The organism is Pseudomonas sp. WS 5078 (genome assembly GCF_012985745.1).
In the GTDB taxonomy this organism is placed as follows: domain Bacteria; phylum Pseudomonadota; class Gammaproteobacteria; order Pseudomonadales; family Pseudomonadaceae; genus Aquipseudomonas; species Aquipseudomonas lundensis_A.
Window position 1 is genome coordinate 228715 of the sequence record NZ_JAAQWX010000001.1, and the last position, 228929, is coordinate 457643.

A 228929-nucleotide genomic window follows, 5' to 3' on the forward strand; every position below is an offset into this window, starting at 1 on the left:
GGAAAACAACACAATTCCCAGCGCGAAACAGAAGCCTGCCCACGTCACCAGGCGGCTTTGCAACTGGGTTGCCAGCAACGCCACGCCCAACAGTGCAAGGGTGTGCACCAGTTGATAGGTCACGCCTGTATGAAAAATAGCCAGGTATTGTTCGGTCAAGCGGCCTTTCAAACCGTGCGCTGCAAAGGCGCCCAGCGCCACACCGGTGAATCCAAAGAACGCAGCCAACATTAGAAAAACGCGCAGCATGGGGCACTCCCGTCAGGGTCATCGAATAGCACAGGGTCTGTATAATGGCCCGCTCAACGGGTTCGGCCAAGCCATCTATGCTGCGTTTACTGGTTCATCGTTTGCTCAAAGCCCTGCTGTGGTTCGCTGCCGGCAGTGCATTGCTGGTGCTGATTTTCCGCTGGGTGCCACCGCCGGGCACTGCGCTGATGGTAGAGCGCAAGGTTGAATCGTGGTTCGACGGCCAGCCCATCGACCTGCAGCGCAGCTGGCGGCCATGGGACGAGATCTCCAATGACCTGAAAATCGCCGTAATTGCCGGCGAGGACCAGAAATTTGCCGAGCATTGGGGCTTTGACGTGAGTGCCATTCGCGCCGCGTTCGAGCACAACGAGCGCGGAGGCAAGTTGCGCGGAGCCAGCACCCTTAGCCAGCAAGTGTCCAAAAACCTGTTTCTATGGTCAGGCCGCAGTTGGCTGCGCAAGGGGCTGGAAGCCTGGTTCACTGGGCTGATCGAAGTCCTGTGGCCCAAGCAACGGATTCTTGAGGTTTACCTCAACAGCGCCGAGTGGGATGACGGCGTGTTTGGCGCCGAAGCCGCCGCACAAAACCATTTTGGCGTGAGCGCTGCCCGGTTGAGCCGTCAGCAGGCCAGCCAATTGGCCGCGGTATTGCCGAACCCGCGCAACTGGAGCGCCGGTCGCCCATCTGCGTATGTGAGCACGCGTGCGGCCTGGATACGCCAGCAAATGCGTCAATTGGGCGGGGACAGTTATCTGGACACCCTGAACAACTCACGCCAGGCGCCGTGGGCCATGTAGCCCCTGACTGGTGGCCTGAGCGGTTAATTCATTTTCCGACAGGCAACGATATACGATTCGCTCAATGTCATGTATCGGTTATACGCATCCCCCGGCCAGCTTCTCCCTTCACTTTATCGCCCTCTGATCTCATTACCCTGCAAGGTTGGATGAGGGGCGTGGCCGATTTTAAAACGGCTATCCCTGAATTTATCGAAGCTTATAACGAGCACTCAGCCAAATCCTTTAAATGTAACAAAACGGCTAAGAGCATCATCAGCCCGGTGCATAAAGCAATGCTGAGGGCGATCAGTAATACGTTAATTGCTTAACCGCTCAGGCCACTAGCGGTGAAAAATTACAGGTACAACAGAGACCTCTTCCTTCATCCCGGCATGCGTCAGATTTTTCTGTAAAAGTATGAGGCTATTAGATTCACTGGGTTCTTGACTTGTTATTCATGATTCTTTTATTAGTCTTTGATTGTAGTGACTGACATGACGAATTATTCGCGTGAGTGACTACAACCCTTTAAGGTAATTAAATATTTAATCAAGCGGCGGAGCCGTTTGAATGGAGAAACACATGAACGGAATCAATAACAATCCAGCACTATTTGGCAATGACTCTATCGGCGATGATGACAATGACTGGGAGGTTCTCGACGAGAATGGTGAGTGGGTGGATGTCTTAATCGAAAATTTAGATATGAATGAAAGAGAGGAGCTACGAAAGGGCTTTTCCATTAAGTCCAAGCCTACACGTAAAAAAACAACGGGTGGCGGAGGCCATACTGGCGGTGGGGTGATAGGCCGGGGGCTGAGTGCTGTGGCTAAAGAAGTGTTGAGAGGCTTGATAGAACCTGTAGCTACGGGCTTGATAATCGATGCGATTACAGGTGATGAGAAGTTGGATCATCCTGCGGGCAGCAAACCGAACGATGATGGTACTACTACGTATCCTGACGGATCGATAGCCCAAAAAGATAACACTATTGTGCATCCAGACAAGGCTGTATCTGCCCCTAATGGTTTAAAAACATACCCTGATGGCCGAGTCTTTAATAAGATTACAGGCGTGATGAAATATCCAGATGGCATCGAAGTGCAAGGCGTGAAGAGTGGCGACAACTGGACTTTTCCTAACGTTTAACTTCTACGAGGTAGCCCTATAATATCCGCCGCCCGCCCCGATTACTGTAATGCCCGGCCAGTTTCTGCTCAGGTCATGCGGTTAATCTGGCGGCATACGTCGCATCCGGCGCCATCATCTTCAGTGCCTGATGCCTCTTGGGCTCTGCCAGATTGAAGTACACCTAGGCACTGTACGGAATGTATCTGCGCTCGAATATGCGGCGTTGAAAACATCTCGTACAGACCTTAAGGAAGCGCCAATCAATTTGCCGCATCTGCGCGGCAAATTGAAAAACGTAAGCGATCCATCATGCCCACATTCAAACGCCGCAAGCTAAAGTCTGATGCTGTGCTCCCGATTTCTTTCTGGAGCCCATTCGCCATGATGCATCCCGACGCAAAAGTCGAAAAAGTGTATCTGTACCCCAAGCCATTCGACTTCCGAAAGTCCATCGACGGCCTGGCTGCCCCGGTCGAGTTGGACATCAGGGTCGCCGTCTTCAACCCCGTGCTTTTCGTCTTCCTTAACAAACCACACAACCGCGTGAAGATCTTGTACTGGGAGCGCAATGGAATCTGCCTTTGGCTCAAGCGCCTGGAGTCCGAGCGTTTTAAAATATCGCCTGACGTGACGGACGAAGCGATTGTCCTGACCGTCCAGGAACTCAACTGGATGCTCGACGGTTTTGACCTTTGGCGTAACCGTCCTCATCAGGTATTGACGCCGCGATTCGTGGCCTGATTCGGTATAAACCCAGGGCATGATTTTGATGCCCAAAGATCTTCCTGACGACCCTGCGCTGCTTAAGCAATTGCTCGAACAGATGCTTGAGCGCGAAACGAACAGGGGGCGCATTGTTAATCTGGAAGAAGGAAAGGCGCTGCTACGCCAGTGTTGGTTCGGGCGAAAATCCGAACAAACAGATCCTGCGACACCTCGGTTGGCCCTGTTCAACGAGGTAGAAAGGATCGTCGAAGCTATCAATGAAGACTCTGAAAAAGAGGTCGTAGCCCCCATCAACCGCCGTGGCAAGCGCAAGCTACTGCCTCTCGCTCTGCCGCGCATCGAAGTCATCCACGAACTGCCCGAGTATTAACTGACATGCGCCTGCGATTGCCGTAAACACGCCATTGGCGCGGAAATCAGCGAACAACTTGAGCAGCACCTCAGCGTTATGCGCAAACAAAAACGCCCCGACTCAGCGGGGCGTTTTTTTGTCGGCCGATTTACGCGGCAATCGACAGTTTGAGCTTGTTCATCGCACTTTTTTCAAGCTGACGAATACGCTCGGCAGACACGTTGTACTTTTGTGCCAGGTCATGCAGCGTGGCTTTCTCTTCAGCCAGCCAGCGCTGATAGAGAATGTCGCGGCTGCGTTCGTCCAGCACTTCCAGCGCTTCGTGCAGGTTGCTGGTGGAGTTATCGGTCCAGTCAGCATCTTCCAGTTGACGCGCCGGGTCGTAGCGGTGGTCTTCCAGGTAGTTGGCTGGCGACTGGAACGCACTGTCATCGTCAGCTTCTGCAGCCGGGTCGAACGCCATGTCATGGCCGGTCAACCGGCTTTCCATCTCACGCACTTCGCGAGGTTCAACGCCAAGGCTCTCGGCCACGCGATGCACTTCGTCGTTGTTCAACCACGCCAGACGTTTTTTCTGACTGCGCAGGTTGAAGAACAATTTACGCTGGGCCTTGGTGGTCGCGACTTTCACGATCCGCCAGTTACGCAGGATGAACTCGTGAATTTCGGCCTTGATCCAGTGCACAGCAAACGACACCAGACGCACACCCATTTCAGGGTTGAAGCGTTTTACCGCTTTCATCAGGCCAACATTGCCTTCCTGGATCAGGTCGGCCTGTGCCAGACCATAGCCCGAATAACTACGAGCAATGTGTACTACAAAACGCAGGTGGGCGAGCACCATCTGCCGAGCCGCCTCAAGATCCTGCTCATAATAGAGACTCTCGGCCAGTTCACGCTCCTGCTCCGGCGTCAGCAGTGGAATGCTGTTCACGGTGTTTACGTAGGCCTCAAGGTTCGCACCAGGGACTAACGCATACGCAGGTTGCAAAGAAGTGGTCATACGAAAAACCTCCGACTCACATAACTCGTGCAGTTCAGCACTGCGAAAATTGACCGGGAACCACAAAAAAAAGTTCCCACATAAGCTGAAAAGGTCAACAGGTAAAAATGAAACTACTTGGGTGAAAGCTCACGTAAATGCCGTGCTACCGCAATCCATGCACCGATATACCCTAACAGTACCGCGCCAAGCAAGAGCGACAGACCGTCGGCAACAGGCACGCCCGCGAGGGCAAAATCGCTGCCATAAAGCCCGGCCAGCCCGACAACCGCGTCATTGAGCCAGTTCAGGCCGAAAGCCAAAACGCCCCACGAAAGTACACCGGCACCAAAGCCATAAAGCGCGCCCATGTATAGAAACGGCCTACGTACATAGCTATCAGTACCGCCGACCAGCTTGGTGACTTCAATCTCGACCCTGCGGTTCTCAATATGCAGCCGAATCGTATTACCGATAACCAGCAGCAGGGCTGAGACCAGCAGCACCGTCAAACCAAATACAAACCGGTCACCCAATTTGAGGATGGCCGCCAGACGCTCAACCCAGAGTAGATCAAGTTGTGCCTGTTGCACCTTCGGCAATTCCGAAAGTCGCTCCCGAAGGGCTTCAAGTGTGGCTTTATCGACCTCATTCGGGGTCACCAGCACCACACCCGGCAACGGGTTGTCCGGCAGCTCTTTAAGGGCTTCGCCCAGCCCTGACTGCTGCTGAAACTCTTCGAGGGCTTGTTCGCGACTGATAAATTCAGCATCCGCGACACCCGCCATACCTTTTATCTGATTGCTCAGTTGCGCGCCCTGATCGCCTGTGGCGTCCATCTGCAAGTACAACGAAATCTGTGCTGCGCGCTGCCACGAACCTCCCAGGCGCTCGACGTTGTTAAGTAACAACGACAATCCCATGGGCAAGCTCAGCGCCACGGCCATCACCAAACAGGTAAAGAAGCTACCGATCGGCTGCTTCCCCAAACGTCGCAAGCTGTCGAGCAAACTGGCGCGGTGCGCATCGATCCAGGCGTGAAACAACATGCCAAACGTCGGCCCGTCGTCTTCATCGTGCTTCTTCTTCGGCGGCTGCGGTTCGGCGGCCTTGGGCGCTACGCGCTCCGATACCTTTGGGCTGCGTGTTGCACTCATTGCCCGGCCTCCCCGTCGCCGATCAATCGCCCGCGCTGCAGGGTCAACATGCGATGACGCATACGTGCGATCAGTGCCAGGTCGTGGCTGGCAATCAATACGCTGGTGCCCAAACGGTTGATGTCTTCAAATACGCCCATGATTTCCGCCGCCAGACGCGGGTCGAGGTTGCCGGTGGGTTCATCGGCTAGGAGCAATGCTGGGCGATGCACGATGGCGCGGGCAATACCCACGCGTTGTTGCTGGCCCGTGGACAAGTCACCGGGGTACAGATCGGTTTTATCCGAAAGCGATACCCGCTCAAGCGCCGAATCAACGCGCTTGAAGATTTCAGCCTTGGACAACCCCTGAATCTGCAACGGCAAGGCGACGTTGTTGAAAACGGTGCGATCAAACAGCAACTGGTGGTTCTGGAACACCACTCCGATCTGACGCCGCAAGAACGGAATCTGCGCGTTGCTGATCTGGCTCAGGTCCTGCCCGGCCAGCAGCAACCTGCCGCTGGTGGGGCGCTCCATGGCCAGCAAAAGCCGCAGTAACGTACTTTTGCCCGCGCCGGAGTGACCCGTGACAAAAAGGAATTCGCCACGGCGGACCCGAAAGCTCAGCTCGTGCAGGCCCACATGTCCATTTGGATAGCGTTTACCGACCTGCTCGAAACGAATCATGGACGCTCCCGCTCCGCAAACAGAGCCTGGACAAAGGGTTCGGATTCAAAAGTGCGCAAATCATCGATGCCTTCACCAACACCAATAAAGCGGATCGGGATACCGAATTGCTTGGCCAGGGCGAAGATCACGCCGCCTTTAGCCGTACCGTCCAGCTTAGTCAGGGCCAGACCGGTCAGCGCGACCGTCTGATTGAATTGTTTGGCCTGACTGATGGCGTTCTGGCCTGTGCCCGCGTCGAGCACCAACAACACCTCGTGCGGCGCGTCTTCGTCGAGCTTGCCGATCACGCGGCGCACTTTTTTCAGTTCTTCCATCAGGTTGTCTTTAGTGTGCAGACGCCCGGCAGTGTCCGCGATCAGCACGTCAATCCCGCGCGCCTTAGCCGCTTGTACGGCGTCGAAGATCACCGAGGCGGAGTCGGCACCGGTGTGCTGTGCAATCACCGGGATGTGGTTGCGCTCGCCCCACACTTGCAACTGTTCAACCGCCGCGGCACGGAACGTATCGCCCGCTGCAAGCATGACCTTCTTGCCTTCAAGTTGCAGTTTCTTCGCCAGTTTGCCGATGGTGGTGGTTTTACCCGCGCCATTAACGCCGACGACCAGAATCACAAACGGCTTGTTTTGCGATTCGATTTTCAGCGGCTGTTCAACCGGCTTGAGCATGGCCGCCAACTCGTCCTGCAAGGACTTGTACAGCGCGTCGGCGTCAGTCAATTGCTTGCGCGCAACTTTTTGAGTCAGGTTCTTGATGATCACCGACGTGGCTTCGACACCCACATCAGCCGTCAGCAAGCGTGTTTCAATTTCTTCCAGCAAGTCATCATCGATGGCCTTTTTGCCCAGGAACAGGCTGGCCATGCCTTCACCGATGCTGGCGCTGGTTTTCGACAGACCTTGCTTGAGACGGGCAAAGAAACCGGTTTTGACTTCAGGAGCAGGTTCGGCTTTCGGGGCTGGAACCTCAATGACTGCGGGCGGCGTTTCAACTACCGGGGCAGACACCGGTGGGGACGCAACCACAGCGGGTTCGACCACAGGTTCGATGACGGGCTCGGGTTCCAGCTCTGGCTCAAGGGCAGGCACGGTCTGCTCAAGCACTTCGACCACGGGTGGCGCTGCGATCACAGGCTCTGCGACCACCTCGATTTCCGGCGCCGGAATGGGCGGCACGGTGTGCGGCGCTTGCACGTCGTCAACCAATGCCACCGGCTCTTCGGGGACGGGCAAAGGCGGCCAGGGTTCAGGAGCGGCCTTCGGCTCGACAACAGGCTCGACCACCCGCACGTCTTCAGGGGTGGGCGCCACGCTCACCGGCGCGGCTTCGATCAAGGTCTCGGGCGCGGTCTCGGGGGCCGCATCTGGCTGTTCAACGACGGCTTCCTGCGGCTTTCTGCGCAACCATCCGAACAGGCCTTTTTTCTCGCCAGCCTTGGCTGGGTTCTTCTTGTCGTCGTTGGAACCAAACATGGAGGACGGCTATCTCATCGTAGCGAAGCGCCACTGTGGCGCCCCGGCAAATAATATTCGGTGTGAAAAAGACTGTATTTTTGTCAGCTCGTTCGCACACAACTTAGACGCGGGGTAAAAAACACCTGCGAAACTTCGTCTTTACTCGGATCTGGATCGGGAAAATCGGCAAAATTGCGAAATTTACCGGGATACATCCACACTTCCAAGCGGGCTCCTATACTGCCCGATCAAACGTCGTCTGATCGTCAAAGGCTTGATAGGCGTGGCCGCCAGTAAAACGGATCAGTATCCTAGCACCTCCTCACCCGCAGACGCTAAGGCCAAGCGGGCAGCCCTACAGGTTTAAAAACGAATGAATGCTCTAGCCCGCCGCGCTGCTGGCCTGTTGCTCAGCACAGTTTGCCTTCCACTTTCGGCCTTGGCAGCCGAGCCGCAACCCACCCATGAGTTCCGTCTGGACAATGGCCTTAAAGTCATCGTTCGCGAAGACCATCGCGCGCCGGTAGTGGTGTCGCAGGTTTGGTACAAGGTGGGTTCCAGTTACGAGACACCCGGCAAGACCGGCCTGTCCCATGCCCTTGAACACATGATGTTCAAAGGCAGCAACAAGGTCGGCCCCGGTGAAGCTTCGTTGATCCTGCGCGATCTTGGCGCCCAGGAAAACGCTTTCACCAGTGACGACTACACCGCGTATTACCAGGTTCTGGCCCGCGACCGCCTGGGCGTGGCCTTCGAACTTGAAGCCGACCGCATGGCCAGCCTGCGTCTGCCGCCCGAAGAGTTCAAACGCGAGATCGAAGTCATCAAGGAAGAGCGCCGTCTTCGCACCGATGACCAACCCATGAGCAAAGCGTACGAACTGTTCAGCGCCATGGCCTACCCGTCCAGCGGCTACCACACCCCGACCATCGGCTGGATGGTGGACCTGGAGCGCATGAGCGTCGCCGAACTGCGCGCGTGGTACGAAGAGTGGTATGCACCGAACAACGCCACGCTGGTGGTGGTCGGGGATGTGACCCCGGACGAAGTCAAAGCGCTGGCACAGCGTTATTTCGGCCCGGTGGTCAAGCGTGAAATACCGATCGCCAAGGCCCCGCTTGAACTGCCGACCCCCGGCGAGCGACTGCTCAAGGTGCATGTTCAAACCCAACTCCCGAGCCTGATGATGGGGTTCAACGTGCCGAGCGTGTCCACCGCCAAAGACCCGGTCACGGCCAACGCCCTGCGCCTGATCTCCGCCCTGCTGGACGGCGGCTACAGCGCGCGCATGCCGACTCAACTGGAACGCGGTGAAGAACTGGTCTCCGGCGCTTCGTCGAGCTACGATGCGTTCACCCGCGGCGACAGCCTGTTCCTGCTCAGCGCCATGCCCAACAGCCAGAAGAAGGTCACCATGGCTCAGGCCGAAGCTGGCCTGTGGCGTTTGCTCGACGACCTGAAAAAGACGCCGCCAACCCCTGAAGAACTGGAACGCGTTCGCGCTCAAGTGATCGCGGGGCTGGTTTACGAGCGTGACTCGATCACCTCGCAAGCCACGTCCATCGGCCAGCTCGAAACCGTTGGTTTGTCCTGGAAGCTGATGGACACCGAGCTGCAAGACCTGCAAAAAGTGACCCCGGCCGACATCCAGCAAGCCGCCCGCACCTATTTCACTCGCGACCGTCTGAGCGTTGCGCACGTACTGCCCGAGGAGAAAACCCATGAGTGAGCGTAAAGGTCCCCGCTACGCCCTGCTCGGCTTGAGCGCCGCTGTTCTGGTCGGCGCACTCGGCTACTATTTCGCCAGCCCGCCTGAGTCTGTGGCCAGCCCGGCGCTGGATAACGCCAAGACCGAGCACAAGCTGGAGTCGCTGGCCGAACTGGACGGCAAGGCGCCCAGCCACCGCGCCATGAATGTACAAACCTGGAAAACCGCCGAAGGCGCCAAGGTCCTGTTTGTGGAAGCGCGCCAGTTGCCGATGTTCGACCTGCGCGTGACCTTCGCCGCGGGCAGCAGCCAGGACGACAACACCCCGGGGCTGGCGCTGCTGACCAACGCCATGCTCAATGAAGGCGTTGCTGGTAAAGATGTCGGCGCAATCGCCCAAGGGTTTGAGGGTCTGGGAGCCGACTTCGGCAATGGCGCCTATCGCGACATGGCTGTAGCTTCCCTGCGCAGCCTGAGCGACCCGGCCAAACGCGCCCCTGCATTAAACCTGTTCGCTGAAGTGATTGGCAAACCGACCTTCCCCGCCGACTCGCTTGCCCGCATCAAAAACCAACTGCTGGCCAGCTTTGAGTTCCAGAAGCAGAACCCCGGCAAACTGGCCAGCGATGAGCTGTTCAAGCGCCTGTACGGCAACCACCCGTATGCGCACGCCAGCGACGGCAATGCAGAAACCGTGACGTCAATTACTGTCGACCAGCTCAAAGCCTTCCACAACAAGGCTTATACGGCGGGCAACGCCGTGATCGCGATCGTCGGGGACCTGTCGCGCGAAGAAGCCCAAGCCATGGCCGCCCAGGTATCGGCCGCACTGCCAAAAGGCCCGGCACTGCCAAAAACCGTGCAGCCGACCGAACCCAAGCCGGGTGCAACCCACATCGAGTTCCCGTCCAAGCAAACCCACTTGCTGCTGTCGCAGTTGGGAATTGACCGCGACGACCCGGACTACGCAGCTCTCTCGCTGGGTAATCAGGTGCTCGGCGGTGGCGGTTTCGGAACGCGACTGATGACTGAAGTGCGCGAGAAACGCGGCCTGACCTACGGCGTGTACTCCAACTTCAGCCCGATGCAGGCCCGTGGCCCTTTCATGATCAACCTGCAAACCCGCGCAGAGCTGAGCGAAGGCACTCTCAAACTGGTGCAGGACATCCTCGCTGACTACCTCAAAGAAGGTCCGACGCAAAAAGAACTCGACGATGCCAAACGTGAACTGGCAGGCAGCTTCCCGCTGTCCACTGCCAGCAACGCTGCCATCGTCGGCCAACTGGGCGCAATGGGCTTCTACGATTTGCCTTTGGACTATCTCGAAACCTTCATGCAGCAGTCCCAGAACCTGACCACCGAGCAGGTCAAGGCCGCCATGAACAAGCACCTGAGCGCCGACAAAATGGTCGTGGTGACCGCCGGCCCAACCGTGCCGCAGAAACCACTGCCGCCTCCAACCGATAAACCTTCAGAGCAACCTCTTGGGGTTCCGGAGCATTAATGGCAAAGCCTAAAAACACATCGCACTCGGGTGCGGGTCAGTTACGCATCATTGGCGGGGAGTGGCGCAGCCGCAAGCTCGACTTCCCGCACGTAGAAGGCCTGCGCCCTACACCCGACCGCGTACGTGAAACCCTGTTCAACTGGCTCGCGCCCTACATCGGCGGCGCCAAGGTACTGGACGTATTTGCCGGCAGCGGCGCCCTGTTCCTCGAAGCCATGTCCCGCGGCGCTGCCAAGGGCGTGGCGCTGGACAGCAGTCGCGATGCGATTTCCAACATCCGCGAGAACATGGGCATCCTGCGTTGCACCGTAGGCCAGGTGCAGCAGACTGACGCCCTGCGTTATCTGGATGCCACCCCCAGCGACATGTTTGATGTGGTATTCCTCGATCCGCCGTTCCACAAGGACCTGCTCAAGCCTGCCTGCGACTTGCTGGAACAGCGCGGCTGGCTGGCAGACGAGGCATGGGTCTACACCGAAAGCGAAGTGCGGCCTTCGGAACTGGGATTACCTGCCAACTGGCGCCTGCACCGCGAGCAAAAAGCCGGGGGCGTGAACTACGCCCTGTGGCAGCGTGAAGCGGCTCAGGTGCCTGCGCAACCCTAAGCGCCACTGACCTCTGTGCAGTCGCTGCCGTCCATGGCGGCAACGACTGCATGTCACCTTCGTGTTGCCACTGCCCCTATCTATATACCGCCCTGCCTTCCCGGCAACCTCGCATTCTGTTGGTTCTACCCGATCACTCTCTTTACGTGCGCATCTGCACCGATCGGCGTTATCCAAGCAACGGAATGTGAACCATGACCTCTACCCCTTCAAAACCGACTTACACCTACACCCTGGACAACGGTCTGCACGTCGTTGTGCGCCAGGATCAGCGCACCCCGTCGATCTGCGCCTCACTGTTCCACAAGGTGGGTACCGACCATGAACGCCCGGACCAGCGCGGTCTGGCTTACTTGGCCGGTGGCGCAACCTTCAAGGACAAAGCGCTGGAGAAGCAGATCGGCGCCGTAGCCAACGGTTGGCTTGATTACCACCTCAGCACATACAGCCTTGAGGCACCGCGGGCCGAACTGCAATCGGTTCTGGAATTACTGGCGGGCAGAATGTCGACGCCGGTACTGACCCAGGAGCGCCTCAATAAAGGCATTCTGCGCACTCGAGAACTGGAATTGAGTGAACCGTACTTCACTTCGGATCACTGGATCAGCCCGGAATTCGAACAGCTGATTTTTCCCTCGGCTGGCAAGGTCTACAAATTCGGAAACATCGATCACCTTGAGCGCATGACTGTCGCGGATGTACTGCGCTGGCATGAAGAGGGCTACGCGCCCAACAATTCGATTCTGGTCGTGGTTGGCGATATCACCCTTGAGGAAATTCAGCCTTTGGTCCAGCGCATGTTTGGCAGCGTTCCCCGCTTCAATGGCTTCACCCCGATAGAACAGCCTGCCAGCCACCCCCTTGGCGATGAACGCAGGCTCACTCAATACCTCGATACACCGAGGCCGCGCTTGCTACTGGCCTTCAATACCCCCGGCCTGGCCACCGTCGAAGACACGCGCGACATGCGCGCCTTGCAAGTGATCAGCGCATTGCTGACCAAGGGCCCGCAGGCCTGGCTCCCGAACAGGTTGTCCGGGGGCGCGGACACCCTGAGCAGCGTGATCGGCCGCTTTCCGGGCTATCGCTTGAAAGATGATCTATTGCTGATCAGTGTCACCCTCAGCGAACACTCGTCAGCCTCGATCGAACAGGTTGAGCTGGAGATAAAACAGCTGCTGGAAATACTCAAAAATCACGCCGTGGATACAGACACGTTGTGCTACGGCCGACAACAGGCCCTGGCCTACCTTAACGATCTGGACACCCTGGAGATGCAAGCCTCGGTGATCGGCAACCTGCTGGCCATCGGTCAACCCTGGACGCTGATCGATGACGAAGCCCAACAGATAGATAGCATCACGGCCGATGACATTCAGCGTGTGGCAAACACGTACTTCACACCGCAACGCTTGAGTGTGGCGCACATCCTGCCGCGCACCTCCTGAGCCCTATCGAGCAAGGCGCGCTACCTATATACCGCCTTGCCGCATTCGGGTTGATCCACCCTGTTCTGACCTACAGACAGAACACTCAAGGATCCTCCCGGATGAAACTTCCGCTCTTGGGTCGCTGGCTTATCGCCTTGTGGTTTCCAGCGACCGTTCATGCCCATTCACACCCTGTTACCCACGTTTTCACACTCGACAATGGCCTGAAGGTCGTCGTCCGCGAAGACCACCGCGCACCCGTGGTGGCATCCCAGCTTTGGTACAAAGTCGGCGCCAGCTATGAGCAAGAAGGGCAAACAGGTTTGTCCCACGCGCTGGAACATATGGTCTTCAAAGGCAGCAGCAAGTTACCTGAAGGCCAGGCCTTGAAGGTCTTTGATTCGCTGGGCGTCAGTCACCAGGCAACCACCCGTCCCGATGCCACGTTCTACACGCAGTTACAGGCGAAAAACCGGCTGGCGTTGTCGCTTGAAGTGCTTGCGGACCAGATGCGCAGCGCACGCTGGAGCGAACGCCAGTTACAGACCGAATTACAAGTCATCCAAAAGGAACGGCTGGCGACCGTCGACCACAACCTGTGGAATGTGATCAACGAACGGCTCAAAACCACGGCCCATGTAGCAAGCACGTATAAAAACCCGGTTCTGGGCTGGATGCATGACATCAAGCGTCTGCCCAACCCGGCACTCACCCAGTGGTATCAACAGTGGTACGCGCCCAACAATGCCGTTCTGGTCATCGTCGGCGATGTCACCTTGGCGCAGGTCAGGGAGGTGGTCACTGAACATTTCGGCGCGCTGGCCGCACGCACACTGCCCACGGCAAAGGCTCCCATCGAGCTGCAACGCCTTGGTCGACGCGGGCTTTACCTGGGCCTTCCCAGCCCCAATGGCAAACTGGCGATCGCGTTCAACGTGCCCAGTTTGAAAAGCGCGAAAGACCCTCAAACCGCCTTTGGCCTGCTGTTGCTCAACGAGTTGCTGGCCAGCAGCAACAGCTCGCCCCTTAAGGTACGCCTGCTCCATCAACAAGGGCTGCTGGCAGGTGCTTACTCCCATTACGACTTGTTGAATCGCGGCGATGGCCTGCTCAGGTTGTGGGCTGAAGTCAGCCCGTCCGGCACGCACACCCCACACGACATCGAGCGCCTGATCTGGGCGCAGTTGGAGGCGCTCAAGACCACGCCGGTCAGCACTGACGTCCTGGAGCGCGCCAAACGAAGGATCGTCACCAAGCGCCTCTACGCCCACGATCAGATCGAAAAACAGGCCAGTGAAATGGGCGAGCTGGAAAGCATCGGTCTGCCGTGGTCCACCCTAGACGCGCAAGCCCAGAACCTGAACGCACTGACTGCGGCCGATATTCAGCGTCTGGCCCGCACCTTCCTCACTGAAAACCGCTACAGCGCCGTTTACCTGCCAGGGCCGGAGAAAAAAAATGACTGACCTGAGTCCGACGCCAACGCGTTCCTCCCGCCTGCGCACAGCACTGTCGGCGCTGATCGTGAGCCTCACCCTGAACGCCGCCGCACAGGCGCTTGAGCCTGTGTCTTCGAGTTTGAAGACCTTGCAACGCCTTGATGACAGCCAAATCGCCAACCGCCCGCTGAAGATTCGCGCCTGGAGAACCCACGAAGGCACCGGCGTGCTTTTTATCGAAACCCGGGAGGTTCCTGTCGTGGACATAAGCGTGCGCTTCTCTGCGGGCAGCAGCAGGGACGACGACATGCCGGGGCGAGCCGCCATGACCTTGAAACTGTTGCATCAAGGGATTGACGGTAAAGACGCCCAAACCCTTGCCGACACCTTCGATCAACTGGGCGCTCAACTGACATCTTCTGTGGATAAAGACGAAGTGCGCGTGAGCCTGCGCACCCTGAGCGACCCGCACACCCGCAGGGCTGCCGTGGAGCTGTTCACACAACTGGTCAGTAAGCCGGCTTTTACCTCAGCGGCCACCGAGCACATCAAGGCAACCGCACTTAACGAACTCAAGCTGGCCCGGCAAACTCACGCGTCTGCCACCCAACAGGCCCTGCATGCACAGCTGTACGCCGGTCACCCTTACGCGAGTGCGCAGGCAGGCAACGAGCAGAGCATCGCGCAGATTGAGGTTGAACACCTGCAAGCCTTCCATCAAAAGGCCTACAGCGCCTCGAATGCCTTGCTGGTGATAGTGGGCGACATCTCGCCGGACGACGCCACAAACCTGAGCATCGCCGTGGGCCAGGCATTGCCCCAAGGGCCAAAACTGGCAGCAGTCCCGCTGGCTACGGGCATTGCAACACGACCTGGTCATGCGCACGTCGAAGCGCTTTCCGGCCAGACCCACATCATGCTGGCGCAGCCCGGCGTACCGGCCAACCATCCCGATTACGTTGCACTGCAAGTGGCCAGCCTGCTATTCGGTGGTTCCGGCAATAATCGCCTGATCAATGAGTTACGCCATAAACGCGGGTTGACCTACAGTGCAGCGTCAGCCATGCCGCTGTGGGAGGCGGGTGGCCCCTGGACCATCAGCTTGCAAACCGATCCCGCTCTGCAAGACGCCACGATCAAGCTTGTCAAAGAGGTCTTTGAGCAGTGGTCGCGCGAAGGTCCGACCGAACAGGAGCTGGCCGACGTCAAGCGACGGCTGGCGGGCAACCTGCCGCTGACCAGCGCCAGCAACGCGCAAATGCTGGAACAGTTGCTGATCATCGGCGCACACGGGCTACCCCGGAACTTCGACGCGCTGGTCATGCAAGCGCAACAGCTGACGCCTCAGCGCATCAAAGCGGTCATAAACCGCTACTTAAAGGCCGATCAATGGGTGGTGACTAGCCTAGGCCCCACGACGGCCCAACGCCCTTTACCCGCCCCGGCGCCCTGACGTCTCGGCGCCGATCATTGCGTAGTTATGTAACGCACGGGCAGCAAGCGTTTGACTCAACCTGTCCTGACGAACAATCGTCAGGACACCCACCATGAGACCACTCCTCGCCGCACTGGTACTCGGCGTCATGTTGCAACCACTGCTGGCATTCGCCAGCCGCCCTCCTTCGATCCATGAGTTCTTGCTCGACAACGGCCTGAAACTCATTGTTTACGAAGACCACCACGCCCGTCTGGTTCACTCCCACCTGTGGTACCGCATTGGCTCGAATCAGGAAGGTCCCGGCCAGACAGGCCTCTCACATGCTCTGGAACACATGCTGTTCAATGGCAGCAGCAAGCTGTGTTCGGGCGAGTCCGACCAGATTCTGCAAAACCTGGGCGGCAGTGAAAACGCCACGACCCTGAATGACGCGACCCTGTACTTTCACACCCTGCCGCCGTACGCCCTGGGGGTAAGTTTTGAAATATTTGCCGACCAAATGAGCACTGCGCACCTGTCAGCGGCCCAATGGAGCGGCGAGCGTGAAGTCATCAAAAACGAACGCAGCGAATCGTTTGAGAATCACCCTGTCAGACGCGCACTGGAAGTGCCACGGCGACTGGCGCTGCCTGCAAGCGCAGCGGGCAACCCGATAGTTGGATGGCGCCATGACCTGGATCGCCTGCACCCCCATGACCTTGAGCATTGGTATCGCAGCTGGTACGCCCCTAATAACGCCGTGCTCATTGTCTCGGGCGATGTGGACCCAAAGCAGGTCAAACAGCTGGCCGAACGTTACTTCGGGGCCATTGCGCGACGGCCTTTGCCCTATCGGCCTGCCCCTATCGAGTTGTCTACACCGGGGGAACGCAGCATCACGCAATACCTGCCTCACCAACTGCCTGTGCTCTACATGGCTTTCAATGTTCCCGGTCTGAAGACTCAAGCCGACCCTAGGACCGCCCCGGCGCTGGAGTTGCTCAGCGAGTTGCTGGCAGGCGCAAACAGCGCACTGTTAAACGTTCGATTAGCGCGCAACGAAGGACTGGTGAGTGGCATTACCGTGCATTACAACGCAGTCAGCCCCGGCGATGAATTGTTCAGCATCACTGCATTGCCTGACCTTGAGAGCGCCACCTCCATTGAAGCGCTCAAAACCCGGATCATGGTCCTTCTCGACGAATTGAGAACAACCCCGCCCAGTCAGCAAGACCTTGATCGCGCACGTATTCAGATTATGGCGCGACGGGTATTCGATCAGGACGAGCTGCTCAATCGGGCGCTGCTCCTGGGCGAACAGGAAATGGCCGACGTGCCCTGGCGCGCTGAACAGGCGAGGCTCGACACCCTGAAGTCCATAACGCCCCAAGACCTCCAGCGCGTGGTGCAACGCTTCCTCGTGACAGATCGATTAACCACCGGCTACGCGCTGCCAGAGGAGATGCCCCATGAATAATCCCAACGCCTTTACTCGTTGCGCACTGGCCTGCCTGATTACACTGCTGAGCATTGCCTTGTGTATTGGCAACTATCTGCAAGCTGCACAGAATCCTGCGCCCTCGCTGCCTTTGCAATCGCTGCGCGAACTGTCAGAACCCGAAACCGCCCCCAACGCCCCGCTGATCCAGGCCTGGACACTCAGGCAAGGCACCCGCGTACTGTTTGTGGAAAATCACAACCTGCCGATGATCGACCTGAAACTTACCTTTGCCGCTGGCAGTTACCACGATGGCGATACGCCGGGGCTGGCCGCCATGGCCCAAGCGCTTTTCGGAACGGACTCGGCCGTGAAACAAGCAACTGATATTGCCCGGGAATTCGACCGCTTTGGGGTCAAAATCACCCGCGGTATCGACACTGAACACAGCTACTACACGCTCAGAAGCTTGAGCGAAGAAGCGATCTTTGCACCGGTGATGGCCCTGTTTACCGAGACCCTCTCACGCCCCAAATTCAGTCAGGAAAACCTGCACAGGATCAGGCATGCACTCGAAACAGACCTCAAGCTCCTGCAATCACTCCCTGAGTCGCGAGCGCTAACGCTACTCAAAGAAACACTGTACGTCGATCACCCGCTGGCGCGCCCGGTGAATGGCACCCGCGAGAGCCTGCAACGCATTACGGCCAGACAGCTGCGCGACTTCTATCGTCGTGCCTATACCGCAGCGAATGCGCAATTGGTGATAGTGGGCGACCTCACGCCCGAGCAGGCGAAATTGCTCAGCCAACAGTTGGCAGACACCCTGCCCCAAGGCCCGGCACTGTCAGTACCGCCGGGGTTTACTGCGCCGGCCCACCACGGCAAACAGCTGCACATTGAGGAGGATGCAAGTCAGACAATGCTGATGATGATGCAAAACGCCCTGCCCAATCAGCACCCCGACGCCATCGCCATGTATATCGCCAACGTGGTGTTCAACCACGTGCTCAATGCTCAGTTGCGCGAGAAATACAGCCTTACCTATGGCGTGCTTTCCGATATCGAGCATGCGCGGGGCGCGACTGGCTGGCTGATCCAGTTCAGCGTTGCGCCTCAATACAGCCGCGAGGCCATGGCCCTGACCAAAACGCTGTTTGCGCAATTTCTCAAGGAAGGCCCCAGTGAAGAACAACTGAACACCCTTAAAAAATACCTGCGCCGTGCGTTGCCCCAATTGATGGCCACCAACAAAAATTTGCTGAACGAACTCGGGGTGATCAACCGTTTCGATCAACCGTTGGACTTCACTTACAAAACCGCTGAAATTCAAAACATGACCACTGAACAGATCAAGGCGGCCATCAATCGACACCTCGATGCTGACAGCTGGGTGAGCCTGACACTCGGCCCCAGTGCTGAACAACAGCCCTTGCCCGATACCAGCAGCCACGCGGCCAACGCTTCTATGACCTGCAATTCGACCAATTGGGCAAGCGCGGGTCAGCACACACTGCTTGGGCACCGGTCCATGTTGTGGCAACTTAAGCACACCCCCACCCCTGTCACCGATTGAGAACTTAAGTGCGCGCCCCAGTTTCCCCTGCGTCAGCTGTTGAATCGTTTAACCCAGCTTCAGGCCTCGGCAATCCTCACCTGCAAACCTTGTGGGGGCCGTTATGGCGCACCAAACCTGTCGTTGAACACCAGCGGGAGCGACTGTGGCTCGACGATGGTGACTTTCTGGACCTGGACTGGCATGGCGCGCCATCGGCCTATCAACCGTTGGTGCTGGTACTGCATGGTCTGACCGGTTCTTCGGGGTCGCACTACATCGTGGGCCAACAATGCGCGCTGGCGGCTCAAGGCTGGGCCAGTGTGGCGTTGAACTGGCGCGGGTGTTCCGGGGAGCCCAACCTGCTGGCGCGCAGCTACCATTCCGGGGCCAGTGAAGACCTGGCCGCGGCCGTCGCGCACTTGCGGGCCCGCTTTCCACTGGCCCCGCTGTATGCCGTTGGCTACTCGCTGGGCGGCAACGTCTTGCTCAAGTATTTGGGCGAATCGGGCAACGCCAGCGGCCTGCAAGGTGCCGTCGCGGTGTCGGTACCCTTTCGCCTGGACCAGTGCGCAGACCGTATCGGGTTGGGGTTCTCGAAGGTGTATCAGGCGCACTTCATGCGCGAGATGGTGGCGTACGTCAAAAACAAGCAGCGTCGGTTTCAACACGATGCCCGGCAAGAGGGGCTGGCCACGCTTGAGAAACTGGGCCCGCTTAAGGCACTGAGCAAAATGCGTACGTTTTGGGAGTTTGATGACCGGGTCACAGCCCCGCTCAATGGCTACCTGAATGTGGACGATTATTACCGCCGCGCGTCGAGCCGTTACTTCCTCGGTGCCATTGAGACACCCACACTGATTATCCAGTCCGAAGATGACCCGTTCGTGTTCAAGCACAGCATTCCCGACGCCAGTGAGTTGTCGTCCTGCACTGAACTGGAGCTGCATACCCGAGGCGGCCATGTCGGGTTCGTGGAAGGCTCGCTCAGAACCCCGCGGTATTACCTTGAGCGCCGCATTCCCCAGTGGCTGGCCAGCCTGAAACCCGGGTCGGCGTGATGAACGCCGAGCAAGGTGAGTCAATCCGTTTCTGGCAAACAGCCCCGCTGACGGGGGTCGAATTACTCACTGCGCGCTACATCGAACACCGTTTCGTGCCCCATGTGCATGATGGCTTTGTGATTGGCATGATCATGGCCGGTGCCCAGCGTTATCGGTATCGCGGTGCTGAACACTTGGCGCCCACCGGTACGCTGGTGTTGATCAACCCCGACGAAGTGCATAACGGGCACAAAGGCCACGACGCAGGGTGGCGCTACCGCGCCTTCTACCCTGACAACGCGCAAATGCACAGCCTGTTGGATGAATTGAACCTGCCGGGCACGCACTTGCCCACGTTCAACGACACACTGCTGCAAGACCCCGAACTGTTCAGCGGGCTGTGCCATTTGCACCAATTGCTCGAAGGCCCGGAATCAGCGCTTCAACAACAAACCGTATGGCGGCATATGATGCTTGCGCTGCTCAGCCGCCATGCCCGCTTGCCGCAACCTGCGAAAGCCGGGATAGAGCACCGGGCCGTCAGACAGGCCAAAGAGCTGTTGCAGGCCCGGCTGGCACACCCGCCGTCGCTGGAGGAGCTGGCTGGAGCCGTCAACCTGTCACCCTTTCACTTTGCGCGGGTCTTTAAGCGTGCCACGGGCATGCCGCCGCACGCCTGGCTGATGCAGCAACGCGTCGCCCACGCCCGGGCTTTATTGCAACAAGGCTGCATGCCGGTACAGGTTGCGAGCCAATTGGGTTTCGCGGACCAAAGTCACCTCAGCCGGCAATTCAAAAAGGTTTATGGGGTCGGGCCTGCGGCCTACCGGGCGGCGTGTACCTGACACCGCTCTCTGCGCAGTTACCCGCTCACCCGGCGACTACGGCGTGTGCTACTCGCCCGTCGCGACGCCTCGCTGCGGATCATTGATCCATTCGCTCCACGACCCGGCGTACAGTTTGCCCAGCGGATAACCAGCCAAGGCCAGCGCAAACAAGTTGTGACACGCCGTCACACCAGACCCGCAGTACGCCACCAACTCATCCGGCGAGCGATCACCCAGCTTTTCGGCAAAACGCCGCTTGAGTTGCTCAGCCGAGAGAAAACGTCCGGTGCTGTCGAGGTTTTCGTTAAAGGCCGCACACTGCGCCCCCGGAATATGCCCGGCCACCGGATCTATCGGCTCAGACTCGCCACGAAAACGCGGCAAGGCACGCGCATCAATCAAGGTCAGGGCCGGGTCGTCCTGCCGCTTCTGTAGCGCATCAGCAGTGATCAGTAACTGGTTGTCCGCAACACCGTCAAAATGCCCGCGGGGCAGCTTGACCGAATCAAGGTTCAACGGAAAACCCGCGCCGTGCCAGGCTTTAAGGCCGCCATCGAGCAGCAATACCCCGTCCCGCTTGCCCAGCCACGCCAACAGCCACCACGCCCTTGCGGCAAATGCCCCCGGACCGTCGTCATACAGCACCACATCGCTGTCGTTGTTGATGCCCCACCCGCGCAAACGCTCAATCAGATCATCGGGGTCAGGCAAGGGATGGCGCCCTGTGACACCTTTAATCACCGGGCCACTCAAATCACGCTCCAGGTCCGCGAACTGCGCCCCCTCGATATGACCTTGAGCATAACTGCGCAGCCCATAGTCCGGGTCTTCAAGCGCAAAGCGGCAATCCAGAATGACCAGACCGGGTTGCGTTTGACGTTCGTTCAGGGCGTGCGGGCTAATCAATTGCGCAACGGGCATTGTGAACTCCTGTGACGGGTGAAAAGCAGTTAGTGAGCATCCAGCGCGGTTTCCAGCGCAACGTAATATTCCCTGATGACTTCATCCACGGCCTCTCGGGCCTGATCGGTGACGAACCCGGCTTCCAGCATCAGCAGTTGATAAACACCGCGTTTGATCGCCTGCTCGCTGAGCTGGTCGCTGTTCTCACGCGTGGTACACAGGAATCCGACCCATGAGGTGAGGATGATCCACGCATTGAGCGTTAACGACTCGATTTGCAGCGGGGTCATTTTGAGGATGCCGGCCTCGACGAAGCTCGCATAAATCAACTGGGCCTGCTTCAGGCAGTTTTGCGAAAAAAGCCGGTAACGCGCGGCCAGCTCATTGTCGCTGCGCAACAAGTGCTCAATGTCGCGGTACAAGAATCGATAGCGCCACATGGCATCGAGCAATTGCTGCAAATAAAAATGCTTATCCGCAACAGTCGCTAGCCGCCCCTCAGGCGCACGCAAAAAGCTCAGGACAAGCGTTTCATATTCGCCGAACAATACAGCGATGATCGCCTGCTTATTGGGGAAGTGGTAATACAGATTGCCCGGAGAAATCTCCATGTGAGCAGCAATGTGGTTGGTGCTCACACTGCGCTCGCCCAGCTGGTTAAACAGCGCCAAGCTGGTGTTGATAATGCGCTGGCTGGTTTTTATTCGCGTGGCCATGGGCTTGAGCTTTACTTGAAAACGAATGGCATCTTACGGCCTAACCCCGAATCGACAAACAACGCGACAGGCAGGCCCCTTGATTGACAATTTAGAGCATACGCTCTAGAAACGATCTGGCTCTTGTAAATATTACTTATAAAAATCTACCCGGAGCAGATCATGTCTGTCGACAGTGCCTACCATCAAGACACAACAGTCCTAGCAGGTGATCTCCTCTCTCTGCTCGAAAAACAGCGTCAGGCCTACGCTGCGCATCCTTATCCGCCGCTTGCACAACGCCAGCAGTGGCTTAAAAGCTTAAGGCGGTTGCTCAGTGATGAGCGCGATGTGTTAATCGACGCCATCAGCCAGGATTTTAGCCACCGTAGCCCTGACGAAACCCTGTTTGCCGAGCTGATGCCCAGCCTGCATAACATCGATTACACCCTTAAACACCTTAGACGCTGGCTCAAGCCCTCTTCGCGCAGCGTAGGCGTAATGTTCCAGCCCGCCAGCGCCCGCGTGCTGTATCAGCCTTTGGGTGTAGTCGGGATTATTGTTCCGTGGAATTACCCGCTGTATCTGGCCATGGGCCCCTTGATCGGTGCGTTGGCGGCGGGCAACAGGGTAATGCTCAAACTCAGTGAGTTCACCCCGGCCACCGGGCATTTGCTCAAGGACTTGCTGGGGCGCATTTTCCCCGACGACATGGTCACCGTGGTGCTGGGCGATGCCGAGGTGGCGGTGGCCTTTTCTTCTCTGCCATTCGACCATGTGCTGTTCACCGGCTCCACCCATGTTGGCAAGTCAGTGATGCGCGCGGCGGCGGAACACCTCACGCCAGTCACACTGGAGCTGGGCGGCAAATCCCCTGCCATTGTCTCGGCCGACGTACCGCTCAAGGACGCCGCCCAGCGCATCGCCTGGGGCAAAAGCCTGAATGCGGGACAAACCTGTATCGCCCCTGATTACGTGTTAGTGCCAGAAGACCGGGTAGGCGCTTTTATTGATGCGTATCGTCAAGTGATGCACAGCTTCTATCCCACTTTAAGCGATAACCCGGACTACACAGCCATCATCAACGAGCGGCAACTGGCGCGTCTTGAGCATTTGAAAGCAGATGCCTGCGCCAAAGGTGCACGCCTGATTCAGCTGTATGAGCAGGGACAGGGCCGACGCATACCCCATTGCCTGCTGCTGGAGGTCAACGACGACATGCAGGTGATGCAGGACGAAATCTTCGGCCCGCTCCTGCCGATCGTGCCGTATCGAACCCTGGAACAGGCATTGGCCTACGTCAACGACAGACCCCGCCCGCTCGCGCTCTACTATTTCGGTTACAACAAGGCCGAACAGCAGCAGGTGCTTGAAAACACCCACTCAGGCGGCGTGTGTGTGAATGAAACCTTGCTGCACGTGGCCATCGATGACCTGCCGTTTGGCGGCGTCGGACCTTCTGGGATGGGCCGTTATCATGGCCACGAAGGTTTTTTGACCTTCAGCCATGCCAAAGCCGTGCTGACCAAGCAACGGGTTAACAGCTCGTCGGCCATCTACCCGCCCTACGGACGCACACTTGGGCGCTGGGTGCAGAAACTCTTTATTCGCTGATCGAGGAGTGGGCATGCCTGACGCCCGTATTGAACACGCGCTGTTGTCACGCCGGGGCGTAATGAAGGTCGGCCTGCTGGCCAGTACCTTATTGGCCACCGCAGGGCTAACTGCCAGCCTGAGTGGTTGCTCGTCCAGCGACCGAGCCTGCGGCTTTGCTGTCCTGCGCAACAGTGACCTGCCCTTTTTGCAGGCAGTGATCCCCGTCATGCTGGCTGGCAGCGTAAGGCCATCACTGATGCCCGGTGCGAACGATGCCACGCTGCATAAGCTGGACAACAACCTCGATCGCCTGTCCCCTGCGTTGTTAACGCTCACTCAGCAACTGTTTGATGTGCTGGCCATGCCCGTGACACGCGGCCCGCTCACAGGCGTCTGGAGCGGTTGGGAAAACGCCACGCCGGAGCGTATCCGGGATTTTCTCGAACGCTGGCAGAACAGCAGCCTAAGCCTGCTGCGCATGGGGCACGCTTCATTGCTGCAACTGGTGATGATGAGCTGGTATGAACAACCGGAATCGTGGGCACATTGCGGATACCCCGGTCCGCCGACCGTCTGACACGCGCCCTCCAAAACAATAAAAACTCAATGGATACCTCTTTATGCCTGTCCCTGACCTTTTTCGCGAAGGCATGGCCCGTGGCTGGAAAACCCTCAACGGTTCTCAGCTCGAACATGACCTGATACTGGACGCCGACGTTGCCATCGTCGGCAGCGGCGCAGGGGGCGGCACCACGGCCGAGATCCTCAGTGCGGCAGGCTTTAAGGTGCTGCTGATCGAAGAAGGCCCACTCAAAACCAGCAGCGACTTCAAGATGCTTGAAGACGAGGCATACGCCAGCCTGTATCAGGAAGGTATCGGCCGCATGAGCAAGGACGGCGCCGTCAGCATTCTGCAAGGCCGGGCCGTCGGCGGGACCACGCTGGTGAATTGGACGTCGAGTTTTCGCACACCCCCGGCCACCCTCGAGCACTGGGCCCGTGAGCATGCGGTGGTCGGTCATGACAGCGAGCAGATGGCGCCCTGGTTTGAGCGCATGGAACAGCGCTTAGGCGTGGCGCCCTGGTTGATTCCACCCAATGCCAATAATCAGGTGCTGCAAACCGGTTGCGAGCAGTTGGGCTATAGCTGGCACGTGATCCCGCGCAACGTACGCGGGTGCTGGAACCTCGGTTATTGCGGCATGGGCTGCCCGACCAACGCCAAGCAGTCGATGCTGGTGACCACCATCCCTGCCACCCTCGAAAAGGGTGGTCAATTGCTGTATTTGGCCCGCGCCCACCGCCTGCTGATCACCGGCGATCAGGTCACAGGTTTGCAATGCCAAGGCATGGACGCGCGCTGCGTTGCTCCCACTGGCCGACTTATCACCGTCAGGGCACGGCATTACGTGCTGTCGGGCGGCGGCATCAATACGCCAGGTCTGTTACTGAGATCTGACGCACCCGACCCACACAAAACACTGGGTAAGCGGACCTTTCTACACGTGGTCAATTTCTCGGCAGCGCAGTTTCCTACCGCCATTAACGGGTTTTACGGTGCCCCGCAGTCGATTTATTCCGACCATTTTCAGTGGAAAGACGGCGTGACCGGGCCAATGGGTTACAAACTCGAAGTACCGCCCTTGCACCCGGCGCTGGCCGCCACCTTGTTTGCCCGCTATGGCGAAACCGGCGCGCACCCCATGGCGCAGCTGCCCAACACCCAAATGATGCTGGCCCTGATGCGCGATGGTTTTCATCCCGACAGTCCTGGTGGCAGCGTTGAATTACGCAGCGATGGCTCACCGGTGCTGGATTACCGCCTCACGGCGTACGGCTGGGAGGGATTGAGGCGCGCCTTTCACAGCATGGCCGACATTCAATTCGCAGCAGGCGCCAGCGCTGTCATGCCACTGCACAGCGATGCACGGATGTGCACCAACCTGCGAGAAACCCGTGAACTGATCGACAGTTTGAGCCTTGAGTTGTATCGGACACGTCTGGCCAGCGCCCACGTGATGGGCGGTTGCGCGATGGGAGAAAATCCGCACCTGGCCGTAACCGATAGCCTTGGGCGCCATCATCAACTGAGCAATGTGTCGGTACATGACGGCTCATTATTCCCCACCAGCATTGGCGCCAACCCACAACTGTCGGTGTATGGGCTCACGGCAAAACTGGCGACGCAGTTGGCTGAGCGTCTCGCAAACACACGATGAAAACAGTAAAAAAGCAGCAAATCAGCGGCGTCTATAGTGCTTTCTACTGCGAATGGCGACTTGGCCGACCGGGATTGCTGCGATACCATCCGACTCCCCAACGGATTCCCGCCAGGACGACGCGATGAACCGAGTGTTGTACCCAGGTACATTCGACCCTATTACCAAGGGCCATGGCGACCTGGTTGAACGCGCTTCGCGCCTGTTCGACCACGTCATCATTGCTGTCGCTGCCAGCCCCAAGAAAAACCCGCTGTTCCCTCTGGAACAACGCGTTGAGCTGGCGCGCGAAGTCACCAAACACCTGCCCAATGTCGAAGTGGTCGGTTTCTCGACCCTGCTTGCGCATTTCGCCAAAGAGCAGAACGCCAATGTATTTTTGCGCGGCCTGCGAGCGGTGTCGGACTTCGAATATGAGTTTCAGCTGGCGAACATGAATCGCCAACTGGCACCGGACGTTGAGAGTCTGTTCCTCACACCGTCGGAGCGTTATTCGTTCATATCGTCGACGTTAGTGCGAGAAATTGCAGCGTTGGGCGGTGATATCAGCAAGTTCGTGCATCCGGCCGTTGCCGATGCCCTGACTGAGCGCTTTCGCAAGAAGTGACCGCTGAAGCGGCGCCCGCGTGCACTGCGGGCGCCAATGCGGCACAATTGCCCGCATTCGATTTCAGTTGCCCGGGCCGACCGCCCCGGCAGGAGTACCCATGTCCCTGATCATCACCGACGATTGCATCAATTGCGACGTCTGCGAACCCGAGTGTCCGAACGCCGCGATCTCCCAAGGCGAAGAGATCTACGTCATCGACCCGAACCTCTGCACGCAGTGCGTCGGTCATTATGACGAGCCGCAGTGCCAGCAGGTCTGCCCGGTCGACTGCATCCCGCTGGATGAAGCCCACCCGGAAACCGAAGAACAGCTGATGGAAAAATACCGTCAGATCACCGGCAAGGCGTAAAGCAACGCTGTGCAGTCAGTTGCGCGACCCGATTTATTTCTGGCAGCGAGGGCAAAACACGCTTGAGCGCTGGCCCAGCTTGACCTCGCGCAATTCACTGCCGCACACCTTGCACTGCTCGTACGCGCGCCCGTAGACAAACAGTTCTTGCTGGAAGTAGCCGGGCTGGCCATCGCCGCCGATGAAGTCACGCAGGGTGGTGCCGCCGCGCTCAATCGCTGCCGCCAAAATGCGTTTGATCTCAACCGCCAGCTTCAGGTAGCGCGCCCGCGAGATGCTTTTGGCTTCGCGGCGCGGATCAATGCCAGCCGCGAACAGCGCTTCGGTCGCATAGATATTGCCCACCCCCACCACGACCGCGTTGTCCATGATGAACGGCTTGACCGCCATGGCGCGTTTGCGCGACAGCTGGAACAGGCGTTCACCGTCAAACAGGTCGGTCAGCGGCTCAGGGCCCAAGCGCAATAACAGTTCGTGGTTGAGCGGGTCGTGGGTCCAGAGCATCGCGCCAAAACGCCGCGGGTCGGTGTAGCGCAAGGCAAGCCCGGACTCCAGCTCGATGTCCACGTGCTCATGCTTGGCCGCTAACGAACCCGCTTCAACCAGACGCAAGTTGCCGGACATGCCCAAATGACTGATGAGCGTCCCGACTTCAGCGTTAATCAGCAGGTATTTGGCACGGCGCTCCACCCCGATGATTTTCTGCCCGGACAAACGTACATCCAGGTCTTCCGGGATCGGCCAACGCAAGCGCCGCTCGCGCACGATCACCCGGCTGACCCGTTGCCCTTCAAGGTGCGGGGCAATGCCGCGGCGAGTGGTTTCGACTTCAGGTAATTCAGGCATTCGACACTCCGGCGGGGGACAACCTAGTGGGCACCCAACTCGCGGATGCTCTCTTTGAGGTTCTCAAAGTCGTACTCGGACAGACCGATGTAATCCAGCACCAGATGGCTGATGCTGCTCCATTCGTGGTCCTCACGCTGATTGCCCAGGACTTTGTGCGAGGCACAAATATGCTCGGCCATCTTGAGGATCGCCAACAGGTTTTTCAGTTGGCTGTGGCGCGACGAGTCGTCGCTAAAGATCGCCAGCGCGTTGTGGTGATTGGCAATGGCGTGGGTCAGGTGTTCCGGCAAGCGCCAGGACTTGGCTGTGTAGTAGCCGACCACGGCATGGTTGGTGTTGAAATGCGTATTTTCGGTGTCGACCACGCGACTGTTCGCACCGGCATGGGCGTAAGCCTGTTCGAGCACCCCCATGTAATTGGGAAAGCGTTTGAGCATCAACGGAATGCCGCAGTCGTGGAACAGCCCCAACGCGTAAGCCTCATCGACCGCCTGCGAACCGGTGCGCTTGGCCAGCGTCATGCTGGTCATGGCCACATCTTGCGCGGTGTCCCAGAAGCGGTTGAGGGTCACGATGGTTTCGTCACACATCTCGCCCTTGATCGACTGCGCGTTAATCAAGTTGATCACGGTCCGGCTGCCCAGCAACGTCACGGCGCGCTGTATGGACGCAATCTTGTTGGTCAGGCCGTAATGCGGGGAGTTGACGATTTTCAGCAACGCACCCGACAAACCGGGGTCTTGGGCAATCAGCCGGGAGATCGCTTCCAGATCCGGATCGGGCATGTACTGCTCCATCTGCAAATCCACCATGATTTGCGGTTGAGGCGGCACGCTAATGCCTTGCAGCGCTTGGCTGATCTGTTCGGATGAAAGCTCTGGGGGCATGACGACACACTCTGGAATAGCACGCGATTCTAACGGAATTCCTCGCAGCTTTGCGCAGGCAATCCGACGCAATGCGGTGAATCAACCAAGCCCCGCGTACGCGTCTAGGGCTATAATCGCGCCCTTTTCAATACCCGGAGCGACGTCATGTCCCTGCCAAGCCTGCGCCTTAAAGCCAACGCCGATCGACGCCTGCGCGCCGGCCACTTGTGGGTCTACAGCAACGAAATCGATGTAGCCACAACGCCGTTGCACGGTTTCAAGGCTGGCGACCAAGCGGTGCTGGAGACTGCTGGCGGCAAACCGCTGGGCATCGTTGCCATGAGCCCGAACAACCTGATCTGCGCGCGCTTGCTGTCGCGCGACGTCAAAGTACCACTGGACAAGTCGTTCCTGGTTCACCGCCTGAATGTGGCCCTGTCGCTGCGTGATCGCCTGTTCGACAAACCGTTTTACCGCCTGGTGTACGGCGATTCCGATTTGCTGCCGGGTCTGGTGGTGGATCGTTTCGGCGACATTCTGGTGGTGCAACTGGCTTCCGCGACCATGGAACAGCACAAGGCTGACGTCATCGCCGCGCTGGTTCAAGTCGTCAAGCCGAGCGGCATCCTGTTCAAGAACGACTCGGCCGCCCGTGATGCCGAAGGCCTTGAGCGTTACGTCGAAACCGTGTTTGGCCTGGTGCCGGAGTGGGTTGCGCTGGAAGAAAACGGCGTGAAGTTTGAAGCCCCGGTGATCGCCGGACAAAAAACCGGCTGGTTCTACGACCACCGCATGAACCGTGCGCGTCTGGCGCCGTATGCCAAGGGCAAGCGCGTTCTGGACCTGTACAGCTACATCGGCGGCTGGGGCATTCAGGCCGCCGCTTTCGGCGCCAGCGAAGTCATGTGCGTGGATGCGTCTTCGTTCGCACTGGACGGCGTAGAGCGCAACGCGGCACTCAACGGTTTCGCTGACCGCGTGACCTGCCTGGAAGGCGACGTGTTTGAAGCGCTCAAAGAGCTGAAAGCCAACGAAGAGCGTTTCGACGTGATCGTGGCCGACCCGCCAGCGTTCATCAAACGTAAAAAAGACCTGAAGAACGGCGAAGGCGCCTACCGTCGCCTGAACGAGCAAGCCATGCGCCTGCTCACCAAAGACGGCATTCTGGTCAGCGCATCGTGCTCGATGCACTTGCCGGAAGACGACCTGCAAAACATCCTGCTGACCAGCGCCCGTCACCTTGACCGCAATATCCAGTTGCTGGAACGCGGCAGCCAGGGCCCGGATCACCCGGTACACCCGGCGATCCAGGAAACCCGCTACATCAAGAGCATCACCTGCCGTTTGCTGCCAAACAGCTAAGTAACGACGCTTCCCTGACCGCTGCCAACGGTGGCGGTCAGGGGCTCATTTTTACGGCTGCGGTTCGCGATCCAGCTTCGGATTCAGCTCGGTTGAGCCGATCTGCAACGCTTGATAGCGGGGTTTCACCACCTTCACCTGCCCCTCGCGAATCTGCTCGATCATCTCCAGAGGGCTGTCGCCACCTTCATAGGTGCCTGCCCGTTTCCATCGCCCTTGGGCGTCACGCGTGAAGAAATACAACGGATCAGACCACTTCTGTTTCGGCAGTTGCAGCACCTCCATCTGACCGTCCTGATTCAGGTCTACCGCCCACAACACGCACCCCGGCGCCCAGCAGGGCTGTCCGCCAATGCCCGGCTCGCCAAATTGCTCACTGCCTTCGACTTCAGGGCCGATCCATTCCAGCACCCGGTCATTCGGCGCGCGCACACCGTTGCCCATGTCCGCATCCTTGAGACGCTTCAACAGCACATAACGTGCTGACGCAGACAGCACCTGACCTTGCTCCACCTGCGCCCGCAGTGCCTCAAAAGCCTGTTTGCCGGGAGGCCCCAGTCGATAACGCAAGGTATCTGCATCAAAGGTTTCGACGGACGACTTACCGCTCAATACTCGGTTCACCTGATTCTGCGCACTGAACTGCAACGGGCTGAACCACGGCGTATGAATCGCCAGTAACAGCAGCACGCTCAAGAGTGCAATCATTGGGTTGCTAACACGTAAACGCCACAACCACTGACGCTGCGGCAGCACCACTGCCCAAGCCGCTGCAAGGCTGTGCACCAGCATCACGGCCACCAGCAGCATCGCCAACAGGCGGCTCGGCGTCAGGCCATATTGTTCAATTCTTAACCAGGTCGAATACCCGGCCAGCACCACCAGAACCGGCAAACACAACAGGCACAGGTCGATCATGCGCAACAGCCACGTCGGGTAGCCGATCTCGTGTTCGCCGTCCTGTACCACGCCGTTGAGCAAGAACAGATTAACGGCCACCAGGCACACCATGATCGGCGTTGAATACCCTGTGTCCCAGATCGGCTCCAGCCCGGTGAAGGGCAATGCGAAAGTGAACACCAGGGCAATCAAAGCGCCGAGTGGCAGCAAGAAGCGGCACAACGTGAGCAGAATGCCGCGCAGCAAGCCGATCACCCGATCATTGTCGCGGCCCATCTTCAAGCCCAGGGCAAACACCATGGCCGTGCTGATGTAGATAAAACCGTCGGTGGAGAACACTTTGTTCAATGCCACAATGCCGAGCATTTTGAACAGGCTGCCCCACAGCAGAATCAAGGCCCAGAACACCCCGTTAAGCAGCAACCCCAGCAACACAATGAAGACGGTGTCCCACGCGTGGCGGAATAAATCTTCGTAGCGCGGGTAACGTCCTTCGCGGGTTGGCCAACTGAGGATGAAGGCCGTGCAGATGTAGGTGATCACGACGGCGAAACAGGTCCAGCTACCCGTCAGCCAACTGCTGGAACGCCACTGCTCCCCACCCTCCCAGAACACCCAGGCACTGATGGCGCTCATCACGGCGGTCAATCCGAGTACAAGCCAGCCGGTGCCGCGCTGACGCACGTTATCGCCCAGTAGCAGCAGGTTGATCCCGCCCACCAGCACCGCGGTCATGAGTGCGAACTTGATGCCGTTTTCGGTGATGGAGCGAGCGAGCCAGAGCAACACTCCCTGCACCAGACCAATGGCCAGGCAGGCCTTGATGGAGCGCGTAATGACCATCTTTCAAAATCCTTGTAAGGAAAGCACCCCGCCACTTTAAGGCGTAACCCACCAATCGCCTACACAAGCTGCGTTTATTAAAACGCCCCGGATATAAACAGCGGTTTAACCCTTACATAAGATGAAACTTACGCAAAAGCGGGCAATGCCCCACTTTATATAACATTGTTGTTTTTCATTAAGCAGCTAGTTTTAACCAAGTCACTGAGCGAACACCGCAGTACTCAGCGACTGCACTTACGCACTGAAGTCACCCACTTTTAAGTAAGGAGCAATACGATGAAAGCCATTACGCTGGAAACCAACAAAATCGCCAACCTCGCTTGTTTGGCGGTTACTCAGCGCTAACGCAACGTCGCTGACTATGAAGCCGGGGACATCCGACACCCCGGTTTCATTACCTTCTCAATTCAGAGCTGTTGATCCATGCATATAAATCCTTATTTATTTATATTGGCCCGATCACCGCACCATATTGTCTGGAATTATGCCAATCACACCCAATTTGAACTCGACTTCCATTACAGCAAACGATTAACCCAACTGATTACTTGCCCGGAACTGTTCGACCCTGACAATCGGATTGATCAAGACTTTTTAGCCGCGTCCATTATCACGCCGGATGAAATGCCGGTGCCTGAATGGGGCTGGGACGAACTGTCCATGATCTTTCATATCGGCACTAAAAACCTGCCGCAGGAACACATCCCTCAAGATGTCCATGAATGGGCCTCGCAGTACCTGGCACATTGCAATGAGGTCCTGAATAGCCCGGCCCCTGCGCCCAACCGGGTCGACCCACATAACGCGCCCCTGATTGCGTTACCCGTATGCAGGCCTGCCGACACGTTGAAAGGCACATTGTCGGCGGCGCTGCTCAACCGCAAAACCTCACGCGCCTTCACTGAGCAAAGCCTCACGCTTACCCAACTCAGCTCGCTGCTTTATCTGTCGCTGGGGTATCTCAACGAGCGCCGGGGCGAGGTCAACCCCACGCTCCCCCTGGGCATGGAGTCGCGCCGCAGCAGCCCTTCAGGTGGTGGGCTGAACGCGTGCGAAGGTTACGTCTATGTCCGGCATGTGAACGGCCTGAAACCCGGCATTTATGCCTATTCAAGCGATCTGCATGCTTTGAGCCTGATCAACCCGCTGCCGGAAGAACCGCTGGGGCAACTGCTGTGCGGCCAACACTTCATCAACTCGCTGCCCGTGGGGTTGTTCATTACTGCGCGCTTCGACAAGTTGTGGTGGAAGTACGAGCATTCTCGCGCTTATCGAATGGCCTACGTCGAAGCCGGGCATATCTCTCAGACATTTCAGCTCGTCGCCACACAACTTGGGCTCAATACCTGGCTAACCGGCGCCCTGACCGATGACCGGGTTGAAGCACTGCTGGATATGGACAACAGTCCCGAACAGCCGCTGTTCTTTGTGGGTTGCGGCAAAGGTGACGGCCAAGTGCAGTGCCCGGAACTGGTCGCATTAATCAAGCAGGAGGAATCGACGTTGTGAGCGAATCCACGTCCCCGAAAAGGCTTGCCGCGAGCCCCCCATACACCTTGCCTGACTGGGACAACAAGGCCAGCGTGCGCCTGGATCGAACACCTTACTCGCTGCCTGCCGACCTGGAATGTCAGCTGGGCGAGCGTCATTGGTTTGTACCCGCGTTCATGCCTTACCTCGACCACCCGGACATCGTGCAGGCAGGCCAGTCAGTTGCGCGGCGCCTTGAAGCCAATCAACTGGTGTATTTCCTCGACCACACCACGGTGCTGGAACACAAACTGGTGAACCGGGCGGTCGAAACCCTGATTCATAACGAACTTGGCGTTCACGTGCCCGCGGCGATGAAGAACGCGGCCTTGCAGCTTTATATCGACGAGGGCTATCACGCGCTGTTTTCCTGCCAGATCGCAGAGCAGGTAGCCGACCTGTACGGGATAAACAACCGCTCGCGCCCCGCTCATCGTATCCAGCGCCTGCTGCATCAAATAGAGGTATGCCGCCCGGCTGACAGGCCGTTGAACTGGTTTTTGATCGGCTTTGTGTCCGAGACGATTATTGCCAAAGAGCTGTTGGGCGCCATCCATGTACCGCTGGTTACCACTGTTTTGGACATGTTCAAAAGCCACCTGGGAGACGAAGCACGGCACAGTCGTTACTTTAGTGAAGTGTTCACCCATGTCTGGTCACGGCTGGATGACGCTCAACGCGCCCAAGCCTCGACACAATTACTGACCCTGCTTGGCATCTTTTTCGAGAGCGACACCCGCTGGCTCAAAGAAAGCCTCAGCAGTGTCGACCTCAACCCTGCCACCATCGAGCAGATCACCACCCACTTGCAGCAACCCGCCGTTCATCAGCAGCGCGTGCGTGCGGGGTCCAAAGCCACAGTGCTGGCGTTGGCCAATGCCGGTTTTTTTAACTGTGATCACAATCGACGCCTGTTTATGAGTGCAGGGTTTATGGATGCCTGAAACCCCCGCAACCCGACCGGGACTGGCGATTGTGCTGTTGCTGAGCATGGTGGTGCTCGGGGTGTTCCCGCTGGATGTGGTGTTGCCCTCATTTCCCGCCCTGGCTGACTTCTTTGAACGAACACCGGGCGATATCGCACTTTCCATCAGTCTGTTCGCTATCGGTATTTCACTTTCACAACTGCTCATAGGCCCGCTTTCAGACCGCATCGGGCGCAAATCCTTGTTGCTTGCCGGGATGGCCTTGTCGATTCTGGGCGCGGCGGGTTGCGTACTGTCCACCCATTACACGGGATTCCTGTTTTTTCGGTGCATGCAGGCCGTCGGGTGCGGGTGCTTTGTGTTGTCTCAAGCCTTGATTCAGGACCTGTTTATAGGCAAGCAACGTGACCAGTTGCGCATCCTGATGGTCACCGCCAGCGGGCTGGCGATTTCGCTTTCGCCCCTGGCTGGCACCGTGCTGCAAGAGGCATTCGACTGGCCCGGGAGCTTCGGGGTGTTCATTGCGCTGGGTTCAATCGTATGGGCCATGGCGTGGAAGCACTTAAGAGAAAACCCTGCTCGCAAGCCTTCGACCCTCGGCCTGCTGAAGGCGTACGCCATGGTGTGCCGCAATCCCACGTTCATCAGCTACTGGTTGATAGCGGCCATCGCGTTCGCCTGCCACTTTTCATTCATCGTCATTTCACCCTTGTTGTTTCTGGAACAACTGCACCTGTCCAGCTACACCTACTCACTGATTTTGCTGGTGTATGGCGCGGCCTATGTCGGCGGCGGCGTGTTGGCTCATGTCCTCGGCAAACGCATCAGGGCGAACTGGCAGATCATTACCGGGCTGTTGTTGATCGTCCTGGCAGGGGGGTTGATGTGGCTGCTGCACCGCCATACGGGCTTGACGGTTTTTAACGTGTTGCTGCCCATGATTGTCTGCACCACGGGCATCACCCTCGCCCGGCCAATTGCCACCTCGCGGGCCATGGACGTTTTTCCTGATCTGGCAGGCACTGCGTCGTCAGCCGGCAGCGCGCTGATCTTCATCTGCGGCGGGGTTGTCAGTGCTTGGGTCAACCTCAGCCCGGCCAGCCTGCAAGTGACACTGGCGATCACCTTTATGGCGCTGGGCCTGATTGCGTTGGGCCTGATCTTGTCCACTCGCCGACGCCAGCGCGCACAACACCCTGCATAGCCCCCTCCTCTGTGGCCCGTGTGTCTGGCCCATTCCCTCCGCACGCCAGCCGTGTAGAATCGACGCATTCATCGCCAATCATCCCCGGCGGGTTTATGAGCTCAGGCCCAAACGCGCGGCGATCCCGCAGCGTTAACGGCAGCTTGCTGACACGTAGTCATTTTCTGTGTTGTCAGTCAGCAATTAGAAGCTCACTTCCCTGTTTGTTACCTGATTAGCCGCCCGGAGTTGCTCCATGCCTGACTATCGTTCGAAAACCTCCACCCATGGCCGTAACATGGCCGGTGCCCGCGCTTTGTGGCGCGCCACGGGGATGAAAGATGCCGACTTCAAGAAGCCGATCATCGCCATTGCCAACTCCTTTACCCAATTCGTGCCGGGCCATGTGCACCTCAAAGACATGGGTCAACTGGTCGCCCGCGAGATCGAGCGTGCAGGCGGCGTCGCCAAAGAATTCAATACCATCGCGGTGGACGACGGCATCGCCATGGGCCATGACGGCATGCTCTATTCGCTGCCGAGCCGCGAGATCATTGCCGACTCCGTGGAATACATGGTCAATGCCCACTGCGCCGACGCCATCGTGTGCATTTCCAACTGCGACAAAATCACTCCCGGCATGCTGATGGCCTCGTTGCGCCTCAACATCCCGGTGATTTTCGTCTCCGGCGGGCCAATGGAGGCGGGCAAAACCAAGCTCGCCAGCCATGGTCTCGACCTGGTTGATGCCATGGTGATAGCAGCCGACTCCAGCGCTTCTGACGAGAAGGTTGCCGAGTACGAGCGCAGCGCTTGCCCGACGTGCGGTTCATGCTCCGGCATGTTCACCGCCAACTCGATGAACTGCCTGACTGAAGCCCTCGGTTTGGCACTGCCGGGTAACGGCTCGACACTGGCCACCCACAGCGACCGCGAACAACTGTTCCTGCAAGCGGGCCGTACCATCGTCGACCTGTGCCGCCAGTACTACGTCGAGAACGACGAATCCGTACTGCCGCGCAACATCGCCAACTTCAAGGCCTTCGAAAACGCCATGACGCTGGACATTGCCATGGGCGGTTCGACCAACACCATCCTGCATTTGCTGGCCGCTGCCCAGGAGGCCGAGATTGATTTCGACCTCAAAGACATCGACCGCCTGTCACGCCACGTGCCGCAGCTGTGCAAAGTGGCGCCGAACATTCAGAAGTACCACATGGAGGACGTACACCGCGCTGGCGGGATTTTCTCCATCCTCGGCTCGCTGGCCCGTGGCGGTTTGCTGCACACCGACTTGCCGACTGTGCACAGCAAGACCATGGCCGACGCCATCGCCAAGTGGGACATCACCCAGACTGACGATGAAGCCGTGCACACGTTCTTCCGCGCAGGCCCGGCCGGCATCCCGACGCAAACCGCGTTTAGCCAGTCAACCCGCTGGGACACGCTGGACGACGACCGCGAAAACGGTTGCATACGCAGCGTCGAACACGCTTACTCCCAAGAAGGCGGGCTGGCCGTGCTGTACGGCAACATCGCGCTGGATGGTTGTGTAGTGAAAACCGCCGGGGTCGATGAGTCGATTCACGTGTTCGAAGGCAACGCCAAAATTTTCGAAAGCCAGGACAGCGCCGTGCGCGGCATCCTCGCGGACGAAGTGCAGGCGGGCGACATCGTGATCATTCGCTACGAAGGCCCGAAGGGCGGGCCGGGCATGCAAGAGATGCTCTACCCCACCTCGTACCTCAAATCCAAAGGGCTGGGCAAAGCCTGCGCCTTGCTGACGGACGGACGCTTCTCGGGCGGTACGTCGGGCCTGTCCATCGGCCACGCCTCACCGGAAGCTGCGGCGGGCGGCGCGATTGGCCTGGTACAGGACGGCGACAAAGTCCTGATCGACATCCCGAACCGCTCGATCAACTTGTTGGTCAGCGACGAAGAGCTGGCGGCGCGCCGCGTCGAGCAGGACAAAAAAGGCTGGAAACCGGTCGAAGTGCGCCCTCGCAAAGTCACCACGGCATTGAAGGCATACGCCTTGCTCGCCACCAGCGCCGACAAGGGCGCGGTACGTGACAAAGCCTTGCTGGACAAACTGGTGCCGTAACTCGCCTCGCTCTACCCAACAATCCCGGCCATGTGCCGGGATTTTTAATGAACGGCCAAAAGATGTTCACCCTTGCAACGAAGAGCATCCGGAAAAGATGTGCCCTGCCTGGCATGCTCTGGATTCAAAGCTCATCGTCAGTTCTTTGTTTGAATTTCAAGAATCCCTCGACCGTGCGCTTACGTTCCCTCTGACGACACGTCAACGCAGCGCCGATTTCTGAATCGTCTGACGCATAGCCGCTATGCTTCTCTATAAGCGACACGAGAGGCACAAACAACCTTCGCACTGTCGACAGTCTTATGCCTAAATCAAAGGTAGTCATTCCAGAACGGTATATTTCCAGCTATATCAACCTGTTAGCATTTCCGGTTCGAAATTGTTACATCCCAAGACTGGTACAAGTCGCCCCTCGGAGCTTTCATGAATTACCCGCTGATCCTCAATCTGCTGGTGTTCCTCGCGTTGCTGTTCGGCTTGTCGCTGACCCGCCACACCGCGTGGAGCCTTGCTAAAAAAGTCCTGCTGGCGCTGGTTGTCGGTGTGATTTTCGGTCTTGGTTTGCACCTTATCTATGGTGCTGAAAACCCTACCCTGAAAACGTCCATCGGCTGGTTCGATCTGGTTGGCAGCGGCTATGTGCAGCTGCTGCAAATGATCGTGATTCCGTTGGTATTTGCTTCGATCCTCAGCGCCGTGGCGCGCCTGCATAACGCGTCGTCGTTGGGCAAGATCAGCTTTTTGACCATCGGCACCCTGCTGTTTACCACCATGATCGCAGCGCTGGTGGGCATCGGCCTGACCAACCTGTTCGGCCTCACGGCTGAAGGTCTGGTGGCGGGCGCTGCGGAGATGAGCCGCCTGCAGATCATTCAAAGCGATTACGCAGGGAAAGTGGCCGACCTGAATGTGCCGCAGTTGCTGCTGTCGTTTATCCCGCAGAACCCGTTTGCCGACCTGGCCCGCGCCAAGCCGACGTCGATTATCAGCGTGGTGATCTTCGCTGCATTCCTGGGCGTTGCAGCACTGCAACTGTTCAAGGATGAGCCGGAGAAAGGCAGCAAAGTGCTCAATGCCATCGACACCCTGCAAGCCTGGGTGATGCGTCTGGTACGTCTGGTCATGAAACTGACCCCGTACGGCGTGCTGGCGTTGATGACCAAAGTGGTGGCTACGTCGAATTTGCAAGACATCATCAAACTCGGCAGTTTCGTGGTGGTGTCCTACATCGGTCTGGCCCTGATGTTCGTGATTCACGGGCTGATCGTGTCATTGTCCGGGGTCAACCCGCTGCGTTTCTTCCGCAAGGTCTGGCCTGTACTGACGTTTGCCTTCACCAGCCGGTCGAGCGCTGCCAGCATTCCATTGAGCATTGAGGCGCAAACCCGTCGTTTGGGGATTCCGTCGTCCATCGCCAGCTTTGCGGCTTCGTTTGGCGCGACCATCGGTCAAAACGGCTGTGCCGGTCTGTACCCGGCCATGCTGGCCGTGATGGTTGCCCCGACGGTGGGCATCAACCCGCTTGACCCGCTGTGGATTGCGACGCTGGTGGCGATCGTGACGTTGAGTTCAGCCGGTGTGGCGGGCGTAGGCGGTGGCGCTACGTTTGCCGCGCTGATCGTACTGCCCGCGATGGGCTTGCCCGTGTCGCTGGTGGCGCTGTTGATCTCGGTTGAACCGCTGATCGACATGGGCCGCACGGCCTTGAACGTGAGCGGTGCCATGGTGGCCGGTACGGTGACCAGCCAGATCATGAATGAGACGGATAAAGCCATCCTGGCTGAAGACGATCATGGTGAGCTGGCACACGCGTAAGGTTTGAACCTTGCCCCTCTCCCATAAGGAGAGGGGCTTCAACGTCTGCTTAAGCCCTTTCCCACACTTCAAAACTGAACGCCGGCTTTCCGTCTTCAGCTGCATGCGGCTCGTTGGACACCAATGTCCACTGCGACTGATCAAATTCTGGAAACCAGGCATCGCCTTCCGGGCTCAGGCCCACACGCGTCAGGTACAACCGGTCGGCATCCGCCAGCCCCTGGGTGTACAGCTGCGCACCGCCAATCAACATGACTTCACTGACACCTTGTTCAAGTGCCCAGGCATGTGCGCGCGCCACTGCGTCCTCAAGGGAGGGGAATACTTCGGCACCTTCAAGTTGCAACCCGGTCTGACGACTGACGACAAGGTTCAACCGGCCCGGCAACGGGCGGCCCAGCGAATCCCAGGTTTTACGCCCCATGATGATGGGCTTGCCGAGGGTGGTGGCCTTGAAATATTTGAAATCCGCCGGCAAATGCCACGGCATGCTGTTATCGACGCCGATCACGCGGTTTTCACCGAGGGCTGCGATCAGGCTGAGGGGGAGTGTTTTTTTCATGGCGGCGAGGATACCAGAGCGACCCGCGCCCGCAGTACCCCGTCCGGCGCCGCAGCGGTTATGCTCTTGGCTCACTTGAATGGATCGGCCTGTGACTCAACTCTCTCCTTTGCAACGCCTTTGGCTGACTGAAACCGTGCGTTTGCGCGAAGCACATGCTGGCCCGCTGGATGATCTAGAAGCCAACCGCCGCGCCCGCACTACCGGCGGCGACTTGCCCGCACGCATTGAAAACCGGGCCCTGTGGCTGGCCGAGCGCGACGGTTTGCTCAGCGCCATGCAGCATTGGCTGCAAGGTGCACGCCTGGCCTTGTGGGTGCTTGCGGTACTGGCCATCGTCAGCGGGGCCGGGCTGGCATTTGCCGCGCTGGGTAACGGCCAGGCGCCGGTCAATGTGTTTTGGGCGCTGGGCAGTTTGCTCGGGCTCAATGTGATCCTCTTACTGAGCTGGGTGATCGGCCTGCTGTTTGCCGGTGAGCACGGCGCCAGCCTCGGCCGACTGTGGTTATGGCTGAGCGAAAAGCTCGCCCGCGACGCCAAGGCCGCCCAACTCGCGCCTGCCTTATTGCTGTTGCTGCAACGGCGCAGACTCAATCGCTGGGCCCTCGGTGCACTGGTCAACGGGCTGTGGCTGCTGGCGATGCTCAGCGCACTGGTGATGATGTTGCTGCTCATGTCTACGCGCCGTTACGGGTTTATCTGGGAAACCACAATCCTTGGCGCCGATGTGTTTGTCGCAGCCACACGGGCGTTGGGTGCATTGCCCAACTGGCTGGGTTTCAGTGTACCCACCGTGGAGATGATCCTCGTCAGCAACGACAGCAGCCTCTACAACAACGAACTGGTCCGTCAGTCCTGGGCGATCTGGCTGGTCGGCGTTGTCCTGATTTATGGCGTGATTCCGCGTCTGCTGCTCTACGTGTTTTGCCGGTGGCGCTGGAAGACCGGGCGCAACACGCTGCGACTGGACCTCAACCTGCCCGGCTACAGCCAGTTGCGTGAAGCCTTAATGCCGAGCAGCGAGCGCCTGGGTGTCAACGACAGCGCGCCCGAACAGTTGCATCACGTGCAGGCTGGGCAGTCGGCACTGCAAACCGATGGCGCACTGATCGTGGGCCTCGAACTCGACGACCAACAACCCTGGCCACCCACCTTGCCCGCCTCGGTCAAAGACGCAGGCATTCTCGACAGCCGCGAGTCACGGCAAACCTTGCTTGAGCAAATGACCCGTTTCCCGCCTGCGCGCCTGGCGATTGCCTGTGACCCCCGGCGCTCCCCGGATCGCGGCAGCCTGGCCCTGATCGGTGAACTTGCGCGCAGTGCCGCCGCCACCCGGGTGTGGTTGCTGCAAGCCCCGCCCGGTCAGGCGCTGGACGCCGAGCGCCTGAGTGACTGGCACGCCGCGCTGGAGCAACTGGGCCTGCCCTTTGCCTCCAGCGCGCCCTTGAACTGGCTGGAGACAGGTCATGACTAAGCCGCTCACACTGGCCGTGGTCGGCCACACCAATGTCGGCAAGACCTCGCTGCTGCGTACCCTGACCCGGGATGTCGGTTTCGGCGAAGTCTCCCATCGCCCCAGCACCACCCGGCACGTCGAAGGGGCACGCCTGTCGGTGGACGGCGAACCGCTGCTGGAGTTGTACGACACCCCGGGGCTGGAAGATGCCATCGCGCTGTTCGACTACCTTGAGCGCCTTGACCGCCCCGGTGAACGCCTGGACGGCCCTGCCCGGGTGGCGCGCTTCCTTGAAGGCAGTGAGGCCAGACAGCGTTTCGAGCAAGAGGCCAAAGTCCTGCGCCAACTGCTGGCCTCGGACGCCGGGCTCTACGTGATCGATGCCCGCGAACCCGTGTTGGCCAAATACCGTGATGAACTGAGTGTGTTGGCCAGTTGTGGCAAGCCGTTACTGCCGATACTCAATTTCGTCAGCAGCCCGCAGCAGCGCGAACCCGAATGGCGCGACGCGCTGGCGCGCCTCGGTTTACATGCATTGGTGCGCTTCGACAGCGTGGCGCCGCCCGAAGATGGCGAGCGGCGTTTGTATGAAAGCCTTGCGCTGTTGCTGGAGCATTCACGCGACGCATTGCAACGCCTGATTACCGATCTTGAAGCCCAGCGACAAGCGCGCAAGCACAGCGCGCTGCGGCTAATTGCCGAACTGCTGATCGACTGCGCGGCGTGTCGACGCAGTGTGGTCAGCGACAAAACGGCCGAGCAGGATGCTATCCATCAATTGCGTCAGGCCGTTCGCCAGCGTGAACAACGTTGCGTGGAAGCCCTGCTCAAACTCTACGGTTTTCGTACCAGCGACGCGGCCGCTGGTGATTTGCCGCTGCTGGACGGCCGCTGGGGCGATGACCTGTTCAACCCCGAAACCCTCAAACAACTGGGGGTGCGCGTGGGCGGCGGCATTGCCGCAGGCGCAGCAGCGGGTGCAGGCGTGGACTTGATGGTGGGCGGTCTGACGCTGGGCGCGGCAGCATTGGCCGGGGCCATTGCAGGCGGTGCGCTGCAAACCGCGCGCAGTTATGGCAGCCGGTTGCTGGGCAAAATCAAAGGCCAGCGCGAACTGACCGTGGACGACAGCGTGCTGCGCCTGCTGGCCTTGCGCCAACGCCAATTGCTGCATGCGCTGAACGCCCGAGGGCATGCAGCGGTTGACAGCATCAAGGTGGCGACACCGCAGGAGACCACCTGGCGCGAAGGCAAACTGCCAGAAGCACTGAGCAAGGCCCGGGCGCACCCGCAATGGTCCTCACTCAATCCGCACCCCAAACTGAGTCAGGCTGAGCGTCAGGAGCAGATTGAAGCGTTGGCCCAACACATCTGAGCCAAGGCACCTCACGCCTCCAGCAGCATCCGGGCGATATTGCGCTCGGCCATGGCGGGCCCGATGCTCATGCCCACCCCGGTGTGCATGAGCGCGGCATGCAGGCCCGGCGCCACGTCCAGCCATGAGAACGGTCTGACCCCTTTGGCCCCATACACCCCTTGCCAGCGTTCAACGACCTGCACGCGACAGCCGAGGGTTTCCTCACACAGTTGTAGCATCCAGTTATCGACCTGTTCGCCGTTGAAGGGCGATGGATCGTCGCTGTACTCATGAGAGTCCCCCACAATCAAATCGCCATAAGGGGTCGGGCTCATCAGCAGGTGAATCCCGTGATCATCCAGATGAGGGCTGTTGCACAAAATTTCCTCCTGCACCGCAGCGGCCTCGGGCAAATCGGCAAACGCCCCGTAATGCACACAACTCAACCCCGTGAGCAAAGCATGTTGCAGGTTCAACGCCACCTGCGGGCGCACCCGTAACATTTGCAGGCGACAGACTTGAGGCGTCAGCTGCGCCATGGGCTCTGCAAGCAGGGTCTGGTAATCGTGGCCCGAGCAGACAATCACCTGCGCGCCTTCAAAGCTGCCCGCAGTGGTGTGGACCGCGCCCGGCTCGACGTCGCGTACCAGGGTTGAGAAATGGAACTCGACGCCGAGCGCGTTACCCAGGTACTCGATCAACGCCGGGATGGCTTCACGGGAATAGACTTGTTGATCGTCCAGGCCATGCAAAGCGGCGCGATGATGCTTGAACTGGCCGCCATACAAATGGCTGAGATCACGGGCGCCGAGCAATTCGACACGGTAGCCCTGTTCTTGGGCGCGGCCCTGACAGAACGCATCGAGCAGGTGTTCTTCGGCTTGCGTGCGGGCGAACAGGTAAGAACCGTTGCGCTTGAGGTCGAAGCCCGCCTGCCGGGACCAGTCGGCCCAAATGCCGCGACTGGCGCGGGCCAGCTCCAGCATCACGCCGGGCGGCTGCCCCGTGACCAGCGCCTGGCCGAAGTTGCGCACCGACGCACCCAGTGGCGTGGCGGTGCGTTCGAAAACCCGCACGTTTAAGCCGCGCCGGGCAGCCGCGTAGGCGTGGGACAGGCCAAGAATCCCGGCGCCGACGATCAGAATCGTGTTGGAAACGGACATAGCGAACTCCTTGGATGGCTCTTTACTGCGCCGCTTTCTCAGTCTTGCCGTCGTACCGCTTACGCCACTCGGCCAAAATCCGGTCACGGTTTTTCGAGGCCCAGGCAAAGTCGTTTTTGATCAAACGCTGCTCATAATCGGCTGGCAATTCGGTCTGCGGCTTGGCAATGCCGGGCTGGGCCAACACAGCAAAGTTCTCTTTGTAGAGTTCCATCGCTTCAGGGCTGGCCGAAAAGTCTGCCAGTTTCTTCGCGGCGTCTTCATGCGGTGTTCCTTTGATCACCGCCGTGGCTTCGATCTCCCAGCCCAGTCCTTCCTTGGGCAACACGATGTCGAGCGGCGCGCCCTGACGCTTGAGCTGCACGGCCGGGTATTCAAACGAAATACCGATCGGAAACTCCCCTGCGGCTGCCAATTTGCAAGGTTTGGAGCCGGAATGAACGTATTGCCCGATGTTCTGGTGCAGATCGTCCATGTACTGCCAGCCCTGCTGCTCACCGAAGGTTTGCAGCCACGCGCTCACGTCCAGAAACCCCGTCCCGGAGGACGCCGGGTTAGGCATCACGATCTTGCCCTTGTATTCAGGCTTGGTCAGGTCTTGCCAGCTCACAGGCTTGGTCAGCCCCTGTTTTTCGGCTTCGATGGTGTTGAAGCAACTCGTCGCGGCCCACACGTCCATCCCCACCCAGCCCGGCGGGTTGGCCGCGTCGCGGTAGTTCGGGCCGATTTTGCCCAAGTCTTTGGGCGCGTAGTGTTGCAGCATCCCTTGCTGGTCGAGGATCGCCAGACTCGACGCCGCCAGCCCCCACACCGCATCGGCCTGTGGACGCGCTTTCTCGGCCAGCAGTTTGGCGGTGATGATGCCCGTCGAGTCGCGCACCCACTTGATGTCCACGTCCGGGTTGGCCTTTTCGAAGGCGCGTTTGTAGGTCTTGAGCTGTTCGGCTTCGAGGGCGGTGTACACCGTCAACTCGGTTTTCGCGGCGAATGCATGGCCGCTCAAAGCCGTGAGGACAGCAGCGACAAGGGCAACAGGCTTGAACATGGTGCGGTTCCTTTGAGGGGGAAGGGGACGGATCATTGCGCCGGGGCGCCCTGACGCCAGGCTTGAGAACGGCGCAGCACGCCGCGCGACGCCCAGGCCAGCAGCAGGGAAACACCCGCCGAGGTAAACAAAATGAGGGTCGACATGGCGGCTGCACCGCCCACGTTGCCCGCGTCGTCCATGTTCAGCACGGCCACGGCCGCGAGGAGGGTGTCGGGGCTGTAGAGGAAAATCGCGGCCGACACGGTGGTCATGGCCGACACAAACAGATAACGCACGATGTCCAGCAGCGCCGGAAGGCAGATCGGCACCGTGACCCGCAGGTAATGGCGATACAGCGGGGCCTTGAGCGACAACGCCGCCGCTTCGAACTCGCCATCCAGTTGGCGCAGGGCCGTGGTGGCAGTCATTTGTGCAGTGGTCAAATAATGCGCAATGGTGCACACCACCAGCAGCGTCATGGTTCCGTAAAACACGTGCAGCGGGTTGCCGGTGAGGTTGAAAAAAAACACGTAGCCCAACCCCAACACCAGGCCTGGAACAGCCATGGGCACAAAGCTGAGCATGCGCAAGGCCAGGGTCAGCCCTTTCTGGCCTTTGGTTTTCTCCATCAGGTACGCGCCGGTGAAGATCACGGTGCTGCCGATCAACGCTGTGCACAGCGCCATGGTCAGGCTGTTGCGGTAGGCCAGCCAGCCGCCTCCGGCCGTGTCGTTGAATTGATAGTGGCCGAGCGACAACGACAGGTTGTAAGGCCAAAATTTGACCAGCGACGAATACACCGCCATCCCGAACACCATCAGTAAAACCGCGCAAATCAGCAGCACGATGGCCAGATAGCAGCCGTCACGCACCTTGCCAGGCAACGGTGTGAAGACTTGAGCGCGGCCGCTCATCGCGTCGCCGTGTTGCCTGCGCAACCACGCATCGACGCCGAAGCTGAACAGCGCAGGCAGCAGCAAAACCATGCCGATCAAGGCGCCCCGGCCAAATTGTTGCTGCCCGACCACGGCTTTGTAAGCTTCCAGCGCCAGCACTTGATAATCGCCACCCACCACCACGGGCACGCCAAAATCGGTGATGGTCAGGGTGAACACCAGACAAAACGCCGCAAACACGGCCTGACGCGTTCCGGGCCACGTGATACTGCGAAAGGCTTTGAACGGCCCGGCGCCCATGCTGGACGCGGCATCGAACAGGCGTGCATCGGCCAACGACAGGGCCGAGAGCAAAATCATCAGCGCATGGGGGAAGGTGTAAATCACCTCGCCCAGCACAATCCCCCAAAAGCCATAAATGTTGTCCGAGAGCAGACTGCGCAACATGCCCTGATTCCCAAACAGGTAGACCAGCGCAATCCCTGGCAGCATGGACGGGGCCATCAACGGCAACAGCGACAACCCGCGCCAGACACGTTTGCCGGGGATCAGGGTGCGTTGCAGCGCGTAGGCAAAGAGATAGGCCAGCGGTACGACAATCACCGCCACGCTCAGCGAAACCTTCAGGCTGTTGCCGAGCAACCAATGGAAGTTGTCACTGACGAGCAGCTCCCGTGCAGCGACCCACCCGCCGCCCTGCCCGTCTTCTGCGCTGAAACCGCGCCAGAAGATCGCCAGCAACGGCATCAGCACCGCGACGCCCAACAGCAGCAGTAACAACAGTTTGCCGCCGACCACGAAAAGCCGGTCGCCCAATTCGGCACGCGACATGCTGCGGGTGTGTTTGCCGGGCAATGGCAACGCCATGTCTGCGGCCATCTCAGGCAAACACCTGCAAACTGGCGGGCGGCAAAGCGACCACAATGTCCTGATGACCAAGGCGCGGCAGGTCGTGGCTGCCCACTTCGGCCATCAGCGCATGGCCTGGCAAATGATTGAGTTCAAAGCTCATGCGGCAGCAGTTGCCCAGGAACGTGATCTCCCGTACGCGGGCCGGGAACAGGTTTTCCTGATGCAGCACCGGGTTGACCGTGATTGCCTCCGGACGGCAAAACAGTCGGCCTGATGCGGCCTGGCTGGCGTCATCCGCCAGTCGCATGTTCAAACCGCCGACCTGCGCCTGGCTGTCGCCGCTGCGCTGGAACGGCAGCCAATTACCTTGCCCGACGAACTCGGCTACAAACGGCGTGGCCGGCGTGTTGTAGATCGCCTGCGGCGTATCGTATTGCTCGACCTTGCCCTGGTTCATCACCGCAATACGGTCGGCCATGAGCATGGCTTCGTCCTGATTGTGGGTGACCATCAGCGTGGTGATGCCAAGCTGGCGCTGCAGTTGACGCAGCTCGGTACACAAATGCTCGCGCACTCTGGCATCGAGGGCCGACATGGGCTCGTCGAGCAACAACAGCGAAGGCGACGGCGCCAGTGCCCGGGCCAGTGCCACACGTTGTTGCTGACCGCCCGAGAGTTGGCCGGGGAATTTCTTCTCGCTGCCACTCAGGCCCACCAGCTCTAACATCTCGCTGACCCGTTTGCGCACCACGTCGCGATTACTGCCCGCCAGCCCGTAGGCGATGTTGGCTTCAACGCTGAGATTGGGAAACAAGGCATAGGACTGAAACAGAATCCCGTAATCCCGCGCTTGAGGTGCGAGGTCGGACACATCGCGACTGCCCAGGTACAACACGCCGCTGTCCTGACGTTCGAGCCCGGCAATGCAACGCAGCAGTGTGGTCTTGCCGCAGCCGGACGGCCCGAGCAGACACACCAGTTCGCCAGCGGCGACCTCCAGCGACACATCCTCCAGCGCGGTGAACGCGCCAAAGCGTTTACTCACATTGCGCACCTGCATCGGTACGCCGGGTTGGGACACAACGGTTGCGTTGGAGCGGTTCATGGATGCACCTCATCAAGCTGATGAGCGTCATCCTAAAGAGGCAATGCGTACAAGATGTGGCAGCAAAGCAAAAGCTACCGATAGTGGTATTGGCGGATTTGCGCTGAAGGACTTTTCAGCAGCCGGCCATTTCTTGCGCCAACCCCAGAAAGGCCGCTGGCAAACGCGCCGCTTTTCGCTCCTTAAGGCAGTACAGGTATTCGTGAATCACGGGCGCGTTTTCCAGCGTCAGGACTCGCAACTGGGGATCGTGCGGCACTTCCTGACGGGCAATGATGCTGATGCCGATGTTGCGCAAAACGGCTTCACGAATGGACTCACGACTGCCGATTTCCAGCAACGGACCAACGCCCACCCCTGCACTGGCCAGCAGGTCTTCAGTCAGACGGCGCGTGGTCGACCCTTGCTCGCGCATTAACAGGCAATGCCCGGCCAATGCCGCGAGCGGCACGTGATCCAGCGCGGCCAACGGGTGATTGCGATGCACCGCGAGGACCAGCGGGTCCGAGCCGAGCACGCGGCGTATCAGGCGCGGGTCTTCCAGCAGTTGCGAGGACACCGCAATGTCGACGCGGTATTCCTCCAGCGCCTCCAGGACCTGCTGTGAGTTGCCGATGTCGACCGACACGTCGATCTGCGGCAAACGTTCGCGAAAGGCTTTGACCAGATCGAGGATGTAATACGGCGCCGTCGCGGCGATACGCAGCGCGCCCATACCCTGACCGCTGTTACGCAGGAAGAATTCGATGTCGGCTTCTTGCTGGAGCAACGCCTTGACCATTGGCATCAAGCGCACGCCATCTTCGGTCAAGGTCAGGCGCCGCCCGCCACGGTAGAACAACTCGACGGCGTACTGGCTTTCGAGCTGGCGAATCTGCGTGGTAACCGTCGGCTGGCTGAGCCCGAGCTTTTTCGCGGCCTGAGTCATGCTGCCCAATTGGGCCACCCGGTAAAACGCTTTCAGCTCGGCACTCAGCACTACAGCCTCTCTTGATCTATTTGCGCAACAGGCGCAACCCGTTGAACACCACCAACAGGCTTACGCCCATGTCGGCAAACACGGCCATCCACATGGTGGCCAGACCGAGGAAGGTTACCGCAAGAAAGATGCCTTTGATGACCAGCGCCAACGCGATGTTCTGCTTAAGAATGCTGGACGTTTGACGTGACAGTCGGATGAATGCCGGGATCTTGCGAAGATCGTCGTCCATCAGGGCGACATCGGCTGTTTCTATCGCCGTATCGGTGCCCGCCGCCGCCATGGCGAAGCCGATTTCAGCGCGCGCCAGCGCAGGCGCGTCGTTAATCCCGTCACCGACCATGCCGACGTGGTGGCCTTTGGTATACAGCGCTTCAATAGCTTTCAGTTTGTCATCCGGCAGCAGGTTGCCCTGCGCTTCGTCGATTCCCACTTGAGCGGCAATGGCCTTGGCCGTATGCGGGTTGTCACCGGTCAGCATCAGGGTTTTGATGCCAAGGGCATGCAACTGCGCGATCGCTTCGCGGCTTGAGGCCTTGACCGTGTCAGCCACGGCAAACAAAGCCATAGGCCCCGCGCTGTCGCACAACAAAATCACCGTCTTGCCCTGCTCTTCCAGGGCGAACAGTTTTTCTTCAAGCTCGGGCGAGCACAGGCCTAGTTCTTCCACCATACGGTGGTTGCCCAAGTGATACAGGGTGCCGTCGATTTCGCCGCGCACCCCGCGCCCGGCCAGCGCAGTGAAGTTATCCACAGAGCGCCACGCCCGTTTTTTATCCACAGCCGCATTCGCCACGGCCAGCGACACCGGGTGATCGGAGCGCGAGGCCAGGCTGGCGGCCAGCAACACGGCGCTGTCGGCTAATAGCGGGTCCAGCGGCAGGTAATCGGTTTGCACCGGCTTGCCGTGGGTGATGGTTCCGGTTTTATCCAGGGCCAGATAGTTGAGTTTGTGACCGCTTTCGAGGTACACCCCGCCTTTGACCAGAATGCCCTTGCGCGCTGCCGCCGCCAGCCCGCTGACGATGGTGACTGGGGTCGAAATCACCAGCGCGCACGGGCACGCCACCACCAGCAACACCAGCGCACGGTAGATCCAGTCAAACCACAGGCCACCCATGAACAGCGGCGGGATCACGGCCACGGCCAGTGCCAGCAGGAACACCACGGGGGTGTAGATTTTGGCAAAGCTGTCGACGAAGCGTTGAGTCGGCGCGCGAGCGCCCTGGGCTTGTTCCACGGCATGGATGATGCGCGCCAGGGTAGAGTTATTGGCAGCCGCTGTGACACGGTACTCCAACGATCCGGCCTGGTTGATGGTGCCGGCGAAGACTTTATCCCCGACCGTTTTCTCAATCGGCAAGCTCTCACCAGTGATCGGTGCCTGATCGATGGTTGAACGCCCTGAGACCACGTCGCCATCCAGGCCGATGCGCTCGCCGGGGCGTACGCGCACGATGGCATCCAGGGCGATATCTTTGACCTCCAGCACACGCCAGCTGCCGTCTGCCTGCTGCACTGTGGCTTTATCAGGCGCCATTTGCATCAGGCCGCCAATGGCGTTGCGGGCGCGGTCGAGGGATTTGGCTTCGATCAGCTCGGCCACGGTAAACAGGAACATCACCATCGCCGCCTCAGGCCACTGCCCGATCAATACGGCACCGGTAACGGCAATGCTCATCAGCGCGTTGATGTTGAGGTTGAGGTTTTTCAGGGCGATCCAGCCCTTCTTGTAGGTGGTCAGACCGCCGCTGAAGATCGACACCAGCGCCACCAGCGCAATCACCCAGGTCGGCGCTGCGTCGGTGAAGTGCAGCACTTCAGCTGCCAACGCACCCACGCCGGACACCGCGAGCGGCCACCCCTGTTTTTTCTCGACAGGCGCAGGCGGGCTATCGCTCCCCGATTCCAAAGGATCGGCTTGCATGCCAAGGGACTTGATTGCGTCGACAATGGGATCGGTAGACGGCAGGTCGTGGGTCACGCCGAGCACGCGGTTAATCAAGTTGAATTCCAGTTGCTGCACACCCGCCAACTTGCCCAGTTTGTTCTGGATAAGCGTTTGCTCGGTCGGGCAGTCCATCGCTTCGATGCGAAAACTGCTCACGCGGGCGCCTGCCGTAGGCGCAGCGCCAAGTTTGATGACGCTAGGACCTTCTGCCGCCGAGCAGCAACTGTGGGCATGGGCCGCAGGCGCGTGCTGAGTGCTGTGATCGTGATCGTGATCGTGATCGTGATCGTGATCGTGATCGTGATCAGCGTGGGATTTGTGCGGGGTGTGAATGGAATCGCTCATCAGGGTGCGTCCAGAAAAGGTGCTTGTTGCCAAGTAAAGACCCTGTAGCCACTATAGGGTCAAGCGACCTTCGGAGAAACGCGTGATGAAAATCGGTGAACTGGCAAAACTGACCGACTGTCAGGTTGAAACCATCCGTTATTACGAGCGCGAAGGGCTGCTGCCGGCGCCGGCGCGCAGTGAAGGTAATTACCGTTTGTACAACCAGGCGCATGTCGAGCGGCTGACGTTTATTCGCAATTGCCGCAGCCTCGACATGACCCTTGAAGAAATCCGCAGCCTGCTCAGCTTGCGCGATAGCCCGCAGGACCAGTGTGAGAGCGTGAACGCGTTGATTGATGAACACATTCATCACGTCAAGGCGCGAATTGACGGGTTGCTGGCGTTGCAGACACAACTGCTCGACCTGCGCCAACGCTGCAGCGAAGGCGCCGACAAGGACCATTGCGGGATTTTGCAGCAGTTGGAGGTCAGCGGCTCGGTCATTGCGCACGATGGCGAGCCCAGCCATGTGGGCAGAAGCCACGGGCATTGATGGGTAAAGTACAGTCAATTAACAAGAAAGCGTCGTTAATTGACTGTTTGTGGAGGTCAAATCAAGTTGAATTCTGCCTGCGTCAGAGTGCTAGCTGACCACCTCAGATTCGGGCTCATGTTGGCCCCAAGAAAAATAAAGTACTGCACTAAAACGCGCTTGCCCACATGGGGCTGGTAGACAACCGGAGGAATAGTGAACGCCATTGATTGGTCTGGGTAGACGGTCATTCTGTGTTGAGAGTCGACCCAAATACCGGAGTCCTGTGTCCAGCGGATCTCCAGCGCGTTATATCGGTGCATGTTGGCAATGGGATCAATAATGACTTTAATGCCATCCGGGTGAGCTGTCGTATCCAGAACACCGTCAACCACACCCATCACCTTCAGGATGGGTTTAGGCCCCAACGATGGCGCGACATACACCAACCTTCCAGGCGAAGGTGTGACTCCCCCCGCTTGTGGCATATGGAAATAGACAATTTCGGATTTCTTCCCTACAAATTTGACAGCCTCGGTGTCAGGCAAGGTGATCAGCACATCCTTATTTTTGCTATCAACACGCACGGGGTCTGATCGATACTCATAAAAATCCTCTGCCGAGAGTACAGTCCAGACCGCCTGAACTTCGTCGCCAACTTCAATCTCTGGTACATCTGTTTCTATTAATACTTTTATTGCATTTCTAAAAAAGGAATGTCCGATCATTTCCTGCGCAATGACCGCTCCCTCGGGTGCAGTGATACCAAAAGAGAATAATCTATCGTCGTAGAGATACAGGACCGCTGGCGGGAATAAACCCGCCTGAACACTTTTACTGCTCGTCCGGGTTTCACGTTTTATAGCGGTGCCAACGTGTTCGCTTGGCCAGAAACCTTCAGTCTTTAATTCATCTTTATGCGTCATGACAGGCTCTCCAGTTGCATAGCAATTGAAGAGCCAAATAAACATGCATCTGCTTTATCAGGAACTGTCACAACTCACAGTTGAATAGACGCTTTCGGTATAGACCCAAGCACCTGTTGTAGCGCCACGTACAACGCTAGAGTTGGACGCGGCGCGGGATTGGGAGGGTGAGTTACACCGCCATCGGCGCGGTCATGGGCGCATGGTGCTCATAACCTTCAAGGCTAAAGTCGCTCGGCTCGATCAGCTCCAGCCACTCGGGCTGGTAAACGCCGGTCTTGGCAAACTCGGGCACGCGCTCCGAAATCACCAGTTTGGGCATCGGGAACGGCTCGCGGGTCAGCTGTTCGTTGAGCATGTCCAGGTGGTTTTCATACACGTGGGCATCGCCGATGAAGTAGGTGAACCAGCGCGGTGTATAACCCGTCAGGCGGCCGATCAGGCTCAGCAACGCAGCACCTTCGGTCAGGTTGAACGGCGTGCCCAGGCCCAGATCGTTGGAGCGAATGTAGAGGCTCAGGGAAATTTCCTTAGTCTCGACGTTCGGGTGGAACTGGTACAGCAGGTGGCACGGCGGCAGCGCCATTTCGTCGAGCTGGGCGCAGTTCCAGCCGTGGAACAGGATACGGCGGCTGCCCGGGTCGTTAATGATAGTGTCGACGCACTGGCGCACCTGATCGATGGCTTTGTACAGCACCACATACGGTTGGCCGTCTTCTTCACCTTCAGCGATCTGCCGGTAGCCCTGGCTCATGCACAGTTCGATGGCTGCCTGATTGCTGCGCGCGACTTGTTTGTACGCAGGCCATTTGCGCCATTGCACGCCGTAGATTTCGCCAAGGTCGTCTTCACCCTGACGGAACGGGTTGGCCAGCCATTGCGCGTTTTCGTTAGCGTTCTGGTCCCAAACTTTGCAGCCCAGGGCGCGGAAATCCGCTGCACTGTTAACCGGACGCAAAAAGCCGCACATCTCGCCGATGGCCGATTTGAAGGCCATGCGCCGGGTGGTGATGGCCGGGAAGCCTTCCTTGAGGTCGTAGCGCAACATGGCGCCGGGCAGACTGATGGTCTTAACGCCAGTGCGGTTGGCTTGCAGGGTGCCGTTTTTGATGACGTCGGCAACGAGGTCGAGATATTGCTTCATGGTTTTCCTACCGTTTGAATGCAGGGCCGCGCAGCCCTGCGATTCGAATTTATTGCGCTGCTTGGCGGGCTGCAGGATCGCGGTGGTAAGCCCACCAGATCAAGAACAGGCCACCGAGAATCATCGGGATGCACAGGATTTGCCCCATCGTCACCCAACCGAACGCCAGATAGCCTAGCTGAGCATCCGGTACGCGGACGAACTCGACGATGAATCGGAAAATACCGTAGAACAGGGCGAACATGCCGGAAACGGCCATGGTCGGGCGCGGTTTGCGCGAGTACAGCCAAAGAATCAGGAAGAGTGCCACACCTTCGAGGGCAAACTGATAAAGCTGCGACGGATGACGCGCCAGTTGTTGCGGATCGGTCGGAAAAATCATCGCCCAAGGCACGTCAGTGGCTTTGCCCCACAGCTCGGCGTTAATAAAGTTACCGATACGCCCGGCCCCCAGACCAATCGGCACCACAGGCGCAATGAAGTCCATGATTTGGAAAAATGACTTGTTGTTGCGCTTACCGAACCACCAAGTGGCCAGCATCACGCCGATCAGCCCGCCGTGGAACGCCATACCGCCTTTCCACACTTCGAAGATCAGCAGCGGGTTGGCGATGTAGGCGCTCAAGTCGTAGAACAGGACGTAGCCTAAACGGCCGCCGACGATCACGCCCATAGCCACCCAGAACACCAGATCAGAGAGTTTCTCTTTGGTCCAGGTCGGGTCGAAACGGTTCAGGCGGCGCGACAGGATCAGCCACGCGGCGCCAATGCCGATCAGGTACATCAAGCCGTACCAATGGATTTTCAGCGGACCGATGGCCAAGGCCACCGGGTCAATCTGCGGGTAAGGCAGCATTGCGACTCCTTGTTAGATCTGGAAACTCAAACCGACACAGAACAACAGTGCGGCAAACAGCCGTTTCAGCAAGCGCGGCGAAAGTGTGTGGGCCAAACGCGCACCAAAACGGGCGAAAAACATGCTGGTCAGGGCAATCCCGAGCAGCGCCGGCAAATACACAAACCCGAGACTATGCGCGGGCAGGTCGGGGTTGTGCCAGCCAATAATCATGAAACTTAATGCACCTACCAGCGCAATCGGCAGCCCGCAGGCGGCCGACGTGGCCACGGCTTGCTGCATCGGTACACTGCGCCAGCTCAGGAACGGCACGGTCAAGGAGCCACCGCCCACACCAAAAATCGCCGACGCCCAACCAATGACAGTGCCAGCCAGGGTCAGACCGACTTTACCCGGCACCGTTCGGCTGGCTTTGGGTTTGAGTTCAAGCGCCATCTGCACAGCGATGACCAAGGCAAAAACGCCAATGATTTTCTGCAAATGAGGACCGGCGATCGCTTCGGCCGTCAGAGCACCGATACCCGCGCCGATTAAAATGCCCAGCGCCATCCACACAAACAACGGCCAGCGCACCGCGCCTTTGCGGTTGTGTTCACGAATCGAGTTGATTGAGGTAAAGATGATCGTGGCCAATGAAGTGCCCACGGCCAGGTGGGTCAGCACCTCGGGGTTGAAGCCCTGCAACGTAAAACTGAACACCAGCACCGGGACGATGATGATGCCGCCCCCGACCCCGAACAAACCGGCCAATACCCCGGCAAAGCCTCCCAGCACCAGATAGAACAGAAATTCCATGACGCCCCCCAAATTTGACCCGCATGGTAACGGAGCAAGGGCTTGGGCTCCACACATGGCGCAAGGCGCCTGAGCAATCTATAAGTACAGGGGTTAAAAAAACATTAAGGACTGATCATGTGCTTGATTGTCTTCGCGTGGCGCCCCGGCCATGCACAGCCGCTGGTGGTGGCGGCTAACCGGGATGAGTTCTACGCCCGCCCCGCCAAGCCCCTTGCGCAATGGGCCGATGCGCCGCACGTGTACGCAGGGCGTGACCTGGAGGCTGGCGGCACGTGGCTGGGCATTGGCGCTGACGGCCGCTTTGCGGCGTTGACCAATATTCGCGAGCCGCACAAACCGCCGACACGACGTTCGCGGGGGGATTTAGTGGCGCGTTTTTTATGCGGAAATCAATCGATTTCCGAATTTTTCAACGACATTGGCCGACGATCAGTCGATTACGCAGGCTTCAATTTGCTCGTGGGCACTCGGGACGCGCTGTGGCATTTCAATTCAAAGGTTGTCGCCCCTGAACCCTTGAAGGCCGGTGTTCATGGCCTGTCTAACGCTGGCTTGGACACGCCGTGGCCAAAATTAGTGAAAGCCAAGGCTGCGCTCAGTGAAGTGTTAGACCAGGCTGACCCGCAAGCGCTGCTGGCTATTTTGAAGGATCAACAGACGGCGACGTATAGCGACCTGCCCGATACCGGTGTGGGGCTGGCCACGGAGTTTTTGCTGTCGAGTGTCTTTATTGCCAGCACCACCTATGGCACCCGTGCAAGCACGGCATTGATTGTTAATGCTGACGGTTCCAGGGTGATGGTGGAACACAGCTTCGGGCCAAAGGGCGGGCGCCTGGGGGAAGTCAGGCTGGAGCTGCCCCCACCCTCTCCCTTTGCGAGCGGGCCGGGTGAGGCGCTTTTCAGTACGGTTTGATTGCCGCCGGATTCATCATGCGGGTCAGCCCCATGTTTTTCAGGGCCAGTTGCACGGTGCTGCGAATCACCTGCGGGTTGTCGATGGTCATGACTTCGGCCAACAGCTCCTTGGCGCGACTGAGCTCGACCTGACGGAGCATCCATTTCACTTTCGGCAAGTTGGTGGCGTTCATCGACAGGCTGTCAAAGCCCATCGCCATCAACAGGATCGCCGCCGCCGGATCGCCCGCCATTTCGCCGCAGATGCTCGCAGGCTTGCCTTCGGCGTGGGCGTCGCGCACCACCGATTGCAAGGCTTGCAGCACCGCCGGGTGCAGGTAGTCGTACAAATCGGCAACGCGCGGGTTGTTGCGGTCCACCGCCAGCAAGTATTGAGTCAGGTCGTTGGAACCGACAGACAGGAAATCCACCTGCCTCGCCAGCTCCCTGGTCTGATAGACCGCGGCCGGGATTTCGATCATCACGCCGATGGGTGGCATCGGCACATCGGTGCCTTCATCACGCACTTCGCCCCAGGCACGGTGCAGCAGGTGCAAAGCTTCTTCGAGTTCATGAGTGCCAGAAATCATCGGCAACAAAATACGCAGGTTGTTCAGGCCTTCGCTGGCCTTGAGCATGGCCCGGGCCTGAACCAGAAAGATTTCAGGGTGGTCGAGGGTGACGCGAATCCCGCGCCAGCCGAGGAACGGGTTGTCTTCTTTGATCGGGAAGTACGACAGTGACTTGTCGCCGCCAATGTCCAGGCTGCGCATGGTCACCGGTTGCGGATGGAAGGCGGCAAGTTGCTCGCGATAAATCGCCAGTTGCTCCTTTTCGCTCGGAAAGCGCTGGTTGATCATGAACGGCACTTCGGTGCGGTACAGGCCAACGCCTTCTGCGCCGCGCTGCTGCGCCCGTGCCACATCGGCCAGCAAGCCGGTGTTGACCCACAGCGGCATGCGATGCCCGTCCGGGGTGATGCACGGCAGCTCGCGCAGGGCATCGAGGCCCTGAGACAGCTGACGCTCTTCTTCCACCACGTCGGCATATTGCTTGCGCAGCAGTTCGCTGGGGTTGGTGTAAACCTCGCCGTGGTAACCGTCGACGATCATCTGAATGCCGTCGACCTTGGAATACGGCAGGTCGACCAGGCCCATGACAGTCGGGATACCCATGGCACGGGCGAGGATCGCCACGTGAGAGTTGCCCGAACCGAGTACCGACACCAGACCGGCCAGCTTGCCCTCGGGCACCTCGCCAAGCATGGTCGCCGTCAGCTCTTCACTGACCAGAATCGTGTGATCGGGGTAAACCATGGTTTGTTTATGGTCGTGCTGCAAATAGGCCAGCAGCCGCCGACCCAGGTCGCGCACATCCGACGCCCGCTCGCGCAGGTAATCGTCGTCCATCAATTCGAATCGGTTGACGTGGTCAGTCACCACTTGGCGCAACGCGCCCTGAGCCCACTGACCGGTCTTGATTACATTTTTGACTTCGCTGCCCAGCGACGCGTCGTCGAGCATCATCAAGTAAACGTCGAACAGCGCCTGTTCTTCAGGGCGCAGTTGGGTGGCGAGTTTCTTCGACACGGCACGCATGTCATTGCGCACGCCTTCGAGGGCAGTCTTGAACAGGGCGATTTCCGCCGGGATGTCGGTAATCGCCTTGTCGGGCACCACGTCAAGGTCGGCCGGGGGCAGCATGACCACCGCCGTGCCGACCGCCGCGCCGGGCGAGCCAGGCACGCCGACAAACTTGGCTTCCTGGATGCCCTTGCCCTGACGCCCCAGACCACGAATCGAGCCGGTGGCTTCAGCGTGGGCGATAACCCCGGCCAATTGCGCACTCATCGTCACCAGAAAGGCTTCTTCGCCTTCGTCGAACTGGCGACGCTCCTTTTGCTGGATCACCAGAACGCCGACCACACGCCGGTGGTGGATGATCGGCGCACCCAGGAAGGCGGCATAACGCTCTTCACCGGTCTCGGCGAAGTAACGGTAGCGAGGGTGATCGGCGGCGTTTTCGAGGTTCAGAGGTTCTTCACGGGTGCCCACAAGGCCGACCAGGCCTTCGTTGGGCGCCATGCTGACCTTGCCGATCGAGCGCTTGTTCAAGCCCTCGGTGGCCATCAACACAAAACGGTTGGTCTCTGGATCAAGCAAATAGACCGAGCAGACCTGACTGCCCATGGCCTCTTTGACGCGCAACACAATAATCCCCAACGCCGCCTTGAGATCCTTGGCGGAGTTAACTTCCTGGACGATCTTGCGCAGCGTATTGAGCATGGCTCGGGGTCGAACTCCGTGTCAGGCGCGCGTTAAAAGGCGCGGGGCAAGCTCTTTGAGAGCGCGACGGTAGACCTCGCGCTTGAATGTCACCACCTGGCCCAACGGATACCAATAGCTGACCCAGCGCCAGCCATCGAATTCCGGTTTACCGGTCAAATCCATCCGCACCCGCTGCTCGTTAGAGATCAGGCGCAGCAAAAACCATTTCTGCTTCTGGCCGATGCACAGCGGCTGGCTGTGGGTACGGACCAAACGTTGCGGCAGACGATAGCGCAACCAGCCTCGCGTACAGGCGAGTATTTCTACATCTTCGCGTTCAAGGCCAACTTCTTCGTTCAGCTCACGGTACAAGGCGTCTTCTGGCGTCTCATCAGGGTTGATACCACCCTGCGGAAACTGCCACGCGTCTTGATTGATTCGGCGAGCCCAAAGTACCTGACCAGCATCATTTGTCAGAATAATCCCGACATTAGGACGGAAACCATCGGGGTCGATCACGGCAACAACCTCGCAAACGCATGTCGCCGCATTGTTCCACAAAGGTTGTGAAAGCAGCAACGCGCCACCCTGTCTTATGTGCACTCTTATTAAAAGACCGTATTCTTGTGGGCTTTCAACCGACAGCTCAGCGGGTAATTGCAATGCGTCTGGCTTTATTCGACTTGGACAACACCCTTTTAGGCGGCGACAGCGACCACGCATGGGGCGACTACCTGTGCGAACGCGGCATTCTCGACGGTGCTGCTTATAAAGCACGCAACGATGCGTTTTATCAGGATTACCTGGCAGGCACACTCGATAATGCGGCCTATCTGAATTTCAGCATGGAAATTTTCGGCCGTCATGACATGGCGCAACTGGATCAGTGGCACCGCGAATTTATGCGCGACTGCATCGAGCCGTTGATGCTGCCCAAAGCGCAAGCACTGCTGGCCCAACACCGCGACGCAGGCGACACGCTGGTCATCATCACCGCCACTAACCGCGTGGTCACCGCCCCCATTGCCAAACGCTTGGGCGTGGAACATTTAATCGCCACCGAGTGCGAAATCGTCGATGGCCGCTACACCGGCCGCAGCGCCGACGTCCCGTGCTTTCGTGAAGGCAAGGTCACCCGCCTGACACGCTGGACAGAAGAAAACGGCTACACGCTCGAAGACAGTTACTTTTACAGTGACTCGATGAACGACTTGCCGTTGCTGGAACGTGTCACCCATCCAGTAGCCGTGGACCCGGACCCCAACCTGCTGGCCGAAGCCAAGAAACGCGGCTGGAAGGTAATGTCGTTGCGCGACTGAATGCAAAAGCCCCTCCTGGCAGAGGGGCTTGACGGGGTCAGGGCTCGTTTTAAACCGGCTTCGCGCCCATCAAACCTGCGATGGCGACAAAACAAATTGCGCAAAAAATAGCCAGCCCCAACGTGAAACGGGGGTGTTTGGCGACGCGCCCCAAACGCAGGCGATTGAGGCGTACCACCAGCCACACCCAACTCAGCGCACCCAGCAGGTATAAACAACTGCCCGCCAGCAGCCACAGTTGACTCAACGGCCAGCCCGCCAGATGCACCAGCCACCATCCGCTAACGGGTAATGCCAGCAAACACAGCCCCATCAATGCCCAGACAAAGCCCCAGGGGCGTCGTAACACGCCGCCCGACAGGTTTTTATCCCCGGCCCGGTAACGGCGAGTGACCACCACCAGCAACGCGATTGCGCAGACGAACAGCAGCAGCGTCGACACCCCATGCAACAGCTTCAACGCGGTGAAGGTTTCCATGTCATTGATTCCTTGAACGGTCCATTCAGCTTAGCGGCAATCAGCCAAGAAACAGCTGATAAGCCGGGTTATCACTTTCATCCCAATACGGGTAGCCGATGTCCGCCAATGCGGCAGGCACCAGATGGCGCTCGTCCGCAGGTACTTGCAGGCCCGCCATCACACGGCCATCAGCCGCGCCGTGGTTGCGGTAGTGGAACATTGAAATATTCCAACGCCCGCCCAACTTGTTGAGGAAGTTGAACAAGGCACCCGGGCGTTCCGGGAATTCGAAGCGGAACAGTTGCTCATCACTGACTTTATCGGCATGCCCGCCCACCATGTGGCGGATGTGCAATTTGGCCAGTTCGTTGTCAGTCAAGTCCACCACCGGGAAGCCCTGTTCCCGCAGGCTCGCCAGCAGGGCGCTGCGCGGATCATTGATCGGGTGTGTCTGCACGCCGACAAAAATATGCGCTTCGCGCCCGGTGTGGTAGCGGTAGTTGAATTCAGTGATCTGGCGCTTGCCGATGGCCTGACAGAACGCCTTGAAACTGCCGACTTCTTCAGGAATGGTCACCGCGATAATGGCTTCACGGCCTTCGCCCAGTTCGGCGCGTTCAGCGACATGGCGCAACCGGTCGAAATTGACGTTGGCACCCGAGTCGATGGCGACCAGCGTTTGCCCCTTCACGCCACGCTGTTCGACATATTTCTTGATCCCGGCCACGCCCAGCGCGCCGGCAGGTTCGGTGATCGAGCGGGTATCATCGAAGATATCCTTGATGGCTGCACAGATCTCGTCCGTGCTGACCGTGATGACTTCATCCACGTAGTCTTTGCAGATATCAAACGTATGCTGGCCAATCTGGCCGACGGCCACGCCGTCCGCAAAAATGCCCACGGTCGGCAATACCACACGCTCGCCAGCGGCCATGGCGACTTGCAGGCAGTTGGAATCGTCAGGTTCAACGCCAATGACCTTGATGTCCGGCCGCAAGTACTTCACGTACGCGGCAATCCCTGCAATCAGCCCGCCGCCGCCCACCGGCACAAAAATCGCGTCCAGTGGCGCCGGGTGCTGGCGCAGAATTTCCATCGCCACGGTGCCCTGCCCGGCGATGGTGTGCGGGTCATCGTAGGGGTGTACGTAGACGTAGCCTTTTTGTTCGACCAGTTGCAGCGAATACGCCAGCGCCTCGGGGAAGGAGTCGCCGTGCAGCACCACAATGCCGCCACGCGAGCGTACGCCTTCAATCTTGATCTCCGGCGTGGTTTTAGGCATGACGATGGTGGCCTTGACCCCCAATTTTTTGGCGGCCAGGGCCAAGCCCTGAGCGTGATTGCCTGCAGAGGCCGTGACCACGCCACACGCGCGCTCGGCGTCAGTGAGGTGCATCAACTTGTTATAAGCGCCACGAATCTTGAACGAGTACACCGGCTGCAGATCTTCGCGTTTAAGCCAAATCTGATTGCCCAACCGCTCGGTCAGCTGGTTGGCGGCTTGCAAGGGCGTTTCAACGGCCACGTCATAAACGCGCGAGTTGAGGATCTTCTTAACGTACTGTTCGAGCATCGGAAAGCGTCACTGTGCGAGTTAGCAGGGACCAAGGAGTCTACCCCAGCGTTTACGCGGCCGACCACACGAAATGGGAGGTTTATACAGACCCTCCCCCTGACCCTCTTCTAAAAGGGAGAGGGAACTGAACAGGCGTGCTCGCTGAGCCAGACAGCAGCGCAAGGGCAAAGGGTCGCACCCATTGTCAGACCACGCCCACAGTTTGGCGCTTGCCCGTATAATGCCGCCCTTCTGTTTCCCTTCCCGCCCCGGAGCCCGCATGACCCAGGATCAACTCAAACAGGCCGTCGCCCAGGCGGCTGTCGATTTCATCCTTCCAAAACTGGATGACAAGAGCATCGTCGGGGTCGGCACCGGCTCCACCGCTAACTGCTTCATCGACGCACTCGCCCAGCACAAGGGTGCGTTCGACGGCGCTGTCGCCAGCTCCGAAGCCACCGCCGCACGCCTCAAGGGCCACGGGATTCCGGTCTACGAGCTGAACACCGTCAGCGATCTGGAGTTCTACGTGGACGGCGCCGACGAAAGCGACGAAAACCTGAACCTGATCAAGGGCGGCGGTGCTGCCCTGACCCGCGAGAAAATCGTCGCTGCCGTTGCTAAAACCTTTATCTGCATTGCTGACGCCAGCAAGCTGGTGCCGGTTTTGGGTGCATTTGCGCTGCCAGTTGAAGTGATCCCGATGGCCCGCAGCCACGTGGCCCGCGAATTGGTCAAACTGGGCGGCGACCCGGTTTACCGTGAAGGCGTAATAACCGACAACGGCAACATCATCATTGACGTGTTCAACATGCAGATCACCAACCCGGTGGAGCTGGAGCGCCAAATCAATGCCATCGTCGGCGTGGTGACCAACGGTTTGTTCGCCGCACGACCTGCTGATTTGCTGTTGCTGGGCACGCCTGAAGGCGTAAAGACCCTGTCCAGGTAATTCCTCGGGCATGAAAAAGCCGACGCATGCGTCGGCTTTTTTGTGCGCGGTGGTTTATCCGCGCTTGTAAACGATTTCCTTGGTGTCACCGTCACAGGTGCCAACCACTTTGCCATTAGCCGAAGCGCCTTTGTCGACGATCTCCAGCGAATAATGTGGAACACCTTTGGCGTCAATCTTGGCGGCAATTTCGCTTTTCAGCTCACCGCAGTCTTTCGCAGCGAAAGCGGTGCTCGCCAGTGCCATCAAACCGACAGCCACTAAAATCTTCTTCATCCGTCACATCCCCTGTTAAAAACAAAAAGGGTGCGCCGCGCTTGCGCAACGTCGCACCCAGACGGTGTAGCGGAGTTTATGGCAAACGGCCAGCTCACAAGTTCAAAAGGTTTGCACGACTCAGCTGCTGGCGATACGGAATCCGACCTTGAGCGTCACCTGATAGTGCGCCACTTTGCCGTCCTTGATATGCCCGCGGGTCTCCAGCACTTCGAACCATTCCATGTGCTTGATGCTTTTGTTGGCCTCGGCCAGTGCATTACTGATGGCGTCTTCTATGCTGCTCGGGGACGAGCCTACCAGTTCGATTTTTTTGTAGGTGTGATGGTCAGACATAACGTTCTCCATTTGTCGTAAGTCAAAGCCTAGCAGCGAATGTGCTGAATACTTGGGAAGCGATGCAAAAGGAAAAGTTCAGGTTTACTGCACTTTCTGAAAACGCCGCAGTCGGACTTAACACACACAGTCACTCATCAATGCAGGAGAGCCCAAATGGCTAGCAATTCTTTACGTAAAGCCTCGTTGCAAAGTATGGAAGCTGAGATCGAGAGCCTGCTTAAGTCTCTGGAAAGCCTCAAGGATGATGCCTCGGAAGAGTCCAAAAAGACCCTCAAGGCACTCAAAGGCAATGCTGAGAATGCCCTCAAGCATTCCCGTCATCTGCTGAGCGAAACCTTTGAAGAAGTGAAAGACAAAACCCGCGAGACGGCCATCGCCACTCGTGAATACGCCCAAGAGCATCCCTACGCGACTGCGGGCGTTGCCATCGGCGCGCTGGGCCTGCTGGCCGCTTACCTGATGTGCAAACGCGGCAACTAAACCGCGTTACGCGCAAGCTCAGCCTTGAGCCATTGCGCCAGTTGCCGGGCGCGCCCATCTGCGGCGCGCTTGGGCAGCCATAACGCCAGTTGCGCCGGGGTTTCCCCGAAACCCCATGGCGCAATCAGGCGTCCTGCCTTCAGATCCTCCGTAACCAACGGCTCAGGGGCAATTGCCACGCCCAACCCGGCGACGGCGGCTTCCAGCAAGTAATACAAGTGCTCAAACCCTTGTCCGTATTTCAACGCAGTTGCGTCGAGTGCCTGCTGCTGCGCCCAACTCGGCCATGCCTGTGGCCTTGAGGTCGTATGCAATAAGGGTTCGTCCAGCAAGGCGCCCGGCGGCGCATTGCGCAATTGCTCATAACGGACGAAACGCGGGCTGAGCACCGGCCCGATACGTTCGCTGCCCAGTTCATACACCTGCATATCGGCAGGCCACGGCGGTTCAGCGAATACCAGCAGCGCGTCGAGACCCGGTTTACGAGGGTCCAGATCGCCTTCACCGGCTGACAGGTGCAAACGTAAATCCGGCAAATCGGCATTCAACCGACCCAGGCGCGGGATGAACCAGCGCGCCAGCAAACTTCCCGAACACCCCAGCACAAAGGGCGCGTCGACATGGCTTTGCGTGAGTTCACTGCATACGTTTCGTAAGCGATCAAACGCCTCGCTGCTGGCATCGCGCAGTCGCACACCGGCATCAGTCAACCTCAAACCGCGGCCTTCCTTGACGAACAGGCTGACGCCCAGGTGCTCTTCAAGAACTTTGAGTTGCCGACTGACGGCGCCGTGGGTGACGTTCAACTGCTCGGCCGCCTGACTCACGCTGTTCAGGCGGGCGGTGGCTTCAAAAGCACGCAGGGCATTTAAGGGAGGAAGGTCGCGGCTCATGGTATCTGTGAGTTTTCCTGACAGGTTGCAGCGATCTTATCGGTTTTCATCCCGGTCTGTCGCGCGTAGAGTCAGGCCCATCGACCTTCGTACCTTTTCAGCTGGAGCGTCCCATGACCCAATCCAATTTGCGTAGCGGCCCCGATGCCAATGGCCTGTTCGGTTCCTTCGGCGGCCGTTACGTGGCAGAAACCCTGATGCCGTTGATCCTTGAACTGGATCGTGAATACGAGCTGGCCAAGCACGACCCCGAATTCATTAAAGAGCTGGCCTACTTTCAGCGCGACTACGTGGGTCGCCCCAGCCCGCTGTACTACGCCGAACGCCTGACCGAATTCTGCGGCGGTGCAAAGATCTACCTCAAACGTGAAGAGCTGAACCACACCGGCGCGCACAAGATCAACAACTGCATCGGCCAGATTCTGCTGGCGCGGCGCATGGGCAAAAAACGCATCATTGCTGAAACCGGCGCCGGGATGCACGGCGTAGCCACCGCCACCGTAGCGGCGCGTTTCGGCCTGCAATGCGTGATTTACATGGGCACGACCGACATCGAACGCCAGCAGGCCAACGTGTTCCGCATGAAGCTGCTGGGCGCCGAAGTGATCCCGGTCGTGGCCGGCACCGGCACGCTCAAGGACGCCATGAACGAAGCCCTGCGTGACTGGGTGACCCATGTCGACAGCACGTTCTACCTGATCGGCACCGTGGCGGGCCCGCACCCGTACCCGGCGATGGTGCGGGATTTCCAGGCTGTAATCGGCAAGGAAACCCGTGACCAAATGCTGGCGCAGGAAGGCCGTCTTCCCGACAGCCTGGTGGCCTGCATCGGGGGCGGCTCCAATGCCATGGGCCTGTTCCACCCGTTCCTGGATGACACACAGGTTGAAATCATCGGCGTGGAAGCGGCCGGGTACGGCATCGACACCGGCAAACACGCGGCCAGCCTCAATGGCGGCGAGCCAGGCGTGTTGCACGGTAACCGTACCTTCCTGTTGCAAGACGACGACGGTCAGATTATCGACGCACACTCGATTTCTGCGGGTCTCGACTATCCCGGCATTGGCCCGGAACACGCGTGGTTACACGACATCGGTCGCGTTGAATACACCTCGGTCACTGACGACGAGGCCCTCGACGCGTTCCATAAATGCTGCCGCCTGGAAGGCATCATTCCCGCACTGGAAAGCGCCCACGCGCTGGCTGAAGTATTCAAGCGCGCGCCGACCCTGCCAGCCGATCACCTGATGGTGGTCAACTTGTCCGGCCGGGGCGACAAAGACATGCAAACCGTGATGCACCACATGGAACAATCCCAGCAGGAGAAACACTGATGAGCCGCCTGCAAACCCGCTTTGCTGAACTCAAGCAACAGAACCGCGCCGCATTGGTGACCTTCGTCACGGCGGGCGATCCTGACTACGCCACCTCGCTGGCCATTCTCAAAGGGCTGCCGGCGGCGGGGGCTGACGTGATCGAGTTGGGCATGCCGTTCACCGATCCGATGGCCGATGGCCCGGCCATTCAGTTGGCCAACATTCGCGCCCTCGGCGGCCATCAAAATTTGGCCAAAACCCTGCAAATGGTGCGCGAGTTCCGTGAAGGGAATAGCGATACGCCACTGGTGCTGATGGGTTACTTCAACCCGATCCACCATTACGGCGTGGCAAAATTCATTGCCGAAGCGAAGGAGTCGGGCGTTGACGGCATGATCGTGGTCGACATGCCGCCGGAGCACAACAGCGAGCTGTGCGACCCGGCACAAGCGGCGGGTCTGGACTTCATCCGCCTGACCACACCCACCACCGACGACGCACGCCTGCCCAAAGTACTGACCGGCAGTTCGGGTTTTGTGTATTACGTATCGGTGGCGGGTGTGACCGGCGCCGGCTCAGCGACCACCGACCAGGTGAGTGAAGCGATTGAGCGTCTGCGTCGGCACACTGATTTGCCAATCAGTGTCGGGTTTGGCATTCGCACCCCGGAACAGGCGGCCGCCATTGCCCGTTTGGCCGATGGCGTGGTTGTCGGGTCGGCGCTGATCGACAAGATCGAAAATGCCGCCACACCTGAGCAGGCCGTGGATGGCGTGCTGAGCCTGTGCGCAGCGTTGGCTGAAGGTGTTCGCAAAGCCCGCGGCTGACCGGGACAAACCTGCTGGCAGGTTGTGCCAGCAGGTCATCGGACGGATTACCGCTTGTTGAGCACCCTTGCCAGACGGTCTCCCCCTTGCTGGATCACCGCCACCAGCACCACCAGCAACACAATCACGGTGAGCATCACTTGCGTGTCAAAGCGCTGGTAGCCATACCGATAGGCAATGTCACCCAGCCCGCCCGCACCGATGGCACCTGCCATGGCGGAGGAATTGATCATGGTCACCAGGGTGATGGTGAATCCGCCGACGATGCCGGGTAATGCTTCAGGCAGCAGGACATGCCAAATGATGTGATGGCGTTTACAGCCCATGGCTTGTGCCGCCTCGATCAGGCCGTGGTCCACTTCACGCAAGCTGACTTCTGCAATCCGCGCAAAGAACGGGGTCGCGGCGATGGTCAGTGGCACAACGGCCGCCCACACGCCGTACGTCGTACCGACAATCAGCCGGGTGAAAGGGATCAGCGCCACCATCAGAATCAAAAACGGGATGGAGCGAAACAGGTTCACGAACGCGCCCAACGCTTTATTCAGCGCGGGCGCCTGATAAATGCCGCCCTTGTCGCTGGTCACCAGAATCACGGCCAGTGGAATGCCCAGCACGAGCGCGATCAACGACGACACGCCGACCATCAGGAAGGTGTCGATCACCCCCTGCCACAAACGATCAAATGCCATAACCGACCACCTCGACCTGTTGTGCCCAATGTTGAGCGCGTTTACGCAATTCCTCTGCGCCCAGTGATACACCGCTGACACTGAGCAGCAGTTGCCCCAGCGCATGGCCCTGAATCTGCTCAACCCCGCCATGCAGCAAGCGCACCTGGCCGCCGAGTGCAGCAAACAAGGCGCCAAGGTCAGGCTCCTGCGCCTGCTGGCCCGTAAATCGCAGGCGCAGGATCACATCCGATTGCGCCGACACGGGTTGCGCGCTAATGCGCGCCTGCAAGCCTTCGGGCAACGCATCCTGTAGCGGTGCGAGCAGGGTTTTGCTGACCTCGTGCTGCGGGTTGCCAAACACTTGCCACACAGGGCCCTGCTCAACGATTCGTCCTTGTTCCAGCACCACCACCCGATGGCAGATGTCGCGAATCACCGCCATCTCATGGGTGATAAGTACGATGGTCAACCCAAGCCGCTGATTGATTTCGCGCAACAAGCCGAGGATCGATTGGGTGGTTTCGGGATCAAGTGCCGACGTGGCTTCGTCGCACAATAAAATGGCAGGGTTATGCACCAATGCGCGGGCAATGCCTACGCGCTGTTTCTGCCCACCGGACAGCTGCGCCGGGTAAGCCGTGTGCTTGCCTTGCAGGCCCACCAGCGCCAGCAGCTCGCGGACTTTTTGCTCACGTTGCAATTTGGGAACGCCAGCCACTTTCAGCGGCAGCTCCACGTTCTGCCACACGGTCTTGGCGGACATCAGGTTGAAGTGCTGGAAGATCATGCCGATCTGCCTGCGCAACGCCACCAGCGCGTTTTCATCAAACCCGCCAATGTCGACCTGATCAATCAGCACGCGGCCGCTGCTGGGCTGTTCAAGGCGGTTGATGGTGCGAATCAACGACGATTTACCCGCACCACTGCGGCCGATGATGCCGAAGATCTCCCCGCGTTGAATCGCCAGGTCGATGCCCTTGAGCGCATCCACCGGGCCTTGGCGTCCGTCATAGGTTTTGCCCACGCCGATAAAACGCACATGGGCGCGGCTTAATTCAGGGTGCAATTGAGTCTGGGTCGCACTGGGCGGCTGGACGTCGAGCCGCCCCGTGCGAGCAATGGCCACGCTCATGATCAGCCTCCCCAGCCCGGCTGGTACAAGGTGCCGTAGGTTTCATCCAGCGAGGCCTTGACCACCGGCGAGTGCTGATAAATGTCCACGAATTTGGCGATGCGCGGATCGTCCTTGTTCTGCGGTTTGATGACGAACTGAATCACGTACTCCGGGTGATCGAGGCCATCAAACAGCAGGGCGGATTGTGCATCGAACGTTTTGGCCAGACGGATGTAAGCCGGATATCCCTGGACCAAATCGGCGTCATCGTACGCGCGCACCAGTTGCACGGCCTCGACTTGCAAAATATTGATTTTTTTCGGGTTGGCGGTGATGTCGGCTTCGGTGGCTTTGTAACCGACACCCGGTTTGAGCGTAATCAATCCCGCCTTGGCCAGTAACTGCAGACCGCGACCGCTGTTGATCGGGTCATTGGCGATCGCCACTGTGGCACCTGCGGGTAGGGCTTCGAGGCTTTTGTACTTTTTGGAGTACAAACCGATGTTGTTGATGATCCCCGGTTTGAACGGCACCAGATCACTGCCGGATGCTGCGTTGGCGTTTTCCAGAAATGGAATGTGCTGGAAATAGTTAATGTCGATATCGCCCGCGGCCAGTGCGGTGTTGGGCACGATCCAGTCCGTGAACTCTACCAGCTCCACCTTCAGACCCTGTTTGTCAGCTTCAGCGACGGCTTTTTCCAGCGGCATGGCAAAAGCGGCCGTCGTGCCGACCTTGAGCGGGCTATCGGCGGCGTGGGTAAATCCGCTGAGCAGACCGAGGGCTAACACCAGTGCGTTGACTGGGTGAGTGATGTGTTTTTTATTCATGGGTAGGTTCCAGTCAGGGGGTGAAATTCAGTGACGCTGCTTCAAGCGCTGTGGCGGTAACCCGCGCCGGTGTGGCGTTGGGGCAGGTGCGCATCGCCTTCGGTAAACAGTTTTTGACGCAGGCTGCCGTGGTCGTAGGCCGTCTTGTACGAACCCCGGCGCTGCAGTTCGGGAATCACCCACTCGATGAAGTCCTCGTAGCTTTCGGGAGTGACAATGCGGGTCAGGTTGAAGCCGTCCAGGCCGGTTTCAGCAATCCAGGATTCCAGCTCATCGGCTACTTGTTCCGGTGAACCCACCACGGTCATGTAGCGACCGCCCAGCGCATGCTGTTCGAGCAGTTTGCGACGTGTCCAATCGTTGTTTTGCAGCACCTGGGTGGCGGACTGAATGGCGTTGCTCTTGACGTACTGGATCGGTTCGTCCAGTTCGTAGTCCGAGAAGTCGATGCCCGTGGAGCTGGAGAAATGCGCCACACCGGCTTCGGCGCTGGCAAAGCTCAGGTATTCCTCGCGTTTGGCGCGCGCCTGTTGCTCAGTCGGCGCGACGATCACGTTGAGCCCCATGAACACCTTGATGTCATCCGGGTTGCGCCCGGCCGCCTCGGCGCTGGCACGCACTTTATCGACCTGCTGCCGGGTCGCCGCTTTGGTCTGACCGCTGATGAACACGCATTCAGCGTGGCGTCCGGCGAAGGCCAGACCACGATCGGAGCTGCCTGCCTGAAACAGCACCGGCGTGCGCTGGGGCGAGGGCTCGCACAAGTGATAGCCCTCCACCTGATAGAACTCGCCGTGGTGCTTCACCTTGTGCACCTTCTCCGGCCGGGCATAGATGCGCTGCGCCGGATCGTTAATCACCGCGCCGTCTTCCCAACTGCCTTCCCACAGTTTGTAGAGCACCTCAAGGTATTCGTCGGCCTGGTCATAACGGCGGTCATGCTCAACTTGTTCCTTCAACCCCATCGCCTTGGCAGCGCTGTCGAGGTAGCCGGTCACAATGTTCCAGCCCACCCGGCCGCGACTCAGGTGGTCCAGTGTCGACATGCGACGTGCGAATAAATACGGCGGCTCGTAAGTCAGATTCGCCGTCAGGCCAAAACCAAGGTGCCTGGTCACCGCTGCCATCGCTGAAACCAATAACAAAGGGTCATTGACCGGCAATTGAATCGACTCTTTGAGCGGCACATCCACCGACTGCTGATATACGTCGTACACGCCGACGATGTCCGCAATAAACAGGCCGTCAAAAAGCCCGCGCTCCAGCAACTGCGCCAGTTCTGTCCAGTACTGGAGGGTATTGAATTGAGTGGAGTTATCCCGCGGATGCGTCCACAGCCCATGGTTGATATGGCCAATGCAATTCATGTTGAAGGCATTGAGCAGGATTTTCCTCTTGGCCATCAGATGGTCCCCCGCAGTGGTGGGTTTTCATCATTGAGGTAGTAATTGCCCACAGCGTGATACTTCCAGCGCACCGGATCATGCAGGGTGTGCACCCGGGCGTTACGCCAGTGGCGGTCCAGCCCGTGCTCGGCCAGGGTTGCCTGGCTACCCGCCAGTTCAAACAACGTACTGCCGGCGGCCAGGGAAATCTCCGTGCTCAAGGCGCGCACCTCGGCCACGGCGATAGATGCGGCGGCCACTGTCTGCGCGTTCGGGTTGGCCTGGGCAATATCAAGGAACTCCCCGGCCCGCTCCAGCAGGGCTTCGGTTGCACTCAGGCGCACGCTCAGGTGACCAAAACTTTTGAGGGTCAACGGGTCTTCGCTGGCGATGTCGGTGGTGGCGTCAATCCACGGGCGGGTTTTGGTGCGCACAAAGTGCAACGCGTCTTCATAAGCTGCCCGTGCAATACCGGTGTCGATGGCCGCATGAAGGATCTGCGCCAGAGGGCCAACCGTCGTCGGACGTTCGAAAGCGCTTTGGAACGGAATCACGTCTTCAGCGGCCACAAACACGTTGTCGAACACCACCGAACCACTGCCAGTGGTGCGCTGGCCGAAGCCACTCCAGTCATCAATCACGGTCAGTCCATCGCTGTCACGTGGCACAAACGCCAGATGCTGCACACCGTCGTCATCGACGACAGAGGTCGGGATGCGCTGCGCATACAGCGCGCCCGTGGCGTAAAACTTGCGCCCGGTAATGCGGAAACCATGCTCGGCCTTGGCCAGATGAGTGGTGCGCTCATGGGCGTTTTTGGTACCCAGCTCTGCCAGCGCATTGCCGAAACGCTTGCCCGCGAGGACCTCTTCGTAGAAACGCTGCTGTTGCTGCGGCCGACCATTTACACGCAGGACTTCAAGTGCATAAAAATGGTTTTGCGGGATTTGCCCGAGCGAGCTGTCGGCAGCCGAAATCAAGGCAATCACGCTGGCCAGCGTGGTCGTTGAAACCCCCGCGCCGCCATAGGCTTTGGGCACGGAAATGCCCCACAGGCCGGTGCGGGAAAACAGTTCGAGTTCATCGTGCGGCAAGCGCCGTTCGCGGTCGCGCAGGGCGCTGTCGCGCTTCAGGATGGTAGCCAGCTCACGCGCTACGCTCAGGGCCTCGGTGTCGCTGCGCAGCACCGGGACCTGTTGGGATGTCAGTGACATGGTTCTCTCCAGCGTCAGATCCAGGAATGCCGGGCAGGCAAGGTGCCGTTCAGGCGGTAGGCGCCGATGGCGTGGTATTTCCAGCGCACGGGGTCGTGTAGCGTGTGAACGCGGGCGTTACGCCAATGCCGGTCAAGGTTGAACTCCGCCAGGGTGGCGCGGCTGCCGGATAGCTCGAAGAGCTTTTCGCTGGCCAATAACGAGAGTTCGGTGCTCAGGACTTTGGCTTCGGCCACGGCAATTGAGGCCCGAGCGGCTGCCTGAGCGTCGACGGGGGAGGCGCTGACGTCATCCAGCACGCGTGCGGCCTTACGCAGCAGCGCTTCGGCGGCATGCAACTCAATGCTGAGCTTGCCAATGTCAGCGACCACATACGGATCATCGCTGTTGCGCTCAACGTTGGCGTCAATCCACGGGCGAGAGCGTTCGCGTACGAAACGGATAGTGTCGGCAATGGCTTCGCGGGCGATGCCCAGGTCAATGGCCGCCTGAACCAGCTGCGACACCGCGCCTTGAATATTCGGGCTTTCGTTAATGCGCCAGTTGTCGACCACCAGGTCAGCGTCAACGCGCACATTGTTGAGCAGCACGGTGCCACTGGCGGTCGTGCGTTGACCAAAGCCTGACCAGTCGTCCACCACGCGTAAACCCGGCGTTGCACGCGGCACAAAGGCAATGACTTGCTTGCCTTCGTCGTTTAGCGCTTTGACGGCAATCCAGTGGGCAAACCACGCGCCGGTCGAGTAAAACTTCTGACCGTTGATAACGAACGCATCACCCTCAGCCGTGATTCGCGCTTTGAGGTCGAGGGTATTTTTACTGCCGCGCTCCGGGCCGGCATTCCCGATGCGCCCCCCCTTCAGCACGCGACTAAACAGCTGCTCTTTTTGAGCCTGAGTTGCCGTATTCAGCACCAGGTTCAGGATTCCGACCTGATTTTGCGGGATCTGCCCGAGTGCCGGGTCGGCTGCCGAGATGATCGCAAAGACTTCGGCCAAGGTGACATAAGACACCTGAGGGCCGCCAAACTCGCGGGGAATGGTAATACTGCCCAAACCACTTTGGGTGAACGCCTCGATCTGGGACCACGGCAGTTGGCGTTGCCGGTCACGCTTGGCAGCCTGTTCGCGGGCCACCGCAGCCAGGGCGTGCGCAGCTTCAAGGGCTTCATTATCCGTACGCAGAATGTGCGCAGATAACAACAAAGGCGCGACGTCCTGGTCGCTGTGCAAATGTGCATTAGCCAAATCAGACATTAGTACCGCTCCTTGGCTGCACCCAATGCCCTGGCGTTACGCACAAGGGTGATTGTGTTACTGACCATACCTACCTCGCATCTCATGGGAGCGCCATTCAAACGGCGCGGGTAATCACTAGAGAGTCCGGTGGTCCGGTCTATATACCCTAATCGAGTATAAAAATTTTAAACACTAACTTTTAGGAATATGGATAGATGTTTCTCACATCCTTTTTTCTTATTTCCTACGGCGTTGTGCCGTCTATTCTCGCCAATTAGGCCTCGGCTCGGCTGCGCGCAACAGCTCGCGGGGTGCAGGGTTAACGTAACGTTTGTTGGCGCCGACCTTGATGCTGCGAGGAGGCGCCCAGCGCGAGTTGTTGCCGACGCGATCAATCACGCAATAGGTGATTTCCAGCTTCGGGTCTTCTCCGGCCTCCTGAATGATCTCGGGCGCCACGAATACGTTGACGGGTTTACCAATATCCATCACACGCAATTTGGGCACATCCATGCGAATGTCGCCCCACATCAGCGTGATGGCGTCTTCGACTGCCATGTTGGGATAAGGCTCGATGGTCAGCGGCACCCCACGCTTCATTTGACTTGGGTTGATCCCATAGCGCTGGATCGGATCAGGAATGGTCACGGGCGCCAATCCCTGATTTTCCTCACCGATGGCCTTTCCGCCTGGCGAATCCAGCTTTACCAAGACTTTGAGTTGAGTGGAAAGTGCAGGGCTGCTGCCGATATGCATGACGCGATAATAAAGCCGGGACGTACCGTTCTGAATGAAACTCTCAGGCACTCTAAGCTGGCAGGGCTGCCCCACATCCAACTTGCCAACTTGCTGGGAAGTTACATAACAGCCATCCCAGAACAACTCGATCAGGTCGCCCTCCTCCATATTTGGATAAGGCAGTATTGTAATGAACAACTGCTCGGCGGCTAACGCACAAATAGTGTTTTTATTAGTTTGATAAAGGGTGGGCGCCGCGAGCTTTTGAGTGTGCGAGGTGAACGGCATATAGAAACTCCATAATCATTTATTAAGTACATAACCGCGTACGCCAGAGCATTTACATGCCTGACAGGGAGGCAAGCAACGGATGTCGTTAGCCCTGAATTCGTGTGATTGTCGCGAACTCGATCACCCCTGCAGTCGGCGCAATCGATAGTAAGTACATGCACTGGCAATCTTTTTATTAGATAAGAGGCTAAGAAGGTGGGTGTCAAGTTAGAACTAAACGAATACACATGTCTTCGCGCTATTCGGAAAGATCCTACTTACGAAACGCTTCTGTCACTAGAAGTGTGCATGTGTAAGTTTAAAATCTACACATATGTAATGTGCGCTCGCACAAGTTTTAGTGTTCTAAAGCACAGTTAACATATTAGCCGCTTTAAATACTTTTCCGGATGTATCGCTTTTTTGTTATCGCGCGTATTTACAGACAATTCCTACATCGGCTTGAACATAGACCGCCGGGACGGTCTGAGTTCATGTTGGGCGAGCCACTCTAATATGGCGATACGCCATAGCTGAGTTTTTTTCGGCTTCCCTCTAAGCTGGTAGGCCACAGCTGAAATTTTTGTCAAAAATTTCACATGTAATATGGATAATCCCTACGCGAGAAAACCGTCTCTGCCGCCTGTTTGTATTATTTAGACGTAGCAAAAAATTCTGGAAGAGCACACCAATGCCCACCGATCCTCAGCAAAATCCGCCCGCCAGTCGAGCTTCCCGCTTTGTCTTGCGCTGGTATTACTGGCTTTTATTATTGGCAGTTTTGCTCTACGGCCTGATGATAGCGATGCACTGGGACGATCGTGGCGCGTTATGGGTGCTGGAGCGGTTTGAGAGCAAGACAGAACAGAATGAAAGCGTCTGGCTGCCTGATTACACGGCGGTCATCGATGCCAAAGTGTTGCCCGGCATGGAAAAAGATGAAGCGTCTGACCTTGCGTATTCGCCACTCACAAAGACGTTGTTTTCGGTCATGGGGAAAAACCCGTTTTTGGTCGAGTTAACCCTTGAGGGTGAGGTGTTGCGCAAGATCCCATTGGAGGGCTGGAATAACCCGGAAGGGCTGACCGTGATGGAAAACGGGTTGCTGGCGATCGTTGATGAACGCATGCACTCACTGTCACTTGTGAAGGTCGACGCCAATACCAAGCGCTTGAACATCGCTGATTTCCCGCAGTACGAACTGGGGCTTTCAAAGAATCAGAACAAGGCCTTTGAAGCCATTGCCTGGGACCCGCGCCGCCAACAATTGCTGTTGGGCGAAGAGCGACCACCCGCCATGTTCACGTGGAAAAGCGATGGCAGCCAGGTGCTCAGGGGTGACAAGCAAAAAGTAATCAGCGATGAGCTGGATCTGCGCAACCTTTCGGCTTTGAGCGTTGATCCGCGCACAGGTCATACGCTGGTGCTGTCAGCCGATTCGCACATGTTGCTCGAACTGGATGAGCAGGGTCAGCAAGTCAGTTTCATGACCCTGCTCGGCGGCTTCAATGGCTTGAAAGACACAATTCCTCGTGCTGAAGGCGTCGCCATTGATGAACATGGGACTCTGTACATGGTGAGTGAACCCAACCTGTTTTATCGCTTTGAGAAAACGAAGAAATAACCTATTGCTGCGTAGGATTTTTCTGTGAGGCGTCAGCGACCATTGTGGATTAAGGTTTAATTCATACAGCCGTGGTATTTACACGGCCTGATCTGATTTGAGTCCGCCCCCCATGCGCTGCACCCGCCGCACTACCGTTTTTATTATTAGCCTCATGATTGTGGTGTTCGTGGCCGCAGGCTTTGCTGCGCAGCACTTTCGCCTGTTTGAGCGAACATGGTTCAACGCCCGCCAACTGTGGGAACCGGTTGATCCGAATAGCATCAACCTGGGTGAGTATCAGGCCGTGCTTCAGGGCCAGAAGATTGATGGCCTTGAGGATGACGTATCGGCACTCACCTACGACCCGGTGCGCAAAAGCCTGTTCACGGTCACCAACAAGCAAGCCGAGTTGGTGGAGCTGTCGCTGGATGGGCGAATTTTGCGACGTATCCCGTTAATCGGTTTTGGGGATGCAGAGGCAGTGGAGTTCATTGGTCCGGATACCTACGTCATTACCGATGAGCGCCAGCAGCGTTTGATCAAAGTCCATGTGGATGACAACACCCACGTACTGGACGCCGCTGATGCAGAACAGCTGACGCTGGGCATCAACCTGTCGGGTAATAAAGGGTTTGAAGGGCTGGCGTACGACTCGGCGGGCAAGCGTCTGTTTGTGGCTAAAGAGCGTGATCCTATGCTGATCTACGAAGTGCGCGGCTTTCCTCAGTCCAATCCCCAGCAGCCGTATGCAACCCACGTGGTAAACAACCCGCGCCGCGATTCCCGACTGTTCGTGCGCGACTTGTCGAGCCTGCAATTCGATGAACGTAGCGGCCACTTGCTGGCGCTGTCTGACGAGTCGAAGCTGTTGATCGAACTGGACGTAGAAGGACGCCCTATCAGCATGTTGTCCCTGAAGAAAGGACGGCATGGCTTGAAGAAATCGGTCCCGCAAGCTGAAGGCATCGCGATGGATGATGAAGGCACGGTATACGTGGTCAGTGAGCCGAATCTGTTTTACGTATTTAAAAAGCCCTCGGCCGATCAGTGATCGGCTGAAACAGGTGCTGTGCGCTTGGGCAGGAACGGCGGCAAATACAGCGCCAGATATGCCTCGAAAACCCGCATGCCCTCTTCGGCCATACGCGGCGTAATGCTGCCATGAAGCTGGATGGAACGTGCATACACGCGATCCCCCAATTCCATCGCCAAGGTAAAGACGTCTACATCGTCGGGCAGGGCTGGCAGTTCGAAATGCCGGGAAAAGACGGTGTGGAGCAGTTGGCCCAGTTCCAGGTCGTGTTGGCGGTCGGCCTGAGTGACTTCAGTCAAACCATGTTGCGCCAGAATCAGCTGTCGCGCGGCCGCATCCTCGTTGTAAATCCTCAGCATGCGTTGCTCCAGCACACGCGCTAAATCGTGCCAGCCGTGCAGTTGTGCATGTTCGACAGGGGCTTGCAGGCAGCCACGGAAGGCCGCATGCACATCACTGGTGAGGGCTTCGAGCAACCCCGGCACACTGGAGAAAAAATGGTAGACCGAGGACGGAGGAATGTGCGCCCGCTCTGCCACGCTGTAAATGGACAAACTGGCCACCCCTTCGGTGGCAAGCAACGTGCGGGCGGCATCGAGTATTGCCTCAATCCGACCCTGGCTACGTGCGCGGGCCTTGCGAGGTGTTGCGCGTGAGGCGGCGGGACGCGTCATGGGTGTCTCCTGCGGGGCAGCAGGCATTGTACGAGCCGTATGAGCAGTTAGCCACTGACCCTCACCGTGCGTGGGCTAACCGGCTGGACCGAATGTGAGTCCGTGGGAAACATCAACTGAAAAGTCGCTATCTGCGCCTGCGACACCTCTACGGGAGTCTTCAAGAGATGCCAGCGGACCTTCTCAATGCAGGTTGGGTCAGGTAAGGCCCTTTTGTATACAAAGTAGTCGCGTTGAGCCGGCAGAAACTGTTCCACATTGAAATGCCCCAGCACGTAGGCATCGTCCTTGTGTCGAGGCATCACCCCCAATAACTGGGCCAGGCCGTTGTTTTCTTTTCCTTGCTCGAACTGAATGGCAATCACCGCCAGCGCACCTTTTTCATCGCGATGAACAAGGTGCGCAACCAGTGGGTAAATCCGGCCCTGAATGTGCTCTGCGCTGGGTGTATGAAAATGCAACTGCACAAATTCGTAGACTTTATTGCCTAACCTGAACTCACCTTTGGTGTCTGTAAGCACTTCCAGACTGTGGCCGTTATGCCTCACAGTGGCAGGCCCCGGGAGATAGCGGGTCTTCAATGCCGGCAAGTCGGCAAGCACCGCGCGCTCAATATTGATGGGCGCCTGCTGCTCCCCGGCGTTACACAACGCGTATTTTGGGTCCAACGCTGCCAAATTTTCGGCCAAGGCAGAGTGATAGACCAGCAACGCCAGTAACAAAATAAGCGCAGCCAAGCGGTGATGTTTGAGAGCTGAACGCTTCAAGACAAGATGCATAAAAAGGCAGTCCGATAAAGGTCATGGAGCGCCATACGTGAGGCTCAACAAGTCGATCATCTTGGGAGCTTCAGATGCATTTATATGTAGGATTTATCCTGTTGCTCATCAGAAAAAGCCTGAATAACCGAAAGAAATGACCATAAAAAACGCCGCGGGCTTGGGAGCCGGCGGCGTCTTTATAAAGCACGGACCGTTTACACGGTGTGCAAGTACCAGTTGTATTCGAGATCGGAGATGGAGTGTTCAAACTCTTCCAGCTCACTCTCCTTGCAGGCCACAAAAATATCGATGTATTTCGGGTCGATGTATTTGGCCATGACTTCGCTGTCGTCCAGCTCGCGCAGGGCATCACGCAAGTTGTTGGGCAGGCTTTGCTCGTTCTGCTCGTAGCTGTTGCCTTCGACCGGTGCACCCGGCTCGATTTTGTTGGTCAGGCCGTGGTGAACACCGGCCAGAACAGACGCCATCAACAGATACGGGTTGGCATCGGCACCCGCAACCCGGTGCTCAATACGCACAGCGTCGGACGAACCGGTCGGAACGCGGATCGCAACCGTGCGGTTGTCCAGCCCCCAGCACGGCGAATTCGGCACGTAGAACTGTGCGCCGAAACGACGGTAGGAGTTAACGTTAGGGCAAAGGAACGCCATTTGGGCGGGCAGGGTCTCCAGCACACCGCCGATTGCATGGCGCAATGCGGCGTTCTGCTCGGGATCCTCGCTGGCAAAAATGTTCTTGCCGTCTTTGTCCAGAATCGAAATATGTACATGCAACCCGTTACCCGCCTGGCCCGGATAAGGCTTGGCCATGAACGTGGTGTCCATCTCATGGTCGTAGGCGATGTTTTTGATCAGGCGCTTGAGCAATACCGCGTAGTCGCAAGCCTTAATCGGGTCGGCAACGTGGTGAAGGTTCACTTCGAACTGAGCCGGGGCGCTTTCTTTAACAATGGCGTCAGCCGGGATGCCTTGCTCTTTCGCACCTTCCAGAATGTCTTGGAGGCAATCGACGTACTCGTCGAGGTCGTCGATCAGGTACACCTGTGTCGAATGCGGGCGTTTGCCAGAAATTGGCGAGCGCGGAGGTTGCGGACGACCGTTCACGTTCTCCTGGTCAATCAGGTAGAACTCCAGCTCGAACGCGGCGCAAATGGTCAGGCCCAGATCGTCAAATTTGGTCACCACTTGACGCAATACTTCACGCGGATCGGCGAAGAAAGGTTCACCTTCAAGTTCGTGCATGGTCATCAGCAGTTGCGCGGTTGGGCGCTTTTGCCATGGTTCATTGCACAGGGTGTCAGGGATTGGATAACAGATTCGGTCTGCGTCACCGATGTCCAGACCCAAACCGGTGCTTTCCACCGTCGAGCCATTGATATCCAGGGCAAATAAAGAGGCTGGCAGGTTGATGCCTTTCTCGTAAACCTTGTGGAGGCTGGTGCGTTCAATGCGCTTGCCGCGCACTACACCATTCATATCCGCAATTAGAAGGTCAACGTACAGAACCTCAGGATGTTCCTTAAGGAACGCGTTCGCTTCATTCAGCTGAACGGCACGCGGGGGTACCGACATGATGCAACACCTTTGTTGTTAAAAATATCAATCATTGAGCGCTACGGGTTTCAGTCAACCCGAACGGCATACCGAAGTCAAGCAGCCTGTTTTTCGCCCTAAAAAAGCGCCGAAAGGCCATTTTTGACGCTTTTTAGGGCGTCATTTATCCAAAAAAAACTGTGCCGCCCGCAGGCTTGAGCGGGCCGTGTTGTATTTTTTACGGGGGTGTTGTGTAAAAAAATGAACAAGGCTAAGCTCGATTCAAACCCATAACAGCAATAATACCGGGGTGTTACATGTCACGCCTGCCGTTAATCGGCGTCACCGCCTGCACCAAGCAGATCGGTTTGCATCCTTATCACATTACCGGTGACAAGTACGTGCGAGCTGTTGCGGTAGCAGCCAAAGGCTTGCCTCTGATCGTTCCGTCGTTGGCGGAGCTTATTGATCCGACCGATATTCTTGACGGTCTGGATGGCCTGCTATTTACCGGGTCACCCTCCAATATCGAACCTCATTTGTATCACGGCCCGGCCAGTGCCCCTGGCACGCTGCATGACGCTGACCGTGACCGCACCACCCTGCCCTTGATCCGTGCCGCATTGGCAGCGGGCGTACCCGTGCTCGGCATTTGCCGCGGGTTTCAGGAGTTGAATGTAGCCCTCGGCGGCTCGCTTCACCAGAAACTCCACGAAGTCGACGGTTTCATCGAGCACCGTGAAGACCCCAGCGCCCCCGTTGACGTGCAATACGCCCCTAGCCACGCCATGCACGTTCAGCCCGGCGGCGTATTGGCCGGCCTGGGCGTACCCGCCGAGTTCGAAGTCAACTCCATTCACACCCAAGGCATTGACCATCTGGCCCCGTGTTTGCGGGTTGAAGCCACTGCTCCGGACGGTCTGGTAGAAGCGGTTTCGGTCGAAGGCGGCAAGGCTTTTGCTTTAGCGGTTCAGTGGCACCCCGAATGGCAGGTAAGCTCTAACCCGATTTACCTCGCCATCTTCCAGGCATTTGGAGATGCCTGCAGACGGCGCGCAACACAACGCGACGCCGATGCGTCAGTAAACGCCTGACTTATTCAAGTCAGGAAACTCAGCCCAGAGGCATTTATGAGTAACAACCTCGACCAGCTCACCGATTGGTTGAAAGACCACAAGATCACAGAAGTCGAATGCATGATCGCCGACCTTACCGGGATTACTCGCGGCAAGATCTCGCCGACCAACAAGTTCATTGCCGAAAAAGGCATGCGCCTGCCCGAGAGCGTATTGCTGCAGACCGTAACGGGCGACTACGTCGAAGACGACATCTATTACGAACTCCTCGATCCGGCCGACATTGATATGGTCTGCCGGCCCGACGAGAACGCCGTATTTCTCGTGCCTTGGGCGATTGAGCCTACGGCCCAGGTGATTCACGACACCTACGACAAGCAAGGCAACCCGATTGAGTTGTCGCCGCGCAACGTGCTGAAAAAGGTGCTCAAACTCTACGCCGACCACGGCTGGCAGCCCATCGTGGCGCCGGAGATGGAGTTTTACCTGACCAAGCGCAGCGACGACCCGGACTACCCGCTGCAACCGCCAGTCGGTCGCTCTGGCCGCCCGGAAACAGGTCGCCAGTCCTTCTCTATAGAAGCCGCCAACGAATTCGATCCGCTGTTCGAAGATGTTTACGACTGGTGCGAACTTCAAGAGCTGGATCTGGACACCTTGATCCATGAAGACGGCACCGCGCAGATGGAAATCAACTTCCGTCATGGTGACGCGTTGTCGCTGGCCGACCAGATTCTGGTGTTCAAGCGCACCATGCGCGAAGCTGCGCTCAAGCACGACGTGGCCGCTACCTTCATGGCCAAGCCCATGACGGGCGAGCCTGGCAGCGCCATGCATTTACACCAGAGCATCATCGACATCGCAACCGGCAAAAACGTCTTCTCCAATGAAGACGGCACCATGAGCCAGCTGTTCCTCAATCACATCGGGGGCCTGCAGAAGTTCATTCCAGAGCTGCTGCCGCTATTTGCACCGAATGTGAACTCCTTCCGTCGCTTCTTGCCTGACACGTCGGCACCCGTGAACGTGGAATGGGGTGAAGAGAACCGGACCGTGGGTCTGCGGGTACCGGACGCCGGCCCGCAAAACCGTCGGGTCGAGAACCGCCTGCCGGGCGCCGACGCCAATCCGTACCTGGCGATTGCTGCCAGCTTGCTGTGCGGCTACATCGGCATGGTCGAAGGCGTTAACCCGAGCGCGCCTGTTGTCGGCCGCGGGTATGAGCGCCGCAACCTGCGTCTGCCGTTGACCATTGAGGACGCTCTTGAGCGCATGGAAAACAGCAAGACCATCGAGAAGTACCTGGGTACCAAGTTCATCACCGGCTACGTGGCTGTAAAACGTGCCGAGCATGAAAACTTCAAGCGCGTCATCAGTTCGTGGGAGCGGGAATTCCTGCTGTTCGCCGTCTGACACGCCGGGGCCGCGCTTGGGAAGCGCGGCTCCCCACTGAATAAAGGAGAGCCGTATGACCAACAAGAACCCGCAAACCCGCGAATGGCAAAACCTCAGTAACGATCACCACCTCGCGCCATTCAGCGACTTTAAACAGTTGAAAGAAGTCGGACCGCGCATCATCACTCACGCCAAGGGCGTGTACCTGTGGGACAGCGAAGGTCACAAGATTCTCGACGGCATGGCCGGCCTGTGGTGTGTAGCCATCGGTTACGGGCGTGACGAGCTGGCCGACGCTGCCAGCAAACAAATGCGCGAACTGCCTTACTACAACCTGTTTTTCATGACTGCGCACCCGCCGGTGCTTGAGCTGTCGAAAGTCATTGCCGAGATTGCGCCTGAAGGCATGAACCACGTGTTCTTCACTGGCTCCGGTTCCGAAGGCAACGACACCATGTTGCGCATGGTCCGCCACTACTGGGCGATCAAGGGCAAACCGAACAAGAAGGTCATCATTAGCCGCAAAAACGGCTACCACGGTTCGACCGTGGCCGGTGCAAGCCTGGGCGGCATGACCTACATGCACGAACAGGGCGACTTGCCGATCCCGGGCATCACCCACATCCCGCAGCCTTACTGGTTCGGCGAAGGCGGTGACATGTCGCCGGAAGAGTTCGGCATCTGGGCGGCCAACCAACTGGAAGAAAAAATCCTCGAAATCGGCGTCGATAACGTCGGTGCGTTCATCGCAGAGCCCATTCAGGGTGCGGGCGGCGTGATCGTGCCGCCTGAAACCTACTGGCCGCGCATCAAAGAAATTCTCGCCAAATACGACATCCTGTTCGTGGCCGATGAAGTGATTTGTGGTTTTGGCCGTACGGGCGAGTGGTTCGGTAGTGATTTCTACGGCCTCAAGCCCGACATGATGACCATCGCCAAGGGCCTGACTTCGGGCTACATCCCGATGGGCGGCCTGATCGTGCGCGATGAAGTGGTGGCGGTGCTCAACGAAGGCGGTGATTTCAACCACGGCTTTACCTACTCCGGCCACCCGGTGGCCGCTGCGGTTGCGCTGGAAAACATCCGCATCCTGCGCGATGAAAAAATTATCGAAAAAGTTCACGCCGAAACGGCACCGTATTTGCAAAAGCGTTTACGCGAACTGAACGATCACCCGCTGGTGGGCGAAGTGCGCGGGGTGGGCATGCTGGGCGCCATCGAACTGGTGCAGGACAAGGCCACGCGCAAACGTTACGAGGGCAAAGGCGTCGGCATGATCTGCCGCCAGTTCTGTTTTGATAACGGTCTGATCATGCGCGCCGTGGGCGACACCATGATTATTTCGCCACCGCTGGTGATTACCAAGGACGAGATTGATGAGCTGGTGACCAAGGCTCGCAAGTGCCTGGATCTGACCTTGGAAGTCCTGCAAGGTTAACTGCTAGGCTTCGAGCACAAGACAACTGCCGTTTTAATGTAGGTAATTGCGCTCGAAGCCTTAAGAATCAAGGCTCTTCCCTTGAAAGCCTGCCCCGGATCTTGCCAGACTAGCCGCCGGCTTTAGTCACCCTGAGATCAGGACGCTGAATCGGTGGTTTAAAAGAATAATTGGAGCATTACAGATGAAGGCATCAGGTTTTAAAAAAGCTGGCAAGACCCTTCTCGCCCTGTCCTTGATGGGTGTGATGGCGGGGGCAGCCCAAGCGGCAGATAAAGTGCTGCATATCTACAACTGGTCCGATTACATCGCACCCGATACCGTGAAAAAGTTTGAAGACCAGACCGGTATCAAAGTCGTATACGACGTGTTCGACAGCAACGAGACCCTCGAGGCCAAGCTGCTAGCGGGCAAATCAGGCTACGACATCGTCGTGCCTTCCAACAATTTCCTGGCCAAGCAGATCAAGGCCGGGGTTTACCAGGAGCTGGACAAGTCCAAGCTGCCTAACTGGAAAAACCTCGATCCTGCGTTGCTCAAGGCCGTTGGCGATGCCAGCGACAAAGACAACAAACACGCGTTCCCGTACATGTGGGGCACCATCGGCATCGGCTACAACCCTGAAAAGGTGAAGGCTGCTCTGGGCGTCGACACCATCGACTCCTGGGACGTGCTGTTCAAGCCCGAGAACGCGGCCAAGCTGAAAAGCTGTGGCATCAGCTTCCTCGATTCCCCGACCGAGATGATCCCGGCTGCCTTGCATTACCTGGGCTACCCGACCGACACCCAGGACAAAAAGCAATTGGCCGAAGCCGAAGCCCTGTTCCTGAAGATCCGTCCTTCGGTGGGTTACTTCCACTCCTCCAAGTACATCTCCGACCTGGCCAACGGCAACATCTGTGTCGCTGTGGGTTACTCGGGTGACCTGGAGCAGTCGATTTCCCGTGCCAAGGAAGCCGGTGACAAGGTCAAGCTCAAGTACGTGATTCCTAAAGAAGGCGCTGGCAGCTTCTATGACATGGTTGCCATTCCTAAAGACGCCGAAAACGTTGATGCGGCTTACGCTTACATGAACTTCCTGATGCAACCGGAAGTGATGGCCGAAATCACCAACAGCGTACGTTTCCCGAACGGTAACAAGGCTGCAACGCCACTGGTGAACAAAGATATCTCGGGCGACCCGAGTATCTACCCGTCCGACGAGGTGAAAGCCAAGTTGTACGCAATCAGCGATTTGCCACCGGCCACCTTGCGTTTGCTGACCCGCAGCTGGACCAAGATCAAGTCGGGCAAGTAAGCCTCCTGTCGCCGCGGCGCAGGGTTGCGATTGAGACAAAAGGACACCGGTTTTTGCCCTTTTGCAGGCCCGTAAGGCCTTATCGCAGCCCGGCGCAACGGCGACAGAATCCGGCGATCGCGCAATTAATCGCAGAAAACTTTGCTGTGCAGGTTTATCGAGGGTAAGTTGCGCGCCGGTTTTGTCTTTGGCGGTACTGCTGCCGTGTGACGCGGGCAACTCAGGCCCAACTATTTTGAGGACCATCACGTGTCTATATCTTTGTTTCGCAAGACCTTGCTGGTCGGCGCTGGTTTGACGCTTGCCGTCAGCGTACAAGCGGCACCCACCGTGCACATCTATAACTGGTCGGACTACATCGCCCCGACCACGCTGGCCGATTTTGAAAAGGCCACCGGTATCAAACCGGTCTATGACGTCTTCGATTCCAACGAAACCCTGGAAGGCAAACTGCTGGCCGGACGTACCGGTTATGACGTGGTCGTGCCGTCCAACCATTTTCTGGGCAAGCAGATCAAAGCGGGCGCGTTCCAAAAGCTCGACAAATCGCAGCTGCCCAACTATTCCAACCTGGATCCGGCCTTGCTCAAGCGTCTTGAGCAAAACGATCCGGGCAACCTGTATGCAGTGCCTTATCTGTGGGGCACCAATGGCATCGGCTACAACGTCGACAAAGTCAAAGAAGTTCTGGGCGTGGACACGATCGACTCGTGGGATGTGGTGTTCAAACCCGAAAACATGAAAAAGCTGCAAAGCTGCGGCGTGGCCTTCCTCGACTCGGCCGACGAAATGTTGCCCACCGTGCTCAACTACTTGGGTAAAGATGCCAACAGCACCAACCCCAAGGATTACAAAGAAGCTGAAAAGACCCTGATGTCGGTGCGTCCATACGTCACCTACTTCCATTCTTCCAAATACATTTCGGACCTGGCCAACGGCAATATCTGTGTTGCCATCGGTTTCTCCGGTGATGTGTTCCAGGCCAAGGCGCGTGCCGAAGAGGCCAAAAAGGGCGTCAACATCGCCTACATCGTGCCCAACGAAGGCGGCGCACTGTGGTTTGACATGCTGGCGATCCCCAAGGACTCCAGCAACGTCAAGGAAGCCCACACGTTCATCAACTACTTGCTCAAACCTGAAGTGATCGCTCAGGTCAGTGACTATGTCGGCTATGCCAACCCTAACCCGGCTGCCGACAAGGTGATGGACGAGTCCATTCGTACCGACGAAGCGGTTTACCCAACCCAGGCGGTGCTGGACAAAACGTACGTTTCCACCGAACTACCCCCGAAAGTGCAACGTCTGATGACGCGCACGTGGACCAAGGTCAAGACGGGTAAATAACCCTCTGGATCACCTATCCAAGGCCCGACCAACTGGATCGGGCTGCTAAATTTGTTGGGAGTTTCGTAATGGCTGTTGCCTCCGGCGCCTATAAGAAAGCCCTCGAGGGCGACCAGACCCCTAAACAGGTACTGGTCAAAATCGACCGGGTCACGAAAAAATTCGACGAGACGATTGCCGTGGACGACGTGTCCCTGGAAATCAACAAGGGCGAAATCTTCGCCTTGCTCGGCGGATCGGGATCGGGCAAATCCACCTTGCTGCGTATGCTCGCCGGTTTCGAGCGCCCAACAGAGGGCCGTATTTTCCTCGACGGCGTGGACATCACGGACATGCCGCCCTACGAGCGGCCGATCAACATGATGTTCCAGTCCTACGCGCTTTTTCCGCACATGACGGTGGCGCAGAACATCGCGTTCGGTCTCAAGCAGGACAAAATGTCCAACGCCGAGATCGATGCCCGCGTGGGCGAAATGCTCAAGCTGGTCCACATGAGCCAGTACGCCAAGCGCAAGCCGCACCAGTTGTCCGGTGGCCAGCGCCAGCGTGTGGCCTTGGCCCGCTCATTGGCCAAGCGCCCGAAGCTGCTGCTGCTCGACGAACCGATGGGGGCGCTGGATAAAAAACTGCGCTCGCAAATGCAACTCGAACTGGTGGAAATCATCGAGCGCGTGGGCGTGACCTGCGTGATGGTGACCCACGACCAGGAAGAGGCCATGACCATGGCCCAGCGTATCGCGATCATGCATTTGGGCTGGATTGCCCAGATCGGCAGCCCGATCGACATTTATGAAACCCCGGTCAGCCGCCTGGTGTGCGAATTTATCGGCAACGTCAACCTGTTCGAAGGTGAAGTGGTCGATGACGCAGAAGGGTATGCCCGTATCAACTGCCCGGAGCTGGAGAACGACATCTACGTCGGTCACGGCATCAGCACCTCGGTAGAAGACAAGCATGTGACCTACGCGATTCGCCCGGAAAAAATGCTCGTCACCACTGAAAAGCCGACCTACGAGTACAACTGGTCGCGCGGCAAGGTGCATGACATCGCTTATCTGGGCGGGCACTCGGTGTTCTATGTCGAACTGCCGAGCGGCAAGCTGGTGCAATCGTTCGTGGCCAACGCCGAGCGCCGCGGCGCACGTCCGACCTGGGACGACGAAGTTTACGTCTGGTGGGAAGACGACAGCGGCGTGGTACTGCGCTCATGAACATGCGAAAACTTAAACGCCGACTGCAACGAATAACCCCCGGTGGCCGCCATGCGGTGATCGGGATTCCATTCCTGTGGCTGTTTTTGTTCTTCATGCTGCCGTTCTTCATCGTGTTGAAGATCAGCTTTGCCGAGGCCGACGTCGCGATCCCGCCTTACACCGAGATCTACAGCTACGTTGACCAAAAAATCCAGATCCTGCTGAACCTGGGCAACTACGCCATGTTGGGCGACGATGAGTTGTACATCGCCGCTTATCTGGGCTCGTTGAAGATGGCGTTCTTCAGCACGCTGCTGTGCCTGCTGATCGGCTATCCGATGGCCTACGCCATCGCCAATGCGCGTAAAGAGATGCAGACCGTGCTGGTGCTGCTGATCATGATGCCTACCTGGACAGCGATCCTGATCCGCGTTTACGCGTGGATGGGCATTCTGAGCAACAACGGGCTGCTTAACGGCTTCCTGATGTCGATGGGCTGGATCAGCGAACCGTTGCAGATCCTCAACACCAACATCGCGGTCTACATCGGCATCGTCTATTCGTACCTGCCGTTCATGATCCTGCCGCTGTACGCCAACCTTGTTAAACACGACACCAGCCTGCTGGAAGCCGCGTCTGACCTGGGTTCAAGCACGTTCAACAGCTTCTGGAAAATCACCGTCCCGCTGTCCAAAAACGGCATCATCGCTGGCTGCATGCTGGTGTTCATCCCGGTCGTGGGTGAGTTCGTGATCCCTGAACTGCTGGGCGGCCCGGAAACCCTGATGATCGGTAAGGTGTTGTGGCAAGAGTTCTTCAACAACCGTGACTGGCCGGTGGCGTCTGCCCTTGCCGTGGTCATGCTGGCGATCCTGATCGTGCCTATCATCCTGTTCAACCGCAGCCAGGCTAAAGAGCTGGAGGGCAAGATATGAATCGCTTCCGTTTTTCTAGCTTCATGTTGGTCGCGGGGTTGTTGTTCATCTACCTGCCGATGCTGATTCTGGTGATCTACTCGTTCAACGCCTCCAAGCTGGTGACGGTGTGGGGCGGCTGGTCGCTGAAGTGGTACACCGGCCTGCTGGACAACACGCAGCTGATGGGCTCCGTAATGCGCTCGCTGGAAATCGCCCTGTACACGGCAATTGCGGCGGTCGCCCTGGGTACCCTGGCGGCGTTCGTGCTGACGCGCATTAGCCACTTCAAAGGCCGCACGCTGTTTGGCGGCCTGGTGACAGCTCCGCTGGTCATGCCTGAAGTGATTACCGGTCTGTCGCTGCTGCTGCTGTTCGTGGCCATGGCGCAGATGATTGGCTGGCCGCAAGAGCGCGGCATCGTCACCATCTGGATCGCTCACACCACATTCTGTGCCGCGTATGTAGCGGTGGTGGTGTCGGCGCGGTTACGTGAACTGGACCTGTCGATCGAAGAAGCGGCCATGGACCTGGGCGCCAAGCCCTGGAAAGTGTTCTTCCTGATCACCATCCCGATGATCGCACCTTCGCTGGCGGCGGGCGCCATGATGTCCTTTGCCCTGTCGCTGGACGACCTGGTTCTGGCCAGCTTTGTGTCCGGCCCCGGCTCCACGACCTTGCCGATGGAAGTGTTCTCGGCCGTGCGCCTTGGAGTGAAGCCCGAGATCAACGCCGTGGCCAGCCTGATCCTGCTGGCGGTGTCGCTGGTGACCTTCCTGGTGTGGTTCTTCAGCCGTCGTGCCGAAGAACACCGCAAGAAAGCTATCCAGCAAGCCATTGATGAGGCGGCTGCCGAGTCATGGAAGCAACCGGATGTTCGCCGTCCCAAGTCGCCCAGCGCGGCTTAAGGCAGCGCAATAAAAAACCTCGCATTCCTGTTCAAGGGGGCGAGGTTTTTTTATGGGCGCCAGATCAGATGCCGCTCGGGACGTTTCAGGGTTTGGCGACTTTCCAGGCACCGTCCATTTTGCCGTCGCCTTTCTTTTCCCCGGCTTTCTTGTCCATTACAAAGGTGTACAACGGTTTGCCGTCATAGGCCCACTGGACTTGCTGGTCATCGCGGATGATGGTGGTCCATTTGCCTTCGCCTTTGTCCGTGCTTTCAGCCTTCAACGGCGGCCAATTTGTTGCGCATTGGTCATTGCACATCGATTTGCCGTCTGCATCTTTGGCGAAGGTGTACAGCGTCATGCCTTTATGGTCGACCAGCACACCGTCTTTGATCATCGCCGGTTCGGCGGCAAATGCTAATCCCGGCAAGGCCAACACAGCACCTAACAGTAAAGCCTTCAGGGAAAATGAGCTGCGTGTCATCGGAATCGTCCTCTTCGTGATTGTACGATTTGAACCAAAAGCGTAGTTCATTCGCCCTTGGAACGTGGCGATTGCCCAAAGTTGTCACACGACTGCAATATTTCCGTTATCTAATGCGCCACAAGACAGATAAATGACACGAGGATTACGGCATGGTTGGCAGGAGCATTCTGATCGTCGATGACGAGGCACCGATCCGCGAAATGATCGCCGTGGCCCTGGAAATGGCAGGCTACGACTGCCTGGAGGCGGAGAATGCTCAGCAAGCCCACTCCATCATTGTCGACCGCAAACCCGATTTGATCTTGCTCGACTGGATGCTGCCGGGTGGCACGTCAGGTATTGAACTGGCCCGCCGCCTCAAGCGTGAGGAAATGACCGCGGACATCCCGATCATCATGCTCACGGCCAAGGGTGAAGAGGACAACAAGATTCAAGGTCTGGAAGTCGGCGCGGACGACTACATCACCAAACCATTTTCCCCTCGTGAACTGGTGGCGCGTCTCAAAGCCGTATTGCGGCGTGCAGGCCCGGCGGACAGCGAGTCCCCGATTGAAATTGGCGGCTTGTTGCTCGACCCGATCAGCCACCGCGTCACCATCGACGGCACCCCCGCCGAGATGGGCCCGACCGAATATCGCCTGCTGCAGTTCTTCATGACCCACCAGGAACGCGCCTACACCCGCGGGCAATTGCTCGACCAAGTGTGGGGCGGCAACGTTTACGTAGAAGAGCGTACCGTAGACGTGCACATCCGCCGTTTGCGCAAAGCCCTCGGCGAGGCTTACGAGAATCTGGTACAAACCGTGCGCGGCACCGGGTATCGCTTCTCCACCAAAGCCTGATACCCCTTCCAGACTCAACGGCAAGCAAGGACCCGCGCGACGTGAATCAAAACTGGCATAGCACGCTGATTCGTCATTTGTTGCTTCTGGTCACTGCCTGCCTGTTGGTCGGGCTGGTCACCGGTTATTACGGCTGGAGCCTGGCCGCAGGCGTGGCCTTGTATCTGGGCTGGACGCTCAAGCAGCTGCTGCGCCTGCATGACTGGCTGCGTAATCACCAACCCGATGAAGCACCGCCCGACGGCTACGGCCTGTGGGGCGAGGTGTTCGACAGCATTTATCACCTGCAGCGCCGCGATCAACGGGTGCGCGGGCGCCTGCAAGCCGTGATCGACCGCGTGCAGGAGTCCACAGCCGCGCTCAAAGACGCTGTGGTGATGCTCGACAGCGATGGCAACCTTGAATGGTGGAACCGCGCCGCAGAGACCTTGCTGGGCCTCAAGACGCCACAGGACAGCGGGCAGCCCGTGACCAACCTGGTGCGTCACCCGCGCTTCAAGGAATATTTCGAGCAAGACAGCTATGCCGAACCGCTGGACATCCCTTCGCCAGTCAACGACCACCTGCGCATCCAGCTGTACATCACCCGCTACGGCAACAACGAACATTTGATGCTGGTGCGCGACGTCACACGCCTGCACCAGCTCGAACAGATGCGCAAAGACTTCATCGCCAACGTGTCCCACGAGCTGCGCACCCCGCTGACCGTCATCTGCGGTTACCTGGAAACCCTGCTGGATAACGTCGATGACGTGAACCCGCGCTGGAAACGCCCGCTGTCGCAGATGCAGCAACAGGGCGAGCGTATGCAAACCCTGCTCAACGACTTGCTGCTGCTGGCCAAACTGGAAGCCACGGATTACCCGTCGGACAACCAGCCCGTGCCTATCGACAGCCTGCTGCGTACCATCAAAAACGACGCCCAGGCGTTGTCCGGGCAGCGCAATCAAACCATCACGCTGGACGTTGAAGCCGACATTGCCCTCAAAGGCAGTGAGACCGAGCTGCGCAGTGCGTTTTCAAACCTGGTATTTAACGCCGTCAAATACACGCAAGACGGCGGGAGCATTCGCATTCGCTGGTGGGCCGACGGGTCGGGCGCGCACTTGAGCGTGCAGGACTCCGGGGTCGGGATCGATAACAAACACCTGCCACGCCTGACCGAACGCTTCTACCGCGTCGACTCCAGCCGTAACGCCAGCACCGGCGGCACGGGCCTGGGCCTGGCCATCGTCAAGCATGTGCTGTTGCGTCATCGTGCCCGCCTTGAGATCAGCAGCGTGCTCGGCCACGGCAGCACCTTCACCTGCCATTTCCCCCCTGTTCAGGTGACAAAATCGGTCAACCCCGACCTGATTGACTGAGCCATGCGGCGTTCGCCCACTAGGCAACAGCTACATCAATGGTTACATTGCTTGCCATGTGCCTGCCCTTCAGGCACTTGACCTTTCCCTTTTTTGAAACAACGGAACCATTAAAACTCCATCATGGACCCTTCCCCTGGCTTGACCCTCGCCACACTGTTCGCCGATTTCGGCATGATTCTTTTTGCACTGATCCTGGTTTTGCTCAACGGCTTCTTCGTTGCGGCGGAATTTGCCATGGTCAAACTGCGCTCAACCCGGGTCGAAGCCATTGCCGACCAGAACGGCTGGCGCGGACGCATCCTGCGCACCGTTCATAGTCAGCTCGACGCCTACCTGTCGGCGTGTCAGTTGGGTATCACGCTGGCCTCGTTGGGCCTGGGCTGGGTCGGTGAACCTGCGTTCGCACACCTGCTTGAGCCGCTCCTCAGCGCGATGGGCGTGGAGTCGGCCGAAGTGGTCAAGGGTGTGTCGTTCTTCACCGCCTTCTTCATCATTTCGTACCTGCACATCGTGGTCGGCGAACTGGCCCCCAAATCCTGGGCCATTCGCAAACCCGAGGCGCTGTCGCTGTGGACCGCTGTGCCGCTGTACCTGTTCTACTGGGCCATGTACCCCGCCATTTACCTGCTCAATGCCAGCGCCAACGCGATTTTGCGCATTGCCGGCCAGGGTGAACCGGGCGCGCACCACGACCACGCCTACAGCCGCGAAGAACTCAAACTGATCCTGCACTCCAGCCGGGGTCAAGACCCGAGTGACCAAGGCATGCGGGTATTGGCGTCGGCCGTGGAAATGGGTGAGCTGGAAGTGGTCGACTGGGCCAACTCCCGTGAAGACCTCGTAACCCTAGATTCCAAGGCGCCGCTCAAAGAAATCCTCGCGCTGTTCCGTCGCCACAAGTACAGCCGTTACCCGGTCTACGATGCAGAAACCAACACCTTCGTCGGTTTGCTGCACATCAAAGATCTGCTGCTGGAACTGGCTGACCTCGACCACTTGCCCGAGACGTTCAACCTCGAAGAATTGACCCGACCTCTGGAGCGCGTTTCGCGGCACATGCCGCTGTCACAGTTGCTGGAACAGTTTCGCAAGGGTGGCGCGCACTTCGCACTGGTGGAAGAAGCTGACGGCAAAGTCGTGGGCTACCTGACCATGGAAGACGTGCTTGAAGTGCTGGTGGGCGACATTCAGGACGAACACCGCAAGGCCGAACGCGGCATTCTTTCGTACCAGCCCGGCAAACTGCTGGTGCGGGGCGACACGCCGCTGTTCAAGATCGAACGCCTGCTGGGGGTCGATCTTGACCACGTCGAAGCCGAAACCGTGGCGGGCTTGATCTACGACACCCTCAAGCGCGTGCCGGAAGAAGAAGAACTGCTGGAAGTCGAAGGCTTGCGCATCATCATCAAAAAGATGAAAGGACCGAAAATCGTCCTGGCCAAAGTCCTCAAGCTGGACTGAAGCCATACCTGTTGTCGCTGACGCGCCGCTTTGCCGCGTCAGCGACAACAACCTCTGTTGCCCATAACATCCCACCCTTCAGTAATTTCTGCCCGGCGAAAGCTGGCTGAAAGCATTCCCCTCTAGCATCGCGTCACTCCCGGCAAAAGACCGGCAGGCCAGAGCAGCGGCCCAATCCGCTCTCAGCGCCCACTCGACAACAATAAGAATGGTGACTGTTTATGCTGACCTTCCTTGGCTTTGCCATGGTCATTACGTTCATGTACCTGATCATGACCAAACGTCTGTCCGCCCTGATCGCGTTGATTCTGGTCCCGATCCTGTTTGCGATCTTTGGCGGTTTTGCACCGAAGATCGGCCCCATGATGCTCGAAGGCATTACCAAGCTGGCCCCGACCGGGGTGATGCTGATGTTTGCCATTCTGTATTTCGCCCTGATGATCGACTCCGGCCTGTTCGACCCGGCCGTGCGCAAGATCCTCAAACTGGTCAAGGGCGACCCGCTGAAGATCAGCGTCGGCACGGCCGTACTGGCATTGGTGGTGTCGCTGGATGGCGACGGTGCCACCACCTACATGATTTGCGTGGCGGCGATGCTGCCGCTGTACAAGCGCATCGGCATGAGCCCGCGCATCATGGCCGGGCTGATTATTCTGGCCGGCGGGGTGATGAACATGACGCCCTGGGGCGGGCCGACTGCGCGGGCCGCCAGTGCGCTGCACGTCGATCCCTCTGACATTTTTGTGCCCATGATCCCGGCCATGCTCGCGGGCTGTGCCACCATTCTGGTCATAGCCTGGTGCTACGGCCTGCGCGAGCGCGCGCGCCTGGGTCAGTTGCAGGTTCAGGGCGACGACGTGGATCACAGCGAAATCAGCGTGTCGCAATTCCCCGATGCGCGCCGTCCCAAGCTGATCTGGTTCAACGGTGCTCTGACCTTGGCGTTGATGATTACGCTGATCGCCGGTTTGTTGCCGCTGCCCGTCCTGTTCATGGTCGCGTTCAGTATCGCGATGATCGTCAACTACCCTTGCCTGCAACAGCAAAAAGACCGGGTCGCCGCCCATGCAGGCAGTGTGCTGGCGGTGGTAGGGCTGATTTTCGCGGCAGGTATTTTCACCGGCATCCTCTCCGGCACCGGCATGGTGGATGCCATGTCGAAAAGCTTGCTGGCCGTCATTCCCCCGGCGCTGGGGCCATACCTGGCAGTCATCACCGCACTGGTGAGCCTGCCGTTCACCTTCTTCATGTCCAACGATGCGTTCTACTACGGCGTGTTGCCAGTCCTGGCCGAAGCCGCGAGCCATTACGGCATCACTGCGGTCGAAATGGCCCGCGCCTCGATTGTCGGCCAGCCCGTGCACTTGCTCAGCCCCTTGGTGCCCTCCACGTACCTGCTGGTGGCGCTGGCCGGTATCGAGTTTGGCGATCACCAGCGTTTCACCCTCAAATGGGCGGTTCTGGTGTGCATGGGCATTCTGCTGGCCGCCTTACTGCTCGGCACCTTCCCGCTGTACAGCACGCTATAACGCCTGCCCCCGTCAGAGGCTGTTCAGGACAGCAGCCTCTAACAAGGCGTTTTCGTACAAGTGTTGCAGAAATGTTTCAACCCTCTGCCAGCTATGCGATGCTGGCGTTCTGCTTATTTGCCGACTACAGCTTAAGAAACAACTGTAGGAGCTGGCCGCAGCCCTTTGATCCGGCCCTTCAGGGCATCCATCGCACAGGGAGCCTGCATGCTGACCCTGCTTAATCTGCTTTCCGCCGTGACCCTGTTGATCTGGGGCACGCACATTGTTCGGACCGGCATTCTGCGGGTCTACGGTACAAACCTGCGCCACGTGATCGGGCAAAACGTCTCCAAGCGCATGCTGGCGTTTGTCGCCGGTATCGTGGTGACAGCCATGGTGCAGAGCAGCAATGCCACCGCCATGCTCGTCACCTCCTTTGTCGACCAGGGTTTGATGGCGCTCACGCCTGCCTTGGCGACGATGCTGGGGGCCGACGTCGGGACGGCCCTGATGGCCCGGGTGCTGACGTTCGACCTGTCATGGCTGTCGCCCCTGCTGATTTTCCTTGGCGTGATCTTCTTCCTCTCGCGCAAACAGACCCGTGCCGGGCAACTGGGACGCGTCGGCATTGGCTTGGGCTTGATCATTCTCGCCTTGCAGTTGATCGTCGAAGCGGCAGCGCCCATCACGCAAGCGCAAGGCGTAAAGGTGATCTTCGCCTCACTGACCGGCGACATCTTGCTCGATGCCTTAATCGGCGCCTTGTTCGCGATGATTTCTTACTCCAGCCTGGCCGCTGTGCTGCTCACGGCCACATTGGCTGGCGCCGGGGTCATCAGCTTGCCCGTTGCAGTGGGGCTGGTGATTGGCGCCAATATCGGCAGCGGCGTCCTGGCATTTCTCAGTACCAGCATGCAAAACGCTGCCGGGCGGCAGGTCGCGCTCGGAAGCCTGTTGTACAAACTGATCGGCTTGCTGCTGATTATCCCGGTGCTCGACCCGCTGGTGGCGTGGATGGACAGCCTCAGCTACAGCGCCCAAGAACTCGTGATCGGCTTTCACCTGCTCTACAACACGGCGCGTTGCTTCCTGATGCTGCCCACGGTCGGGCCGATGGCGCGGGTTTGCGCATGGCTCTTGCCCGAGCGAGAAAACGCCAACGGCGCCGTCAAACCCCGTCATCTCGACCCGACGGCACTGGAAACACCGAGCCTTGCGCTGGCCAACGCAGTACGTGAAACCCTGCGCATCGGTGACCTGATCGACAACATGCTGGTCAACATGCTGGACGTGCTGCGCGGCAAGCAAACCGCCATCACTCAGGAGATGCGCACCCTGGCCGATGATGTCGAAGTGCTCTACAGCGCGGTGAAACTCTATCTGGCGCAAATGCCCCGTGAAGACCTTGGCGAGCAAGACAGCCGCCGCTGGGCCGAAATCATCGAACTGGCGATCAACCTCAAGCTGGCCAGTGACCTCATCGAACGCATGTTGCGCAAAGTGCAACAACAGAAAACCTCGAAGCGTCGGGCGTTTTCCGAAGACGGGCTGGAAGAACTGACCGGCCTGCACACCCAGTTGATCGACAACCTGCGGTTGGGGCTGACGGTATTCCTGACCGGCGACCCGCAAAGCGCACGGCAATTACTGCGTGAGAAACGCCGTTTCCGCGCGCAGGAACGTCGACTGGCGCACGCTCACGTCAGCCGTTTACAGCGCAAAATCACCCAAAGCATCGAAACCAGCTCCATGCACCTGGAACTGATCGCCGACATGCAGCGCCTTAATTCACTGTTTTGCGCCAGTGCCTACGTGGTGCTTGAAACCTCTGAAACCGGCGCACTGCTGCTGGACGAGATGACCGATACCCACCATTCGCCTTGAACGTTGCACGAACCACTGTTGTCAGTCTTTAGAACCCGCATCGACGGCATCACACACCCGACAGGGATTCAGGGATTTTTTATGCGTTGCCTGCTGTTCATCTGCCTGCTGCTCGGCGCAGCCCAGAGCTTTGCCCTTGATCGTTCCAGCGTTGAGGGCTACCAACTGGCCAACGGCCTGCAACTGATCCTCAAACCCACCAGTGACCGCGGACACGTGTCGATCCGGTTGGTAGTGGGGGTGGGGCTGGATGATTTCAGCTGTGCCGACCAACAACTGCCGCACCTGCTTGAACACATGTTGTTCAGCGGCACCGATGACTCGGGCGAAGGCGGCCTTGAAGAACGCATGCAGGCGCTGGGTGGCGAGTGGAACGCCTTCACTAGCCATGCCGACACCACGTTCGTGATCGAAGCGCCCGCGAAGAATCAGCGCAAGGTGCTTGATCTTTTACTGAGCCTGTTGACCCAGACCCAACTCACCGATCAGCGGATCGCTGCCGCCAAGCAGGTGGTCGAACGCGAAGACGGCGGCCATTATTCGCACTTGCAGCGCTGGCTGGATCGTCAGGATCTGGGCCATAGCGCGAGCAATCAACTGGCGGTCGAACTCGGCCTTAAATGCGCCGAACGCGCGCCCGTACACAACCTCACCCGCGGACAACTCGAAGGTGTGCGCAAGGATTGGTATGCGCCCAACAACATGACGCTGATCGTCGTCGGCGAACTTGACCGCTTGCTGCCGGCCTATCTGGAACGCACCTATGGCGCGCTGGAAGCCGTTGAGCCCAGCGACCACAAGCCCTTGGCCGACATTGATGCCAAAGCCGATGCCGAACGCGTTTTACTGCGCGGTGTGGTGGGTGACACCGCCAAGTTGCACTGGTTGCTGCCAGAACCGGTGATCGCCGGGCAAAGCGACGAAACCTGGAACCTGCTGCGCGACTATCTGGAGTGGGCGCTGTACAGCGAACTGCGGCTCAAGCATGGCCTGTCTTATGGGCCGTGGTCAGAGCGCGAAGTGTTTGGCGGGGTGGGCTTCCTGAGCCTGAACGCCGACCTTGAACGTGACGATGTCGAACAGGCGCAACAGGTGATGTCGCAACTCAAAGCCCACTTGCTCAAGAACGGCCTCGACCCGCAGCGCTTCGCCCGCCTCAAGCAAGCCGCCATCGCGCGCCAGGCATGGGCGGTTCAGGGCAACAGCGCGCTGGCCGACTATTACTGGAGCGCGCTGGGCGATTACGATGAAAGCCGCTTTGCCGACCCGGCCAAGCACTTGCAGACGGTAACGCTTGAAGACGCCAATCATGCGTTGCGCCAGTTGTTCGCAGAGCCGGGCTATGTGCGCATCGAGAAGCCGCTGTTCAGCTACAACGGCTTGAGCGTGGCCATTGTGGCAGCGCTGGTGCTGCTGGTTTTGATAGCGCTGGGCTGGCGCATTTGGCGCCATCGTCATCATTAATCGCGTAATTGTCTAAAACCGACATCCCTTGATACCGTAAAATCATTGCCATTTCGCGGCCGGTCACTCCGGCTGCCAGCGTGCGGAGTATTCATCGTGAGCGAGCGTTCCAACCCTTGGCAATTGCAAACCATCGTCGGCCAGTTACGCACCGCGCGTAACCAGTGGCGCACGCAAAACGGGCGTGTCAGTGGCGAGTTGGGCGGTCGCGAGTTGCCGTCGCGGGCTGCGATGGCCGAGATTCTGGAAGCGTTGTGCGGTGCATTGTTCCCGATGCGCCTGGGCCCGGTGGACTTGCGCGAAGAAAGCGAAGACTTCTACGTCGGTCACACGCTCGACGTAGCCCTTAACGCCTTGCTCGCGCAGGCGCGTCTGGAGTTACGCTACGCCGCGCGCCAAAGCGGCCAGCCCGATGATGGCGTCGATGCCACGGCCACCCTGCTGATTCAGGATTTCGCCCTGGCGCTGCCGGGCCTGCGCACCCTGCTCGACACCGACGTTCTGGCCGCCTACCACGGCGACCCGGCAGCCCGCAGCGTGGATGAAGTGCTGCTGTGCTATCCGGGCATTCTGGCGGTGATTCATCACCGTCTGGCGCACCATCTGTATCGCGCGGGCTTGCCGCTGCTGGCACGCATCAGCGCGGAAATCGCCCACTCGGCCACCGGCATCGACATCCACCCCGGCGCGCAGATTGGCCGCAGCTTCTTTATTGATCACGGGACAGGCGTGGTGATTGGAGAAACCGCGATCATCGGTGAGCGGGTCAGGATTTATCAGGCCGTTACCCTGGGCGCCAAGCGCTTCCCGGCGGACGAGTCCGGGCAGTTGCAAAAAGGCCACCCGCGTCACCCGATTGTCGAAGACGACGTGGTGATTTACGCCGGGGCGACGATCCTGGGCCGCATCACCATCGGTCAGGGCTCGACCATCGGCGGCAACGTCTGGTTGACCCGCAGCGTACCGGCCGGTTGCAACCTGACCCAAGCCAACCTGCAACACGACGACGGCACCCAGAAATAACAACGCCCACAAAAAACCCCGAAGGGCTCACGCCCTTCAGGGTTGTGGATAACCCACGCATTACAACTTGGCGATCGACACTTCCGTGGATTTCACGAAGGCGATGACTTCGCTGCCCACCACCAGTTCCAGCTCTTTGACCGAGCGGGTGGTGATGACCGAGGTAACGATCCCGGACGCGGTTTGCACGTCGATTTCAGACAACACGTCCCCCAGTACGATTTCCTTGATGTGGCCTTTGAACTGGTTACGCACGTTGATGGCTTTGATGGTCATGGTGTCGATTCCTGTCTTGGGATAAAAAACGGAGGTTATTGCGCCCAACGCAATTGTGTGGGCAGCGGTGCAACGGGTTCCGGTTCGGGCGGCGAACCGGGTAAAGCCAGTACACGGTTGAGCACTTCGGTTTCCAGCGCCGCCAACCGATGCGAACCGCGCGCCCGAGGGCGCGGCAACGCGATGGTGAGGTCGAGCCCAACGGCGCCGTCTTCGATCAAAATCACGCGGTCGGCAATGGCCACGGCTTCGCTGACGTCGTGGGTCACCAGCAACACAGTGAAGCCATGCTGGCGCCACAAACGTTCAATCAACTGCTGCATCTCGATGCGGGTCAGGGCATCCAGCGCACCCAACGGTTCGTCCAGCAGCAACAAACGCGGCTGGTGAATCAGCGCGCGGGCCAAGGCCACACGCTGTTTTTGCCCGCCCGACAGCGCTGCCGGCCACTCGTGGGCTCGTTCGGCAAGGCCGACTTCTTCCAGCGCATTAAGGGCCTTGGAGCGCCAGTCCCCTTTAAGCCCCAGACCGACGTTATCGATGACCTTTTTCCACGGCAGCAAACGCGCTTCCTGGAACATCAGGCGTGTGTCGTCATGGGCCTCTTGCAGCGGCGCACTGCCCGCCAGCAGTTCACCGCCGGTAGGTTGGTCGAGCCCGGCGATCAGCCGCATCAGCGTACTTTTGCCGCAGCCGCTGCGGCCCACCACGGCCACAAACTGACCGGCCGGAATGTGTAAATCGATGTCGCGCAGTACCTGACGTTCGCCAAACGCTTTGTGCAGGCCATTGATCGCCAACGGGATGCCCTGACGCAAACGCGGAGGTTGTTGAGCTGTCATGCTGCACCGCCTTTAACCACTTGGTACGCCGGGTGCCAACGCAACCAGACGCGCTCCAGCCCACGGGCCGCGCTGTCGGCCAATTTGCCGAGCACCGCGTACAAAACAATCGCCAGCACCACCACGTCAGTTTGCAAAAACTCGCGGGCATTCATCGCCAGATAGCCAATGCCGGAGCTGGCAGAGATGGTTTCAGCCACGATCAAAGTCAGCCACATAAAGCCCAGCGCAAAACGCACACCCACCAAAATCGAGGGCAAGGCGCCCGGTAAAATCACTTGCCAAAATAGGCTGAAGCCGGACAAGCCGTAACTGCGCGCCATTTCGACCAACGCCGGGTCCACGTTGCGGATGCCGTGATAGGTGTTGAGGTAAATCGGGAACAACGTGCCCAACGCGACCAAAAAGACCTTGGCTGACTCGTCGATCCCGAACCACAGAATCACCAGCGGAATCAGCGCCAGATGCGGCACGTTGCGGATCATCTGCACCGAGCTGTCGAGCAGGCGCTCGCCCCACTTCGACAGGCCCGTGACGAAACCCAATGCCAGGCCGATGCTGCCGCCGATCACAAACCCAAGCCCGGCGCGCCAGCCGCTGATGGCGAGGTGTTTCCAAATCTCGCCACTGCGCACCAATTCGACCCCGGCTGCGATCACGGCACTGGGCGCTGGCAGAATCCGCGTCGACAACCAGCCCGCCGACACTGACAATTGCCACACCGCCAGCAGCAACACGGGCAAGACCCACGGAGCCAGGCTGTGACCGACATTATTGAGGCGCGAAGCCTTCACCGTACTCATGCTGGCCTCAGCTCTGCGACGCGGCTTTGGGAAGAATGTCGTTGGCCACCATCTCGCCAAACGGGCTCACGTAACCGGCACTTTTAGGCAACTCGGGGCGCTCGACATCGAGGTGTGGGAACAGCAATTCCGCCACCCGATACGACTCTTCCAGGTGCGGATAACCCGAAAAAATGAACGTATCGATGCCCAGATCGGCGTATTCCTTGACCCGTGCAGCCACGGTAGGGCCATCGCCGACCAGCGCCGTGCCGGCACCGCCACGCACCAACCCCACACCCGCCCACAGGTTGGGGCTCACTTCAAGGTTGTCACGGCTGCCGCCATGCAAGGCGGCCATGCGCTGCTGACCCACCGAGTCGAACCGCGACAGCGATGCCTGCGCGCGGGCGATGGTGTCGTCGTCCAGATGGGAAATCAGTTTGTCAGCGGCTTTCCAGGCTTCTTCGTTGGTTTCACGCACGATCACGTGCAGGCGAATCCCGAAGCGTACGCTGCGGCCATGCTGGGCGGCCTTGGCGCGCACCTGCTCGATTTTCTGCGCGACAGCCGCGGGCGGCTCGCCCCAGGTCAGCACCATCTCGACCTGTTCAGCAGCCAAGTCCTGGGCCGCTTCCGAGGAGCCACCGAAGTACAGCGGCGGACGCGGCTGCTGAATCGGTGGATAGAGCAGCTTGGCGCCTTTGACGCTGATGTGCTGACCGTCGTAATCCACCGTTTCGCCTTCCAGCACACGGCGCCAGATGCGGGTGAATTCGACCGACGCCTGATAACGCTCCTCATGGCTGAGGAACAGGCCGTCACCGGCCAATTCTTCCGGGTCTCCACCGGTCACCAGATTGAACAGCGCACGCCCACCGGACAAACGATCCAGGGTCGCGGCCTGACGAGCCGCCACGGTCGGGGACACAATGCCGGGGCGCAGCGCCACGAGGAATTTCAAGCGCTGGGTCACCGGGATCAGCGATGCGGCCACCAGCCATGAGTCTTCGCAGGAACGGCCGGTGGGAATCAACACACCACCGAAACCCAGACGGTCTGCCGCTTGTGCCACTTGTTGCAAGTACCCGTAGTCAACAGCACGGGCGCCTTCGGAGGTGCCAAGGTAATGGCCATCACCGTGGGTAGGCAGGAACCAGAAAATATTGAGGCTCATGGAGTGGTCTCCTAAATGGGTACGGCAAACGTTAGAGGGCGTTGGCCACAGCGGCCGGGGGCGTCCAGATCACGTCTTTGACCACCAGCGGCTTGGGAATCAGCTTGAGCTGGTGAAACGTGTCCGCAATTTTTTGCTGCGCATTGACCACTTCCGGGGTCAGAAACTGCGCGCCATAGCCTTGGCGCTTGACGGCCGTCAGCGTGATTTCAGGCGACAACCCCAACAGCGGCGCTACTTGTTGAGTCACCTCTTCAGGGTTGGCCTTGGCCCAGTCCCCGATGTTGCGCACCTCATCCACCAACACTTCGATCACCTTGGGGTGCTGTTCGGCGTAGGGCTTGGTGGCCAGATAGAACTGATGGTTGTCCGCAATACCGCTGGCATCGCGCAACGTGCGGGCTTGCAACTGTTGCTCGGCCGCTGCCTGGTACGGGTCCCAGATTACCCAGGCATCGACACTGCCGCGCTCGAACGCGGCACGCGCATCCGCCGGGGGCAGAAAGACCGTCTGGATGTCGGTGTAATGAAGGCCTGCGTCTTCCAGTGCCCGTACCAACAGGTAGTGGACGTTAGAGCCTTTGTTGAGCACGACTTTTTTGCCCTTGAGGTCTTTCACCGAGGTGATTGGTGAATCCTTGGGCACCAGAATCGCTTCACTGGTGGGGGCCGGGGGCTCGTAGGCGACATACAGCAGATCGGCGCCCGCGGCCTGGGCAAACACGGGTGGCGTTTCGCCCGTCACGCCAAAGTCGATCGACCCGACGTTCAAGCCTTCCAGCAATTGCGGGCCGCCGGGGAATTCAGTCCATTGAACGTCAACGCCTTGTTCGGCCAGACGCTTTTCCAGCGTGCCTTTGGCCTTGAGCAGCATCAGCGTGCCGTATTTCTGATAGCCAATGCGCAGGGCATCCGCTTGAGCTTCCAACACAACGCCGAAGGACACAGCCGCAGCAAACAGTGCGACCAGACCTCGACGCAAAATGACAGGGCGCATGGCGCTCTCCTTTTGTTTTTCGAGATTCAGATAGCACCTGCCGAGCCGTTAGCGGATCAGTAAGGTGGGACTACATAAGAGGGTGTTTCAAATGCTCCAGCGAGCCGTCACCAAGCGTTCGTTGAGGATGTTCGGGTCCAGCGGTTTAGGGCGACGCGCCAGCGCGGAGTAAAACTGCTCCAGCGACTCGTTCAGCCGTTGTTCCAGCACGGGTGCCAACTGCGGCTGGGCGCTGCCTTCGCCGTAAGCAATCTGGCTGTCATCGGCAAAAATGCCGTGCAGCATTTCCTGTGCCTTGAGCGCCGACAGCACGGGCTTGAGCGCGTAATCCACGGCCAGCATGTGAGCGATGCTGCCCCCCGTGGCAATCGGCAATACCACTTTGTGGCTCAGCGCCCGCTCAGGCAGCAAATCGAGCACAGTTTTCAAGGCACCGCTGAAAGACGCCTTGTACACCGGCGTCGCGATGACCAGCCCGTCGGCGTTTTCGATCTGTTGCAACAAGTCGATGATCTTGGGGCTATCGAATCGCGCATGCAGCAAATCTTCAGCCGGAAAATCACGCACCTGATAGCTCACCACTTCGACGCCTTGCTGGTTGAGCCAGTGTTTGGCGCGATCCAGCAACACCCCGGAACGGGATCGTTGGCTTGGGCTTCCTCCGAGTGTCACGACCAGCATCTAGAGAATTCCTTGCATGAATGTGTGCAAATCGCCGTCAGCGTTTTCGCTTGGGTAGGCAGACCATAACAGGCGATTTTTATATCCATAAATCATATTTATTCATTTGTTTATTCTTTTTAAGCATATATCTGGGCGCCTTTACCGATCCTCACAGGGGATATACCTGCCACCAAGAGAATCGCCTACGCGCCAGCTGGACAATGACTGTATGTACCACCTATGCGCGTCGCACCTGGCTTAGCGTCCATCACTGGAATGGCCTCCCGTCTTCACCCCCCCCACGAGGGCCATTAACAGCATGGAGTGACGCATATGAGTAACACCGACTCGACTGTTTTTTATTCAGAAACCGCCCTCAAAAGCCTGTATGAAATAAGTTTGGATAAGGCAGTTGAAGACGTTGAAATAACGAGCGATGAGCGTGACATGTACAAGAGAGTGGCCGTGACGCTCGGATCGGAACGCAGCCAAGGACCTGCTCCTGTGTTCGTAAGCAACATCATGATCAATGGCACCGGACACGACCCCGCCCAGTTAAGAGGCATGTTTGTCGTGTCGTCAGCCCACACTGATAACACCGCTTACTTATTATTTACGGTCGCCCACGGGGTGAGTCGATACGACTCCTGGAGCACGCTCAATTTCTACCTCGTTAACAGCCTTCTCGATCAGGCTTCGGACTTATTGCCCTGTATCCCCTTGCCGCTACGCCATTTAGGGGGGGGCCAATTTTCAGGATCATTTAGCAGACGTCTGATCGCAGACGATGTCTTCGCAACGACCAGCGTTTATTACGAATTTGGCATTCAAGCCGACAGTGAATATTTATTGAAGGCGCTTGCTGAGGTCCCTTCACTTCGATCGGTGGCTCGTACTCAGCTTCAAACTGGCCTGACACAACAATACGAATACTCTAAAAAAAAGCACTCTTTATGCGGCCCTGACCACGGCGGGCCACAGGTGCAGGAGACAAGCCCTGAAGTTGATTATGTGCTGGCACACTACTGCAAACATTCAGGACGCGAGCAATGGGGCATAGAACTCTCATCCCCTGCGGCCTGCAGTGGTGATGCGCTGATACGAGCCAGTCAGGATAAAGCCGACATGATCCGCTGGCTGATGGAAATCAAAAAAAACCTGGCCAATGATTTATTCAATGCCATTGAGGCGCACTGGCAACATGGAAAACCTGACCGCTCTGACCTTGGCAGTTACATAGAACACGCCCTGCGAGACCGCTTCATCAATGAGCTGCTACAGGCCAGGCACCTCGGGTATGTAACGCAGGCAGAGCTTGTCAGGCTATACCGTTACGCGAATGGTCACAGCGACGATACGTTGGTATTGACCTCTGTGCTTATTGAAACGCCTCAAGACTATTTACTTGAAGTCGTAGGTTGGTACTGCATTCACCTTGGCGATCAAAATACCAAAGTGTGTGCCATGACTGATGCCGGCTTGCAATGGTTTGACAATACCTCTGAGCTCCTGGAGTACCTTGAAGAGCGGCTGACGCTCAGAGCACTTAAACACACGGCTGAAGAAGGCCCAGGCACCTTGCCGGACCCCGTGTCCCGGTACATGTTTCATAGAGACCGGGATCGATTAAATAACCTCACAACACTTAAAGTGCTTTTCATCACACAAACAAGTGGCCTGTATCAAAGACTCCCACAGACCTTACTCAGCAAGATGCATTCTGACACCACCTATCTAAGCAATTGGTACAGCACTCACTTTTTACCCCCGCTGGGGTTTACGCTCTCAGACGCCGCCAGCCATGTACATGCATTACTAGATGACGCGTTGGATATCCGCGCACTAATTAACCCAGCCCTCACCAAACTTAATACGACTCAACGCTGGAGCAGCCAACCCTCAATTGCAGACACCGGCATCGAGGCAGGCGAATATTTTTTAACCCGGGAAATGAAATCAGGCGACATCATCAAACACAAGCTGACCACGCTAAGCGAAGGCATTGATGCATTTGTAGACACGCTGCCCACTCTGGAATCAGCGGCCTACCACCAGTTGTTTCATGCATGGAGAAAAAAAGAAGGCAGTGAGCTTGACCTGCACAGGATCACGGTTGTAACCCAAGCAACTGCAGACCGGCCTGCCACGTCACGCTCAATCATTGATACATTGCTGGAACATGTGACCCGCTATCATCAACTCCCTACTGACTATCGTGATGTGTCATTTACCGAGCGCATGGATGATACCGCCGCCTCATTCAAGATACCGGAGATCAAAAGTAAAAAACTGTATGACCTTGTGCTGATAGAAGGAAAACACTTTTACTTAAATACGCTCGCTTATTGTAAAAAAAGCTTAACTGACAATAAGAATCCTCAAACGCACCAAAACAGAAAGACAATGGCTCAGTTTAAAGCCGACTTATTATGGGGAGAAGGCTATCACTACTTCCGTTACAGCACGCAGTTATCGGTGCATGATGCAGGCTGCATCTCAGCACTCAGCGCACATCGCCAGCGCGACCAGCGCCAAACGTATTATTACTTTGCACCTGATGTGTACAGCGTCTCTGTGTATTCACCCGCTCAGGAAATAAGCGCCCTGTTAGCGGATTGTTTTGTCATCACCGAACACGGTGGCCTTCAATCAGAATGCGCTGGCCACGCCATTTTATGGACCCCAAGCCGAAGATTCGAAGCCTTTCAAAACCTCGCGGCATGTCAGCAAGCACTGCGTGCTCGTTTGGCGCACCGGATAGACCATCTTGAATTAACCAACTGCATGCACAGCCTCAACCGGGCGTCTGTCAGTGCTCAACGGGAAAGACTGCTTATCGAGGAACGTCCGTTATTTGAATTTGAGTTGCTGACGGGCGATTACCTTGAAGACCTCGCCACACAATCACTTGATCAACACACCACGGATATTCAACAGACGCTGGCAAACGCCATGGAGTCCAACTATTCCAGTGAAACGTTCAAGAGTGCTATGCAGGCCTACCTTGAGCGCATTCGCGCAGGCTTTAATATCCCGGGTTTTTTATTGGAAGTAGAAACGGCCATTTTCCAAAGGAAGCTGCCCGCTGTTTTAAAAGATGCGACAACCCAGGAACACTATGAATACGCGCTGATTCTGGAGCGTTACCAGGCGGTTTATCAGGGCGAGCAGGATTATTTATACGGTGTGCCGGACTTAACCGGTTTTGCCCGTAAGGCGCTCAATGAAACCCTGAGCAAAGACTTCCCTCAGCAGGCACTCGACTCGACGCATATCCGCGTGAAAACCCTGGGCCCCTCGTGGATTGTCAAAGTGACGACCCCCGCCAGCGAAACGCCTGTTCAAACGTTTAACCTCACGGACTATGTGTTGACCGGACTGGCCGCGCCTCCCGGGAAAATCGAACTCAGCGCACCTGATGCCACCCCATTGCCCCCTGGGTTGAATGAGCCTTACATCAAAGAGAAATTGCTAGCGCTGGACATACACATTGCCTATCAAACACTGCTCAAAGACGCGTTAGCCCCTGATCAGCCCGAGTATCAGAAGCGCTTCAAGCTGTTCAGCCAACAGTTACCTGCACAAACGCTCGAAAGTGCATTCATGGGCAAACTTTCAGGCGTATTGAGCGAGACAGCGTACCGCTATGTAGAGCATGTTCTGAGCTTTCCCGACGCCCTGGCGCGACCTCCTTGTCAGGACACCCCGCTTATCATCCGCCCCCTGCAACTATGCGCCTCAGACTCAGCGACACCTGACCCTGTCAAAGGGATGTATTTAATCGGCCCCACAGACATAACCCAGGGACCGCTCATTGTATGGACCACGTACAGTCAGTCCATGATGTTCAAAGAATTCCAAAACGAAGCCGGTTTAATCGCAGCGCTCACAACCCATGAATCGCTTCAGGCAGAAGTGTTAAAGCGAGTGCCTCAATATGAACGCAGCAAGTATGAGAATGGGGGCTTCAGTAATCCTCACGTCACCTTCATCACACGTTTTATTCCCAGTCTCGATCTGATTGCGCAAGGGCCGGTCAGTCTTTCAAACGCCCCGATTCTGGAAAATTATCTGCCTCGGCTGTACCGTGAAAATCTGGATTTCCTGTTGGCAATGGCCGCAACACCCACTGGCATTGTCGAGACGTCCGATGCGGAGTGGTTCAATCAACTCATTTCGTTGGGAATGTCTACCGTACTGCCGTCTTACGTACCGGCCAGATTGAGCATTCCTGTCATGATTTTGCAAACGTTCGGGCTGGTGAGGGAAGCCATTAAAGCAGGCGAGCAGGGGTATTGGGGTCAGGCCATCAGTGATTTCGTTATTGCGTTCATGTTGGTTGCATCTGAGGTCTACACGCGCTCCAGGAAACCAACGGGTACGCCCTGGGTTTCACCTTTTGTCCCGCCTCTTGTCAGCGGCCCGGAAGACAGAATAACCGCTGCATTAAGCATTGCCCGTTACAACAGTGAACAGATCTCATTGTTGGACCCCTACATTGACCACACCGTCTCATTGAAGGATTTAAGCCTTGACCGGGCGACCGGGGTTTATCAAAACACAACGTCGAACAATCACTATATTGTCATGAGGGGTAAGGTGTACCCGGTCAACTTAATTGCCCAGCGCTGGCGAATCAAGATTGACGCGCAGCGCGAAGGCCCCGCGCTGGCGAATCAAGATTGACGCGCAGCGCGAAGGCCCCGCGCTAAAACTCAACTCGTTACAACGCTGGGAATTGGACCTGCGAGAACCCCTATTGGGTGGCGGACCGGTATTCTCGCGAGTACATGAACCCATTGGTGACAGCAGCTTTCCTATTGAAATTGTCGGCATGCCGCTGATGTTTGCCTTGCGCCCTGATAAAGCCGCCGCGATTGTGTTAGCCCACGAAACAGCGGTCAGTTATTTAACTGAAGCGTCCAAAGTATTAAAACAAATCGACAGAGACAACCGTCAATACGCACCGTTGGCCCAATGGTTAAAAAATCACCTGGGCATAAATAATTTGCGCCATGCCCACATTGATAAACTCGCCTCTGCAGTGTCCGCTATTCTTGGCCGCCTATTGAAACGGTCCATGAACCCTCTGACTTCATTGCGGTATGTCTCGGGGAAGAAATCGTCTCGCGAGAGCCTGCGCGTCGCCTTTGTTCATCGGCAGGACGAGGTGAAATACATCTATTTAGATGACAACTTCTTTCAACCGGTTATCTCCCCCTACGGGCCCGACCCTTTAACGGGCATTAAAAAAACCATCCCGCCTTTTAACATAGATAATCACTGGCGCGCGGTCACGCTCATCCATGAAGTGTCACATCAAGTCGTTAACACAGAAGACATCGCTTACTTAAACTCTAGTTTCCCCTTCCCTGAACTGTTTGAATCACGCACTGCCAATGAGCGTGCCATCTTTAATATCATCTACGACCTGCACAATAAAACACTGTCTAATTCGACACCGCGCAATGAGTTGTTCAGTCAAATCACAGATTCGGGGACAAACAGCATTCTCAAACAAACCGGTAAGGCGACGCTGAACCAAGCCAAGGATGAGTTCATCACTAACCCGACCCAAAGGGTGAATATTATCCTCTCGAATGCGGACTCATTAGCAATGATCATCGCCCGGTTGGGCGGAAAGATAGATCAATATGTGCCCGTTAATCCTTGAGCCGCTGGATGTCACGGGTCTTGCCCCCTCAGTGACCCAGAAAGAATAACGAGCGATGTTTGTAGGTCTGTATCGAATATTAAAAACTGTTTCATTGGACGCGCCAAAGCACCGGGTCCACTCTGGGCTCAGGTTTAGGCAAGGGGAGCGGCAGGGAGCTGCGACTATTCATGTGTTGCGAATTGATCGCTTTGGTCTTCGGTAAACACCCTGCCCGGCATTGCGCCGGGCAGGATTTTTCTTACCTTTGCGCTACGCCCGAATTACAGCAACGGGATCGAGTAGCTGACGATCAAACGGTTTTCGTCCTGATCGCGCTGGCCTGGAATGTCATTGCGCCACATCGCGTTTTTCCACATGACGCCCACGTTTTTCAACGGACCTTCTTGCACGACGTAGGCCACTGTAATATCACGCTCCCACTCTGAACGACCTGAACCCGTGACCTTACCCACATTAGGGGCAGAGCTGCCCACTGTGTCGATGTTATCCCCACGAAGATAAACCGCGCCCGCTGTCAGACCCGGAATACCAACTTTTGCAAAATCGTACGAGTAGCGTGCTTGCCAGGTGCGCTCGCCGGCACGGGCGAACTTCTGGATCTGCATGTCGGTAATGGTGTAGTTGGACGAACCGTCGCCTTGGTTAAGCCATGGAAAGTCGCTGCTGCCGTTGCTCACCTGATAGCCGCCACCGAAGGTGTGACCTTCAACCGTGTATAGGAATAATCCACTGTAAAGATTGTTATCTACCTTGCCGCGACCACCGCTGGAACCGCGGTAATCACCAGAGCTGTAATAGGAAGAATCACTACCGTTCTTGCCATCGTCAGTGCTGTGGAAGTAGCGAAGATCGGACTTCAAAACGCCAGGGCCGATAGCCCAATTATGGGTAAGACCTAAAAAGTGCTGCTTATAAAAATCTTTCAGATTCCCGTAGTAATACTGAACCAGCAGGTCTTTGTTGATTTTGTAGTCAGCCCCGCCATACAGGAATTTGTTGCTGAACTCGCCAGTGCGAGCATTGTTCGCTCCTGCGATAGACATTTCTTCATTGTTGCTGGAGTTACGGCCTTTAACGTGCTCGATCTGACCACCGATCAGGGTCAAATCCTTGAACTCGTTGGAGGTAATCTGGCCACCTTCAAAGGTCTGTGGCAACAGACGACCATCGTTATAAGAGATGACCGGCAGTTTCGGCATGAGCGTGCCGTAACGCAGTTCGGTTTGGGAAATTTTGGCTTTGGCAGTCAGGCCCAGGCTGGAGAAGTCATTGACTGCACGACCATCGCTGTCGGTCGGAAACACCGTACCGCCGTAGCTAGAGCTGCTCGGGTTGCCATGGCGGCCTCTCCCGGAATCTAGGCGAACGCCCAATAGACCAATAGCGTCAACACCAAAACCAACTGTGCCTTGGGTAAAACCCGAGGTGAAGTCCAACTGGAAGCCTTGGCCCCATTCTTCTTGGTAGCTAGCGTTCTTGGGGGTGCCCGAATCACGGTTATCGTTATTGATGTAGAAGTTACGCAGTTTCAGCGTTGCCTTGCTGTCTTCGATGAAGCCGGCAGCGTTCGCTTGTTGTGCCAACAAACCTACGGCCACAGCCACGGCCAAGGTGGACTTGTTCATTGTCTTGCTCCTTTGCTTTTCTAATTTTTGTAGTTCTTTAGCCCGAGATCTGACGCCTCGGTACTACAGATGCGCGATTAGCGCCAGACAGTGACTGACAAGTCAATCGTAACTTTTCGTGTCTACGACCTTTGTCTAGTCTTCTGCGATTTGTGCGTAGGGTAATGGCTTTCTGTTAAACCCAAAAAGAATTATTTCTGAAATTCTCAGATCAAACAGCTATATAAGCGACTTTTCCTACGCACAGGTGAAGGGATGCTATCGGCCTTTGGTCTAATTTCTAAATAGATATTTATGAAATTTTTAAGTCGGTTTTCATCTAAGGCGACGAGCGGGTCAGTGCCCCGTGTAAAAACCGGATCAGTTTTATTGGACGCCCTGAAGGCGGCAGGAAGAACTTCATAAGCTAATGCTTAAAAGTTATTTATTTAGCCATTCTTAGATCATTTAACCTCGCTTTCTGCCGATATCCGGCCGCCTGTCGAGGAGCTTCATCGTGAAACTGTATTCTCCCCTACGCCTTCTGGCTGCTTTGTCCCTGGCAACTGCAAGCTTCTTCGCACAGGCTGCCACGGATGTCACTGTTGCCTACCAAACCACCGTAGACCCTGCAAAAGTTGCTCAGGCAGACGGCGCCTACGAGAAAGCCACCGACGCCAATATCAAGTGGCGCAAATTTGATAACGGCGCATACATCATTGCCGCTATCGCTTCGGGCGATGTGCAAATCGGCTACCTGGGCTCAAGCCCGTTGACCGCTGCGATCACCCGTAACGTCCCGGTCGAGACCTTTTTGATTGCCACCCAGATTGGGGGTGCCGAAGCGTTGGTAGCGCGCGATGGCTCAGGCATTAATAGCCCGCAGGATTTGGTCGGTAAGAAAGTTGCCGTGCCGTTTGTATCGACAGGCCACTACAGCCTGCTGGCCGCGTTGAAGCATTGGAATATCGACCCGTCGAAGGTGACGATTCTGAACCTCGCGCCGCCCGCCATTATTGCCGCCTGGAAGCGAGGTGACATCGACGCCACCTACGTGTGGGACCCGGCTCTGGGCACCGCCAAGGAAAACGGCAAGGTGCTGATCACCTCGGGTGAGTTGAGCCAATTCGGTGCACCGACGTTTGATGCGTGGATCGTGCGCAAAGATTTCGCCGCCAAACACCCTGAGGTCGTCAAAGCCTTCGCCAAAGTGACACTGGATGCTTATGCCGACTATCACAAAGACCCAAAAGCCTGGCTGGCCAAGCAGAGCAATATCGACAAGCTGGTGAAGCTGTCAGGCGCCAAGGCGGCTGATATCCCGTTGCTGCTGCAAGGCAATGTGTACCCGCTAGCCACCGATCAGGCGGTCTTGCTCGGGGCGCCAACCACCAAAGCATTGGCTGACACGGCGGCCTTCCTTAAAGAGCAAGGCAAGGTGGACGCCGTGCTGCCTGATTACGCACCGGCGGTGAACGCCAGCTACATCGCTCAATAACTCACGCTTTTTCAGGAGTCGCCCGACATGGCCTTGTTATCACTGGAGCGCATCAGCGCACAGTACCCGGGGGCTGCCGAGCCGGTACTGTCGGATATTTCCGTCAGCCTTGGCCCGCAGCAACTGCTGGTCGCACTCGGCCCGTCGGGCAGCGGCAAAACATCGTTGCTGAACCTGATTGCAGGCTTTGTCGAACCCAGCGGTGGACGCATCACCCTGGATGGCGCGCCCGTGCATGGCCCAAGTGCCGAGCGCGGAGTGGTATTTCAGGATGACGTGTTGCTGCCGTGGCAAGACGTGCTGGCCAACGTGGCGTTCGGTCTTGAACTGGCAGGCATGGCCCGTGATAAACGCGAAAGCCGCGCCCGCGAAATGCTCGACCTGGTGGATTTGTCTGGCTTTGAAAAACGCCGGGTGTGGGAGCTATCGGGTGGTCAGAAACAGCGCGTGGGGCTTGCCCGCGCCTTGGCGGCCGACCCTCGCCTGCTGCTGATGGACGAGCCGTTTGGCGCCCTCGACGCCTTCACCCGCGAGCAAATGCAGGAGCTGTTACTGCAAGTGTGCCGACGCACCGCCAAACCGGTGTTTCTGATTACCCACGACATCGAAGAAGCCGTGTTTCTGGCCACCGACCTGATCCTGCTGGCGCCCAATCCGGGCCGCATTGTCGAGCGCCTGACACTGGACTTCGGTCAGCGTTATACCGCTGGCGAGTCCGCCCGCGCCATCAAGTCAGACCCCCGTTTCATTGAAACCCGCGAACACGTGCTTGAGCGGGTGTTTTCACAACGCGGCGCCGCCCAGCGGCAGGAGCGCGCATGAGCAGTTATGAATTGGTGAACGACGCCTCCCCGACCGCCGTGGCTCACGCGCAGCGCCCGGTCAAACGTCAATTGAGCACGCGCTGGATCAGCGTATTGACACTTCTCACGCTAATCGCTGCCTGGTGGGCCGTGACGGCTGCGGGTTTGATTGAGCCGCTGTTTTTGCCACCGCCGTCTGCGGTGTTGGAAAAAGGCGGGTTGCTGGTCACTTCGGGGTACATGGATTCCACCTTATGGCAGCACTTGGGTGCGAGCTTGAGTCGCATTGGGTTGGGCCTGGGTTTTGCCATTCTCACTGCAATTCCGGTGGGCATTGCAATTGGTCATAACCGCATTGCGCGGGGGATTTTCGACCCGCTTATCGAGTTCTATCGTCCGATCCCTCCTTTGGCTTACTTGCCGCTGATCGTGATCTGGTGCGGCATCGGTGAGCTGTCGAAAGTGTTGCTGATTTACCTCGCGATTTTCGCGCCGATTGCAATTGCCACCGCCACCGGCGTGCGCAATGTTGACCCGGCCAAAGTGCGTGCCGCGCAGTCACTGGGCGCTACCCGTTGGCAACTGATTCGGCATGTGATCTTGCCCAGCGCCCTGCCCGACATTCTGACCGGCGTGCGCATTGGCCTGGGCGTCGGCTGGTCCACATTGGTGGCTGCCGAGTTAATCGCCGCCACCAGCGGTCTTGGTTTCATGGTGCAGTCGGCCGCGCAATTTCTGGTCACTGACGTGGTGGTGCTGGGAATTCTGGTAATTGCCATCATCGCCTTTGCCATGGAGATGGGCCTGCGCGCCCTGCAACGCAAGCTGGTGCCGTGGCACGGCCAGGCTCACTAACTGTTTCGAACTAACACGACGCTGATCAATCGGCGCGCTGATGAAGAGAATGACCATGAGCCTGACCCTTACCCCGATTAGCACTGCCCTTGGCGCGCAGATTGAAGGCGTTGACCTGACTCAGCCGCTGAGCGTCGAACAACGCGAAGCCATTGAGCAGGCGCTGCTCAAGCATCAAGTGATCTTCTTCAAAAATCAGTCGATCAACCCGCAGCAACAAGCGCGATTCGCGGCCAATTTCGGCGATCTGCATATACATCCGATTTACCCGAATATCCCCGAGCAGCCTGAAGTGCTGGTGCTGGACACCGCCGTGACGGACGTGCGCGACAATGCCGTGTGGCACACCGACGTCACTTTCTTGCCCACGCCTGCGATGGGCGCGGTGTTGAGCGCCAAGCAATTGCCCGCTTTTGGTGGCGACACCTTGTGGGCCAGTGGAATTGCAGCGTTTGAGGGGTTGTCCGCACCCTTGCAGCAGCTGCTGGACGGGCTGACGGCGACCCACGATTTCACCAAGTCGTTCCCGCTGGAGCGCTTTGGCTCGACCCCGGAAGACTTTGCACGCTGGGACCAGACGCGCAAAAACAACCCGCCCCTGTCGCACCCGGTTGTTCGCACACACCCAGTGAGCGGCCGTAAGTCGTTGTTCGTCAACGAGGGCTTTACCACACGCATCAATGAGCTTTCTGAAGCTGAAAGCGATGCCATCCTCACGCTGTTGTTTGCCCATGCCACTCGCCCTGAGTACACCATTCGCTGGCGCTGGCAGGAAAACGACGTCGCCTTTTGGGACAACCGTGTGACCCAGCACTACGCCGTGGATGACTACCGTCCGAATCGCCGCGTGATGCACCGCGCCACCATTCTGGGCGATGCACCGTTTTGAAGTGATGGACGCAGACACATCGCGTCACCGCGGTTTGTCTGGCGCTAGTGACGCCTGCTGCCATGGGGGTCGGTCATGAAGGCCCGTGTTTTCCGGGTTGACTCGGGAATGCTGACTTCCTGCAGCACAAAAAGGGACGCGAACGGGGCATAGGCTTTCACCACCGCTTGGGAGAAACCGGCCGATTTAATGGTGAACGTTGATTCGAGCGGATACACCCGTTCGGCCTCATTGACCGGTGACAGCAACTCCATGGCGCTGGTGCCTTTTACGGTGAACATGACCGGTTTCAACGTCACTTTGCGCGTGTCGTACGTACCGAATGCAAATCGCTTGGCCACGCTCATCATGTCGCTGACGGACATAAATTGCTCGGTACGCAGGATGTCCTTGTTTTGGGCATGCGCTTCTAGCGCTCTTAACCCCAATTCACTCACCTGTTGCCCCCTGTACGTGGTGGTTTCCGTGGTGCCGGGGTTGCGCAGAATATGTTGATTGAACAGTGTGACCGCACTTTCCCGCCCGATACTTAACGCGTCACTCATTCCGGAGACATCTGGGTCAAAAGTGGTGGCATCGGATCGTTCCATGGCTGAATACATTGTGGGAATGTCCTCCCACAGCCAGGCACCAGGGTTGTCGGGATGGATTGCAGGGTTGGTCATATAGCGTGCCGTTTCATTGAAGTAATTGGCAGACGCGATATACACCTCACCCAAACCTGCAAGGATATTGGCCGGCCTGGTCGCACCCAAGCTCACCGACTGGTTGTATAGATCCATTTCATCGAAGTTAAATCCTTGGGTTCGCAATGCTCCGATGATGTCCGAGTGAGGCCCTTGGGTAAGGCTGTGCCGGTACGTAAACGTATCAAGCTCTTTGAGGTAAATGGCTGGAAAGTTCTCGCGCAGATAACGATCAATCGCCTGCACCCGTGCTGGCCGGGTGTCGGCTGACACACCATTCAAACCATAAAGATCGATCCGGGAAACCGGGTTATTGGACACCATCGCGTAGCGGTTCAACCCGTCCAGGGTACCGGCGGGATCGGGGCTGATCCAGCGTTGCAACCACGGCGCGTAATAACGCATCCCGTAGTAATACAACCCGCTGGCATCCATTTCCTTGCCTGAGTAACGAATGGTTTTGTAGCGGGCTTGCAGCGATGTCCTGGCCGCCCACCAGGCAGTGGCGCCATAGGGGTAGTAACTTTCCTGAGTAATGAGCTGCGCTCGCCCATCAAGCTCCAGCGAACTGCTGCCCACAAGGTCAACCAGGCTGAAACGTATTTGAGTTTCAGGGGCAGTGCGTGCGCGCCCCTGATCCCATTGCAACACCCTGATACTGCTCAAGCCCGCACTCACGCACACCACGTTCAATTGTTCACCGGTCGCACTGTCATGCCGGATCTCAAGGCCCGGCAAATACCGAACCATCCGGGTATGCGTCATTGTGCTTGCCTGTGAGGTATGCACTTTTTGCACACGCTGCCCCGAGGCGTCGTAACGGTAGACCTCGTCATCGTTTTGGCCATCAGAACGCTGCACAAACGTCACTTTGCGCAGTTGATTGGCGACACTCCATTGCAAGGCCTGCCCTGCAGACAACGCCTGCTGATTGCCATTCATATCGAACGCCCTTCCCAGCCCCGGTTTCGGGGGGGGCACGCCCGGGTCCTCTTGCAGCACGCCATGGTTACTGGCATCGGCCACTGCCATTCGCTGCCTGTACCCGCCCCCCGTATTCACGCTGTGGCGCAACTGAAGCAAGTTGCCCGCTTCATCGTAGGCGTACACCTGTCTGTAGTTGCGCCAAACAGTGTCGTCCTTCATACCGAACAGCATGCACGGCGGCAAAAACCGGGTAGCGTCGTTGTTCGCATTCTCACGGCCGGTGGCGTAAATCAGTTGATAAAGCGTGTCATAACCATAGGTGCTGACGGGATCAACCTGGGCGTTGAACGCCCACTGCACCGGCTGGGCTCCGTCACTGATTTTTGTGACGTTGCCGACCCGGTCATATTCGTAGGCCAAGTCTTGCAAAGGACCTGCTGATTCCGCTTCACGGTAGGCCAGTAATCGCTCCAGCCGACCATCGGGCGCCGCGTATTGAGCCAGGGTGCTGACATTATTAGCGGCGCGTTCGGATTCCAGTTGAGCACTGGCGTTATACACGCGCTGACTCATCAGCACTTGCCGGCGCTCGCCCTTGAGAGTCAGGGCGTTCTCAAATAATAGACCGTCGATGCCGTACGAGAGGTGCTGAGTATGCCCTTTGGCATCGGTTTGCCCGATTACCGAGGCAAACGCATCGTATTGCCAGGCCGTTATAAAGCGCGATGTTTCCAACAGCGCATCACGGCCACTTTCTGCCTGCGGCCAGTCCACCGGTTCCAATGACTGGCAAAACTGACGCGCTTCCTTCAATAGCTGACCCTTCAACGAATACTGCTCATAACGCAAGGTGCCGGACGGGTCATCGTGACGTATCAAGCGGCCGGATCGGTTGGCAGCCTGATCTTCAGGGGTCGTGCCACCATACGTCAGGATTTCCACACAACGTTCCCGGGGTTCACCGGCCTCCCGTTCATGCCGGGATGTCAGCCTGAGCCATCGATCGAACACATGACGTAGCTGGCTGCCTCGCGAGTCCCGGCTTTGCAAGACCTGCCCCGCCGATCCGCGCAACCACCAGCGACTGCCCGCGTCAACGCTGTGGCTGTGCAATGGCTGCCCGCTGAGGCTGTAGAGGGTGTTTTGATTGGAGCCGGTAACGGTCGCGTGCTGACGCTGCGTGTGCAAACGCGGGTCCCATTGCGCCAGCAGCAAACCCGTGGCACTCCACATCTGACTGCTGATACGGGGCACGGCCTGCGCGCGGGGCAAGGTTCGGTGATACGCCACCTGACGCACACTCAGGGCGCGGGGATCGTAAGCCGTGAGGCTCGGGGTGTGATGGTGCAAAGACGAAGGCATGAGCATGACCGCAAAAAGACAAGGTCATGCCAGCCTGAAGGCCCGGTAAGGCCGTCAGGTGGTCATTATTTATAGCGCCGGGATGCGCGTATCAGCCTTGCTTCATCACCTGCGCCAGCAGCTCATAGGAATGAATACGGTCGGCGTGCTCATACAAATCGCAGGTGAAAATCAGCTCGTCGGCCCCCGTCTGCTCAACCAGTACCTGAAGCTTGGCGCGGATTTTTTCCGGGCTACCGACCATTGCCAGACCCAGGAAACTCATCACCGCCTCTTTTTCGTGAGGCAGCCACACGCCGTCCATGCTCTTGACCGGCGCACGCTGTACCAGACTTTGCCCACGCATCAACGCCAGAATGCGCTGGTAAACCGATGTGGCCAGGTACTCGGCCTGTTCATCGGTATCGGCTGCCACCAAGGGGACGCCCAGCATCACATACGGAGTGTCGAGCACTGCCGAGGGTTTGAAATGATTGCGGTAAACACGAATGGCTTCGTGCATCAACCGGGGTGCGAAATGGGAGGCGAACGCGTAAGGCAGTCCGCGCTCACCCGCCAGTTGTGCACTGAACAAACTGGAGCCCAGCAGCCACACGGGCACGTTCGTACCCGTGCCCGGCATCGCAATCACCCGCTGATCCGGTGTACGTGGCCCCAGATACCGCATCAGCTCCGCCACATCTTCAGGAAAATCATCGGCGCTGCCGGAGCGTTCCCGGCGTAACGCCCGGGCGGTCATTTGATCAGAGCCCGGCGCGCGGCCGAGGCCCAGATCAATCCGCCCCGGGTACAGGCTTTCAAGGGTGCCGAACTGCTCGGCGATCACCAGCGGCGCATGGTTTGGCAGCATCACGCCGCCCGAGCCCACGCGAATGGTCGACGTGCCGCCCGCCAGATACCCGATCAACACCGATGTCGCGGAGCTGGCAATGCCATCCATGTTGTGATGCTCAGCCACCCAAAAACGGTTGTAGCCAAACTTTTCTACGTGCTGCGCCAAGTCCAGCGAATTGTGCAGCGACTGAGCAGCAGTGCCGCCTTCGCGCACAGGCACCAAATCGAGGGTCGAGAACTTGATATCGGACAGGGATGTCATCAGCCGGCTACTCCTAGTGGGACGCAGGCTCAGACGCTCGCCAAAACCTGCCAGTGCTCTTTGCAATATGGGCATATACCCGAGTTTCAATAGCAGGCTATGAAATGAGCTACTAAAAAAGACGATTGGTCTGACAGGATGAACTTTAGTGCGCCGACTACCCTCACAACTTCACACCAGGCGTGAAACCTTCACGCCGTTCTTCAGGAGGCACGCATGAGTATTAAAAAGACAGCATCGGCTCATTGGGCAGGCGATCTTAAAACCGGCATCGGCTCCATCTCCACTGAAACCGGCGTACTGCGTGAAGCACCTTACGGCTTCAAGGCACGCTTTGAAGGCGGCAAAGGTACCAACCCCGAAGAGTTGATCGGTGCGGCCCACGCGGGTTGCTTCTCGATGGCCCTGTCGATGATTCTCGGTGATGCAGGGCTCAAGGCCGACAGCATCGATACCACCGCAGAAGTCACGCTGGACAAACAAGACGACGGTTTTGCGATCACCGCCGTGCACCTGGTGCTCAAGGCTAAAGTGCCGGGCGCCACCCAGGAGCAATTCGATGAATTGACCACCAAGGCCAAAGAAGGCTGCCCGGTCTCGAAGGTTCTCAATGCCAACATCACCCTCGACGCCACGTTGTTGAGCTGACCAGACGCGGCACGGTATCTCTGCCCGCTCACTGTTGAGCAGGCAGAGGCGACCTCAACAATGCCCGTCTATGTGCCCTGGATCAGTCCCGAGTGACGCCCGATGTGATCGAATCATCTCCGCGTGCGTCAATGCATGACTTTGCGCATTGCAATCAAGGGAGTCTCACCATGAAACGTTTCGCTCTAGCTGTTATCTGCTGCGCCATGGCCACCACCGCGTTGGCCGCACCCAAGCCGTGTGATGAACTCAAGGCTGAAATTGAGGCCAAGATTCAGGCTAATAACGTGTCGTCCTACACCCTGGAAATCGTGACCAACGACGAAGTTCAAGACCAAAACATGGTGGTGGGCACCTGCGAAAACGGTACGAAAAAGATCATCTACCAGAAGAACGACAACTGATCGCTACGGAATACAGTTGACCAGCCGCTCCTCGGCCAACACCTTGCCCTCGGCGTTATAGAGCCGGGCATAGGCGTTAAACCCCAGGGAGCGTGCCTGCAACCGGTAGCGCTGCCCCGGCTGGAAATCGGTGTAATTGAGCGTCAGGTAACACAACCGTTCCTGCGGGTTACTGAACTGACTCATGCCCCCGATAAAGACCTCGTAATCGAAGCGCACCATGAGTTCGTGGCTGCCCGGGGACACCTGAAAATAGCGGCCATCGGCCACGCGCTGATTGTCCAGTCGCTCCGCCATCACCAGCTTGCCCGTTTGGGTTTCAAGATCAACCCACGCCAGAGCCCGATTGTGCTCAGGTAAAGGCGTGCTGGCACACGCACTCAGCACACACGTGAGTGCTAGCCCTAAAAACGTCCGCATGCTTATTCCTCCACTCGTCTTAAGTGCCAGCATAGCGCCGTTGCTGTCAGCTGTGGCGCGCCGCCCCTTTCAACAGCTAGGCTTGCCGCACTCTTTGACTGGACTGACCAATGACGCCAAGCGCTCGATGTTTGCTGCTAGTTGCTGCAATGACCCTGCTCAACGGCTGTTCAAGCGTGAACTATTACTCACAACTGGCCAGCGGCCAGTTGCACCTGTTGAAAGCCCGCGAGCCAGTGGAGCACGTCATTGCAGACCCCCAGCGTCCGGCTGCCCTGCGCAAGCAACTGCGCAACGCCCAGGCAGCACGCACGTTCGCCAGCAAGCAGTTGCTTTTGCCCGACAACGCAAGCTATCGCCTGTACGCTGACCTCAAACGGCCGTACGTGGTATGGAATGTGTTTGCTACGCCAGAATTTTCACTCAAACCCATCACCCATTGTTTCCCGATTGCCGGGTGCGTTGCCTACCGCGGTTACTACTCTGTGGGGGGCGCGCGGGGTGAGGCTGCCCTGCAGCGCCAGCAAGGACGAGACGTGTTTGTCAGTGGTGTTGAAGCCTATTCAACCTTGGGCTGGTTCGACGACCCGATCCTCAACACCATGCTGACCTGGGGTGACGAACGGCTCGCCAGCGTGATTTTTCATGAATTGGCTCACCAGCGTGTGTATGTAAAGGACGACACGGAATTCAACGAATCCTTCGCCAACTTCGTTGAACAGGAAGGCACGCGTCAGTGGCGCGCTTACCAAGGTTTACCGGCCCCGGATCCGCGCGCGTTGCTGCAACGCGATCAATTTATCGGCCTGATTCTGCAAACGCGCCAAGGGTTAGAAACGCTGTATGCGCAATCGTTACCGGCCGAACGCATGCGCCAGCGCAAGGCCGCGACGTTTGAACAGATGCGCGTGCAATACCGTCAAATGCGCGATCAGCAATGGGCAGGGAACACACGTTTTGATCCGTGGATCAACAGCCCCATGAACAACGCCAAACTGCTGCCATTCGGGCTATACGATCAATGGGTGCCAGCGTTCGCGGCGCTGTTCAAGCAAAGCGGCAATGACTGGCAAACGTTTTATGCCGCTGTGGAAACCCTCGCTACGCTACCTCTGCCCGAGCGCAAGGCCGCCTTGCGCCAGCAGCTCGCAGACGGTTAAGCCTTACCCGGTTTCAACCAGTTCATGACCACACAGGAGGCAAACGCGCTGGTGCTGCACGCGCCACTGCTCAAGGCAGCACGCAGCGCAGGGATGTCAGCCTTCATCATGTACTTGGCGCCATCCTTGTAATGCGCGTTTTCGCCAAACCCGCCCTGGGTCATTTCTTTCAGGGCGTCTTCTTTGCTCCAGTCCTGCACCACCACGCGATACATGGCGGACATCAGCCCGGTACGGTCGGCGCCATGCTTGCAATGCATCAACACCGGCCCCTTTGCCTGTGCTGTCTGAATGGCGCGCAACGCAGCCAGCACGTCCTGGTCGTCTACATGATTGGTGCGATACGGCAACTGCACCTGAGTGACACCGGGGGTTTTCAGCCACGTGCTATCGGACTCGGGCAGGAAGTTGATCACCGTCGCAATCTGCAATTTTTCCAGCAGCGGCTGCGCATTGCTGTCCGGCAAAGCGCTGCGATAGAGCGTGGGCGACATTTGATACAGGTTGTACTGCGTGGCGACAGGCTGGGCCCATTGCACAGAACGGGATACAGGACTTTCTTCCGCCCGCGCCTGTGGCAAAGCGGCCAGCGTCAGGAATGCCAGGCACAGCGCGGGAAACATCCGGGAGTTCGCCATATCAGTTCAACCGTTTTTATAAGGATCAGAGAAAGTGCGGCGAGGGTGGATGAACCTGAATCAAAACTCTGTGAGGCGCTTGTCAAAAAATCGTGATGCCAGGAAAGGGGCTGCATTATTTAGGCCGGGGTGCGGCAAAATTACGCATGAATCGATTCACCCAGGCGATTGGCCTGTTAGTATTTGTAACCAATGTTTGCCTGCGCGTTGTTTTTTCCCGGTCGAGCTCGACCCGCGCCGCCTGCCAAAACGAAAAGCTGCCCATGAGCAGCTGTAATCCGTGAATGCCTGATGAGGTGCCTGATGTCTGAACAAGACAACCCGCGGCGTGAGTTTCTGCGCAAAACCCTGACCCTGATTCCTGTGGTGACTGTCGCCAGTACCGGCCTCGGCGGCTCGGTGCTGATGGCCTCGGCCAGCGTCGATGCCAAAGCCGTGGCCAACGAAGGGCAATCGCCCGCGCCTGCTGCTGGCAATGCGTATGAACCTACCTACTTCACCGCTGAAGAATGGGCATTTGTGAATGCCGCCGTAGCGCGCCTGATTCCAGCAGACGAACAAGGCCCCGGCGCGTTGGAAGCAGGTGTTCCGGAATACATCGACCGCCAGATGAACACGCCTTACGCCAGCGGCGCGCTGTGGTTCATGCAAGGCCCGTTCAATGCTGACGCACCGGCCGAAATGGGTTGGCAGAGCAAATTGGTCCCCAAGCAGATTTATCGCCTGGGCATTGCCGCTACGGATGAGCACTGCAAAAAGCACTACGGCTCAGTATTTGCTGGGCTAGACAGCGCTACCCGAGATGACGTGCTCAAGCAACTGGAGGCAGGGTCGCCCCAATTCGAAAGCGTGCCGGCAAAAATATTCTTCAGTTTTCTGCTGCAAAACACCAAGGAAGGGTTCTTCTGCGACCCGATTCACGGTGGCAACAAAGGCATGGTCGGCTGGACGCTGATTGGCTTCCCCGGCGCCCGCGCCGACTTCATGGACTGGGTAGAACGCAATGAGCAGTACCCCTTCCCGGCTGTATCCATCCGCGGCGAGAGGGCCTGAACATGACCGTTATGAAAAAAGTGGATGCCGTGATCGTTGGGTTCGGCTGGACGGGCGCGATCATGGCCAAAGAGCTGACCGAAGCGGGCCTGAACGTTGTCGCCCTCGAACGCGGCCCGATGCAGGACACGTACCCGGACGGTAACTACCCGCAGGTTATCGACGAACTGACCTACAGCGTGCGTAAAAAGCTCTTCCAGGATGTGTCAAAAGAAACCGTCACCATTCGCCACAGCGTAAACGATGTGGCGTTGCCAAACCGCCAGTTGGGTGCTTTCCTGCCCGGCAACGGTGTGGGCGGTGCTGGCTTGCACTGGTCGGGCGTGCATTTCCGTGTCGACCCGATCGAATTGCGCATGCGCAGCCATTACGAAGAGCGCTACGGTAAACACTTCATCCCCAAGGACATGACCATTCAGGACTTCGGCGTAAGTTACGAAGAACTGGAGCCGTTTTTCGACTACGCCGAGAAAGTCTTCGGCACGTCAGGCCAAGCTTGGACCGTCAACGGGCAGTTGGTGGGCGAAGGCAAAGGCGGCAACCCCTATGCGCCAGATCGCTCAAACCATTTCCCGCTGGAATCACAGAAAAACACCGTATCTGCACAGCTGTTTCAGAAAGCTGCCAATGACGTTGGCTACAAACCCTACAACCTGCCCTCTGCCAATACCTCCGGGCCCTACACCAACCCCTATGGGGCGCAAATGGGCCCGTGCAACTTCTGCGGTTTTTGCAGCGGCTATGTCTGCTACATGTATTCCAAAGCCTCGCCCAACGTGAACATCTTGCCTGCGCTCAAGCAAGTGCCCAACTTTGAGCTGCGCCCCAACGCTCACGTGATTCGCGTCAACCTCGACAGCGACAAAACCAAAGCCACAGGCGTTACCTACATCGACGCACTGGGCCGCGAAATAGAGCAGCCCGCCGACCTGGTGATTCTGGGCGCGTTCCAGTTCCACAACGTGCGTTTGATGCTGCTCTCGGGCATTGGCAAACCCTACGACCCGATCACCAACGAAGGCGTTGTCGGCCGAAACTTTGCCTACCAGAACATGGGCACGATCAAGGCCTACTTCGATAAAGACGTGCACACCAACAACTTCATCGGCGCAGGCGGCAATGGCGTGGCGATCGATGACTTCAATGCCGACAACTTCGATCACGGGCCGCACGGCTTTGTCGGCGGCTCACCCATGTGGGTCAACCAGGCCGGGAGCCGTCCGATTGCCGGTACGTCCAACCCGCCGGGCACTCCCGCGTGGGGCAGCGCGTGGAAGAAAGCCACCGCCGATTACTACACCCACCAAGTGTCCATGGATGCTCACGGTGCACATCAGTCTTACCGTGGAAACTACTTGGATCTCGACCCGGTTTACCGCGATGCCTATGGCCAGCCATTGCTGCGTATGACGTTCGACTGGCAAGAAAACGACATCAAAATGAACCGTTTCATGATGGAAAAAATGGGCAAGATCGCTCAGGCAATGAACCCGAAAGCCATCGCCCTGCTGGGCAAAAAAGTCGGTGACCACTTCAACACTGCGTCCTATCAAACCACCCACCTTAACGGCGGCGCGATCATGGGCACCGACCCGAAAACCAGTGCGCTGAACCGCTATTTGCAGAGCTGGGACGTGCATAACGTATTCGTGCCGGGTGCGTCTGCCTTCCCGCAAGGCTTGGGCTACAACCCGACAGGGCTGGTTGCGGCACTGACCTACTGGTCGGCGCGGGCCATCCGCGAGCAGTACCTGAAAAACCCCGGCCCGTTGGTTCAGGCATAAGGAGCGATGACCATGAAAGCACTTGTTATCGCGACCTTTACACTGTTGGGCAGCGTCTCGGCCATGGCCGACGGGGCAGATCCGCGCGCATTGATCCAGCAGGGCGAGTATCTGGCGCGCGCCGGGGATTGCGTGGCCTGCCATACCGCCAAGGACGGCAAGCCGTTTGCGGGTGGCCTGCCGATGGAAACCCCGATTGGCACCCTTTACTCAACCAACATCACGCCTGCCAAAAGCGGCATCGGCGATTACAGTTTTGCAGACTTCGACAACGCCGTGCGTCACGGCATCGCCCGAAATGGCAGCACCCTGTACCCGGCGATGCCCTACCCGTCCTATGCCCGGGTGAATCAGGCCGATATGCAAGCGCTGTACGCCTACTTCATGAAAGGCGTGAAGCCCGTCGAGCAAGCGAACAAGGCGGCGGATATTCCGTGGCCCATGAGCATGCGCTGGCCGCTGGCCATGTGGCGCTGGACGTTTGCACCCGCGGTTGCGGATTTCACCCCGGTTGCGGGCCAGGACCCAGTGGTCAGCCGCGGCGCGTATCTGGTCGAAGGTTTGGGCCACTGCGGCGCCTGCCATACCCCGCGAGCCCTGACCATGCAGGAAAAAGCCTTGAGCGCGACGGACGGCAGCGCCTTTCTCTCGGGCAGTGCGCCACTGGAAGGCTGGATCGCCAAAAACCTGCGCGGGGACCACAAGGACGGCCTGGGCAGTTGGGACGAAACGCAGCTGGTGCAGTTCCTGAAGACCGGGCGCAGTGATCGCAGCGCGGTGTTTGGGGGAATGAGTGACGTGATCGTCCACAGCATGCAGTACATGTCTGATGCCGACCTGACAGCAATCGCACGTTATTTGAAGTCGTTGCCTGCGGTGAATTCAGCCGACAAACCCCATCAGTACGATCCGGCCGTGGCCGATGCGCTATGGAACGGCGACGACAGCAAGCGCGGTGCAGCGGTTTACATCGACAACTGCGCTGCGTGCCACCGCACCGACGGCCATGGCTATACCCGCGTGTTCCCGGCGCTGGCAGGCAACCCGGTGTTGCAGTCCGAAGACCCGACCTCGTTGATTCATATCGTGCTCAAGGGCGGAACACTGCCGGCAACACACACCGCGCCGTCGACCTTCACCATGCCCGCTTTTGACTGGCGCTTGTCGGATCAGGAAGTGGCCGATGTGGTCAATTTCATTCGCACCAGCTGGGGCAATAAAGGGTCGGACGTCAACGCGTCTGATGTGAAAAGCATGCGCGACTCATCCACACACCCGTGAGGGGGCTGACGCCTCGGCTGCTGAGGAGCAGCCGGGGGGCGCTTATTTCTCGACCACCTGCCATTTCTGCGCCAGAGCGGCCAATCGGCCGTCGTCCCGGATGCGTTGCAACGCGTTATTGAGGCTCTTCTGAAAAGCCGGGTTGCCTTTCTGAAACGGGATCGCCAGTTTGATTTCTGTCGGGGTGCGAGCCTGATTCGCCGGTTCGACAAATGAAGACGCCTGCGCTACGCCTGTCACAGGTGTACGCAGATTGTCGTAGGGCTGACTGAAATCGAACCGATTCTGCAGTTCTGGAGTCAAAGCGATGTGATTGATTGCAACATCGTATTTCCCGCTTTCGACCCCCGACAGCAACTCGTTGCGATCCGTAACCAGGAGTGAGGCATGCACCTCAAGCTCGTTGGCCAACAGCTCGCCCAGCTCGACGTCGAAACCGGTCAACTGGCCGTCCTGCTTGAAGCTCCAGGGTGGCGAAGCAGCATCGAGGGCAATGCGCAACTCGCCCCGATCGTTCACGTCATCAATCAATTCGGCGTGAGCCAAAGGGCTCATCAGTGGCAATAACAGCATCAGGCCTGACAGAAGGCGCATGGTCACTCCTTTGAACGGGATGCAAGCGATTCGCAATAAAGGTTCGCTTTGCTTTATGTTGGTCAACTGCGGGTTGGACAGCGTACCGACTGGAAGTTGTCTTAACCCTATGAATTTTGTGAAAAACGGAGAAAAAAATGAAAAATCTATTGTCTCGCGTTGCACTGGCTTCAGTCCTGATGGGCGCTTCGGTGATCGCCATGGCGGCTACTCCGGCGCCTGAAGGCGCAAAAGTCGCCATCCTTTCCCCGGCTGACGGCGCCACTGTGGATAAAACCTTCACGGTCAAATTCGGCGTTGAAGGTATCAAGCTGGCACCTGCGGGCGACCAGACACCGAACACGGGCCATCACCACCTGTTGATCGACGTTGACCAGCCAATTGCCGCGGGCCAAGTGATCCCGGCAGATGCCAACCACGTGCATTTCGGCAAGGCGCAAACCGAAGCTGAAGTCACGTTGGCGCCCGGCAAGCACACCTTGCAACTGGAGTTGGCAGACAAGAACCACATGACGTTTGAACCCGTCATCGTTTCGAAGAAGATTACGGTCAACGTGAAGTAATTTCTTCGACGCACAAAAAAGGAGACCCGAGGGTCTCCTTTTTTTGTGGTGCGCGACTTAGAACAGTACGCGGCAACGGATGGTGCCGTTGATGCTTTGCAGCTTCTCTTGCGCCAGGTCCGAGGACTCGGCGTCGACGTCGATCACCACATAGCCAACTTTCTCGTTGGTTTGCAGGAACTGGCCGGAAATGTTGATGCCGTTTTCTGCGAAGACCTTGTTGATCTCGCTCATCACACCCGGAATGTTCTGGTGGATGTGCAGCAAACGGTGCTTGCCAGGGTGAGCCGGCAATGCCACTTCAGGGAAGTTGACGGAGGACACCGACGTACCGTTGTCGCTGTACTTGACCAGCTTCTCTGCCACTTCCAGACCGATGTTGGCTTGGGCTTCAGCGGTAGAACCGCCGATGTGCGGGGTCAGGATCACGTTGTCCAGGCCACGCAGCGGACTTTCGAACTCTTCGTCATTGGAGCGCGGCTCGACCGGGAACACGTCGATGGCGGCGCCGATCAGGTGCTTGTCCTTGATCGCGTCAGCCAGCGCGTCCAGCTCTACCACGGTGCCACGTGCGGCGTTGATCAGAATGCCGCCCTTTTTGATGGCGCGGATTTCTTTCTCACCGATCATCCACTGAGTGGCAGCGGTTTCAGGCACGTGCAGGGTCACGATGTCGGACATGCCCAGCAGTTCGTGCAGGTTGCCCACTTGCGTGGCGTTACCCAACGGCAGCTTGGTCACGGTGTCGTAGAAGAACACCTGCATGCCCAGGCCTTCAGCCAGTACCGACAGCTGAGTACCGATCGAACCATAACCGACGATACCCAGCTTTTTGCCACGGATTTCGAAGGAGTTGGCAGCGCTTTTGATCCAGCCACCGCGATGGCAAGAGGCGTTTTTCTCAGGGATGCCACGCAGCAACAGGATCGCTTCTGCCAACACCAACTCGGCCACCGAACGGGTGTTGGAGTAAGGGGCGTTGAAAACAGCGATACCGCGTTCGCGAGCAGCGTTGAGGTCGACCTGGTTGGTACCGATGCAGAAACAGCCAACAGCCACCAACTTCTTGGCGCAATCGAACACTTCTTCGGTCAGTTGAGTGCGAGAACGGATGCCGATGAAATGGGCATCAGCGATCTTTTCCTTCAACTGATCTTCAGGCAAGGAACTGGTGATGTACTCAATGCTGGTGTACCCGGCGGACTTGAGAACATCAACAGCGGATTGGTGGACGCCTTCCAGAAGAAGGAACTTGATCTTGCTCTTATCGAGAGAAGTCTTGCTCATCTGCGTAAACCTGTGTCCCAGAGAAAAATGGCAGGGAAGTGGACAGCCTGAGCTGACCTGGCCGGCGTGAAGACCGGCACCGAGAATCGTCCTACGGCTCGATTCTACGGGGGGGCCGTATGCTAGCATAAGCGCCCCGCTAAACACCCATTCCTGCGACGTGAAGCGTTCTCAGGATGACCATGAATTGTTCGAGAGTTCTGTTGATGACCCATCCTGCCTTGATTGATGAGCTAAAGACCCTGGTAGAGCCTGGCAAGGTTCTCACCGACGCCGATTCCCTCAATGCTTATGGCAAGGACTGGACCAAGCATTTCGCCCCTGCGCCGCTCGCCATCGTGTTCCCGAAAACAACCGAACAGGTACAGGCCATTGTGCTGTGGGCCAACGCTCACCATGTCGCGCTGGTACCCTCGGGCGGTCGTACCGGTTTGTCGGCGGCAGCCGTGGCGGCCAACGGCGAAGTGGTGGTGTCATTCGACTATATGAACCAGGTGCTGGACATCAACCTGACTGACCGCACGGTGGTGTGCCAGCCGGGCGTGGTCACCGAGCATCTGCAGAACCTCGCGCAAGAACACGGCCTGTATTACCCGGTGGACTTCGCCTCGGCAGGTTCCAGCCAGATTGGCGGCAATATCGGCACCAATGCCGGCGGGATCAAAGTGATTCGCTATGGCATGACCCGCAACTGGGTCGCGGGCATGAAAGTGGTCACCGGCAAGGGTGACGTACTCGAACTGAACAAAGACCTGATCAAAAACGCCACGGGTTATGACATGCGCCAGCTGTTCATCGGCGCTGAAGGCACGCTGGGCTTTGTCGTTGAAGCCACAATGCGCCTGGACCGTGCGCCCAAGAACCTGACGGCCATGGTGCTCGGCACGGCTGACTTCGACTCGATTATGCCGGTCCTGCATGCCTTCCAGAACAAACTGGATCTGACGGCATTCGAATTCTTCTCCGACAAGGCGCTGGCCAAAGTCATGGCGCGTGGCGATGTGCCTGCGGCGTTTGACACCGACTGTCCGTTCTACGCGCTGCTGGAATTCGAAGCGACCACCGAGGAAGTGGCCAACGCGGCTCTGGAAACCTTCGAGCACTGCATGGAACAAGGCTGGGTGCTGGACGGCGTGATGAGCCAGAGCGAAACCCAATTGCAAAACCTGTGGAAACTGCGCGAGTACATCTCCGAAACCATTTCCCACTGGACGCCGTACAAAAACGACATCTCGGTCACCGTTTCGAAAGTGCCTGCGTTTTTGAAAGAGATTGATGCGATCGTCGGTGAACACTACCCGGATTTCGAAATTGTCTGGTTTGGTCACATCGGTGACGGCAACCTGCACCTGAACATCCTTAAGCCTGAAAACCTGAGCAAAGACGACTTTTTTGCCAAATGCGCGACCGTCAACAAGTGGGTGTTTGAAACGGTCGAGAAGTACAACGGTTCGATTTCGGCCGAGCACGGCGTGGGCATGACCAAGCGTGATTACTTGACGTACAGCCGATCACCGGTCGAGATCGAGTACATGAAAGCCATCAAGGCTGCATTTGACCCGAACGGCATCATGAACCCGGGCAAAATTTTCGCGATTTAATCAGCGGCACAACAGCGGTAGTCGCTGCCCAAGAGTGGTTGAACAACCCGTTTCCCTGGAGCACGCGTGCACTCGGTCTCCAGGGCAACGTCGGCAGCGACGCGTTAAGCGAACCCACCAGCGGAGTCGGTCAATGAGCTATCAGCACCAGTATGTCGACGGTACGAAGATTCACTTTCCAATCGGCAAAGTGGTGTGCATCGGGCGTAACTATGCCGAGCACGCCAAAGAGTTGGATAACCCGATCCCGACTGAGCCTTTGTTGTTCATTAAACCCGGCAGTTGCGTAGTGCCGCTGGAAGGCGGTTTTACCATCCCGACCGAGCGCGGTTCCGTGCATTACGAGGCCGAAATCGCTGTGCTGATCGGCAAGCCGCTGTCCAACAACCCGAGCACCGAAGAGGTGCTGGACGCCATCTCCGGGTTTGCTCCGGGCCTGGACCTGACCCTGCGCGACAAACAGGCCGAGCTGAAAAGCAAAGGCCTGCCCTGGGAAATCGCCAAATCGTTTGACGGCGCCTGCGTGTTGGCACCGTTCGTGGCGAGCTGCACCTTCCCGGACCTGAAGAACATTGGAATTCGTTTGACCATCAATGGCGACGTTCGCCAGGACGGCAACAGTGCCCTGATGCTCAATCCAATCGTGCCGATGATTCAGCACATCGCGTCCTGCTTCTCACTGCAAGCAGGCGACGTGGTCATGACCGGCACGCCGGCAGGTGTAGGTCCGTTGACGGTCGGGGATGAGATTGTTCTGGAACTGAGCGGGGTCAGACCCTTCGAAAGCTGCGTGTGTTAAACCCACCGTTAAATCCCTCTCTCCAGCCCCTCCCTTTGGGAGAGGGCTGACTGTCACTCTCAAACTCTCAAACTCTCAAACTCTCAAACTCTCAAACTCTCAAACGTCGATTCCAGCAAACCGCTATTCTGTCGAGGATTTTTCCTATACAGAATGTGAACCCGCCGCATGCCAAACTGGAACCATTACTTACAGCGCGTCATTGAATTAATGAAGCGCTATCCGGGGCTGATTGCGCTGTTCGGCTTCTGTTCGGGAGTGGGCAGTTTCATTCTGGTTGATCGTCAGCAAGGCATGGCCCGCTGGATCGCTGTGATTTTGCTGGTGAGCTGGGTCTGGCTGATGCTGGAAAACACCTTCACGCAGCTGTTCATGCGCGTGTTCAAGCGCGAAATCCCTCCGCCGCTGCTGCGTTACGCCACGCAGATGATCCATCAGGAAAGCCTGTTTTTCGTCTTACCGTTTTTCTTTATCACCACCACCTGGAACAGCGGCCAGATGGTCTTCACCGGGCTGCTCGGCGCCACCGCGCTGGTGACCATTACCGACCCGCTCTATTACAAATGGCTAGCCCCCAAGCGCTGGCTGTTTCTGGCGGTACACACGCTGGCGCTATTCGCGGCGCTGCTGACCGCACTGCCGATCATCCTCAACCTCACCACCTCGCAAAGCTACATGCTGGCATTGGGCGCCGCTGTGGTGCTGTCCATCCCCAGTCTGGCCGTGAGTTTGCCGCTCAAGACCCTGCGCGGCTGGCTGTTGCTGCCGTTGATGGTGATTGCTCTTGGCGGCACAGGCTGGCTGCTGCGCTCATGGGTGCCGCCCGCCACGCTGTGGATGACGGAAGTGGCGGTTACCACGCAATTGCAGGACCGCACGCCGGGCGAGAGCCTCAAGCGCATTGACGTCAACGCACTGCGGGCGCAGGGGTTGTATGCCTACACCGCGATCAATGCGCCACGGGGTTTGAACGAGCGTATCTATCACGTGTGGAAGCTCAATGGTCGGGAAGTAGACCGCATCGCGCTGGATATCAAAGGCGGGCGCAAGGAAGGTTATCGCGCCTGGACCCACAAACAGAACTTCCCGCCCAACCCTGTAGGCCGCTGGCAAGTACGGGTGTTGACGGAAGACGGGCAGATGATTGGCGTGTTGCGCTTCCGGGTTATCGACGCAGATCAATCACCTTCAGCGTCCAGTCAGGCAAACTGACCGTATTGTGCTATTACCTATGGTCTACGTATTCGCGAAACGAGCTTGGAGCCGACGATTATTACTGCTAAGGCTGGCGACGCCCAATTAGACACTTCGAGCACACCGGCCCGACTCCACATCAGTGGCGACTGGACGCTGGCCAATTACGCACGCCTCAAGCAACTGACCGAGCAGTTGGCGGGCAAGTACGACGACAGCACCCGCGTGGACCTGGATGATGTCAGCCGCCTCGACACGGCAGGCGCTTCGCTGCTGGTCGAACTGCTGGGCGCCGAACGCGTCAGCCAACTGGCCGACGCGACCTCCAAACTCCCCGCCGCCGACCGCGCCCTGTTGCAAACGGTCTATTCCTCAATGCGCGACTTTTGCGTGCCAGCCAAGCCACCAGAGCAGAACACCGGCATTCAGGTGCTCAGCCGCATTGGCTGCGCGGTCGACAAGCTGTGGCAAGACTCGCTGAAACTGCTGGGTTTCATCGGCCTGATCCTGCAAACCCTGGCCCGCAACCTGTTTCGACCCAAACAATGGCGCATCACCCCGGTGGTGGCGCATATCGAACAAATCGGCCTGAACGCGGCCCCGATTGTGGTGCTGCTGACCTTTATGGTTGGCGCGGTGGTGGCGTTCCTTGGCGCGACGGTGCTGGCCAACTTCGGCGCAGGCATTTTCACCGTCGACCTGGTGGCGTTTTCGTTCTTGCGAGAATTTGGCGTGTTGCTGACTGCCATCCTGCTCGCAGGTCGCACCGCGAGTGCGTTCACGGCACAAATCGGCTCGATGAAAGCCAACGAAGAGATCGATGCCATTCGCACGCTGGGCCTCGACCCCATGGATTTGCTGGTGCTGCCACGTGTCCTGGCGCTGCTGATCGCGCTGCCGCTGCTCACCTTTTTGGCAATGATGGCGGGGATTCTGGGTGGCGCCGTGGTGTGCATCGTATCGCTGGGTATTTCGCCCGACATGTTCATCTCACTGCTGCACTCGGACATCGGTGTGCAGCACTTTCTGGTGGGCATGGTCAAAGCGCCCTTCTTCGCCTTCCTGATCGCCGCGGTCGGCTGCCTGGAAGGGTTCAAGGTCGCGGGCAGTGCTGAATCGGTGGGCGAACACACGACCTCCAGCGTGGTGCAATCGATCTTTATCGTGATCGTGCTGGATGCCGTGGCGGCGTTGTTCTTCATGGAGATGGGCTGGTGAGTGCTTCTGTGCAAAAAAACCGCGAGGCGGTGATTGAAGTGCGCGGCCTGTGCAATCGCTTTGGCAGCCAGACTGTGCACGAGCACCTCGACCTGGATGTGTACAAGGGCGAGATATTGGGTGTGGTGGGCGGCTCCGGCACGGGTAAATCCGTGCTGTTGCGCAGCATTGTCGGCCTGCGTCGCCCCAATGAAGGCGAAGTGCGGGTATTCGGTGAAGACTTGATGAGCTTGCCCGAAGAAAAACGCTCGCAGGTTGAACGAAGGTTCGGTGTGCTGTTTCAGCAAGGCGCGCTGTTTTCGTCACTGACCGTCACCGAGAACATCGCCCTGCCACTGATCGAACACGCAGGCCTTAGCCGCCCGGACGCCGAGCACCTGGCGCTGGTGAAACTGGCCCTGGCCGGGCTGCCGTTGTCTTCGGCCGACAAATACCCGTCGTCGCTGTCGGGCGGGATGGTCAAGCGTGCTGCACTGGCCCGCGCACTGGCGCTGGACCCGGATATTCTGTTTCTCGACGAGCCCACCGCCGGGCTAGACCCGATTGGCGCAGCGGCGTTTGACCAGTTGATCCTGACCCTGCGTGATGCGCTGGGCCTGGGTGTGTTCCTTGTCACGCACGACCTCGACACGCTCTATACCATTACCGACCGGGTGGCAGTGCTGTCACAAAAACGCGTGTTGGTAGCCGAACCGATCAAGCAGGTCGAAGATTACGACGACCCGTGGATTCATGAGTATTTCCATGGCCCTCGTGGCCGCGCCGCGTATGAAGCGGCAATCCAGCGTAAGGAGCAATGACATGGAAACCCGCGCCCATCATGTATTGATTGGCTTGTTCACTGTGCTGGTTATCGTCGGCGCCATGCTATTTGGCTTGTGGCTGGCCAAGGCCAGTATGGACAGCACCTTTAAAGACTACGAAGTGGTATTCAACGAGGCTGTCAGTGGTTTGTCCAAGGGCAGCTCGGTGCAATACAACGGGATCAAAGTCGGGGACGTGATCGAGTTGCGCCTTGACGACAAGGACCCGCGCCGCGTGCTGGCGCGTATCCGCCTCGCAGCCAATACGCCGGTCAAAGTCGACACCAAGGCCAAGCTGGCGCTGACGGGCGTGACAGGGACGTCGATCATTCAGCTCAGCGGCGGAGACCCCAACAGCCCGCCGCTCAAAGGCAAAGACGGCAAACTGCCTGAAATCGTGGCCTCGCCCTCGCCCATTGCGCGCCTGCTGACCGACGGTTCTGACGTCATGGCCAACGTGAACATGCTGCTGCACAACGCCAATCGCCTGTTCTCCCATGAAAACGTCGACCGCGTGGGCAAGACCCTGAACAACCTTGAACAAACCACCAACGCCATTGCCGGCCAGCGCGGCGATATTTCCCAGACGTTGAAACAACTGGCGCAGGTCGGCAAACAGGCGAGCATCACCCTGGAGCAAACCACGGCGCTGATGCGCAACGCCAATGGCCTGCTGAGCACTCAGGGCAAGCAGATGTTCGGCAGCGCCGAGCAAGCGATGCAGTCTCTGGAGCACAGTGCCGCCACCATCAACACCTTGCTCAGTAATAACGAAGAGTCACTGAACAACGGCATGCAAGGGCTCAATCAACTGGGCCCGGCCGTTAATGAGCTGCGCGAAACCCTGAGTACGCTGCGCGCTATCTCGCGGCGCCTGGAAGCCAATCCAAGCGGTTACTTGCTGGGCCGCGAACAGAACAAGGAATTCACGCCATGAATCGTACGTATCGCCTGGCAGGTTCAATTGTCTTGGCCGCGAGCCTGAGCCTGCTCAGCGCTTGCTCGATTCTGCCCAAACCCGAACCGGTTGATGTGTACTGGCTGCCGTATGCCCAAACGCCGATTGCAGCCAGCCGCAGCGCGCCAGTGAAATGGTCGTTGCGACTCGACAAGCCGATGGCCAGTAATGCGTTGAACAGCCAGAACATTGCCGTGGTGCCGCAAGGCAACCTGATCAGCAACTATAAGGGTGCGCGCTGGAGTGACCCGGCCCCGGTGCTGTTACGCAATCGCCTGCTGGACGCGTTTTTGCAGGATGGGCGGATTCAGGGCTTGAGCACTGACGACAGCAATTTGCAGGCGGACTACGAACTGGGCGGCGAGCTATTAGCGTTCCAGACCCACTACAACGGCAAAAGCCCGGAAGTGGTGATTCAGTACAACGCTCGACTGGTGCGCGCGAGTGACCAGCGGGTGATTGCGTCTCGGCGTTTTGAAACGCGCCAGCCGCTCAACAACCCCATGGTGCCAAGCGTGGTGGCAGGCTTTGGTCAAGCGACCGATGCGCTGATGCCTCAAGTGGTGCAATGGGTGATGCAACAGGGCCAGGCGCAGCGCGCCATCACCCCTTAGCAAACAACGCAGCCGCGCCCCTGGATGGACATTCAGGGACAAGGCTGCGAAAGCTCTTGGGCGTTAACCGAAGAACCAGTAGCACACGCCAATTGCGGCCAATACGCCCGAGAACTCTGCCAACAGCGCGCAACCCACCGCGTGACGGGCACGCTGGATACCGACAGCGCCGAAGTACACCGCCAGCACATAGAACGTCGTTTCGGTACTGCCCTGCACAGTGGCCGCCACCAGCGCCGGGAAGCTGTCGACCCCCTGGTTTTGCATGGTTTCGATCAACAGTGCCCGTGCCGCACTGCCCGAGAATGGCTTGACCATCGCAGTCGGCAGAGCATCGACAAAACGGGTGTCCCAACCCAGCCATTCAACCGCATGGCGGATGCCGTCCAGGCCGAAATCCAAAGCCCCAGAAGCCCGCAGCACGCCTACTGCGCACAACATGGCCACCAAGTAGGGAAGCAGGTTTTTGGCCACGTCGAAGCCTTCTTTGGCGCCTTCGACAAAGGCCTCATACACCTTGACCTTACGGAGCGCGCCGATCACCAGAAAAATCATGATCAGCCCGAACAGGGTCAGGTTGCCGAGAATGGACGACAAACTGGCCAGCGCGGTGGCTGACAACCCCGCCAACAAGGCCATGAATCCACCCAGAATCAGCGCCCCCGGCAGCAAATACGCCAACACGACCGGGTCCCACAGGCGTAAACGCTGCATGAAGGCCACTGAGAGCAGCCCCACGAGGGTTGAAGCACTGGTTGCCAGCAAGATAGGCAGAAACACCAGCGTCGGGTCAGCAGCGCCCTGCTGCGCGCGGTACATGAAGATGGTGACGGGCAGAAGCGTCAGCGATGAGGCATTGAGCACCAGAAACAGGATTTGCGCATTGCTGGCGCTGGTCGGATTGGGGTTGAGTTCTTGGAGGGCGCGCATGGCTTTGAGACCAATCGGCGTAGCGGCATTGTCCAGGCCCAGTCCGTTGGCGGCGAAGTTCAGGGTAATAAACCCCAGCGCCGGGTGGCCGGGCGGCACCTCGGGCATCAGGCGCTTGAACAAGGGCCCCAGCGCCCTGCCCAGCCAGTCTACGATCCCGGCCTTTTCAGCAATGCGCAGAAATCCCAGCCATAGCGTCAGGGTGCCGAACAGCAGAATCATCACCTCAACCGACAACTTGGCCATGGCGAAAATGCTTTCGACAATCGCCGCGAAAATCCCGGCATTGCCCCCTACCAGCCATTGGGCGAGTGCCGACACGGTCGCGACGACGAAAAAGCTGAGCCATAGGCCGTTAAGCATCACAAACACTCCTTAAAGATGCGGCGAATGATAGCGGCCAACCCCCAGAAACAACAAACCCCGGACAAGTCCGGGGTTTGGGGAGTGAAGCGTGCGCGGGGGCGATTATTCGCCTTTTGGCAGGGCTTCCTTGCTGCGCCAGTGCGGCAGCGAGTTCCAGTAGCGCTGACCCTTGGCCTCGTCGTACATGCCTTCCCAACGCGAAATCACCAGTACCGCCAGGGCGTTACCAATCACGTTCAAAGCCGTACGCGCCATGTCCATCACGCGGTCTACACCGGCGATGAAGGCCAGGCCTTCCAGCGGGATGCCCACGCTGCCCAGTGTGGCCAGCAGCACCACGAAGGACACACCCGGTACACCGGCGATCCCTTTGGAGGTAACCATCAGGGTCAGTACCAGCAGCAGTTGCTGGCTGATCGACAGATCAATGCCGTACAGCTGGGCAATGAAGATTGCCGCAATGCTCTGGTACAGGGTCGAACCGTCGAGGTTAAACGAGTAACCCGTCGGTACCACGAAGCTGCAGATCGCTTTCGGGCAACCGTAGGCTTCCATCTTCTCAATTACACGCGGCAGCACGGTTTCCGAGCTGGCGGTGGAGTAAGCCAGTACCAGCTCATCCTTGAAGATGCGCATCAGCTTGATCACCGAGAAACCAAACATCTTGGCGATCAGGCCCAGCACCACGAAGCCGAAGAACAGGATGGCCCCGTAAACCAGCACCACCAGCTTGGCCAATGGCAGCAACGAGGCAAACCCGAAGTTGGCAACCGTCACAGCGATCAACGCAAACACACCGATTGGCGCGTAGTTCATGATCATGTGAGTCACTTTGAACATCGACTCGGACACGCCCTGGAAGGTTTTCACCAGCGGGTCGCGCAGCTCGGCGTTCAAGCTCGACAAACCAAGACCGAACAGCACCGAGAAGAAGATGATCGGCAGCATTTCACCGCGCGCCATGGCCGCGAAAATGTTCGAAGGGATCAGGTTGAGGATGGTTTCGATGAACGCATGTTCGTGCTGAACTTCTGCGGCCGTCGCTTGATATTTGGAGATATCAACCGTGCCCAGGGTGCTCATGTCGATGCCGGCGCCCGGGTGGAACACGTTGGCCAGTACCAGACCGACCACGATCGCGATGGTGGTCACCACCTCGAAGTAAATGATGGTTTTAAGCCCGATGCGACCGAGTTTCTTCGCATCCCCCACGCCTGCAATCCCGACAACCAGTGAAGAAATCACGATTGGGATTACGATCATCTTGATCAGACGGATAAAGATATCGCCAGCGGGTTGCAAGACGTTGCTGATCCACCAGGCCTTTTCAGCACTGAAATGGTTAAGCAGCGCGCCGATTGCAATACCCAGTACCAGACCGATGAGGATCTGCCAGGCGAGGCTCAGTTTTGCCTTCTTCATGTCATTACCCTTACTTCAAGTGGACTCGGGAAAAGGCTCAGACTAGAGCGCTGGAAAGCGCATTATTCCAAAACCTTTTCCCCCGTAGAAGGTCGCCCAAAATCGAGCTGATTAGGCTCTTCGGCAGGCGAAAAAAGGCGCAACTATTCCCATGCAAGGGGAAGCCGTCTAATGCCGTAAACGCCTACCCTATGCCGAATCGGCATGGATATTGTCCGACAAGACCTTAAACGCAGGGAGCAATAAAGACAGAGAATAGACGACATAACCGCCGCAGACCGGCTGTTTCAAGGTCTTTTTACAGCTGTGACGCGGCCTAAAAATACGTCCGCACCTCAGAAATATCCGACAACATAAATCGGTTATAGAGAAGTAATCATTTTGCTATTAGTCGATAGAAGGTCGACGTCCGCAAGGGTCGCTGAAGCCACATTTTTTTCAAAAATTTGAGTCGCAGTAAGGTTTTACGAATAAAAAGGAGATTTTTCAGACGAAAAAAAACCAAGGCATAACCTTGGCTTTTTTACTCATCAACAGCTGAAGAAACTGCCCAACGGGTTAGTACCAGTTAGGGTCTTTCTTCAATTGTTCTTTTAGCAGTGCTTGCATACCGGCATCAGGCTGACCCAAGAATCGATAATCGGCATGACGCGTCGGCGACTTATCAGCCGGCAAACCTGCTGGCACTTCGACCAACATGCCGTAAGCGTGCTTCTTGTCGAGGCTGACCGCCACGATAAGACGCTTGTTCAAACAGGTCTGCGCGGTTTCACAAAGAGGCCCGACCAGGTAGGCATCGCCATCTTCAGTCAACGCGTTCATCTGCTTGGCGCTTCCCGACAGGTTCATCACCCATTCCGGAAGGCGCTCTTCCTTTTGGACCACGGCTTGCCATGTGTCCCGGTACGCGGGGTCATTTAACAGGTCGTTGGCACGGGACTGGCCATCATTGGCTGCCAGCGCCATGGCACTGCCGCCCATCAACAGGGCAGCGGCCATTGCCTTAAAGGATCGGTTAAACATGGTTATCCTCGACCGCGGCGGCCAAAGATGAAGGACACCACGAACATCACCAGGAAGACGACGAACAGAATTTTGGCGATACCGGTGGCGGTGCCCGCGATACCACCAAAGCCCAGAACGGCTGCGATGATGGCGATAATCAGAAAGGTAATTGCCCAACTCAACATGGTGATTCTCCTTATTACTGTGGGAAAGCGTGTCGATCTCGATGCAGCGTCTCAAGCCCGAAAGGGTCTCAAGGTTGTGAACACTTAAAACACCCAACGTTCCTGCGGCACTTCGGTATTTGCGATTTGCGTCTCATCGGCCGCTGTCAGGGCGTAACCGGAGATCACCTCGGCGCTCGAGCCGATCGCACTGAAGTGCGTCTGCTGGGCGGGTTGGTGCAAAACAGTCTGTACAGGTTGTGTCGCATGCTCAAAACGTACGAGCTGCTGACCACCGATCAACGTGACCAGAAGCGCCAAACTGGCGAACAGGCCTTGTTGAAGATGAAGCGAAGAAAGGCGAATGCGGGATAGACCTAGACGATTCATGCTCAGACTCCTGCCACTCGGTGGTCATTGTTGGGTTGAGGCCGCCAGCGTTGAATGCTGGAAGACTGCGTTACAGGCGTTATTGCAGTCTGCATGCCAAGTTTTAAATTCGAATAAAAACCTTATAAATCAATATGTTAAAAGAGATAGACAATTGCGTGAGCGAGCATCCTGCACGATGCAGAGATGTTGGGTCGGGCGTTATGCACGACTGATCCTGCTCGCATTCAACCCGTGGCAGGAAGGGATGGCACAATGCAATTGTTTTAGTAGGAGTAATTGACCACCGCAGCCACTGAAAATCGCGTGAAATCAGTGAGTTACAGCATGCAGGCAAGTGGCTACCCTGCTAGCCTTTCAATCATTCGTGAAAAATCATGCAACTTGCCCGATTATTCCGACACTAACCAACATCACTTACTAAGGAACGTAGGAAATGGAGTCAGCCAAAGAGCAACAGGGCCGCATTCTGCTGGTCGACGATGAGTCCGCCATCCTGCGTACATTCCGCTACTGCCTCGAAGATGAGGGTTACACCGTTGCGACGGCCAACAGCGCCGCGCAGGCCGAGGCTTTGTTGCAACGCCAAGTATTTGATTTGTGTTTTCTGGACTTACGCCTGGGTGAGGACAACGGCCTGGATGTGCTGGCCCAGATGCGGGTTCAAGCGCCGTGGATGCGCGTGGTAATCGTCACCGCGCATTCCGCTGTAGACACCGCCGTCGACGCGATTCAGGCAGGCGCGGCGGACTATCTGGTTAAACCGTGCAGCCCGGATCAACTGCGGCTGGCCACGGCCAAGCAACTTGAAGTGCGTCAGCTATCGGCACGCCTGGAGGCGCTGGAAGGGGAAGTGCGCAAGCCTAAAGACGGCTTGGACTCCCACAGTCCGGCAATGATGGTCGTGCTGGAAACAGCGCGGCAGGTCGCCAGCACCGACGCCAATATCCTGATTCTGGGTGAGTCGGGTACGGGTAAAGGTGAACTGGCTCGCGCCATTCACGGCTGGAGCAAACGGGCGAAGAAGTCCTGCGTCACCATTAACTGCCCGTCGCTGACGGCCGAACTGATGGAAAGCGAATTGTTCGGCCACACCAAAGGCGCGTTCACCGGCGCCAGCGAAAGCACCTTGGGCCGCGTCAATCAGGCAGACGGCGGTACGTTGTTCCTGGATGAAATCGGTGACTTCCCGCTGGCGTTGCAGCCAAAACTGCTTCGTTTCATTCAGGACAAAGAATATGAGCGCGTCGGCGACCCGGTTACACGGCGTGCCGATGTGCGCATTCTGGCGGCCACCAACCTCAACCTTGAAGACATGGTGCGCGAGGGCCGTTTCCGGGAGGACTTGCTCTACCGCTTGAATGTCATCACTTTGCATTTGCCGCCTTTACGCGAGCGCAGCGAAGACATTCTGACCCTGGCCGACCGTTTTCTGGCACGTTTCGTCAAAGAGTATGCACGGCCCGCACGGGGCTTCAGCGAGGAGGCGCGTCAGGCGCTGGCCAATTACCGATGGCCAGGCAATATTCGCGAATTGCGCAACGTGGTCGAACGCGCCAGCATCATTTGCCCACAAGAAGTGGTTGAAGTGAGTCACTTGGGCATGGCCGAGCAAACCACACCCAACGCCCCACGTATCGGAGCTGCCTTAAGCCTCGACCAGTTGGAAAAAGCGCACATCGGCGCTGTTCTGGCGACCAGTGACACCCTCGATCAAGCGGCCAAAACCCTCGGTATCGATGCTTCTACGTTGTACCGCAAACGCAAGCAGTACAACCTGTGAGTACTCTTCGATGAAACTCGCGATCAAGCTACGAACACGGTTGTTTTTGAGTATTTCTGCGCTGATTACTGTGGCGCTGATGGGGTTGGTGCTCGGGGTGTTCGGCGTGATGCAAATGGCTAAAACCCAGGAAGCGTTGATCCGCAATAACTTCATCACCCTGGACCTGGGTCTCAAGCTTCGCCAGACCCTGGGCGATCAACTGATCCTGATGCTGCATAACGAGCCCGATACGCCAGCGCTTAAAGCCTCGTCCGAGCAGTACATGAAACTGCTCAATGAGGGCATTGAGCACGAGCGTAAACATGACTTGCCCAGCGGGTTTGCCAAAGCCCGGGCAGATTATGAAAGCTTCATGCAAGCCTTTAACCAGCCGCACCACAAGGGCATAAGCCTGAGCAACGACAATGAACTCACTCAGCGCTTCAATGCCCTGCGCAACGGCCTGATTGACGAGCACCGCAAAGCGCTGGAAACGATCAATACCGCCCAGGCGCAGGCACGGGATCGGGCGATGGTGATAGCGACTGTACTCGGACTGGTTGGTATCGCCGTGCTGATAATCGGCTTCATTACTGCCCATGGCATCGCCCGTCGGTTTGGGGCGCCCATTGAGGCCTTGGCCAAAGCGGCCGACAACATCGGCAAAGGCAATTTCGAGGTGGTCTTACCGCTCTCATCTGCCACCGAGATGAACCTGCTGACACGTCGCTTCGGGATTATGGCGGAGGCTTTGCGCCAGCATCAGGCAACCAACGTTGATGAACTGCTGGCAGGCCAGCAACGTTTGCAAGCCGTGCTCGACAGCATTGACGACGGGTTATTGATGATCGATCAGGAAGGTCGCCTGGAACACTTGAACCCGGTCGCGCAGCGCCAATTAGGTTGGGACGAGGGGCGATTGGGCCAGCGACTGGGCGAAGCACTGAGCCGGCCGGAGCTGGATCAGCAATTGCTCACAGTGCTGCGCGGGGGCAGTCTGGAACGCTTGCCCGAAGACCTGAGCGTCGACATTGAAGGTGAAACACGCCTGCTGACGTACAGCCTGACCCCGGTAAGCCAGCCCAATGGACCAATTCTGGGTGCGGTGATGGTGCTGCATGATGTCACCGAGCAGCGGGCGTTTGAGCGCGTTCGCAGTGAGTTTGTCCTGCGGGCCTCGCACGAGTTGCGCACACCGGTGACCGGCATGCACATGGCCTTTGGCCTGTTTCTGGAGCGGGCGCACTTCGGTCCCCAATCGCGAGAAGCCGATTTGCTCAATACGGTGAATGAAGAAATGCAGCGGTTGATGCAGCTCATCAATGACTTGCTGAACTTCTCTCGCTACCAGAACGGCATGCAAAAACTGACATTGGCCCCCTGCGATCTGCACGAGATGCTCGATCAAGCGCATGCGCGCTTTGCTGATCGGGCGGCGGCCAAAGATGTCGAGATCCTGATTGATCTGCAAACGCCGCTGCCGCGCCTGAATGCCGATCAGGCCCAACTGGAGCGCGTGCTGGACAACCTGTTGGACAACGCCTTACGCCATACCACCATCGGCGGTCAGATCCGCCTGCAAGCGCGACGCCATGGCGAACGGGTAATTATCAGCGTCGAGGACAATGGCGAAGGCATCGCGTACAGCCAGCAAGGCCGTATTTTTGAGCCTTTCGTGCAAGTAGGGCGCAAGAAAGGCGGCGCCGGGCTGGGGTTGGCGTTGTGCAAGGAAATTGTGCAATTGCACGGCGGGCGAATCGGCGTTTACTCTCGCCCCGGCCAGGGCACGCAGTTCTATATGGCCCTACCTATATAGGCGCCGCTCACACGTCATGTGCACGGCGCGGGTCATGCCGATGATGTGCGGCGCTACGCCATTGCTGGCCGTGTAATCCAATGCATCAATGAACACCTTATCGATGCAAGGTGCGCAGGTACGCCAGGCTGCTGTAACCAGTGCCAAAGTCATCCACCAAATCGAATGTTGAGATCAACTGATGGTTGATACAGCATCTTGAAGCCAAACCCTGTTCCTGAGGCTATTTGGTGGTGTTCAGCACATTCAAAATAGCTGCTGTTTCTGCGTCCGGAGTGCCATCAAAGCGGGTGGGCCGGAAGCGCATCTGGAACGCCGCCAGAACGTGCCGCGTGGCGACGTCCAGCTCTCCGGTTTGCGGGGTTTCGTAACCGAATAAGGCCAATTGCTGTTGAAACCAGGTAATGCTCGGCAGTTGCCGCGCATACACGGCCTGAGCGCGAGCCACTGCCTGGGCATTAGGCCAAACGCCAAAGCCTGCCTCTGCCAAACGTTTCCACGGGAACAACGGCCCGGGATCGAGCTTGCGCGTCGGTGCGATATCACTGTGGCCAATGATGTTTTGCGGGTCGATCTTGTAACGCGTGGAAATGTCTTTGAGCAGAGCGATCAGGGTTTGGATCTGACCTTCGGTGTACGGGTACCAGACGCGGCCTTGAGGCGTGTCACGGAAGCCTTTGTTGACGATTTCAATGCCGATGGAACTTGAGTTCAGCCAGGTGCGGCCTTTCCATTGGCTTTCGCCGGCGTGCCAGGCGCGCTGGTTTTCATCCACCAGCTTGTAAAGGGTCGGCGGGGTGTCGCCTATCAGGTAATGGCTGCTCACAGGACCATGGGTGAGCAACTCTAGCGAGCGCTCCAGCGAGGTGGATGTGTAATGCAGCACGATGAACTGCACACGGCTGTCGTAGTTGACCGACGGATGATTGGTGTCCATGCGTGGCCCGCTGGCACAACCGGCCAGCAGCAGGGCAGACAAGATCAGGGTGATAAATTTCATGGCTTGAGCTTTAACGTTAGAGGCAGACAGGCAACAGCATAACGTAAGGCTGGCGTTTAACCCTGTTCAATGGTGTTGCGACCCGCCGCCTTGGCCCGGTAAAGCGCTTCGTCTGCACGTTTAAGGACTTGGTCACTGCGTTCGCCGGGCTTAAATGCGGCCAAACCGATTGAAACCGTGACGGTCACGGGCTCACCCTTAAAGTGAAACGGGCATGCCTCGATTGCAGCACGTAACTTGTTGGCCAGTTGCACCCCCACAGCCAGGGCCGTAGCGGGCATCAACAGGACGAATTCCTCACCCCCAAAGCGGGCAATAAAGTCGTTGGGGCGCAAGCGTTTACGCAATTGCGTGGCGATGATCTTCAAAACCTTGTCGCCCGCCAAATGACCATAGCCATCGTTGATGCGCTTAAAGTGGTCCAGATCGAGCATAGCCACCAGCAGCATGTTGCCGTGTTGTTGCCATTGTTCTACCTCGTGGGCCAGTCGCTCGCCCCACGCCGCCCGGTTGGGCAAGCCGGTCAAAGGATCGATCAGGGCCTTTTGGCGCTGCTCTTCAAGGTGCTCGCGGTAGCCTTGGGCTTCTTGTTCCATATGCGCTACACGCTCAGCCAGGCCTTGCAGGTGGGCAGCCACTTCCTGCTCACGGGCATCGCGCTGTTGCTGATGCTGGTCCATAGTGCCCAGCAACCCTTCCAACCGGCTTTCAAGGATGTGTTTAAGGCTGTTCAGGTCCGCGGCGTCTTGCACGCTGTTCTGCAGATCGTCAACGTGCTCACGCAGTTGGGTGTGCATGTCATCCGCTGCGGTACGCCCCTCAGCATGGCCTTCGCTGGCGGCTTGAAGGTTGCCCTGAAAGGACTCGAGTCGCTCGTTCAATTGCTTGAGATAGGCTTCGAACTCATGCTGACCGCTGTCCGTAATGGCCAGCATCAAAACCGCAAGATCGTCGAGGATGGGCAGCAATTCGTACCAGTTCAACCCTTTTTCGAGACGGCTGCGCATGGCTTCAGCTTGCGGCCGATGATGTTCGGGCAACGAAAGATCATTCAACAGGCCCAGCAATGTTGATTCAATGTGTGTCGCGACCGAGCTGTAGGAGGGCTCAGGGGTGTCGGGCAGCGCGTAAACCGGGTCTTCTTCAGGGCTTGGCTGCTCAAGCGCGTCAGGTTCAGGTTCGAGGGCCGGGGATGCTGGAATGGGTGGTGTCTGCGCCTGGACACGCTCGGCTTCAGCCTGGGCGACCACCGACTCCAGCGCGCCGCTCGACGCCTCATCTGCTTCGGTTGCGATCGCTTCGGGCACCTCGGCACCTGCAACGTGTGCGACAGGCTCAAGCGGTGGCAGCGACAGGATTTCGGCTTCAATGGCCGAGGGCTGGGGTTGCTCGGGTGCCTGCTCCGGCACGTTGGCTACTTCAACCTCGTGATGTGGTGCAGGCGCAGGCTCGCCAGCAGGCGCAGAGTGCAATGGAACGGGTTCTGCATTGAGAAGCTCCGGGGCGGCGCTAATTGGCTGAGGGCCGGGCGTTTCAGGCTCAGGTGCAGTCTTTTCAGCCTCGGCGCTGCCAAACAAACGTTGCAGCAAGCCCGGTTTCGGCGGCTCTGCATCGTTCAATTGAGGCGCTAGCGCCTGCCCCTGCAAAGCACTCAACTCACCCAAAAGCAGCGGGATCTCACGCGCCTGAGTCACGCGGCTGTCGAGTTGCTTGGCAAAGGTCTTAAGGGGCTTTCTGACGTCCTTGGGCAATGGCAGCGCCTGCAACTGATTCACCAGCGTGTTGAGCGCAGTACTGATCTGTTCGACCCGGGTTTCCCGGCGCTGCTCAGAGTCGAGCACGGCCTTTTCAAGGCGAGGCATAAGGGCCGCCAGCGCGGCGTCCATTTCGTCCGTGCGCACCGCCTCGCGCATCTCTTTCATGCACTGATCGACTGTACGATCAGAACCTTCGGCGGCCAACGTACTGCGCACCAGCCCACGGCGCAGCAAGTCGAGGCGTGCATTCCAGCGACGCTCGAGTTTTTCTTGTTGTTCGATACTTTTAAGGTACTTCTCTTTCCAGCGCTTGGCGTCGTCGGCGGTCATGCAGGGGGCTCACTGGCGGGGGAACTCAACGCGGGCAGTGAGTCGACACCCACCGAGCCGGGCAAACGTATTTCAACCGCGACCGGTAAATGGTCTGAAATGGGCTGGTCCAGCACCTGAACCCGCTCCAGGGTCAAGGTTGGACTGAGCAAAATATGATCAAGACAACGCTGGGGACGCCAGCTGGGGAAGGTGGCCTCCATTTGCGGGGCCAGCAATCCTAAATCGCGCAATGGCGACGTGTGCAACAGATCACTGGCATGGGTGTTCATGTCACCCATCAATATCTGGTGTTGATAATCGCCAATCAGCTCGCGCACATACGCCAGTTGCAGGGTGCGGGTTTTGGTACCCAACGCCAGGTGCATCATGACGACGACCAGAGCGTCCGCCCCTTCACCGAAACGCACGAGGATCGCGCCTCGACCCGCAGGGCCGGGCAGGGGATGGTCTTCAATCGCAGTAGGACGCAAGCGGCTGAGCACCCCGTTGCTGTGCTGGGCCAGGCGACCGAGATTGCGATTGAGTTGTTGATACCAGTAAGGAAATTCGCCCTGTTGGGCCAGATACTTGACCTGATTGATGTAGCCGGAACGGTGACTGCCACCGTCCGCCTCTTGCAGCGCAACCAGATCAAAGTCGCTCAATACGTTGCCGATTCTGTCCAGGTTGCCTGTGCGCCCCTTGTGCGGCAGCACGTGCTGCCAACTGCGGGTCAGGTAATGACGATAACCCTGAGTGCTGTTGCCGACCTGAATATTGAAGCTGAGCAAACGCAAACGACGATCGTCCGGCAACCCGCGGGCTGCCAGATGGTCTTCATTGACCTGCGGTTCATGCAGGCCAACGATGCGTTCTTTTTTCCAGCTCCGCACGAGCAAGGCGCTCCTTACTGCTCAACCTTGTTCGCACGCTCTTTGGCAATCAACTGATCTGCAACGTTCAAGGTTTTCTCAGGGCCGCCTGTAGTACCGAGGTCAAAACGGTACTTGCCGTTGACGACCATGGTTGGAACACCGGTGATTTCGTACTTTTTGGCAAGTTCTTTCGCTTGGTTGATCTGGCCCTTGATGGCGAACGAATTGAACGTCGCCAGGAACTTGTCTTTGTCTACCCCTTGAGTGGCCAAGAAATCAGCCATGTCAGCAGGATCGGTCAGGCGCTTGCCTTCTTTTTGGATAGCCTCGAACACCGCATTGTGCACTTTATGCTCAACACCCATGGCTTCAAGGGTCAGGAACAGTTGCCCGTGAGCATCCCATGGGCCGCCGAACATGGCAGGAATACGCACAAAATTCACATCCGCAGGCAGCTTCTCGACCCATGGGTTAACCACTGGCTCAAACGCGTAGCAATGCGGGCAGCCGTACCAGAACAACTCAACAACTTCGATCTTGCCAGGCTTAGCGACCGGAACAGCATTAGCCAGCTCGATGTAGGTTTTACCCGCTTCAAGCGGCACATCGGCGGCTTGGGCTGACATGCCAAACAGGCTGGCACTGACGAGAGCGGCGCTGAGGATCAGATTACGCATGCTTTACTCCTGGACAAATAAGGTCGCTGTCACGTGACCTGTATTCAGACAGGCCCGTGCAGTCTTGAGTTCGGTAGTGTAACGGCAGATGCCATAAAAAAGGGCAGCCTACGCTGCCCTTTTAAACTCACACTCAAGGATTAAACGATCGTTAACATTGCCATTGCCATTGCCATTGCTTCTGCGCTGGCTGCCCGACCCTAGAAACCTTAGTGCAGACCTTGAATGTAGCTGGCCAGGGCCTTGATGTCCTTGTTGCTCAGCTTGGCCGCAATACTGCGCATGACCATGGTGTCGCCGTCGTTTGTACGTTCACCTTCACGGAAATTGGTCAGTTGCTTCTCAATATAGTCCGCGTGCTGGCCGCCCAGATGCGGGAAGCCGGCAGGCGCGTTGCCCTGACCGTCAGGCGAGTGACAGCCGGTGCAGGAAGGCAAGCCTTTCTCAATATCCCCACCACGGAACAGTGCCTGACCGCGTTCGACCAAAGCAGGGTCGGCAGCGCCCACCGTGTTCTTCTGGCTGGAGTAGTACGCGGCGATGTCCGCAAGATCCTGATCACTCAGGTTGGTCAGCAAGCCGGTCATTTCCAGCACCGTGCGCTTGCCATCCTTGATTTCGTGCAACTGCTTGAGCAGGTATTTGTCACCTTGCCCGGCCAGTTTCGGGAAGTTTGGCGCCATGCTATTGCCGTCGGGACCGTGACAAGCGCCACATACAGCGGTTTTTGCCTGACCGGCAGCAGCATCGCCCACAAGAGCAGTGCCTGCAGCCTGGGCAACACCGGTGACGCCCAAGGTCAACAGCAGACTCACGAGTAATTTGTTCATCAGCTAATCCAACTACGGCTAAGGGTTAAAGAGTTATGGGCCGGGTTCACTCATTCATCACACGATGATCATTACGGTAAACCTCGACACTGCAGTCCATGCACAAACCACGCGGCGGCATCGCCTTGAAACCCTGGGTCACGTGCTGCACCAGCGCTTCCATACCCTTTTTCTTTCTAGTCTCAGGCTTTCCGACGACCGGTTTCGGTTCGGTTGGCGCGGGCCAGAACGTCAGGTAATACAAACGCGGTTGTACACGGCTTCCGGATCCTGTGTAGCCTGAGCGCTATTCGCGGCATCAAGACACCGACAGCCAGCAGTCATAAAACGACCTTTCAGGGTTGGGAGCTTGCTGCGTTCTAATGCGCAACCTAGGTCAATCGCTCCCGTGTACTTCATCCTACGCTGGGACAAAGCGCACACAAAATCTGCGGCATTATATACTGGCGTCACTGAAACGGAAACGACACTGCTCGCCGCGTCCATTCCTGACGCCGCTCACATCGGAAATCCCATGCAACTCAAGAACCCCATTCTCGGTCTGTGCCAACAGGCTAAATTCATGCTTAGCGCCGCCAAAGTCGATCAATGCCCTGACGACGAAGGCTTTGAAGTCGCATTTGCCGGGCGTTCCAACGCCGGTAAATCCAGCGCCCTGAACACCCTGACACACGCCAGCCTGGCACGCACCTCAAAAACCCCAGGCCGTACGCAACTGCTGAACTTCTTCCAGCTCGACGAAGAACGCCGCCTGGTTGACTTGCCGGGTTACGGCTACGCCAAAGTGCCAATCCCGTTGAAACTCCACTGGCAGCGCCACCTGGAAGCCTATCTGGGGAGCCGTGAGAGCCTGAAAGGTTTGATTTTGATGATGGATATCCGTCATCCCATGACCGACTTCGACAAGTTGATGCTCGACTGGGCCGTTCAAAGCGGCATGCCGATGCACATCTTGTTGACTAAAGCCGACAAGCTGACGTTTGGTGCCGCCAAGGGTGAACTGCTCAAAGTTCAGTCGCAAATCCGTAAAGGCTGGGGCGACGCAGTCACTATCCAAATGTTCTCCGCCCCCAAGCGCATGGGCCTGGAAGAAGCCTACACGGTGCTTGCGAACTGGATGGAACTGCCCAATAAAGGCGAAGAGGAAGCAGGCGAGTAACAAATCGCAGGCAAAAAAAACCCCGGACTTCGTATGGGGAGGGGGAAGTTCGGGGTTCAAGTACTGAACCGCTAGGGCGGGGTTCAGAATTCTGCCAACACTTAACACAACATTAGGAGCATTGAAGGGCTTCACCACCCATTCAACAGATCTGAGTGGTGAAGAAGGATTTAGTTCCAGATGCCTAAAAACTCTTTGATCTAAGCAAATACCCTTCAGCACTAATGGCAAATTGCCTGCGACGATGAGTCGCAGGCAATCCGGCAAATTAGTGCGCCTCATCCCAGTTATTGCCTACGCCCACTTCCACCACCAGTGGCACGTCAAGCTCCGCTGCTTGGCTCATATGGACACGGACCTCGTCGCGCACTTGATCCACCAAGTCTTCGCGCACTTCAAGCACCAATTCATCGTGCACTTGCAAGATGACGCGCGCATCAAGGCCCGAGGCGCTCAACCAATTATCCACCGCCACCATGGCTTTCTTGATGATGTCAGCCGCCGTGCCTTGCATCGGTGCGTTGATCGCGGTGCGCTCGGCGCCTTTACGCAAGGCCGGGTTCTTCGCATTGATCTCGGGCAGGTAGAGGCGACGGCCGAAGATCGTTTCGACATACCCTTGCTCAGCCGCCTGGGTGCGGGTGCGCTCCATGTAATCAAGCACGCCCGGGTAGCGTGCGAAATAACGGTCGATGTACGCCTGCGACTGCTTGCGGTCGACCCCGATTTGCTTGGCCAGACCGAAAGCGCTCATGCCGTAGATCAAACCGAAGTTGATCGCCTTGGCGCTGCGTCGCTGGTCCGTGGTGACATCGCTCAGTTCAACCCCGAACACTTCCGCCGCGGTCGCACTGTGTACATCCAGGTTATTGCGGAAGGCATGCAGCAACCCTTCATCCTTGGCCAGGTGCGCCATGATCCTCAGCTCGATTTGCGAGTAGTCCGCCGCCAGCAACTTGTAGCCTTGTGGGGCAACGAATGCCTGACGAATCCGACGGCCTTCGGCAGTACGAATCGGAATGTTCTGCAGGTTTGGATCACTGGAGGACAAACGGCCTGTCGCAGTGACTGCCTGATGGTAGGAGGTGTGAATCCGCCCCGTCCGCGGGTTGATCTGTTCAGGCAGGCGATCGGTGTAGGTGCTTTTGAGCTTGCTCATCGAACGGTACTGCATCAGCACTTTCGGCAACGGGAAATCTTGTTCGGCCAGTTCAGCCAGAACAGCCTCAGCGGTCGAAGGCTGGCCTTTGGCCGTCTTGCTGATGATGGGCAGGCCCAACTTCTCGTACAGGATCACGCCCAGCTGCTTAGGGGAACTGAGATTGAATTCTTCGCCCGCAATCTCAAACGCCTGGCGTTCAAGCGCAACCATTTTGTCGCCCAGTTCAACGCTCTGTACGCCCAGCAGCTTGGCATCCACCAAGGCACCCTGACGTTCAATACGCGCCAGTACGGGCACCAGCGGCATCTCAATGTCGGTAAGCACACGGTTAAGGCTCGGAATCGCCAGCAGCTTTTCGTGCAACACATTGTGCAGACGCAACGTGATGTCTGCGTCTTCAGCAGCGTAGGGGCCGGCCTGTTCCAGCGAGATCTGGTCAAACGTCAGCTGCTTGGCGCCTTTGCCGGCAATGTCCTGAAAACTCGTGGTGCTGTGCCCCAGATACTTGAGCGCGAGGCTGTCCATGTCATGACGCGTGGCTGTGGAGTCGAGCACGTAAGACTCCAGCATGGTGTCGAAGGCAATACCTTGCACCACAATCCCGCACGCCTGATCGCCGCCAATTGCACAGTTGGCCAGAATGTTCATATCAAACTTGGCGTGTTGGCCGACTTTGGCTTTGCTCGGGTCTTCGAGCAGCGGTTTGAGCGCACGCAGTACAGTGTCACGGTCCAGTTGCTCAGGCACGCCCATGTAGGAGTGCGTCAGTGGAATGTAGGCCGCCTCTCCAGGCTTGACTGCGAACGACAACCCCACCAGCTGCGCTTGCTGAGCATCCAGACCCGTGGTTTCGGTATCGAAAGCGATCAGCTTGGCGTCCTGCAGCTTTTTCAGCCACACATCAAACCTGGCCTGATCAAGGATGGTTTCGTACTGCACTTCGCTGTCAGTACTCGTCATCGGCTCTTCATGAACAATCACTTGGCCCGCGCGTTTGGCTTCTCGCTCGACTTCAGCGATCCAGCTTTTGAACTCCAGTTCGGTGTACAACTCGATCAGCTTGTCGCAATCGGGCGCTTTGAGGTGCAAGTCCTCAAGGCCGATATCCAGCGGCACATCAATTTTGATCGTGGCCAGCTGATACGACAAAAATGCCATTTCCCGGTGTTCTTCCAGCTTCGCGGGCAGGTTTTTAGCCCCGCGAATCGGTAGCGTCGGAACGATGTCGAGTTTTTCATACAAGTCGACCAGACCGCCGCCCACACCCACCAGCAAGCCAGAAGCCGTCTTGGGGCCAATGCCCGGAACGCCAGGAATGTTGTCGGAGGAGTCGCCCATCAGCGCCAGGTAATCAATGATCTGCTCGGGCGTCACGCCAAACTTCTCTTTGACCCCTTCAACGTCCAGCACACTGCCGGTCATGGTGTTGACCAGGGTGATGTGGCCGTCGACCAGTTGCGCCATGTCTTTGTCGCCGGTGGAGATCACCACCGGGCGGTCTGCCGCGGCGCTGCTGCGCGCCAGCGTGCCGATCACGTCGTCGGCCTCGACGCCTTCCACACACAACAGCGGGAAGCCCAGCGCGATCACGCTCGCATGCAAGGGCTCGATTTGCACGCGCATGTCATCGGGCATGCTCGGCCGATTAGCTTTGTATTCGGCGTACATGTCATCGCGAAATGTCCCGCCCTTGGCATCGAAAACAACCGCGAACGGGCTGTCCGGGTACTGCTTGCGCAGGCTTTTCAGCATGTTCAACACGCCTTTCACGGCACCTGTCGGCAGGCCCTTGGACGTGGTCAGCGGTGGCAAGGCGTGGAAAGCGCGGTACAGATATGAAGAACCGTCCACCAGGACGAGGGGTGCTTGGCTCATGAGCAGGATCAACCTTTTCGGCGAGTCCGGCGCTAGAATGTCCGGACCAATGACGACAAAGGGACAAGGTTATCATGCGCACACTTAATCGCCTGTTGCTCACCAGCTTGATTGCAGCCATTCCGCTGGTAACCTTCGCGGCAGATGAAGCACCTTCCGCCGATCCGGAAGTCACCATTCGCACGGAAGGCGATAAAACCATCCAGGAGTACCGTCAAAACGGCTTCCTGTACGCCATCAAGGTCACCCCAAAAGGGGGCAAACCGTACTTTCTGGTACGCGCTGATGGTTCAGATGGCAATTACATCCGTTCCGACCAGCCGGATATGCTGATTCCATCGTGGAAAATTTTCGAATGGAAATAGCGTCTTAACTTTAATCGGCGCCGCGCCGTCGCGGCGCCCGTACTGGCAGTTTTAACCATGTCTGTTTTCACGCAACTGGCTCGTCCCGAGCTGGAAACTTTTCTTGCGCCTTATGGGCTCGGCCGTTTGCTCGACTTCCAGGGGATTGCCGCGGGTAGCGAAAACACCAACTACTTCATCAGCCTGGAGAAGGGCGAATACGTTCTGACTCTGGTTGAGCGTGGTCCCATCGACGAAATGCCATTCTTCATTGAATTGCTGGACGTGCTGCACGACGCCGACTTGCCGGTGCCCTATGCCTTGCGCACGCTGGATGGCCAAGCCTTACGTGAACTCAAAGGCAAACCCGCGCTGTTGCAACCGCGTCTGGCGGGCAAACACATTCGCGAAGCCAATGCTCAACACTGTGCGCAGGTGGGCGAGCTGCTCGGTCATTTGCATGTGGCAACCCGCGGCAAGGTGCTTGAGCGCAAGACGGACCGTGGCCTGGACTGGATGCTGGCCGAAGGCCCCGCGCTGAAAAAAGACCTGACGCCTGATGCAGCCCGCTTGCTACAACTGGCACTGGATGAAATCAGCGAGCGCAAGGCACAGATTCTGGCGCTGCCACGGGCCAACTTGCACGGCGACCTGTTCCGCGACAACGCAATGTTCGAAGGCACGCACCTGACCGGGCTGATCGACTTCTACAACGCCTGCTCCGGGCCGATGCTGTACGACGTGGCCATTGCACTGAACGACTGGTGCGCAGACGACGCTGGCCAAATAGACGCCCCGCGTGCCCGCGCCTTGCTGGGTGCCTATGCAGCGCTGCGGCCGTTTACCGCCAGCGAAGCCGAGCTGTGGCCCACCCTGCTGCGCGTCGCCTGTGTACGCTTCTGGCTGTCGCGCCTGATTGCGGCACAGACGTTTGCAGGCCAGGACGTGCTGATTCACGACCCGGCCGAGTTCGAACAACGTCTTGCTGCCCACCAAAAGGTCAGCATCGCCCTACCGTTCGCGCTGTAACCGCGCGGCTTTTGTCATCACTGTCGAGGCAGCGCCTCTTGCCCCGACAGTGGCTACAAAGATCCGTCTTACAAGCTTTCCAGACAGCCCGCCAAGTCGTTGCCCAACGTCTCCAGCAGTTGCTCATACCCTTGAGCCGTCGCCGGCGTGTAGCCGCCCAACGCATCAAGCTCAGCCAACTTGACGGGCATCCCGGCCGTCAGTGTTTCAGCCAGGCGCGGACGCAACGGCGGCTCACTGAACACACAGGTTTTGCCCACTTGCTGCAATCGCTTGCGCATCGCAGCCACATGTTGAGCACCGGGTTGCACTTCCGATGCGACGCTAAAGACACCTGCATGCTTGAGGCCGTAAGCACTTTCGAAGTAGTCGTAGCCTTCATGGAAGACAAAGAACGGCTTGTCGGCGACCCCCGCCAGACGGGCCTTCAGGCGCGCATCCAACGCATCCAGACGTTCGTTGAACGCTTTCAGGTTGCGCTGATATTTCGCCGCATTCGCCGGATCTTTCTCACTCAGGTCAGTCGCCATTTTGGCGGCGATAACCCGCGCATTAGCGGGCGCCAACCACAGGTGGGCATCCAGCGTGCCTGGGCGATGATCATGATCATGCTCGGCAGCATCCTCATCATGGGAGTGACTGTCTTGGGTAAAGTGACGCAGGGTAAGGCCCGGCAAGGTCTGTACAGACACCGACGGCGCTGCACGCCCATTAAGCACCCGCGGCATGAAGCCCTCCATGTCCGGGCCAATCCAGTACAGCAGGTCGGCAGACTGCACACGCCGTACGTCGGATGGACGAAGTGCGAAGCTGTGTGGCGACGCATTGGGCGGCAGCAATACGTCCGGCGTGCCCACACCGTCCTGCACGGCAGCCGCGATCAGCTGCAAGGGTTTGATGCTGGTGAGCACCTTGACGTCCGCCTGAGCCGGGCCGATCACCAGCAAACAGGCACTGAAAGCAATAAAAATCGAAAAAAGACGGGACACGATGAGCACTCGAAGTGGTTGAAACGGGTAACATAATAACGTCTCTCTCAGAAATCGTCGCCGCCCATGCCTATTACACCCCTCGCCAGCCGCCCACATGACCACTCCCATTGCGTCCACAGCGCCCTCAGCGAAGCCGATGCTTTGTGTGCGCAAAAGGGCTTGCGCCTGACCGCATTGCGCAAGCGTGTGCTGGAGCTGGTATGGCAGAGCCACAAGCCGCTGGGCGCGTACGACATTCTGGCCGTACTCAGCGAGCAAGACGGACGCCGCGCTGCGCCGCCTACTGTGTACCGGGCACTCGACTTTCTGCTGGAAAACGGCCTGGTGCATCGCATCTCGTCACTCAACGCCTTTATCGGGTGCAGCCACCCCGAGCACCCGCATCAGGGCCAGTTCCTGATTTGCCGCACCTGCCACGCAGCCATTGAGCTGGAGCAAAAATCCATCAGCGACGCGATTATCAGCAGCGCGCAGGATGTCGGCTTTACTGTCGAAGGCCAGACTGTTGAAGTGGTCGGGCTGTGCGCAGGTTGCCGGGAGGCTTGATGAGCGCTGCATTGATTCGCCTTGAACACGTCACCGTGACCTATTCCGGGCAAAACGTGCTCGACAATATCGAGCTGAGCGTCGAACCCGGGCAAATTGTGACCCTGATCGGCCCGAATGGCGCGGGTAAAACTACATTGGTCAAAGCGGTGCTCGGGCTGATCAAACCGACGAACGGCAGTGTTTGGCGCAAGCCCAAGCTGCGTGTGGGGTATATGCCGCAAAAATTGCACGTCGACCCGACGCTGCCCCTCTCGGTGCTGCGCTTTTTGCGGCTGGTGCCGGGCGTTGATCGCGCTCAGGCACTGCAAGCCTTGAAAGAAGTAGGCGCCGAAAAAGTCATCGACAGCCCGGTACAAAGTGTCTCCGGCGGCGAAATGCAACGTGTGCTGCTCGCCCGGGCCTTGCTGCGCAAACCTGAACTGCTGGTGCTCGACGAGCCGGTGCAGGGCGTGGACGTGGCGGGTCAGTCCGAGTTGTACGCACTCATTACCCGTTTGCGCGACCGTCACGGCTGCGGCGTGCTCATGGTGTCCCACGACCTGCACTTGGTGATGAGCACCACTGACCAGGTGGTGTGCCTCAACCGTCACGTCTGCTGCTCGGGCCACCCGGAGCAGGTCAGCGGCGACCCCGCATTCGTCGAGCTGTTCGGCAAAAACGCACAAAGCCTGGCGATTTATCACCACCATCACGACCACGCCCATGACTTGCATGGCTCTGTGGTAACCGAAGGCGCTCCAACAGCGCACGCACACGTTCATGGAGAAGGCTGCAAGCATGGCTGATTTTTTGTTTTACGCCCTGCTGGCTGGCTTGGCTTTGGCGGTGGTTGCAGGCCCCCTGGGGTCATTTGTGGTGTGGCGACGCATGGCCTATTTCGGCGATACGTTGTCCCACGCGGCCCTGCTGGGTGTTGCCCTGGGCTTCTTGCTGGACATCAGCCCGGCCATTGCCGTGACGGTCGGCTGCCTGTTGCTGGCCATTCTTCTGGTCACCTTGCAACAACGACAACCGCTGGCTTCTGACACGCTTCTCGGAATTCTCGCACCCAGCACCTTGTCCCTCGGGCTGGTCGTACTAAGCTTCATGCATGAAGTGCGGATTGACCTGATGGCCTACCTGTTCGGTGACCTGCTGGCGATCAGCCCGACAGACCTGATGTGGATTGTGGGAGGCAGCGCTGCGGTGCTGGCGCTATTGGTCGCATTGTGGCGACCGTTACTGGCGATTACAGTGCACGAAGAGCTGGCGATGGTCGAAGGTTTGCCCGTCGCCGCACTGCGCATGACCCTGATGCTGTTGATTGCTGTGGTGATTGCCGTGGCAATGAAGATTGTCGGAGTGCTGTTGATTACATCGCTGCTGATTATCCCGGCGGCAGCGGCTCAGCGCCATGCCCGCTCCCCTGAACAAATGGCCCTTGGCGCGAGTGTGCTGGGGATGATGGCCGTGTGTGGTGGCCTTGCGCTGTCGTGGTTCAAGGACACGCCGGCTGGCCCGTCGATTGTGGTGTGTGCCGCTGCACTGTTTCTGCTGAGTTTTGTTCTGCCCCGTCGAGGGGTGTAGACTTGCTCGTTTTTTGCGCACTTAGAGAGCCGCAGGAATGAAGCTGTTCAACTACCGTTACGTGCTCCTTGCCGCATTTACCGTGCTGCTGGGCGCCTGCCAAAGCACTCCGACTGCCGACCAGCTCGCGCAGCAACAGCGTGCCGCGGCCATCGCTCAACTGGAGCAAAACTTGGCCAGCAGCGAACTTGCGACCGCCGAAGACGAATTGGCGACCCTGCAAGCGCAAACCCCGGACGACCCGCAGTGGGTGCAGTACCAGCGCCAACTGGCTGAGGCCTACCTGCAACGCAGTCAGATCTTCCTGCAAAAGGGCGATGTGAACGCGGCAGCCACCGCGTTGAGCCGTGCTCGCACCCTCATGCCCAAGGCGCCCGCCCTGACTAGCGGCGTCAACAGCGCGATCGCCCATGCGCGCAAAGCCGAGCTGGATAAAGCCGAAGCCGCGCTCAAGGCGGCTGAAGCGCGCCCACCGGCCAAGGTCATCGACCCGGCAGCCGAAAGCACGACTGTTGCGTTGAACATCACCGATATCAAGAAACTTCGCCACCAACTGGACCTGATCGCGCAAGACATCGTCAATTATCAGTGCGCCGTCACGCTGCAAGTGCCGCGCACAGCCGATTACCCATGGCTGGCGACCTTGATCAGCAAGCGGGTTAAAAAACTTGACCCTGAGTTCGACCTCAAGCTTGACCGCCACATCGTGCGCCACGTCCCCGCGCAAATGGTGCTGATTCCAAGCAAGCCTTGATCGACAGGCTACCGACGTAAAAAAACGCGCTTGCAGGTTCTGCAAGCGCGTTTTTTTGGCTCACCTTATGCCGGGATTGCTTTGGCCTTCGGCTCACGCGCCCAGACACGATGCTGACCTATGGCAGCAAAGAATGCCTTGAGGTCCTTGGTATCCTTGAGCACCAACAGCCCCTCATCCGCCTGCAAATGCAACACATCCAGCAACTGCTTGGCTTCGCCGTGCAGCGCAATCGCTTTCAAGTGTTTATAAGCTTCCAGTACGTAATGCAAAGCTACGCCATCGCCGCTGAGCGATTTGATCGATGCGGCGCCGCCGGGCACATACACGGCGTCAAAAACCACGGAAGGCATGCCTTCCATTGACGCATCCACCGGCAGCACTTTGCCATCAGCTGTCTTCACAGGCGCTGAAGTCGGGCCCAGCAACTTGGCATGCGCGCCTTCCGCCGCCAGCGCCTGCTTAAGTGCATCAATCGCGGCACCATCGACGCCGTTGGCAGCCAAAATCGCCACTTTACGGGTTTTGATATTGCCTGGCAGCAGGTTGGCCTGGCTCAGCGCAGGGGACTGGCTGACGCTGGTTTTGCGGGCGTCCACGGTGCCTGCTTTAGGCGCCGGCAGACCAAGGTTTTCGGCCACACGTTTGGCCAGTTCGAGATCGATGTTGGCCAGAATCTCGTTTACCTGACGCGCACGGATATGCTCGCGTTCGACCTTGCCCAACTCAAAGCTATAAGCCGCAATGATGTGTTCTTGCTCGTGTTTACTCATGCTGTGGAAGAACAACCGCGCTTGCGAGAAGTGATCGCTGAACGACTCGCTGCGTTGGCGAATCTTGTTCGCATCGATGCGTTCCGGGTAGCTTTCAAATCCGCCATCGCGCGCAGCTGGCGGGGTTTCTTTCGGCCAGCCGCCATCAATCGAGTTAGGCTCGTAGGACGCCCGACCTGTATGGATGGTGCTGCGGTGCTGTGCGTCACGCTGGTTGTTATGGAACGGCGCGACCGGGCGGTTGATCGGGATTTCATGGAAGTTCGGCCCGCCCAGACGGCTGATCTGCGTATCGGTGTACGAGAACAGTCGGCCTTGCAGCAGCGGGTCGTTGGAGAAATCGATACCAGGCACGATATGGCCCGGGCAGAACGCAACCTGCTCGGTCTCGGCAAAGAAGTTGTCCGGGTTACGGTTAAGCACCATTTTGCCCAGTGGCGTGATAGGCACCAACTCTTCGGGGATCAGTTTGGTCGGGTCAAGGATGTCGAACTCAAACTTATGCTCGTCTTCCTCGGCAATGATTTGAACCCCCAATTCCCACTCAGGGTAATCGCCCACTTCAATCGCTTCCCACAGATCGCGGCGATGGAAATCGGTGTCTTTACCGGCGAGCTTTTGTGCTTCGTCCCACACGAGTGAGCAGGTGCCTGCACTTGGGCGCCAATGGAATTTAACGAAATTGGATTTACCCTCGGCATTGACCAGCCTGAAGGTATGCACGCCGAAGCCCTGCATGCTGCGCAGGCTTTTCGGAATAGCCCGATCTGACATGGCCCAAATGACCATGTGCGCCGATTCGGGCACCAGCGAAACGAAATCCCAGAACGTGTCGTGGGCTGAGCCGCCTGTAGGAATTTCGTTATGCGGCTCAGGTTTTACCGCATGTACAAAGTCAGGAAACTTGATGGCGTCCTGAATGAAAAAGACTGGCATGTTATTGCCGACCAGATCGAAGTTGCCTTCGTCGGTGAAAAATTTAACCGCAAACCCGCGTACGTCGCGCACGGTATCGCCCGAGCCGCGCGGACCTTGCACAGTGGAAAAGCGCACAAATACCGGGGTTTTCTTGCTCGGGTCCTGCAGGAAGCCAGCCTTGGTCAAGGCGCTATGGGCTTCGTATGTCTGAAAGTAGCCATGGGCGCCAGTGCCACGGGCGTGGACGATGCGCTCTGGAATGCGTTCATGGTCAAAGTGCGTGATCTTCTCGCGCATGATGAAGTCTTCAAGCAACGAAGGGCCTCTGGCGCCAACTTTCAGTGTGTTTTGATTGTCTGCAATCTTCACCCCTTGATTGGTGCGCAATGCCTGATCGGTGGCGTCATCGCGATAGCTTTCCAGGCTTTCAAGTTTGACGTTCGTGTTGCCACGATCCAAGGTGTCGGTGCCGGCCATCTGGCTCTTGTTCGAAGACGGTTTTTTGGTACTCATCAGACGTCACTCCTTGTTGGCAAAAGCCCCACGGGCCGGGCTTTGTGGACAAATCTCCCAAAATGGGATGTGAGTTGCTCTAGTACTGACTTGTACCCTTTGGCGACGTTCCTTTTTTCTGACCTTTGATCGTCTTATTGCCAAATCAAAGGATGGAGCGCAAATAAATGCTAAGAACCTCTATACGGACAGGCTAAAATGCGCGCCCGGCTAACCGCTGATCTTATTTTTTCGCGCCCCACAAGGTTCGCTACGTGATTGAGTTCCATAACGTTCATAAAACTTACCGGGTCGCCGGTAAGGACATTCCCGCGCTGCACTCCACCAGTTTGCGTGTCGAGAGCGGTCAGGTATTTGGTCTGATTGGCCATTCCGGTGCGGGTAAAAGTACATTGCTGCGCCTGATCAACCGCCTCGAAACACCGAGCGGCGGGCAGATCATCGTCGACAACGAAGACGTCACGGCGATGGATGGCAACGACCTGCGCCGTTTCCGTCAACAAGTCGGCATGATCTTTCAGCACTTCAACCTGCTGGCCTCCAAGACAGTGGCTGACAACGTTGCGCTGCCCCTGACGCTGGCCGGTGAATTATCCCGCAGCGAAATCGACAAACGTGTCGCTGAACTGCTGGCACGGGTGGGCTTGTCCGACCACGCCAAAAAGTACCCCGCACAACTGTCGGGCGGGCAAAAACAGCGCGTGGGCATCGCCCGTGCCTTGTCCACCCAGCCCAAAGTGTTGCTGTGCGACGAGGCCACCAGCGCCCTCGACCCACAAACCACCGCTTCGGTGTTGCAGTTGCTGGCCGAAATCAACCGCGAGTTGAAGCTGACCATCGTGCTGATCACCCATGAAATGGATGTCATCCGTCGCGTGTGTGACGTGGTCGCGGTCATGGATGCAGGCAAAATCGTCGAGCAAGGCCCCGTGGCCGATGTGTTCCTGCACCCCAAGCACCCGACGACCAAGCGTTTTGTGCAGGAAGACGAGCAGATCGATGAAAGCGAACAACGTGACGACTTCGCTCACGTGCCAGGCCGCATCGTGCGTCTGACCTTTCAGGGCGAAGCCACCTACGCGCCGTTGCTGGGCACTATTGCCCGTGAAACGGGTGTGGACTACAGCATCCTGGCCGGTCGCATTGACCGCATCAAAGACACCCCTTATGGGCAACTGACCCTCGCCATCACCGGTGGCGACATGGACGCTGCTTTCGCGCGCTTCACCGCCGCAGACGTACATATGGAGGTGCTGCGCTAATGGAAACCCTCTTGAGCTTCTTTTCCAACATCGACTGGTACGAAATCTGGCTGGCCACGGGCGACACCCTGATCATGCTTGGCGGTTCGCTGCTGTTTACGGTGTTGCTCGGCTTGCCGCTGGGCATCCTGCTGTTCCTGTGCAGCCCGCGCCAACTGCTGGAGCAGAAAACCCTGTATTCGGCCCTGTCGTTCGTGGTGAACATTCTGCGTTCGCTGCCCTTCATCATCCTGCTGGTTGTGATGATCCCGTTCACAGTCTTGATTACCGGTACCTCACTGGGTGTCGCCGGTGCGATTCCGCCGTTGGTCGTGGGGGCCACGCCGTTCTTTGCGCGCCTGGTCGAAACAGCGTTTCGAGAAGTGGACCGCGGCATCATCGAAGCCACTCAGGCAATGGGCGCCAATACGCGTCAGATCATTACCAGTGCGTTGTTGCCTGAAGCCCGCCCCGGCATATTTGCTGCGATAACGGTGACAGCCATTACGCTGGTGGGCTACACCGCCATGGCAGGTGTCGTCGGCGCGGGTGGTCTGGGCGACCTGGCCATCCGCTTTGGTTACCAGCGCTTCCAGCCCGACGTGATGATCGTGACAGTGGTGCTGTTGCTGATTCTGGTGCAAATTCTGCAAACCGTTGGCGATCGGCTGGTGGTGCACTTTTCGCGCAAGTGAGCGCGACCCCTCGTTAATAAACGTAACCGCCAGCCTCCGGGCTGGCAGGCGCCTGAAGTCAGGTGTTCACAAGGAGTTGCTGGATGAAGAAGTTATTTGCTGCGGTAGCCGCTGTTGCGGCGTTTTCAGCCCACGCGGGCGATCTGACGGTGGCGGCCACGCCTGTGCCGCACGCCGAAATCCTTGAGTTCGTGAAGCCAGAATTGGCCAAACAAGGCGTCAATCTCAAGGTCAAGGTGTTCACCGACTACATTCAGCCAAACGTGCAAGTCGCCGAAAAGCGCCTGGATGCCAACTTCTTCCAGCACCAGCCTTACCTGGATGAGTTCAACAAGGCCAAGGGGACAAACCTGGTCAACGTGGCCAGCGTTCACCTTGAGCCGCTGGGCGCTTACTCTTCCAAGTACAAAACGCTTGATGAACTGCCCGAGGGCGCGACCGTGATCATCCCCAACGACGCCACCAACGGCGGTCGTGCATTGTTGCTGCTGGACAAGGCGGGCTTGATCAAGCTCAAGGACTCACACAACATTCTCTCGACGCCTAAAGACGTTGTGGAGAACAAAAAGGGCCTGAAATTCCGTGAACTGGAAGCTGCCACCATCCCGCGTGTGCTGACCCAGGTCGATATGGCACTGATCAACACCAACTACGCGCTGGAAGCCCGGTTGAACCCGGAAAAAGACGCACTGGTGATCGAAGGCAGCGACTCGCCTTACGTGAATATTCTGGTAGCTCGCCCGGACGACAAAGATTCGGACGACATGAAGAAACTGGTTGCCGCGCTGCACAAACCTGAAGTGAAAGCATTCATCAACGAGAAGTACAAAGGCGCCATCGTTCCGGCGTTCTAATGCCTCTGCCCCTCGCCTGATCGCTGCCGCAGGCTACGAGCTTTGATCTGCAAGCTCGCAGCCTGTGCCAGCAGCAACTGCTTACCCTTACTTCCTTTCGACCAAACCCGGTAACTGGGCAACCATTTTCTGGTTGTTGAACGGTGCGCGGATAAACCCCCGCTGAGTGCCGTCCGGGCCAATCAACGCCAGATTGCCACTGTGGTCGACCGTGTAATTGGGTTTGCTGGTGTCTGCGGGAATGAACGGAATGCTCACCGCATTGGCCAAGGTTTGCAGCTCTTCAATGGACGCAGGCGTCAGGCCCACGAACTGCGGATCGAAGTAACCCAGGTATTGCTTGAGCTGCTGCGGGGTGTCGCGATGCGGGTCGACGCTGACCAGTACGATTTGCAGTTTGTCCTGCACGGCTTTCGGTAACTCGCTTTTGATCTGACGCAGCTGGGCCAAGGTGGTCGGGCAGATATCCGGGCAAAAGGTGTAACCGAAGAACAACACGCTCCACGTGCCTTTCAGTTCGTTCATTTGCACCGGCTGACCGTCCTGGTTGGTCATCTTGATCGCCGGCAACGGACGGCTCTGCGGCAGCAGAATGATGCCCGCATCGATCAGCGCCGTATTGTCGCTCTGGCCTTTGCCGGACATGATTTTGTTAAACGTCAGGCCCATGACCAACGCCACCAGCGCAACGAGGATGTAAACGGTTTTTTGAGTTTTAGTCATAGGTTCAACACTGAGTAATGGTCGACAAGCAAGGCGATGAACAACGCGAACAGGTAGTAAATAGAGTACTTGAAGGTGTTGATCGCGGCGTGCGGCAGGGTGCCACGGTACAGCACCCATGCCCAATACAGAAAGCGTGCGCCCAGCCCCAGGGCACACACCAGGTAGAGCCCGCCGCTCATGCGAATCACAAACGGCAGCAGGCTCACGGCCAGCAGCACACAGGTGTAAAGCAGGATGTGCAACTTGGTGTACTGCTCGCCATGGGTCACGGGCAGCATCGGAATGTCGGCGTTCGCGTATTCGGTTTTGCGATGGATCGCCAGTGCCCAAAAATGCGGCGGGGTCCACGCGAAGATAATCAGCACCAATAACAGCGGTTCGGCAGTCACATGCCCGGTCACGCACACCCAGCCCAGCAGTGGCGGTGCAGCCCCGGCCAGCCCGCCGATCACGATGTTCTGCGGGGTGGCGCGTTTGAGAAAGCCGGTATAAATCACCGCATACCCCAGCAACGATGCCAGCGTCAGCCATGCCGCGAGTGAATTGGTGAACACCCATAACATCCCCAGCCCCGACACTGACAGCAACAGGGCGAACGAAAGCGCAGCACCGGCTGAAACCCGCCCCTCGGCCAGCGGACGTTTCTGGGTGCGCGCCATCAACGCATCAATGCGCCGGTCCACCACATGATTGACCGCCGCCGCCCCGCCAGCGCACAAGCCAATCCCCAGATTGCCAAAGACCAGCACTGTCCACGGCACGCCCGCGCGCGTAGCGAGGAACATGCCCACCAGCGAGGTGATGAGCATCAGCATCACCACCTTGGGTTTGGTCAACTCCAGGTAATCACGCCACAACGCCTGACGCGGCCGTTCGACGATCAAGGTCGCCATGGCAGTTCTCCTTTAAGCAGGATCGGCGCGGGCACGGGTGGTCGAGGGCTGAAACGCCAGCGGGCAAGACGCGGCGCCTGGACCCTGACCAGTGCCGTACGAGCGTGGTAATTGACCAGCACCAGCGTCAACAACAGGACGGCGCCGCCAGCGTTATGTGCCACGGCAACCGCCAGGGGCAAGCCGAACAGCACGTTGCTGACACCCAGACTCAGTTGCAGGCCAAGCGCCAGCATCAGTAACCCCGCCAGCCGCGTCATGCCCACCCGCCGCAGTTGCCAGGCCAGCCCCAGCAACACAACCGTGAGCACCAACGCCCCCATGCGGTGAGTGAGATGAATCGCCGTGCGCGCGTCGCTGTCCAGCTGGCCGCCCAAATAGTTGGGGCCGATGTGTTGCGTCAGATGAAAGCCGTTAGCGAAATCGGCCGGCGGCCACCATTGACCATGGCACGTCGGCAGATCGACACACGCCACGGCGGCGTAATTGGAGCTGACCCAGCCACCCAGTGCGATTTGCACAATCGCCAGCACCAGCCCGGCAGTCGCCCACCCCTGTAAACGGCGTGGCACGGCCAGCGCTGGCAGCACGCCTGACAAGCGCAGGGTCAGCAAAAACAACAAGCTCAAGGTCGCAAAACCGCCAAGTAGATGGCCGGTCACCACTTGCGGCCAGAGTTTGAGCGTGACTGTCCACATGCCAAAGGCCGCCTGCGCGAGCACCACCAACAGAATGAACAACGGCAATTTGAGGGGTTGACCGGGCAGTGCACGCTGACGCCAGGCGCGCGCCGCCAACAGCACGATCACCAACGCCAGCGTGCCGGCGAAGTAGCGGTGCACCATCTCGCTCCTGCCTTTTTCGGCATGTACCGGGGTGTCGGGAAAGTGCCGTTCAGCATGGGCCAATTGAGCATCGGTTTTGGGTACGCTGATGAAGCCATAGCAGCCGGGCCAGTCCGGGCAACCCAGCCCGGCGTGGGTCAAACGCGTATAGGCACCCAGTAACACCACCACCAGGGCCAGCAAGGTTGCAAGTAATGCGAGACGAAATCCGGCTTTGGCCATGACGGTTTCCTACCCGATGTTGGACAGTTTCAACAGGTGGCGCAGGTCGTTGAGCACATCCTTGCCTTTGACACTGGGGTCGTAGCGCAGCACCAGATTGCCGTGCGGATCGATGATCCACAGCTGCGCGCCGCCATTGCCCTGCGCGCCCTGTGTGTACGCCGGCATGTCCATCGCATAACGCTGCAACTGCGGGTATTCACGTTGCAGCTTGGCCACATAGTCAGCGTCCAGCGGCTGCGCGCTTGCCAGCGCATGGGTGGCGCGGGAGGCATCGCGCCCCAGACCGATCTGAATCTGGCGTGCCAGGTACACCAATTGCTGACACGCAACGGTGCAGGTTTGCGGTGCGGTCACCAGCAACTGCCAGCGGTGCTCGTCCGTTTCAACACCCAATTGAGCCCGGGTCGGGCCGTTACCAATCAGTTCACCGTGATAACTGCGGCTTTCCGGCACCCAGAACTTGAGCGTGTACATCCCGGTGGCCAATACCATCGGACCGATGGTCAGCAACAGAATAAAGATCAACTGCAGCCGTCCTCGACGCCGCGTAGCCGGTGCTGCGTTGCGAGCCGTTTCAGACCGATTGATGGCCGTTCCCATGGCGCTTCTCCCGAGCGTTATGCCAACCGAGGTACCCATAAAGCCCGCACAACGCCAGCGCCATGGCGAACCATTGCACGGCATACGCGGTATGTTTTTCCGGCCCCATGCCCGTGGCGATCACCGGCCAGTCGGCTTGATACGCCGCAGGGCCGGGCGTAATACGCACTTCATCGTTAAAACCGATTCGACCCAGCTCATCCCACAATCTGGCCGGGAAGACCGCTGTCACCAGTCGCGGCCAATCACCTGTGGTCGGGTCGGCGCGCAACTGGAAGGGCGCGCCGGGGGATTCGTACACCCAGCCTTCGAGGTCCAATAACTGATCCGGGGTGCTGAACACGGGTGGCGTGCGCCGACTTGGCCATTCAATCCAGCCGCGATTAAGCAGCAGCCACTGGCCGCTGGCCTGATCCTGAAAGGGCTGCAGCAGCTCGACCCCGACCTTGCCGTCGCGCATACGGTTGTCCAGTAACACGCTGTGTTGCGCATCCAGATGGCCCCGCAATTGCACCCGGCGAAAGGCGGGGGCGCCGTCGCTCATCAACTGCCCGACAGCCACTGGCGCGGCAGCCCGGCGTTCGGCGTAATGGTCGAGCAGCACGCGCTTTTGCTCGGCACGTCCCAACTGCCAAACGCCCAGAAACACCAGCACAGGCAATAACGCCAAGACCACCAACGTGGGTAAACGCCCGGGCGCAAAGGCGGCCATGGTCGGGGCGTCTACAGCACGTAGACAAACAGGAACAACGCCACCCACACAGCGTCCACAAAGTGCCAGTACCAACTCGCCGCCTGGAACCCGAACTGATGCTCGGCATTGAAATGCCCGCGCACGATACGCACCAACATCACCAACAGAATCAGGGTGCCGATGGTGACGTGGGCGCCATGGAAGCCGGTGAGCATAAAGAAGGTCGCGCCATACACACCCGAACCCAGCGTTAGCCCCAGCTCCTTATAGGCATGAATGTATTCCTCGGCCTGAAAGCCCAAGAAAGCGATGCCCAGCACCACAGTCAGCCCCAACCAGGCTTTCAAAGCACCGCGCTGGCCTTTGTTCAGCGCATGGTGAGCGAGGGTGAGGGTGACGCTGGAGCTGACCAGCAACACCGTATTGAGCAGCGGCAGGCCCCACGGGTTGATGATGTCTTTGGGCGCCGGGTAAAGCACCGGATCGGGGCTGTTCAGCAAGGGCCAGGCAAACTGAAAGTTGGGCCACAACATGTGTGCCAGCGCTTTGCTGCCTTCACCGCCCAGCCACGGGCCCGAAAAATGACGCACGTAAAACAGTGCGCCAAAAAACGCCGCGAAGAACATCACTTCCGAAAAGATGAACCACGTCATGCCCCAGCGAAACGAGCGATCGAGCTGCGGGCTGTACAGCCCGGCGCGGCTCTCTTTAATCACCGCACCGAACCAGCCCACCATCATGTAGGCCACCAGCAGGCTGCCGACGAAAAAGATCAGCGGACCATGGGATTCAGGGCGTGCGGCCTTGAGGTCGTTGAACCACGTGGCCAGCCCGCACACCGTGACCAGCAGGCCTACCGTGGCAATGATCGGCCACTTGCTCTGCGCCGGGACATAGTAGTGATCATGAGTTGCCATGGAGCGTTCTCCTTATCGGGCTGGCCTTTGAGCGTCATTGCCAGCAGCAGCAACGGGCGGATGGCGCGCGGTGATATCGAACAGCGTGTAGGCCAGCGTCAGATGCTTCACGTCCTTGGGCATGTCGCGGTCGACGATAAAACGCATGGGCATTTCGATGCGCTGTCCCGCTTGCAGCACTTGCTGGGTGAAACAGAAACATTCGGTCTTGTGGAAATACTGCGCCGCTTCAGCCGGGGAAATACTCGGCACCGCTTGGGCCGACATGGGGTGGTCAGACGGGTTGGACGCCACAAATACCATCTCGTACACGCCGCCGGGGTTGACCACTAACTGATCGCCCTTGGGGTAAAACTCCCACACCATGCCCAGGTTGTTGGTGGCCAGAAACTGCACCCGCACCTGCCGCCCGGTGTCCACTACCTGCGCCCCCTCATACTGCCCGGCCGTCTTGCCGTTAATGCCGAAGGCTTTGCACATCACGTCATACAGCGGCACCAGGGCAAAGCCGAAGGCAAACATCACCACCACCATCAGCAACAGGCGCATAACCAGGCGCTTGATCGATGTTGAGTCAGCCATGAATCCTCCTGCTGCCTTAATATCCCTGGCCCTCTCCCTCCGTAAAGGGTCAGAACAAAGGGTTCACTTGATTTCAGGCGGCGTCGTAAAGGTGTGATACGGCGCGGGCGATGGCACGCTCCATTCCAGGCCTTCGGCGCCGTCCCACGGTTTGGCAGGCGCTTTCGGCCCGCCACGAATGCATTTGATGACGATGAACAGGAACAGCAATTGGGTCGCGCCAAACATGAACCCACCGATCGACGACACCATGTTGAAGTCGGCAAATTGCAGGTTGTAGTCCGGAATCCGACGCGGCATACCGGCCAGTCCCACGAAGTGCATCGGGAAAAATGTCAGGTTCATGCCCACGAAGGACAACCAAAAATGCAGCCGGCCAAGGGTTTCGTCGTACATATGCCCCGTCCACTTCGGCAACCAGTAATAGGTCGAGGCAAAAATGCCGAAAATTGCGCCCGGTACCAGCACGTAATGGAAGTGCGCCACCACAAAATAGGTGTCGTGGTACTGGAAGTCGGCCGGTGCAATGGCCAGCATCAACCCGGAAAACCCGCCGATGGTGAACAAAATCACAAACGCCACGGCAAACAGCATGGGCGTTTCAAACGTCAGCGAGCCTTGCCACATGGTGCTGGCCCAGTTGAAGACTTTGACCCCGGTCGGCACGGCGATCAGCAGCGTGGCGTACATGAAAAACAACTCGCCCACCAACGGAATGCCCACCACAAACATGTGGTGCGCCCACACGATAAAGGACAGGAAAGCGATGCTGGCCGTGGCGTACACCATTGAGGCGTAGCCGAACAGTGGCTTGCGCGAAAAGGTCGGGATGATGGCACTGATCGCGCCGAAAGCCGGCAGGATCATGATGTACACCTCGGGATGGCCGAAGAACCAGAACACATGCTGGAACAACACCGGATCGCCGCCGCCAGCCGCGCTGAAGAAGCTGGTGCCGAAGTGGATATCCATCAGCATCATGGTGACCACGCCCGCCAGCACCGGCATCACGGCAATCAGCAGGAAAGCAGTAATCAGCCAGGTCCAGACAAACAGCGGCATTTTCATCAGCGTCATGCCGGGCGCCCGCAGGTTGAGGATGGTGGCAATCACGTTGATTGCGCCCATGATCGAGCTGATGCCCATCAGATGGATGGCAAAGATGAAGTACGTCACGCTCTCGGGGGCATAAGTGGTGGACAAGGGGGCGTAGAAGGTCCAGCCAAAATTCGGCCCGCCCCCGGCCATGAACAAGGTCGATACCAGCATCAGAAACGCCGCCGGCAGCAGCCAGAAACTGAAGTTGTTCATGCGCGGCAAAGCCATGTCCGGCGCACCGATCATCAGCGGAATCATCCAGTTGGCCAGCCCCACAAACGCGGGCATCACCGCGCCAAACACCATGATCAGGCCGTGCATGGTGGTCATCTGGTTGAAGAACGCCGGCTCGACGATCTGCAAACCCGGCTGGAACAGTTCGGCACGGATAACCATGGCGAACGAGCCCCCGAGCAAGAACATGCAGAAGCTGAACCACAGATACAGGGTGCCGATGTCCTTGTGATTGGTGGTCAGTACCCAACGCATCAAGCCTTTGGCCGGGCCGTGAGCGTGGTCGTCGGCGTGCCCGTGGTCATCGATAACAGCACTCATGTCCTGACTCCTTGCGCACACATCAATGAGCGGCTCATTTGCCTTGCGCCTGTTTCAGCGCGAGCACGTCTTTGGGGGTGACCATGTCGCCTTTGTTGTTGCCCCACGCGTTGCGTTCGTATGTCACCACCGCCGCAATGTCGACTTCCGACAGTTGTTTACCGAACGCGGCCATGGCCGTGCCGGGCTTGCCGAAATACACGCGATGCAAGTGGTCGGCGGCGGGGCCGGTGGCAATCGGGGAGCCCTTGAGCGCCGGGAACATCGGCGGCAGCCCTTGGCCTTCGGCCTGGTGACAGGCCACGCAAGCGGTGTGGTAGACCTTGTCACCCCGCGCGACCAACTCGTCGAGGGTCCAGTCCTTGCTGGTCAGCTCTTTGAGCTGCGCAGCCTGCGCCTTGCGTTCGGCCAACCAGGCGTCGTAGTCGGGTCGGGCTTTGACATCGACCACAATCGGCATGAAACCATGGTCCTTGCCGCACAGCTCGGCGCATTGACCGCGATAAAGGCCGGGCTTTTCGACGCGGGTCCAGGCCTCGTTGATAAACCCCGGAATCGCATCGCGCTTGACCGCAAACGCGGGCACCCACCATGAATGGATAACATCCGCAGAAGTCACCAGAAAGCGCACTTTGGCGCCAGTTGGCAGCACCAGCGGCTCATCGACTTCGAGCAGGTAATGCTCGTCCTTGGGGGCTTTGTTATGAATTTGATCGGCAGGGGTGGACAGGTTGCTGAAGTATTCGACGTCCTGGCCCAAGTACTTGTAATGCCACTTCCACTGATAGCCCGTGATCTGGATGTCGACATCCGAATCACTGCTGTCGTAGATATTGATCAGGGTTTTGGTGGCTGGCACCGCCATCGCCACGAGGATCAGAAAAGGCACGACCGTCCAGAGGATTTCGACCGTGGTGCTCTCGTGGAACTTGGCCGCTTGTTGGCCCGTGGAGCGCCGGTGAACGATCATCGACCAGAACATGGCACCAAATACAATGATGCCGATGACCACACAGATCCAGAAAATGGTCATGTGCAGGTTGAAGACCGCCTGGCTGACTTCAGTCGCGCCGGGGGTCATATTCACGGTCCAGGCGGCCTGCGCCGGATTGAAAACGGACCACAACAGCAGGCCCATCCATAGGTTTGGATGTCGCTTCATTGCGGGTTCCCCTTTATTTTTCTTGTTATTGCGCCGGTCTATACCTGCGTTACAAGGGGGCGGTTTTCAAACCAGTGAACCTTGACCGCCGAGCCTCGCCTGCTCAGGCAGTCGGGCATCATCAGAAAACGTTTACAAAATCGAGTATAGCCAGCACCTCCAACCCCGCAACGCGCTGACCGAAATCTGTAAAAAACTGACCCCAACGACAAATGGCACTCACTGCCCGATCGCAAAATGAATAACAATACGCGCCCTCTGAAAAAGGCCCTGTGATTCACGGGGCCATTTTTCAACGATATTCCCTGTCTAGTGTCTCCCTGGAGTTCCCATGAACACCGCCGCCATCCGCGAGCAGATCTTGTGTGCCCAAGAACATGAGGCCGATACGGGCCTGCTCGCTCGCCAACTGGAAACCAAACTGCCGCACCTTCACGCGACCATTCATGTGCCCGAGGTCGATAAAAGTGCAGTGATGACGCGCTTTGTCAGCGCCTACATCGATCAAGTGCCTGACTTGCTGGAAGCGGCCAATGAAGTCGCGCGCGAAGCGGGCATCGAGTCGCAGATCAAGCCGGTACTGAAAATTGCCGAACAGTTTTTCGTTCAGCCGCCAGCACTGATGAAGGAACACGTCGGTCTGGAAGGTTTGCTGGATGAAGCGTATTTGGCGCACCGCCTGGTGGAAGAGGTCAACGACCTCTATATCAAGCACTTCAAGCAGCCGCTGATCCCGCTGGACACCACGGTGGCCAACCTGATCGCGCATCAATTGATCGGTGAGAGTTTTGCCAATCAATTGGATGAAGTCGTGCATCACGCGCTTGACCGCATGCTGGACGACGAGTGTTTCGCGCTGGAATCGGTGGAAGCCTACCGCGACAAACTCACCAGCCCCGACACCGGTGCCGCCTGGAAGCGCTGGCCGTGCCTGTCCAAACAGTTGGGTGTCGGTTTGAATTTGTAAGCTTGCACGTGTCGCACGGGATCAATGACGTGCGACGGCTGCGCCGCCGAATCAGCCTCGCGCTGCCCGGCGGCGACTACCGGCCTGGTTTAGAAACGCGCCTTGGGCGTTGCACTCGGGATCGGGTTGGTCCCGTCGAGTGGCAGGAAAGCGCCTGTATCTGCGTCATACGCCTTGATCTGGCTGGTTTCGATGTCATACACCCAGCCATGAATGAACAAATGCCCGCTGGCCATGCGCGAAGCCACTGACGGGTGGGTGCGCAAATGCTGCAACTGAGCGATGACGTTTTCTTCGGTCAGTACGTGCATGCTTTCGGCTTCATTGGCGCAGTTGCAGTTGTCCTGCACCATGGTTTTGGCCACTTCTACGTGGTGCAGCCAGGCGCGAACCGTCGGCATTTTTTTCAAGCTGGCCGGGTTCAGCACAGCGCGCATTGCGCCACAGTCCGAGTGGCCGCAAATGATGATGTGCTGCACGCCCAAGGCCAGTACGGCGTATTCAATGGCGGTTGAAACACCACCGTTCATCTGACCGTACGGTGGAACTACGTTGCCAACGTTACGGGTCACAAACAGATCACCCGGCGCACTTTGGGTAATCAACTCAGGCACGATGCGCGAATCCGCACAGGCAATGAACATTGCCCGTGGTCGTTGCGCAGTGGCGAGTTTTTTAAAAAAAGCTTCTTGTTCAGGGAAGATTTCGTGATGGAAATGTAAAAAACCATCAACGATATGGTGCAACGCTGCGTCGGCACTTTCAGCGTGTGAAGGGCCAGTGGCCGAAGCAGCAGGCTGCGGTTTTTGTTTATCACTCATCGCGTATTCCCCAAGGCAAAGTGGCACCGGATGTTACCTGAACTCAAATCGGGGCTCTACGCTAAACCTGCGTATGGCCCGGACAGGTGCGGGTCATTGCTCCAGCACTTTGGCCGCGTCATCGAGTTCAAGTTCACTGAACACCTTCACGCCAGCCTGGCTCAGCAGCGCGGCCGTCACGCCCTGACCTGCCACTTTAGTTGCGCTGAAACTGCCATCGTAGGTTAGCCGGTTGCCGCATGAAGGGCTGTTGGCCTTGAGAATAGCGACGCGAATACCGTGTTTCTCAACCAACGCCAGCGCTTGCCGGGCGCCAGAAACAAACGCCTCGGTGACATCTTCACCGTCTGTCGTTATGACCGGGACCTTACCGCTGAGGACTTCACTGCCTTGGCCACCCGGAATCTCGGCCGCAGCGCGCGGCGTGGGCAAGCCACCCGCAACCTCAGGGCAGAGTGCAATCACCCGGCCTTCAGCTTGCCACTGCATCAGTTGCGGGTACGGGCCGCTTGCACCTGCGTCATACCGCACGCGATGCCCCAACAAGCAGCGGCTGACCAGCACTTTTGGCTTCACAGCACGATCTCCGTGGGACGGCGCCGGAACCAGCCCGTCAACGACAAGCGGTCTCGGGTTGCGGGCATGACTTCATGGGGGATTTCCCCCGAAAGGAACACCACCAGGCAGCCGCCCGTCGGCAGCACATCGTATTCGCCGCGGTCATTGAGGTACATGCGCAAGTGCCCACCATGTTCGGGCAACCATGCCTGATTGAGGTACACCACTGCCGACACCATACGTCGGTCGTCGTCGCGAAAGCGGTCCAGGTGCTTGAGGTAAAACGCGCCCGGCGGGTACATCGCGAAGTGGCTTTCGAAGTCCTCCAGGCCCAAAAAAAGCCTGCGGTTCATAGCGACTCGCAGGCTTTCCATCAAGCCAAGATAACTGTCACAGGCCAGCGCCTCTCCAGGCTCCAGCCATTGAATGTGGTCCCCGCGGATCCCCTCGCGGACTTCCTGGTTCAGCCCGCGCCCCACCGCAGCAGGGGTCAGTTCACCCTCAGCCGAACGTTTACGGCACTCAGCCGCCAGCTCAAGGGTCAAAGCCTCGGGCAGGAAGATATTTTGCTGTGACCATCCCTGTGCGTACAGGTCGTCGACAATGCGCAGTAACAGCGGGTGATCAGAGGATATTTGCATGGCGCGCATAGTATCCATACGTCTCAAAATCTGACAGAGCCATATAGCGGTGTTCCACGAAAAAATACCGCTCGCCCTTTAAAAGCCCTTTGGACTAGACGAATTCTCGACAAGTCCTACGCCACACCCGGACAATAGCGACTTGTTGACAGGAGTCCTTCATGCGCCGCTTGGTTTTATCGTTGCTTATTTTTTGTTCATTACCCGCATGGTCAGACAGCCTGGATGATTTGTACAAGGTCGCTGGCTGGTCGGATCAACGTGCGCATTTCAATGACGCGCTGACGGCTGCCCAAGAGCGCTATCGCAGCAATTTGCCGCCCGCTGTGTATCAAGCACTGGTCAACAACAGCAGCCAGCGTTTCGACCCGCAAGCCATGGACGCGCGCGCCAAGGATCAGATGCGCAAAAACCTGACCGATCCAGCCCCCGCACTGGCTTTTTTCCAGTCCGGGTTGGGGCGCAAGATTGTCGCGGCCGAACTGCTGGCCACGCGTCGCGATCAATTGGCGCAGCATGCCCAAGGTTTGCCCCGTATTGAAGCCAGCGCCACCCGCCAATTGCTGATTAACCATCTGTCCAACGCCTTGCCTGCCCGCGAAGCAGGGGCAGAAGTCAGCCTCGCGATTGCCGGTGTGGCGGCTGACAGCCTGAGTTCGATGATCCCGGGACTGCTCGGCGGCGGTCAGGCCCAGGGCATGCTCAACGGACAGCGCCAGCGGTTGATGGAACAGATCGGCGGCGAGTTGGATAACACGTTGCTCTACGTTTATCGCGACTTGTCCGACCCCGAACTGGAAGAATTCGTCACCTTTGCTGAGTCGCCTGAAGGCAAAGCGTATTACCAGGCCGCCCTGAGCGCAGTGCGTGCGGGATTGGCGGTCGGGCAGAGCACCTCAAGCCTGGCGCCGTGAGCTTACGGGCGACGCGTCGAAGTGCCGATCCAGAAACGCGAAATACCGCTCGCGTATTTCATCCGTTTCATTGGCCAAGTGATGGCGAGCGCCGGGTAGCAGCAACAGGTGCGGCTGCTGGAATTTGCTGTTGAGCACCTGCACGTTATGTCGCCAATCCACGGTTTTATCAGCGTCGCCCTGAATGATCAGCGGCTGACGCGCACAGGGCGGTGCGCTTTCAATGCGCGGGATCCAGCGGGCCAGCGCACCGACCCAAGCGGTAGGCAAACGCAGCGTCTGCAACGGGTCAGCCTGCAAGAACGGCATGAAATCGGGGTTGTTGGTGTTTTCGCTGAAACGCCGGGCAATACCTTTGACGAATGGCCGCAGCAGGTAATAGCTGAATTTTGACCAATGCCAGTCCTTGGGCCGCACCAGCGGTGCCATCAATATCACCTGCCCTTGCGCCGGGCTGCTGTCGCCCTGACGCAGCAAATGATCCACCACGATCGCGCCACCGGTGCTTTGCCCGTACAAGTGCCACGGCTGGGGCAGCGACAGTGACTGCGCCTCAATGAACAAGCCCTGCAAGGCTTCCTGATACTGATAAAAATCGCCAATGCTGGCCCGCTCGCCACTGGACAGGCCGTGCCCCGGCAAGTCGCAGGCAATCACCACAAAACCCCGGTCCAATCCCCATTCAATGACGTGACGGTACAACCCCATGTGGTCGTAAAAACCGTGTATCACAAACAGCGTGCCCACCGGCGTCGCCTCGGGCCACCACACTTGGCTGACCAGATCGAAGCCCGCGGCGCTGTAGCGCCCCAATTGACGCTTCACGGGGGTGGCGCGATGGGGGAAGTCCAGCCCGTAAAAGCGCTGATACGCCAGTCCTTCTCTCGATATCGGGCCATCTGCGGCCAAGGGCTGCAAACTGGCGCGCAAGGTATCGGGGGAAAACGGGGCAGGCATAAGGGGTTCCAGGCAGGGCGCGTGTGCGCAAAACAGGCTTTATAGACCGTCGATATTCATCTGTCAGGTCAAGCATGGCAAGCTACGCGGCCTTCGAGGACCTAATTTCATGCCCGTGCCCACTTTCAAGACCCTGCTTGCCTGCGTGCTGACCCTTCTTTGCGCGGGCGGGTTATGGGCCGCTTATGACTGGTTTCAGGGACAGTACATTCGTCCCTTCAGCGATCAGACCGCGCTGTTCGCCGGGGATGTGTTGAGCCTGCCCGCCGAGCTGTCCGGGCCGGGGCCCATCCGCGTGGTGCATTTCTGGGACCCGGCGTGCCCGTGCAATGTCGGCAACCAGCAACACCTGAGCGAACTGTTAGCGCATTACGTGCCACTGGGCATCGCGTTCTATTCGGTGCAAAAGTCAGGCACGCAAGGCCAACTGCCCGACAGCCTCGGCGCGATCAAACCCCTCGCCCGACTGCCCGGCGCCGAACACGTGAGCGCCAGCCCTGCCGTCGCTATCTGGGACCACAGTGGTCAGCTGGCGTACTTCGGCCCCTACAGCGAAGGGGCAACGTGCAACGCCAGCAACAGTTTTATCGAGCCGATCCTGCAAGCGCTGAGCGCCGGGCGCCCGGTCAAAGCCACTCACACCATGGCCGTGGGCTGTTATTGCCCGTGGCAGGCCGATCTCGTCGCGCCGTGATGGCGTTTTAACGAACAGGAGTTCACCCATGAAACGCCGTTTGACCGTTATTGCCCTCATCGTCGCCGCCGTGGCCGGGGGTGGTATCTGGTACGTGCAGAGCAAATTGCCCACGCGTCAGGGGCAGGTTGAACTGCCCACACTGCAAGAGCCCGTCAACGTGCGGTACGACGAACGCGGCGTGCCGCATATCCGCGCGGGCAATCAGCTCGATATGTACCGGGCGCTAGGGTATGTGCAGGCACAGGATCGCCTGTTCCAGATGGAAATCATGCGCCGTCTGGCCCGGGGTGAGCTGGCCGAAGTGCTGGGTCCCAAATTGGTGGACACCGACAAGCTGTTTCGCAGCTTGCGCATTCGTGAGCGAGCGGCCAGTTATGTCAGTGAACTGGACCCGCAATCCCCTGCGTGGCTGGCACTGCAAGCATATCTGGACGGCATCAATCACTATCAGGCCACCCACGCTAAACCCGTGGAGTTCGACGTGCTGGGCATCACCCCGCGCGCGTTTACCGCCGAAGACACCCTCAGTGTCGCCGGCTACATGGCCTACAGCTTTGCCGCCGCCTTTCGTACCGAGCCCCTGCTGACCTATGTGCGCGATCAATTGGGCAGCGATTATCTGAAGGTCTTTGACCTCGACTGGCAACCCAAAGGGGTTTTGCCCCCGGCCCTGGCAGCGAATGACTGGAAGACCCTCGGTGCACTGGCGCAGCTCAGCGACAGCGCCTTGAGTCAGGCCGGGTTGCCGCAATTTGAAGGCAGCAATGCCTGGGTCGTGTCAGGCAGACGCACACAAAGCGGTAAGCCGCTGCTGGCAGGCGATCCGCACATTCGTTTTTCAGTGCCGTCTGTGTGGTATGAAGCGCAGCTGTCGGCCCCGGATTTCGACCTGTACGGCTATCACCAGGCGCTGGTGCCGTTCGCGTTTCTGGGCAACAACCGTGCGTTCGGCTGGAGCCTGACGATGTTCCAGAACGATGACCTGGACTTGATCGCCGAAAAGACTAACCCCGCCAACCCGAATCAGGTCTGGTATCAGGGCCAATGGGTCGACATGACCCGAACCGAACAGGAAATTGCCGTCAAGGGCCAAGCCCCTGTGACGCTGGTGCTGCGCCAGTCGCCTCACGGGCCGATCATCAACGATGTATTGGGCGACATCGCAGGCAATACGCCCATCGCCATGTGGTGGGGCTTTCTGGAAACCAAAAACCCGATTCTGGAAGGTTTTTACCAGCTCAACCGCGCCGACACAGTCAGCAAAGCGCGCAAGGCAGCGACATACATCCACTCGCCGGGGCTCAATGTGGTGTGGGCCAATGCCAAAGGCGACATCGGCTGGTGGGCCGCCGCACAACTGCCCAAACGCCCGGCTGGGGTGAACCCAGCGTTCATTCTGGACGGCAGCACTTCGCAGGCCGATAAGCCCGGGTTTTACCCGTTCAGCGCCAACCCGCAGGAAGTGAACCCGCCACGCGGCTATATCGTGTCGGCCAACTTCCAGCCGGTGTCGCCCGCCGGCATTGAGATTGCGGGCTATTACAACCTGGCCGACCGCGGCCAGCAGCTCAATCGACAGCTAAGCGCCCCCGGCGTGAAGTGGAACCTGAAAAACAGTCAGGCACTGCAACTGGGCACCATCACAGGTTATGGACAGCGTGTGCTCAAACCACTGCTGCCTGTACTGCGCACGGTGGTGAGCGACCCGGCCGAGCTCAAGCTGGTGGAGCAACTGGCCCAGTGGCAGGGCGATTACCCGCTGGAATCGACCAGTGCAACGCTGTTCAATCAATTGCTGTTCAGCCTGGCCGATGCCGCGATGCAAGATGAGTTGGGCGATGCGTTCTTCGACATGCTGCTGACCACCCGATTGGTGGATGAGGCGCTACCTCGCCTGGTTGCCACTCCAAAATCGCCGTGGTGGGACAACCGCCACACACTGGCGCAAGAGTCGCGGGCCGACACGGTGCTGGTCGCGTGGCGAAACAGCATTACTCAGCTCAAGGCAACCCTGGGGGACGATCCCGCGCACTGGCAGTGGGGACGGGCGCATACCCTGACCCACGAGCACCCGCTGGGCAAACAGAAGCCGCTGGACTGGCTGTTCAACGTCGGCCCGTTCGACGCGCCGGGAAGCCATGAAGTGCCCAATAACCTGTCGGCCAAACTCGGGCCGGCGCCGTGGCCGGTGAGTTACGGCCCGTCCACCCGGCGTTTGATCGACTTTGCAGACCCCACCCATACCCTGACCATCAACCCGGTGGGTCAGAGTGGAGTGCCGTTCGATAAGCACTACAAGGATCAGGCGCAAAGCTTCATTGAAGGCCAGTACGACAAACCGTACCTGGAAGAGGCCGATGTGCAGCTCAACACCCGTAGCACCTTGCGTTTGATGCCCAAACTGTAGGGACGGGCCTGCACAGGGTCAGGCCAGTGCGTAGTTGAGGACGATGCCGACGAAGATCGCCAACCCTGCCCAGTGATTGTGCAGGAAGGCTTTGAAACAGCGCTGCGGATCGCGGTCGCGGGTGTACCAGAACTCCCACACGAAGCAGCCCGCAGCCACCAGCAGGCCCAGGTGGAACCAGCCGCCCAGATCAAAGTGCGTGCCGGCCAGCAACAAGCAACCCAGCGCCAGGCCCTGCAGGCTGAGGTTGATCACGCGATCGGCATCACCGAACAGGATGGCGGTGGATTTGACGCCGATTTTCAAGTCGTCTTCGCGGTCAGTCATGGCGTAGTAGGTGTCATAGGCCACGGTCCAGAGCAGGTTAGCGATGTACAGCAGCCATGCCGCTGCGGGCAGGCTGCCGGTTTCGGCGGTGAACGCCATCGGCATTCCCCACGAGAAGGCAGCGCCCAGCACCACTTGCGGGTAATAGGTGTAGCGCTTCATGAATGGGTAACTGGCTGCCAACGCCAGGCCCCCGAAAGACAGCCAAATGGTGGGCGCATTGGTGCACAGCACCAGCAGGAAACTGATCCCCATCAGCAGGGCAAAAAATACCAATGCTTCTTTACTGCTGATTTTTCCGCTCACCAAAGGGCGTTGTTCAGTGCGCTTGACGTGGCCGTCGACCTTGCGGTCCGCAAAATCGTTAATCACACAACCTCCGGCACGGGTCAGGATGACGCCGAAGACGAAGATCAGCAGGTTGCTTAGCGAAGGCACACCTTTAGCCGCAATCCACAGCGCCCACAGGGTTGGCCACAGCAGCAGATAAATGCCGATAGGCTTGTCCATGCGTGTCAGCTGGATGAAGTCCCATGCGCGGGGGTTCAGGCGATTGAGTGATTTGAGCAAACGCACGTACATCAGTTGTTCTCCGGCCGGGCACACACAGCAGCCCACAGGTTGGGTAAAAACACTTCAGCCACCAGCACGCTCAACGACCCGCGCACAAAGCGTGAGCGCCGCCCCCACAGGTTGTCGGCCCGGTCAGCGTCCGGCAGCCAGTCCCGCGGGTAACGGCACACCTGCAACGGGCCTCGCTCGAACGCCTGATCGCTGAACAATAACTCGCCCAGCGAACGCGTACCCAGCGCGTCCATATTCAAACCACCCGCTTCAAGCGCGGACTTGGAAGCCACACTGCGGGCAAACACCCACGGCAGGTGATACCCGCGCAAATACACTTCGCGCACCCAACCCAGGCTGGCAGCCGGCAGCCCCAGTGCGCGGCATTCGTCCTCGCGCAGGGTTTGCCACCCTTCATACAGCGGCAACACACTGAAGTGGTTATTCGACAGCGCGGTGAGGCGGCGGGTCAGGGAGCCTTCATCGAACAACCAGTCGAGGGTGAGGGCGTCGGGCAGGGCGCCGAGCTGGCTTTGTTCACGCCAGACGGGGGAGATCAACGGGGAAGTCATGTGCGGCACAGTCGGTCATAATTGGCAGCCATTGAGGGCGCCGAGCTTATCACGCTGCCCCATGCCTGAGCGCTTGAGTACCGATTGGCAGCAAACAGGCTTGCATCTGCCGCGTTCGATCAGTACAAAACGCCCTGATTTCACCAAGCACCCCGCGCCGTTGTTAAAAAACCGTGGGCTTGCCAACGCCTGAACCCAAGGAAATACCCATGAAAAAGTGGCAATGCATTGTCTGTGGACTGATTTATAACGAAGCCGACGGCTGGCCGGATGACGGCATCGCCCCCGGCACGCTGTGGCAGGACGTACCTGAAGACTGGCTATGCCCGGACTGCGGCGTCGGCAAGATGGATTTCGAAATGATCGAAATCAACTAAACACTTTTGAGTTTCCCCCCTATGGAGAATGGAATGAACGCACCTGTCGTGATCGTGGGCACCGGGCTGGCCGGCTACAACCTGGCCCGTGAGTTTCGCAAACTGGACAGCGAAACGCCGCTGTTGTTAATCACGGCCGATGACGGGCGTTCCTACTCCAAACCCATGCTCTCCACCGGCTTTGGCAAAAACAAGGAAGCCGACGGCCTGAGCATGGCCACGCCGGGCGCGATGGCCGAGCAACTCAAAGCCGAAGTGCGCACCCACACGCGCATCAGCGGCATCGATCCCGGCCATAAACAATTGTGGATCGGCGAAGAAGCCGTCCCGTATCGCGACCTGATTTTGGCGTGGGGCGCGCAGACGGTGCAGGTGCCGGTGGAAGGCGACGCTCAGGACGCGATTTTTCCGATCAACGACCTGGAAGACTACGCACGGTTTCGCGCAGCGGCTGCGGGCAAGCGCCGTGTGCTGATATTGGGCGCAGGTTTGATTGGCTGCGAATTCGCCAATGACCTGATCGCTGGCGGCTATGACGTGGAGCTGGTTGCCCCGTGCGAACAGATCATGCCCACCCTGCTGCACCCGGCCGCCGCGACAGCGGTGCAATCGGCCCTTGAAGGGCTCGGCGCACGTTTCCATCTCGGGCCGGTGCTGACCCGTCTGCAACGGACGCAGGAGGGGCTACAAGCGCATCTGTCGGACGGAAGCGTCATCCCGTGCGACGTAGTGGTGTCCGCCATTGGTTTGCGACCACGCATCGACGTGGCCGCTGCTGCCGGGATCCGTGTCAATCGCGGGATCGAAGTGGATCGCCTGCTGAAAACCTCCCACGCCAACATTTTCGCGCTCGGGGACTGCGCCGAGGTGGAAGGGCTGAGCTTGCTGTACGTAATGCCTTTGATGAGCTGCGCCCGCGCGCTCGCGCAAACGCTGGCGGGCAACCCGACGGCTGTCAGCTATGGCGCGATGCCGATCACGGTCAAAACGCCAGTGTGCCCCTTGGTCGTATCACCCGTCCCTCGAGGCCACGAAGGGGTTTGGTCCGTTGAAGGCGCTGGCGCCGATATCAAAGCGCTGTGCCGCGATGCTGATGGCAAATTGCTGGGTTATGCACTGACGGGTGAAGCCGTCCGCGAGAAATTGGCGCTTAACAAAGAGCTGCCTGCACTTTTGGCGTAAATGCTGCGAATTCTGTCGTATATGCCTTTGCCTTAAGACAACAAAGGCCGGATCGATGCTGGCGTCGGCTTTTGCCGCATGCCATTCTCACACCGGTCTGCCGCAGCGTAGAGCCTGCGGCGCCTTAGGCGTTGCTCCACAGAGAGCAGCACGGACATAACAACAAAAAACCGTCAAAGAGGCTTCATCATGCGTAAACCAGATCTCGCCGCCGCCATCGCTGAAAAGGCTGACCTCACCAAAGAACAAGCCAACCGCGTCCTGAATGCAGTACTGGAAGAAATCACCCAGGCCCTGCACCGCAAAGACAGCGTCACGCTCGTGGGCTTCGGCACCTTTATCCAGCGTCATCGCGGCGCTCGTACCGGCCAAAACCCGCAAACGGGTCAGCCGGTTACGATCAAGGCCAGCAACACCGTTGCGTTCAAGCCTGGCAAATTCCTGAAAGACAGCGTCAACCCTTAGTCTTCGCCCGGCCATTCGCTGCACCTGGCCATGAAGAATGGGCACGCTGGCACGGCCAGTCGCCCATTCTTGATAGACAATGAGACAATCGTGCGGCCATAAGTGGCAAAAAATCGCCTATCTACGCCTATCCCTATAGATTTATGGCGTTCTCTGAGCAAATCGCTACACTGCGCCGGCCATTTATTTTTCCCTGAGGCCGCGTAGATGAAATTTCGTTTTTTGCTCTGGATGCTGGGCTTCCTGATGAGCAAGGCCAGCCGTAAAAACCCTGCCTTTAAGCAGCAACTGGTGGACAAGGATCTTGTGTTCCAGCTGCAAACCCTCGATGGCAAAGTTGCCCGTCACTTCAAGGTCCAGAACCAGCGCATCACCAGCCACGCCGGGCTTTATCCGGAACCGGCTTTTGCGATTGCATTCAAGGATGCTGCCTACGGATTTGCAACCCTGCAGGCCAAGAACAAGCAGTTGGCATTCATGACCGGGATTCAGGACAAGTCGATTCAGATCAAGGGTAATCCGGCACAGGTGATCTGGTTCCAGGGGCTGACCAAATACCTCAAGCCGCGAAAAAAACTGAAAGCCCAGTGAAACCTGATCCTCTGCGGCCGGGAGAGGGTATTTAGCGGCGCGTTGGCTTTACGCCTGACTGAACTGCGCCGCCAGCTCTCGCAGCAGCACCTCGGCCTCCAGCACCTTGCTGACGACGTCTTCAGCTTTCTCGCGCGTAACGCCAAGGCTTTCGAACAACGCATCCGGCAACGGCTCATAAGGCCCGTGCCCGATGCTTCGGCTACGCAACAGGCCCACAGCCACACACACCAGATTCGGATACTGAGCATGCTCGCCGGTGTAATGCGGGTCATGCTGGAAGCGCAGTGCCGACGACAGCTCGTCAGGCATATCCCAATAGCGCATCAGCCATGCACCAATCTGCTCACGTGTAATGCCCAGCAAATGATGCTCAACGAGGCTATGGCTGACGTGCGGGTTCACTTCCAGATGACGACAAATCAGCGAGAAATGCGGAGGAAACACGTGGGCCAGCAACAAATAACCGAAGTTGTGCAGCAAGCCCGCCAGATACGTCAGGCCGGTTTCAGGGCGTCCGGCCCGGGGCATGGCGCGGGTTAACCCTTCAATCACCGCTGCGGTGTAGATCGACTGCTGCCAGTAAGGTGTGCTCGATTGCGGGTGATCCTTGGGCAAACTCAAGGTTTTACCCAAGGCCAGTCCCAGCGCCAGATTGATCACAAGATCGAAACCCAGTACGCGGACGATTGCATCTTCTACTGAGCGAATCTTGCCCGGCGACGCGTAATACGGCGACGCCGCCCAGCTCATCACTTGAGCGGCGAGTGCCGGGTCGGTTTCGACAACACCGGTGATGTCGTCGATGGTGGCGTTGGGATCGACGCGCAATCGGATGATTTTGCGCGCGGTTTCAGCCAACGGCGGAATCTCGATGGTGGCTTCCAGCCGCTGCTGAATGCGTCGCGCGGTAAAGGCATGCACCGCCTCAGTAATGGCCTCACTGTCGTCATCGGGGCGGTCGAGGTTGAGCTTGATGGCCGCCAGCGGTTCCGCAAAACGGCCCGCGCTGGCTTTGGTCAGCATGCTTTTGAAGTCTTCCTGCGAAATCTCCAGCAACAGACCCGGCTCGCCTGCATTAATCAGCAGCAGCGGTTGTTGCAGCAATTGCTCTTCGTACAGACAAGGCGAGCTGGTGAGCGCTGGCAACCCCGGCAACAACATCAGTTCGTGCTTGCCGAGCATGCGTTCAAGCGCGGCGGGCGCCACGGCCGTCATCCGCCGACCGGTCAACTCGGCCAAACGATTGAGGTCAAGCAAATGGCTCTGCGGGAACAGCACCATGAGCGCACCTACCGAATCATCGAGCAGTGCGGCTTGAACCTTGCGGGCGGGATTCAGGCCGGGGTGGTCAATGACTTCCCGGTAGGGGATGGCCAACTCGCCGAGCAATTCCCGGATAACGGAAGGTGTGCTCGGGGAGGTTGAGACGCTGGCGACTTTAGTCATGGTGTGTGTCCGGTTCTTACAACTCGAATGTGGTTATCAGGCAGTTAATCGGCCGCTGATCTATTTACTGAACGCGCTTTAGACTTGCCCGTATTGCTGACCATGTCGCAGCCACCGGTCCAGCAGCGGGCTGACATGGGTTGGCCAACGCTCCAAGAGCGCTTGCGCGGCATCACGAACCGCAGGCAGCAGGTCGGCATCGCGCATCAGGTCCGCGACTTTGAATTGCAGAAGACCTGTTTGCCGAGTCCCGAGCATTTCGCCGGGGCCACGCAGCTCCAGGTCTTTTTCCGCGATAACGAAACCGTCATTGGTCTCGCGCATGATTCCCAGACGCTGACGGCCGATTTGCGACAGCGGCGGATGGTACAGCAGCACGCAATGGCTGACGGCGCTGCCACGCCCGACGCGGCCGCGTAACTGGTGCAGTTGCGACAGCCCAAGGCGCTCGGGGTTTTCGATAATCATCAGGCTGGCGTTGGGTACGTCGACCCCGACTTCAATCACCGTGGTGGCGATCAACAATTGCAACTCGCCCGCCTTGAAGCGCGCCATGACTTCGGCCTTTTCTGCGGCTTTCATGCGTCCGTGTATCAGCCCGACGCGCAACTCGCCCAAGGCGCTGGACAGGTCTTCAAACGTGGTTTCTGCCGCCTGGCAGGTCAGTTCTTCGGACTCTTCGATCAGGGTGCAGACCCAGTACGCCTGCCGGCCTTCGGCACAGGCGGCGCGAACCCGCTCGATCACTTCGACACGCCGGGTGTCGACCACCAACACGGTGTTGACGGGCGTTCGGCCGGGGGGCAGCTCGTCGAGGATCGACGTGTCGAGGTCGGCGTAAGCACTCATGGCCAGCGTGCGCGGGATAGGTGTTGCCGTCATGATCAATTGATGCGGGCATATCACACCGCCCGCGCCCTTATTGCGCAGGGCCAGCCGCTGTTGAACACCGAAACGGTGCTGCTCGTCGATGATGACCAGGGCCAGGTTTTTGAACTGCACTTGATCCTGAAACAACGCGTGTGTGCCCACCACCATGGGCGCGCCATTGGCAATTTGCTCCAGCGCAGAGGCGCGAGCCTTGCCCTTTAGCTTGCCGGCCAACCACGCCACTTCAAGCCCCAGCGGTTCGAGCCAACGCTTGAAACTGATGAAGTGTTGCTCCGCAAGGATCTCCGTCGGTGCCATCAATGCCACTTGATAGCCAGCCTCCAGCGCTTGCAAGGCCGCCATGGCCGCGACCACGGTCTTTCCGGCACCCACATCGCCCTGGATCAGGCGCAGCATTGGCTCATGCTGATTGAGGTCGTAGGCAATTTCGTTGCCTACGCGGACTTGAGCGCCGGTCGGAGAGAAACCCAAATTGTTCAAAAATTGCACAGGCAGATTTTTGGCCAAGGGCAAAACCGGGGCACGCAGCGAACGCAAGCTTTCACGCAGGCGTTGTTGGGACAGCTGATGGGTCAGAAGTTCTTCGAAGGCAAGCCGGTGCTGAGCCCAATGATGGCCAAGGGCGAGTTCTTCAACATCCGCATCGGCCGGGGGCTGGTGCAAATAACGAATCGCCTCGTCCAGCGGGGCCAATTGGTAGTCTTTGGCCAGCTCCGGCGGCAACCAGTCCGGCAGGCTTCGCGGCCCCAGCATGGCCAGGCTTTGCTGGCTTAACTGACGCAACCGCTGCTGGGTCAGGCCTTCCGTCGTGGGGTAGATCGGGGTCAGGGTGGTATCCACCGGAGGTGGCTCATCGCCCGTGATGGCGCGGTATTCCGGGTGGTAGATTTCGAGCCCCGATGCGCCGGGACGCGCTTCGCCGTAACAGCGCACTTCAGTGCCGCGCTTGAGGCTTTCCTTTTGCGCATTGCTGAAGTGGTAGAAGCGCAGGCTCAGGCCGCCGGTGCCGTCATTGATCCGTACCAGCAGACTGCGGCGTTTGCCCATGACCACATCGGCGCCGATCACCCGCCCTTCGACCACCGCATCCTGGCCCGGCCGCAACGCGCCGATGGGCACGACGCGAGTACGGTCCTGATAGCGCAGCGGCAAGTGGAACAATACGTCTTGTACGGTTTCCAGCCCGACCTTGGCCAATTTCTCGGCCATGGCCTCGCCCACGCCCTTGAGCGCAGTGACCGATACCTTCGACAACTCGGTCATGGCAGCGCTTATGTCGCAGCAGGCGGCTTGGCCACCGAGCACAGGCGAATCGAGTCAGCGAGAATCTCAATGGCTTTAGGCCGGGGAAAACTGGCACGCCAGGCAATCGCTACGGTGCGAAATGGCACAGGCGGCGTCAGTGGACGCACGGCCAGCACGCCGGGGGAATAGTGGTGACTGTCCACCGCCGACAGCGGCAGGATCGAGATTCCCAAACCCGAGGCCACCATGTGGCGAATGGTTTCGAGCGAACTGGATTCCACTGTGGTGTGTTTGGCGCCGTCATTGCCTTTGGTCAGGGTCGGGCACGCTTCCAGCACCTGATCCCTGAAACAGTGACCTTCACCCAGCAACAGCAGGCTCTTGTCATTCAACAAACTGGCGTCGATGGTTTCTTTTTTGGTCCACGGGTGCTCGCTCGGCATCAGCACGTAAAACGGCTCATCGTAGAGCGGCAACGTCAGCACGTCGGCTTCCTGGAACGGAAGGGCGATGATGATCGCGTCCAGTTCGCCGTTGCGCAGCTTGTCGCGCAGCACATGCGTGAAATTTTCTTCGATGTACAACGGCATCTGCGGGGCAACCCGGTGCAGTTGCGGGATCAAATGCGGGAACAGGTATGGGCCGACGGTATAGATCGCGCCGACCTTGAGCGGGGCAGTCAGCTGGTTTTTACCCGCTTGTGCCAACTCGCGAATGCCTTGCGCCTGCTCCAGTACTTTTTGAGCCTGGGCCACAATGCCTTCACCCACAGGGGTGAGTCGCACGGCGCTTTTGCTGCGCTCAAAAATCAGCACACCGAGTTCGTCTTCCAGTTTTTTCACACCCACCGAGAGGGTCGGTTGGCTGACGTGGCAACGCTCAGCCGCATGGCCGAAGTGTTGCTCTTGGGCAAGAGTAACGATGTAACGCAATTCTGTAAGAGTCATAGCGGGCGTCCATGTGGTTGCGGGCCAAAGCATAACGGCTGCAATCGATAGACGCACGTTATCAGACATTACCCACAGAGCTACAGTCGCTAATCAATGTCCGTGCTGTTTTTCTCTTGGCTGTAGATGCAAAAAGGGCACCTCGCGGTGCCCTTTGAGCTGTCAGCGCCGACGTTTATCTATCGAATAAACGAAAGGAGCCACAATTTCAATGCTGCCGTTGGTCAGCATGTCTGCCGGTGGCTTGGGCAGCGGCTGTGCCCGGCGGATCATTTCCAGGGTAGCCCGGTCCAGATCAGCATTGCCAGAACGCCCCACCAGCTCATAGGACAGCACCTTGCCCTCGGCATCGACCACGAAGCGCAATCGGTTCAGGCCTTCCTTTCCGCGCGACTGAGCGGCAGGCGGGTACTTTTTGTACTTGCCCAAGTGAGCCAGCAACGCGCCTTCCCAACTGGCCTTAGCAGCCAGTTGCTGGGCCGATGGGCCCGGTGCCGGAGCGGCAGACTTCTCGCTCGGCGCCTTGGTTGGCGTCGCATCGCTCGGTTTTTCTTCAGAAGGTTTCTCTTTGACCGGGTCCGGCTTCTTTTCCACAGGCTTGGGAGGCTGCGGCTTCTGCTTGGGCTTGACCGGTTTAGGAACGGAAATCTTCGGCTTGGGCGCTTCGGCCAGCTTGGGGATCGGCAACTCTTCCACTGGAGCCGGCGGCTGTGGTGGTGTCACCACTTTCGCCGGCGCAGGAGGAGGCGGTGCCGGCAGTGGTGCGAGATCGATCATCATCGCCTGAGGCGGAAGTTCGATCGCACGCGGGGCAGACCACTGCAGGGCGAGTATGACCGCCACTGCATGGACGCCCAATACCACGGCCAGGCTGATTCCGTAACGCGTCATCTTTTGGCGCGTCATGCTCATTTCTTGGCTGCCGTCTCAAGTCCGACCAGACCCACCTTCAAATAACCGGCTGCGCGTAATGCATCCATTACGCTCATCAAGTCACCGTAATCCACGCCTTTATCGGCCTGGAAGAAGATAGTCGTGTCCTTGTTGTTGTGCGTGCGGGCATCGAGGGTCGGGCCCAAGGCTTCAACCGAGACCGGCTCTTCGCCAAGGAACAGCCGCTGGTCAGCCTTGACGCTCAGGAACACCGGCTTCTCGGGACGAGGGGCTGGCTTGGCAGTCGAGGCAGGCAGGTCCACTTTGATGTCCACAGTGGCCAACGGAGCGGCCACCATGAAGATGATCAACAGCACCAACATCACGTCAATAAAGGGCGTGACGTTGATTTCATGGTTCTCGGCGAGATCGTCTGCGCCTTCTTTTAAATGCAGGCCCATGGCCGATTACCCCACTTTCACCATGTGCGGTTGCGAGCTGCGCTCAGGCGGCAGGTGATCGAGGTCACGGCTTACCAGCAACAACACCTCGGCTGACGCGTCTGCCACTTGGGCCTTGTACCCTGTGATAGAGCGCGCGAAGACGTTGTAAATCACAACCGCCGGGATCGCTGCAACCAGGCCCAACGCCGTCGCCAGAAGGGCTTCGGCAATACCGGGCGCTACAACAGCCAGGTTGGTGGTCTGGGTTTTGGCAATGCCGATGAAGCTGTTCATGATGCCCCATACGGTCCCGAACAGGCCGACAAACGGGGCTGTCGAACCGATGGTGGCCAGTACACCTGTGCCGCTGCTCATGTTACGGCCGCATGCGGCTACCAGTCGCTCCAGACGGAAACTCACACGTTCCTTGATGCCTTCTTTTTCCCGGCTGTTAGCCGACAAACGCATTTCTTCAAGGGCGTCTTGCACCAGTAAGTGAGCAAGGGTGCCTTCTTTGGCAGCCGACTCACTGGCTTCCTTGAGGGTACGGGCCTTTTTCAGGCTGGCGATTTCGGAACGCAGACGACGCTTGGCGCCCAGCACTTCAAAACCTTTGGCGATCCAGATGGTCCAGGTAATGATCGAAGCAATTGCCAGGCCGATCATGACAATTTTGACGATGATATCGGCGTTTTTGTACATACCCCAGGGCGACAGGTCGTGCGCCATGCCCAGGCTGTTGCCTTCTTCAGCCACAATTTGCTGTGTTTCGTCCGCGGGCGCCGCAAGGCCGTCAACGGCGGGCGCAGGCTCGGTTGCGCCAGGAGCCGCCACAGGAGCCGCCGTATCAGCCGGGGCAGCCGCGACAGCAGCAGGTTGGTTAGCAGGCGTCGTTGGCTCATCGGCAAACGCCGCAGCAGGAGCAAGTAACAGGCTGAACATCAGCGCCGCCACTGCACGCCAAAGGCGTGTCGGGCTCAACGGCTGGGTTGGCGAAGCGGTGGAATGATTGCGTGTCATGCTAGCCGGACCTGAGAAAGTATTAAGGTTTTGCCCTACAACGCGTGTAAGACCAAGGACAAATGATGCGTTATTATTGCAAGTAATTCTTGTTAACAAAAGCAATAGCACCTGTTTTTTTCCAGTGTCACGACCAACGTCTGACCTTTTCGTACCGCTTTTTAGCTTTTCCCCAGGAGTTTGAGATGACCAAAGGCGCTGTGTTGATCGTCGGTTGCGGCGATGTCGGAAGCCGACTTGCCACCCAGTTATTGCAGGCCGACTGGAAAGTGTACGGGTTGCGCCGCTCCATTGATCGACTGCCCAAGGGCGTGATCGGCGTTGCAGCCGACCTGTTCAGCACGCAGTGCCCGACCCAGTGGCCCACAGAACAGATTGATTACGTTGTCTATAGTGTGGCCGCGACCGAGCATGACGAAGCCGGCTATCAAGCCGCGTATGTGCAAGCCCTCACCCACACCTTGAGCTGGCTCAAACAGCACAACCAACACCCTAAACACTTGCTGTTTGTCTCCAGCAGCGGGGTCTATGTGCAACAAGCAGGGGAATGGGTCGACGAGAACTCACCGACCGAAGCTACGCGTTATTCAGGCCGCATCATGCTGGAGGCCGAACAGATCGCATTGAACAGCGGCATCCCCGCCAGCGTTGTACGCCTGACCGGTATTTACGGACCTGGCCGAGAGTGGCTGCTGGGGCAAGTGCGCAAGGGCTATCGTGTCGCGAATGATCCGCCGCAATATGGCAATCGAATCCACGCGGACGATGCGGGCGGGTTGCTGGCCTTTCTGCTGGAAGTCCACCAACAGGGCAAAAAGCTCGACGCGTGTTACATCGGCGTCGATAACGAACCTGCGTCGCTGGCAGAAGTCGTCGACTGGCTGCGCAAGCAACTGGGCGTCACTGAATGGAGTGATGAAGCGAGCGTGCGCCGTGCAGGCAGCAAGCGGTGCAGCAACGCGCGTGTCAGGGCATTAGGCTGGGAACCGCGCTACCCGAGCTACCGTGAGGGCTATGCGGCAATTTTGGCAGGGCAGGCTTAATCATGGGCAAGGGCGGGAGCTGTTGAGCAGGCTCCCGCACACGCTCTAGCCCTGTTTTTCAAGCACCCATTCACGCTTGCCCGGATACAACTGGGGCATTTCGTCGGGTTGCGATGCATCCAGCGCTTCAAAGATTTCGAGCTGCTTACCTTTACGCACGAAAATGTGCGCAGCCCCCGCATCTCCTTGCTGCAGCCACAAGCTGTCGTATTCACCGCTCATCGAAGCACAATCGCCCGCCAAACAGAGAGCGTAGGCATTCATGCCGGGCAACCCCGTCAGCTGGCCACCTGGGGAAAACGTAACAGTGCCACCTTTCCCCATGCCACTTTGAATGCGCCACTGGCCACCCAGATAGGCTGATTTGAGCGCTTTTTCAAAGCTGGTGCCAAGCGGGTCATCGGCCATTACATTGACGCCCGACCGCACGAATGATTGCTGAGGATCGGCGTCAGCCGCAGACTGGATCAGCTCATCACCATCCACACTCAAGGCCGTTGCGGCGCTGCCATAAAAATTGACCTGCCACACACCCTTTTCTTCAGGCTGTAATTTGCCTTCGACCCGCTCGAATCCATTGGTATAGCGAGCTTGAGCGCGTTGGGTGTCAATGTCCCACTCGAGGTTGGGGCCGTACGTCAGCAATGCTTCACGCAGGTTGCCGCCCTTGGCAGCTGCATCAATCGCAGCCTGGTTGATCCAGATACCACTGACATCGCGGTGGGCGGGTTCGTTGGCACAGCCACCCAGAAAAACGGTGAGCAGTGACAAGGCTAGCGCTTTGCGCATGGTGGAATCCTTTTAAAACGGGGAAAAGCGGGGGAGTTGGCGCAGCATGAAGACGCTGCGCCGAGGGGCATTACTCGATAACCAGAATAGCGTCCATTTCAACCTGCGAACCCTTTGGCAGGGCTGCAACGCCAATGGCGGCACGTGCCGGGTAAGGTTGTTCGAAGTACGTGCCCATGATCTCGTTGACCTTGGCGAAGTGGCTCAAGTCAGTCAGGAAGATATTCAGCTTGACGATGTCTTTGAACGAACCACCGGCCGCTTCGGCAACCGACTTCAGGTTCTCAAACACCTGGATGGTCTGGGCTTCGAAGCCTTCAACCAGCTCCATGGTTTTTGGGTCCAGCGGGATCTGACCGGACATGTAGACGGTATTGCCAGCTTTGATCGCCTGGGAATAAGTACCGATGGCGGCAGGTGCCTTGTCGCTGGTGATAACAGTCTTGGTCATGTTTGACTCCTTGTAATGGCCGCCGGTAGACGGCCTATGCACGCATCCGAGTGATGCGGATAACCCCGGTAAGGGCACGCAGTTTTTTGATCACGCGAGCCAGGTGCACGCGGTCGTGCACGCTGACCACCAGTTGGACCACGCTGATTCGACCATCGCGTTCGTCCATGCTGATCTTCTCGATGTTACCGTCGGCAGCGTTGACGCTACTGGCCAGCAGCGCGATCAGGCCGCGCTGATGCTCCAGTTCGACGCGCAACTCGACGTTGAATTCGCCCGTTACATCCTTGGCCCATGCAAGCTGGATGCACTTCTCTGGGTTATGGCGGATTTCGCTGATATTGCGGCAGTTGTCCAAGTGCACAACCATGCCTTTGCCCGCAGACAAATGACCCACGATCGGGTCGCCCGGAATTGGCGTACAGCACTTGGCGTAGCTGAGCACCAAGCCCTCTGTCCCCCGGATGGCCAGCGGCCCTTCCGGGCTTGGCAACTGTTCGCCTTCGCCCATCAGGCGGCGAGCGACGACGTAAGCCATGCGATTGCCCAGGCCGATGTCCTCGAGCAAATCTTCGATCTGCTCCAGGCGATATTCGTTGAGCATCGCTTGCACACGCTCGGCCGGGATCTTGTCCAGCGAGCTGTTGAAGCCGTTAAGTACCTTGTTCAGCAATCGCTCGCCAAGGTTCACCGACTCGGAACGACGCTGCAACTTCAGGGCGTGACGGATGTGGGTACGGGCTTTGCCTGTCACCACAAAGTTGAGCCAGGCCGGATTCGGACGGGCGCCGGGCGCGCTGACAATCTCGACCGTGGAGCCGCTTTGCAGCGGTTCGGACAGCGGTGCAAGACGACGATTGATCCGACAGGCAATGCAACTGTTGCCCACGTCAGTGTGTACCGCGTACGCAAAATCGACCGCCGTGGAGCCTTTTGGCAGCTCCATGATCCGGCCTTTGGGGGTGAACACATAAACCTCGTCCGGAAACAGGTCGATTTTCACGCTTTCAATGAATTCGAGGGAGTTGCCTGCGCGCTGCTGCATTTCAAGCACGCCTTTGACCCATTGCCGTGCTCGGGCATGGGTGCCGGTGTGTTGCTCGTCGCCACTGGATTTGTACAACCAGTGGGCGGCAATACCGTTGTTGGCCATTTCTTCCATTTCACGGGTACGGATCTGAATTTCGATCGGTACGCCATGCATGCCAAACAGCGTGGTATGCAGCGATTGATAGCCGTTGGCCTTGGGAATGGCAATGTAGTCTTTGAAGCGCCCCGGAAGGGGTTTGTACAAATTATGTACAGCACCCAGCACGCGATAGCAGGTATCGACCTTGTCGACGATGATGCGGAACGCGTAAACGTCCATGATCTCGTTGAATGCCCGACGCTTGCCGCGCATCTTTTTGTAGATGCCGTAGATGTGTTTCTGGCGACCGCTAACCTCGCCCTGAATGCCGTCAACGGCCAGACAGTGACTCAGCGATTCTTCGATCTTGTTAACGATTTCCTTGCGATTGCCCCGAGCACGTTTAACGGCTTGATAGATGCGCGCCGAGCGCATCGGGTACATCGCTTTGAAACCGAGGTCTTCGAATTCGATTCGAATGTTGTGCATGCCCAGCCGGTTGGCAATGGGCGCATAGATTTCCAAGGTTTCCTTGGCAATCCGTCGGCGTTTTTCACCGGACAACACTTCGAGGGTACGCATGTTGTGCAGACGGTCAGCCAGTTTGACCAGAATCACACGGATATCCCGCGCCATGGCCATGGCCATTTTCTGGAAGTTTTCGGCTTGGGCTTCGGCTTTGGTTTCGAAGTTCATCTGGGTCAGCTTGCTGACACCATCAACCAGTTCTGCCACGGTTTCGCCGAACTGCGCGACGAGCGCCTCTTTGGCAATACCGGTGTCTTCGATTACGTCGTGCAACATCGCCGCCATCAGGCTTTGATGATCCATGTGCATGTCGGCAAGAATATTCGCGACTGCCAGCGGGTGCGTGACATAAGGTTCGCCGCTACGTCGGCGCTGGCCGTCGTGGGCTTGTTCTGCGTAGTAGTACGCTCGGCGGACCAGATTGACCTGGTCCGGGCCGAGGTACGCCGACAAGCGATCGGCGAGGGCGTCTATGCTCGGCAAGAGTTAACCTCCGACCAAAACTTTGGACCCTTCGCCGTGCTACGTCGACCGGGCATAGGCTTAGTTCGCCTCGTTGGACTCGTCCTCGAACGCTGCAAACAGCGGTTCGTCTTCGACGATTTCAGCGTTGGCGATAAACTCGTAGCTCATCAGGCCTTCAGCGATTTCACGCAGGGCAACAACAGTAGGTTTGTCGTTTTCCCACTGAACCAACGGCTCTTTACCACCGGTGGCCAGTTGGCGGGCACGCTTGGTAGACAGCATGACCAGCTCAAAGCGGTTATCCACGTGTTCTAGACAGTCTTCAACGGTTACGCGGGCCATGGTCTTCCTCGTAGCAAATGCAATATGCGCGCTGCCCGGATGGGCGAGCGGACTGAACAGTTTAAAAAATCACCAGCCATTAGGGAAGCGCTGATTTTTCAAGCGCCCTCCCGAAACCGTCTGTAAGCGCCAATGTAAAGGCGTTACAGGGGTTTTGGGAAGAGCCCTTTAGCCGAGCAATTCGGCCAGTAATTTGCCATAACGCTGCTGCTGACGCTTCTGCTGCAGGCGATTGGCACGGAAAATAGCCTTCAAGTCCTCCAGCGCCAGCGCAAAGTCATCATTGATAATCAGGTAGTCATAGTCGACATAGTGACTCATTTCACTCACTGCTTCGCGCATGCGGCCGTCAATGATTTCATCGCTGTCCTGCCCGCGATTATCCAGACGCTCACGCAATGCTTGCTGGCTGGGCGGCAGGATAAAAATCGAGCGTGCTTGAGGCATCAACTTGCGCACTTGTTCGGCGCCCTGCCAGTCGATTTCCAGAATCAGGTCGTGACCTTCATCCAGAGTCTGCTGCAAATGGCTTTGGGAAGTGCCATAGAGATTGCCGAACACTTCTGCGCGCTCAAGAAAGTCGCCGTGCTCGATCATTTTCACGAACTCTTCGCGCTCGACGAAGTGATAGTTCACGCCGTCCACTTCACCCGGACGCATCGCCCGCGTGGTATGCGAAACCGAGACGCGGATTTGCGGCTCAAGGTCGATCAGCGCCTTTACCAGGCTGGTTTTTCCTGCACCCGAAGGTGCAGAAACGATGTAAAGGGTGCCAGTGCTGTGGGTCATGTCAGGGGAAGCCTTACTCAATATTCTGTACTTGTTCGCGCATCTGCTCGATCAACACTTTGAGGTTGACCGCTGCTTGTGTGCTGCGGGGATCAAACGCTTTGGAGCCCAATGTATTGGCTTCACGGTTGAGCTCTTGCATCAGGAAATCGAGGCGCCGACCAGCAGCACCCCCCGACTTGAGCACGCGCCGCACTTCCAGGAGGTGAGTGCTCAAACGGTCAAGCTCTTCGGCCACGTCACTTTTTTGCGCCAGCATGACCATTTCCTGCTCAAGGCGCTGTGGGTCCATTTCAGCCTTCATGTCGGCAAAGCGATCGAGCACCTTTTGACGCTGGGTGGCCAGCATCTGAGGGACTAGCTCCCGCAAGGTCTCGACATCACTTTCGATGGTGGCCAAACGATCAGTGATGAGTCGAGCCAGCTCGGCACCTTCCCGCTCACGCCCGTTTTTAAGCTCTTGCAGACCTTGCTTGAACAAGGCCAATGCCTGTGAGTTCAACGCTTGCGGATCCGCGGCGTCAGCCACCAGAACGCCCGGCCATGCCAGCACTTCCAAAGGGTTCAACGCAGCGGGGTGCTTGATGAGGCCTGCGACGCTCTCTGCGGCCGCGACCAGTTGTGCGGCGCGTTCACGATCAATTTGCAACGGCTTGCCCGTGGTCTCCTCAGTGAAACGCAACGTGCATTCGAGCTTGCCTCGGGAAATACCCTGCCGCAGCGCTTCGCGCACAGCGCCTTCCAGGTCACGAAAAGACTCGGGCAGACGCAGATGCGGCTCCAGGTAGCGGCTGTTGACCGAGCGCAGCTCCCAACTAAGGGTGCCTTGAGTGCCAGCGCTTTCGACGCGGGCAAAGGCGGTCATGCTATGCACCATGGAGGTACCTCGCGATCCGATGAATGAAGCCAAGCGGCCATTAAGGCGGCGGATTGTAGCGCAGTGCGGGGTATGCCCCCAAATGACGTCTGTCGCAAAACTCGCGACCTCATAAGCCAGCCGGAAATTGGAAAGCCGCACGCAATGCTGATTTGCCCTGAAACGCGCCCGTTGAAAGTCTAAACAGTTGCCTCCTACAAAATGCGGGGAGGTTTTAGATGTGACCCTGCCGGTGTATGGCCTTTATAATGCTCGCCAGTTTTCCGTCCCGTACAGGTATCCCACATGAAACGTCCAAGTGGTCGCGTTGCCGATCAGCTACGTCCGATCCGCATCACCCGCAACTACACCAAACACGCAGAGGGTTCTGTACTGGTCGAGTTCGGTGACACCAAAGTCATCTGTACCGTCAGCGTCGAGAACGGCGTTCCCCGCTTCCTGAAAGGTCAGGGCCAAGGCTGGTTGACCGCAGAATACGGCATGCTGCCACGCGCCACGGGCGACCGTAACCAGCGTGAAGCCAGCCGCGGCAAACAAGGCGGTCGAACCCTGGAAATCCAGCGTTTGATCGGCCGCTCCCTGCGTGCGGCACTGGACATGTCCAAACTGGGCGATATCACTCTTTATGTCGACTGCGATGTAATTCAGGCAGACGGCGGCACCCGCACCGCTTCGATTACTGGCGCCATGGTTGCTCTGGTCGACGCGCTGAAAGTGATCAAAAAACGTGGCGGCCTGAAGGGCGGCGACCCAATCAAACAAATGATCGCTGCAGTCTCTGTTGGCATGTATCAGGGCGAGCCTGTGCTAGACCTCGACTACCCTGAAGATTCGGCAGCCGAAACCGACCTCAATGTTGTGATGACCAGCACAGGCGGCTTTATTGAAGTTCAGGGCACTGCCGAAGGCGCACCGTTCCAGCCGGACGAGCTGAACGCCATGCTGGCACTGGCCCAAAAAGGCATGACTGATATCTTCGCCTTGCAACAAGCTGCACTGGCTGACTGATTACTCTTGCTACCCTTAATCACCCGGAGAACGCCATGAGCGAGCTGGATCTATCAAAACCCGAGCCAGGCCCGAGCCGCGAAGCTCGGCAATGGGCCATGTTTTGCCACTTCTCGGCCTTCCTCGGGATGTGGTTTCCATTTGGCAGTTTGATCGGTCCGCTGATCCTGTGGCAGATGAAGCGTGAAAGCGACCCTTTCATCGACGATCAAGGCAAAGAGGCGCTGAATTTTCAGATCACGGTAGCGATCGCTTCAGCTGTTTGCTACGTACTGATGTTTATCCTCATCGGTTTCGCGCTGCTTGGGCTTGTGTTGATCGGCGCAGTGGTGCTGGTTGTAATTGCGGGCGTGAAAGCCAATGACGGGGTGATTTACCGTTATCCATTCACGTGGCGGCCCATCAAGTAAATCAGCTTACGTCTTAAGCTAGATTCACCTCACCACCACTGAAAAGCCCGTATCGAAAGATACGGGCTTTTCTTTAAGCGCTTGTCTCGCTTAGATCAATAATCACGTGAAATTAAAGCCCACGATGCACAGCTTTTCATCACCACGGATCTGGATTCGATTAGGATTAATATCTTTGGTCGATGCGTCATTGACGCCAACGACGCGCTCGCGCCCCGTCAGTTCTGTGATGTAGGCTTTAACGCTGGGCACGTATCGGGTGCCAATCAAATGCTTAATAAGTTGTAGAGCTTCATCATTGTTCATTTTTTTATCCTTTGAATGTATGAAATGTCCTCCTGGACCACGCCATTGTGTTGGGAGTACCCGCATCTAGATGCGGTACATAGTTATTGTGTTTTGCAGAACCTTCACAAATATGTAGCTTGATGTTTTGCGAAGAAACGTCTCCCAGACACAGCAAACACACACGAATTCAAACCAAAAAAAATGCCCCAGTCTTGCGACAGGAGCATTTTTTGACTGCAACAAAACACTCAGATAGTCAGCGTCCAGTCGTAGTCCACGATCAAGGGCGCGTGTTGTGAGAAACGCGGCTGACGCGGCATCCGGGCGCTGCGAACAAAACGGCGCAGGCCGGGTGTCAGCAACTGGTAGTCAAAACGCCAGCCAAGGTTAAGCATCTCAGCCTGTTCGTTATCCGGCCACCAGCTGTACTGATCGCCTTCACGACTGACTTCACGCAGGGCATCAACATAACCCATGTTGCCGACAATCTCGTCCATCCAGGCACGTTCGGGTGCCAGAAAACCGGGAGACTGCTGGCTGTCACGCCAGTTTTTAATGTCAAGTTTCTGCTGCGCCACATACAGCGAGCCGCAGTAGATGTACTCGCGACGTTTGCGACGCTGTTTATCCAGATAGCGTGCGAAATCGTCCATTAGCTTGAATTTCTGATTCAAGTCTTCATCGCCGTTCTGCCCCGAGGGAAGCAGCAAGGTCGCGATGCTGACCTTGTCGAAATCGGCTTGCAGGTAGCGCCCGTAGCGATCGGCGGTTTCGAAGCCGAGCCCAGTAATGACCGCTTTCGGCTGCAACCGCGAATACAAAGCCACACCACCTTGGGCAGGGACTTCAGCTTCGCAGGCATAAAGAAAGTAGCCATCCAGCTGGTAGGCCGGATCGTCCAATTCAAAGGCGGAGGCGCGGGTGTCCTGCAGGCAAATAACGTCGGCATTCTGAGCTTGCAGCCAACTGAGCAAACCGCGCTCGACTGCCGCCTGAATACCATTAACGTTCACACTGATGATCCGCATAAATGGCCCCAAAAATCACGTGCGTGTATGATACACGCCGTCTTACTATTTAGCTAAATCCGCGGTATTCAGGGGCTTTTTTCATGCAAGCGTATCAGCGCGATTTCATCCGTTTTGCCATCGATCGCGGCGTATTGCGCTTCGGCGAGTTCACCCTGAAGTCCGGGCGCACCAGCCCTTACTTCTTCAATGCCGGCCTGTTTAATACAGGCTCTGCGCTGGCCCAGCTGGGACGCTTCTATGCAGCTGCCATCGTAGACAGCGGTATTCCTTTCGACGTGCTGTTTGGCCCGGCCTACAAGGGTATTCCTTTGGCAGCGACCACCGCCGTAGCCCTGGCCGAGCACCATGACCGCGATGTGCCATGGTGTTTCAACCGCAAAGAAGCCAAGGCACACGGCGAAGGCGGCAGCCTGGTGGGCTCCCCGCTGGAAGGCAACGTACTGATCATCGACGACGTGATCACCGCAGGCACGGCTATCCGTGAGGTCATGCAAATCATTGGCTCGCAAGATGCCAAGGCTGCTGGTGTTCTGATCGCCCTTAACCGCCAGGAACGCGGAAATGGCGAATTGTCCGCCATTCAAGAAGTCGAGCGCGACTTCGGCATTCCTGTCGTCAGCATCGTCTCGCTTACCCAGGTTTTGCAGTTCCTGGCCGATGACGAGGAGCTCAAACAGCATTTACCGGCCGTTGAAGCCTATAGGGCGCAGTACGGAATCTAACCCCCCCGCCCATAAAAAAGGCCTCGCCCCGAAATAGCCGAGCGAGGCCTTTTTATTGAGTGCGGCTTAAACAGTCTTGCTGTTGGTAATCAGCGTACCGACACCCGTGTCGGTGAAGATTTCCAGCAAAACAGCATTCGGCACACGACCATCAACGATGTGCGCCGTGGTCACTCCGCCTTGTACCGCTTCCAGTGCGCAACGAATCTTCGGCAGCATGCCGCCATAGATCGTGCCGTCAGCGATCAGGTCATCCACCTGAGAGGTGGTCAAACCGGTCAGCACGTTGCCCTGCTTGTCCATCAAACCCGCAATGTTGGTCAGCAACATCAGTTTTTCAGCCTTCAACGCCTCCGCCACTTTACCGGCAACCAAATCCGCATTGATGTTGTAAGACTCGCCATTGGCACCCACACCAATCGGCGCGATCACCGGGATAAAATCACCATTGGTCAGCATGTGCAGCAAGTCAGTGTTGATCCCGACCACCTCACCCACGTGACCAATGTCGATGATTTCAGGCGAAGTCATTTCCGGTGTCTGACGGGTCACTGTCAGCTTTTTCGCGCGAATCAGCTCCGCGTCTTTACCGGTCAAGCCAATCGCGCTGCCGCCGTGGCGGTTGATCAAGTTCACGATGTCCTTGTTGACCTGGCCACCCAGCACCATTTCAACCACATCCATGGTTTGCGCGTCGGTCACGCGCATACCATCGATAAAGTGGCTCTCGATGGACAGTCGCTTGAGTAAATCCCCAATTTGCGGACCGCCGCCGTGAACGACGACCGGGTTAATGCCCACCGCCTTCATCAACACGATGTCACGGGCAAACCCGGTTTTCAGATCGTCGTTCTCCATTGCGTTGCCGCCGTATTTGATCACCAGCGTCTTGCCGACATAGCGGCGAATGTAGGGCAACGCTTCGGACAAAACCTTGGCGACGTTGGAGGCGGCATCACGTTCGAGGGTCATTCAGGGCTCCGGTAGGACAAGTCGATCAAAACGGTAGTTGGAGATCAGGTGCCACACGCTTGAGTTGGGCGTGGAAAACATCCTTGATACGTTGCAGTTCGGCTTCGGTATCCGCCTCAAATCGCAGCACCAGCACCGGCGTGGTGTTGGATGCGCGAACCAGGCCCCAGCCATGCGGGTAGTCGACCCGCACACCATCAATGGTGGTCAGCTCAGCGGCCTCACCCCATTGGGCATCGTGCAGGGCGCTAATGATGCTGAATTTGCTCTCATCCGTCACATCGATATTGATTTCAGGCGTAGAAATATCATTCGGGAATGCCGCAAATACCGCTTCCGCGGTTTCTTTGCGGTTGCCGAGGATCTCCAGCAGGCGCGCAGCGCTGTAAATGCCGTCATCAAAACCGTACCAGCGCTCTTTGAAAAAGATGTGCCCGCTCATTTCGCCCGCGAGCAACGCACCCGTCTCTTTCATTTTCTTTTTGATTAACGAATGACCGGTTTTCCACATCAATGGACGACCGTCATATTCTTTGATCAGGGGAATCAGGCGGCGCGTGCATTTGACATCAAATATGATCTCTGCCGCCGGGTTACGCCCCAGCACATCTTGCGCAAACAGCATCAAGAGGCGATCCGGAAAAACCATGGTTCCGGTATTGGTCACCACGCCGACTCGGTCGCCATCACCATCAAATGCCAGGCCCAGATCCGCGCCGACCTCCTTGACCTTCGCGATCAAATCCACCAGGTTTTCCGGCTTGCCAGGGTCCGGGTGATGGTTTGGGAAATGCCCATCCACTTCACAGAACAATGGGATGACTTCGCACTTCAGGGCTTCGATCAATTGTGGCGCAATCACACCCGCCGCGCCGTTACCGCAATCGACGACCACTTTCAGACGCTTTGTCAGCTTGATGTCACGGGTAATTTGCTCACTGTACTGTTTCAGAATCTCTACTTTCGCGATGCTGCCTTCGCCCCATGTCAGGTCGTTGGTCTTGAGACGCGTATGCAATGCCTGAATTTGCTCATTGGCCAGCGTGTCGCCAGCAATCACGATTTTGAACCCGTTGTAGTTCGACGGGTTATGACTCCCCGTGAGCATCACACCGGACTTGCCAGCCAACACGTTGGCTGCGTAATACAGCGCAGGCGTCGGCACCAGCCCAACGTCACTGACATGGCAGCCACTGTCAGCCACCCCTTGAATCAAACGCTCGACCAACGCTGGGCCAGAAAGACGACCATCCCGGCCGACCGACACATTGGGCTCACCTTTGGCCAGGCTTTCAGCGCCAATTGCGCGACCTATCCAGTAGGCCGTTTCAGCGGTCAACGTCTCCGGAACTACGCCACGTATGTCGTAAGCACGAAAAATGCTGTCAGGGAATGCAGGGGCGACCGAAGTTGGGCTGATCATTAGAAGGGATACTCCACTTTCATCGAATTTTGGGCATGCACCGAAGTACTCAGGCACACAAATGCCGACCCGGTGGCAGGACGTATAAACGTCAGGGCACCATACGCGGTCGAATGCAAACTGCAGGTTTGGACGACATTTTCACGGGAGAGTTCGTGAGGCCAATTGGCATCACCGCCCTTGTGGCAAAGGGCCGCCATCCGATCAGGCAAGGAATACGGGGAGTAAACGGGCGCGAATTTCATCCTGAACTACCACGCGATTAATCAAGGTCGGGCAGGGCGCCCGACCCGATGCAGCATAGTCAGAGGCTGCCTGAATGGCCAAAACCGCCCGCGCCACGCTGACTTTCGTCAAAGGTTTCAACCAACTCGAAATGCGCTTGCACCACGGGCACCAGCACCAGTTGAGCGATGCGCTCACCGACCGCGATGTTGAACGCGGTTTGACCACGGTTCCAGCACGAAACCATCAGCTCACCCTGATAGTCCGAGTCGATCAATCCCACCAGATTGCCCAACACAATCCCGTGCTTATGGCCCAGGCCAGAACGCGGCAAGATCAGTGCGGCCAGGCCCGGATCGCCGATATACACCGACAGACCGGTCGGGATCAACAGGGTTTGACCGGGCTCAAGCACGGTGTCTTCTTTGAGCATGGCGCGCAGGTCGAGACCGGCTGAGCCCGGAGTGGCGTACTGCGGCAACGGAAATTCGTTGCCAATGCGTGGATCGAGAATTTTGGCTTGTAAAGCGTGCATACGAGTTAAACCTGGTTCAGACGTTCGGCGATAAAAGTGACCAGTTGACGGGCGATCTTGCCCTTGCTGGTCTGAGCAAACACGGTGGCATGCAGTTGGCGATCAATTACGCTGCACGCATTTTCCTCGCTATTGAAGCCAATGCTGGGGTTAGCCACATCGTTGGCCACAATCAGGTCGAGGTTTTTGTCTTTCAGCTTGCGCGCGGCGTAATCAAGCAAATGTTCGGTTTCGGCAGCAAAACCGACACTAAAAGGACGATCAGGGCGCGAGGCAATAGTGGCGAGAATGTCCGGGTTACGCACCATTTGCAGCAACAGGCCGTCCCCACTTGTAGGGTCTTTCTTGAGTTTTTGCGGAGCAATCACTTCCGGGCGGTAATCCGCAACCGCAGCCGAGGCAATAAAGATGTCGCAAGGCATCGCGGCTTCGCAGGCGGCCAGCATGTCACGCGCACTGACCACGTCGATCCGGTGGACCCGATCCGGCGTCGGCAAATGCACGGGACCTGTAATCAATGTCACACGGGCACCGGCTTCCACAGCCGCTTCGGCCAGGGCAAAGCCCATTTTCCCGGAGCTGTGGTTTGTGATGTAACGCACCGGATCGATGTTTTCCTGGGTCGGCCCGGCAGTAATCAACACGTGCTTGCCTGTCAAAATCTGACGCTGGAAGCATTCGGCGGCGCAGCTCACCAAATCATCCGCCTCAAGCATGCGACCAAAACCCACATCGCCACAGGCCTGACTGCCGGAAGCCGGCCCAAACACTTTTAGGCCACGGGTTTGCAGCAGCTGAGTATTGGCCTGGGTCGCCGGGTCACGCCACATGGCCTGGTTCATCGCGGGGGCGATGGCGACCGTTGCGTCTGTGGCGAGCACCAAGGTGGTCAGCAAGTCGTTGGCGATACCTTGGGCCAAACGGGCAATCAGGTCAGCTGTGGCGGGCGCAATCAGCACCAGATCCGCCCATTTGGCCAGCTCGATATGCCCCATGGCTGCCTCGGCTGCCGGATCGAGCAGATCCAGATGAACCGGATGGCCGGACAAGGCTTGCATGGTCAGCGGGGTGATGAACTCACTGCCACCACGGGTCATCACTACCCGTACTTCAGCGCCCTGATCCAGCAGACGGCGAACCAGCTCTGCACTTTTGTAAGCAGCAATGCCGCCGCCGACGCCCAAAACAATGCGTTTTCGATACAGCCGCTGCATAGGCCTGCCTTTTTAGTTCGATGATGACTGCGCGGAAAATGGCCAAATGCCACGCAAAAATGATGGGCTAAGATAACACAGCGCCTGCTATGGAACAGCGGCGCCCACTGACATGGAGGTGTTATGAGCATTAGAGATTGGCCCGCAGCAGAGCGTCCGCGGGAGAAACTTTTAGAACAGGGATCAGCTAGCCTTTCAGATGCCGAATTACTTGCCATTTTCCTGCGCACGGGCGTTTCGGGCAAAAGTGCGGTGGATCTTGCACGTCACTTGTTGGCTGAATTCGGCAGCCTGCGAGCATTGCTGGAAGCTGACCTGGGGTCGTTCTGCCGTCAACTTGGGCTAGGCCCCGCCAAGTTCAGCCAACTGCAGGCGGTGCTGGAAATGGGCCGTCGCCATTTGGCCGAACGCTTGCGCCGTGACTCCGCGTTGGAGAGCCCGCAAGCCGTGCGCGATTACTTGAAATCGCTGCTGCGTCACGAGCACCACGAAGTGTTCGGCTGCCTGTTTATGGACTCCAAACACCGTATGTTGGCGTTTGAAGTATTGTTCAGAGGCTCAATCGACAGCGCCAGCGTGTACCCGCGGCAAGTCGTGAAGCGCGCACTGGCGCATAACGCTGCAGCCGTGATTTTTTGTCACAACCACCCTTCAGGGGTGCCCGAGCCCAGCGAAGCCGACCGAACGCTGACCCAGCGCCTGACAGAGGCGCTGGACCTGATTGAAGTGCGCGTGCTTGACCATTTCATTGTCGGCGAAGGCGAGCCGCTGTCCATGGTCGAATATGGCTGGATGTGAGGCCTAAGGCTTTAGGCTCACTGTCGAAAAATCCTGACGGCCAAATGGACTTACCTCATAACCCTGTACGTCTTTACGCGTAAGTGCGTAGGCCGTTGGATGTGCCAGCGGCAGCCACAATGCTTGCTGCTGAATCTGCGCTTGAGCCTTCTGATACAGCGCACTGCGCTTGTCCTGATCGCTCAGGCGTTTGCCCTCACTGATCAAACTGTCCAGCGTCTTGTCGCAGTAGCGCGCAAAGTTGGTTCCGGACTGCACAGCAGCGCAGGAAAACTGGGGCGTCAGGAAGTTGTCCGGGTCACCGTTGTCACCCGCCCAGCCCATGAACAGCAAATCGTGCTCGCCTGCTTTCGCGCGGCGAATCAGCTCGCCCCATTCGATCACCCGAATATCAGCCTTAATCCCGACTTTCGCCAGATCCGCTTGCAACAACTGCGCTCCAAGGCTTGGATTGGGGTTCAACACGCTACCTGTCGGACGTGTCCAGATCGTTGTACTGAAGCCGTCCTTGAGCCCGGCCTTGGCTAATAACGCCTTAGCTTTTTGCGGGTCGTGGGGATACTCCGGCAAATCCTTGGCGTAGCTCCAGGTGGTTGCCGGGTAAACACCCTTGGCCGCTTGCCCGCTGTTTTCAAACACCGCGTTCAAGTAAGTGTCCCTGTCAAAAGCCAGATTGATCGCCTGCCGCACTTCGGGTTTATCCAGCGGAGGATGCTGGCTGTTAATCGCCACGAAAGCCGTCATGAATGCAGGTGTTTGCGCAACTTTCAACGAGGGATCTTTGGCTGCGGCTTCAACATCCAGCGGTTTGGGCGAGAGCGCGATCTGGCACTCATTGCGCCGCAGCTTCTGCAACCTGACGTTGGCATCTGGCGTAATGGCGAAGATCAGCCCGTCAACCTTCGGCTTGCCAGAGAAATAATCAGGATTGGCCTTATAGCGAACCACGGCATCCTTTTGGAAGCGCGAGAACACAAAGGGTCCGGTGCCGATCGGCTGACTGTTCATCCGTTCAGGCGTGCCGGCCTTGAGCAGTTTGTCGGCATATTCGGCCGAATAGATGGAAGCAAAGCCCATGCTCAAGGCAGGCAGGAAGGTTGAGTCCGGATGGGAGAGGGTGAAGCGAACCGTTTGCGGGTCCGGCGTCTCGATGCTTTTAATCAGTGCAGGCAGTTGCAAAGACTGCGCGTGAGGGAAGCCGCTTTGCGCAACCTTGTGCCAAGGGTTGGCCGGATCAAGCATGCGCTCAAAACTGAAACGCACATCCTCGGCATTCAAGTCGCGCGAAGGGGTGAAGTAGGGGGTTTTGTGAAACTTGACGCCCGGACGCAATTTAAAGTCGTACACAAGGCCGTCAGCGGACACTGACCAGCTTTGCGCAAGGCTGGGCACTAACTTCCCGGCCTGCGCGTCAAAATCCACCAGACGGTTCATCAGCACGTCCGCGGAGGCATTGGTGGTGCTGAGCGAGTTGTATTGCACGACATCGAACCCTTCCGGGCTGGCCTCAGTGCACACGCTCAACGTGGCGGCGTGCGCCAGCGGCGTCAGACAAAACGTTAACAATAAGGGGGCAGCAGCGAGGCGCATGGCGGGATTTCCTTGGCAAGTCGTTGGCCCATCTGCAGGTGCAGTCTGGAAAAGACCTACCCTAGTGATCTATAGAGAAAATGACTACTTTTTAGCGCGACTCGTTCCCATGTGACGGTTCATTGATGCAGGGGAAATGGCCAATCACTGTGTTTTAAGTACTTGCCATGGAGATTGTGCTGCAGCTCGACACGCCGCTTGAACGCAAACAGCTGCGATCCTGACCTGAAACCTTTCATCCAGCGACGAGCGGTAAGGGCCCACAGGGCATAGGCTTTAGCGCGGATTGTCGATAGAATGCCGCCTTTATCAATCAATGCAAATCACACTGCATGTTGTTGCTCAATAGTCTTTCTGGTATAAAGCAGCGCTCTTTTCTAGGGGCCCGGTTCCTTCGTTTGTAGGCGTAACCGGTAAGACCCTTAAAGAAACGCGGCGCCTAGCGCCAAATGACTGAGAGATTAAGCGGCCAACCCATGCCGGGTTGGGCATGTGGTTTTAGAGGGCTGAGGCATGTCGAGAGTCTGTCAAGTTACCGGTAAGGGTCCGGTGACTGGGAATAACATTTCCCACGCAAATAACAAAACCCGTCGTCGTTTCCTGCCGAACCTGCAGCATCACCGCTTCTGGGTTGAAGAAGAGAAACGTTTCGTGCGTCTGCGCGTATCTGCCAAAGGCATGCGTATCATCGACAAGCGTGGCATTACTGTCGTGCTGGCCGAAATCCGCCGTGCTGGCAAGATCTAAAGGAGCTAATCATGCGTGAATTGATCCGTTTGGTGTCGAGCGCTGGTACAGGCCATTTCTACACCACTGATAAGAACAAGCGCACCACTCCGGACAAAATCGAAATCAAAAAATTCGATCCGCGGGTTCGCAAGCACGTGATCTACAAAGAAGCCAAAATCAAGTAATTGATTTTTCTTCTTTACGAAAAAGGCCCGCATCTCACGATGCGGGCCTTTTTTGTTGCTTACGCCACAGCAAACCTCAGCAGGCGAATGATGCAGCGGTCAGCACCCAACAGAACCTGATGTAAAAAATTTTATCCCGAAAACGGAAATTTCTGTCCCGCTTCAAGCACTTTTAATGTGAACGAACCCGCTGTCCCCGCCCCGCTTTCATTCAGTAAAGGGTAACCCTCGTCGTCCACCACTTTAACCTGGCGCCCGTAAGGGCTGGTCAACTGCACATGTTCAACAACTTGGCCAATGCGCAAAACATCCGTACCCATGTTATCCAGTTGAAACAACAACTTATTCAAATACCTATCAGCGCGAATATAGTCGGGATGGACGTCGTACAACCCCAAAAAGCTGTTTTTACTAATATCGACATGGTGCCCATTGAAACGGTGATTACGTGCGTCAGGTTGTTCGAGGTGGCGTGTAAAAGCCGCGATACGGTAAAGGTGCCGGCCATCCTCAAAGACATAACAACCAAACCAAAAACTTAACTCCACCAAGTAACGGTCCCAGACCATGCCATTACTTAAGCGCTTTGTATAGTTATCTTTACCCGCAAACAACCAGCCGTCGTTATTTTTAAAAACGGTCTCATTGTTCATGGTGGCAGCGACTTTATACAGCGTCTGATCTTTACCTTTCCAGTAAATATCTGCACAAAAGCTTTTTTCCAACTTCAGAGCGCTTTTCATAGGCCACCCTCAACCACACATATAACCTTGAATAATGTTGTTTTGGTTGACGATGATGCGCAGTCGATCAGCGTTGTACTCCTTCGTGTAACCTTCGCCGGGCCTTTCAACACGAACAACCGTCGCGCCGGAACGCTGGCGCATGATTTCTACAAACTCGGGGGTTGCCGCATGCAAGATCTTGGGCAGGGCGAAGTCCAGGCTGCATTTTCCTGGCTCACTCTCAGAAGCCGCTGCCTGAACGCTTCCAGCACCCAAGACGAGCAAACACGCAATGGCTGTTTTTTTCATATTAAATAATGTGTTCATTTCACTTCCTTGCAAAATTCAACGCAAACTTTCAACCCTGTTAAACGTTTACCAACGCCCATTACCCGCAGCGGAAGTAACTCACTTTATTATCCGCGCCTACACCGATTCTCAGGCGATTCTCATTGAACTCTGTGGTATAGGCTACGCCCTCGCGCTCGACGCGAATTTCCTTCGCTTCAAAGATGTTGCGCAATACTTCGAAAATTACAGGCGAGGCATCAAAGGGCATAACCGTATTGTATGCAATATCAGTCCTGCACTTTCCACCTTCCGTTGCCATGGCCGGTGCCGACGCAAATACCGACGCAATAATGGCAGCCAGTGCAGTGTTTTTTGTAACGCTTAAAGTAGTCATGTTATTTCCCTATTTAGATAAGTGACGGGCGAATTCAGCCCTTATGCAGGTGTATATAATCGGTCTCTGCATACATCAAAGTCTGGATCTATTTTTCAATAGGGCAGGCATTCAGCTGTAACTGAACTTGTACCGCCTACACATTCAATGCAACACAAAAAAGCCCTGCCATTATCAATGGCAGGGCTTTGTGCAACGCTCTAGTTCGTGCTGTTCAGCGCTTGTTCTCGAACACAACGTACACTTTCCTACACGCCTCAAGCACTTCCCACGTCCCCTGAAAACCGGCCGGGATGACAAAGCGGTCGCCTGCTCTCAGGGTTTTGGCATTACCTTCCCCGTCACGTAAAACTGAAACGCCCTGCAAAATTTCACAGTATTCATGCTCAGTGTATTTAACCTTCCACTGGCCCACGTCCCCTTCCCACACACCGGCGTTCATTTGCCCGCATGGGCTGTCGTAATGGTTATGGATCACTTGCTCCGGGTCGCCTTTGAGCACCTTCTCCGGTGCTGGCCGAAAGCGTACGGCCTCGGTGTTGGCGGTATTGAAATCGACGATCGTTTCGATGCTCATTGGTCTTGTCCCCCCGAAATTGCGGTGTGTGTGGCCATAAAGGCCAAAGTCTATGTTTATTAAAACGAACAAGCCATGCCGTTTACGACACGCGTGTCAAATATATTGAAAGTCTCACAGCCACTGGTTTAGGGTGGCGCATGTCTTGTGCCGAACACATTGGTGGATTGGACAGCATTCCTGACGTGCCACGTGAAAAACCGTGGTGCATGTATATCAATAAGAGGAGGACACTCGAATGACCACCCTGACGCGTGCTGATTGGGAACAACGGGCCCAGCAGCTGAAAATCGAAGGTCGCGCCTACATCAACGGTGAATACACCGCCGCGGTCTCCAATGAAACGTTCGAGTGCCTCAGCCCGGTCGATGGCCGTTTGCTGGGCAAGGTTGCCAGCTGCGATGCCGCGGATGCTCAACGCGCCGTTGAAAACGCGCGCAACACCTTCAACTCGGGCGTGTGGTCGCGCATGGCACCGGCCAAGCGCAAAGCCACCATGATCCGTTTCGCGGGCCTGCTCAAGCAAAACGCTGAAGAGCTGGCCCTGCTTGAAACCCTCGATATGGGCAAGCCGATCAGTGACTCTCTGGGTATTGACGTCCCCGGCGCCGCCAACGCGCTGAGCTGGAGCGGCGAAGCCATCGACAAGATTTACGACGAAGTGGCCGCTACCCCGCATAACCAACTGGGCCTGGTGACACGCGAACCGGTCGGTGTTGTCGCCGCCATCGTGCCGTGGAACTTCCCCCTGATGATGGCCTGCTGGAAACTCGGGCCTGCGTTGTCCACGGGCAACTCCGTCATCCTCAAGCCCTCTGAAAAATCGCCGCTGACCGCTATCCGCATCGCAGCACTGGCCGTCGAAGCAGGCATTCCGGCTGGCGTATTCAACGTCTTGCCGGGTTACGGCCACACTGTTGGCAAGGCGCTGGCACTGCACATGGACGTCGACACCCTGGTGTTCACGGGTTCCACCAAAATTGCCAAGCAACTGATGGTGTACGCTGGCGAGTCCAACATGAAGCGCGTCTGGCTCGAAGCAGGCGGTAAAAGCCCGAACATCGTGTTCGCCGACGCACCTGATCTGCAAGCGGCGGCCGAGTCGGCGGCCAGCGCCATCGCCTTTAACCAGGGCGAAGTCTGCACAGCGGGCTCGCGCCTGTTGGTCGAGCGCTCGATCAAGGACACCTTCCTGCCGCTGGTGATCGAAGCCCTCAAAAGCTGGAAACCGGGCAACCCGCTGGACCCGGCCACCACCGTCGGCGCACTGGTCGACACACAACAGATGAACACGGTGTTGTCGTACATCAAATCGGGTCACACCGAAGGCGCCAAACTGGTCGCCGGGGGCAACCAGATCCTTCAGGAGACGGGCGGGACTTATGTCGAGCCAACCATCTTCGACGGCGTGAGCAACGCGATGAAAATCGCCCAGGAAGAAATTTTCGGCCCGGTGTTGTCGGTCATTACCTTCGACACCGCCGAAGAAGCCATACAGATAGCCAACGACACGCCTTACGGCTTGGCGGCAGCGGTCTGGACGGCGGACATTTCCAAAGCTCACTTGACCGCCAAAGCGCTGCGCGCCGGCAGTGTCTGGGTTAACCAATACGACGGCGGCGACATGACAGCACCGTTTGGTGGCTTCAAACAGTCGGGCAACGGCCGCGATAAATCGCTGCACGCGTTCGACAAGTACACCGAGCTGAAATCCACCTGGATCAAGCTGTAACACCCGGCCTTCGCCGTCGCAACACCCCTGTGGGAGCGAGCGTGTCTCGCGATGACCATGCCCTAAGGCATACCCATCGCAGACTTGCCCGCTCCCACAGTTGCTTGAACACCCAGAAACCACGTGATCCACAGGAGCACACCCATGCGTTGGGCGACATATTTTGCGGTGCTGGCTTCGGTTCTTAGCGTCGGCCTAGCGCTGGGTGTCAGCATGCCGCTGGTGTCGTTGCGCCTCGAAAACTGGGGCTACGGCGGATTTGCCATCGGCGTGATGGCAGCCATGCCTGCCATTGGCGTACTGGTCGGCGCCAGCATTGCCAGCAAGCTCGCAGCGCGCTTGGGCACACCAGGGCTGATGCGCTTGTGCCTGTGGTGCGGCGCACTGTCCATCGGGTTACTGGCCTTGCTGCCCAGTTATCCCGTGTGGCTGGTGTTGAGGCTGTTGATCGGGGTCGTACTCACCATGATCTTCATTCTGGGCGAAAGCTGGATCAACCAGTTGGTGACCGAGCAATGGCGGGGCCGCCTGGTCGCCCTGTATGGCTGCGCGTATGCCTTGAGCCAATTGTCCGGGCCGCTGCTCTTGGGGGTGGTGGGGTCTGAAAACGATTACGGCTTTGGGATCGGCGTAGCATTGCTGACCCTTGCACCGTTGCTGCTGATGGGCCGCGATGGCGCACCCGTGACGCAATCCTGCAGCGTGACCTTCACCGATCTACTCGAATTTTGTCGCGGTTTGCCTGCCATTGCGTGGGCTGTCGCGCTGTTTGCAGCATTTGAGGCGATGATTCTGACGCTGCTGCCGGTGTATTGCCTGCGCCAAGGGTTCACGACCGACATTGCGCTGGCAATGGTCAGCACCGTGGTTGTCGGGGATGCCTTGCTGCAACTGCCCATTGGCGCCTTGGCCGACAAAGTGTCGCGCCGCTCATTGTTCACGGCATGCGCCGCGCTGCTGATGCTGTCCAGCCTTGCAGTGCCGTTACTGATCGATACCTTGATGATCTGGCCGGTGTGGGTGATTTTCGGCGCCAGCGCCGGGGGGTTGTTCACGTTGTCACTGATACTGATCGGCGAACGTTACCGTGACGATGCGCTGGTGCGCGCCAATGCACACGTCGCTCAACTGTGGGGCATCGGCTGCCTGATCGGCCCGCTGGCGGCAGGGGCGGGCAGCCAATGGGTCAGTGGTCATGCGTTGCCTTTATTCATGGCCGCCGGGGCGTTCGGGCTGGTGATTCTGGTGTTGCGCCAAGGTGCGTTTGGCGCCGAACAGTCGGCAGCCTAGAGCATCTTCTCCAGCCCCACACTTTTGCTGAACCAGGCATTGAGCCGACGCCACCAGTTGCCCGGCTCACGTTTCAAGGTGTGCAATTGCCCGTTGTCCTCGGTCTGCCAGACGATGTTGCCGTTCTCTAGGACCGGCTGATAACTCAACGCTGGCGACATCCCTTGCAACGCCAGCTTGCGGGCCTCGGCCGCCAACTCAGGGCTGTCGACCAACACACCCACTTCGGTGTTCCACAACCCGGAACGCGGGTCGAAATTGAATGAGCCGATAAAGGACTTTTGCTGATCGAAAATCATCGCCTTGCTGTGCAGGCTCGAATCGGTGCTCAGGCTGGTCTTGAACAAATGCGGCCCGCTGCCACCAGTACTGCCCGGCTGACGACGCAACTCATAGAGCTTGACCCCATGCTCCAGCAGCGCTTTGCGATACGGGGCATAACCGCCATGCACCGCCGGGACGTCAGTGGCTTCCAGCGAGTTGGTCAATAAACGTACATCGACACCGGCGTCGGAACGACCGGTCAGGTAAACCAGGCCGGTTTCTCCCGGCACAAAATAGGCCGAAATCAGGATCAGCTCCTGGTTTACGCCCGCCAGATCCGGCGCCAATTGCGTCGTCAACAATAAGTGTGGGTCGGGTTCATCCTTGGCCAGCACTTTGCTCGGCGCATCCCACAAGGCCTGGTTCCAGGCCCAGATCAGCTCTTTGCGCCAGACCGCCAGCTGCGGGTTGGTTTTGTACGACGCCAGTTGCTGATAGAGCGCCGGGTTGCGCCGTTGCGCCTGGCTGAGTGACGCCTCCAGAGCTTTTCTAGCTTTGGACAGCTCTCGCCTGGACAGGCGCGACGGGACAAAGTCCCCGATGGGCTGGCTCAGCGCGCTGTTCCAGTACTGGTCGAAACTGTGCCCGAGCTGCTCAGCGACCGGCCCGACGCTCAACAAATCAATATCGGTGAAATTCAGGTCGGGCTGGGCATCGAAATACTCATCGCCCAGATTTCGTCCGCCCACAATGGCCACACTGTTGTCGGCCAACCACAGCTTGTTGTGCATGCGACGGTGCTGACGCGACAGGTTGAACAGCCGCCCCATGGCTCGCGTCACGCCAGTGCTACGCCCAAGTTGCAAAGGATTAAACAGCCGGATCTGCACATTGGGATGCGCAGCGAGCGTCGCCAGCAATTCGTCGAGCCCGTCGCTGGCCGTGTCATCAAGCAGAAGTCGCACGCGCACGCCGCGATCGGCCGCCTTCAACAACTCATCGACCAGCATCCGCGTACTCAAACCGTCATGCACGATGTAGTACTGCAAGTCGAGGCTGGTTTGCGCATTGCGAATTAACTCGGCGCGCGCGCGAAACGCTTCGCCGCTGTTGGGCAGCAGGCGAAAACCCGAGCGCCCCTGATAGGGCGCGGCCTGTTGCTCAATGGAACGCCCGAAGGACGACTCTGCTGCAGGGATGGCCTGACTCGGCGCGCGGTGCACGTCCAACGTGGCGCAGCCTCCCAGCAAGACGCTCAGCAAAACTGCGCACAGTGATTTCAACGGGCTGACCTCAATCCAATCTTCGCAAGGGTAGTTAACGTTTTTCTGACAACAACTGGCTGACCGCCATGCCGACCTTGCGTACAGCGTCTTCGATCTGGGACGTGGGCTTGGCCGCGTAGTTCATTCGTAAACAGTTCCGGTACTTGCCCGACGCCGAAAAAATGCTGCCCACTGCAATCTGTACACCTTGCTCCAACAACGCGCGATTAAGCCTCAACGTGTCGAATGCCTCCGGCAGTTCGAGCCACAACATAAAGCTGCCCTGAGGCCGACTGGCACGGGTACCCGGCGGAAAATAGCGGCTCACCCAACCCAGCATCAAGTCGCGATTGCGCTGGTATTGCGCACGCATCTTGCGCAAGTGCGGCTCGAAATGTCCATTTTTCAAGAAATCAGCAATCGCCAGTTGCGGCTGCGGCGCCGTGGAGCCGGTGCTGATGTATTTCATGTGCAGCACCCGTTCCAGGTAGCGGCCCGGCGCGACCCAACCGATACGCAAACCCGGCGCCAACGTCTTCGAAAATGAACTGCAGAGCAAGACACGTCCTTCGTCATCGAAGGATTTAATCGTGCGCGGGCGAGGGTAGGTATAGGCCAGTTCGCCGTAGACATCGTCTTCAATGATCGCGACATCGAAGCGCTGTGCCAATGCCACCAAAGCCCGCTTGCGGGGCTCGGGCATGATGTATCCCAAGGGGTTATTGCAGCTGGGCGTCACCTGGATAGCCTTGATGGGCCACTGTTCCAGCGCCAGCTCAAGGGCCTCAAGACTGATGCCGGTCAGCGGGTCGGTGGGGATCTCCAGCGCTTTCATGCCCAACCCCTTGAGGGTTTGCATGGCGCCGTGAAAGCTCGGGGAATCTACGGCTACGATATCGCCCGGTTCGCACACGGCGCGAATGCTGCACGACAGCGCCTCGTGACACCCCGTGGTGATCACCAGTTCGTCAGGCCCTAACTGGCAGCCAGAGTCGAGCAGCAACCGCGCCAACTGTTCGCGCAGGGCCAGCACGCCATACACGGTGTCGTAATACAGACCGGGTAAGTCCTGACGGCGACTGAGTTGCGCCAGGCTGCGCAGCAACGGCTTGATGGTCGGCGTGGTGACATCAGGCATGCCGCGGCCCAACTGAATCACGTCCTTGCGCGGCACCGATCGCACCAGCTCAAGTACTTGCTCCCACTGTGAAATTTCCACCGGTCTTTGGGCGGGCTTGCCCATGCCCGGCAATGCAGGCAGTTCACGCTCCATCGGCACGAAATACCCGGACTTGGGACGCGGCGAGGCCAACCCGTTGTCTTCCAGCAACCTGTATGCCTGCTGCACGGTACTCAAGCTAACCCCGTGCTCGGCACTCAATGCACGCACTGACGGCAGGCGATCGCCCGGTCGATAAAACCCTTGCTCGATCCGTGTACCAATCAGGTCGGCGAGGTTGACGTAGAGGGTCATGGCAGCACTCTGGGCTAGGAGGTGGAGGTTAAAACCAGTTCAGATGCTGCATTTTTCGGTCATTCAGCGCCAAAAGACCGCATCTGTATGCAAGCAAAAACAGTTCCCTGAATCTGTCATGGTTTTATGTTCGGGGCCATCCTTTTGACACGTAGCCATCGAGCCAAAAGGAACCTGAAGATGAATGGTATGAGCGATGTCCGCCTGACACTGCACGGCCCGCAACTGCAAGAAGAGCATGAAGTTTTCAAACGGGCCGGCGCCCCGGTCGGGCTCAGTCGTTGGGGCCTGTTTTGGCACCGCTCACGCACACGCCGCGTACTGCTGTCGATGGACGATCAGCAATTGCGCGACATAGGGCTGAGCCGTGCCATGGCGCAACACGAAGGTTGCAAGCCGTTTTGGCGCTCGTAACCTGCGCGCTCAACGCAACTCTTTGAGACGGTGCCACAGCATCCCGAGTGCCAGCAGGGGAGAGCGCAGGTACTTGCCGCCGGGAAAGGTGATGTGTGGCACCTTGGCGAACAGGTCGAAGCCATCGCTGTGTTGCCCGCTGATGGCTTCGGCCAGCAGCTTGCCCGCCAAATGCGTGGCGTTCACGCCATGCCCGGAATATGCCTGAGCGAAGTACACGTTCGGCTGATCCGGCAAGCGGCCGATCTGCGGCAACCGGTTAGCGCCAATGCCGATCATCCCGCCCCACTGATAGTCGATGCGTACATCGCTCAGATGCGGGAACACTTCCAGCATTTTCGGGCGCATGTAGGCCGCGATGTCTTGTGGGTCGCGTCCCGAATAGTGGCAGGCACCGCCGAACAACAGGCGTCGGTCGGCGGAAAGGCGGTAGTAGTCCAGCGCCACGCGTTGATCGCACACCGCCATGTTTTGCGGCAACAACGCGTGAGCCTGCGCTTCGCTCAGCGGCTCGGTGGCAATGATGTAACTGCCTGCGGGCAGCACCTTGCCGCTCAATTGCGGGTTGAGGTCTTTCAGGTAGGCGTTACACCCCAGCACCAGGCTCTTGGCACGCACTGATCCCCGGGCTGTGTGAACCCGCACTTGCGGGCCGTAATCAATGCGGGTCACGGCTGAATGTTCAAACAGCTGTACGCCTGACTGCGCTGCAGCGGCGGCTTCACCCAAAGCCAGGTTGAGCGGGTGCAAATGGCCAGAGCCCATGTCAATCAACCCGCCCACATACCGGTCAGAACCCACCACGCTGCGCACTTCATGGGCTTGCAGCAGACGGGTTTCATGGCGATAGCCCAGCGCGCGCAGTTCTTCAGCCTCTTGGGCAAACCCCTCAAGGTCGCGAGGCTTGTTGGCGAGGTCGCAATAGCCCCAAGTCAGGTCGCAGTCAATATTGAATCGTTCTACGCGCTGGCGAACGATTTCCACTGCTTCAAGCCCCATCAGCTTCATCTGCCGCACGCCGTCTTTGCCGATGATGCCTTCAAACTGCTCAAGGCCGTGGCCCACGCCGCGAATCAACTGCCCGCCGTTGCGACCGCTGGCACCCCAGCCGATCTTATGTGCTTCGAGCAGGATCACGCTCATGCCACGCTCGGCCAGTTCCAGCGCGGTATTGAGCCCCGAAAAGCCCCCACCCACCACGCACACATCGGCCACCCTCTCACCTTGCAGCACTGGATGGTCAGGCTGCGGCAAGCTGCTGGCGGCGTAATAAGAAGTGGTGTGCTGGCTGCGCTGAACAGGGGCGTTCATGTGCGGGATCCTGATTATTTGTGTTTGGAAAATTTGACGGAGCATAAGCCGTGCCATTCCCATGGGGCAAGAACAGCTGGACGGCGCTGTCTAGGGCAGGGCTTTTCAGGCAGACTCTGTGGCCTTTTGAACATCGGTAGGCGCTGAATGAGCTGTAACAGTCACAAAATCCGCTTTCTCAGGCAGCAAATCCCGTCGTTTGAATGCGTACCGGGCTGCCACGACTGCTGCGGGCCCGTGACCACCTCGTCCGAAGAAATGGCACGCCTGCCGCGCAAAACGGCGGCCGAACAGGAAGCAGCCATGGACGAACTGAACTGCGTTCACCTGGGGCCTGATGGTTGCACCGTGTATGAGGAGCGCCCTCTGATTTGCCGCCTGTTCGGCACCACCCCGACATTGCCGTGCCCCAATGGCCGGCGCCCTGTGGAGATGATTCACCCAAGCGCTGAAAAGCTCGTGCATGAATACATCGCCACCACGCGGCAAGTGCTGGTTTAAACGCTCGCCCCTGTAATGTTCCGGTCAATCCGGGATCGGCAAGTTCAGGCTTTCTTTGACTTCTTCCATCACGATGTAACTTTTGGATTCGCGCACGTGGGGCAGTTTCAACAGAATATCCCCCAGCAATTTGCGATAAGACGCCATCTCACTGATGCGCGCTTTCACCAAATAGTCAAAATCGCCTGACACCAAATGGCACTCCAGCACATGGGGAAGTTTCAGCACGGCACGTCGGAACTCATCAAACGTGTCGCCTGATTTGTAGTCGAGGCTGATTTCTACGAATACCAGCAAACTGCCCTGCAAATGCTGCGGGTTGAGGCGGGCGTTGTAGCCCATGATGATTCCTTCGCGCTCCAGCCTGCGCACCCGCTCGGTGCACGGCGTGGTCGACAGCCCCACCTTCTCCCCCAGCTCGGTAAACGAGATGCGCCCGTCGGCCTGCAGGATGCGCAAAATGTTGCGATCAATCTTGTCCAATTCACGCTTTGTTTGGTGATTTGTACGCATAGGAGAATCTCCTTTGTCAAAAGCGTTTGAGCCGAGAATTGTCGCCAAATATAGCCATTTATACAGTGAATTCCACTAGCCAATGGTTCATATACTGCGCCCATCTTCGCTTTGAACAATAAACGTCTGCGGCTGGCCGCGATGAGGGATATAAATATGCGAGTTATGGTATTGGGTGGCGGCGTAATTGGTACTGCCAGCGCCTATTATCTGGCCCGAGCCGGCTTTGAAGTGGTCGTGGTCGACCGTCAGCCCGCCGTTGCAATGGAAACCAGCTTTGCCAACGCAGGCCAGGTTTCTCCAGGTTATGCCTCACCGTGGGCAGCCCCGGGCGTGCCGCTCAAAGCCATGAAATGGCTGCTCGAACGCCACGCACCTTTGGCCATCAAAGCCACCGCCAATATCGACCAATACCTGTGGATGGCGCAGATGCTGCGCAACTGCACCGCCAGCCGTTATGCGGTAAACAAAGAGCGCATGGTGCGTCTGTCCGAGTACAGCCGTGACTGCCTCGATGAACTGCGCGCCGAAACCGGCATTGCCTACGAGGCTCGCAACCTGGGAACGACTCAACTGTTTCGCACCCAGGCGCAACTCGATGGCGCGGCTAAAGACATTGCCGTCCTCAAGGAATCGGGCGTTCCTTACGAACTGCTCGACCGCGATGGCATTGCCCGCGTTGAACCTGCGCTGGCCAGTGTCACCGACATTCTGGCCGGGGCCTTGCGCTTGCCGAATGACCAGACGGGCGACTGCCAGATGTTCACCACCCGCTTGGCGGAAATGGCGAAAAACCTGGGCGTGGAATTCCGTTTCGGCCAGGACATTCAGCGTCTCGACTACGCGGGCGATCGCATCAACGGCGTGATGATCGACGGCAAACTCGAAACTGCCGACCGTTACGTGCTGGCGCTTGGCAGCTACTCGCCGCAGTTGCTCAAGCCGCTGGGCATCAAAGCCCCGGTTTACCCGCTCAAGGGTTACTCGCTGACCATCCCGATTACCAACCCGGACATGGCCCCGACTTCGACCATTCTCGACGAGACCTACAAAGTCGCGATCACCCGTTTCGACAACCGCATCCGCGTTGGCGGCATGGCTGAGATCGCCGGTTTTGACCTGTCGCTTAATCCGCGCCGGCGTGAAACCCTGGAGATGATCGTCAACGACCTTTATCCTCGGGGCGGTGACTTGAGCCAGGCCAGCTTCTGGACCGGCTTGCGTCCAACCACGCCAGACGGCACACCGATTGTAGGCGCGACCCCGTTCAAGAACCTGTTCCTGAACACCGGCCACGGCACACTGGGCTGGACCATGGCGTGCGGGTCCGGCCGTTATCTGGCCGATGTCATGGCGAAGAAAACGCCGCAAATCAGCACCGAAGGCCTCGACATTTCGCGTTACGGCAACCCTCAGGAGACTGCTAAACATGGCAATCCAGCGCCAGCTCACCAATGAACGCATGAGCCAGATCGTCGTCCACAACGGGACCGTCTACCTGTCCGGTCAAGTCGGCGATGACATGAATGCGGGTGTCGAGCAGCAAACCCGTGAAACGCTGGTTAACATCGAGCGCCTGCTGGATTTGGCAGGCACCGACAAGAATCACATCCTGTCAGTGACCATCTACCTGAAGGACATCGATGCTGATTTCATCGGAATGAACACGGTGTGGGACCAATGGTTGCCCAAAGGCGTGCAGCCCGCCCGTGCCACCGTTGAAGCCAAGCTGTGCGAACCCGAAATCTTGGTTGAGCTGTCGGTGATCGCAGCGCTGCCATAAATGTTGTGCTCCTTAGTAACAGTCCCTCTTGCGGCGCAGGTGGCAGTTAACGCTGCGGGTTGCGCCGTTTTTTTATTCATTAGCCGTTAGAAGCCCGCCATGCGTCCAGCCCGTGCCCTGATCGACCTTCAAGCCCTGCGTCATAACTACCAATTGGCCCGCGAAGTGACGGGGGCCAAGGCCCTTGCCGTAATCAAGGCCGATGCTTACGGCCATGGCGCCGTACGCTGCGCGCAGGCGCTGGAGGACGAGGCGGATGGCTTTGCGGTTGCCTGCATCGAAGAAGCCCTTGAGCTGCGCGACGCTGGCATCCGTGCCCCGATCCTGCTGCTGGAAGGCTTTTTTACCGCGCAGGACGAATTGCCGCTGATCGTCGAGCACGACCTGTGGTGCGTGGTGCATTCGCTGTGGCAACTTGAGGAAATCCTCGACAGCGCGCTCGCCAGCCCCATCAACGTATGGCTCAAGCTTGACACCGGCATGCACCGCGTCGGGCTGCATCCGGCTGACTTTCAGGCGGCTTACCAACGCCTGCTCGCCAGCCCCAACGTTGCCAAGGTGGTGTTGATGAGCCACTTCTCGCGCGCAGATGAACTGGGATGCCGCCGCAGCGAAGAACAGGTGGCTGTATTTGAAGCGGCCCGCGCTCAATTGGACGCTGAAGTGAGCCTGCGCAATTCACCCGCTGTCCTGGGATGGCCGAATGTGCCCAGCGACTGGGTACGCCCTGGCCTGATGCTCTATGGCAGCACCCCGTTCGAAGAGGCTCAGGCACTGGCTGAGCGTTTGCAGCCGGTCATGACAGTGGAATCCAAGGTCATCTGCGTGCGCGAATTGCCAGCGGGCGAACCTGTGGGCTATGGCGCCCGATTCATCACCGAACGCCCCATGCGCATCGGCGTTGTAGCCATGGGCTACGCAGACGGTTACCCACGTCATGCACCCACGGGCACGCCTGTTTGGGTGGGCGGGCAACGCAGCCAACTGCTGGGCCGCGTGTCGATGGACATGCTGTGCATCGACCTGACCGATGTGCCGCAAGCGGGTTTGGGTTCTAGCGTCGAACTGTGGGGCAAAAACATCCTCGCCAGTGAAGTGGCGGCCCATGCTGAAACCATTCCTTACCAGATTTTTTGCAACCTCAAACGCGTGCCACGCCTCTATTCCGGGAGCTGATGGCAGAACTTCCAAACCAGGAGCCAAACGGTTGCGCAGGATTGAAGTCGAAGTGTTGTAAATACTGAACGCTATCGCCATGATGGCGCCAACTCGACCTAAATCTGAACCCCAGGAGGCTCCCGCATTGGACGTCGGTGAACGACTGCAATCCATCCGCAAACTGAAAGGGCTATCTCAGCGTGAACTCGCCAAACGCGCGGGCGTCACCAATAGCACCATTTCGATGATCGAAAAGAACAGTGTCAGCCCTTCGATCAGTTCGCTGAGAAAAGTGCTGAGCGGCATCCCGATGTCGATGGTCGAGTTCTTTTCCGAAGAAATCCTTCAAGAAACACCGACTCAGATTGTCTATAAAGCCAATGAGCTGATCGACATTTCAGACGGTGCAGTGACCATGAAACTGGTCGGCCGCGCGCACCCCAGCCGGGCCATTGCCTTCCTGAACGAAATCTACCCACCGGGCGCCGATACCGGCGACGAAATGCTGACCCACGACGGTGAGGAAACCGGCATTTTGCTGGAAGGTCGTCTTGAATTGACCGTAGGTCTTGAGACGTTCGTGCTGGAAGCGGGTGACAGCTACTATTTCGAGAGTTCCAAGCCGCACCGTTTTCGCAACCCGTTCGACGTCGCAGCGCGACTAATCAGCGCAGCTACCCCGGCGAATTTCTAAGAAAAGAGGCGCCCTGCATGCCCTGCAGAGGCTACCCACGTTGCATTTCGCCACTTATAAGACCCCTTCTACTTTAGGGTTGTTTCAGAGTGGCGGGCTAACCGTTATACTTTCGCCCGCCCGCGAAACCGTGGTTGTGGGCGTGACTAGCCACCATTGAGGGTGAACGCGTGAACCTAATTATGAAAATGCTGGCCGTACCAGCAGCAGTAGTGGCCCTTTGGGCAGTCAACGCTCAAGCAACGACGAACGATGACATCGCAAAACGTCTTGAGCCAGTGGGTAAAGTCTGTATTCAAGGCCAGGAATGCAAAGGGATGGACGTTGCAGCTTCAGTTGGTGGCGGTGGCGGTATGTCAGCAGATGACATCATTGCCAAGCATTGCAGCGCATGCCACAGCACAGGCCTGTTGGGCGCACCGAAAATCGGTGACACCGCTGCCTGGAAAGAACGCGCAGACCAGCAGGGCGGCCTCGACGGCATCCTGGCCAAGGCCATCACCGGGATCAACGCCATGCCGCCTAAAGGCACATGCAGCACTTGCTCCGATGAAGACCTGAAAGGCGCCATCCAGAAGATGTCCGGTTTGAAATAAGCCGAACTCCTGCAAAAAAACCGCTGATGGGCGGTTTTTTTGTGCCTGCCGTTTGAGTACTGCGCACTGACCTTACGCCGCACGGCCGAAAGACCAAGTTACAAACCGCTCAGAAAACTCAGAATTCTCCTACATGCCCCGTACCGGCATGTCGCTAGCATCGCGACACACCCATACAGCGACTCATGCCTGTGTACGAAACTTGTGTTGCCTCACCTCATTCCCGTTGCCAATGTGCCGCCTGCACCCAGCAACGCAAAGCTGTCTCGGCCCTCACCGAACCCGCACGTCCAGAAGGGATGGCACGGGGCAGCGTGTTCGCAAAATCTTGTGCGTTGCCAGACGGGCTGATGGATTTCAGCAATTACAACGCGTTCGTACCCGTAGAAGCGCTGACCCAGTACGGCGAATTTGCCGTGCTGGGCACTGAAACCCACACCGCCTGCGCCCCCGCGGCCTTGCACTGGATTGGGGGCTCTATCAGCGCCAGGCTGTTTGCCGCACGCCTGCAGGGCAGCTTGTCGGTGAAGGCCCCACCGCGAAGCCGGGTCGTCGTCACCGTGCTGATGCCCAGCACCAATTCAGGCGACAGTGCGTTCTACCGTCACGAGCAATATGGCCAACTGACTGACGGCAATACCCGTGTGCGATTAACCGTCAAACAGTTGCAAGACGGTTCCATCAGCGCCTACGGTTTCTATACCGGCACCAAGTCCGAATGGCAGCGCGTCCCCGTCATCGCGGCCCAGGCGCACGATGAACAACGGATCGCCCACGTGGGCAACGGCCTTGAAATAAGCTGGAAACCCACCCCCGACCCGTCGTCCATCGCCCCCCTTGCGCGCCTCGAAGGGGCTTCGCTCAAACCGGCCGCCTGGGTGTTTCCGCCCTCCGAACAGGCTGACAAGATACTGGTCAACCCCGTCTACCCCCCTGACTATCAGGACGCAATCGTGTGGTTTCCGGGGCTTGCGCACCGTGCGCCTGTGTATGTTTCGATCAACGTGCGCTTGCCGGAAAACGACGAACATCACGGCTGACGTTAACCCGCTAGTTCTGTCCCGAGAAGGCCAGACGGGGTTAGTCTTGGCCATTGCAACCAACACCCGTCACGCTCAGTCACATCCCTACACATGGATGGTTTTGGAGGATCAGATGGTGCAGTCCTGTTCAATCGAGCGCGCAGTCGATGACGTATTGGCGCGGCTTCCCTCGCATATTCACTTGGGTTTGCCGCTGGGTCTGGGCAAGGCCAATCGCTTCGTCAACGCGCTCTACCAACGCATCAGGCAACTGCCCGAACGCCGACTGACGATTTATACCGCCCTCAGCCTCGGCCGTCCGCCGCTGGGCGAAGGCCTGCAGAGGCAGTTTTTGGAACCGTTTATTGAGCGGGTGTTTGGCGACTACATTGAGCTGGACTACCTCGCAGACCTGCACCGCAATAGCCTGCCGGACAACATCCGCGTCGAGCAATTCTTCATGCAGCCGGGTAGTCTGCTCAACAGCCCGGCAGCTCAACAAGACTATGTCAGCAGCAATTACAGCCACGCCGCGCGCGACATTAACGCCAATGGCTTGAATCTGGTGGCGCAGCTCATTGCCCGTGATCCGCAGGATGCCAGCCGCCTGAGCCTGAGTTGCAACCCCGATATCACCCTTGATCTGTTGCCGATGATCGCCAAGCGCCGGGCCGCAGGCGAGACTATCTTGATGCTGGGCCACGTGCACTGCGACCTGCCGTTCATGCCCGGCGACGCCGAGATGAACGCCGAGGATTTTGACCTGCTGATCGATGAGGAGGAGCGCACGACGCTGTTCTCCACCCCCAATATGCCCGTGAGCCTGCAAGACCACTTTATTGGCCTGCACGCCAGTACCCTGGTGCGTGATGGTGGTACGTTGCAAATCGGAATTGGCGCTATGGGTGATGCGCTGGTGGCCGCCTTATTGGCGCGTCAGGCTGACAATTCGGGATACCGCGCCGTGCTCGACGACCTGGACATCAGCCCTTGGCACCCCCTGATCGAAGCAGAGGGCGGCATCGTGCCCTTCGCCCAAGGCTTGTACGGTTGCAGTGAAATGTTTGTCCACGGGCTCATGGTTTTGGTGGACGCGGGCATCGTGCGGCGCAAGGTGTACCCGGACGCCGAACGTCAGGCGCTCGCCAACGCGGGCATGCTTGACGAGAGCCTGCACACTGACGGGGTGTGCGTGCATGGCGGCTTCATCCTCGGCCCTGCCAGTTTTTACCAGCGCCTGAGGGAAGTGCCGCACAGCAAACGCAGCAAATTCAACATGACCGCCATCAGCTTTATCAACGAGCTGTACGGCCATGAAGCATTGAAACGCCTGCAACGCCGCAACGCGCGCTTTGTGAACAGCGCGTTCACCATGACCCTGCTCGGCGCCGGGGTGGCCGATCAACTGCAAGACGGCCGCGTACTCAGCGGCGTGGGCGGGCAATACAACTTTGTCGCGCAGGGGCACGCCCTGCATGACGCGCGCTCGGTCATCATCCTGCGCAGCTGGCGCGAATCGGGCGGGGAGGTGAGCTCCAACATCGTTTGGGAATATGGCCACTGCACCATCCCGCGTCACCTGCGCGACATCGTGATCACCGAATACGGCATCGCTGATTTGCGCGGCAAGACAGACCGCAAAGTCATCGAAGCCTTGCTCAACATCACGGACTCACGCTTTCAGACCGCACTGATCGAGCAGGCTCAGCACATCGGCAAGCTGCCCAACGACTTTTGCCTTGATCCGCGCTTCGCCAACAATAGCCCGGAGCGCTTGCAGGCCATTGCGGCACGCCATCCGCACCTGTTCCCGGAGTACCCGCTGGGCTGTGATTTCAGCGCGCAGGAGCAAGACCTGCTGCGAGCCCTGAACTGGCTCAAAAGCAAATTCAAACTCACGCAGATCTATGAGCTGGGCAAGGCCACCTTGGACGCACCGGCACCCCACGCCTTCCCGGAACACCTGGAACGCATGCAACTGGCCACGCCCAATGGCCTGCGCGAAGAGTTGTATCAACGGTTGCTGCTGGCGGGCTTACAGGCAACCGCCAAGCCGCGCTGAAACAACGCAGGCACGCACGCTTTTTAGCCGCTGGCGGCGCACTGCCGTGGCCAGCCGCTAAAAAGCAGCGCCTTACTCGATAAAGGTCACTTTGCCGTCAGTCAGGGACTTGACCCGTGCCAGCGACTCAACGCGATAACCCTGGGCGTCCAGTTCGGCGCGGCCGCCCTGGAACGACTTCTCGATCACGATGCCCAGGCCCGCAACGGTCGCACCGGCTTGCTTGATGATCGAAATCAGGGCCTGCGAAGCTTTGCCATTTGCCAGGAAGTCGTCGATCACCAGCACGCGGTCGGTGCTTTTGAGGTGACGCGGCGAGATCGCAACGGTGCTTTCGGTCTGCTTGGTGAACGAATAAACGGTCGCCGTCAGCAAGTTCTCAGTCAGGGTCAACGACTGGTGCTTACGGGCGAAAATCACCGGCACGCCCAGGTTCAAGCCCGTCATCACTGCAGGGGCAATGCCCGACGCTTCGATGGTGACGATCTTGGTGATGCCCGCATCTTTGAACAAACGCGCGAACTCGTCGCCGATCTCTTTCATCAATTGCGGATCGATCTGATGGTTCAAAAAGGCGTCGACCTTCAAAACCTGATCGGAAAGCACGATGCCTTCTTCGCGAATTTTCTTGTGCAGTGCTTCCAACGTAACGTCCTCAAATAGCGCTTATGCGCTGAAGGTAGAGTGAAAAATAGTCGATTTTAGCGTTTAAGCATGGCGCGTATATCGGCCAATGCCGTATTTCCGCGAACCGCTTTGACTTCGGTAGGGGTGTCGTCGTTACCTTCCCAGGCCAAATCGTCCGGGGGCAGCTCATCCAGAAAGCGGCTAGGCGCGCAATCAATGATCTCGCCGTACTGTTTGCGCTTGGCGGCAAAGGTAAACGCCAGCGTCTGACGTGCGCGGGTAATCCCGACGTAGGCCAGGCGCCGTTCTTCTTCAATGGTGTCGGCTTCAATGCTGGAACGGTGCGGCAGGATTTCTTCTTCCATGCCCATGATAAACACGTAGGGAAATTCCAGGCCTTTGGACGCGTGCAAGGTCATCATCTGCACGCCTTCGGCGCCGTCTTCCTCTTCCTGCTGGCGTTCGAGCATGTCGCGCAACACCAACTTGCCAATGGCCTCTTCGATGGTCATGCCGCCGTCTTCGTCTTTTTCGAGGGTGTTTTTCAACGCCTCGACCAAAAACCAGACGTTGGCCATGCGGTAATCCGCCGCTTTCTCGCTCGAACTGTTGGTGCGCAGCCAGTTCTCGTAATCAATGTCCATGATCATGCTGCGCAGCGCGGCGATCGGGTCTTCACCCGCGCACTGCTGGCGGATGCGGTCCATAAAGCGCTTGAAGCGCGCCAGCCGGTCGGTGTAACGGGTATCCAGGTGTTCGCCAAGGCCGATTTCGTCGGTAGCGGCGTACATCGAAATTTTGCGCTCTGTGGCGTAGTTGCCGAGTTTTTCCAGGGTTGTGGAACCGATTTCCCGGCGCGGCACGTTAATCACCCGCAGGAAGGCGTTGTCGTCATCCGGGTTCACGATCAAGCGAAAGTAAGCCATCAGGTCTTTGACTTCCTGACGCCCGAAGAAGCTGTTACCACCGGACAGACGATACGGAATCTGATGGTGCTGCAATTTCAGCTCAATCAGTTTGGCCTGATAGTTCCCGCGATAGAGGATCGCAAAGTCGCTGTAGGGCCGATCGGTGCGCAGGTGCAAGGTGAGGATTTCAACCGCCACGCGCTCGGCTTCAGCGTCTTCGTTTCGGCAGCGAATGACCCGCACTTCGTCGCCATGGCCCATCTCGCTCCACAGTTGTTTCT

Annotated in this window: 217 protein-coding genes and 4 pseudogenes (2 of these 221 only partly in view); 110 read left to right on the forward strand and 111 right to left on the reverse strand. The window is 58.0% G+C overall.

The genetic code is table 11. The features are described 5' to 3' along the window. On the reverse strand, positions 1 to 249 hold the 5' portion of the coding sequence (locus tag HBN68_RS01075) for a DUF423 domain-containing protein (RefSeq protein WP_094991655.1). It extends 123 nt beyond the left edge of the window; the window shows 249 of its 372 coding nt (coding positions 1-249); the start codon lies at positions 247 to 249; its stop codon lies off the left edge, out of view. A 77-nt stretch (positions 250 to 326) separates the two neighbouring features. On the opposite strand from HBN68_RS01075, the gene mtgA reads away from it, so the two are divergent. The 5 genes and pseudogenes from mtgA to HBN68_RS01095 all read left to right on the forward strand — a co-directional run. Continuing rightward, positions 327 to 1049, forward strand: coding sequence for a monofunctional biosynthetic peptidoglycan transglycosylase (gene mtgA / locus HBN68_RS01080; RefSeq protein ID WP_169962545.1), 723 nt, complete (start codon positions 327 to 329; stop codon positions 1047 to 1049). A 158-nt stretch (positions 1050 to 1207) separates the two neighbouring features. After that, positions 1208 to 1360: pseudogene (locus HBN68_RS22080) on the forward strand (IS630 family transposase); the annotation flags it as partial. A 253-nt stretch (positions 1361 to 1613) separates the two neighbouring features. Beyond that, a complete protein-coding gene (locus HBN68_RS01085) occupies positions 1614 to 2180 on the forward strand; it encodes a hypothetical protein (RefSeq protein WP_169962194.1) in 567 nt (188 codons plus the stop codon). A 363-nt stretch (positions 2181 to 2543) separates the two neighbouring features. Continuing rightward, the gene (gene tnpB, locus HBN68_RS01090) at positions 2544 to 2903 is read left to right on the forward strand and encodes an IS66 family insertion sequence element accessory protein TnpB (RefSeq protein ID WP_262373368.1); all 360 of its coding nucleotides are present in this window, start codon (positions 2544 to 2546) and stop codon (positions 2901 to 2903) included. A gap of 19 nt (positions 2904 to 2922) precedes the next feature. Further along, a pseudogene (locus HBN68_RS01095) lies at positions 2923 to 3321 on the forward strand (transposase); the annotation flags it as partial. 67 nt (positions 3322 to 3388) lie between these two features. Here HBN68_RS01095 and rpoH read toward each other — a convergent pair. From rpoH to ftsY, 4 genes are all read right to left on the reverse strand, one after another. After that, the gene (rpoH, locus tag HBN68_RS01100) at positions 3389 to 4243 is read right to left on the reverse strand and encodes an RNA polymerase sigma factor RpoH (protein WP_047279197.1); all 855 of its coding nucleotides are present in this window, start codon (positions 4241 to 4243) and stop codon (positions 3389 to 3391) included. A 113-nt stretch (positions 4244 to 4356) separates the two neighbouring features. Further along, a complete protein-coding gene (gene ftsX, locus HBN68_RS01105; RefSeq protein WP_169962196.1) occupies positions 4357 to 5379 on the reverse strand; it encodes a permease-like cell division protein FtsX in 1023 nt (340 codons plus the stop codon). Continuing rightward, the gene (gene ftsE, locus HBN68_RS01110; RefSeq protein WP_169962198.1) at positions 5376 to 6047 is read right to left on the reverse strand and encodes a cell division ATP-binding protein FtsE; all 672 of its coding nucleotides are present in this window, start codon (positions 6045 to 6047) and stop codon (positions 5376 to 5378) included. The genes ftsX and ftsE overlap by 4 nt, the downstream gene beginning before the upstream one ends. Beyond that, the gene (ftsY, locus tag HBN68_RS01115) at positions 6044 to 7519 is read right to left on the reverse strand and encodes a signal recognition particle-docking protein FtsY (RefSeq protein ID WP_169962201.1); all 1476 of its coding nucleotides are present in this window, start codon (positions 7517 to 7519) and stop codon (positions 6044 to 6046) included. Before ftsY ends, ftsE begins: the two co-directional genes overlap by 4 nt. A gap of 355 nt (positions 7520 to 7874) precedes the next feature. On the opposite strand from ftsY, the gene HBN68_RS01120 reads away from it, so the two are divergent. The 10 genes from HBN68_RS01120 (at position 7875) to HBN68_RS01165 (ending at position 20488) form a co-directional block, all read left to right on the forward strand. Next, positions 7875 to 9230, forward strand: coding sequence for a pitrilysin family protein (locus HBN68_RS01120; RefSeq protein WP_169962203.1), 1356 nt, complete (start codon positions 7875 to 7877; stop codon positions 9228 to 9230). Then, positions 9223 to 10713: a pitrilysin family protein gene (locus HBN68_RS01125; protein ID WP_169962205.1), complete on the forward strand. Its 1491-nt coding sequence runs from the start codon at positions 9223 to 9225 to the stop codon at positions 10711 to 10713. Before HBN68_RS01120 ends, HBN68_RS01125 begins: the two co-directional genes overlap by 8 nt. After that, complete coding sequence (gene rsmD / locus HBN68_RS01130) at positions 10713 to 11321, forward strand: 16S rRNA (guanine(966)-N(2))-methyltransferase RsmD (protein ID WP_094991662.1); 609 nt, start codon at positions 10713 to 10715, stop codon at positions 11319 to 11321. The genes HBN68_RS01125 and rsmD overlap by 1 nt, the downstream gene beginning before the upstream one ends. Positions 11322 to 11515: 194 nt before the next feature. Next, a complete protein-coding gene (locus HBN68_RS01135; protein WP_169962207.1) occupies positions 11516 to 12769 on the forward strand; it encodes a pitrilysin family protein in 1254 nt (417 codons plus the stop codon). A gap of 101 nt (positions 12770 to 12870) precedes the next feature. Then, positions 12871 to 14217 (forward strand): pitrilysin family protein, encoded by a 1347-nt coding sequence (locus HBN68_RS01140; protein WP_169962210.1) that lies wholly within the window; start codon positions 12871 to 12873, stop codon positions 14215 to 14217. After that, positions 14210 to 15643, forward strand: a complete 1434-nt coding sequence (locus HBN68_RS01145; RefSeq protein ID WP_169962212.1) for a pitrilysin family protein — start codon at positions 14210 to 14212, stop codon at positions 15641 to 15643. Before HBN68_RS01140 ends, HBN68_RS01145 begins: the two co-directional genes overlap by 8 nt. A gap of 94 nt (positions 15644 to 15737) precedes the next feature. Further along, positions 15738 to 17084, forward strand: coding sequence for a pitrilysin family protein (locus tag HBN68_RS01150; RefSeq protein ID WP_169962214.1), 1347 nt, complete (start codon positions 15738 to 15740; stop codon positions 17082 to 17084). Further along, positions 17077 to 18621 (forward strand): pitrilysin family protein, encoded by a 1545-nt coding sequence (locus HBN68_RS01155; protein ID WP_169962216.1) that lies wholly within the window; start codon positions 17077 to 17079, stop codon positions 18619 to 18621. Before HBN68_RS01150 ends, HBN68_RS01155 begins: the two co-directional genes overlap by 8 nt. Positions 18622 to 18629: 8 nt before the next feature. Further along, positions 18630 to 19661, forward strand: a complete 1032-nt coding sequence (locus tag HBN68_RS01160) for a hydrolase (protein ID WP_169962218.1) — start codon at positions 18630 to 18632, stop codon at positions 19659 to 19661. Beyond that, the gene (locus HBN68_RS01165; RefSeq protein ID WP_169962220.1) at positions 19661 to 20488 is read left to right on the forward strand and encodes an AraC family transcriptional regulator; all 828 of its coding nucleotides are present in this window, start codon (positions 19661 to 19663) and stop codon (positions 20486 to 20488) included. Before HBN68_RS01160 ends, HBN68_RS01165 begins: the two co-directional genes overlap by 1 nt. 48 nt (positions 20489 to 20536) lie before the next feature. Here HBN68_RS01165 and HBN68_RS01170 read toward each other — a convergent pair whose 3' ends face one another. Together HBN68_RS01170 and HBN68_RS01175 are read right to left on the reverse strand one after the other, a co-directional pair. Beyond that, entirely contained in the window at positions 20537 to 21391 is an 855-nt protein-coding gene (locus HBN68_RS01170) for a sulfurtransferase (RefSeq protein ID WP_169962222.1), read from the reverse strand. Positions 21392 to 21420: 29 nt separating this feature from the next. Next, entirely contained in the window at positions 21421 to 22089 is a 669-nt protein-coding gene (locus HBN68_RS01175) for a TetR/AcrR family transcriptional regulator (RefSeq protein WP_094991671.1), read from the reverse strand. 162 nt (positions 22090 to 22251) lie between these two features. On the opposite strand from HBN68_RS01175, the gene HBN68_RS01180 reads away from it, so the two are divergent. The 5 genes from HBN68_RS01180 to HBN68_RS01200 all read left to right on the forward strand — a co-directional run bounded on the left by HBN68_RS01180 (position 22252) and on the right by HBN68_RS01200 (position 26842). Further along, positions 22252 to 23682 carry a coniferyl aldehyde dehydrogenase gene (locus HBN68_RS01180; protein WP_169962224.1) on the forward strand — a complete coding sequence of 477 codons (1431 nt, stop codon included), beginning with the start codon at positions 22252 to 22254 and terminating at the stop codon, positions 23680 to 23682. A gap of 13 nt (positions 23683 to 23695) precedes the next feature. Next, entirely contained in the window at positions 23696 to 24241 is a 546-nt protein-coding gene (locus HBN68_RS01185; RefSeq protein ID WP_169962226.1) for a twin-arginine translocation pathway signal protein, read from the forward strand. Positions 24242 to 24284: 43 nt separating this feature from the next. After that, positions 24285 to 25883 (forward strand): GMC family oxidoreductase, encoded by a 1599-nt coding sequence (locus HBN68_RS01190; RefSeq protein WP_094991674.1) that lies wholly within the window; start codon positions 24285 to 24287, stop codon positions 25881 to 25883. A gap of 124 nt (positions 25884 to 26007) precedes the next feature. Continuing rightward, positions 26008 to 26490, forward strand: coding sequence for a pantetheine-phosphate adenylyltransferase (gene coaD / locus HBN68_RS01195; RefSeq protein ID WP_047278434.1), 483 nt, complete (start codon positions 26008 to 26010; stop codon positions 26488 to 26490). 100 nt (positions 26491 to 26590) lie between these two features. Beyond that, positions 26591 to 26842 (forward strand): YfhL family 4Fe-4S dicluster ferredoxin, encoded by a 252-nt coding sequence (locus tag HBN68_RS01200; protein ID WP_047278436.1) that lies wholly within the window; start codon positions 26591 to 26593, stop codon positions 26840 to 26842. 33 nt (positions 26843 to 26875) lie between these two features. Here the strand turns inward: HBN68_RS01200 and mutM are convergent, their stop codons facing one another. Further along, a complete protein-coding gene (mutM, locus tag HBN68_RS01205; protein ID WP_094991675.1) occupies positions 26876 to 27688 on the reverse strand; it encodes a bifunctional DNA-formamidopyrimidine glycosylase/DNA-(apurinic or apyrimidinic site) lyase in 813 nt (270 codons plus the stop codon). Between the two features lie 23 nt (positions 27689 to 27711). Continuing rightward, positions 27712 to 28524: an HDOD domain-containing protein gene (locus HBN68_RS01210; protein ID WP_169962549.1), complete on the reverse strand. Its 813-nt coding sequence runs from the start codon at positions 28522 to 28524 to the stop codon at positions 27712 to 27714. Between the two features lie 201 nt (positions 28525 to 28725). Between HBN68_RS01210 and HBN68_RS01215 the strand changes: the two genes are divergently transcribed. Next, the gene (locus HBN68_RS01215) at positions 28726 to 29922 is read left to right on the forward strand and encodes a class I SAM-dependent rRNA methyltransferase (protein WP_047278442.1); all 1197 of its coding nucleotides are present in this window, start codon (positions 28726 to 28728) and stop codon (positions 29920 to 29922) included. A gap of 51 nt (positions 29923 to 29973) precedes the next feature. Here the strand turns inward: HBN68_RS01215 and HBN68_RS01220 are convergent, their stop codons facing one another. Beyond that, entirely contained in the window at positions 29974 to 31665 is a 1692-nt protein-coding gene (locus HBN68_RS01220) for a DUF4153 domain-containing protein (RefSeq protein WP_169962228.1), read from the reverse strand. A 426-nt stretch (positions 31666 to 32091) separates the two neighbouring features. On the opposite strand from HBN68_RS01220, the gene HBN68_RS01225 reads away from it, so the two are divergent. From HBN68_RS01225 to HBN68_RS01245, 5 genes are all read left to right on the forward strand, one after another. After that, entirely contained in the window at positions 32092 to 33177 is a 1086-nt protein-coding gene (locus tag HBN68_RS01225) for a SagB/ThcOx family dehydrogenase (RefSeq protein WP_094991679.1), read from the forward strand. Next, on the forward strand, positions 33174 to 34142 hold the full coding sequence (locus HBN68_RS01230) for a diiron oxygenase (RefSeq protein WP_346010188.1): 969 nt from the start codon (positions 33174 to 33176) through the stop codon (positions 34140 to 34142). The genes HBN68_RS01225 and HBN68_RS01230 overlap by 4 nt, the downstream gene beginning before the upstream one ends. Continuing rightward, positions 34135 to 35328 (forward strand): MFS transporter, encoded by a 1194-nt coding sequence (locus HBN68_RS01235; protein ID WP_094991680.1) that lies wholly within the window; start codon positions 34135 to 34137, stop codon positions 35326 to 35328. Before HBN68_RS01230 ends, HBN68_RS01235 begins: the two co-directional genes overlap by 8 nt. A gap of 235 nt (positions 35329 to 35563) precedes the next feature. After that, positions 35564 to 37411, forward strand: a complete 1848-nt coding sequence (gene ilvD / locus HBN68_RS01240) for a dihydroxy-acid dehydratase (RefSeq protein WP_094991681.1) — start codon at positions 35564 to 35566, stop codon at positions 37409 to 37411. A 423-nt stretch (positions 37412 to 37834) separates the two neighbouring features. Beyond that, a complete protein-coding gene (locus tag HBN68_RS01245) occupies positions 37835 to 39226 on the forward strand; it encodes an L-cystine transporter (RefSeq protein WP_047278457.1) in 1392 nt (463 codons plus the stop codon). A 49-nt stretch (positions 39227 to 39275) separates the two neighbouring features. Here the strand turns inward: HBN68_RS01245 and HBN68_RS01250 are convergent, their stop codons facing one another. Then, positions 39276 to 39788, reverse strand: a complete 513-nt coding sequence (locus HBN68_RS01250; protein ID WP_169962230.1) for a dihydrofolate reductase — start codon at positions 39786 to 39788, stop codon at positions 39276 to 39278. A 91-nt stretch (positions 39789 to 39879) separates the two neighbouring features. Here HBN68_RS01250 and HBN68_RS01255 point away from each other — a divergent pair, with 91 nt between their 5' ends. Next, on the forward strand, positions 39880 to 41262 hold the full coding sequence (locus HBN68_RS01255) for a DUF2868 domain-containing protein (RefSeq protein WP_169962232.1): 1383 nt from the start codon (positions 39880 to 39882) through the stop codon (positions 41260 to 41262). After that, positions 41255 to 42619: a GTPase/DUF3482 domain-containing protein gene (locus tag HBN68_RS01260; RefSeq protein WP_169962234.1), complete on the forward strand. Its 1365-nt coding sequence runs from the start codon at positions 41255 to 41257 to the stop codon at positions 42617 to 42619. Before HBN68_RS01255 ends, HBN68_RS01260 begins: the two co-directional genes overlap by 8 nt. Positions 42620 to 42630: 11 nt before the next feature. Here the strand turns inward: HBN68_RS01260 and HBN68_RS01265 are convergent, their stop codons facing one another. The 6 genes from HBN68_RS01265 to HBN68_RS01290 all read right to left on the reverse strand — a co-directional run bounded on the left by HBN68_RS01265 (position 42631) and on the right by HBN68_RS01290 (position 50919). Further along, complete coding sequence (locus tag HBN68_RS01265; protein WP_169962236.1) at positions 42631 to 43764, reverse strand: TIGR03364 family FAD-dependent oxidoreductase; 1134 nt, start codon at positions 43762 to 43764, stop codon at positions 42631 to 42633. Positions 43765 to 43786: 22 nt separating this feature from the next. Continuing rightward, the gene (locus HBN68_RS01270) at positions 43787 to 44809 is read right to left on the reverse strand and encodes a putative 2-aminoethylphosphonate ABC transporter substrate-binding protein (protein ID WP_169962238.1); all 1023 of its coding nucleotides are present in this window, start codon (positions 44807 to 44809) and stop codon (positions 43787 to 43789) included. A 32-nt stretch (positions 44810 to 44841) separates the two neighbouring features. Then, a complete protein-coding gene (locus HBN68_RS01275) occupies positions 44842 to 46566 on the reverse strand; it encodes a putative 2-aminoethylphosphonate ABC transporter permease subunit (RefSeq protein WP_169962239.1) in 1725 nt (574 codons plus the stop codon). 1 nt (position 46567) lies between these two features. Continuing rightward, entirely contained in the window at positions 46568 to 47644 is a 1077-nt protein-coding gene (locus HBN68_RS01280; RefSeq protein WP_169962241.1) for a putative 2-aminoethylphosphonate ABC transporter ATP-binding protein, read from the reverse strand. Between the two features lie 115 nt (positions 47645 to 47759). Next, positions 47760 to 48623, reverse strand: coding sequence for a LysR family transcriptional regulator (locus HBN68_RS01285; RefSeq protein ID WP_169962243.1), 864 nt, complete (start codon positions 48621 to 48623; stop codon positions 47760 to 47762). Between the two features lie 16 nt (positions 48624 to 48639). Then, entirely contained in the window at positions 48640 to 50919 is a 2280-nt protein-coding gene (locus HBN68_RS01290) for a heavy metal translocating P-type ATPase (protein ID WP_169962245.1), read from the reverse strand. Positions 50920 to 51004: 85 nt separating this feature from the next. On the opposite strand from HBN68_RS01290, the gene cadR reads away from it, so the two are divergent. After that, the gene (cadR, locus tag HBN68_RS01295; protein WP_169891528.1) at positions 51005 to 51454 is read left to right on the forward strand and encodes a Cd(II)/Pb(II)-responsive transcriptional regulator; all 450 of its coding nucleotides are present in this window, start codon (positions 51005 to 51007) and stop codon (positions 51452 to 51454) included. A 56-nt stretch (positions 51455 to 51510) separates the two neighbouring features. On the opposite strand, the gene HBN68_RS01300 is transcribed toward cadR, so the two are convergent. From HBN68_RS01300 to HBN68_RS01315, 4 genes are all read right to left on the reverse strand, one after another. Then, on the reverse strand, positions 51511 to 52359 hold the full coding sequence (locus tag HBN68_RS01300) for a hypothetical protein (protein WP_169962247.1): 849 nt from the start codon (positions 52357 to 52359) through the stop codon (positions 51511 to 51513). Positions 52360 to 52531: 172 nt separating this feature from the next. Further along, complete coding sequence (locus HBN68_RS01305; RefSeq protein ID WP_169962249.1) at positions 52532 to 53503, reverse strand: thymidylate synthase; 972 nt, start codon at positions 53501 to 53503, stop codon at positions 52532 to 52534. Positions 53504 to 53552: 49 nt separating this feature from the next. After that, positions 53553 to 54359, reverse strand: a complete 807-nt coding sequence (lgt, locus tag HBN68_RS01310) for a prolipoprotein diacylglyceryl transferase (protein WP_070412770.1) — start codon at positions 54357 to 54359, stop codon at positions 53553 to 53555. 12 nt (positions 54360 to 54371) lie between these two features. Then, entirely contained in the window at positions 54372 to 55154 is a 783-nt protein-coding gene (locus tag HBN68_RS01315; RefSeq protein WP_169962251.1) for a sulfite exporter TauE/SafE family protein, read from the reverse strand. 117 nt (positions 55155 to 55271) lie between these two features. Here HBN68_RS01315 and HBN68_RS01320 point away from each other — a divergent pair, with 117 nt between their 5' ends. After that, positions 55272 to 56072 (forward strand): NRDE family protein, encoded by an 801-nt coding sequence (locus HBN68_RS01320; protein WP_094991695.1) that lies wholly within the window; start codon positions 55272 to 55274, stop codon positions 56070 to 56072. Here HBN68_RS01320 and ptsP read toward each other — a convergent pair. Continuing rightward, on the reverse strand, positions 56059 to 58338 hold the full coding sequence (ptsP, locus tag HBN68_RS01325; RefSeq protein ID WP_094991696.1) for a phosphoenolpyruvate--protein phosphotransferase: 2280 nt from the start codon (positions 58336 to 58338) through the stop codon (positions 56059 to 56061). The two genes, HBN68_RS01320 and ptsP, sit on opposite strands and share 14 nt — an antisense overlap. Before the next feature lie 21 nt (positions 58339 to 58359). Then, positions 58360 to 58839 (reverse strand): RNA pyrophosphohydrolase, encoded by a 480-nt coding sequence (locus HBN68_RS01330; RefSeq protein ID WP_047278492.1) that lies wholly within the window; start codon positions 58837 to 58839, stop codon positions 58360 to 58362. Between the two features lie 143 nt (positions 58840 to 58982). On the opposite strand from HBN68_RS01330, the gene HBN68_RS01335 reads away from it, so the two are divergent. After that, positions 58983 to 59639: an HAD family hydrolase gene (locus HBN68_RS01335; RefSeq protein ID WP_169962253.1), complete on the forward strand. Its 657-nt coding sequence runs from the start codon at positions 58983 to 58985 to the stop codon at positions 59637 to 59639. 49 nt (positions 59640 to 59688) lie between these two features. Here the strand turns inward: HBN68_RS01335 and HBN68_RS01340 are convergent, their stop codons facing one another. Next, a complete protein-coding gene (locus tag HBN68_RS01340; RefSeq protein WP_169962255.1) occupies positions 59689 to 60117 on the reverse strand; it encodes a DUF2269 family protein in 429 nt (142 codons plus the stop codon). Between the two features lie 40 nt (positions 60118 to 60157). After that, the gene (gene ilvA, locus HBN68_RS01345; protein ID WP_094991699.1) at positions 60158 to 61672 is read right to left on the reverse strand and encodes a threonine ammonia-lyase, biosynthetic; all 1515 of its coding nucleotides are present in this window, start codon (positions 61670 to 61672) and stop codon (positions 60158 to 60160) included. A gap of 262 nt (positions 61673 to 61934) precedes the next feature. On the opposite strand from ilvA, the gene rpiA reads away from it, so the two are divergent. Further along, entirely contained in the window at positions 61935 to 62606 is a 672-nt protein-coding gene (gene rpiA / locus HBN68_RS01350; protein ID WP_169962257.1) for a ribose-5-phosphate isomerase RpiA, read from the forward strand. A gap of 54 nt (positions 62607 to 62660) precedes the next feature. Here rpiA and HBN68_RS01355 read toward each other — a convergent pair whose 3' ends face one another. Together HBN68_RS01355 and HBN68_RS01360 are read right to left on the reverse strand one after the other, a co-directional pair. After that, positions 62661 to 62882: a DUF1161 domain-containing protein gene (locus HBN68_RS01355; protein WP_094991701.1), complete on the reverse strand. Its 222-nt coding sequence runs from the start codon at positions 62880 to 62882 to the stop codon at positions 62661 to 62663. 120 nt (positions 62883 to 63002) lie between these two features. Further along, positions 63003 to 63218: a dodecin gene (locus HBN68_RS01360; RefSeq protein ID WP_047278502.1), complete on the reverse strand. Its 216-nt coding sequence runs from the start codon at positions 63216 to 63218 to the stop codon at positions 63003 to 63005. 156 nt (positions 63219 to 63374) lie between these two features. Between HBN68_RS01360 and HBN68_RS01365 the strand changes: the two genes are divergently transcribed. After that, complete coding sequence (locus HBN68_RS01365) at positions 63375 to 63701, forward strand: DUF883 family protein (RefSeq protein ID WP_047278504.1); 327 nt, start codon at positions 63375 to 63377, stop codon at positions 63699 to 63701. On the opposite strand, the gene HBN68_RS01370 is transcribed toward HBN68_RS01365, so the two are convergent. Continuing rightward, positions 63698 to 64594, reverse strand: coding sequence for a LysR family transcriptional regulator (locus HBN68_RS01370; protein ID WP_169962259.1), 897 nt, complete (start codon positions 64592 to 64594; stop codon positions 63698 to 63700). The genes HBN68_RS01365 and HBN68_RS01370 overlap by 4 nt on opposite strands. Before the next feature lie 113 nt (positions 64595 to 64707). Between HBN68_RS01370 and trpB the strand changes: the two genes are divergently transcribed. Continuing rightward, positions 64708 to 65928, forward strand: coding sequence for a tryptophan synthase subunit beta (gene trpB / locus HBN68_RS01375; RefSeq protein ID WP_169962261.1), 1221 nt, complete (start codon positions 64708 to 64710; stop codon positions 65926 to 65928). After that, entirely contained in the window at positions 65928 to 66737 is an 810-nt protein-coding gene (gene trpA, locus HBN68_RS01380; RefSeq protein WP_094991704.1) for a tryptophan synthase subunit alpha, read from the forward strand. The genes trpB and trpA overlap by 1 nt, the downstream gene beginning before the upstream one ends. Positions 66738 to 66784: 47 nt before the next feature. On the opposite strand, the gene HBN68_RS01385 is transcribed toward trpA, so the two are convergent. The 7 genes from HBN68_RS01385 to HBN68_RS01415 all read right to left on the reverse strand — a co-directional run bounded on the left by HBN68_RS01385 (position 66785) and on the right by HBN68_RS01415 (position 74218). Next, a complete protein-coding gene (locus HBN68_RS01385; protein ID WP_169962263.1) occupies positions 66785 to 67429 on the reverse strand; it encodes a methionine ABC transporter permease in 645 nt (214 codons plus the stop codon). Next, positions 67419 to 68543 (reverse strand): ATP-binding cassette domain-containing protein, encoded by a 1125-nt coding sequence (locus HBN68_RS01390; RefSeq protein WP_169962265.1) that lies wholly within the window; start codon positions 68541 to 68543, stop codon positions 67419 to 67421. The genes HBN68_RS01385 and HBN68_RS01390 overlap by 11 nt, the downstream gene beginning before the upstream one ends. A gap of 2 nt (positions 68544 to 68545) precedes the next feature. After that, entirely contained in the window at positions 68546 to 69355 is an 810-nt protein-coding gene (locus HBN68_RS01395) for a MetQ/NlpA family ABC transporter substrate-binding protein (RefSeq protein WP_094991707.1), read from the reverse strand. 41 nt (positions 69356 to 69396) lie between these two features. After that, entirely contained in the window at positions 69397 to 70758 is a 1362-nt protein-coding gene (locus HBN68_RS01400) for an LLM class flavin-dependent oxidoreductase (RefSeq protein WP_169962267.1), read from the reverse strand. After that, the gene (locus tag HBN68_RS01405; RefSeq protein WP_169962269.1) at positions 70758 to 71954 is read right to left on the reverse strand and encodes an SfnB family sulfur acquisition oxidoreductase; all 1197 of its coding nucleotides are present in this window, start codon (positions 71952 to 71954) and stop codon (positions 70758 to 70760) included. Before HBN68_RS01405 ends, HBN68_RS01400 begins: the two co-directional genes overlap by 1 nt. 14 nt (positions 71955 to 71968) lie before the next feature. Then, positions 71969 to 73210 carry an SfnB family sulfur acquisition oxidoreductase gene (locus HBN68_RS01410; protein WP_169962271.1) on the reverse strand — a complete coding sequence of 414 codons (1242 nt, stop codon included), beginning with the start codon at positions 73208 to 73210 and terminating at the stop codon, positions 71969 to 71971. A 243-nt stretch (positions 73211 to 73453) separates the two neighbouring features. Then, a complete protein-coding gene (locus HBN68_RS01415; protein WP_169962273.1) occupies positions 73454 to 74218 on the reverse strand; it encodes a hypothetical protein in 765 nt (254 codons plus the stop codon). Between the two features lie 673 nt (positions 74219 to 74891). On the opposite strand from HBN68_RS01415, the gene HBN68_RS01420 reads away from it, so the two are divergent. Both HBN68_RS01420 and HBN68_RS01425 read left to right on the forward strand, forming a co-directional pair. Then, positions 74892 to 75824: an SdiA-regulated domain-containing protein gene (locus HBN68_RS01420; protein WP_094991712.1), complete on the forward strand. Its 933-nt coding sequence runs from the start codon at positions 74892 to 74894 to the stop codon at positions 75822 to 75824. Positions 75825 to 75936: 112 nt separating this feature from the next. After that, positions 75937 to 76857: an SdiA-regulated domain-containing protein gene (locus HBN68_RS01425; RefSeq protein WP_169962275.1), complete on the forward strand. Its 921-nt coding sequence runs from the start codon at positions 75937 to 75939 to the stop codon at positions 76855 to 76857. Here the strand turns inward: HBN68_RS01425 and HBN68_RS01430 are convergent. From HBN68_RS01430 to HBN68_RS01440, 3 genes are all read right to left on the reverse strand, one after another. Continuing rightward, entirely contained in the window at positions 76851 to 77513 is a 663-nt protein-coding gene (locus tag HBN68_RS01430) for a TetR/AcrR family transcriptional regulator (protein ID WP_169962277.1), read from the reverse strand. The two genes, HBN68_RS01425 and HBN68_RS01430, sit on opposite strands and share 7 nt — an antisense overlap. Positions 77514 to 77560: 47 nt before the next feature. Then, complete coding sequence (locus HBN68_RS01435; RefSeq protein WP_169962279.1) at positions 77561 to 78280, reverse strand: carbonic anhydrase family protein; 720 nt, start codon at positions 78278 to 78280, stop codon at positions 77561 to 77563. A gap of 209 nt (positions 78281 to 78489) precedes the next feature. Beyond that, entirely contained in the window at positions 78490 to 79866 is a 1377-nt protein-coding gene (locus HBN68_RS01440) for a glutamine synthetase family protein (protein ID WP_020295897.1), read from the reverse strand. 278 nt (positions 79867 to 80144) lie between these two features. On the opposite strand from HBN68_RS01440, the gene HBN68_RS01445 reads away from it, so the two are divergent. The 8 genes from HBN68_RS01445 to HBN68_RS01480 all read left to right on the forward strand — a co-directional run bounded on the left by HBN68_RS01445 (position 80145) and on the right by HBN68_RS01480 (position 89392). After that, complete coding sequence (locus HBN68_RS01445; RefSeq protein ID WP_094991716.1) at positions 80145 to 80921, forward strand: gamma-glutamyl-gamma-aminobutyrate hydrolase family protein; 777 nt, start codon at positions 80145 to 80147, stop codon at positions 80919 to 80921. 36 nt (positions 80922 to 80957) lie between these two features. Continuing rightward, the gene (locus HBN68_RS01450) at positions 80958 to 82316 is read left to right on the forward strand and encodes a glutamine synthetase family protein (RefSeq protein WP_094991717.1); all 1359 of its coding nucleotides are present in this window, start codon (positions 80958 to 80960) and stop codon (positions 82314 to 82316) included. Between the two features lie 55 nt (positions 82317 to 82371). After that, a complete protein-coding gene (locus HBN68_RS01455; RefSeq protein WP_094991718.1) occupies positions 82372 to 83736 on the forward strand; it encodes an aspartate aminotransferase family protein in 1365 nt (454 codons plus the stop codon). Positions 83737 to 83920: 184 nt separating this feature from the next. Next, on the forward strand, positions 83921 to 85033 hold the full coding sequence (locus HBN68_RS01460) for a polyamine ABC transporter substrate-binding protein (RefSeq protein ID WP_094991719.1): 1113 nt from the start codon (positions 83921 to 83923) through the stop codon (positions 85031 to 85033). A gap of 249 nt (positions 85034 to 85282) precedes the next feature. Further along, positions 85283 to 86377 (forward strand): polyamine ABC transporter substrate-binding protein, encoded by a 1095-nt coding sequence (locus tag HBN68_RS01465; protein ID WP_169962281.1) that lies wholly within the window; start codon positions 85283 to 85285, stop codon positions 86375 to 86377. 68 nt (positions 86378 to 86445) lie between these two features. Then, positions 86446 to 87588 carry a polyamine ABC transporter ATP-binding protein gene (gene potA / locus HBN68_RS01470; protein WP_047278543.1) on the forward strand — a complete coding sequence of 381 codons (1143 nt, stop codon included), beginning with the start codon at positions 86446 to 86448 and terminating at the stop codon, positions 87586 to 87588. Beyond that, a complete protein-coding gene (locus HBN68_RS01475) occupies positions 87585 to 88505 on the forward strand; it encodes an ABC transporter permease subunit (RefSeq protein WP_094991721.1) in 921 nt (306 codons plus the stop codon). The genes potA and HBN68_RS01475 overlap by 4 nt, the downstream gene beginning before the upstream one ends. Next, the gene (locus HBN68_RS01480; protein ID WP_047278547.1) at positions 88502 to 89392 is read left to right on the forward strand and encodes an ABC transporter permease subunit; all 891 of its coding nucleotides are present in this window, start codon (positions 88502 to 88504) and stop codon (positions 89390 to 89392) included. Before HBN68_RS01475 ends, HBN68_RS01480 begins: the two co-directional genes overlap by 4 nt. 85 nt (positions 89393 to 89477) lie before the next feature. On the opposite strand, the gene HBN68_RS01485 is transcribed toward HBN68_RS01480, so the two are convergent. Next, complete coding sequence (locus tag HBN68_RS01485) at positions 89478 to 89858, reverse strand: hypothetical protein (RefSeq protein ID WP_094991722.1); 381 nt, start codon at positions 89856 to 89858, stop codon at positions 89478 to 89480. 152 nt (positions 89859 to 90010) lie between these two features. On the opposite strand from HBN68_RS01485, the gene phoB reads away from it, so the two are divergent. The 7 genes from phoB (at position 90011) to epsC (ending at position 99413) form a co-directional block, all read left to right on the forward strand. Beyond that, on the forward strand, positions 90011 to 90703 hold the full coding sequence (gene phoB, locus HBN68_RS01490) for a phosphate regulon transcriptional regulator PhoB (protein ID WP_094991723.1): 693 nt from the start codon (positions 90011 to 90013) through the stop codon (positions 90701 to 90703). Between the two features lie 41 nt (positions 90704 to 90744). Further along, positions 90745 to 92067 (forward strand): phosphate regulon sensor histidine kinase PhoR, encoded by a 1323-nt coding sequence (phoR, locus tag HBN68_RS01495; protein ID WP_094991724.1) that lies wholly within the window; start codon positions 90745 to 90747, stop codon positions 92065 to 92067. A gap of 123 nt (positions 92068 to 92190) precedes the next feature. Beyond that, the gene (locus HBN68_RS01500) at positions 92191 to 93531 is read left to right on the forward strand and encodes a hemolysin family protein (protein WP_169962283.1); all 1341 of its coding nucleotides are present in this window, start codon (positions 92191 to 92193) and stop codon (positions 93529 to 93531) included. Positions 93532 to 93752: 221 nt separating this feature from the next. Continuing rightward, on the forward strand, positions 93753 to 95060 hold the full coding sequence (locus HBN68_RS01505) for a CitMHS family transporter (protein WP_094991725.1): 1308 nt from the start codon (positions 93753 to 93755) through the stop codon (positions 95058 to 95060). A 207-nt stretch (positions 95061 to 95267) separates the two neighbouring features. Continuing rightward, entirely contained in the window at positions 95268 to 96926 is a 1659-nt protein-coding gene (locus HBN68_RS01510; protein ID WP_169962285.1) for a Na/Pi cotransporter family protein, read from the forward strand. A gap of 81 nt (positions 96927 to 97007) precedes the next feature. Further along, positions 97008 to 98390: a pitrilysin family protein gene (locus tag HBN68_RS01515; RefSeq protein WP_169962287.1), complete on the forward strand. Its 1383-nt coding sequence runs from the start codon at positions 97008 to 97010 to the stop codon at positions 98388 to 98390. 96 nt (positions 98391 to 98486) lie between these two features. Beyond that, positions 98487 to 99413 (forward strand): serine O-acetyltransferase EpsC, encoded by a 927-nt coding sequence (gene epsC / locus HBN68_RS01520; protein ID WP_169962289.1) that lies wholly within the window; start codon positions 98487 to 98489, stop codon positions 99411 to 99413. A 60-nt stretch (positions 99414 to 99473) separates the two neighbouring features. Here epsC and HBN68_RS01525 read toward each other — a convergent pair whose 3' ends face one another. From HBN68_RS01525 to ssuE, 6 genes are all read right to left on the reverse strand, one after another. After that, the gene (locus HBN68_RS01525) at positions 99474 to 99689 is read right to left on the reverse strand and encodes a TOBE domain-containing protein (protein WP_003444581.1); all 216 of its coding nucleotides are present in this window, start codon (positions 99687 to 99689) and stop codon (positions 99474 to 99476) included. A gap of 35 nt (positions 99690 to 99724) precedes the next feature. After that, positions 99725 to 100531 (reverse strand): aliphatic sulfonates ABC transporter ATP-binding protein, encoded by an 807-nt coding sequence (gene ssuB, locus HBN68_RS01530; RefSeq protein ID WP_169962291.1) that lies wholly within the window; start codon positions 100529 to 100531, stop codon positions 99725 to 99727. Next, entirely contained in the window at positions 100528 to 101334 is an 807-nt protein-coding gene (ssuC, locus tag HBN68_RS01535; RefSeq protein WP_094991730.1) for an aliphatic sulfonate ABC transporter permease SsuC, read from the reverse strand. The genes ssuB and ssuC overlap by 4 nt, the downstream gene beginning before the upstream one ends. A gap of 7 nt (positions 101335 to 101341) precedes the next feature. Then, a complete protein-coding gene (gene ssuD, locus HBN68_RS01540) occupies positions 101342 to 102490 on the reverse strand; it encodes an FMNH2-dependent alkanesulfonate monooxygenase (protein WP_094991731.1) in 1149 nt (382 codons plus the stop codon). A gap of 31 nt (positions 102491 to 102521) precedes the next feature. Then, the gene (locus tag HBN68_RS01545) at positions 102522 to 103487 is read right to left on the reverse strand and encodes a sulfonate ABC transporter substrate-binding protein (RefSeq protein WP_169962294.1); all 966 of its coding nucleotides are present in this window, start codon (positions 103485 to 103487) and stop codon (positions 102522 to 102524) included. Between the two features lie 87 nt (positions 103488 to 103574). Beyond that, complete coding sequence (gene ssuE, locus HBN68_RS01550; RefSeq protein WP_169962296.1) at positions 103575 to 104168, reverse strand: NADPH-dependent FMN reductase; 594 nt, start codon at positions 104166 to 104168, stop codon at positions 103575 to 103577. Positions 104169 to 104483: 315 nt separating this feature from the next. On the opposite strand from ssuE, the gene HBN68_RS01555 reads away from it, so the two are divergent. Together HBN68_RS01555 and HBN68_RS01560 are read left to right on the forward strand one after the other, a co-directional pair. Further along, positions 104484 to 108836, forward strand: a complete 4353-nt coding sequence (locus HBN68_RS01555) for a DUF6543 domain-containing protein (protein WP_169962298.1) — start codon at positions 104484 to 104486, stop codon at positions 108834 to 108836. Next, positions 108793 to 109824, forward strand: coding sequence for a hypothetical protein (locus HBN68_RS01560; protein WP_169962300.1), 1032 nt, complete (start codon positions 108793 to 108795; stop codon positions 109822 to 109824). Before HBN68_RS01555 ends, HBN68_RS01560 begins: the two co-directional genes overlap by 44 nt. Positions 109825 to 110087: 263 nt before the next feature. Here the strand turns inward: HBN68_RS01560 and HBN68_RS01565 are convergent, their stop codons facing one another. Continuing rightward, positions 110088 to 111452 carry an OprD family porin gene (locus tag HBN68_RS01565; RefSeq protein ID WP_169962302.1) on the reverse strand — a complete coding sequence of 455 codons (1365 nt, stop codon included), beginning with the start codon at positions 111450 to 111452 and terminating at the stop codon, positions 110088 to 110090. Between the two features lie 496 nt (positions 111453 to 111948). On the opposite strand from HBN68_RS01565, the gene tauA reads away from it, so the two are divergent. Genes tauA through tauD form a run of 4 tightly spaced genes read left to right on the forward strand, consistent with a single transcriptional unit; the run spans position 111949 to position 115476 of the window. Continuing rightward, a complete protein-coding gene (tauA, locus tag HBN68_RS01570; protein WP_169962305.1) occupies positions 111949 to 112929 on the forward strand; it encodes a taurine ABC transporter substrate-binding protein in 981 nt (326 codons plus the stop codon). Positions 112930 to 112956: 27 nt separating this feature from the next. Further along, positions 112957 to 113751: a taurine ABC transporter ATP-binding subunit gene (tauB, locus tag HBN68_RS01575; protein WP_169962307.1), complete on the forward strand. Its 795-nt coding sequence runs from the start codon at positions 112957 to 112959 to the stop codon at positions 113749 to 113751. Beyond that, positions 113748 to 114587: a taurine ABC transporter permease TauC gene (tauC, locus tag HBN68_RS01580; protein ID WP_169962309.1), complete on the forward strand. Its 840-nt coding sequence runs from the start codon at positions 113748 to 113750 to the stop codon at positions 114585 to 114587. Before tauB ends, tauC begins: the two co-directional genes overlap by 4 nt. Positions 114588 to 114642: 55 nt before the next feature. Then, positions 114643 to 115476 carry a taurine dioxygenase gene (gene tauD, locus HBN68_RS01585; RefSeq protein WP_094991739.1) on the forward strand — a complete coding sequence of 278 codons (834 nt, stop codon included), beginning with the start codon at positions 114643 to 114645 and terminating at the stop codon, positions 115474 to 115476. Between the two features lie 44 nt (positions 115477 to 115520). Here tauD and HBN68_RS01590 read toward each other — a convergent pair whose 3' ends face one another. Continuing rightward, positions 115521 to 118451 carry an RHS repeat-associated core domain-containing protein gene (locus tag HBN68_RS01590; RefSeq protein WP_169962311.1) on the reverse strand — a complete coding sequence of 977 codons (2931 nt, stop codon included), beginning with the start codon at positions 118449 to 118451 and terminating at the stop codon, positions 115521 to 115523. A gap of 91 nt (positions 118452 to 118542) precedes the next feature. Beyond that, positions 118543 to 119547, reverse strand: coding sequence for an LLM class flavin-dependent oxidoreductase (locus tag HBN68_RS01595; RefSeq protein ID WP_169962313.1), 1005 nt, complete (start codon positions 119545 to 119547; stop codon positions 118543 to 118545). A 216-nt stretch (positions 119548 to 119763) separates the two neighbouring features. Between HBN68_RS01595 and HBN68_RS01600 the strand changes: the two genes are divergently transcribed. Together HBN68_RS01600 and HBN68_RS01605 are read left to right on the forward strand one after the other, a co-directional pair. After that, on the forward strand, positions 119764 to 120195 hold the full coding sequence (locus HBN68_RS01600) for an OsmC family protein (RefSeq protein WP_094991742.1): 432 nt from the start codon (positions 119764 to 119766) through the stop codon (positions 120193 to 120195). A gap of 170 nt (positions 120196 to 120365) precedes the next feature. Then, positions 120366 to 120599: a DUF1161 domain-containing protein gene (locus HBN68_RS01605; protein WP_094991743.1), complete on the forward strand. Its 234-nt coding sequence runs from the start codon at positions 120366 to 120368 to the stop codon at positions 120597 to 120599. A gap of 3 nt (positions 120600 to 120602) precedes the next feature. Here HBN68_RS01605 and HBN68_RS01610 read toward each other — a convergent pair whose 3' ends face one another. Further along, positions 120603 to 121019, reverse strand: a complete 417-nt coding sequence (locus tag HBN68_RS01610) for a hypothetical protein (RefSeq protein WP_094991744.1) — start codon at positions 121017 to 121019, stop codon at positions 120603 to 120605. A gap of 110 nt (positions 121020 to 121129) precedes the next feature. On the opposite strand from HBN68_RS01610, the gene HBN68_RS01615 reads away from it, so the two are divergent. Continuing rightward, complete coding sequence (locus tag HBN68_RS01615; RefSeq protein ID WP_169962315.1) at positions 121130 to 122179, forward strand: aminopeptidase; 1050 nt, start codon at positions 121130 to 121132, stop codon at positions 122177 to 122179. On the opposite strand, the gene HBN68_RS01620 is transcribed toward HBN68_RS01615, so the two are convergent. Beyond that, entirely contained in the window at positions 122176 to 122817 is a 642-nt protein-coding gene (locus HBN68_RS01620) for a dual specificity protein phosphatase family protein (protein WP_094991746.1), read from the reverse strand. The two genes, HBN68_RS01615 and HBN68_RS01620, sit on opposite strands and share 4 nt — an antisense overlap. A 303-nt stretch (positions 122818 to 123120) precedes the next feature. Between HBN68_RS01620 and HBN68_RS01625 the strand changes: the two genes are divergently transcribed. From HBN68_RS01625 to HBN68_RS01635, 3 genes are read left to right on the forward strand one after another with little or no spacing between them, the layout of a single operon-like run. Continuing rightward, entirely contained in the window at positions 123121 to 123870 is a 750-nt protein-coding gene (locus HBN68_RS01625; RefSeq protein ID WP_094991747.1) for a gluconate 2-dehydrogenase subunit 3 family protein, read from the forward strand. Between the two features lie 2 nt (positions 123871 to 123872). After that, positions 123873 to 125654: a GMC family oxidoreductase gene (locus tag HBN68_RS01630; protein ID WP_169962317.1), complete on the forward strand. Its 1782-nt coding sequence runs from the start codon at positions 123873 to 123875 to the stop codon at positions 125652 to 125654. Between the two features lie 12 nt (positions 125655 to 125666). Continuing rightward, positions 125667 to 126935: a cytochrome c gene (locus HBN68_RS01635; RefSeq protein ID WP_169962319.1), complete on the forward strand. Its 1269-nt coding sequence runs from the start codon at positions 125667 to 125669 to the stop codon at positions 126933 to 126935. A gap of 42 nt (positions 126936 to 126977) precedes the next feature. Here HBN68_RS01635 and HBN68_RS01640 read toward each other — a convergent pair whose 3' ends face one another. Next, positions 126978 to 127529: a transporter substrate-binding domain-containing protein gene (locus HBN68_RS01640; RefSeq protein ID WP_169962321.1), complete on the reverse strand. Its 552-nt coding sequence runs from the start codon at positions 127527 to 127529 to the stop codon at positions 126978 to 126980. A 137-nt stretch (positions 127530 to 127666) separates the two neighbouring features. Here HBN68_RS01640 and HBN68_RS01645 point away from each other — a divergent pair, with 137 nt between their 5' ends. Beyond that, the gene (locus HBN68_RS01645; RefSeq protein ID WP_094991750.1) at positions 127667 to 128092 is read left to right on the forward strand and encodes a DUF4399 domain-containing protein; all 426 of its coding nucleotides are present in this window, start codon (positions 127667 to 127669) and stop codon (positions 128090 to 128092) included. A 57-nt stretch (positions 128093 to 128149) separates the two neighbouring features. Here HBN68_RS01645 and serA read toward each other — a convergent pair whose 3' ends face one another. Further along, a complete protein-coding gene (serA, locus tag HBN68_RS01650) occupies positions 128150 to 129379 on the reverse strand; it encodes a phosphoglycerate dehydrogenase (protein WP_094991751.1) in 1230 nt (409 codons plus the stop codon). Between the two features lie 206 nt (positions 129380 to 129585). Here serA and HBN68_RS01655 point away from each other — a divergent pair, with 206 nt between their 5' ends. From HBN68_RS01655 to HBN68_RS01685, 7 genes are all read left to right on the forward strand, one after another. Then, entirely contained in the window at positions 129586 to 130980 is a 1395-nt protein-coding gene (locus HBN68_RS01655; protein WP_094991752.1) for an FAD-binding oxidoreductase, read from the forward strand. A gap of 133 nt (positions 130981 to 131113) precedes the next feature. Then, a complete protein-coding gene (locus HBN68_RS01660; protein ID WP_169962323.1) occupies positions 131114 to 131779 on the forward strand; it encodes a fumarylacetoacetate hydrolase family protein in 666 nt (221 codons plus the stop codon). A gap of 168 nt (positions 131780 to 131947) precedes the next feature. Further along, the gene (locus tag HBN68_RS01665; RefSeq protein WP_169962325.1) at positions 131948 to 132991 is read left to right on the forward strand and encodes a DUF5924 family protein; all 1044 of its coding nucleotides are present in this window, start codon (positions 131948 to 131950) and stop codon (positions 132989 to 132991) included. Between the two features lie 57 nt (positions 132992 to 133048). Continuing rightward, positions 133049 to 134191, forward strand: coding sequence for an MlaE family lipid ABC transporter permease subunit (locus tag HBN68_RS01670; RefSeq protein WP_094991885.1), 1143 nt, complete (start codon positions 133049 to 133051; stop codon positions 134189 to 134191). A gap of 8 nt (positions 134192 to 134199) precedes the next feature. Beyond that, positions 134200 to 134991, forward strand: coding sequence for an ABC transporter ATP-binding protein (locus HBN68_RS01675; RefSeq protein WP_169962553.1), 792 nt, complete (start codon positions 134200 to 134202; stop codon positions 134989 to 134991). Position 134992: 1 nt separating this feature from the next. Beyond that, positions 134993 to 135931, forward strand: coding sequence for an MlaD family protein (locus HBN68_RS01680; protein ID WP_094991756.1), 939 nt, complete (start codon positions 134993 to 134995; stop codon positions 135929 to 135931). Then, positions 135928 to 136566, forward strand: a complete 639-nt coding sequence (locus tag HBN68_RS01685; protein WP_094991757.1) for an ABC-type transport auxiliary lipoprotein family protein — start codon at positions 135928 to 135930, stop codon at positions 136564 to 136566. The genes HBN68_RS01680 and HBN68_RS01685 overlap by 4 nt, the downstream gene beginning before the upstream one ends. A gap of 63 nt (positions 136567 to 136629) precedes the next feature. Here the strand turns inward: HBN68_RS01685 and HBN68_RS01690 are convergent, their stop codons facing one another. From HBN68_RS01690 to HBN68_RS01710, 5 genes are all read right to left on the reverse strand, one after another. After that, a complete protein-coding gene (locus HBN68_RS01690) occupies positions 136630 to 137859 on the reverse strand; it encodes a nucleoside recognition domain-containing protein (protein WP_094991758.1) in 1230 nt (409 codons plus the stop codon). Positions 137860 to 137964: 105 nt separating this feature from the next. Beyond that, positions 137965 to 139284: a glutamate/aspartate:proton symporter GltP gene (gene gltP, locus HBN68_RS01695; RefSeq protein ID WP_094991759.1), complete on the reverse strand. Its 1320-nt coding sequence runs from the start codon at positions 139282 to 139284 to the stop codon at positions 137965 to 137967. Positions 139285 to 139842: 558 nt separating this feature from the next. Continuing rightward, positions 139843 to 140307, reverse strand: coding sequence for an inhibitor of vertebrate lysozyme family protein (locus tag HBN68_RS01700; RefSeq protein WP_169962326.1), 465 nt, complete (start codon positions 140305 to 140307; stop codon positions 139843 to 139845). Positions 140308 to 140309: 2 nt separating this feature from the next. Then, complete coding sequence (locus HBN68_RS01705) at positions 140310 to 140474, reverse strand: DUF1328 domain-containing protein (protein ID WP_019828122.1); 165 nt, start codon at positions 140472 to 140474, stop codon at positions 140310 to 140312. An 84-nt stretch (positions 140475 to 140558) separates the two neighbouring features. After that, positions 140559 to 140843 (reverse strand): hypothetical protein, encoded by a 285-nt coding sequence (locus HBN68_RS01710; RefSeq protein ID WP_169962327.1) that lies wholly within the window; start codon positions 140841 to 140843, stop codon positions 140559 to 140561. A gap of 436 nt (positions 140844 to 141279) precedes the next feature. Here HBN68_RS01710 and algB point away from each other — a divergent pair, with 436 nt between their 5' ends. Together algB and HBN68_RS01720 are read left to right on the forward strand one after the other, a co-directional pair. Next, entirely contained in the window at positions 141280 to 142626 is a 1347-nt protein-coding gene (algB, locus tag HBN68_RS01715; protein WP_094991762.1) for a sigma-54-dependent response regulator transcription factor AlgB, read from the forward strand. A gap of 10 nt (positions 142627 to 142636) precedes the next feature. Further along, positions 142637 to 144424 carry a KinB sensor domain-containing domain gene (locus HBN68_RS01720; protein ID WP_169962328.1) on the forward strand — a complete coding sequence of 596 codons (1788 nt, stop codon included), beginning with the start codon at positions 142637 to 142639 and terminating at the stop codon, positions 144422 to 144424. On the opposite strand, the gene HBN68_RS01725 is transcribed toward HBN68_RS01720, so the two are convergent. From HBN68_RS01725 to HBN68_RS01755, 7 genes and pseudogenes are all read right to left on the reverse strand, one after another. Next, positions 144413 to 144577: a hypothetical protein gene (locus HBN68_RS01725; RefSeq protein ID WP_169961975.1), complete on the reverse strand. Its 165-nt coding sequence runs from the start codon at positions 144575 to 144577 to the stop codon at positions 144413 to 144415. The two genes, HBN68_RS01720 and HBN68_RS01725, sit on opposite strands and share 12 nt — an antisense overlap. 70 nt (positions 144578 to 144647) lie before the next feature. Then, positions 144648 to 145424 (reverse strand): N-acetylmuramoyl-L-alanine amidase, encoded by a 777-nt coding sequence (locus HBN68_RS01730; RefSeq protein WP_094991764.1) that lies wholly within the window; start codon positions 145422 to 145424, stop codon positions 144648 to 144650. Positions 145425 to 145480: 56 nt separating this feature from the next. After that, positions 145481 to 147511, reverse strand: a complete 2031-nt coding sequence (locus tag HBN68_RS01735; protein ID WP_169962329.1) for a GGDEF domain-containing protein — start codon at positions 147509 to 147511, stop codon at positions 145481 to 145483. After that, complete coding sequence (locus HBN68_RS01740; RefSeq protein WP_169962330.1) at positions 147508 to 148386, reverse strand: endonuclease/exonuclease/phosphatase family protein; 879 nt, start codon at positions 148384 to 148386, stop codon at positions 147508 to 147510. The genes HBN68_RS01735 and HBN68_RS01740 overlap by 4 nt, the downstream gene beginning before the upstream one ends. A 14-nt stretch (positions 148387 to 148400) precedes the next feature. Further along, positions 148401 to 149045 carry a thiol:disulfide interchange protein DsbA gene (dsbA, locus tag HBN68_RS01745; RefSeq protein WP_169962331.1) on the reverse strand — a complete coding sequence of 215 codons (645 nt, stop codon included), beginning with the start codon at positions 149043 to 149045 and terminating at the stop codon, positions 148401 to 148403. Between the two features lie 209 nt (positions 149046 to 149254). After that, entirely contained in the window at positions 149255 to 149875 is a 621-nt protein-coding gene (locus HBN68_RS01750; RefSeq protein ID WP_094991768.1) for a c-type cytochrome, read from the reverse strand. A 57-nt stretch (positions 149876 to 149932) separates the two neighbouring features. Then, positions 149933 to 150174: pseudogene (locus HBN68_RS01755) on the reverse strand (cytochrome c5 family protein). A 215-nt stretch (positions 150175 to 150389) separates the two neighbouring features. On the opposite strand from HBN68_RS01755, the gene yihA reads away from it, so the two are divergent. Further along, positions 150390 to 151034, forward strand: a complete 645-nt coding sequence (yihA, locus tag HBN68_RS01760; protein WP_169962332.1) for a ribosome biogenesis GTP-binding protein YihA/YsxC — start codon at positions 150390 to 150392, stop codon at positions 151032 to 151034. Positions 151035 to 151302: 268 nt separating this feature from the next. Here yihA and polA read toward each other — a convergent pair whose 3' ends face one another. Further along, positions 151303 to 154071, reverse strand: a complete 2769-nt coding sequence (gene polA, locus HBN68_RS01765; RefSeq protein ID WP_094991770.1) for a DNA polymerase I — start codon at positions 154069 to 154071, stop codon at positions 151303 to 151305. A 74-nt stretch (positions 154072 to 154145) separates the two neighbouring features. On the opposite strand from polA, the gene HBN68_RS01770 reads away from it, so the two are divergent. Continuing rightward, positions 154146 to 154436 carry a DUF2782 domain-containing protein gene (locus HBN68_RS01770; RefSeq protein WP_094991771.1) on the forward strand — a complete coding sequence of 97 codons (291 nt, stop codon included), beginning with the start codon at positions 154146 to 154148 and terminating at the stop codon, positions 154434 to 154436. Positions 154437 to 154493: 57 nt separating this feature from the next. Continuing rightward, a complete protein-coding gene (locus HBN68_RS01775; RefSeq protein ID WP_169962333.1) occupies positions 154494 to 155444 on the forward strand; it encodes a homoserine kinase in 951 nt (316 codons plus the stop codon). 68 nt (positions 155445 to 155512) lie between these two features. Here HBN68_RS01775 and HBN68_RS01780 read toward each other — a convergent pair whose 3' ends face one another. Next, the gene (locus tag HBN68_RS01780; RefSeq protein ID WP_169962335.1) at positions 155513 to 156433 is read right to left on the reverse strand and encodes a zinc ABC transporter substrate-binding protein; all 921 of its coding nucleotides are present in this window, start codon (positions 156431 to 156433) and stop codon (positions 155513 to 155515) included. Between the two features lie 66 nt (positions 156434 to 156499). Here HBN68_RS01780 and HBN68_RS01785 point away from each other — a divergent pair, with 66 nt between their 5' ends. Genes HBN68_RS01785 through HBN68_RS01800 form a run of 4 tightly spaced genes read left to right on the forward strand, consistent with a single transcriptional unit; the run spans position 156500 to position 159305 of the window. Further along, positions 156500 to 156982, forward strand: a complete 483-nt coding sequence (locus tag HBN68_RS01785; protein ID WP_094991773.1) for a Fur family transcriptional regulator — start codon at positions 156500 to 156502, stop codon at positions 156980 to 156982. Then, the gene (gene znuC / locus HBN68_RS01790; RefSeq protein ID WP_094991774.1) at positions 156982 to 157770 is read left to right on the forward strand and encodes a zinc ABC transporter ATP-binding protein ZnuC; all 789 of its coding nucleotides are present in this window, start codon (positions 156982 to 156984) and stop codon (positions 157768 to 157770) included. The genes HBN68_RS01785 and znuC overlap by 1 nt, the downstream gene beginning before the upstream one ends. Continuing rightward, positions 157763 to 158551, forward strand: a complete 789-nt coding sequence (znuB, locus tag HBN68_RS01795) for a zinc ABC transporter permease subunit ZnuB (protein WP_094991775.1) — start codon at positions 157763 to 157765, stop codon at positions 158549 to 158551. The genes znuC and znuB overlap by 8 nt, the downstream gene beginning before the upstream one ends. A 37-nt stretch (positions 158552 to 158588) precedes the next feature. Continuing rightward, positions 158589 to 159305, forward strand: a complete 717-nt coding sequence (locus tag HBN68_RS01800) for a PA5502 family lipoprotein (protein WP_094991776.1) — start codon at positions 158589 to 158591, stop codon at positions 159303 to 159305. A 65-nt stretch (positions 159306 to 159370) separates the two neighbouring features. On the opposite strand, the gene katE is transcribed toward HBN68_RS01800, so the two are convergent. Beyond that, a complete protein-coding gene (gene katE, locus HBN68_RS01805; protein ID WP_169962336.1) occupies positions 159371 to 161509 on the reverse strand; it encodes a catalase HPII in 2139 nt (712 codons plus the stop codon). A gap of 254 nt (positions 161510 to 161763) precedes the next feature. Here katE and HBN68_RS01810 point away from each other — a divergent pair, with 254 nt between their 5' ends. The 3 genes from HBN68_RS01810 to HBN68_RS01820 all read left to right on the forward strand — a co-directional run bounded on the left by HBN68_RS01810 (position 161764) and on the right by HBN68_RS01820 (position 164299). Next, entirely contained in the window at positions 161764 to 162771 is a 1008-nt protein-coding gene (locus HBN68_RS01810) for a methionine ABC transporter ATP-binding protein (protein ID WP_094991778.1), read from the forward strand. Further along, on the forward strand, positions 162771 to 163445 hold the full coding sequence (locus HBN68_RS01815) for a methionine ABC transporter permease (protein WP_094991779.1): 675 nt from the start codon (positions 162771 to 162773) through the stop codon (positions 163443 to 163445). The genes HBN68_RS01810 and HBN68_RS01815 overlap by 1 nt, the downstream gene beginning before the upstream one ends. Before the next feature lie 83 nt (positions 163446 to 163528). Beyond that, positions 163529 to 164299: a MetQ/NlpA family ABC transporter substrate-binding protein gene (locus tag HBN68_RS01820; protein ID WP_169962337.1), complete on the forward strand. Its 771-nt coding sequence runs from the start codon at positions 163529 to 163531 to the stop codon at positions 164297 to 164299. An 87-nt stretch (positions 164300 to 164386) separates the two neighbouring features. Here the strand turns inward: HBN68_RS01820 and HBN68_RS01825 are convergent, their stop codons facing one another. The 9 genes from HBN68_RS01825 to coxB all read right to left on the reverse strand — a co-directional run bounded on the left by HBN68_RS01825 (position 164387) and on the right by coxB (position 172596). Continuing rightward, the gene (locus tag HBN68_RS01825; protein ID WP_094991781.1) at positions 164387 to 165022 is read right to left on the reverse strand and encodes an SCO family protein; all 636 of its coding nucleotides are present in this window, start codon (positions 165020 to 165022) and stop codon (positions 164387 to 164389) included. Beyond that, complete coding sequence (gene cyoE / locus HBN68_RS01830; protein WP_169962338.1) at positions 165019 to 165918, reverse strand: heme o synthase; 900 nt, start codon at positions 165916 to 165918, stop codon at positions 165019 to 165021. Before cyoE ends, HBN68_RS01825 begins: the two co-directional genes overlap by 4 nt. Beyond that, positions 165906 to 166985 (reverse strand): COX15/CtaA family protein, encoded by a 1080-nt coding sequence (locus tag HBN68_RS01835; protein ID WP_094991783.1) that lies wholly within the window; start codon positions 166983 to 166985, stop codon positions 165906 to 165908. Before HBN68_RS01835 ends, cyoE begins: the two co-directional genes overlap by 13 nt. Positions 166986 to 166994: 9 nt before the next feature. Beyond that, the gene (locus HBN68_RS01840; protein WP_094991784.1) at positions 166995 to 167588 is read right to left on the reverse strand and encodes a hypothetical protein; all 594 of its coding nucleotides are present in this window, start codon (positions 167586 to 167588) and stop codon (positions 166995 to 166997) included. After that, positions 167563 to 168300 (reverse strand): SURF1 family protein, encoded by a 738-nt coding sequence (locus HBN68_RS01845; RefSeq protein ID WP_094991785.1) that lies wholly within the window; start codon positions 168298 to 168300, stop codon positions 167563 to 167565. Before HBN68_RS01845 ends, HBN68_RS01840 begins: the two co-directional genes overlap by 26 nt. Before the next feature lie 11 nt (positions 168301 to 168311). After that, on the reverse strand, positions 168312 to 169199 hold the full coding sequence (locus HBN68_RS01850) for a cytochrome c oxidase subunit 3 (RefSeq protein WP_169962339.1): 888 nt from the start codon (positions 169197 to 169199) through the stop codon (positions 168312 to 168314). A gap of 12 nt (positions 169200 to 169211) precedes the next feature. Further along, on the reverse strand, positions 169212 to 169781 hold the full coding sequence (locus tag HBN68_RS01855) for a cytochrome c oxidase assembly protein (protein WP_047278694.1): 570 nt from the start codon (positions 169779 to 169781) through the stop codon (positions 169212 to 169214). A 63-nt stretch (positions 169782 to 169844) separates the two neighbouring features. Next, on the reverse strand, positions 169845 to 171434 hold the full coding sequence (gene ctaD / locus HBN68_RS01860; RefSeq protein ID WP_169962340.1) for a cytochrome c oxidase subunit I: 1590 nt from the start codon (positions 171432 to 171434) through the stop codon (positions 169845 to 169847). Between the two features lie 34 nt (positions 171435 to 171468). Then, the gene (gene coxB / locus HBN68_RS01865; RefSeq protein WP_169962341.1) at positions 171469 to 172596 is read right to left on the reverse strand and encodes a cytochrome c oxidase subunit II; all 1128 of its coding nucleotides are present in this window, start codon (positions 172594 to 172596) and stop codon (positions 171469 to 171471) included. Between the two features lie 331 nt (positions 172597 to 172927). Between coxB and HBN68_RS01870 the strand changes: the two genes are divergently transcribed. Further along, the gene (locus HBN68_RS01870; protein WP_094991789.1) at positions 172928 to 173563 is read left to right on the forward strand and encodes a hypothetical protein; all 636 of its coding nucleotides are present in this window, start codon (positions 172928 to 172930) and stop codon (positions 173561 to 173563) included. 89 nt (positions 173564 to 173652) lie between these two features. Here the strand turns inward: HBN68_RS01870 and HBN68_RS01875 are convergent, their stop codons facing one another. The 3 genes from HBN68_RS01875 to HBN68_RS01885 all read right to left on the reverse strand — a co-directional run bounded on the left by HBN68_RS01875 (position 173653) and on the right by HBN68_RS01885 (position 175601). Continuing rightward, a complete protein-coding gene (locus HBN68_RS01875) occupies positions 173653 to 174384 on the reverse strand; it encodes a carbonic anhydrase (RefSeq protein WP_169962342.1) in 732 nt (243 codons plus the stop codon). Between the two features lie 93 nt (positions 174385 to 174477). Beyond that, entirely contained in the window at positions 174478 to 174960 is a 483-nt protein-coding gene (locus tag HBN68_RS01880; RefSeq protein WP_094991791.1) for a DUF523 domain-containing protein, read from the reverse strand. Next, positions 174957 to 175601 carry a 2OG-Fe(II) oxygenase gene (locus tag HBN68_RS01885; protein WP_169962344.1) on the reverse strand — a complete coding sequence of 215 codons (645 nt, stop codon included), beginning with the start codon at positions 175599 to 175601 and terminating at the stop codon, positions 174957 to 174959. The genes HBN68_RS01880 and HBN68_RS01885 overlap by 4 nt, the downstream gene beginning before the upstream one ends. Before the next feature lie 143 nt (positions 175602 to 175744). On the opposite strand from HBN68_RS01885, the gene HBN68_RS01890 reads away from it, so the two are divergent. Continuing rightward, positions 175745 to 176497 (forward strand): DUF2059 domain-containing protein, encoded by a 753-nt coding sequence (locus HBN68_RS01890; RefSeq protein ID WP_094991793.1) that lies wholly within the window; start codon positions 175745 to 175747, stop codon positions 176495 to 176497. On the opposite strand, the gene HBN68_RS01895 is transcribed toward HBN68_RS01890, so the two are convergent. After that, entirely contained in the window at positions 176480 to 177454 is a 975-nt protein-coding gene (locus tag HBN68_RS01895) for an alpha/beta hydrolase (protein WP_169962346.1), read from the reverse strand. The two genes, HBN68_RS01890 and HBN68_RS01895, sit on opposite strands and share 18 nt — an antisense overlap. A 109-nt stretch (positions 177455 to 177563) precedes the next feature. On the opposite strand from HBN68_RS01895, the gene HBN68_RS01900 reads away from it, so the two are divergent. Further along, entirely contained in the window at positions 177564 to 178148 is a 585-nt protein-coding gene (locus tag HBN68_RS01900; protein WP_169962348.1) for a DUF6436 domain-containing protein, read from the forward strand. Between the two features lie 28 nt (positions 178149 to 178176). Next, positions 178177 to 180558, forward strand: coding sequence for a penicillin acylase family protein (locus tag HBN68_RS01905; RefSeq protein ID WP_169962350.1), 2382 nt, complete (start codon positions 178177 to 178179; stop codon positions 180556 to 180558). A gap of 18 nt (positions 180559 to 180576) precedes the next feature. Here HBN68_RS01905 and ubiA read toward each other — a convergent pair whose 3' ends face one another. After that, positions 180577 to 181467 (reverse strand): 4-hydroxybenzoate octaprenyltransferase, encoded by an 891-nt coding sequence (ubiA, locus tag HBN68_RS01910; protein WP_094991797.1) that lies wholly within the window; start codon positions 181465 to 181467, stop codon positions 180577 to 180579. Beyond that, the gene (locus HBN68_RS01915; protein ID WP_094991798.1) at positions 181467 to 182021 is read right to left on the reverse strand and encodes a chorismate lyase; all 555 of its coding nucleotides are present in this window, start codon (positions 182019 to 182021) and stop codon (positions 181467 to 181469) included. The genes ubiA and HBN68_RS01915 overlap by 1 nt, the downstream gene beginning before the upstream one ends. Positions 182022 to 182230: 209 nt before the next feature. Here HBN68_RS01915 and HBN68_RS01920 point away from each other — a divergent pair, with 209 nt between their 5' ends. The 4 genes from HBN68_RS01920 to HBN68_RS01935 all read left to right on the forward strand — a co-directional run bounded on the left by HBN68_RS01920 (position 182231) and on the right by HBN68_RS01935 (position 184636). Then, positions 182231 to 182398 (forward strand): rubredoxin, encoded by a 168-nt coding sequence (locus HBN68_RS01920; protein WP_003437744.1) that lies wholly within the window; start codon positions 182231 to 182233, stop codon positions 182396 to 182398. 33 nt (positions 182399 to 182431) lie between these two features. After that, positions 182432 to 183580: an FAD-dependent oxidoreductase gene (locus HBN68_RS01925; RefSeq protein WP_094991799.1), complete on the forward strand. Its 1149-nt coding sequence runs from the start codon at positions 182432 to 182434 to the stop codon at positions 183578 to 183580. Positions 183581 to 183769: 189 nt separating this feature from the next. Next, the gene (locus tag HBN68_RS01930; RefSeq protein WP_016782719.1) at positions 183770 to 184045 is read left to right on the forward strand and encodes an HU family DNA-binding protein; all 276 of its coding nucleotides are present in this window, start codon (positions 183770 to 183772) and stop codon (positions 184043 to 184045) included. Positions 184046 to 184252: 207 nt separating this feature from the next. Continuing rightward, on the forward strand, positions 184253 to 184636 hold the full coding sequence (locus HBN68_RS01935) for a helicase (protein WP_169962352.1): 384 nt from the start codon (positions 184253 to 184255) through the stop codon (positions 184634 to 184636). Between the two features lie 48 nt (positions 184637 to 184684). Here the strand turns inward: HBN68_RS01935 and HBN68_RS01940 are convergent, their stop codons facing one another. The 6 genes from HBN68_RS01940 to exbB form a co-directional block, all read right to left on the reverse strand. After that, positions 184685 to 186085 (reverse strand): aminoacyl-tRNA deacylase and HDOD domain-containing protein, encoded by a 1401-nt coding sequence (locus tag HBN68_RS01940; RefSeq protein WP_094991801.1) that lies wholly within the window; start codon positions 186083 to 186085, stop codon positions 184685 to 184687. Positions 186086 to 186163: 78 nt separating this feature from the next. Next, positions 186164 to 188239, reverse strand: coding sequence for an ATP-dependent DNA helicase RecG (gene recG, locus HBN68_RS01945; protein ID WP_169962354.1), 2076 nt, complete (start codon positions 188237 to 188239; stop codon positions 186164 to 186166). Positions 188240 to 188247: 8 nt separating this feature from the next. Next, positions 188248 to 189168 carry a hydrogen peroxide-inducible genes activator gene (locus HBN68_RS01950; RefSeq protein WP_047278730.1) on the reverse strand — a complete coding sequence of 307 codons (921 nt, stop codon included), beginning with the start codon at positions 189166 to 189168 and terminating at the stop codon, positions 188248 to 188250. Positions 189169 to 189330: 162 nt separating this feature from the next. Beyond that, the gene (locus HBN68_RS01955; protein WP_169962356.1) at positions 189331 to 190080 is read right to left on the reverse strand and encodes an energy transducer TonB; all 750 of its coding nucleotides are present in this window, start codon (positions 190078 to 190080) and stop codon (positions 189331 to 189333) included. Next, complete coding sequence (gene exbD / locus HBN68_RS01960; RefSeq protein WP_047278735.1) at positions 190077 to 190502, reverse strand: TonB system transport protein ExbD; 426 nt, start codon at positions 190500 to 190502, stop codon at positions 190077 to 190079. The genes HBN68_RS01955 and exbD overlap by 4 nt, the downstream gene beginning before the upstream one ends. A gap of 6 nt (positions 190503 to 190508) precedes the next feature. Then, the gene (gene exbB, locus HBN68_RS01965) at positions 190509 to 191504 is read right to left on the reverse strand and encodes a tonB-system energizer ExbB (protein WP_169962358.1); all 996 of its coding nucleotides are present in this window, start codon (positions 191502 to 191504) and stop codon (positions 190509 to 190511) included. Positions 191505 to 191689: 185 nt separating this feature from the next. On the opposite strand from exbB, the gene HBN68_RS01970 reads away from it, so the two are divergent. Continuing rightward, positions 191690 to 192547 carry an SDR family oxidoreductase gene (locus tag HBN68_RS01970; RefSeq protein ID WP_169962360.1) on the forward strand — a complete coding sequence of 286 codons (858 nt, stop codon included), beginning with the start codon at positions 191690 to 191692 and terminating at the stop codon, positions 192545 to 192547. Positions 192548 to 192592: 45 nt separating this feature from the next. Here the strand turns inward: HBN68_RS01970 and HBN68_RS01975 are convergent, their stop codons facing one another. From HBN68_RS01975 to HBN68_RS02000, 6 genes are all read right to left on the reverse strand, one after another. Continuing rightward, positions 192593 to 193336, reverse strand: a complete 744-nt coding sequence (locus tag HBN68_RS01975; RefSeq protein WP_094991806.1) for a hypothetical protein — start codon at positions 193334 to 193336, stop codon at positions 192593 to 192595. A gap of 70 nt (positions 193337 to 193406) precedes the next feature. After that, positions 193407 to 193787, reverse strand: a complete 381-nt coding sequence (locus HBN68_RS01980; protein WP_019828190.1) for a RidA family protein — start codon at positions 193785 to 193787, stop codon at positions 193407 to 193409. Positions 193788 to 193821: 34 nt separating this feature from the next. Further along, a complete protein-coding gene (gene spoT, locus HBN68_RS01985; protein ID WP_047278746.1) occupies positions 193822 to 195927 on the reverse strand; it encodes a bifunctional GTP diphosphokinase/guanosine-3',5'-bis pyrophosphate 3'-pyrophosphohydrolase in 2106 nt (701 codons plus the stop codon). A 60-nt stretch (positions 195928 to 195987) separates the two neighbouring features. Beyond that, the gene (gene rpoZ / locus HBN68_RS01990; RefSeq protein ID WP_016782707.1) at positions 195988 to 196251 is read right to left on the reverse strand and encodes a DNA-directed RNA polymerase subunit omega; all 264 of its coding nucleotides are present in this window, start codon (positions 196249 to 196251) and stop codon (positions 195988 to 195990) included. Positions 196252 to 196419: 168 nt separating this feature from the next. Further along, on the reverse strand, positions 196420 to 197040 hold the full coding sequence (gene gmk / locus HBN68_RS01995) for a guanylate kinase (RefSeq protein ID WP_047278749.1): 621 nt from the start codon (positions 197038 to 197040) through the stop codon (positions 196420 to 196422). A 13-nt stretch (positions 197041 to 197053) separates the two neighbouring features. Further along, the gene (locus HBN68_RS02000) at positions 197054 to 197917 is read right to left on the reverse strand and encodes a YicC/YloC family endoribonuclease (protein WP_169962362.1); all 864 of its coding nucleotides are present in this window, start codon (positions 197915 to 197917) and stop codon (positions 197054 to 197056) included. A 285-nt stretch (positions 197918 to 198202) separates the two neighbouring features. Between HBN68_RS02000 and rph the strand changes: the two genes are divergently transcribed. Next, positions 198203 to 198925, forward strand: coding sequence for a ribonuclease PH (rph, locus tag HBN68_RS02005; RefSeq protein WP_094991809.1), 723 nt, complete (start codon positions 198203 to 198205; stop codon positions 198923 to 198925). A gap of 35 nt (positions 198926 to 198960) precedes the next feature. Further along, on the forward strand, positions 198961 to 199335 hold the full coding sequence (locus HBN68_RS02010) for a DUF4870 domain-containing protein (protein ID WP_094991810.1): 375 nt from the start codon (positions 198961 to 198963) through the stop codon (positions 199333 to 199335). Between the two features lie 102 nt (positions 199336 to 199437). On the opposite strand, the gene HBN68_RS02015 is transcribed toward HBN68_RS02010, so the two are convergent. Both HBN68_RS02015 and HBN68_RS02020 read right to left on the reverse strand, forming a co-directional pair. Continuing rightward, positions 199438 to 199641 (reverse strand): hypothetical protein, encoded by a 204-nt coding sequence (locus HBN68_RS02015; protein WP_169962364.1) that lies wholly within the window; start codon positions 199639 to 199641, stop codon positions 199438 to 199440. A 230-nt stretch (positions 199642 to 199871) separates the two neighbouring features. Then, complete coding sequence (locus HBN68_RS02020) at positions 199872 to 200651, reverse strand: exodeoxyribonuclease III (RefSeq protein WP_094991812.1); 780 nt, start codon at positions 200649 to 200651, stop codon at positions 199872 to 199874. A gap of 83 nt (positions 200652 to 200734) precedes the next feature. Between HBN68_RS02020 and pyrE the strand changes: the two genes are divergently transcribed. Continuing rightward, entirely contained in the window at positions 200735 to 201376 is a 642-nt protein-coding gene (gene pyrE, locus HBN68_RS02025) for an orotate phosphoribosyltransferase (protein ID WP_094991813.1), read from the forward strand. A gap of 66 nt (positions 201377 to 201442) precedes the next feature. Here the strand turns inward: pyrE and argB are convergent, their stop codons facing one another. The 4 genes and pseudogenes from argB to coaBC all read right to left on the reverse strand — a co-directional run bounded on the left by argB (position 201443) and on the right by coaBC (position 205745). Next, complete coding sequence (argB, locus tag HBN68_RS02030) at positions 201443 to 202348, reverse strand: acetylglutamate kinase (RefSeq protein WP_047278764.1); 906 nt, start codon at positions 202346 to 202348, stop codon at positions 201443 to 201445. A gap of 25 nt (positions 202349 to 202373) precedes the next feature. Then, positions 202374 to 203732, reverse strand: a pseudogene (locus tag HBN68_RS02035) (phosphomannomutase/phosphoglucomutase); the annotation flags it as partial. A 343-nt stretch (positions 203733 to 204075) separates the two neighbouring features. After that, positions 204076 to 204531, reverse strand: a complete 456-nt coding sequence (gene dut, locus HBN68_RS02040; RefSeq protein ID WP_047278770.1) for a dUTP diphosphatase — start codon at positions 204529 to 204531, stop codon at positions 204076 to 204078. Positions 204532 to 204536: 5 nt separating this feature from the next. Further along, entirely contained in the window at positions 204537 to 205745 is a 1209-nt protein-coding gene (gene coaBC, locus HBN68_RS02045; protein WP_094991816.1) for a bifunctional phosphopantothenoylcysteine decarboxylase/phosphopantothenate--cysteine ligase CoaBC, read from the reverse strand. Positions 205746 to 205868: 123 nt separating this feature from the next. Between coaBC and radC the strand changes: the two genes are divergently transcribed. After that, positions 205869 to 206543, forward strand: coding sequence for a DNA repair protein RadC (radC, locus tag HBN68_RS02050; protein ID WP_094991817.1), 675 nt, complete (start codon positions 205869 to 205871; stop codon positions 206541 to 206543). Between the two features lie 3 nt (positions 206544 to 206546). Here radC and HBN68_RS02055 read toward each other — a convergent pair whose 3' ends face one another. After that, on the reverse strand, positions 206547 to 208133 hold the full coding sequence (locus tag HBN68_RS02055; RefSeq protein WP_169962368.1) for an ABC transporter substrate-binding protein: 1587 nt from the start codon (positions 208131 to 208133) through the stop codon (positions 206547 to 206549). Between the two features lie 513 nt (positions 208134 to 208646). Here HBN68_RS02055 and rpmB point away from each other — a divergent pair. After that, positions 208647 to 208880, forward strand: coding sequence for a 50S ribosomal protein L28 (gene rpmB, locus HBN68_RS02060; RefSeq protein WP_019410280.1), 234 nt, complete (start codon positions 208647 to 208649; stop codon positions 208878 to 208880). Positions 208881 to 208891: 11 nt separating this feature from the next. Continuing rightward, positions 208892 to 209047, forward strand: a complete 156-nt coding sequence (gene rpmG, locus HBN68_RS02065; protein WP_003437824.1) for a 50S ribosomal protein L33 — start codon at positions 208892 to 208894, stop codon at positions 209045 to 209047. Positions 209048 to 209178: 131 nt separating this feature from the next. On the opposite strand, the gene HBN68_RS02070 is transcribed toward rpmG, so the two are convergent. The 4 genes from HBN68_RS02070 to HBN68_RS02085 all read right to left on the reverse strand — a co-directional run bounded on the left by HBN68_RS02070 (position 209179) and on the right by HBN68_RS02085 (position 211034). Next, a complete protein-coding gene (locus HBN68_RS02070; RefSeq protein ID WP_169962370.1) occupies positions 209179 to 209790 on the reverse strand; it encodes a hypothetical protein in 612 nt (203 codons plus the stop codon). Between the two features lie 9 nt (positions 209791 to 209799). Further along, positions 209800 to 210099, reverse strand: coding sequence for an I78 family peptidase inhibitor (locus HBN68_RS02075; protein WP_094991820.1), 300 nt, complete (start codon positions 210097 to 210099; stop codon positions 209800 to 209802). 61 nt (positions 210100 to 210160) lie between these two features. Beyond that, positions 210161 to 210457 carry a hypothetical protein gene (locus HBN68_RS02080; RefSeq protein WP_094991821.1) on the reverse strand — a complete coding sequence of 99 codons (297 nt, stop codon included), beginning with the start codon at positions 210455 to 210457 and terminating at the stop codon, positions 210161 to 210163. A 214-nt stretch (positions 210458 to 210671) separates the two neighbouring features. Further along, positions 210672 to 211034 carry a cupin domain-containing protein gene (locus HBN68_RS02085; protein WP_169962372.1) on the reverse strand — a complete coding sequence of 121 codons (363 nt, stop codon included), beginning with the start codon at positions 211032 to 211034 and terminating at the stop codon, positions 210672 to 210674. A gap of 238 nt (positions 211035 to 211272) precedes the next feature. Between HBN68_RS02085 and HBN68_RS02090 the strand changes: the two genes are divergently transcribed. Beyond that, positions 211273 to 212766: an aldehyde dehydrogenase gene (locus HBN68_RS02090; protein ID WP_094991823.1), complete on the forward strand. Its 1494-nt coding sequence runs from the start codon at positions 211273 to 211275 to the stop codon at positions 212764 to 212766. A 144-nt stretch (positions 212767 to 212910) separates the two neighbouring features. Continuing rightward, positions 212911 to 214056, forward strand: coding sequence for an MFS transporter (locus HBN68_RS02095; protein WP_169962374.1), 1146 nt, complete (start codon positions 212911 to 212913; stop codon positions 214054 to 214056). Here the strand turns inward: HBN68_RS02095 and HBN68_RS02100 are convergent. After that, entirely contained in the window at positions 214053 to 215603 is a 1551-nt protein-coding gene (locus HBN68_RS02100) for a phospholipase D family protein (protein ID WP_178088393.1), read from the reverse strand. The two genes, HBN68_RS02095 and HBN68_RS02100, sit on opposite strands and share 4 nt — an antisense overlap. A 34-nt stretch (positions 215604 to 215637) precedes the next feature. Beyond that, a complete protein-coding gene (locus HBN68_RS02105; RefSeq protein WP_094991826.1) occupies positions 215638 to 217059 on the reverse strand; it encodes a PLP-dependent aminotransferase family protein in 1422 nt (473 codons plus the stop codon). A gap of 180 nt (positions 217060 to 217239) precedes the next feature. Between HBN68_RS02105 and HBN68_RS02110 the strand changes: the two genes are divergently transcribed. Then, complete coding sequence (locus HBN68_RS02110; protein WP_094991827.1) at positions 217240 to 217473, forward strand: DUF1127 domain-containing protein; 234 nt, start codon at positions 217240 to 217242, stop codon at positions 217471 to 217473. A 9-nt stretch (positions 217474 to 217482) separates the two neighbouring features. Here HBN68_RS02110 and HBN68_RS02115 read toward each other — a convergent pair whose 3' ends face one another. Continuing rightward, entirely contained in the window at positions 217483 to 218784 is a 1302-nt protein-coding gene (locus HBN68_RS02115) for an FAD-binding oxidoreductase (protein WP_094991828.1), read from the reverse strand. 147 nt (positions 218785 to 218931) lie between these two features. Between HBN68_RS02115 and HBN68_RS02120 the strand changes: the two genes are divergently transcribed. Further along, complete coding sequence (locus HBN68_RS02120) at positions 218932 to 219285, forward strand: YkgJ family cysteine cluster protein (protein WP_094991829.1); 354 nt, start codon at positions 218932 to 218934, stop codon at positions 219283 to 219285. Between the two features lie 24 nt (positions 219286 to 219309). On the opposite strand, the gene HBN68_RS02125 is transcribed toward HBN68_RS02120, so the two are convergent. After that, positions 219310 to 219798 carry an Lrp/AsnC ligand binding domain-containing protein gene (locus tag HBN68_RS02125; protein ID WP_047278794.1) on the reverse strand — a complete coding sequence of 163 codons (489 nt, stop codon included), beginning with the start codon at positions 219796 to 219798 and terminating at the stop codon, positions 219310 to 219312. A gap of 156 nt (positions 219799 to 219954) precedes the next feature. Between HBN68_RS02125 and dadA the strand changes: the two genes are divergently transcribed. From dadA to HBN68_RS02160, 7 genes are all read left to right on the forward strand, one after another. Beyond that, a complete protein-coding gene (dadA, locus tag HBN68_RS02130) occupies positions 219955 to 221256 on the forward strand; it encodes a D-amino acid dehydrogenase (RefSeq protein WP_094991830.1) in 1302 nt (433 codons plus the stop codon). After that, positions 221228 to 221581 (forward strand): RidA family protein, encoded by a 354-nt coding sequence (locus HBN68_RS02135; RefSeq protein WP_094991831.1) that lies wholly within the window; start codon positions 221228 to 221230, stop codon positions 221579 to 221581. Before dadA ends, HBN68_RS02135 begins: the two co-directional genes overlap by 29 nt. Before the next feature lie 99 nt (positions 221582 to 221680). After that, positions 221681 to 222757: an alanine racemase gene (alr, locus tag HBN68_RS02140; protein WP_169962376.1), complete on the forward strand. Its 1077-nt coding sequence runs from the start codon at positions 221681 to 221683 to the stop codon at positions 222755 to 222757. A 127-nt stretch (positions 222758 to 222884) separates the two neighbouring features. Then, a complete protein-coding gene (locus HBN68_RS02145; RefSeq protein WP_047278802.1) occupies positions 222885 to 223433 on the forward strand; it encodes a cupin domain-containing protein in 549 nt (182 codons plus the stop codon). A 182-nt stretch (positions 223434 to 223615) separates the two neighbouring features. After that, the gene (locus HBN68_RS02150) at positions 223616 to 224029 is read left to right on the forward strand and encodes a c-type cytochrome (RefSeq protein ID WP_169962558.1); all 414 of its coding nucleotides are present in this window, start codon (positions 223616 to 223618) and stop codon (positions 224027 to 224029) included. Between the two features lie 350 nt (positions 224030 to 224379). Then, the gene (locus tag HBN68_RS02155; protein WP_169962378.1) at positions 224380 to 225069 is read left to right on the forward strand and encodes an S-type pyocin domain-containing protein; all 690 of its coding nucleotides are present in this window, start codon (positions 224380 to 224382) and stop codon (positions 225067 to 225069) included. A gap of 115 nt (positions 225070 to 225184) precedes the next feature. Next, positions 225185 to 227113 carry an acetyl-CoA hydrolase/transferase family protein gene (locus HBN68_RS02160; RefSeq protein WP_169962380.1) on the forward strand — a complete coding sequence of 643 codons (1929 nt, stop codon included), beginning with the start codon at positions 225185 to 225187 and terminating at the stop codon, positions 227111 to 227113. A 72-nt stretch (positions 227114 to 227185) separates the two neighbouring features. On the opposite strand, the gene HBN68_RS02165 is transcribed toward HBN68_RS02160, so the two are convergent. After that, on the reverse strand, positions 227186 to 227758 hold the full coding sequence (locus HBN68_RS02165; protein WP_047296491.1) for a xanthine phosphoribosyltransferase: 573 nt from the start codon (positions 227756 to 227758) through the stop codon (positions 227186 to 227188). A gap of 56 nt (positions 227759 to 227814) precedes the next feature. After that, positions 227815 to 228929, reverse strand: the 3' portion of a protein-coding gene (gene rep, locus HBN68_RS02170) for a DNA helicase Rep (protein WP_094991836.1). 895 nt of this gene lie beyond the right edge of the window; 1115 of the gene's 2010 nt are visible here — the last part of the coding sequence; its start codon lies off the right edge, out of view; its stop codon occupies positions 227815 to 227817.

Bases quoted from the DNA above. Each gene is read 5' to 3' on its own strand.
- mtgA (WP_169962545.1), top strand. From the start codon at position 327: ATGCTGCGTTTACTGGTTCATCGTTTGCTCAAAGCCCTGCTGTGGTTC.
- HBN68_RS01085 (WP_169962194.1), top strand. From the start codon at position 1,614: ATGAACGGAATCAATAACAATCCAGCACTATTTGGCAATGACTCTATC.
- tnpB (WP_262373368.1), top strand. From the start codon at position 2,544: ATGATGCATCCCGACGCAAAAGTCGAAAAAGTGTATCTGTACCCCAAG.
- rpoH (WP_047279197.1), bottom strand. From the start codon at position 4,243: ATGACCACTTCTTTGCAACCTGCGTATGCGTTAGTCCCTGGTGCGAAC.
- ftsX (WP_169962196.1), bottom strand. From the start codon at position 5,379: ATGAGTGCAACACGCAGCCCAAAGGTATCGGAGCGCGTAGCGCCCAAG.
- ftsE (WP_169962198.1), bottom strand. From the start codon at position 6,047: ATGATTCGTTTCGAGCAGGTCGGTAAACGCTATCCAAATGGACATGTG.
- ftsY (WP_169962201.1), bottom strand. From the start codon at position 7,519: ATGTTTGGTTCCAACGACGACAAGAAGAACCCAGCCAAGGCTGGCGAG.
- HBN68_RS01120 (WP_169962203.1), top strand. From the start codon at position 7,875: ATGAATGCTCTAGCCCGCCGCGCTGCTGGCCTGTTGCTCAGCACAGTT.
- HBN68_RS01125 (WP_169962205.1), top strand. From the start codon at position 9,223: ATGAGTGAGCGTAAAGGTCCCCGCTACGCCCTGCTCGGCTTGAGCGCC.
- rsmD (WP_094991662.1), top strand. From the start codon at position 10,713: ATGGCAAAGCCTAAAAACACATCGCACTCGGGTGCGGGTCAGTTACGC.
- HBN68_RS01135 (WP_169962207.1), top strand. From the start codon at position 11,516: ATGACCTCTACCCCTTCAAAACCGACTTACACCTACACCCTGGACAAC.
- HBN68_RS01140 (WP_169962210.1), top strand. From the start codon at position 12,871: ATGAAACTTCCGCTCTTGGGTCGCTGGCTTATCGCCTTGTGGTTTCCA.
- HBN68_RS01145 (WP_169962212.1), top strand. From the start codon at position 14,210: ATGACTGACCTGAGTCCGACGCCAACGCGTTCCTCCCGCCTGCGCACA.
- HBN68_RS01150 (WP_169962214.1), top strand. From the start codon at position 15,738: ATGAGACCACTCCTCGCCGCACTGGTACTCGGCGTCATGTTGCAACCA.
- HBN68_RS01155 (WP_169962216.1), top strand. From the start codon at position 17,077: ATGAATAATCCCAACGCCTTTACTCGTTGCGCACTGGCCTGCCTGATT.
- HBN68_RS01165 (WP_169962220.1), top strand. From the start codon at position 19,661: ATGAACGCCGAGCAAGGTGAGTCAATCCGTTTCTGGCAAACAGCCCCG.
- HBN68_RS01170 (WP_169962222.1), bottom strand. From the start codon at position 21,391: ATGCCCGTTGCGCAATTGATTAGCCCGCACGCCCTGAACGAACGTCAA.
- HBN68_RS01175 (WP_094991671.1), bottom strand. From the start codon at position 22,089: ATGGCCACGCGAATAAAAACCAGCCAGCGCATTATCAACACCAGCTTG.
- HBN68_RS01180 (WP_169962224.1), top strand. From the start codon at position 22,252: ATGTCTGTCGACAGTGCCTACCATCAAGACACAACAGTCCTAGCAGGT.
- HBN68_RS01185 (WP_169962226.1), top strand. From the start codon at position 23,696: ATGCCTGACGCCCGTATTGAACACGCGCTGTTGTCACGCCGGGGCGTA.
- HBN68_RS01190 (WP_094991674.1), top strand. From the start codon at position 24,285: ATGCCTGTCCCTGACCTTTTTCGCGAAGGCATGGCCCGTGGCTGGAAA.
- coaD (WP_047278434.1), top strand. From the start codon at position 26,008: ATGAACCGAGTGTTGTACCCAGGTACATTCGACCCTATTACCAAGGGC.
- HBN68_RS01200 (WP_047278436.1), top strand. From the start codon at position 26,591: ATGTCCCTGATCATCACCGACGATTGCATCAATTGCGACGTCTGCGAA.
- mutM (WP_094991675.1), bottom strand. From the start codon at position 27,688: ATGCCTGAATTACCTGAAGTCGAAACCACTCGCCGCGGCATTGCCCCG.
- HBN68_RS01215 (WP_047278442.1), top strand. From the start codon at position 28,726: ATGTCCCTGCCAAGCCTGCGCCTTAAAGCCAACGCCGATCGACGCCTG.
- HBN68_RS01220 (WP_169962228.1), bottom strand. From the start codon at position 31,665: ATGGTCATTACGCGCTCCATCAAGGCCTGCCTGGCCATTGGTCTGGTG.
- HBN68_RS01225 (WP_094991679.1), top strand. From the start codon at position 32,092: ATGCATATAAATCCTTATTTATTTATATTGGCCCGATCACCGCACCAT.
- HBN68_RS01235 (WP_094991680.1), top strand. From the start codon at position 34,135: ATGCCTGAAACCCCCGCAACCCGACCGGGACTGGCGATTGTGCTGTTG.
- ilvD (WP_094991681.1), top strand. From the start codon at position 35,564: ATGCCTGACTATCGTTCGAAAACCTCCACCCATGGCCGTAACATGGCC.
- HBN68_RS01245 (WP_047278457.1), top strand. From the start codon at position 37,835: ATGAATTACCCGCTGATCCTCAATCTGCTGGTGTTCCTCGCGTTGCTG.
- HBN68_RS01250 (WP_169962230.1), bottom strand. From the start codon at position 39,788: ATGAAAAAAACACTCCCCCTCAGCCTGATCGCAGCCCTCGGTGAAAAC.
- HBN68_RS01260 (WP_169962234.1), top strand. From the start codon at position 41,255: ATGACTAAGCCGCTCACACTGGCCGTGGTCGGCCACACCAATGTCGGC.
- HBN68_RS01265 (WP_169962236.1), bottom strand. From the start codon at position 43,764: ATGTCCGTTTCCAACACGATTCTGATCGTCGGCGCCGGGATTCTTGGC.
- HBN68_RS01270 (WP_169962238.1), bottom strand. From the start codon at position 44,809: ATGTTCAAGCCTGTTGCCCTTGTCGCTGCTGTCCTCACGGCTTTGAGC.
- HBN68_RS01275 (WP_169962239.1), bottom strand. From the start codon at position 46,566: ATGGCCGCAGACATGGCGTTGCCATTGCCCGGCAAACACACCCGCAGC.
- HBN68_RS01280 (WP_169962241.1), bottom strand. From the start codon at position 47,644: ATGAACCGCTCCAACGCAACCGTTGTGTCCCAACCCGGCGTACCGATG.
- HBN68_RS01290 (WP_169962245.1), bottom strand. From the start codon at position 50,919: ATGAGCGATTCCATTCACACCCCGCACAAATCCCACGCTGATCACGAT.
- cadR (WP_169891528.1), top strand. From the start codon at position 51,005: ATGAAAATCGGTGAACTGGCAAAACTGACCGACTGTCAGGTTGAAACC.
- HBN68_RS01300 (WP_169962247.1), bottom strand. From the start codon at position 52,359: ATGACGCATAAAGATGAATTAAAGACTGAAGGTTTCTGGCCAAGCGAA.
- HBN68_RS01305 (WP_169962249.1), bottom strand. From the start codon at position 53,503: ATGAAGCAATATCTCGACCTCGTTGCCGACGTCATCAAAAACGGCACC.
- lgt (WP_070412770.1), bottom strand. From the start codon at position 54,359: ATGCTGCCTTACCCGCAGATTGACCCGGTGGCCTTGGCCATCGGTCCG.
- HBN68_RS01315 (WP_169962251.1), bottom strand. From the start codon at position 55,154: ATGGAATTTCTGTTCTATCTGGTGCTGGGAGGCTTTGCCGGGGTATTG.
- HBN68_RS01320 (WP_094991695.1), top strand. From the start codon at position 55,272: ATGTGCTTGATTGTCTTCGCGTGGCGCCCCGGCCATGCACAGCCGCTG.
- ptsP (WP_094991696.1), bottom strand. From the start codon at position 58,338: ATGCTCAATACGCTGCGCAAGATCGTCCAGGAAGTTAACTCCGCCAAG.
- HBN68_RS01335 (WP_169962253.1), top strand. From the start codon at position 58,983: ATGCGTCTGGCTTTATTCGACTTGGACAACACCCTTTTAGGCGGCGAC.
- HBN68_RS01340 (WP_169962255.1), bottom strand. From the start codon at position 60,117: ATGGAAACCTTCACCGCGTTGAAGCTGTTGCATGGGGTGTCGACGCTG.
- ilvA (WP_094991699.1), bottom strand. From the start codon at position 61,672: ATGCTCGAACAGTACGTTAAGAAGATCCTCAACTCGCGCGTTTATGAC.
- rpiA (WP_169962257.1), top strand. From the start codon at position 61,935: ATGACCCAGGATCAACTCAAACAGGCCGTCGCCCAGGCGGCTGTCGAT.
- HBN68_RS01355 (WP_094991701.1), bottom strand. From the start codon at position 62,882: ATGAAGAAGATTTTAGTGGCTGTCGGTTTGATGGCACTGGCGAGCACC.
- HBN68_RS01360 (WP_047278502.1), bottom strand. From the start codon at position 63,218: ATGTCTGACCATCACACCTACAAAAAAATCGAACTGGTAGGCTCGTCC.
- HBN68_RS01365 (WP_047278504.1), top strand. From the start codon at position 63,375: ATGGCTAGCAATTCTTTACGTAAAGCCTCGTTGCAAAGTATGGAAGCT.
- HBN68_RS01370 (WP_169962259.1), bottom strand. From the start codon at position 64,594: ATGAGCCGCGACCTTCCTCCCTTAAATGCCCTGCGTGCTTTTGAAGCC.
- trpB (WP_169962261.1), top strand. From the start codon at position 64,708: ATGACCCAATCCAATTTGCGTAGCGGCCCCGATGCCAATGGCCTGTTC.
- trpA (WP_094991704.1), top strand. From the start codon at position 65,928: ATGAGCCGCCTGCAAACCCGCTTTGCTGAACTCAAGCAACAGAACCGC.
- HBN68_RS01385 (WP_169962263.1), bottom strand. From the start codon at position 67,429: ATGGCATTTGATCGTTTGTGGCAGGGGGTGATCGACACCTTCCTGATG.
- HBN68_RS01390 (WP_169962265.1), bottom strand. From the start codon at position 68,543: ATGAGCGTGGCCATTGCTCGCACGGGGCGGCTCGACGTCCAGCCGCCC.
- HBN68_RS01395 (WP_094991707.1), bottom strand. From the start codon at position 69,355: ATGAATAAAAAACACATCACTCACCCAGTCAACGCACTGGTGTTAGCC.
- HBN68_RS01400 (WP_169962267.1), bottom strand. From the start codon at position 70,758: ATGGCCAAGAGGAAAATCCTGCTCAATGCCTTCAACATGAATTGCATT.
- HBN68_RS01405 (WP_169962269.1), bottom strand. From the start codon at position 71,954: ATGTCACTGACATCCCAACAGGTCCCGGTGCTGCGCAGCGACACCGAG.
- HBN68_RS01410 (WP_169962271.1), bottom strand. From the start codon at position 73,210: ATGTCTGATTTGGCTAATGCACATTTGCACAGCGACCAGGACGTCGCG.
- HBN68_RS01415 (WP_169962273.1), bottom strand. From the start codon at position 74,218: ATGCCGTTCACCTCGCACACTCAAAAGCTCGCGGCGCCCACCCTTTAT.
- HBN68_RS01420 (WP_094991712.1), top strand. From the start codon at position 74,892: ATGCCCACCGATCCTCAGCAAAATCCGCCCGCCAGTCGAGCTTCCCGC.
- HBN68_RS01425 (WP_169962275.1), top strand. From the start codon at position 75,937: ATGCGCTGCACCCGCCGCACTACCGTTTTTATTATTAGCCTCATGATT.
- HBN68_RS01430 (WP_169962277.1), bottom strand. From the start codon at position 77,513: ATGACGCGTCCCGCCGCCTCACGCGCAACACCTCGCAAGGCCCGCGCA.
- HBN68_RS01440 (WP_020295897.1), bottom strand. From the start codon at position 79,866: ATGTCGGTACCCCCGCGTGCCGTTCAGCTGAATGAAGCGAACGCGTTC.
- HBN68_RS01445 (WP_094991716.1), top strand. From the start codon at position 80,145: ATGTCACGCCTGCCGTTAATCGGCGTCACCGCCTGCACCAAGCAGATC.
- HBN68_RS01450 (WP_094991717.1), top strand. From the start codon at position 80,958: ATGAGTAACAACCTCGACCAGCTCACCGATTGGTTGAAAGACCACAAG.
- HBN68_RS01455 (WP_094991718.1), top strand. From the start codon at position 82,372: ATGACCAACAAGAACCCGCAAACCCGCGAATGGCAAAACCTCAGTAAC.
- HBN68_RS01460 (WP_094991719.1), top strand. From the start codon at position 83,921: ATGAAGGCATCAGGTTTTAAAAAAGCTGGCAAGACCCTTCTCGCCCTG.
- potA (WP_047278543.1), top strand. From the start codon at position 86,446: ATGGCTGTTGCCTCCGGCGCCTATAAGAAAGCCCTCGAGGGCGACCAG.
- HBN68_RS01475 (WP_094991721.1), top strand. From the start codon at position 87,585: ATGAACATGCGAAAACTTAAACGCCGACTGCAACGAATAACCCCCGGT.
- HBN68_RS01480 (WP_047278547.1), top strand. From the start codon at position 88,502: ATGAATCGCTTCCGTTTTTCTAGCTTCATGTTGGTCGCGGGGTTGTTG.
- HBN68_RS01485 (WP_094991722.1), bottom strand. From the start codon at position 89,858: ATGACACGCAGCTCATTTTCCCTGAAGGCTTTACTGTTAGGTGCTGTG.
- phoB (WP_094991723.1), top strand. From the start codon at position 90,011: ATGGTTGGCAGGAGCATTCTGATCGTCGATGACGAGGCACCGATCCGC.
- HBN68_RS01500 (WP_169962283.1), top strand. From the start codon at position 92,191: ATGGACCCTTCCCCTGGCTTGACCCTCGCCACACTGTTCGCCGATTTC.
- HBN68_RS01505 (WP_094991725.1), top strand. From the start codon at position 93,753: ATGCTGACCTTCCTTGGCTTTGCCATGGTCATTACGTTCATGTACCTG.
- HBN68_RS01510 (WP_169962285.1), top strand. From the start codon at position 95,268: ATGCTGACCCTGCTTAATCTGCTTTCCGCCGTGACCCTGTTGATCTGG.
- HBN68_RS01515 (WP_169962287.1), top strand. From the start codon at position 97,008: ATGCGTTGCCTGCTGTTCATCTGCCTGCTGCTCGGCGCAGCCCAGAGC.
- HBN68_RS01525 (WP_003444581.1), bottom strand. From the start codon at position 99,689: ATGACCATCAAAGCCATCAACGTGCGTAACCAGTTCAAAGGCCACATC.
- ssuB (WP_169962291.1), bottom strand. From the start codon at position 100,531: ATGACAGCTCAACAACCTCCGCGTTTGCGTCAGGGCATCCCGTTGGCG.
- ssuC (WP_094991730.1), bottom strand. From the start codon at position 101,334: ATGAGTACGGTGAAGGCTTCGCGCCTCAATAATGTCGGTCACAGCCTG.
- ssuD (WP_094991731.1), bottom strand. From the start codon at position 102,490: ATGAGCCTCAATATTTTCTGGTTCCTGCCTACCCACGGTGATGGCCAT.
- HBN68_RS01545 (WP_169962294.1), bottom strand. From the start codon at position 103,487: ATGCGCCCTGTCATTTTGCGTCGAGGTCTGGTCGCACTGTTTGCTGCG.
- ssuE (WP_169962296.1), bottom strand. From the start codon at position 104,168: ATGCTGGTCGTGACACTCGGAGGAAGCCCAAGCCAACGATCCCGTTCC.
- HBN68_RS01555 (WP_169962298.1), top strand. From the start codon at position 104,484: ATGAGTAACACCGACTCGACTGTTTTTTATTCAGAAACCGCCCTCAAA.
- HBN68_RS01565 (WP_169962302.1), bottom strand. From the start codon at position 111,452: ATGAACAAGTCCACCTTGGCCGTGGCTGTGGCCGTAGGTTTGTTGGCA.
- tauB (WP_169962307.1), top strand. From the start codon at position 112,957: ATGGCCTTGTTATCACTGGAGCGCATCAGCGCACAGTACCCGGGGGCT.
- tauC (WP_169962309.1), top strand. From the start codon at position 113,748: ATGAGCAGTTATGAATTGGTGAACGACGCCTCCCCGACCGCCGTGGCT.
- tauD (WP_094991739.1), top strand. From the start codon at position 114,643: ATGAGCCTGACCCTTACCCCGATTAGCACTGCCCTTGGCGCGCAGATT.
- HBN68_RS01590 (WP_169962311.1), bottom strand. From the start codon at position 118,451: ATGCCTTCGTCTTTGCACCATCACACCCCGAGCCTCACGGCTTACGAT.
- HBN68_RS01595 (WP_169962313.1), bottom strand. From the start codon at position 119,547: ATGACATCCCTGTCCGATATCAAGTTCTCGACCCTCGATTTGGTGCCT.
- HBN68_RS01600 (WP_094991742.1), top strand. From the start codon at position 119,764: ATGAGTATTAAAAAGACAGCATCGGCTCATTGGGCAGGCGATCTTAAA.
- HBN68_RS01605 (WP_094991743.1), top strand. From the start codon at position 120,366: ATGAAACGTTTCGCTCTAGCTGTTATCTGCTGCGCCATGGCCACCACC.
- HBN68_RS01610 (WP_094991744.1), bottom strand. From the start codon at position 121,019: ATGCGGACGTTTTTAGGGCTAGCACTCACGTGTGTGCTGAGTGCGTGT.
- HBN68_RS01615 (WP_169962315.1), top strand. From the start codon at position 121,130: ATGACGCCAAGCGCTCGATGTTTGCTGCTAGTTGCTGCAATGACCCTG.
- HBN68_RS01620 (WP_094991746.1), bottom strand. From the start codon at position 122,817: ATGGCGAACTCCCGGATGTTTCCCGCGCTGTGCCTGGCATTCCTGACG.
- HBN68_RS01625 (WP_094991747.1), top strand. From the start codon at position 123,121: ATGTCTGAACAAGACAACCCGCGGCGTGAGTTTCTGCGCAAAACCCTG.
- HBN68_RS01630 (WP_169962317.1), top strand. From the start codon at position 123,873: ATGACCGTTATGAAAAAAGTGGATGCCGTGATCGTTGGGTTCGGCTGG.
- HBN68_RS01635 (WP_169962319.1), top strand. From the start codon at position 125,667: ATGAAAGCACTTGTTATCGCGACCTTTACACTGTTGGGCAGCGTCTCG.
- HBN68_RS01640 (WP_169962321.1), bottom strand. From the start codon at position 127,529: ATGCGCCTTCTGTCAGGCCTGATGCTGTTATTGCCACTGATGAGCCCT.
- HBN68_RS01645 (WP_094991750.1), top strand. From the start codon at position 127,667: ATGAAAAATCTATTGTCTCGCGTTGCACTGGCTTCAGTCCTGATGGGC.
- serA (WP_094991751.1), bottom strand. From the start codon at position 129,379: ATGAGCAAGACTTCTCTCGATAAGAGCAAGATCAAGTTCCTTCTTCTG.
- HBN68_RS01655 (WP_094991752.1), top strand. From the start codon at position 129,586: ATGACCCATCCTGCCTTGATTGATGAGCTAAAGACCCTGGTAGAGCCT.
- HBN68_RS01660 (WP_169962323.1), top strand. From the start codon at position 131,114: ATGAGCTATCAGCACCAGTATGTCGACGGTACGAAGATTCACTTTCCA.
- HBN68_RS01665 (WP_169962325.1), top strand. From the start codon at position 131,948: ATGCCAAACTGGAACCATTACTTACAGCGCGTCATTGAATTAATGAAG.
- HBN68_RS01680 (WP_094991756.1), top strand. From the start codon at position 134,993: ATGGAAACCCGCGCCCATCATGTATTGATTGGCTTGTTCACTGTGCTG.
- HBN68_RS01685 (WP_094991757.1), top strand. From the start codon at position 135,928: ATGAATCGTACGTATCGCCTGGCAGGTTCAATTGTCTTGGCCGCGAGC.
- HBN68_RS01690 (WP_094991758.1), bottom strand. From the start codon at position 137,859: ATGCTTAACGGCCTATGGCTCAGCTTTTTCGTCGTCGCGACCGTGTCG.
- gltP (WP_094991759.1), bottom strand. From the start codon at position 139,284: ATGAAGAAGGCAAAACTGAGCCTCGCCTGGCAGATCCTCATCGGTCTG.
- HBN68_RS01700 (WP_169962326.1), bottom strand. From the start codon at position 140,307: ATGTTTAACCGATCCTTTAAGGCAATGGCCGCTGCCCTGTTGATGGGC.
- HBN68_RS01705 (WP_019828122.1), bottom strand. From the start codon at position 140,474: ATGTTGAGTTGGGCAATTACCTTTCTGATTATCGCCATCATCGCAGCC.
- HBN68_RS01710 (WP_169962327.1), bottom strand. From the start codon at position 140,843: ATGAATCGTCTAGGTCTATCCCGCATTCGCCTTTCTTCGCTTCATCTT.
- algB (WP_094991762.1), top strand. From the start codon at position 141,280: ATGGAGTCAGCCAAAGAGCAACAGGGCCGCATTCTGCTGGTCGACGAT.
- HBN68_RS01720 (WP_169962328.1), top strand. From the start codon at position 142,637: ATGAAACTCGCGATCAAGCTACGAACACGGTTGTTTTTGAGTATTTCT.
- HBN68_RS01725 (WP_169961975.1), bottom strand. From the start codon at position 144,577: ATGACTTTGGCACTGGTTACAGCAGCCTGGCGTACCTGCGCACCTTGC.
- HBN68_RS01730 (WP_094991764.1), bottom strand. From the start codon at position 145,424: ATGAAATTTATCACCCTGATCTTGTCTGCCCTGCTGCTGGCCGGTTGT.
- HBN68_RS01735 (WP_169962329.1), bottom strand. From the start codon at position 147,511: ATGACCGCCGACGACGCCAAGCGCTGGAAAGAGAAGTACCTTAAAAGT.
- dsbA (WP_169962331.1), bottom strand. From the start codon at position 149,045: ATGCGTAATCTGATCCTCAGCGCCGCTCTCGTCAGTGCCAGCCTGTTT.
- HBN68_RS01750 (WP_094991768.1), bottom strand. From the start codon at position 149,875: ATGAACAAATTACTCGTGAGTCTGCTGTTGACCTTGGGCGTCACCGGT.
- yihA (WP_169962332.1), top strand. From the start codon at position 150,390: ATGCAACTCAAGAACCCCATTCTCGGTCTGTGCCAACAGGCTAAATTC.
- polA (WP_094991770.1), bottom strand. From the start codon at position 154,071: ATGAGCCAAGCACCCCTCGTCCTGGTGGACGGTTCTTCATATCTGTAC.
- HBN68_RS01770 (WP_094991771.1), top strand. From the start codon at position 154,146: ATGCGCACACTTAATCGCCTGTTGCTCACCAGCTTGATTGCAGCCATT.
- HBN68_RS01775 (WP_169962333.1), top strand. From the start codon at position 154,494: ATGTCTGTTTTCACGCAACTGGCTCGTCCCGAGCTGGAAACTTTTCTT.
- HBN68_RS01785 (WP_094991773.1), top strand. From the start codon at position 156,500: ATGCCTATTACACCCCTCGCCAGCCGCCCACATGACCACTCCCATTGC.
- znuC (WP_094991774.1), top strand. From the start codon at position 156,982: ATGAGCGCTGCATTGATTCGCCTTGAACACGTCACCGTGACCTATTCC.
- znuB (WP_094991775.1), top strand. From the start codon at position 157,763: ATGGCTGATTTTTTGTTTTACGCCCTGCTGGCTGGCTTGGCTTTGGCG.
- HBN68_RS01800 (WP_094991776.1), top strand. From the start codon at position 158,589: ATGAAGCTGTTCAACTACCGTTACGTGCTCCTTGCCGCATTTACCGTG.
- katE (WP_169962336.1), bottom strand. From the start codon at position 161,509: ATGAGTACCAAAAAACCGTCTTCGAACAAGAGCCAGATGGCCGGCACC.
- HBN68_RS01815 (WP_094991779.1), top strand. From the start codon at position 162,771: ATGGAAACCCTCTTGAGCTTCTTTTCCAACATCGACTGGTACGAAATC.
- HBN68_RS01820 (WP_169962337.1), top strand. From the start codon at position 163,529: ATGAAGAAGTTATTTGCTGCGGTAGCCGCTGTTGCGGCGTTTTCAGCC.
- HBN68_RS01825 (WP_094991781.1), bottom strand. From the start codon at position 165,022: ATGACTAAAACTCAAAAAACCGTTTACATCCTCGTTGCGCTGGTGGCG.
- cyoE (WP_169962338.1), bottom strand. From the start codon at position 165,918: ATGGCGACCTTGATCGTCGAACGGCCGCGTCAGGCGTTGTGGCGTGAT.
- HBN68_RS01835 (WP_094991783.1), bottom strand. From the start codon at position 166,985: ATGGCCAAAGCCGGATTTCGTCTCGCATTACTTGCAACCTTGCTGGCC.
- HBN68_RS01840 (WP_094991784.1), bottom strand. From the start codon at position 167,588: ATGGGAACGGCCATCAATCGGTCTGAAACGGCTCGCAACGCAGCACCG.
- HBN68_RS01845 (WP_094991785.1), bottom strand. From the start codon at position 168,300: ATGGCCGCCTTTGCGCCCGGGCGTTTACCCACGTTGGTGGTCTTGGCG.
- HBN68_RS01850 (WP_169962339.1), bottom strand. From the start codon at position 169,199: ATGGCAACTCATGATCACTACTATGTCCCGGCGCAGAGCAAGTGGCCG.
- HBN68_RS01855 (WP_047278694.1), bottom strand. From the start codon at position 169,781: ATGGCTGACTCAACATCGATCAAGCGCCTGGTTATGCGCCTGTTGCTG.
- ctaD (WP_169962340.1), bottom strand. From the start codon at position 171,434: ATGAGTGCTGTTATCGATGACCACGGGCACGCCGACGACCACGCTCAC.
- coxB (WP_169962341.1), bottom strand. From the start codon at position 172,596: ATGAAGCGACATCCAAACCTATGGATGGGCCTGCTGTTGTGGTCCGTT.
- HBN68_RS01870 (WP_094991789.1), top strand. From the start codon at position 172,928: ATGAACACCGCCGCCATCCGCGAGCAGATCTTGTGTGCCCAAGAACAT.
- HBN68_RS01875 (WP_169962342.1), bottom strand. From the start codon at position 174,384: ATGAGTGATAAACAAAAACCGCAGCCTGCTGCTTCGGCCACTGGCCCT.
- HBN68_RS01885 (WP_169962344.1), bottom strand. From the start codon at position 175,601: ATGGATACTATGCGCGCCATGCAAATATCCTCTGATCACCCGCTGTTA.
- HBN68_RS01890 (WP_094991793.1), top strand. From the start codon at position 175,745: ATGCGCCGCTTGGTTTTATCGTTGCTTATTTTTTGTTCATTACCCGCA.
- HBN68_RS01895 (WP_169962346.1), bottom strand. From the start codon at position 177,454: ATGCCTGCCCCGTTTTCCCCCGATACCTTGCGCGCCAGTTTGCAGCCC.
- HBN68_RS01900 (WP_169962348.1), top strand. From the start codon at position 177,564: ATGCCCGTGCCCACTTTCAAGACCCTGCTTGCCTGCGTGCTGACCCTT.
- HBN68_RS01905 (WP_169962350.1), top strand. From the start codon at position 178,177: ATGAAACGCCGTTTGACCGTTATTGCCCTCATCGTCGCCGCCGTGGCC.
- ubiA (WP_094991797.1), bottom strand. From the start codon at position 181,467: ATGTACGTGCGTTTGCTCAAATCACTCAATCGCCTGAACCCCCGCGCA.
- HBN68_RS01915 (WP_094991798.1), bottom strand. From the start codon at position 182,021: ATGACTTCCCCGTTGATCTCCCCCGTCTGGCGTGAACAAAGCCAGCTC.
- HBN68_RS01920 (WP_003437744.1), top strand. From the start codon at position 182,231: ATGAAAAAGTGGCAATGCATTGTCTGTGGACTGATTTATAACGAAGCC.
- HBN68_RS01925 (WP_094991799.1), top strand. From the start codon at position 182,432: ATGAACGCACCTGTCGTGATCGTGGGCACCGGGCTGGCCGGCTACAAC.
- HBN68_RS01930 (WP_016782719.1), top strand. From the start codon at position 183,770: ATGCGTAAACCAGATCTCGCCGCCGCCATCGCTGAAAAGGCTGACCTC.
- HBN68_RS01935 (WP_169962352.1), top strand. From the start codon at position 184,253: ATGAAATTTCGTTTTTTGCTCTGGATGCTGGGCTTCCTGATGAGCAAG.
- HBN68_RS01940 (WP_094991801.1), bottom strand. From the start codon at position 186,085: ATGACTAAAGTCGCCAGCGTCTCAACCTCCCCGAGCACACCTTCCGTT.
- recG (WP_169962354.1), bottom strand. From the start codon at position 188,239: ATGACCGAGTTGTCGAAGGTATCGGTCACTGCGCTCAAGGGCGTGGGC.
- HBN68_RS01950 (WP_047278730.1), bottom strand. From the start codon at position 189,168: ATGACTCTTACAGAATTGCGTTACATCGTTACTCTTGCCCAAGAGCAA.
- HBN68_RS01955 (WP_169962356.1), bottom strand. From the start codon at position 190,080: ATGAGCATGACGCGCCAAAAGATGACGCGTTACGGAATCAGCCTGGCC.
- exbD (WP_047278735.1), bottom strand. From the start codon at position 190,502: ATGGGCCTGCATTTAAAAGAAGGCGCAGACGATCTCGCCGAGAACCAT.
- exbB (WP_169962358.1), bottom strand. From the start codon at position 191,504: ATGACACGCAATCATTCCACCGCTTCGCCAACCCAGCCGTTGAGCCCG.
- HBN68_RS01970 (WP_169962360.1), top strand. From the start codon at position 191,690: ATGACCAAAGGCGCTGTGTTGATCGTCGGTTGCGGCGATGTCGGAAGC.
- HBN68_RS01975 (WP_094991806.1), bottom strand. From the start codon at position 193,336: ATGCGCAAAGCGCTAGCCTTGTCACTGCTCACCGTTTTTCTGGGTGGC.
- HBN68_RS01980 (WP_019828190.1), bottom strand. From the start codon at position 193,787: ATGACCAAGACTGTTATCACCAGCGACAAGGCACCTGCCGCCATCGGT.
- rpoZ (WP_016782707.1), bottom strand. From the start codon at position 196,251: ATGGCCCGCGTAACCGTTGAAGACTGTCTAGAACACGTGGATAACCGC.
- gmk (WP_047278749.1), bottom strand. From the start codon at position 197,040: ATGACCCACAGCACTGGCACCCTTTACATCGTTTCTGCACCTTCGGGT.
- HBN68_RS02000 (WP_169962362.1), bottom strand. From the start codon at position 197,917: ATGGTGCATAGCATGACCGCCTTTGCCCGCGTCGAAAGCGCTGGCACT.
- rph (WP_094991809.1), top strand. From the start codon at position 198,203: ATGAAACGTCCAAGTGGTCGCGTTGCCGATCAGCTACGTCCGATCCGC.
- HBN68_RS02010 (WP_094991810.1), top strand. From the start codon at position 198,961: ATGAGCGAGCTGGATCTATCAAAACCCGAGCCAGGCCCGAGCCGCGAA.
- HBN68_RS02015 (WP_169962364.1), bottom strand. From the start codon at position 199,641: ATGAACAATGATGAAGCTCTACAACTTATTAAGCATTTGATTGGCACC.
- HBN68_RS02020 (WP_094991812.1), bottom strand. From the start codon at position 200,651: ATGCGGATCATCAGTGTGAACGTTAATGGTATTCAGGCGGCAGTCGAG.
- pyrE (WP_094991813.1), top strand. From the start codon at position 200,735: ATGCAAGCGTATCAGCGCGATTTCATCCGTTTTGCCATCGATCGCGGC.
- argB (WP_047278764.1), bottom strand. From the start codon at position 202,348: ATGACCCTCGAACGTGATGCCGCCTCCAACGTCGCCAAGGTTTTGTCC.
- dut (WP_047278770.1), bottom strand. From the start codon at position 204,531: ATGCACGCTTTACAAGCCAAAATTCTCGATCCACGCATTGGCAACGAA.
- coaBC (WP_094991816.1), bottom strand. From the start codon at position 205,745: ATGCAGCGGCTGTATCGAAAACGCATTGTTTTGGGCGTCGGCGGCGGC.
- radC (WP_094991817.1), top strand. From the start codon at position 205,869: ATGAGCATTAGAGATTGGCCCGCAGCAGAGCGTCCGCGGGAGAAACTT.
- HBN68_RS02055 (WP_169962368.1), bottom strand. From the start codon at position 208,133: ATGCGCCTCGCTGCTGCCCCCTTATTGTTAACGTTTTGTCTGACGCCG.
- rpmB (WP_019410280.1), top strand. From the start codon at position 208,647: ATGTCGAGAGTCTGTCAAGTTACCGGTAAGGGTCCGGTGACTGGGAAT.
- rpmG (WP_003437824.1), top strand. From the start codon at position 208,892: ATGCGTGAATTGATCCGTTTGGTGTCGAGCGCTGGTACAGGCCATTTC.
- HBN68_RS02070 (WP_169962370.1), bottom strand. From the start codon at position 209,790: ATGAAAAGCGCTCTGAAGTTGGAAAAAAGCTTTTGTGCAGATATTTAC.
- HBN68_RS02075 (WP_094991820.1), bottom strand. From the start codon at position 210,099: ATGAACACATTATTTAATATGAAAAAAACAGCCATTGCGTGTTTGCTC.
- HBN68_RS02080 (WP_094991821.1), bottom strand. From the start codon at position 210,457: ATGACTACTTTAAGCGTTACAAAAAACACTGCACTGGCTGCCATTATT.
- HBN68_RS02085 (WP_169962372.1), bottom strand. From the start codon at position 211,034: ATGAGCATCGAAACGATCGTCGATTTCAATACCGCCAACACCGAGGCC.
- HBN68_RS02090 (WP_094991823.1), top strand. From the start codon at position 211,273: ATGACCACCCTGACGCGTGCTGATTGGGAACAACGGGCCCAGCAGCTG.
- HBN68_RS02095 (WP_169962374.1), top strand. From the start codon at position 212,911: ATGCGTTGGGCGACATATTTTGCGGTGCTGGCTTCGGTTCTTAGCGTC.
- HBN68_RS02105 (WP_094991826.1), bottom strand. From the start codon at position 217,059: ATGACCCTCTACGTCAACCTCGCCGACCTGATTGGTACACGGATCGAG.
- HBN68_RS02110 (WP_094991827.1), top strand. From the start codon at position 217,240: ATGAATGGTATGAGCGATGTCCGCCTGACACTGCACGGCCCGCAACTG.
- HBN68_RS02115 (WP_094991828.1), bottom strand. From the start codon at position 218,784: ATGAACGCCCCTGTTCAGCGCAGCCAGCACACCACTTCTTATTACGCC.
- HBN68_RS02120 (WP_094991829.1), top strand. From the start codon at position 218,932: ATGAGCTGTAACAGTCACAAAATCCGCTTTCTCAGGCAGCAAATCCCG.
- HBN68_RS02125 (WP_047278794.1), bottom strand. From the start codon at position 219,798: ATGCGTACAAATCACCAAACAAAGCGTGAATTGGACAAGATTGATCGC.
- dadA (WP_094991830.1), top strand. From the start codon at position 219,955: ATGCGAGTTATGGTATTGGGTGGCGGCGTAATTGGTACTGCCAGCGCC.
- HBN68_RS02135 (WP_094991831.1), top strand. From the start codon at position 221,228: ATGGCAATCCAGCGCCAGCTCACCAATGAACGCATGAGCCAGATCGTC.
- alr (WP_169962376.1), top strand. From the start codon at position 221,681: ATGCGTCCAGCCCGTGCCCTGATCGACCTTCAAGCCCTGCGTCATAAC.
- HBN68_RS02150 (WP_169962558.1), top strand. From the start codon at position 223,616: ATGAAAATGCTGGCCGTACCAGCAGCAGTAGTGGCCCTTTGGGCAGTC.
- HBN68_RS02155 (WP_169962378.1), top strand. From the start codon at position 224,380: ATGGATTTCAGCAATTACAACGCGTTCGTACCCGTAGAAGCGCTGACC.
- HBN68_RS02160 (WP_169962380.1), top strand. From the start codon at position 225,185: ATGGTGCAGTCCTGTTCAATCGAGCGCGCAGTCGATGACGTATTGGCG.